Raw genomic sequence first — 230,686 nt, 5'->3', positions numbered from 1 at the left:
CACGACCGGTTCCCCTGAACGCCCCGCCACCGACCTCGGGTTCCTGCTGCACAAGCACCCCGCGAAGGCGCAGGCGTTCTCCACCTCGTACGGCCGGGCGCACGTCTTCTACCCAGAGGCGTCCGCCGAGCGCTGCACGGCCGCGCTGCTCCTGGAGGTGGACCCGCTGGCGCTGGTGCGCCGGGGAAGGGCCGCGGCGGCGCGCCGGACGCGGCGCTCGCGCAGTACGTGAACGACCGGCCGTACGCGGCGTCCTCGCTGCTCGCCGTCGCGCTGAGCACGGTGTTCTCCAGCGCGCTGCGCGGCGTCTGCAAGGCGCTGCCCGAGCGCGCCGCGCAGCCCCTGCCGCTGCGCGTCGAGGTGCCCGCGCTGCCCGCGCGCGGCGGCGCCGACCTGGTCCGGGCGCTGTTCGAGCCGCTCGGCTGGACGGTCACGGCCGACCCGGTGCCGCTGGACGAGCGCTTCCCCGAGTGGGGCGACTCGCGGTACGTCCGGCTCGTCCTGGAGGCCGGGGACGGCGCGCTCACGCTGAGCCGGGCGCTGCGCCACCTGTACGTACTGCTGCCGGTGCTCGACGACGCCAAGCACTACTGGGTCTCGGCCGACGAGGTCGACAAGCTGCTGCGCGCCGGTGACGGCTGGCTCGCGGACCACCCCGAGCAGAAGCTGATCACCAGCCGCTATCTGGCCCGGCGCTGGTCCCTGACGCGCCAGGCCATGGAGCGCCTGGAGCTGGCCCGGCTCGCCGACGCCGACGACACGGACGTCACGGACCTGGACAACGCCGTCGACGAGGAGGACGAGGAGACCGACACCGAGGACCGCCCGGTGCCGCTGGCCGCGCGGCGCCGCGAGGCGATCGTCGCCGCCCTGCGGGCGGCGGGCGCGGGCCGGGTGCTCGACCTGGGCTGCGGGCAGGGCCAGTTGGTGCAGGCGCTGCTGAAGGACACCCGGTTCACGAAGGTCGTGGGCGTGGACGTGTCGCTGCGCGCCCTCACCGTCGCGGCCCGGCGGCTGCGCCTTGAGCGCATGGGGGAGCGGCAGGCGGAGCGCGTGGAGCTGTTCCAGGGCTCCCTCGCGTACACGGACAAGCGGCTCAAGGGGTACGACGCGGCGGTGCTCAGCGAGGTGATCGAGCACGTCGACCCGGACCGGCTGCCCGCCGTCGCGTACGCGGTGTTCGGCTCCGCCCGGCCGCGCACGGTTCTCGTGACGACCCCGAACGTCGAGTACAACGTGCGCTGGGAGTCCCTCCCGGCGGGCCACGTCCGCCACGGCGACCACCGCTTCGAATGGACCCGCGCCGAGTTCCGCGCCTGGGCCGACGCGGTCGCCGCCCGGCACGGCTACGAGGTCGCGTACCTGCCCGTCGGGGACGACGACCCCGAGGTGGGCCCGCCCACGCAGATGGCCGTGTTCACCCGCGCCGAGCAGCCCACCGGCACCCACTCCGCCAAGAGCGGCACCCACTCCGCCGAGAACGGCGCCCGTACCGACACCGCGAAGGAGGCGAAGGCCGCATGACCAGCACCGAACGAACCGGGGCCGCCGAGCGCGCCGAGCCCGGGGCCCGCACCCTGCCCGTCACCGACCTCTCCCTCGTCGTCCTGATCGGAGCGTCCGGCTCCGGCAAGTCGACCTTCGCGCGCAAGCACTTCGCGCCCACCGAGGTGCTGTCGTCGGACTTCTGCCGGGGCCTGGTCGCCGACGACGAGAACGACCAGAGCGCCAGCCGCGACGCCTTCGACGTGCTGCACTACATCGCGGGCAAGCGGCTCGCCGCGGGCCGCCGCACGGTCGTGGACGCGACCAGCGTGCAGCAGGACAGCCGCCGCCAGCTGATCGAGCTGGCCCGGAAGCACGACGTGCTGCCCATCGCCATCGTCCTGGACGTACCCGAGGAGGTGTGCGCCGAGCGCAACGCGGCCCGCACCGACCGCGCCGACATGCCGCGCCGCGTGATCCAGCGGCACACCCGCGAACTCCGCCGCTCCCTGCGGCACTTGGAGCGCGAGGGCTTCCGCAAGGTGCACGTCCTCAAGGGCGTCGAGGAGATCGACGCGGCCACCGTCGTCACCGAGAGGCGGTTCAACGACCTCAGCCACCTCACCGGCCCCTTCGACATCGTCGGCGACGTCCACGGCTGCGCGAGCGAGCTGGAGGCGCTGCTCGGCAAGCTCGGCTACGTCGACGGGGTCCACCCCGAGGGCCGCACGGCCGTGTTCGTCGGCGACCTCGTCGACCGCGGCCCCGACACCCCGGGCGTGCTGCGCCGCGTGATGTCCATGGTCGCCGCGGGCACCGCCCTGTGCGTGCCCGGCAACCACGAGAACAAGCTCGGCCGCCACCTCAGGGGCCGCACGGTCCAGCTCACCCACGGCCTCGCCGAGACCGTCGAGCAACTCGACGCGGAGAGCGCGGAGTTCAGACGGGGGGTGCGGGAGTTCATCGACGGGCTCGTCAGCCACTACGTCCTCGACGGCGGCAGGCTCGTCGTCTGCCACGCAGGGCTGCCCGAGAAGTACCACGGCCGCACCTCGGGCCGGGTCCGCTCGCACGCCCTGTACGGCGACACCACCGGCGAGACCGACGAGTTCGGCCTGCCGGTGCGCTACCCGTGGGCGGAGGAGTACCGGGGCAAGGCCGCCGTGGTCTACGGCCACACGCCGGTGCCGACGGCGACCTGGCTGAACAACACCATCTGCCTGGACACCGGCGCGGTCTTCGGCGGCAAGCTCACCGCCCTGCGCTGGCCGGAGCGCGTACTCGTCGACGTACCCGCCGAGAAGGTCTGGTACGAACCGGCGAAGCCGCTGCGCACGGAGGCGCCCGGCGGCCGCGAAGGGCGGCCCCTCGACCTCGGCGACGTCCAGGGCCGCCGCGTCGTGGAGACCCGGCACGCCGGGCGGGTGACCGTGCGCGAGGAGAACGCGGCGGCGGCCCTTGAGGTGATGAGCCGCTTCGCGGTGGACCCGCGCCTGCTGCCGTATCTGCCGCCGACGATGGCGCCGACGGCGACCTCGAAGCGCGACGGCTACTTGGAGCACCCGGAGGACGCGTTCGCGCAGTACGCGGCGGACGGCGTGGCGCGCGTCGTGTGCGAGGAGAAGCACATGGGCTCGCGCGCGGTGGTCCTGGTGTGCAGGGACGCCGAAGCGGCCCGCGAGCGCTTCGGCGTGGACGGCCCCACGGGCGCGCTGTGCACCCGCACCGGCCGCCCCTTCCTCAGCGACCCCGAGCTGACCGAGCAGGTCCTGGACCGGCTGCGGGAGGCGGCAGGCGCGGCCGGGCTCTGGGACGAGCTGGCCACGGACTGGCTGCTGCTCGACGCCGAGCTGATGCCCTGGTCCCTGAAGGCCTCCGGCCTGTTGCGCACGCAGTACGCGGCCGTGGGCGCCGCGTCCGGCGCGGTCTTCCCGGCCGCCCTGGACGCCCTCCAGGCGGCCGCCGCACGGGGCGTCGAGGTGGCCGGGCTGCTCGGCAAGCAGCGGGAGCGCGCCGCGGACGCCGCCGCGTTCACCGAGGCCTACCGCCGCTACTGCTGGCCGACCGACGGCCTGGAAGGGGTGCGGCTCGCGCCGTTCCAGATCCTCGCCGTCCAGGGCAGGAGCCTCGCCGCGCTGCCGCACGACGAGCAACTGGCCCTGATCGACCGCATGGTGGAGCACGACGGCTCGGGCCTGCTGCGCACCACGCGGCGGCTGTACGTCGACACGGGCGACGCCGAGTCGGTGCGCGCGGGCGTCGACTGGTGGCTGGAGATGACCGGGCGCGGCGGCGAGGGCATGGTGGTCAAGCCGGTCGGTGCGCTGGTGCGCGACGCCAAGGGGCGGCTCGTCCAGCCGGGCATCAAGTGCCGCGGCCGCGAGTACCTGCGGATCATCTACGGCCCGGAGTACACCCGCCCGGAGAACCTGGCCAAGCTGCGCGGCCGGTTCCTCGGCCACAAGCGGTCCCTGGCGATACGCGAGTACGCGCTCGGCCTGGAGGCCCTGGACCGGCTCGCCGACGGCGAGCCGCTGTGGCGGGTGCACGAGGCGGTGTTCGCGGTGCTCGCACTGGAATCGGAACCGGTGGATCCGCGGCTCTGATGGCTGTTTGGCGCGTTGTGGGCGCCCCTGTCCTGCCGGGCGGGACGCCCGCGACGCGCCGCGGGGCGCGTGCCGCGGCCCCGGTGGGGTGAGGATGGGGGCATGGGATTCCACGTCGACTCCGAGGCCGGGAAGCTGCGCCGCGTCATCCTGCACCGCCCGGACCTGGAACTGAAGCGCCTCACGCCGACCAACAAGGACGCCTTGCTGTTCGACGACGTCCTGTGGGTGCGGCGGGCCAGACAGGAGCACGACGGCTTCGCCGACGTGCTGCGCGACCGGGGGGTGGAGGTCCACCTCTTCGGTGACCTCCTCACCGAGGCCCTGGACGTCCCGGCGGCCCGCCTGCTCGTCCTGGACCGGGTCTTCGACGAGAAGGAGTACGGGCCGCTCGCCACCGACCACCTGCGGGCCCAGTTCGAGCCGCTGCCGTCCGCGGAGCTGGCCGAGCTGCTGATCGGCGGCATGACGAAGCGGGAGTACCTGGAGCGGCACCCGGAGCCGACGTCCGTGCGCTTCCACTGCATGGACCTGGACGACTTCCTGCTCGGCCCGCTGCCCAACCACCTGTTCACACGGGACACCTCCGCCTGGATCTACGACGGCGTGTCCATCAACGCGATGCGCTGGCCCGCCCGGCAGCGCGAGACCGTCCACTTCGAGGCGATCTACCAGCACCACCCGCTCTTCCACGGCCAGGGCTTCCACCTGTGGTCGCAGGGCCAGAGCGACTACCCCTCCACCATCGAGGGCGGCGACGTCCTGGTCATCGGCAACGGCGCCGTGCTCATCGGCATGAGCGAGCGCACCAAGCCGCAGGCCGTGGAGATGCTCGCGCACAAGCTGTTCGCCGCCGGGTCCGCCACCTCGATCGTGGCGCTCGACATGCCCAAGCGCCGGGCGTTCATGCACCTGGACACGGTGATGACGATGATCGACGGCGATACGTTCACCCAGTACGCGGGCCTCGGCACGCTGCCCTCGTACACGATCGAGCCGGGCGTGGACGAGCGCGAGCTGAAGGTCACCGACCATCCGCCGGAGCACATGCACCGGGCCATCGCCGCCGCGCTCGGCCTGGACCGGATCCGCGTCCTGACCGCCACGCAGGACGTGCACGCCGCCGAGCGCGAGCAGTGGGACGACGGCTGCAACGTGCTCGCCGTCGAGCCGGGCGTCGTGGTCGCCTACGAGCGGAACGCCACCACCAACACGCATCTGCGCAAGCAGGGCATCGAGGTGATCGAGATCCCCGGCAGCGAGCTGGGCCGGGGCCGGGGCGGGCCGCGCTGCATGAGCTGTCCGGTGGAGCGGGGCGCGGTGGGGGAGTGACCGGGGCGTTCCGGGGCGGCTCCAAGGGGTGTCCCGGGACGGCTCCAAGGGGTGTCCCGGGGCGGCTCCCGAGGGGCGGCTCCAGAGGGGGCCCCGGACGAGTCGAAGGGGTGTGCATATAAATGTGTAAGGTCGTATAGACTTTCAAAGTCACGTATTCGCACCCCAGGAGCGCCCCCATGGCGAACGGCTCGACCGGCCCCGACCTCACCGGCCGCCCTTTCCTCAAGGAGCTGGACTTCAGCGCCGAGGAATTCCGCGGCCTGCTCGCCCTGGCCGCGGACCTGAAGGCCGCCCGCCGCGCGGGCCGCGAGGAGCGCCTGCTGACCGGCAAGAACATCGCCCTGGTCTTCGAGAAGGCCTCCACCCGCACCCGCTGCGCCTTCGAGGTGGCCGCCGCCGACCAGGGCGCCGCCACCACCTACCTGGACCCCTCCGCCTCCCACATCGGCCAGAAGGAGTCCGCGAAGGACACCGCCCGGGTGCTGGGCCGGATGTTCCACGCCATCCAGTACCGGGGCGACGCCCACGCGACGGCCGAGGCGCTCGCCGCCCACGCGGGCGTGCCCGTCTACAACGGCCTCACCGACGACTGGCACCCCACGCAGATGCTCGCCGACGTCCTGACGATGACCGAGCACTGCGCGGAGCCCCTGGAGCGCATCGCGTTCGCCTATCTCGGTGACGCCCGGTTCAACATGGGCAACTCCTATCTGGTGACGGGCGCGATGCTCGGCATGGACGTGCGGATCGTGGCGCCCCGCGCCTACTGGCCCGCCGAGGACGTCGTCGCCCGCGCCCGGGCCCTCGCCGAGGGCAGCGGCGCCCGGATCACGCTCACCGAGGACATCGCCGAGGGCGTCGTGGACGCCGACTTCGTCGCCACCGACGTGTGGCTGTCCATGGGCGAGCCGCCCGAGGTCTGGGACCAGCGCATCACCGACCTCGCGCCGTACGCGGTCACGATGGACGTGCTGCGCGCCACGGGCAACGCGGACGTGAAGTTCCTGCACTGCCTGCCCGCCTTCCACGACCTCGGGACGACGCTGGGGCGCGCCCTGTGCGAGAAGCACGGCCTCAGCTCCCTCGAAGTCACCGACGAGGTCTTCGAGTCGGAGCACTCCGTGGTCTTCGACGAGGCCGAGAACCGGCTGCACACGATCAAGGCGGTCCTGGTGGCGACCCTCGCCGGAGCGCCCCTGCCCGCGCCACGCTGACCCGCCCCGACCGGACGCCCCCCGCACCACCGGCGCCCCCGCGCCGTACGCACCACCAGAAACGAGCACCACCCCGCCATGCGCACCACCAGCCCGGCCGCCCCCACCGGTCGGCGCCTCAAGTCCCCCGACCTCCTGATCGCCGAGTCCGGCGCGGACCGCGAAGGCCATGGCCTCAGGCGCACGATGGGCCTGTTCCAGCTCGTCTGCTTCGGGGTGGGCGCGATCGTCGGCACCGGCATTTTCGTCGGCCTGTCCGACTCCGTCGCCGAGGCCGGGCCCGCCGTCGCCGTCTCGTACGTCCTCGCCGCCGTGACCTGCGTCTTCACCGCCTTCTCGTTCGCCGAGCTGGGCGGTGCGATCCCCGTGTCCGGCAGCTCCTACTCGTTCGCGTACGCGGCGCTCGGCGAGCGCACGGCGTTCCTCGTCGGCTGGTGTCTGCTCCTTGAGTACGGCGTGTCCGTGTCGGCGGTCGCCGTCGGCTGGAGCCAGTACCTGAACGAACTCCTCGACAGCCTCACCGGCTGGCAGCTCCCTACGGCCCTGTCGGCGGGCCCCGGCGAGGGCGGCGCGGTGAACCTCCCGGCCGTCGTGGTCATCCTGCTCGCCGCCGTGCTGCTCGTGCGCGGCATCCGGGAGAGCGCGCGGGCCACCGCCGCCATGGCCGTGCTGAAGATCGGCATCCTGCTGCTGTTCCTCGCGATCGCGTTCACCGCGTTCCAGGACGGCAACCTCACCCCGTTCGCGGGCGCCGGTGCCTCCGGGATCACCGCGGGCGCGTCCCTCGCGTTCTTCTCGTTCATCGGCTTCGACGCGGTGACCACGGCCGGGGAGGAGGTGCGCGATCCGCGCCGGAACATCCCCCTCGCCATCCTGATCTGCATCGGCGTCGTCACGCTCCTGTACGTGGCCGTGGCGCTCGCCGCGATCGGCGCGCTCGGCCCCGACGCCGTCGCCGACAAGCCCGCCGCGCTCTCCCTGATCGTCGACCGCGTCACCGGCTCCGGGTTCGGCGGCGTCATCGCCTTCGGCGCGGTCGTCGCCATCGCCTCCGTCGTGCTCGCCGTGATGTACGGGCAGACCCGCATCCTGATGTCGATGGCCCGCGACGGCCTGATGCCCCGCGTCTTCGAGCGGATCTCCCCGCGCACCGCGACCCCGGCCGCGGGCACCTGGATCGTGGCGGCCCTGATCGCGCTGCCCGCCGCGTTCTCCTCGCTCGACGTGGTCGTCAACCTCACCACCATCGGCACCCTCGCCGTCATGGCGGCGGTCAACGCCTCGGTACTCGCCCTGCGCCGGACGCGACCGGACCTGAAGCGCACCTTCCGGGTGCCGCTCCACCCGCTGTTCCCCCTGCTCGGAATCGGCTTCAGCGCGTATCTGATCTGGGGCACGGGCTGGACGACCTGGGTCCAGTTCGCGGGGTTCCTGGCGGTGGGGGCGGGGGTGTACGCGGCGTACGGGCGGCGCAACTCGCGGCTCGGGGCAGCGGCGGTCAGTGCTCCGCGGGAGCCTGGAGCGTGAACCAGACCGCCTTGCCGGACTCGGTGGGGCGGTGCCCGCACGACGTGCTGAGCGTGCGGATCAGCAGCAGCCCCCGCCCGTGCTCCTGCCAGGGGTCCGGCTCGCAGGTCGCCCCCGGACCGGTCAGGTCCCCCGGTGGGAGGGGGTTGGAGTCGTGCACCTCGACCTGGCAGCGGGTCGGGAGCAACTCGATGACCAGCTCTATCGGGTGATGCCCCGGCGCGTGCTCGATCGCGTTGGCGACGAGTTCGGCGGTCAGCAGCTCGGCGGTGTCGGTGCAGGCCGTGGAGCCGATGTCGGTCAGGGCCGTGCGGACCAGGGCGCGGGCGATGGGCACGGCGGCCACGGTGTGGGGCAGTCCGATGCGCCAGGAGGCGGGGGAGTGGGATGCGGGCAAGGGCTGGTCCGTTCGGCGAGCGGGCGGTCCCGAGCAGGGGGATCCTGTGCGGGTCCTGCCTTCAACCGTACGAATCCTAAGCGGGCGGCGACAGGGCCATTGGTCCGGGCCATTACGGGCCGCCCCGGACCCGGGTGGCCGCGCACCCGCGACCCGCGTGATCGCGTACCCATGACCGGCTGACCGGCTGACCGGCTGACCGGCTGACCGGCTGACCGGCTGACCGGCTGACCGGGCGACCGGGCGGCAGGGCGGCAGGGCGGCAGGGTGACCGGCCGACCGGCTGGCCCGTCGTATCGCGTGCTCGTGACGACAGTCATGGATGGGTGATAACTTCGAAGGCGGGAACACGGCAGCGCCCCGCACCGGCCCGCCCCAGGGCCCCACTCCGCTCTCCGTCGAGGAGGCCGCACGTCATGAGTCCCTTCACCGGCTCCGCAGCCCGCACCCCCGAGTGGGAGCACCTGCGGCTCAGCGTCGACGACGGCGTCGCCACCGTCACGCTCGCCCGCCCGGAGAAGCTCAACGCCCTCACCTTCGGCGCCTACGCCGACCTGCGCGACCTGCTCGCCGAGCTGTCCCGCACCCGGTCGGTCCGCGCCCTCGTGCTCGGCGGCGAGGGCCGCGGCTTCTGCTCCGGCGGCGACGTGGACGAGATCATCGGCGCCACCCTCGCCATGGACACCGCGCAGCTCCTCGACTTCAACCGCATGACGGGCCAGGTGGTGCGCGCCCTGCGCGAGTGCCCCTTCCCCGTGATCGCCGCCGTGCACGGCGTGGCCGCGGGCGCGGGCGCCGTCCTCGCGCTCGCCGCGGACTTCCGGGTCGCGGACCCCTCGGCGAGGTTCGCGTTCCTGTTCACCAAGGTCGGCCTGTCCGGCGGCGACATGGGCGCCGCCTACCTGCTGCCGCGCGTCGTCGGGCTCGGCCACGCCACGCGCCTGCTGATGCTGGGCGAGCCGGTGCGCGCGCCCGAGGCCGAGCGGATCGGCCTGATCAGCGAGCTGACCGACGAGGGCAGGGCCGCCGAGGCCGCCGCCGCGCTCGCCCGCCGCCTCGCCGCGGGCCCCGCTCTGGCGTACGCGCAGACGAAGGCGCTGCTCACCGCCGAGCTGGACATGCCGCTCGCGGCCTCCGTGGAGCTGGACGCCGCGACGCAGGCGCTGCTGATGAACGGCGAGGACTACGCCGAGTTCCACGCCGCGTTCACCGCGAAGCGGGACCCGAAGTGGCGGGGGCGGTGACCGTGCAGGCCACTTCCGGGACCCCGGGGCCCTCGCCCGGCGCGTCGCCGTCATCGGCGGCGGCCCCGGCGGGCTGTACGCCGCGGCGCTGCTGAAGCGCCTCGACCCGGCCCGCGAGGTCACCGTCTGGGAGAAGAACGCCCCCGACGACACCTTCGGCTTCGGCGTGGTCCTCTCCGACGAGACCCTCGGCGGCATCGAGCACGCCGACCCCGTCGTGTACGCGGCGCTGCGCGAGGAGTTCGTCCGCTGGGACGACATCGACATCGTGCACCGCGGCGCCCGGCACACCTCCGGCGGCCACGGCTTCTCCGCGCTCGGCCGCCGCCGCCTGCTCGCCGTGCTGCACGAGCGCTGCCGCGACCTCGGCGTCGACCTGCGCTTCCGCACCCCCGCGCCGCCCGCCGCCGAACTCGCCGCGACCCATGACCTGGTGGTCGCCGCCGACGGCGTACACAGCCGGACCCGCGCGGCGCACGCGGACGTCTTCAAGCCCACGGTCACCGGCCACCGCTGCCGCTACATCTGGCTCGCCGCCGACTTCGCCTTCGACGCCTTCCGCTTCGAGATCGCCGAGACCGAGCACGGCGTGATGCAGCTGCACGGCTACCCGTTCTCGCCCACGGACTCCACGGTCATCGTCGAGATGCGCGAGGAGGTCTGGCGGGCGGCGGGCTTCGCGGACATGGAGGTGGGGGAGTCCATCGAGGCCTGCGCCAAGACCTTCTCCGACGCGCTCGGCGGCCGCGCCCTGCGCTCCAACAACTCCTCCTGGCTCACCTTCCGCACGGTCGTCAACGACCGCTGGGCGCACGGCAACACGGTCCTGCTCGGCGACGCCGCCCACACCGCGCACTTCTCCATCGGCTCCGGCACCAAGCTCGCCGTCGAGGACGCCCTCGCGCTCGCCGCCTGCCTGCGCGAGCAGCCCGACGTCCCGGCCGCCCTCGCCGCGTACGAGGCCGAGCGGCGGCCCGTCGTGGAGTCCACGCAGCGCGCGGCCCGCGCCAGCCTCCAGTGGTTCGAGGAACTGCCGCTCTATCTGGGGCAGCCGCCCCGCCAGTTCGCCTTCAACCTGCTCACCCGCAGCCGCCGCGTCACCCATGACAACCTGCGGCTGCGCGACGAGCGCTTCACCGCCGCCGTGGAGCGGGACTTCGGCTGCCCGCCGGGCACGCCGCCGATGTTCACCCCGTTCCGGCTGCGCGAACTCACCCTCCGCAACCGCGTCGTCGTCTCCCCCATGGACATGTACTCCGCCGTGGACGGCGTCCCCGGCGACTTCCACCTGGTCCACCTGGGCGCGCGGGCCCTCGGCGGGGCGGCCCTGGTCATGACGGAGATGGTGTGCGTCAGCGAGCGCGGCCGCATCACGCCCGGCTGCGCCGGTCTGTACACCGACGAACAGGCCGACGCCTGGGCGCGCGTCGCGGACTTCGTCCACACCCAGGCCCCTGGCACCGCCCTCGGCGTGCAGCTGGGCCACTCCGGTCGCAAGGGCTCCACCAAGCTCATGTGGGAGGGCATCGACGACCCCCTGGACACGGGCAACTGGCCGCTGGTGGCCCCCTCTCCGCTCCCGTACAAGCCGGGCAGCCAGACCCCGCGCGCCCTGCGCGCCGACGAACTCCCCGCGATCCGCGACCAGTTCGTCGCCGCCGCGCGGCGCGCCGCCCGCGCGGGCTTCGACCTCCTCGAACTCCACTGCGCCCACGGCTACTTGCTGTCCAGTTTCCTCTCCCCGCTCACCAACCAGCGCACCGACGCGTACGGCGGCTCGCTCACCGGTCGGCTCCGCTTCCCCCTCGAAGTCTTCGACGCCGTACGGGAGGTGTGGCCGCCGGAACGGCCCATGACGGTCCGCGTCTCCGCCACGGACTGGGCCGACGGCGGCACCACCGCGGACGACGCGGTCGCCGTCGCCCGCGCCTTCGCCGCCCACGGCGCCGACGCGATCGACGTCTCGACAGGCCAGGTCGTCTCCGACGAACGCCCCGCGTACGGCCGCTCCTACCAAACCCCCTACGCCGATCGCATCCGCAACGAGACGGGCATCCCCGTCATCGCGGTCGGCGCCATCTCCTCCTGGGACGACGTCAACTCCCTCATCCTGGCGGGCCGCACCGACCTCTGCGCCCTGGCCCGCCCCCACCTCTACGACCCCCACTGGACCCTCCACGCCGCCGCCGAGCAGTCCTACACGGGCCCCGGCGTGACCTGGCCCCTCCAGTACCGCGCGGGCAGCCGCCGCCCCCAGACGGGCCGCACGGACGCCCCAAAGCCCCGGCTCACGCTGGGACCACCCTGACCCGTACGTCTGCGCCCCACCGAAGCCACCGCCCAGCTCGCTCGCGGACCCAGCGCCACCGGTGCCCCGGCTGGGCAGGATTGAGGAATCCCCTGCCGCGCGGCGCCACACCGACGCCGCCGGACCCCGCCAGGAGAGGCACGGCATCGTCCCCACCCCGCGCTCCGCCCCCCGAGGCCCCGCAGCCGCGACCTGCCAAGCCCCGCCGCACGCGCGGGGACCACAGGTGACGGCTCCGAACCTTCAAGGCCTCGACGGGACCACCCTCGCGCGCGGGGGCCACACGCTGCCCGCCACCCGGGCCTGCGCTAACCCGGGACCACCCCCGCACGCGCGGGGACCACAATGCCGGGTTTGTGTCGAGCCTCGACCAGTAGGGGCCACCCCCGCACGCGCGGGGACCACCACCGCGGATACGGGACGCGGCATGAGACGAGGGGACCACCCTCGCACGCGCGGGGACCGCACCCGGTCCACCTCGAAGTCCCCGCTGGTGGTGGGACCACCCCCGCACGCGCGGGGACCACTCAGCCTACGGTTCTGACAGGGGCAAGGGAACGGGACCACCCCCGCACGCGCGGGGACCACCTCCCCGGCCCCGAGTGTTCTGCACACACCCGGGGGCCACCCCCGCACGCGCGGGGACCACCTGCTCCTCGCGTGTGCTGTGTGCAACGGCTGGGGACCACCCCCGCACGCGCGGGGACCACGTCGACTCAAGCCGCCGCTGTCGGAGCGCGCCGGGACCACCCCCGCACGCGCGGGGACCACGTCGACTCAAGCCGCCGCTGTCGGAGCGCGCCGGGACCACCCCCGCACGCGCGGGGACCACAGGTCTTCGGTGATGTCGTGATAGCGGGTCAGGGGACCACCCCCGCACGCGCGGGGACCACAGGAGCAGCAGGACCGTCTGTTCCAACTGCGCGGGACCACCCCCGCACGCGCGGGGACCACGCTGTAACAACCGCAGTTGCGACGCATCCGGAGGGACCACCCCCGCACGCGCGGGGACCACGAGGGCGGCCAGGACCTTCTCCTCCGAGGTGAGGGACCACCCCCGCACGCGCGGGGACCACAGGCCGCGACCTGCGACGTTACCCGGAGGGTGCCCGGTTTTTACTCACTTCCTGAGATACCGGCATTCCAGACAAGTGATTCGCAATCCCCACCGCCTCGCGTTCACGCAGTACAACTGGCTTCCGCACACGGGTACTTCCTCAGTAGCCCGTGTGCCCCACCCAATCGCCGCCGTAGGCGCAGCGTACCCAGTGCCTGCTGGCGGCAGGGGCGCCGTACTCACCGCCACGTACCCGACGCGCGGCAGAGAGGGTTGGCACACGGCAACGCTTCGCCCCCTCTCGCCTCCGGGCGCCGTACCCGCTCAGTGAAGCGCTTCGATCGCGCGGAGGATGAGGCTGCGGGCCTCTGCACCGTAGACGGCCATGCTCCGCAGCCGCTCGAACGTCTTCACGTACTGGTTGACCTCGGAGGGCTGGGTGACACGTACCCGGGCCGACACGAGTTCCACGGCCACCAGCTTGTCGTCGTAGATGTGGAACGTCTCTTCCGGCCACTGCGCCCGCTCGTGCTCCGCCATCGGGATGATGCCGAGCGACACCGCTGGTAGTGCGCCCACAGTGAGGAGATAGCCGAGTTGGGCCGCCATCGTGTCCGTGTCCCCGATCTGGAACCGCAAGACGCTCTCCTCAAGCAGGAAGGCGAAGCGGTGCCCTGGTTCGTGGATGACGCGTGAGCGATCCACGCGAGCACGCGCGGCTTCGGCGATGTCATCGGCAGGGCGGTCGTGGAAGCGGGCGGCGATGGTGAGGACTCCGGCCGCGTAGCCCTCGGTCTGGAGGAGTCCGGGCACCACGGTGGACGAGTACACGCGGAACTGCGCGGTCTCCCGGTAGAACTGCACCAGGCCGTCCTGCAAGTGCTTGAGGCCGCTGCGGACTTGATGGCGCCATTCCTTGTACATCGATTCGGCGTTGAGGGGCTGGGCGATGAGGTCCTGCGCCTGGTCCTGGGAGTCGGTAGCCGCACACCACTTCCTGATGTCCGTCGCGGTGGGCCCGGTGAGGGCGTTCTCGATGCGGGAGGTCTTCGAGTAGTGCCAGTTACACCGGCTGGCCAACTCGACGATGGTCAGCCCTGCCTCTTTGCGGAGGTCACGCAGCCGTCCAGCGATGGTTTCACGAGCGGCCTGGGCAGACGTGGAAGGGGAGACGGGCATGAGCTGGTCTGACGGCGCTTCCTGTTAGTGGATCTCGTACTGGTCGTGCGGAACGGCGCGCGCCCACACCGCTTCGAAGGCGTCGGCGCACAGCTTGGCAGCCGACGGGTCGTCGGAGATGTCTTGTCCGGCCCATGCGCCGTCGCCGGTGAAGTGGTTCCAGCGGATCAATCGGCCGTCGAACAGCCAGAAGTCATTGCCGGGCAGGGCGATGTCCGAAGCGCGACGGCGGGGCAGCCAGCGCACCTGTTCACCCGCGTGTACGTTTACGACGGTTCCGGCATGCTCCCAGCGGATGTAGTCGGTGACGGGCTCGGACACGATGCGCGCGCGCCGTACGGCGACGCCACGGGCGACCGCACCGGAGATGAGGTCTACCCAGGGCGCCCAATTCTCCGACGCGGGGTCGAGGTCGCGCCGCCCGGTGCGCTGCCAGGAGTTGAAGGCGTCCTCTTCGTCGCTGATGCCGTACTGGTCACGCATCTCAAGGTGGACGGCAGAGCGTGTGCAGCCTGCCAAGAGTTCAGCGAACGTTGGCTCGCTCGATGGCATCGCACGCCTCCCTGATCATATGCACCATGCTGGCCGGGATTCGGACCACTGCTTCGCCGTCGGGGATTCCCTTCGCGTGACCCGGCAGTTCGAACGCGGCGCATTCCGCCATGAGTTCGGGGCTCGGAATCCAGCCCTGGAAGACGAGTTCCCGCTTCTCCTGATCGACCCACACAGTGGGGCTCTTGTCCTGCTCAGTGGCTGGGTCGATTCCGATGAACAGCAGCGGCGCTTAAGTCTCCATTCATAGACCTTGCAGTTCTTTGCGCCACCGTTTCGCGTGGCTCCTGATCAGTCAAGGCCGCGGCGTAGACAATTCCCCTGCTACATCATCGGGTTGCAAAAATTTGCACATTCATGGCGATGGCTCAGGCTCACCTCCTAGCGTCGGCAGTTGCGACAAAAGCCCCGGCGACCGCTGTCACGGCCCCGGGGTGTGGCCGACTGAATGGGAGTCGACATGGCTGAGATTACGGCGACTGCCTGCGCTGTCACCTGGCTCACCGAAGCGCGGGCCGACGTCCGCGGAGCGCTCGCCGCGTGGGACCGCGCCGAGTTTGCGACCGTCCCCGTCGGGCGGGCCTGGGACGTCGTCCGCATCCCCCAGCGCCTCGGCTGGAGCACCATCCACCAGATGCGCGCCGACGGCACCCCGCTGGGGCCGGTGCTGCACACCGCCACCCACGTCGAGATCCTCGTACCCCCGGGCACCGCCTCGTCCTGGTACGCCCGCAGACCACGACCCTCGGTCCCGGCGACTTCGTCGCGGCCCCGGACCCGGCTGTCGTCGCCCCGCTGACCACCCGCGCCCGCTCCTGGATCGTCGCCCCCGCCGCGCCGTTGGTCCTAACCGACCCCGACGACCTGCGCGCCGCCTACCTCACCGCGCACGAGGCGATGAACGCGGCAGCCGACGAACACGTCGCCTACCGGCGGCACCTCGCCACCTGCCCGCACCGGCACTTCGGGATCCTCGCCACCTGCGGCGAGGCAGCCCGGCTCCGTCGAGTGTGGACCGGCGACGACGGGGACTTCGAACCCGCGCCCCCCGGGGCGGAGGTCAGCGCCGATGCGTGACGTGAGCGAGGCCCTGCGCGTGTTCGTCGTGCCCCCGGGCAGCGCCCTGACCGCCGAGCAGCGGGCCGGTGCCGTGTGCATCTGGTGCCCCCGCGCCCTCGGCGACGAGGAAGGCGTGGACCTCGGCGGCACCGGCGACTGGCGCCCGCGCGCCTGCCCGCCGTGCTACGAGGTCCAGCGTCGGACCTTGGCGTCGTATGTCGACTGGCACGAGCACGGCCTCACCTGCCCGCACTGCCCCCTGCGCCCCTGCGACCGCGGCCGTGCCCTGGGCGCCGAGCGCCTGGCCGCTCGGGAAAGGGCCGGGAAGCCAGCGCTGTCGTGCGCGCACTGCCGCACCACCCCCGCGCCCGGCGAGCAGGTACGCCCGCACCTCTGGAACGGCGTGAGCGGGCCTGTCTTCAGCTACGTACACGCCCGCGTGTGCCCGGTACGTGCCTCTCACCCCCTGTGAAGTACGCGCGGCGCGCGTCCACGTAGGCCACGGAGGCGGCGTCATGTGCGTCTGCCATCTCCGCTGCGCTTGGCCACCCCCGCACGCGCGGGGACCGCCTCGCCCGCTCGCGGTACCAGCGCTTCACGCCGGGACCACCCCCGCACGCGCGGGGACCGCCGGTGGCGTACAAGAGTGCGGAGCGTGACATCGGGACCACCCCCGCACGCGCGGGGACCGCTCCCGCATCACCACCGTGTCTGTGCTGCTCAGGGGACCACCCCCGCACGCGCGGGGACCGCAACGTGCCTAGGGCATAGACTCCCGGACACGCGGGACCACCCCCGCACGCGCGGGGACCGCTCCATGGATGAGGTGACGGCGGCGCGGCGCGCGGGACCACCCCCGCACGCGCGGGGACCGCAGGCCGTGACCTGCGGCGTTACCCGGACAGTGCCTGGGTTTTACTCACTTCTTGAGATACCGGCATTCCGGACAAGTGACTCCAACGACGCCGCCTCGCGCCAAGTCGAACTGGGCGCCGCCTGTATGGACTTCCTCAGGGGGCCGTGGCGCCTCACTCAACCGCCGCTATAGGCGAACAGCGTACCCAGTGCGTCATGAGTGCGAGTGGCGTATGGATGCGTTGGAGTGTGGGCGGTAGCCGTTTCCGGTGAGTGCCGCCGGGGTGAGGGTCGGGGGCGTCGCTCCGCTGGCCCGTTGGGGTTCACCGCCCACCCGGCACCAGGTGTGCGGGGCGGAGGCGGGCCCGTCCACAGCCGCCTGCACACCCGCACCTGCCCTACCCCGTGAAGCACGCGCAGCACACGCAGCACACGCAGCACACGCAACCCCCTCAGCCGCCCCCCACCCCCACAAACGCCGCCCCCGCCCCCCGCAAACGCTCGTGCAGCCCCCGGAAGACCTCCGCCGAGCGGCCCCCGGGCCAGTCGGCGGGGAGGAGGGAGGTGGGGAGGCCCGGGTCGGTGTAGGGGAGGTGGCGCCAGGAGTCGAGGGCGAGGAGGTAGTCGCGGTAGGCGGCTTCCGGTGGGGTGTCGGGGCGGGACCGCCAGGCGCGGAGCACCGGCTCGTGGCGGTCGAGGAAGGCCTCGTGCCGCTTGGCGATGGCGGCGAGGTCCCACCACCGCCCCACGGCCTCGGCGGTCGCGGCGAAGCCGAGGTGCTCGCCGCGGAACAGGTCGACGTAGGAGGCCAGTTCGAGCCGCTCCAGGGTGTGGCGGGTCTCCTCGTAGAGGTGGGCGGGCGCGATCCAGACGCCCGGCGCGGCCGTGCCGAAGCCGAGCCCGGCGAGCCGCGAGCGCAGCACGTGCCGCTTGTGGCGCTCGGCCTCCGGCACGGAGAACACGGCGAGCACCCACCCCGGCTCCCGCTCCCCGCCGTCGGGGTACACGCGCCGGTCGCCGTCGTCGAGGAGCTGCCGGGCGCCGGGGGAGAGGGCGTACCCGGCGGCGCCGGTGGCGGTGCGCGCGGGCACCAGGAGGCCGCGCCGCTTCAGCCGGGACACGGAGGACCGTACGGAGGGCGCGTCGACGCCCACCGGCGCGAGGAGCCGCACGAGTTCGGCGACGGCGACGGGTCCGGCCGCCGCCCGCCCGTACGCGCCGTAGAACGTGACGATCAGGGATCTGGGGGTGTGCTGCTCTGACACGTGATCACTCTAGGCCCCGCCCGCGGAACCCGGCCCGGCGCCCGGCGCGGCACCCGGCTCCCGCAGCCGGAACCGCTGGAGCTTGCCCGTCGCCGTACGCGGCAGCGCGTCCAGGAAGACCACCTCGCGCGGGCACTTGTACGGCACCAGCTCGTCCTTGACGAACTCCCGCAGCCGCTCCGCGTCCGCCTCCGCGCCCTCGCGCAGCACGACGTACGCGACGGCGATCTGCCCGCGCCGCTCGTCGGGCTGCCCGACCACGGCGGTCTCCACGACGTCCGGGTGGCGCAGCAGGGCCTCCTCGACCTCGGGGCCCGCGATGTTGTACCCGGCGGAAATGATCATGTCGTCGGCGCGGGCGACGTAGCGGAAGTAGCCGTCGCCGTCGCGGACATAGGTGTCGCCGGTGATGTTCCAGCCGTGGCGTACGTAGTCCCGCTGCCGGGGGTCGGCGAGGTAGCGGCAGCCGATGGGGCCGCGCACGGCGAGCAGGCCGGGTTCGCCGTCCGGCACGGGCGCGCCGGTGGCGGCGTCGACGACCCGCGCCTGCCAGCCCGGCACGGGCAGGCCCGTGGTGCCGGGGCGGATGGCGTCGTCGGCGGCGGAGATGAAGATGTGCAGGAGTTCGGTGGCGCCGATGCCGTTGATGATGCGCAGGCCCGTGCGCTCGTACCAGGCCTGCCAGGTCGCGGCGGGCAGGTTCTCGCCCGCGGACACGCAGCGCCGCAGGGAGGAGAGGTCGGCGGAGTCGGCCGTGTCGAGCAGCGCGCGGTACGCGGTCGGCGCCGTGAACAGCACGCTCACGCCGTGCGCGGCGATCGCGGGCAGCAGCTGCTTGGGGCCCGCCTGTTCAAGGAGCAGCGCCGAGGCGCCCACGCGCAGCGGGAAGACCACGAGCCCGCCGAGCCCGAAGGTGAAGCCCAGCGGCGGGCTGCCCGCGAACACGTCGTCCGCGCGGGCCTTGAGGACGTGCCGCGCGAACGTGTCGGCGATCGCGAGCACGTCCCGGTGGAAGTGCATGCAGCCCTTGGGGCGCCCGGTGGTGCCCGACGTGAAGGCGATCAGCGCGACGTCGTCGGCCGCCGTGTCCACGGCCTCGTACGGCTGCGGCGGGCGGGCCGCCGCGCGGGCCAGCAGGTCGTCGGGGCCCTGGCCGCCGTACGTCGTCACGCGCAGGCCCGGCACGCCCGCCTTGATCAGGTCGTCCACGGCCGCCGCGGCGCACAGCGCGTGGCTGACCTGCGCGATCTCGCACATCGTGGCCAGCTCCTGCGCGCGCTGCTGGGCGAGCACGGTCACCGCGACGCCGCCCGCCTTCATCACCGCCAGCCAGCACGCCGCGAGCCACGGCGAGGTGGCGCCGCGCAGCAGCACGCGGTTGCCGGGCACGACGCCCAGCTCGTCGGTCAGGACGTGCGCGATCCGGTCCACGTGCGTCTGGAGTTCTCCGTACGTCCATACGGTGCCGTCGGCGGAGCGGAAGGCGGGGCGGTCGCGGGCGCCGCGCCGGGCCGTGGCGTCGAGCAGCTCGGCGCCGCAGTTCAGGCGGTCCGGGTAGCGCAGCTCCGGCAGGTCGCGCGGGAGGGCGGGCCACTGCTCGCGGGGCGGGAGGTGGTCGCGCGCGAATGTGTCGACGTGGCCGGTGGGCGTGAGGGGTGGCGTGGGGGCCGCGGGGGCCGCCTCGGGGGCCATGGCCGCACCGGTGCCGTCGGTGCCGTCGGTGCCGCCGGTGTCGTTGGAGCCGTTGTTTTCCAAAGCGCCTCGCCACCTTTGCCGGTCGGGCGTAGTGATGGGCTCGCCCAACGAGCGTATCGTGTTGGTGACGGCAGTCAATACAGCGCGATAGAGACTCCGGGGTGCGGGTGCGCGCCCCGCCCCAGGGGAGAGGTCCTAGATGCCCGAGGTGCCGACAGATCCGGCAGACCCGCCAGACCCGACCAAGGCGACAGACCTTGTGAATCCGGCGAAACCGGCGAGCCCGCCGCCTTCGCCATTCTCACTCGCTCCGGATCAGCGCGCCCGTTGCGAACGGCTCCGCGCACTCGCCGAGACCCGGCTGAGGCCCCTCGCGGAGCGCGGCGAGCCGGGCCGGGTGAACCGACCGCTGGTGGCGGCGCTCGGCGAACTCGGGCTGCTGGAGGGCCTGTTCACCTCCGGGGCGCTCGACCTGTGCCTGACCCGCGAGTCGCTGGCCCGTGTCTGTACGGAGGCGGAGACCGCGTTCGCCCTCCAGGGCCTCGGCGCCCATCCGGTGCACGCCTACGGCTCACCGGCGCAGCGCGACCGCTGGCTGCCGCGGACGCGGGCGGGCCGGGCGGTGGCCGCGTTCGCGCTGTCGGAGCCCGGCGCGGGTTCCGACGCCGCGGCGCTCGCGCTGGCCGCGGAGCCCGACGGCTCCGGGGCGTGGCGCCTGACCGGCGAGAAGACCTGGATCTCCAACGCCCCCGAGGCCGACTTCTACACCGTCTTCGCCCGGACGACGCCGGGCGCGGGCGCGCGCGGCGTGTCCGCCTTCCTGGTGCCCGCGGAGCGCGCGGGCCTGACCGGCGCCCCGCTCGCCATGCTGTCCCCGCACCCCATCGGCTCCCTCGCCTTCGACGGCGTCCGGGTGGACTCCGGTGACCTGCTCGGCGAGGTCGACCGGGGCTTCCGCGTCGCCATGACGACCCTGAACCGGTTCCGCCCGAGCGTCGGCGCCTTCGCGGTCGGCATGGCCCAGGCCGCCCTCGACGCGGCGCTCGCCCACACCGCCGGGCGCGACGCCTTCGGCGGCAAGCTCAAGGACCTCCAGTCGGTCGCCCACCAGGTCGCGGAGATGGCCACGCGCACGGAGGCGGCGCGGCTGCTGGTGTACGCCGCGGCGGCCGCGTACGACCGCGGGGAGTCCGGGATCGCGGGGCGTGCCGCGATGGCGAAGCTCTTCGCCACGGAGACGGCGCAGTACGTCGTCGACGCCGCCGTGCAGCTGCACGGCGCGCGGGCACTCCAGTGCGGGCACCCGCTGGAGCACCTGTACCGCGAGGTGCGGGCGCCGCGCATCTACGAGGGCGCGACCGAGGTCCAGCGCGCCGTCATCGCCAAGGAGTTGTACGCCAACGCCGCCGCCGCTGAGGAGATGCCGTGAGCCTTGACCGTCTCAACCCCGCCGAGCTGTCGCCCGCCACCGGGTTCAGCCACGCCGTCGTGGCCACCGGGCGGCGCGTCGTCTTCCTCGCCGGGCAGACCGCGTTGGACGGGGAGGGGCGGGTCGTCGGGGCCACGCTCCCCGAGCAGTTCGAGCGGGCTCTGGGGAATCTGCTCACCGCCCTGCGGGCGTCGGGCGGGACTCCCGCCGATCTCGCCCGCGTCACCGTGTACGCCACGGATGTCGCCGACTACCGGGCGCACGCCGCCGAACTCGGGCGCATCTGGAAGGAGTTGGCCGGGCGGGACTATCCGGCCATGGCGGTCATCGGGGCGGTCCGGCTGTGGGACGAGGAGTGCCTGGTGGAACTGGACGGCTTCGCGGTCCTTGACTGACCCCTGCCGGGTGGCCCCCCATCCCACCCCTTTCCCGAAACCATGGGCGGGTGGGCGGGGAACATCCGCCGCGAAGCGGCGGATCACGGAAAGCCGAAGACGGCGCGCACGCGAACGCTCCAGCCCGTCCGGCGCTTGAGGACGAGCCGCGGAGCGGTGAAAGGGGGCGGGGGTCCAGGGGGCGCCTGCCCCATGGTTGGGTGAAGGGGTGGGTCTGGGGCGCCCCGCGAGGGTGGGGCCGGGACGTAACGGGGAGTGAGGCGCCATGCCGCACGTCGACACCACCGCGGGACCGATCGCGTACGAGGACTCGGGTGGCCCCGCCACCCCGGTCGTGCTCGTACACGGCCCCGCCCAGGACGCCACCGTCTGGCGCCACGTCGTGGACGAACTCGGCACCGCCGCACGGTGCCTGACCCCCACCCTCCCCTACGGCAGCCACCGCCTCCCCCTGCGCCCGGGGACCACGCTCACGCCCCGCACGATGGCGCTGCTGATCGGCGAGTTCGCGGACGCCCTGGGCCTCGGCGAGGACACGGTGTTCGTGGAGAACGACGGCGGCCGCCTCCAGCAGCTGGTGGCCGAACGGCCGGGCCGCGTGGGCCGGTTGGTGATCGCGGGCTGCGAGGCCTTCGACAACTACCCGCCGGGCCCCGGCGGCAAGCTCCTCGACCGCGCCGCCAGGATCCCCGGCGGCATCGCCCTGCTGGCACACGCGCTGGCGGTGCGCCCGCTGCGCCGGATCCCCGGCACGGGCTACGCCGTGATGGCGCGGCGCCCGGTGCCGCACGACCTGATCGACCGCTGGGTCGCGCCGCTGCGCAGGGACCCGGCGGCCCGGCGGGTCCTGGTCGACTACCTGCGCGCGGTGCGCCGTACGGACATGATGGACACCGTCGACGCCCTGCGCCACTACGACCGTCCCGCCCTGGTCGTCTGGGGCAGGCAGGACCGCATGATGCCGCCCGAGCACGGCCGTCGGCTCGCCGACCTGCTGCCGCAGAGCCGCCTGGTGGAGCTGGACGACTGCGGCACCCTCATCCCCCTGGACCGCCCGGCCGAACTCGCCGCGGCGATCCGCGAGTTCATCGACGGCAGCGGCCCGGCCGGGCCCTAGCACGGCCAGGCCCCGGCCCGGCCCCGTGGAGCCCCGCCCGCTCCGCGGGGCACACCCCGGACGCCACGGCCCGGCCCCTGGGGGCGTACGCCGGACGGACGCGACCGGCGGCTCTCGTCGGACGCAGGCGTCCCGCCCCCGCCGCCGCGCTCAGTCGACCGGCACGAACCCCCACGACGCGAACGCCGCGAGGTCCTTGGCGGACATCCCGTCGGTGACCCACCACCACAGGGGCTGCTGGCCGTAGCGGCGGTCGACGGGCGTGGAGGACCAGGCCAGGACGACCTCGTCCGCCCCGTCACCGTCGAAGTCGGCGACGGCGCGGACCCCGGCCGCGCGGCGGCTTGCGGGGACGGCCTTGCCGTTCACGCGGGCGGGCGAGGTCCGGGAGACGCGGCCCGCGGGCCGGTCGCCGTCGAGGAGGACGGCGCCCCCGGCGGTGGGGGCGACGAGCAGCTGGTCGGTGCCGTCGCCGTCGGGGTCGGCGGCGAAGAACCGCCGCAGGGACGTGGTGCTGGTCCTCCGGTCCGGCAGGCGGTGGGTGCGCGGGGCGCCGCCGTCGCCGGGGACGACGGCGTACGTGCCGCCGACGTCGGCGGGCTCGGTCTCGGAGCCGGGCTCGTCGTTGCGGCTGCCGTCGTCGCCGACGGCCACGTCACGGGTGCTGTCGCCGTCGAAGTCCCCGAAGGCCACGGCGTTGCCCTCCCGCACCGGGCGGCCCGTCGCGGCGAGGCCCCCGCCGGGCCTCGCGGCGAAGAACAGGTTGCCGGACTGCTCGCCGTCGTCGCCGTGGCGCACCAGCAGGGGAGTGGTGCGCGGGCGGCCGGTCGTCGCGATGTCGTCGGCGAGCAGGTGCCCGAACCCGGCCTGTTGGGGGTCGGGCAGCTGACGGCCCTCGGCGCGGGCGGCGGCGCCCGACCGGGTGAAGGGCCCGAACAGCAGCCGTACCGAGGAGCCGTCCGCCGCGAGGCCCGCCAGGTCGTGGTGCCCGTCGCCGTCGAAGTCGCCCCGGACGAGCGATGCGAGGCCCGCGGTCGCCGGGAGCCGAACGGCCCGCGCGCCGTGCCGGGGGCCGCCGGGCGTCCCCCAGGAGACGAACGCGACCGGGCGCCGGTCGCCCATCTGCCCGGGCCGCGGGGCCCCGGTGACCTTCTCCGCGGAGTGCGACACGACGTCGGCGAAGCCGTCGCCGTCCAGGTCGGCGGTGGTCGTGGCGTCGGGGGACCGGCCGTCGTCGGCGGTCGGACCCGGCGGAGCGGCGGGCAGGCCCAGGTCGCGGCGGTCGTACACGGACCGCGTCGCCGGGTCGGGGCCGTGCGCGGAGCCGTACACCACGACCGCGCGGGTCAGCGCGCCCTGTGTGCCGGGGACGCCCTTGGGCGCGGTGACGACGAGGTCGCGGTGCCCGTCGCCGTTGAGGTCGTCGGGGTCCTTGGAGCCGTCGCCGCGCGCGGGCGGACGGCTCGCGATCGGCGGCCCGTCCGACGCGGGCGCCCCCGGGGGCGCCCCCGGCTTCCCGTCCCCGCGGTCCTCGTCGCCGCCGCCCCCGCACCCGGCGAGCAGGGCGAGGGCGACGAGGACGGAAGCGGCGCGGGCCGTGGCGCGAGGAGTCATGGGGGACACCCTCACACCACGGCCCGCGCCGACTGCACGCAGGTGGGTGACCGACCCGGCGGAACGCCCCTAGATGTCCCGGAACGTCTCGATCTGGGCGCCCACCGAGTTGAGGCGCTCCGCCAGGTCCTCGTACCCGCGGTTGATCACGTACACATTGCGCAGCACCGACGTGCCCTCGGCCGCCATCATCGCCAGCAGCACCACCACGGCGGGGCGCAGCGCGGGCGGGCACATCATCTCGGCGGCGCGCCAGCGGGTCGGGCCCTCCACCAGGACCCGGTGCGGGTCGAGGAGCTGGAGGCGGCCGCCGAGGCGGTTGAGGTCCGTGAGGTAGATGGCGCGGTTGTCGTAGACCCAGTCGTGGATGAGGGTCTTGCCCTGGGCCGCGGCGGCGATGACCGCGAAGAACGGGACGTTGTCGATGTTCAGGCCGGGGAACGGCATCGGGTGGATCTTGTCGATGGGCGCCTCCAGCTTGGAGGGGCGCACGGTGACGTCCACGAGCCGGGTGCGGCCGTTGTCCGCCGGGTACTCCGCCGAGCGGTCGTGGTCCAGGCCCATCTCCTCCAGGACGGCCAGCTCGATCTCCATGAACTCGATCGGCACGCGGCGGATGGTCAGCTCGGACTCGGTGACGACGGCGGCGGCGAGCAGGCTCATCGCCTCGACCGGGTCCTCGGACGGCGAGTAGTCCACGTCGACGTCGATGGTCGGCACGCCGTGCACGGTCAGGGTCGTGGTGCCGATGCCCTCGACCTTGACGCCGAGCGCCTCCAGGAAGAAGCACAGGTCCTGGACCATGTAGTTGGAGGACGCGTTGCGGATGACCGTGGTGCCGTCGCTGCGGGCGGCGGCGAGCAGCGCGTTCTCGGTCACCGTGTCGCCGCGCTCGGTCAGGACGATCGGGCGGTCGGGCGTGACGTCCCGGGCGACCTCGGCGTGGTAGAGGCCCTCGGTGGCGGCGATGTCCAGGCCGAAGCGGCGCAGCGCGATCATGTGCGGCTCGATCGTGCGGGTGCCGAGGTCGCAGCCGCCCGCGTACGGGATCTTGAACCGGTCCATGCGGTGGAGCAGCGGGCCGAGGAACATGATGATCGAGCGGGTGCGGCGGGCGGCCTCCGCGTCGATGGCCTCCATGTCGAGCTGCGCGGGCGGCACGATCTCCAGGTCGACGCCGTCGTTGATCCAACGGGTGCGGACGCCGATGGAGTTCAGGACCTCCAGGAGGCGGTAGACCTCCTCGATGCGGGCGACCCGGCGCAGCACGGTGCGGCCCTTGTTGAGCAGCGAGGCGCACAGCAGCGCCACGCACGCGTTCTTGCTCGTCTTGACGTCGATGGAGCCGGACAGACGGCGCCCGCCGACCACGCGCAGATGCATGGGCCCCGCGTACCCCAGCGAGACGATTTCACTGTCGAGCGCCTCGCCGATGCGGGCGATCATCTCAAGGCTGATGTTCTGATTGCCGCGCTCGATGCGGTTCACGGCGCTCTGGCTGGTGTTGAGCGCCTCGGCGAGCTGCGACTGTGTCCAGCCACGGTGCTGCCGGGCGTCACGGATGAGCTTGCCGATGCGTACGAGGTAGTCGTCTGCCATGAGCCAGAGGGTATCTCAGATATGAGATGAGGTACCCGCTGGGGTAGGCCATTGGTGGAGCGGCTGGTTCCGACCCGTCAGACCCGGTCCGCCGCACGGCCGTTACGCCGCAGGTGGACGCCGTGCACCACTGTGCCCGCGGGGTGGACGTGTCGCACCTCGGCGGCGGGGAACTCGGCCACTTGGCGCAGCGCGGACCTGCGGCGGGCCCGGGGGCGCACACGCCAGGGCGCGCGGAGTCGGGCGGGTGGAGAATGGGGCGGGTGGGTCCCAGAAGAGCCCGTCCGGCGTTTGAGGACGAGCGCGTAGCGCGAAAGAGGGGCGCCCAGGGCTTCCGCCCGGGGGCTGGCCGCCCCGGGCCCCAGGGGCAGCTCAAGGCCCAGGGGCCAGTGAAAGGTCCAGGGGCCGGTGTAAGGTTATCTCGACATCGAGATATCTGCCGGAGGCGCACCGCGGCCGCCCGTTGGTAAGGGTTACCTAACTTAGCCTTACCTTAGCGGATCGGCGATCAGGCGTGGCGGCAGGATGCGGTGGAACGCGCACATATATGAAGGAGACCGTCGTGTCGGCGAACAGCTTCGACGCCCGCAGCACGCTGAAGGTGGGCGACGAGTCGTACGAAATCTTCCGTCTGGACAAGGTGGAGGGCTCAGCTCGGCTCCCGTACAGCCTCAAGGTTCTGCTGGAGAACCTGCTCCGCACCGAGGACGGCGCCAACATCACCGCCGACCACATCCGGGCCCTGGGCAGCTGGGACTCCCAGGCCCAGCCGAGCCAGGAGATCCAGTTCACTCCGGCCCGTGTGATCATGCAGGACTTCACCGGTGTCCCCTGTGTCGTGGACCTCGCCACCATGCGTGAGGCCGTGAAGGAGCTGGGCGGCGACCCGGCGAAGATCAACCCGCTGGCCCCGGCCGAGCTGGTCATCGATCACTCCGTCATCGCCGACAAGTTCGGCACCAACGACGCCTTCCAGCAGAACGTGGAGCTGGAGTACGGCCGCAACCGCGAGCGCTACCAGTTCCTGCGCTGGGGCCAGACCGCGTTCGACGAGTTCAAGGTCGTCCCGCCGGGCACCGGCATCGTGCACCAGGTCAACATCGAGAAGCTGGCCCGCACGGTCATGGTCCGTAACGGGCAGGCCTACCCCGACACCCTCGTCGGCACCGACTCGCACACCACGATGGTCAACGGCCTGGGCGTCCTCGGCTGGGGCGTCGGCGGCATCGAGGCCGAGGCCGCGATGCTCGGCCAGCCGGTCTCCATGCTGATCCCGCGGGTCGTCGGCTTCAAGCTGACCGGCCAGCTCAAGCCGGGCACCACCGCCACCGACCTGGTGCTCACGATCACCGAGATGCTGCGCAAGCACGGCGTCGTCGGCAAGTTCGTGGAGTTCTACGGCGAGGGCGTCGCCGCCACGAGCCTCGCCAACCGCGCCACCATCGGCAACATGTCGCCGGAGTTCGGCTCCACCGCCGCGATCTTCCCGATCGACGACGAGACCCTGAACTACCTGCGCCTGACAGGCCGCTCCGACCAGCAGGTCGCGCTCGTCGAGGCGTACGCCAAGGAGCAGGGCCTGTGGCTGGACCCGGCCGCCGAGCCGGACTTCTCCGAGAAGCTGGAGCTGGACCTCTCCACGGTCGTCCCGTCGATCGCCGGTCCGAAGCGCCCGCAGGACCGCATCGTCCTGGCGAACGCCGCCGAGCAGTTCAAGAAGGACGTCCTCAACTACGTCGACACCGTGGACGAGGCGGGCCAGGAGTCCTTCCCGGCCTCCGACGCCCCGGCCGTCGCCCCCAACGGCGTCCCGTCGAACCCGGTCACCGTGACCGCCCCCGACGGCTCGACGTACGAGATCGACCACGGCGCCGTCACCGTCGCCGCGATCACCTCCTGCACCAACACCTCGAACCCGTACGTGATGGTCGCCGCCGCGCTCGTGGCGAAGAAGGCCGTCGAGAAGGGCCTGACCCGCAAGCCGTGGGTCAAGACCACCCTGGCCCCGGGCTCCAAGGTCGTCACCGACTACTTCGACAAGGCGGGCCTGACCCCGTACCTGGACAAGGTCGGCTTCAACCTGGTCGGCTACGGCTGCACGACCTGCATCGGCAACTCCGGCCCGCTGCCGGAGGAGGTCTCCAAGGCCGTCAACGACCACGACCTCGCGGTCACCTCGGTCCTCTCCGGCAACCGGAACTTCGAGGGCCGCATCAACCCCGACGTCAAGATGAACTACCTGGCGTCCCCGCCGCTGGTCGTCGCGTACGCCATCGCGGGCTCCATGAAGGTGGACATCACCACGGAGGCCCTGGGCACCGACCAGGACGGCAACCCGGTCTACCTGAAGGACATCTGGCCGACGGAGGCCGAGGTCAACGACGTCGTCGCCAACTCCATCGGCGAGGACATGTTCTCCAAGTCGTACGAGGACGTCTTCGCGGGCGACGCCCAGTGGCAGGCCCTGCCGATCCCCACCGGCAACACCTTCGAGTGGGACGCCGAGTCGACGTACGTCCGCAAGCCCCCGTACTTCGAGGGCATGCAGATGGAGCCGTCCCCGGTCTCCGACATCGCGGGCGCCCGCGTCCTGGCCAAGCTGGGCGACTCGGTCACCACCGACCACATCTCCCCGGCCGGTGCCATCAAGGCCGACACCCCGGCCGGTCAGTACCTCACGGAGCACGGCGTGGCCCGCCGCGACTTCAACTCCTACGGCTCGCGCCGAGGCAACCACGAGGTCATGATCCGCGGCACGTTCGCCAACATCCGCCTGCGCAACCAGATCGCGCCGGGCACGGAGGGCGGCTACACCCGCGACTTCACCAAGGACGGCGGCCCGGTCTCCTTCATCTACGACGCCTCGCAGAACTACCAGGCCGAGGGCACGCCCCTGGTCATCCTGGGCGGCAAGGAGTACGGCTCCGGCTCGTCCCGCGACTGGGCGGCCAAGGGCACCGCGCTCCTCGGCGTCAAGGCCGTCATCACCGAGTCGTACGAGCGCATCCACCGCTCGAACCTCATCGGCATGGGCGTCCTGCCGCTGCAGTTCCCGGCGGGCCAGTCCGCCGACTCGCTCGGCCTGACCGGTGAGGAGACCTTCTCCATCACGGGCATCACCGAGCTGAACAACGGCACCACGCCGAGCACGGTCAAGGTCACCACCGACACCGGCGTGGAGTTCGACGCGGTCGTCCGCATCGACACCCCCGGCGAGGCCGACTACTACCGCAACGGCGGCATCATGCAGTACGTGCTGCGCAGCCTGATCCGCAAGTAGCCGCAAGTAAGCGGACACGGCACGCGGTTGAGGGCCGCACCCCCGGCAACCCGGGGGCGCGGCCCTCGTCGCGTTCTCACGCGGGGACGAGGGGCGCCGACGGGTCGGTGCGCAGGACGTGGTCGGCGTGGATCAGGCGGGCGATGAACCGGCCGTTCTCCACGTTCGCCCCGATGCCCACGGGGAGCAGCGAGTTCCCGTCCGGGAGCCCGGCGTAGTACAGGCCGGGGAGCGCCCCGAGGAGGCCCCTGTTCTGGATCGGCGCCCCGTGCTCGTCGAGGACGTGGTCCGGCAGGATGCGGTAGTCGGGGCCGAAGCCGGTGCACCAGACGATCGTGGCGATGCCGTGACCGGCCAGGTCGAGGCGGTCGCCGAAGTCGGCCACGTGCTCCAGACAGACCGCGGGCGCGGGCCGCTCCTGGGGCGCGGGGAAGCCCCGCTCGCGGATGTGGGCGTCGATCATGTCGATGACCCGGCGGAACGAGCGGGCGGACTCCTCCGCGACGGCGACGACGTTGTCCTTCAGGTGCAGTCGGCGGCCGTCCGCCGCGCGTACGGAGCCGACCAGGGTGACGCCCTTCGCGGCCAGGGTGCCGAGGTTGAGGTCGGCGCGCTTGTCCCGGATGGCCGTCACCGGCAGACCCGGCAGGACGGGCCCGCCGTCGCCGCCCACGGCCCCGAACTCCTCGTACAGGCTGGGCAGGGCGCGCATCCACTCCGGGATGCCCCGGCCGCGGTAGCGGCGCGGCCAGGCGCGGTGCCGCCCGACCGACAGGAAGGTGCGGCGCCCGGCGTCCACCAGTTCGTCGGCGATCTGCTGGCCGCTGATGCCCGCGCCGACCACCAGGACGGCCCCGTCCGGCAGGCCCTCGGGGTTGCGGTAGGCGTGGGAGTGGATCTGGTGGACGGACGCGTCGACGTCGGCGGCCAGGGCGGGGGTGCGGGGGGCCGCGTAGCCGCCGACCGCCGCGACCAGGTTGCGGGAGCCGATGACGCCGCCGCCCTCCAGGTGGGTCCGGAACCGCACGTCGTCGCGGTCGGAGGCGTCCGGCGGGCACTCCACCCTCCGCACGGCCGTGTGCTGCCGCACGTCGAGCTTCCGCTCCGCCGCGTACCGGCGCAGGACGCGGGCCAGTTCGGGGCCCGACGGGCAGCCGTAGGGGTCGCCGCCGTCGTACTCCCAGCCGGGGAGCCGCACCGACTGGTTCCCGCTCCCGATCAGCAGGCTGTCCCAGCGCTCATGGGCCCAGGCCTGGCCGATCTCGCCCCGCTCCAGGACCAGCGCCTCCCGCCCCACCTCCTGAAGGGCCCCGGCCACTCCGCACCCCTGCTGCCCGGCACCGATGACCACGGTCTCCACGTACTCCCCATGCTCCCCATGCTCCCCATGCTCCACATGTTCGCCTGCTGACACGGTCGAACCCCTTCACTAAGGCTTGCCTAACTTCTGCGTGGTGTCGACCTTGTCCTGTGAAGTCGCCTTGATGTCAACTGGGTTCATGACGCGGCGGCATGCGGTCTCCATCGGTGAAGCGGCGGCCCTGTACGGCCTCGCGCCGTCCACGGTGCGGTGGTGGGAGAGCCAGGGTGTGCTCAACCCGCCCGCCCGCGAGGGCGGCAAGCGGGTCTACGACGGCACGGACCTGCGCCGCATCGGGCTCGCCTATCTGTGCTGCGTGGTCGGGCGGATGCCGCTGGAGCAGGCCGCCGTGGTCACGTCGGGGAAGGCCACGCGCGCCGCCTGGCAGGACGCCATCGACGCGCAGCTCGCCCAAGTGGAGCACCAGATCCAGCAGTTGGAGGCCGCCCGTGCCTACCTCCGGCACTGCCTGCGCTGCACGGACGACGACATCGCGGGCAACTGCCCCTTGCTGGACGACGAGTTGGCGGCGCACACCCCGCGCGGGCGCCTCCCCGGCACGGACCTCGTCGCCGCCGCCCGCGCGGCCCGCGCCGTCGGGCTCCCGCGTGACGAAAAGGCGGCCGCCCGCCGAGCGCGTGACGAAAAGCCCTGCCCCGGCTGCCACGCCCCGGTGCCGCGGCCCGCGCGCGGCCGCCCCCGGGTCTACTGCTCGCCCGCCTGCCGCCAGCGCGCCTACCGCGCCCGCCGCGGCGCCCGCTGACCCGGCGGCGGGCCGAGGGGCGGTGCGCCGTCGTCCGTAGCGCCCGGTGGGCGCTCGGCGTGCGGCCGGTACGGCGGCCTGCGGACGCCCGTGCCCGCCGGGCGGCCCGGGTGTTCCCGAAGCGGCGCAGGCACGGCGGGGCGGGGAGGTCCGGGCGTGGCCGGGTGTCGCGATCCTGGCGGTGCCGCGGGCGGGAGGGCTGTGGGATGCTCCGGGCGCTCGCACACCGACGACGGCAGGAGGCTCCGGTCGCGGGGCGCGCCGCGGGCCCGGTCGGGTCGCCGCTCTCCGGACGGCCGGACCGGCGCGCCGGGCCCGCCCGGACACCGTGTCCGGCCGTGGGCCTCCACCCCTTCAGCCGGGCCGTTCCGGAGCACCGGGACCGCCCCTTCTCCGCGGGAGTCTCCGATGAGCTGGGCCTACGAACGACCGAGTGGACCGCGTTCGGGACGCGGTCGCGCACCGCGCCATCTCATGCCGCTGCTGGGCGGGCTGCTGCTCGCCGCCTCCGGTCTCCTCGGCATCGCGTCGGCGGCGTCGGCGGGGACCACCCACGCCGCGCGGCCCGCCGCCGACCTGGCGGTCACGGTGGTCGACTCCGCCGACCCCGCCGCGCTGGGCGACACCCTCACCGACACCGTGACGCTCACCAACCACGGCTCCGACGACACCACCGGCACCACCGTCGAGATCACCCTGACCGGCGTGTCCACCGGCCTGCTGTCCGCCAGCTCCTCCCAGGGCTCGTGCACCGTCTCCGGGTCCACGGCGAGCTGCGCGGTGGGCGGCCTGGCCGCCTCCGGTTCGGCGACGGTCGACCTGACCCTGTCGCCCGCGTACACCGGAACGGTCACGGCCACCGCCACGGTGGCCGCCGACCAGCCCGACCCGAACCCGGGTGACAACTCCGTCGCCCAGGACACCACCGTGAACAACGCCCACGGCTGCACCCTCGTCGGCAGCAACGGCACCGAGGTCCTGTCCGGCGTCAACCGCGACGACGTCATCTGCGCCCTGGCCGGTGACGACATCGTGTACGGCGCGGGCGGCGACGACACCGTCCGCTCCGGCGCGGGCGACGACACCGTGGCGGGCGGCGCGGGCGGCGACACCCTCATCGACCACCACGGCACCGACACCCTCAAGGGCAACAGCGGCGACGACACCATCGACGTCGAGGACGGCGCGGCCGGTGACACCGCCGACGGCGGCGACGGCACCGACCGCTGTGCCGTCGACCCCGGCGACACGGCCACCGCTTGCTGAACCCGCACGGGGGTCGCACGGCCCGCGAGCCGTGCGACCCCCGCGGTCGCCGTACGGCACGGCGGTCAGCTCCGTGCTCAGCCCGGTGCTCAGCTCAGGGCGAAGCTCTTGACGGCCGTCAGGATCGGGACGAGGACGTAGTCGCCGTTGCCGGGGCCGCAGTCCGGGCGGGTGTCGGCCGTGCGGGAGACCTTCGTGCCCGTCCTGTACCGCGTGTCGGGGGCCGTCACCACGCTCGTCAGGTGGCTGCGCAGCCGCTCCGAGTAGTACACGCACTGGTGCAGGTTGAGGTAGCTGCCCGCCGTCAGGTCCAGGGCCAGGGCGCCCGTCAGGCCCGGGTTGGGGACGTGGCTGCCGTTGCCGGGACCGCAGGTCGGGCTGGTCTCGGGGGTGTTGGAGACCTTCGTGCCGGTGGAGTAGCGGCCGTCGCCGCTGGGCGTGACCAGGGTGGTGAAGCGGTCGGTGCTCGCGGCGCGGTAGTAGTCGCACTGCTGGAGGTTCAGATAGCGCCCCGTGGCCAGGTCCAGCGCCTTGACGCCGTGCAGGACCGGGACGGGGTCGTGGTTGCCGTTGCCGGGGCCGCACTGGACGGTGGTGTCGGCGGTGGCCGCGATCCTTGTGCCGGTCGCGTACCGGTTGTCGGCGCTCGGGGTGATGAACGTGCTGAAGTGGTCGTCGAGCGAGGCCGCGTAGTACGCGCACTGGTGCAGGTTCAGATAGCCGGAGGCGGCGGCACGGCCGCCCTCACCTGGTGTGGCCGCCGTGGCTGTCGCCGTGGTGAGGGCGGCGCACAGGCCGAGGGCCGTGGCGAGCGCGAGCTTCCGGGCGCGGCGGAGGGTCCGTCGTGTCATCACGGGTCTCATCCCATTCGTCTGAGGACTTCGTTCCCATGGCGCCCCACGCGTCAGCTATGACCATCCCAGAGCCACCCTCCGCGCCACCATCCCCCGATCCAGCGATTGCGCCCACGCCCCCGCACGGCTAGGAGGGGCCCGGTGTCGGCTCAGGACTCCAGCAGCGCCGCGAGGTCGATCTCGACGGGGAAGGGGAGTTCCGTGCTCAGCTTGTCGTGGTGCACGGGGTGCATGGGGGCGGGGATGTACGCCCGGGTCTCGGCGTGCTGCCAGTAGTCGTGCACGGCCAGGCGCCTGTCCCGGTCGAGTTCCACGCGCCAGTAGCACGGGACTTCGGCCTCGGCGAAGAGGGCGGGCTTGAGGATGCGGTCATCGTGACGGGAGCCGGGGAGACCACCTCGACGGCCAGGGCGACCTTGTTGACCGGCACGCACTCCATCTCGAACAATTCGAGCCCTCGGGGGTCGAAGACGATCACGTCGGGCTTCACGACGTTCTGGCCGTCGAGCATGACGCACTGCTCCAAGACGACCTTGTAAGGATCGGGGCGAGCTGCCTTGAGTGCGTCCGCGATGCTGTCCCGAGTCCAGTTGTGCCAGAACTTGGTCCGCCCACGAACCACGATCACTCCGTCCACGAGCTCCCAGTCGAAGGGCAGCTCCAAGTGCTTGACCTGGTCGAAGGTCCAGCCGTCGGCAGGCGGGTACATCCAGTTCTCTTCGGTGGCCCGCTGCTGCCGCTGCGTGGTCGTCACTGCTCCCATGGGGGCGAGTGTGGACGCGGGTACGCGCCGTGGTTTTACGTACGACAGTACCGTCACCCGAAGTGATGACGGGCGAGGCCGGGGACGCGTCGTGCCCCGGCCTCACCTGCGGTGACTACGCGGGGAAGCCGCCGTACGGCACGGTGATCAGCTCCATGGCGTGGCCCGACGGGTCCAGGAAGTAGACGCCCTTGCCGCCGTCGTTGCGGTTGATCTCGCCGGGGTGCTTCTGGTGCGGGTCGGCCCAGTGGGGGCGGTGCTTGATCTTCTCGTACGCCGCGTCGAACTCGGTCTCCGAGACCAGGAACGCGTAGTGCTGCGGCGTGATGTCGGGGGCGGGGATCGTGGCGTAGTCGAGTGTGACGCCGTTGGCGAGGGCGACGGGGATGAACGGGCCCCATTCCGGGCCGACTTCGAGTCCCAGCAGGTCCGCTAGGAACTCGGCGGACTCCCGGTTGTCCCGGGCGTGGACGATCGTGTGGTTGAGCTGAACGGACAAGGAATGCCTCCGAAGGCATCTCCCGCACCTCCATGCCTCACCCAGTCGGTGACCGGCACGCGATGCTGGCGGGGATCTTAGGCGGGGGTGCGCGGAGCTGTCGAGCCAGGGCCTGTCCCTGAGGGTGCGGGGCGGGCGACCGCGTCGAGGAGCCGCAGTTCCTTCTCGGCGAGCCGCAGTGTGCCCGCCGCCACGTTGGCGTCGAGGTGTGCCGGGTTGCCCGTGCCGGGGATGGCCAGGACGTGTGCGCCCTGGTGCAGGATCCACGCCAGGCGCACCTGTGCCGGTGAGACGCCGTGCGCGTCGGCGATGGCGCGGACCTCCGCGCGCTCGGCCTGGACGGCTCCCGCCTCGCGGCCCTTCCCGGCGATGGCGAAGAAGGGCACGAACGCGATGCCGTGCTGTGCGCAGGCGCGGAGCATCCGTTCGCCGTCGGGCACGTCGATGCCGTACCGGTTCTGGACGCAGACCACGGGTGCGATGGCCTGGGCCTGGGCCAAGTGCTCCGGGCGGGCGCCGGAGACGCCGAGGTGGCGGATGAGCCCGGCGTGCCGCAGCTCGGCGAGGGCCCCGAAGTGCTCGCTGATGTCGTCCTGGCCCATGACGCGCAGGTTGACCACGTCGAGGTGGTCGCGGCCGAGCTGGCGCAGGTTCTCCTCGACCTGGCCGCGCAGCTGCTCGGGCCGGGCGGGATCGGCCCACGCGCCGGAGGCGTCCCTGGCGGGGCCGACCTTGGTGGCGATGACCAGGTCGTCCGCGTACGGGGCGAGCGCCGAGTTGATCAGTTCGTTGGCGGAGCGCAGCCGGGAGAAGTAGAACGCCGCGGTGTCGATGTGGTTGACGCCGAGTTCGACCGCGCGGCGCAGCACGGCGAGGGACCGGGCCCGGTCGCTGGGGGTGCCCTGGTGGAAGGCGGCGCTGCCGGTCAGGCGCATGGCGCCGAAGCCGAGCCGGTGGACCGTGAGGTCACCGAGCAGCCACGTTCCCGAGGCCGCCGCGGAGACCGTGTGCGACGTCGTCTCGTCCTTCAACTCTTCCCTCAACTCCATCCGGTCGGCCCGCGCCGCCCGCTCGTTCGCGGCGGCGCGGCCCTGGAGTATGCGCAGGTGACAGGCGTGACGGGAAGGCGGGGAGCGGCGGGGGAATGTCACGTCCCGGACGGGAACCCCGAGGGTGCGCGCCACGTTGTCACTGGTGAGGCGTCCGCCCCTCCGGTTCCTGTGCGCGCCGGGCCTCGGCGAGGGTGTGGAGCGCGTCGATCTCCTCGTTCTGGTTGAGGTACGGGCTCGCGCGGCAGTACGCGAGGACGTGCGCGTGCGCCTCGGGGGTGCCGATCGCCACCAGGCCGCGCATCGCGGCCGCGTAGACGGGGCCCCACACGCCGGTGTGGGTGAGGAGCGAGGCCAGGGGCGCGACGCACTCGGGCGTGCCCCGCGCGCTCAGCGCTTCGGTGGCGGCCACTTGTGCCGGGTACGGCGCCTCCGCCGACGTGGCGACGCGCCCCAGGGCGAGGGTCGCCTCGGCTTCGGGGCGGTCCCGGAGCGCCGCGACCAGGTAGTCGGCGATGTCCTCGCGCACACCGTCCGCGAGGGCGGTGAGCACGGGCAGCGCGGGGGCGCCCACGCGGTGCAGGGCGCGCACGGCGGCCACCGCGGTCTCGCGTGCGGTGCCGGGCCCCGCCAGCGCGCCGAGCGTGTCGGCGGCCTCCGGCACCGGGAACCCGGCCAGGGCGTCCACCGCCCGCGCCCGCACCGCCTCGTGCGGCGCGCGTAGGCAGGCGAGTACCACCGGCAGCGTCTCCGGCGCCCCGATCAGGCCGAGGGCCCGCACCGCGCGGGCGCGGACGGTGCCGGGCTGCGCCTCGTCCTCCGCCAGGGCCGCGAGGGCCGCGGCGGCCTGAGCGTGCCGCAGGGTGCCGAGCGCGTCCACGGCGGTGGCGCGCAAGGCCGTCGCCGCTTCGCCGTCCGCGACCACGGCCAGCAGCGGCGGCGCGGCCTCCGCGCATCCGGCGAGCCCCAACGCCCGTGCGGCGCCCCGGCGTTGGGCCGCACCCCGGTCCGCATCGGTGAGCAGTGCCAGCAGCTCCCGCACGGGCGGCTCCCGGAAGCGGGCGACGACCTCCGCCACGGCGTCGCTCACCTGCGCGTCCCCCAGCGCCTCCAGCAGCACCTCGGTCGCCGCCGCGCCCGCGTACGCGCCCAGGGCGCGGGCCGCCGCCCGGCGCACGGCCGGTACGGCCGACTCGCGCAGGTGGTGGACGAGCAGGGCGTCGTACTCGTCCGGGTTCGGCATGTCGAAGAGGTCGGGGCGTTCCGCGACGCGGGCGCAGACCGCGATGACGGCGCGGGCCGGGCGGTCGGGGTGGCGGGGGAGCGCGCGGCCCCGCGCAGGAGGCCCCACAGCTCGTACCGGCCTTGCCCGGTCCGGGAGAGCAGTTCGGTCGCGAGGCGTGCCGTGTCGGGGTCCGGATCGCGCTGCGCGCGTTTGAGGAAGCGCTCGGCGTACGAGTCCTGGAGCGGCGGCGGCCACGCGGTGCCGGGCAGCGCGTGCAGCGCCTCGACGGCCGCGCGGCGCAGGCCGGTGCCCGACTCGGGGGAGTCCGCGAGGAACAGCAGCGCGGCTCCCGCCCGGGGGTCGCGGATCGCGCCGAGCGCCCGCACCACGGGTTCCGCCCGCCCCGGCAGGAACTGCCAGAGCGCCGCGAGCAGCGGCGGCACGGCCTCGGGGGGCCGCAGCCGGGCCAGCGCGTCCAGGACCGGCTCCGACCTGAACCAGTCGGTCAGCCGTCGCTCCAGCAGGTACAGCATGCCGTCGACGGCCTCCGACCCGCCGATCTCGGCCAGGGCCCGGCATGGCGCCTCATCGTGGTGTCCGTCGCCGTCCTCCGCCAGCAGCGACAGAAGGGCGGGCACCGCGCGGCGGTCCCGCAGCCGCCCCAGCGACCGCACGGCCTCCCACCACGCCCCCCGGCGCGGCTCCTCCCGGTCCCAGACGCAGCCGATGAGCGTGTCCACCGCCTCGTCCGTCGCGAAACCGCCCAGCAGCCGGGCCGCCGCCCCGGCGACGATGTGGTCCTCGGCCCGCGCCGCCCGGCACAGCCCCGCGCCGTCGCCCTCCAACCGCATCCGCACCAGATCAGCGATCGACGGCGCCCCCTCCACTCAGGCCCCCCGGCCCTCGGGCTCGCCGTCGGACATCGCCACGTACAGCGGCGTCCCGATGACGACCGTCAGCTCCCGCCCGCCCTCCAACTCCACGCTCCCGCGCATCAATTGCCGCGCCAGGAACTCGCAGTACACCGGCGGCACGGTCAACGCCTCCGCGAAGTGCAGGACTTCGTGCACCGCGTGCCGCTCGCCCGGTCGTTCCTCCTCCCGCCAGCCCGGCCCGAGCTGGTACTCCCACTCCGGCGGTACGTCCCGCAGCAGTTGGAACAGCGACGGCAGCGCGGAGTGTCCGACGCGGTGCATGTCCGGCGCCGGTTCGTAGCCCACCAGGTGGTGGGCCGAGCCGATCAGCGCCACCAGGGTGTCGCCGTCCTGGCCGGTCATGAAGGTGGGGCTGTTCGCGTCCCCGTACCCCGCGATGCGCAGCGCCAGGTCGCCCCTGAACCAGGCCGTCGGCTCCGACATCCAACTGACGTCGAACTCCCGCTCCAGGTATGCCTCTACGAGGTTCAGCTTGTCGTACGCGGTCGCGTCACCGCGCGGCGACTGCACGGCGAGGCTGAGCACCTTCAGGTCGACCTTCGCCTCGACAGCGAGCCGCCGCGCCAGCGTGGGCGGGATCTGCGCGTACAGCATGTCCACCTTGGCGGTGGAGATGTAGATGTAGTAGCGCATGCGGTGCGGTCAGATATCGCGGTGGGTTCGGGGGATGGGGAGGAAGGCGGCCCAGGTGGCGGGGGTGACGATGAGCTGACCTCTGCCGGGGTCTTTGGAGTCGCGTATGTGGACGGCGGCGGGTTCGGTGGCGACTTCGAGGCAGGACTGGCCCTCACTGTCGCTGTAGCTGGACTTGAACCATGCAAGTCCAGTGCTGCTGTTCATCGCTCTCCTAGCAACCGGTCCAACAGGTGTTGGGAGTCCTCTGGGTTGAGGGCCTCAGCCCGCAGCATCCCATATTTGCTGGCCAGGATCGCCACCTCGCCTGGGTCGGCGATCAGGTGGCTGCCGCGATGGGTTTCGCTGTAGACGAGTCGCTGGTAATCGGGTGTTTCCAGCACGGTGAATGGGCTGCTGATCGAGGGGGCGATGGGGTGGCTCATCGGCAGGATCTGCAAGCAGACGTTCGGAAGGTCGGCGTACTCTCGCAGGTGGCGCAGTTGCTCGGTGTGCGCACGGTCCCCACCCACGCGGCTGCGCAGCGCCCCCTCCCAGATCACAAAACTGACGTTCGGTGGATTCTTGCGGTGCAAGATCTCCCGCCGCGCCATACGCTCGGCGACAAGTTCCTCGATCTTTTCCTCGGTGAATGCCGGAATGCGGAGACGGAAGAGCGCTCGCGCGTAGTCCTCGGTCTGAAGCAGTCCGGGCACCAGCAGGGTCTCGTACCATTCGAGCACGATGGCCTCTCGTTCCTGATCCCGGTACTCCTCGGCGTACCGAGGAATCAGGTCGATCTCCGGCATGTGCTCGACGGCCGTTTCGAACGTCCGATGGGTGCCCAATAGCTCGTCGAACTTGACCGCCAGGTCCACCTTCAGCGGCCGCCGCCCCTGCTCGATGGAGGCGATCTGGGCCTCGCTGAGCTTGAACTGCGCTGCCAGGGATCTCTGGGTGTACCCAGCGCGCTCTCGATGGAGGGCGAGAAGCGCCCCCACCATCTTCATCGCTGTCGCGTTCTTGCGTGCTCGCCGCTTTGGCCTGCTCATGTGCCCTAGCTCCCCATCAACACCGGCTGGTTCACGCTCGTAGCTCGTACAACTGAGATGTACGAGTCCAAGTACTGCCGGTCGGACCTGGAGCGTTGTGACTCTCGTCACGTGAGCAGTGAAACTCCCCCCATGCCCCTCCAAGAACGCTTTTACCGACGGGAGCAGCAGGCGATCCCGGCGGCTCGGGCCTTCACGCGGGCCAGCTTGGCGGCGTGGGAGATCAGTGACCGCGTGGACGACATCACGCTCTGCGTCAGCGAGTTGGCGACGAACGCCCTGGTGCACGGCGTCCCGCCAGGGAGGGGCTTCCGGCTCCGCCTGTTCCGGGACGGCGGCGGCGTACGCGTGGAGGTCCACGACAGTGGCGACGGCTGGCCCCGGCTCACCGAAGGGGGAGCCGATGAATCCGGCCGTGGCCTCCTGCTGGTGGCGGCCTTGGCCGACAAGTGGGGCGTGGCCGAGCGCAGCCCCGGCAAGGTCGTGTGGGCCGAGTTCGGCTGACGAGGGCGGCGTCCCTTCTGGGGGGCGGACCGGCGTTCACTCCGCCCGAGAGGGGTGCATGGCTTCCTACGACCGAAACAACGGCTCGCGTCCGCCCGGGTATCTCGACCCGGAAGGACACTGAGACGCGCCGAAGGGTTTCGCTGCTGCCGGGGACCCCGGGGGTGGCGAGATGGTCGAAGGCGGTGCCCGAGGGGAACGTTCCCGTCATTCTGAGGCGGGCCGAGTGCGGGGATGTGATGTGCCACGAGATCGCGTCCACCCATGACACGGAGTGTTTCGTGAGGTGTGCGGGGACCGTCTCGGCGTCCTCGCCGTAGTTCTCCACCTCCAGGCTGAGCAAGGACACTTCGTCACAACTCACCCTGGTGTACTCGTAGACCAGCCCTGTCATGGCTTCCCGACCCGGGAGTGGGACGACACCGGTTCGCCCGTGACTCCAACCTAGCCACCGCCCAGCACAGTGGCGGCGGCCCGCACCCCCCGCCCCGTGGCGGGGGCAAGGAGACACGGGCCGCCAAGCGTCGCGTCAGCGCACACGCGGCGCGTCAGCGCAGCAGCTCCACCTCCGACAGGGTCGCCCGGCCCCCGGTGAAGACCAGCCGGTACTTCACGTACATGCCCGGCTTGGCCACCGTGAACGGGCGGGTCTGGCGGTCCCAGGCGAAGGACTGGCCGGACCGCTTGTCCACCGTCGTCCACGTCTCGCCGTCGCGGGAGCCCTGGAGCACCCAGCCGCGCGGCGCCTTCGCGCGGTCGGCGGACGTGAGGGTGTACTGGACGGCCTTGGTGCGGCCGGGCACCGGCACCACCACGGAGGACGCGTCGGCGTACGTCGCCGAGGAGTTGTCGAACAGCTCACCCTCCACCCGCGTCGCGTCCTCGCGAGGAGACGGCACCTTGTCGTCGTCCGTGACGGACACGGGGTGGCCCGCCTTGCCCCAGGAGGACGGCTTCGGGCCCATGTCGAACTCCAGGACGCCGCCACGGGCGATGGCGCTGTGCGGCAGGGCAGTTGACGTCCACTTCTTGCCGTTGACGCGCAGCCCCTGCACGTACACGTTCTTCGCGCTGTTCTTGGGAGCCTTGACGACCAGCGTGCCGCCGTTGTCCAGGTGGACCGTCACCTTCTTGAACTGCGGCGAGCCGATCGCGTACTCCCCGCTGCCCATGACCAGCGGGTAGAAGCCGAGCGAGGAGAAGAGATACCAGGCGGACTGCTCGCCGTTGTCCTCGTCGCCGTGGTAGCCCTGCCCGATCTCGCTGCCGGTGTACAGGCGGGACAGCACCTCGCGGACCTTGGCCTGCGTCTTCCAGGGCTGGCCCGCCGCGTCGTACATGTACGCGGCGTGGTGCGCGACCTGGTTGGAGTGCCCGTACATGCCCATCCGCACATCACGGGCCTCGGTCATCTCGTGGATGACGCCGGGGTAGGAGCCGACGAACTCCGGCGACGCGGTCTCCGGCGTCGCGAAGTACGTGTCGAGCTTCTTCGCCAGGCCCTTGCGGCCGCCGTAGAGGTTGGCGAGGCCGCGCGAGTCCTGCGGGGCGGTGAAGGCGTAGCCCCAGGCGTTGGTCTCGGTGTAGTCGTGGCCCCAGACGCGCGGGTCGAACTTGTCCGACGGGACGCGCCAGGCGCCCTTCTTGTCCTTGCCCTGGAAGAACCCGGCCTTGGCGTCGAAGAGCTTCACGTAGTCGCGCGCCCGGTTGAGGAAGTACGCCGACTCCTCCCGGTAGCGCTTGTCACCGGTCTTCTTGTAGAGCGCCTGGCCCATCTTCGCGATGCCGTAGTCGTTGAGGTAGCCCTCAAGCGCCCACGACAGGCCCTCGTGCGTCTCGGACGGGGTGTAGCCGAGGAAGGGGGAGGTGGTCATGCCCTTGCGGCCGTAGCCCGGCTTGTCGGGGGCGACCGTCGCGTTCTTCACGGCCGCGTCGTACGCCGCCTTCGCGTCGAAGCCGCGCACGCCCTTCACATACGCGTCGGCGAACGCCACGTCCGAGGACGTGCCGGTCATCAGGTCCGCGTAGCCGGGGGAGGACCAGCGGGAGGTCCAGCCGCCGTCCTTGTAGTGCTGCACGAAGCCGTCGACCAGCTCCCCGGCCTTCTTGGGGGTGAGCAGGGAGTACGCGGGCCACGTGGTGCGATAGGTGTCCCAGAAGCCGTTGTTGACGTACGGCTTGCCCTCGACGATCTTCGCGCCGGTGTGGGTGGGGGTGTCGGGGTGGGGCTGCTTGGTGAACGGCGAGGCGTACTTGTACGTCCCGCCGACCTTCTCGAAGCCCGAGTTGGGGTAGAGGTACAGCCGGTACAGGCTGGAGTAGAGCGAGGTGCGCTGGCCCTCGCTGGCGCCCTCGACCTCGACGCGGCCGAGGATGTCGTCCCACTGCTTCTGCGCCTGCTTCCTGACCTGCGCGAAGGTGGTGCCGCCGGGTATCTCCGCGTCCAGGTTGGCCTTCGCCTGGTCGACGCTGATCAGGGACGTGGCCAGGCGCAGCGTGACCGCGCGGTCCTTGCCGGGGGAGAAGCGGAGGTAGCCGGTGGCGTCCGTGGTGCCGCCGCCCGTCAGCTTGCCGCCGCCGGTGACCGGGCGGTCGAAGGTCCCGTACACGAACATGCGGGTCGCGCCCGTCGACAGGCCCGACTTCACGTCGGAGTAGCCGCTGACGATCCCCTTCTCCTTGTCGAGGGTCAGGCCGACCTTGTGGGTGGTGTCGCCCGTCTTCTCGATGTTGTCGAAGACCACGCTCGCGTCGTCACCGGGATAGGTGAACTTGAACATCGCGGCGTGGTCGGTCGGCGTCATCTCGGCCTTCAGGCCGTTCTCGAAGGTCACGCCGTAGTAGTGGGGGCGGGCCGTCTCGTTCTCGTGCCGGAAGGGCAGCGCGCGCCCCGACCGCGAGGCATCAGGAGTGCCCTTCGCGGCCGACGGCATGAGCTGGAACGTCTGCCGGTCGCCCATCCAGGGGCTCGGCTCGTGGCTGGCGCTGAAGGCCTGCAGCGTCGGCAGGTTGTCGTCGTTGTTGCGCCGGGCGTAGTCGTACAGCCAGTCCAGGCTGCCCGCGTTGGTCACCGGCGTCCAGAAGTTGAAACCGTGCGGGACGGCCGTCGCGGGGAAGGTGTTGCCGCGCGAGAAGCCGCCGCTGGAGTTGGTGCCGCGCGTGGTGGACGCGTAGTCGGAGGGGTGCGCCTTGGGCTTCGGTGGCGCCTTCTCCTTCAGGGATATGTCATCCACCCAGCCCCGGAACTTCACCGGCCCCTTGGGGGAGTCGTACGCGACCAGGATCCGGTCCACGGTCTTCCCGGCCGCGACCTCGCCGATCCGGGAGGCCACGTCGTTCCACTGGTTGACGTACAGCACCTTCGCGTCGCCCTGCCCGCGCGGGGTGAGCGGAAAGCCGTGCTGGTCGGTGGCGCCCAGCCCGCTCAGGTACGTGCCGTCGGTGAAGGCCAGGTCGACGGCGACGTTCGTGGCGTCGTACGGCGCCTTCGCGTACTCCTCGTCGTCCATCGACGGGAACACGCGGTAGCCCAGCTCGGTGTCCCGGCCCACCTTCACATCGACGTCGAAGACCTTGTTGTACGAGTAGCCGCGCCCCTTCGCGGTGTGCGTGCCCGCGTAGCGCAGGGCCTGCTTGCCGGTGAAGCCCGCACGGGCCTTGGCCGTCGGCGACCCGGCCGGGCCCCGGTCGACGGCGCTCTGCATGTCGTCGGGCGGGGCGGGGGTGTCGGAGCCGCCGACGGAGAGCTGGAGGTCGGCCAGCTGGATCTCGTCGCCGCCGTTGTTGGCGGTGATGTCCAGGCGGAAGTGCTTGTAGGCGGTGTCGCTCGTGAAGTCGTACGCCTTGGTCTGGAACCGCTCGCCGAAGGTCTCGCCCTCGCGCTTGTCGAGGTCCTTCCACTCCCGGCCGTCCACCGAACCCTGGAGCGTCCAGCTCTTCGGGTCGCGCTGGGCGTGGTCGTTGGCGGAGGTCAGCGCGTACCGGACGACCTTCGTCGGGGCGTCCAGGGTGAACTCCACCCAGCCCGACTTGGCGAACGTCAGCCACTTCGTGGTCTTCTCGCCGTCGACCAGGTTCTCCTTCACCTCGCCGGAACCCGCGTGCTCGCCGCTCGCCCTGACGCCCACGACGCGGTCGTTGACGCCGCCGGGTATCCCGGCGGTGTAGCCGCCGTTCACACCCCCGGCCCGCTTGGTGCCGTCCGGCCCGGTCTCGACGGTGTTCAGCCAGTCCGGCGCGGGCTCGCCCGCCTCGAACGAGGAGCTGAACTCCCGCTCGGCGCGCGGCTGTTCCCCGGGCCGCGCGACGGCGGCACCCTGCGAGGCGGCGACGACGGCCAGCGCCGTCACCCCCAGCAGCAACCCCCCGCCCGGCCCGCGCCCCCGACGTCTGTACCGACGTCCGTACCCCATCCCTGACTCCCTCCCTGCCCCTTCGGGCGCATCTGGACAACGTTGTCACGCGGCTGCGCAGGGTCCAGTAGGGCGGCAAGTGACGAGTGGTGTCAAGGGTGTTGCCGGTGCGGAGAGGCACCCCCTGGCGGCGGGGTGCCTCTCGCGACCGGCGGAGAGTGCTTCGCGGGCCCGGCCGTCAGCGGCAGAGGGCCCTGTCCACGACGCGGTCCATGCCGTCCTTGACCGCCTGGCCCGGCTGCGTGGTCACGGCGACGTTGACGGAGCGGAACGGCTCGCCGTGCTTCAGGACGACGCCGCCACGGGTCTCGTAGCCCGTCATGCTGCCGCCGTGGCCCCAGGAGACGCCGCCGCACGACAGAGGCGTCTTCACGAGCCCGAGGCCGTACCGGGCCCCCTTGGGGAAGGGGTACTTGGCGCGCACGGTCCGCTGCATCTGCTTCAGCTGGGGGCCCTTCAGCAGGCGCCCGCCCAGGAGCGCGGAGTAGAACCGGTTGAGGTCGGAGTTCGTGGAGACCAGTTGCCCCGCCGCCCACGCCCAGGACGGGTCCCACTCCGTGGCGTTGACGAGCGGCGCGTCCGGCGCGGACTGGTAGTAGCCCTCGGGGTGGCGTTCCCTGAGGGTCGCGTCGCCGGGGGCGGGGAAGTAGGTGTGGCGCAGTCCGGCGCGCTTGATGACGCGCCGGTCGATCTCCTGGGCGATCGTGTGCCGGGTGACCTTCTCCACGATGAGGCCGAGGACCAGGTAGTTCGTGTTGGTGTACTCCCACTTCCCCTTCTCGCCGGGCTTGAAGTGGGCCGTGTGCTTCAGGGCGCGGTCCAGCAGCTCGCGGGGCTCGTAGGGGCGGATGTCGTCGTCGAGGTACTTGGTGTAGTCGGGCAGGCCGCTGCGGTGCTGGAGGAGGTGCCGGAGGGTGATCTTCCGTCCGTCGATGCCGCCGTCGCCGCGCAGGACCCCGGGCAGATAGTCGTGGACCGTGGCGTCCAGGCGGAGCTTGTGCTCGCCGACGAGCTGGAGCACGACCGTCGCGGTGAACGCCTTGGTGTTGCTGCCGATCCGCACCTGCCCGTCCCGGGGCACCTTCGCTCCGGTGGCGAGGTTCCCGACGCCCGCCGTGTAGGCGCGGGTGCGGCCGTCGCGGTCCGTGACGCTGGCCAGGGCGCCGGGCACGCTGTCGGGGCTCACCAGGGCGTTCAGGCCCTGCTGTACGGGGTCGGGCTGTACGGGGTCGGGGGAGGCCGTCGCCGAGGGTGCGAGGGCACCCAGGGTCATCAGTGCGGCTGCCGCCGTGGCCACGGCCGGGACGGCGGGGCGTCGGCCGCTCGGCCACCGCCGGGACGGGCGGGGGTTCCGCGGTGCCTGCTCACGCATGGGTCAACTCCTGAGGAAGGAAGGGAAGGGGGGCGGAGGGTGAGGGGGGCCACCGTCCTGCGGGTCAGGCCCCGTCGAACTGGTCGTGGACGCACTGCGCGTACTGCCGCAGGCTGTCCGGCCGGTAGCACTCCTGCGTCTGGTTCGCGTACCAGACCAGGAGGACGGCGGCCACGACGGACACCACGAGCGCGAGGGCCGACGTCACCACACCGGCCACGGCCCTGCCCCGGCCGACACCGGTCCGCCGGGCCGTCCGCAGGGCGACGGCGCCCACCACCAGGCCGACCGCGCCGAGCAGGCCGCCACCGACGACGACCGAGGTGCTCAGGCCGATGACGCCGAGGGCCAGCGCGGCCCCGGCCGCGCGGTTCCCGCCGCCCGGAGCGCGCGTGCCGCGGCCCCGAGGGACCGGCGCACCGAGGTGCGCTCCTGTGGGCCATGCCGCGTGGTGCTGTGGCATTTCCACCTCATGCGTGTTCATCGGTCGTCCTCCGGTTCGTGGGTCTGGGGAAGATCCTGGATTTCGGGGGCCCGGAAACGCATCGCGGAAAAGCGGGAAATGGCCCTCCCTCGATCGGGGGAGGCCGCCGGTGGAAGTCCCGGCGATACTGGTCCGATCATGTGGAAGGGAATTCGGCCGCTGCTGCGCGGCTCCACCTACGCGGGCGCGCTGTTCGCCCTTCTCGGCGCCTTCGCGAGCCTCGCGCTGCTGCCTTTGGCCCTGCTTCCGGCGCTGGTGTGGGCATCCGCTCCCGATGGCGTGCGGGTCGCCCTGACCCTGCTCGTCTGGGCGGCGCTGACCGGCGCGGTCGGGCTCGCGCGCACCACACGGCGGGGCCTGATCGCGGCCGCCCGCCCCCTGCTGAAGGTGGCGCTGCCCGCTCCCACCCCCGCCGCCGACCGCCGACGGACCCCGCTGTGGCTCCTGCTGCACGTGGCGCTCGGGTGGGCGGTGGCGCTGGTGGGCGGCCTGCTGGTCGTGATGGGCGTGACCCTGCCGGGGGCTGGCTCGGCGCCGAGCTGGAGCTGAGCCTGTTCGGCCGGACGCTGCGGCCCGAGGACGGCTGGGCGAGCTGGGCGGTGGCGCTCGGCTGCCTGCTGCTCGCGGCGGGCGGGTGCGCGGCGGCGACGAGCGCGCTGCGGTGGCTCGCGCCCAGGCTGCTGGGACCGTCGGCGGCCGAGCGGCTCGCGCTCGCCGCCGAGCGGGAGCGGACCCTCGCCGAACGCAACCGCCTCGCCCACGAACTGCACGACTCGATCGGGCACACCCTGACGGCCACCACCATCCAGGCGGCGGTGGCGGGCGAGGTGCTCGCCACCGACCCGGTGGCGGCGCGGGCCGCCCTGCGCGGCATCGAGGAGTCGGCCCGGTCCGCCCTTGAGGACCTGGACTACGTGCTGGGCGCGCTGCGCGACCAGCAGGCGCGGACCGCGCCCACCCGCACCCTGGCCGACCTGCCCGAACTCCTCGAACGGCTCCGGCACGCGGGCGCGGTGGTGGAGCCGGACCTCCCCGACGACCTGGCGCGGGTGCCGGGGGCGCCCTCCCGGGCCGCGTACCGGATCCTCCAGGAGGGCCTGACGAACGCGCTGCGGCACGGGGCGGGCGGCCCCATCCAGGTCCGCGTGGCGGCCACACCGGACGGCCTCGACCTCGACGTCGTCAACCGGACCGGGGCGAAGGCGGGGCCGGGCGCGAGGGCGGGGGCCTTCCCCACGTCCGGGCACGGCCTGTCCGGCCTCGCCGAGCGCGTGCGGCTGCTGCACGGCACGTTCGCGTCCGGCCCGCACGGCCCCGGCCACTGGCGCCTCGCGGCAAGCCTGCCCGTACGGTTCCCGGCATGACCGACACCCCCACCGGCCCCGGCGGCGCCCCCGTCACCCTCCTGATCGCGGACGACGACGAGGTGACGCGCAGTGGCCTGGGCGTGCTGCTCGCCGCCCAGCCGGACATCGAGGTCGTCGGCGCGGCCGCGGACGGCGTCGAGGCGGTCGAGCGGGCGCGGGCGCTGCGGCCCGACGTGGTCCTGATGGACGTACGGATGCCGCGCCGCAACGGGATCGAGGCCACCCGGCAGCTGCTCGCCGACGCGGCCGCGCCGCCGAAGGTCGTGGTGATCACCACCTTCGAGAACGACGACTACGTCACCGCCGCGCTCAGCGCGGGCGCCAGCGGATTCGTGCTCAAGCGGCTCCCCGTCCCGCAGATCGCGGAGGCCGTGCGCGTGGTCGCGGCGGGCGAGGCCATCCTCTTCCCCGCGGCGCTGCGCCGGATGGTCACCGCCCGCCCCCTGGACTCCGCCGCCGCGCTGCCGGACGCGGCCCTCACGGCACGGGAGGAGGAGGTGCTGCGCCTGATGGCCACCGGCCTGTCCAACCCGGAGATCGCCGCGGCGCTCACCGTCAGCCTGGAGACGGTGAAGACCCACGTCGGGAACGTCCTCACCAAGCTCGGCGCGCAGAACAGGACCCACGCCGTGGTGATCGCGTACGAATCCGGCCTGGTCGTACCGGGTTTCACCGGCTGACCGCGCGGGGCGGCCCAACCACTTCGCCGGGGTGTGGTCAAGGCCCCTGCGGTGCCCGGAAATTGGACTTTCGGAAGGGGGCCGTACTTTGTGGCGCGTCGCCGCGATAAACAGGTCTCAACTCGGAAAAGGTCGCAGGCCCAACCTGTATTCGATCTTGCTTGCCCGCTGGCGAGTGGACTATACCTGTGCGCGTCCGGGCGGCCCGGCCCGACCGGCCGTGGGCGAACGGCCCGACCGCCGCCGGACGAATCCCGCTGCACCTCCGTACCATCGCACCACCCCAGCTTCACTACTCCGCGGTGCCGGGGAGGATCCGGTTCACCGCCTGAGTCCTGGAAGAAGGCGAGGACTTGAGCATGGGATCCACCTCAGAGAACCCGGGCGCGACCAACGGTGTGGGCAGGCGCGAGCTGATCAAGCGCGGTGCCGCGCTCGGCATCGTGTCGGTGCCCGCGATGGGCTTCCTCTCGGCGTGCGCCTCCGGCGGTGGCGACGACGACAACGAGAAGGCCAAGACGGTCAAGAAGACCCAGCAGAACCCGTTCGGCGTGGCCAAGGGCAACGACCTCGACGTCTTCATCTTCAAGGGCGGGTACGGGGATTCGTACGCCAAGGCGTGGGAGCAGTCGTTCCAGAAGAAGTACGGCGGGACCGTGTCCCACAGCGGCGAGCAGGACGTCACCGGACGGCTTCAGCCCCGCTTCAACAAGGGCAACCCGCCGGACGTCGTCGACAACTCCGGGTCGAAGAAGATGAAGCTCGACACCCTCTTCAAGGAGGGGCACCTCACCGACCTCACGCAGCTGCTCGACGCGCCGTCCGTCGACGACCCCAGCAAGAAGGTCCGCGACATCATGCTGCCGGGGACCATCGAACAGGGCACGTTCGGGGGCAAGTTCCACGCCCTGTTCTACGTGTACGCGGCCTGGGGGCTCTGGTACTCCAACAAGCTGTTCAAGAAGCACGGTTGGGAGGCCCCGAAGACCTGGGACCAGATGCTCGACATCATGAAGGACGCCAAGTCCAAGGGCATCGGCGGCCTCGCCCACCAGGGCAAGTACCCGTACTACATGAACATGGTCATCATGGACCTGATCGCCAAGACCGGCGGGATGGACGCGGTCAAGGCGATCGACGAGCTGGACCCGAAGGCGTTCGTCGGCAACGACGCGGCCGAGCGCGCCGTCGAGGCGGTCTACGAGATCGTCGAGAAGGGCCTGCTCATGCCCGGCACCAACTCCCTTGAGCACACCGAGGCCCAGACCAAGTGGAACGAGTACAAGGCGGTCTTCATCCCGTCCGGCTCGTGGATCGAGAACGAGCAGGCGCAGGCGACGCCCGACGACTTCGAGATGACGTTCCTGCCGGTGCCGCTGCTGCCGGACTCCAAGATGAAGCTGCACGCCGTGCGCACCGGCGCCGACGAGCCGTTCATCGTGCCGTCCAAGGCGAAGAACGTCCCCGGCGGCCTGGAGTTCCTGCGCCGGATGCTGTCGAAGGAGGGCGCCACCGCCCTGGCCAAGGAGGCCAGTTCGCTGTCGGTGCTCGGACCGACGTACGTCGACAAGAGCGTCCAGCTGCGGCCCGGCATCAAGACCGCCCTCGCCGCCGTCGACGCCTGCCCCGTGGACGAGCGCTTCAACTTCCGCTACTCGGAGTGGTACGGCGAGCTGGACGTGGAGATCCAGAACGCCACCGGTGAGCTGATGGCCAAGCGCCTCACGCCCAAGAAGTGGCTGGAGCGCTGCCAGAAGGCCGTCGACAAGGAAGCCCAGAAGAAGACCGACAAGAAGAAGTAGCGCGGCGGAAAGAGGGGGGAGTAACCGGGCACTATCGGGAGCAGGGTGTTATGCATCGGAAAAAGTACCCGTTCATCGCGGGATTCCTCATCCTTCCGGTCGGTCTCTACGTACTGCTGGTGATCTGGCCCTACATCCAGACCATCAGCTACTCGTTCACCAACTGGAGCGGCGCCTCACAGAAGTTCGACTTCATCGGGTTCGACAACTACAAGGACCTGGCGAAGGACGACGTCTTCGTCAAGGCGCTCCAGCACAACGCCCTGCTCCTGGTGCTCGTGCCCACCCTCACGATCCTGCTCTCGCTGTTCTTCGCCTTCATGGTGAACGTCGGCGGGCGTGGCGGCGCGGGCGGCGTCGGCGGCGTGCGCGGCTCCCGGTTCTACCGGGTGGTCTTCTTCTTCCCGCAGGTGCTGTCCATCGCGATCCTCGCCATCCTCTTCAAGGCCGTGTACCGGGGGACGACTCGGGTCTCATCAACGGCACGCTGCAAGCCGTCGGGCTCGGCGACAAGAACAACCCCACGGAGTGGCTGAACGACCCCGACCTCGTCCTGTGGTGCATCGTCTTCGTGATGGTGTGGGCCGGGGCCGGGTTCTACATGGTGCTGTTCTCCGCCGCCATGCAGTCCATCCCCAAGGACATCTACGAGGCCGCGCTGCTCGACGGCGCCGGGCGCGTCCAGACCTTCTTCCGGGTGACGCTGCCGCTGCTGTGGGAGACCATCCAGACCGCCTGGGTGTTCCTCGCGATCCTCGCCATGGACGCGTTCCTGCTGATCTCCACGCTCACCTCCCAGGACTTCGGCGGCGGCCCCGACCACAGCAGCGAGGTCATCTCGACGTATCTGATGCGGAACTTCCAGACGTACAGCAAGAGCGGCTACGCCTGCGCCATGGGCGTGGTGATGCTGCTGCTCACCCTGATCGTGTCCATCGTCACGCTGCGGCTCAGCCGTCGCGACCGCATCGAGTACTAGGGAGGCGCGAGCGACATGACGGCTCCCGCGACGCAACCCCCCGTCACCAAGGTCGACGTGCCCGGCCAGCGCGGCACCGGGCGCGGCGGCCCCGGCCGCCGCGACGGCCTGGAGGGCAGGACCCTCAACGCCTTCTCGCACGGCTTCCTGGTCCTGTGGGCGATCATGATCGTGCTGCCGCTGTTCTGGATCCTGCTCGGCAACTTCAAGACCGACTCGCAGATCAAGTCCAGCGCCTGGTCCTGGCCCACCGAGTGGACCCTCGACGCCTTCCAGCGCGGCTGGGAGAAGGGCGTCGGCGACTACCTGCTGAACACGCTCATCGTGATGGTCTTCTCGGTGCCGCTGACCATGCTGCTCGGCGCGATGGCGGCGTACGTGCTAGCCCGCTACGAGTTCTTCGGCAACCGGTTCCTGTACTACTTCTTCGTCGCCGGGTCCATGTTCCCGGTGTTCCTCGCGCTGGTGCCGCTGTACTTCATGGTCGACCGGCTCGGCATGCTCAACACGTACCAAGGGCTGATCCTGGTGTACGTGGCGTACTCGCTGCCGTTCACCGTCTTCTACCTGCACTCGTTCTTCCGTACGCTGCCGACGGCCGTGCACGAGGCGGCGGTCATCGACGGCGCCTCGCACACCCGGGTGTTCTTCCAGATCATGGTGCCGATGGCGAAGCCGGGCCTGATCAGCGTCGGCATCTTCAACGTGCTCGGGCAGTGGAACCAGTACATCCTGCCGCTGACCCTGATGCAGAAGCAGAGCGGCGGCGACAAGGACCGCTCCATGCTCGCCCAGGGCCTGGTCAACCTGATGAACCAGGGCAACTACGAGACCGACCTGCCCGCCCTGTACGCGGGCATGACGATCTCCATGATCCCGGTCCTCGTCGTCTATCTGTCCTTCCAGCGGCAGGTGCAGTCCGGGCTCACGGCCGCCACCATCAAATAGGCGGCCACGCGTCCGCCTCCCGGGGCGTCCCGCGGGCCCCGCGCCCGCGGGACGCCCCGTACGCGTGCCGCCGCGGGCCGTCACGGCCCGGATTTCCCTCAAGGACTTGACTGCGGCAACCCCTTCAGCGGAGCTTGGAGTTCACAACTTGTACGGGCGGCGATGGCGCCGCCCGCCCTAGGCGGGAGTGGATGAGTCGATGGAGACTCCTGGGTCGCAGTCGTCACTGCACCGGGCAAATCTGGAGCGGGTCGTGCGCGCGGTGCGGCTCGCCGGGTCGCTCACGCAGGCGGAGATCGCCAGGACGACGGGCCTGTCCGCCGCGACGGTGTCGAACATCGTGCGGGAGCTGAAGGAGCGCGGCACGGTCGAGGTCACGCCGACGTCGGCGGGCGGGCGGCGGGCCCGCAGCGTCTCGCTCAGCGGCGACGCGGGCATCGTGATCGGCGTGGACTTCGGCCACGCCCACCTGCGGGTCGCCCTCGGCAACCTGGCGCACAAGGTGCTCGCCGAGGAGTCCGAGCCGCTGGACGTGGACGCCTCCGCCGCGCAGGGCCTGGACCGGGCGGAGCGGCTCGTGGGCCGCCTGGTGGAGAAGGCCGGGGTGGACCGCGCCAAGATCGCGGGCGTCGGCCTCGGCGTGCCGGGCCCCATCGACGTGGAGTCCGGCACGCTCGGTTCCACGGCGATCCTGCCGGGCTGGGCGGGCGCCAAGCCCGCCGAGGAGCTGGGCGCCCGGCTCGGCGTGCCGGTGCACGTGGACAACGACGCCAACCTGGGCGCCCTCGGAGAGTTGGTCTGGGGCGGCGGGCGCGGCGTGAAGGACCTCGCGTACATCAAGGTCGCGAGCGGCGTCGGCGCGGGCCTGGTGATCAGCGGGCGGATCTACCGGGGGCCCGGGGGCACGGCCGGGGAGATCGGCCACATCACGCTCGACGAGTCCGGGCCGGTGTGCCGCTGCGGCAACCGCGGCTGCCTGGAGACCTTCGCCGCCACGCGGTACGTGCTGCCGCTGCTGCACTCCAGCCACGGCACCGACCTGACCATGGAGCGCGTGGTCGCCCTCGCCCGGGACGGCGACCCGGGCTGCCGCCGGGTGATCGCCGACGTGGGCCGCCACATCGGCAGCGGTGTCGCGAACCTCTGCAACCTGCTCAATCCCAGCCGGGTCGTCCTCGGCGGCTCCCTGGCGGAGGCGGGCGAGCTGGTGCTCGGCCCGATCAGGGAGTCCGTCGGGCGGTACGCGATCCCGAGCGCGGCCCGTCAACTGTCCGTGCTCCCCGGGGCACTTGGGGCCCGCGCCGAGGTGCTCGGGGCGCTCGCCCTGGCCCTCAGCGAGATGGGGGATTCGACCCTTTTGGACGGGAGCCTGACGACGGCCGCGCCTGCCTTCACTTAGATAACGCATGGCACCGTTGTCATCTCGTTAAGGATTTACTCCTTGACGCGTGTGGGACGGCCGAGTTGACTTCGAGCCACCTCGGCCGCAACGACGCGGCCATGTCAGGGAGGCACCCCCAATGAACGCAGTGACGCGCCGCGTCGTCATAGCCACCGCCAGCGTTTCCATGGCCCTCGGCCTGGCCGCGTGCGGTGAGGCCGGTGGCGGCGACGACGACAAGGGCAGCGGCGGCGACGGCAAGACCATCGGTCTGCTCCTGCCCGAGAACAAGACCACGCGCTACGAGACCTTCGACCGCCCGATCATGGAGGCGAAGATCGAGTCGCTGTGCGGCGACTGCGAGGTCAAGTACAACAACGCCGCGCAGGACATCGAGACCCAGAAGAAGCAGTTCGACGCCCTGATCACGCAGGGCGTCAAGGTGATCATCCTGGACGCGGTGGACTACAAGTCCACCAAGGGCTGGGTGGAGCGCGCCGAGAAGCAGGGCGTCCAGGTCGTCGCGTACGACCGGCTCGCCGAGGGCCCGCTGGCCGCGTACGTGTCGTACGACAACGAGAAGATCGGCCGCCTCCAGGGCGGCGCGCTCGTGAAGGCCCTGGGCTCCAAGGCCAAGGACGCCAACGTTGTCATGATCAACGGCTCGCCGACCGACCCGAACGCCCCGTTCTTCAAGAAGGGCGCCCACTCGGTGCTCGACAAGAACGTCAAGAGGGTCGTCTACGAGCAGGACATCCCCGACTGGTCCCCGGACGAGGCCAACAAGAAGATGGCCACCGCCATCGACAAGCTCGGCAAGGACGGCTTCGACGGCGTCTACTCCGCCAACGACGGCATGGCGGGCGGCATCATCACCGCCCTGAAGCAGCGCGGCATCGACGTCCCCGTCGGCGGCCAGGACGCCGAGCTGGCGGGCGTCCAGCGGCTGCTCAGCGGCGACCAGGCGTTCACGATCTACAAGCAGATCAAGCCGGAGGCCGAGACCACCGCCGAGATCGCGGTCCGCCTGCTCAAGGACAAGAAGATCGACGACCTCACCGACCGCAAGGTCAACTCGCTCAGCGGCGACTACAAGGGCATCCCCGCCAAGCTGTACGACGCCCAGGCGATCACCAAGGACGACGTGGCCGACACGATCGTCAAGGACAAGGTCTACAAGGCGAGCGAGATCTGCACCAAGCAGTTCAAGTCCGCCTGCGAAGACGCCGGGATCAAGTAACCCCCGGACCGTCCTCGGGAGTTGACGCGGCCCCGCGGCCGCGAGACACCTTTCCCAGCGTCCGGTGCCCGCACGCACACCCTTTCGGCACCTCCCGCCCCGCAGCCGGAGGGCGGGCACCGGCACCCCCTGTCCCAGCTCCCCTTCTCTTCTTGTTCTCGCTCGCCATCCCCGCCGGTCAGGCGGCGAAGGAGATGATTCACGTGTCCGCTACGCCCGTGCTGGCGTTGCGCGGGGTCTCCAAGCGGTTCGGTGCCGTCCAGGCGCTCACGGACGTAGACCTCGACATCCACACCGGCGAGGTGGTCGCCCTCGTCGGTGACAACGGCGCCGGAAAGTCCACGCTCGTCAAGACCATCTCGGGCGTCCACCCCATCGACGAGGGCGCCATCGAGTGGGAGGGCCGCGAGGTCCGCGTCGGCCGCCCCCAGGACGCCCAGAACCTCGGCGTCGCCACCGTCTACCAGGACCTCGCGCTCTGCGACAACCTCGACGTGGTCGCCAACCTGTTCCTCGGCAGCGAGCTGAGGACCGCCTCCGTCCTGGACGAGATCGCCATGGAGAAGCGCGCCCGCGAGCTCCTGGACACCCTGTCCATCCGCATCCCGAGCGTCCGCATCCCCGTCGCCGCCCTCTCCGGCGGCCAGCGCCAGGTCGTCGCGATCGCCCGCGCCCTCGTCGGCGACCCCAAGGTGGTCATCCTCGACGAGCCCACCGCCGCCCTCGGCGTCGAGCAGACCGCGCAGGTCCTCGACCTGGTCGAACGCCTGCGCGAGCGCGGCCACGGCGTCATCCTCATCAGCCACAACATGGCCGACGTCCGGGCCGTCGCCGACCGCGTCGCGGTGCTCCGGCTCGGCCGCAACAACGGCGTCTTCCCCGTCGCCGACACCTCCCCCGAAGAGATCATCGCCGCCATCACCGGCGCCACGGACAACGCCGTGACCCGCCGCCGGGCGCGTACCGCCACGAAGGAGGACGCGAAGTGAGCGACCTCGCCAAGACCCCCACCGAGAAGCCCGCCGTCGAAGCGGAGCCGAGCGCCACCCCCACCACCGCCGTCGACCCCCGCCTGCTCGTGCGCGAGCAGGGCTTCGCCGGGTACTGGACGGAGTTCCTGCGCAAGGTGCGCGGCGGTGAGCTGGGCTCGCTGCCCGTCGTCGTGGGCCTGATCGTCATCGCCCTGGTCTTCCAGCTCCAGAACGACAAGTTCCTGTCGGCGAGCAGCCTCGCCAACATCGCCGTGTTCACCTCCGGCGTCGGCATCATGTCCGTCGGCATCGTCTTCGTGCTGCTGCTCGGCGAGATCGACCTGTCCGTCGGCTCGGTCGCGGGCGTCGGGGCCGCCGTGTGGGCGGTGCTGAGCGTGAACCACGGCTGGGGCGACTGGCTGTCGGTGATCACCGCCGTCGTCTGCGGCCTGGTCATCGGCGCCGTCCACGGGATCTTCTTCGCCAAGGTCGGCGTGCCCGCCTTCGTCGTCACCCTCGCGGGCTTCCTCGGCTGGAGCGGCCTGCAGATCTGGCTGATGGGCAAGGAAGGCAGCATCAACACCCCCACCGGCTCCGTCGTCGAGGACCTCACCACCCACTTCTTCGCCGACAAGGCCGCCGCGTACGGGCTCGCGCTCGTCGCCGTCCTGCTGTACGCGGGCTCGCAGCTGCTCGACGCCAAGCGCCGCAAGGCCGCGGGGCTGCCCTCGCGGCCGCTCAGCGAGATCCTGCTGCGCACCGGCGTCCTCGCCGTCCTGTGCTTCGTCGTCGCGTACTTCCTGAACGAGCCCGACGGCGCCCGCGGTCTGCCGCTGGCCCTGGTGCTCTTCCTCGCCGTCCTGGTGATCGCGGACTTCGTGGTCCGCCGCACCACCTTCGGCCGCCAGGTCTTCGCGGTCGGCGGCAACGCCGAGGCCGCGCGCCGGGCGGGCATCAACGTCGACCGCGTCCGCATCACGGTCTTCGCGATCTCCGGCATGCTCGCCGCCTTCGGCGGCCTGTTCATCGCCAGCCTGTCCGGCGGCGCCACCAAGAGCCTCGGCAGCGGCAACACCCTGATGATCGTCATCGCCGCGGCCGTCATCGGCGGCACCAGCCTCTTCGGCGGCCGGGGCAAGATCTGGTCCGCGCTGCTCGGCATGCTCGTGATCCAGTCGATCCAGCAGGGCCTGAACCTGGAGGGCATGGCCAGCGAGATCCAGTACATGATCACCGGCGCGGTGCTGCTCGCCGCCGTCGTGATCGACTCGGTCTCCCGGCGCACCCAGAAGTCCGCGGGCCGCGCCTGATCAGGACCCGCCCGCCCGGTACCGGCCCGTCCGGTACCGGGCGGGCGGCCGTCTGTGAGCCATTCACCAACTGGAACGTTCGTTCCAGTCGTGACCAGGTGTTCCCGGCGATTTACGGCCGATCGCGTGACGTACGACTCCCGGCCCGGACTCCGCCGTCAACGGCGGAACATTAGACTCGACAGGCCCGGCAATGCTCGAACGGCGTGAACGCTCTACTGCAAGGAGGCACGGGTGCCGCTGCTGACCCGCATCACGGGACCGCGCGATCTGGACCTGCTCGGCCCGGAACAGCTCAACCAGCTAGCGGACGACATCCGCGGCTTCCTCGTCGAGGCGGTCTCCAAGACCGGCGGCCACCTCGGTCCCAACCTCGGCGTCGTCGAGCTGACCATCGCCCTGCACCGCGCCTTCGAATCCCCCCGCGACAAGATCCTCTGGGACACCGGCCACCAGGCGTACGTCCACAAGCTGCTCACCGGCCGCCAGGACTTCACCAAGCTCCGCGGCAAGGGCGGCCTGTCCGGGTACCCCTCGCGCGCCGAGTCCGAGCACGACGTCATCGAGAACAGCCACGCCTCCACCGTCCTCGGCTGGGCCGACGGCCTCGCCAAGGCCAACCAGGTGCGCGGCAAGGACGACCACGTCGTCGCCGTCATCGGCGACGGCGCCCTCACCGGCGGCATGGCCTGGGAAGCACTGAACAACATCGCCGCGGCCAAGGACCGCCCCCTGGTCATCGTCGTCAACGACAACGAGCGGTCGTACGCCCCCACGATCGGCGGCCTCGCCAACCACCTCGCCACGCTGCGCACCACCGACGGCTACGAGCGCTTCCTCGCCCGCGGCAAGGACATCCTGGAGCGCACCCCGGTCGTCGGGAAGCCGCTGTACGAGACGCTGCACGGCGCGAAGAAGGGCCTGAAGGACTTCATCGCCCCGCAGGGCATGTTCGAGGACCTCGGCCTGAAGTACGTCGGCCCGATCGACGGCCACGACATCGAGGCCGTCGAGTCCGCGCTCCAGCGCGCCAAGCGCTTCAACGGCCCGGTCATCGTCCACTGCATCACCGAGAAGGGCCGCGGCTACGAGCCCGCCGAGCAGGACGAGGCCGACCACTTCCACGGCATCGGCCCCATCCACCCCGACACCGGCCTGCCCATCTCCGAGTCCGGCATGGACTGGACCTCCGTCTTCGGCGAGGAGATGGTCAAGCTCGGCCGCGAGCGCGACGACATCGTGGCGATCACCGCCGCCATGCTCCAGCCGGTGGGCCTGAAGAAGTTCGCCGAGGAATTCCCCGACCGGGTGTACGACGTCGGCATCGCCGAGCAGCACGCGGCCGTCTCCGCCGCGGGCCTCGCCACCGGGGGGCTCCACCCCGTCTTCGCGGTGTACGCCACCTTCCTCAACCGCGCCTTCGACCAGCTGCTCATGGACGTGGCCCTGCACAAGTGCGGCGTCACGTTCGTGCTCGACCGGGCCGGGGTCACCGGCACCGACGGCGCCTCCCACAACGGCATGTGGGACATGTCCATCCTCCAGTGCGTGCCCACCCTGCGGATCGCCGCGCCGCGCGACGCCGACCAGGTCCGGCTCCAGCTGCGCGAGGCCGTCGAGGTCGACGACGCGCCGACCGTCGTGCGCTACTCCAAGGGCGCGGTCGGGCCCGCCGTGCAGGCCGTCGCCCGCGTCGGCGGCATGGACGTGCTGCGCCGCCCCGACGCCGAGCGGCCCGATGTGCTTCTCGTCTCCGTCGGCGCGCTCGCCCCGATGTGCCTGGAGATCGCCGACCTCCTCGACAAGCAGGGCATCTCCACGACCGTCGTCGACCCGCGCTGGGTCAAGCCGGTCGACGAGGCGATGGCGCCGCTGGCCGAGCGGCACCGGGTCGTGGTGACCGTGGAGGACAACTCCCGTGCCGGGGGCGTCGGTTCGGCCATCGCCCAGGCCCTGCGGGACGCCGGGGTCGACGTGCCGCTGCGGGACTTCGGCATTCCGCCGCGCTTCCTGGACCACGCGTCCCGGAAGGAGGTCCTGGCGGAGATCGGGCTCACCGCGCCGGACATCGCCCGGCAGGTCACCGGGCTCGTCGCGAAGCTGGACGGGCGCCTTGAGCGTGGCCGGGGGCCTGTGGTCGACTCCGTGGAACCGGCCCGCGACTAGCCTCCGGCAGCCGCGGGTTCCCCCCTACCCGGGGGCGCCGTCCCTGCCTCGCTGTCGGCGTCCGCGGCTTCCTTCCCCTTTCCCACCCGCCCGCTGGTGCCCCTGCCTCGCCGTCGGCGTCTGCGGGTGCGTGGGTGGTTTCCTTTTCCCACCCGCCCGCCCGTTGCTGCCACGCGTGGGGTGACCGCCTCTGGTGCCCCCATCCCGCCGTCGGCGGCTGCGGGGCTCTTGTGGGGCAGCCGCCGACGGCGAGAAACCCCCACGAGGAGCGTCCACCTTCCGCTGGGGGCGCACGGGTGGGCGGGTGGGAGAGGTAGACCACGCACGGAGCCGCTGTCGCCGATGGTGGGGAGGTCCCACAAGGGGCGTTTGCCTGGTTGCTGGGGGGTCACGGGTGGGCGGGTGGGAGAGGAAGGCCACGCACGGAGCCGCAGTCGCCGATGGTGGGGAGGTCCCGCTGGGGGAGGCGCCCCCGCACAGGGCCCCCGGCCAGTCGGGCGTAGTTGGCCTACCCCTTAGCGTGAATCGCATGCCGCGCGGGCACCCGGCGTACATCCCCTCTCGATCATGTCGAAGACGACACGCGTGGGAGGTACGCCAGTGAGCAGCACCCTCTTCCGGACGAAGAAGGTCGAGCAGTCCATCCTCGACACCGAGGAACCGGAGCACGCGCTCAAGAAATCCCTGTCCGCCCTCGACCTGACGGTCTTCGGCGTCGGCGTCATCATCGGCACCGGCATCTTCGTCCTCACCGGCACCGTCGCCAAGAACAACGCGGGCCCCGCCGTGGCCCTGGCCTTCGTCGTGGCGGGAGTGGTGTGCGCCCTGGCCGCGCTCTGCTACGCGGAGTTCGCCTCGACGCTCCCCGTGGCGGGATCGGCGTACACGTTCTCGTACGCCTCGCTCGGCGAGCTGCCCGCCTGGATCATCGGCTGGGACCTGGTCCTGGAGTTCGCGCTGGGCACGGCGGTGGTGGCGGTCGGCTGGTCCGGGTACATCGCCTCGCTGCTCGACAACGCGGGCTGGCAGCTGCCTCAGGCGCTGAGCGGGCGCGACGGCGCCGACGGCTTCGGGTTCGACATCCTCGCCGCCGCCCTGGTCCTCGTCCTCACCGGCATCCTCGTACTCGGCATGAAGCTGTCCGCGCGGATCACGTCGCTCGTCGTCGCCGTCAAGGTCGCCGTGGTCCTCGTGGTGATCGTGGCGGGCGCGTTCTTCGTCAAGGGCGCCAACTACGACCCGTTCATCCCGAAGTCGCAGCCGGTGGAGGCGGGCGGGGACATCCAGTCGCCGCTGATCCAGCTGATGTTCGGCTGGGCGCCCAGCAACTTCGGCGTGATGGGCGTCTTCACCGCCGCCTCGGTCGTGTTCTTCGCCTTCATCGGCTTCGACGTCGTCGCCACGGCCGCCGAGGAGACCAGGAACCCGCAGCGGGACATGCCGCGCGGCATCCTCGGCTCGCTGCTGATCTGCACCACCCTGTACGTCGCGGTGTCCCTCGTCGTGACCGGCATGCAGCACTACAGCGAGCTGTCCGTGAAGGCCCCGCTCGCCGACGCGTTCAAGGCCACCGGGCACCCCTGGTACGCGGGCTTCATCAGCTTCGGCGCCGCCGTCGGCCTCACCACGGTCTGCATGATCCTGCTGCTCGGCCAGACGCGGGTGTTCTTCGCGATGAGCCGCGACGGGCTCCTGCCGCGGTTCTTCTCGCGGGTCCACCCGAGGTTCAAGACGCCGCACCGGCCGACCATCCTGCTCGGCGTGATCATCGCGATCGTCGCCGGGTTCACCAGCCTCAGCGAACTCGCGGAGCTGGTGAACATCGGCACCCTCTTCGCCTTCGTGGTCGTCGCGGTCGGCGTGATCATCCTGCGCCGCACCCGCCCCGACCTGCACCGCGCCTTCCGCACCCCCTGGGTGCCCGTGCTGCCCGGCCTGTCCGTCGCCGCGTCGCTGTGGCTGATGCTCAACCTGCCCGCCGAGACCTGGCTCCGCTTCGGCATCTGGATGGCGCTCGGCTTCCTCGTGTACTTCGTCTACGGGCGCTCCCACAGCCGCCTCGGGCGGCAGGAGGAGACCACGGTCGGCCAGGTGCTCCGCCCGCCGGGACGTGACGGAAAGTAGTCGACTCGCTTTTCGGTTCGGCCCTGCATGTCCGTGTTCGACGGGGGCGTACGGGGCCGAATAGCGTGCGGGCATGCTCGTCGAGCCCCATGATCCGTCACACTCCGTGCCCACCGCCGACCCCCGCACACCCGCACCTCCTGGATACTGGCCCGCGCTGCTGCCCGCCCTCGCCCTCCTGGCCTGCGCCACCCGCCTGCCGTCCTTCACGCGGCCGCTGTGGAACCCGGACGAGGGCTACCTCGCCGTCCAGGCGCGGATGCTGGCCGACGGCGGCGCGCTCTACGAGACCGTCGTGGACCGCAAGCCCCCGCTGGTCCCCTGGCTGTACCAGGGGGCCTTCGCCGTCTTCGGCGACACCTCGCTGCTGCCCGTGAAGCTGCTCGCCGTCGGCGCCCAGGTCACGACGGCCGCGTTCCTCGCGTCGTTCGCGCGCCGCCGCTGGGGCGACGGCGCGGGCCGCACGGCGGGCGTGCTGTACCTGCTGATCTCCGTCGGGCTCAACCCGGAGGACGCGCAGGCCGCGACGTTCGAGGTCTTCATGCTGCCGGGCACGGCCGCCGCCGTGTGGTGCGCCGACCGGCGCCGACCGGGCCTCGCCGGAGCGGCGGTGGCGGGCGCGTTCCTCGCCAAGCAGACCGGCGGCGCGGCCCTGCTGCCCGTGCTGTGGCTGCTGCGGCGGCGCGCCCTGCCGGGGCGCCGCCGCGCGGACGCCCTGCGCCTGGCCGCGGGCCTCGCCGCGCCGGTGCTCGCGGCGGCCCTGGTGACCACGCCCGGGGGCTTCCTGTTCTGGACGGTCACGGGCTCGGGCACGTACGCCTCCGTCAGCGGCTCCGGACTCCACGTGCTTGGCCGCGGGCTCGTGAACACGGCGATCCTCGGCGCCGCCTGCGCGGGCCTGCTCCCACCCGTCGTACGGGTCCTGCGGATCGCCAGGACCGGCGCGGCCGAGCTGTGGCTGTGGCTGCTGGCGTCGGCCGCCGCGGTGCTGCTCGGCTGCCACTTCTTCGGCCACTACTTCCTCCAGCTCACCCCGCCGCTGGCGCTGCTCGGCACCGCCGCCCTCCAGACCCTGCCCGGGGAGCGCACCGCGCGGGCCGTCCTCGCCTCGGCGTGCGGCTGCGCCCTCTTCGTGACCTGGGGCCTGCTCGCGCCGCGCCCCGAACTCGCCCACGCCGAGCGGCTCGCCGACACCGTACGGGCCCGCACGGCCCCCCACGAGCGGGTCCTGCTGTGGGGCATGCACCCCGAGACGTACTGGCTCGCCGACCGCGCCCCCGCGAGCCGCTACCTCACCGCGGGCCTCCTGACGAACTACAGCGGCGGCCGCGACGGCCCCCAGGTCGGCGAGCGGTACGCGATGGCGGGCGCCTGGGACACCTTCCGCGCCGAACTCGGGCGCCGCCCGCCCGCGCTGATCGTCGACGACTCCCGCGGCAAGCCGTACGCGCCCCGGCGGGTGCCGGACCTCGGCCGGGTGCTGCGCGAGCGGTACGAGCCGGTGGGGGAGGTGGGCGGGGCGGTGCTGTACGCCCGGGCCGGGCGGTAGGGCCCGGCCCGGTCAGTGGCGGCGCCAGTCCCGCGTGACCTCCGCGAGGGCCGCGACCGCCGCCCGGCGGTGCCGGGACTCGGTCCGCATCTTCGGGGCGAACTCCACGTGCAGGAACTCGCTCTCCTGCGCCTTGGCGTCCCGGCCCTGCACATTGGCCCTCCCCTCCAGCGGGCAGGAGCGCGCCCAGGAGCGGCACACCTCGTAGCCGCGGCGGGCGAGGGCCCGCGCGAGGTCGCGGCCCTCCCGCACGGCCTCCCGGCCCCGGCCGGTGGAGGCCACCACGTCGTGGTCCGGCGCCGAGTCGTCCGCCATGCCGTGCACCTGGATGCCGGGAAGCCCGCGCTCGGCCAGCTCCTCGACGATGGCGTGGAACACACTCCTCCGCTCGTGCGCCACGTCCGCCTCGTCGCCGCGCCCCGCTTTGCGATGTGCACCTGCGACGACCAGCACGCCCCCGCGGGCGCGGCGCAGCAACTCCGCGCCGAGCCGCTCGGTGTCCCGGTCGGCCACCGGGTGCGGCACCTGCACGGACCAGCGCACGGGGGAGTCGAGGTCCACGTACACCCGCCCCCAGCCGCGCGGCGACGCGGCGTCCGCGGAGCGATCCCTGACCTCGGCGACCTCCGCGTACCGCCGCCCGGTGGCCGAGTCGGTGACGGTGCGCACGCTCAGGTGCGCGCTCGCCAGGCGGCGTTCGGCCCGCTCGCGGCGGCGGTCGACGAGCGCCGCGACACCGGAGGCGGCGGCCCGCCGCACGTCGGCGGACGGGCGGCGATAGCCGCTGTCCTCGTGGAAACCCGAGGTGAAGGAGGTGATCCGGCGTACGAGGTCGGCCCTGACGCCCGGGAGGCCCCGGTCCCAGTCGTCGTCGGAGCCGCTGCCAGAACCACCCGAATTCCGCGCATCCTCGGAATCATCGGAATCATCGGAATCGCCGGAATTGCCGTGTTCATCGAATTCGTCGGATGTGCCGGAGTCGCCGTCGGAGGTCTCGTCACCCGGCGCTCGTGACGACGGGCGACCGCCGTCACCGTCACCGCCACCGCCGTCACCGCCGCCGTGGCGCCCCGCCGACGTCCGGTCGCCGGACGCCCCGGAGCGGCTGTCGTCGTCGGACGGCGAGCCGCACTGGGTGAGGGTCAGCACCCCGGCCGTCACCAGGGCGACAACTCCCAGCAACTTTGCGTTTATTATGGGCCGAATTGGAGGGCGAGTCATGGTTGTATAAAGATATCCCCGTGATGACACGTCCCTCTCGCAGGCTCATACAGGTCTGTGCGACCTCACTCGTCCTCCTCGCGGGCACCGCGTGCGGTCCCTTCGGCGGTTCCGACGACAAGGCCTCCGGCGATCCCACGTTCACCGTCGCCGCGGCGGGCGACATCCTCATCCACCCCAAACTCACCGAGCAGGCCCGCAAGGACGCCAAGGCCACCGGCAAGGGCGACCACGGGCTCGACTTCGGGCCGATGATGGCCGGGATCAAGCCCGTCATCAGCAAGGCCGACCTCGGCATCTGCCACTTCGAGCCGGTCGTGGGCAAGCCCGAGGGCCCCTTCCAGGGCTTCCCGGACTTCGCCGTGCCCCCGCAGATCACCACCGCGGTCAAGGGCGTCGGCTACGACCAGTGCTCCACCGCGTCGAACCACTCCATCGACCACGGCGCCGAGGGCGTCACCCGCACCCTGGACGCGCTCGACAAGGCGGGCCTGAAGCACACCGGTTCGGCGCGCACCGAGGCCGAGTCGAAGAAGCCGCTGATCACCACGGTCAAGGGCGTGAAGGTCGCGCAGCTGTCGTACGCGCTGAACTTCAACGGCCACGAGGTGCCCAAGGGCAAGCCGTGGATCGCCAACCTGACCGACTTCGACGCCATCGCCGCCGCCGAGAAGCAGGCCCGCGCCGCGGGCGCCGAGGTGGTGATCCTCAGCGTCCACTGGGGCAAGGAGTACCAGCCCAACGCCGCCGCCGAGCAGACCGAGCTGGCCCGCCGGATCGCCAAGGAGACCGACATCAACCTGGTGATCGGCCACCACGCGCACGTCGTGCAGCCGATGGAGAAGATCGACGGCACCTGGGTCGCGTACGGACTCGGCAACCAGATCGCGCGCCACGAGCGGCCCAGCGGCCTCACCGAGGAAGGCGTCATCGGCTGGTTCGAGCTCACCAGGCGCGACGGCTCCTGGGACGTGGCCGCCAAGTACGTGCCGACGTTCCTGGAGATCCCGCCGGACCCCGACGAGGCCGGGAAGGTGCCCAAGGACGCCGTGCGGGACTACCGCCTGCTGGTCGTCGCGGACGCGATGCGGGACGGCGGGAAGGTCAGCGGCGAGCGGCGCTCCCGCTACCGGGTCGCCTTCGAGCGCACCGAGGGCACGCTGCTCAACCGCGGCGCCGGTGCCGACGGCCTCAAGCCGCTGGAGAAGCTTCCGGACTGAGCCGCCGCCCCGATCGGGGAACCGCCGGAAGAAGAAGTTCCGGCGAACGGAGGGTGAACGGCCCGTCGCGGCCCAAGCCCGTTGTGGGAGCCGATCTTTGACGTAGCTCACACATGGTTATTCTCGTACATCCATCCGGCCCCGTCATGGGTCATGACATTCCGATCGCCCTGTGCGCGCTGTTACGCCATGGGGTGAGATCCGTACGCCGTGTCACCCCACCGTGTCACTCCAGGAGAGGAGCACCCCCTTGGCCGCTTCGCCCACGAAGCGGCGGCACAAGGTCCGCCGAAGGACCGACATGTCTTTGATCGGCGGAATCCGTCCGCCGATCGCCGTGCTGTCGGTCCTGCTCCTCGCCCTGGCGGGCGTCACCGCCCTCACCCTCGGCCGCGTCGGCCAGGAGGCCGTCCCCAAAGCGGTCCAGCAGTCCCAGCAGCACTTCGCCGAGGACGGCGCCATCGCGCTGCGCGCCTCCATCGACGAGTCCGTCACCGACCTGACGCGCACCGCGGGGCTCTTCAACGCTGGTGACCCCGTGCCCGCCGACGCCGTCCTCGACAAGATCAGCAGCGTCTACCAGAAGTGGATGGGCACCGCGGTCGTCGAGATCCGCTCCGGCAAGCTGCTCGCCGCGCGCGGCGAGAACGTGCCGCTGACGGCCATCGACCGCACCAAGCTCAAGGACGAGGACGGCCTCCAGCCGCGCATGGTCCGCCTGGAGAACGGCGAGACCCGCCTGCTCGCCTTCGCCGTCCTCTCCTGGAAGGGCCAGCCGCAGCAGCTCCTGGTCGCCTCCAGCAGCCTGCGCTTCCCCGGCATCAGCCTCGGCCAGTTCCGCTCCATCGCCGTCGTCGGGCACGACGGCCGGATCCTGAGCACCGCGGGCATCCCCACGCCCGAGCAGGTCAGCGGGCCCTCCGAGCGCCAGGAGGTCCAGCAGGCCAAGCAGCAGCTGAAGGCGTTCGCGCAGACCGCCGCCAAGAAGTCGCGCCAGCACCCGATCCGGTCCAAGGAGCCCGGCTCCGGCGGCTACAAGGGCGTCAGCGGCCACCTCATCGGCGACCGCTTCCACGGCGAGCGCGCCGTCGGCGGCTACGCCTCGCTCGCCCCGCCCGAGGCGGGCGAGTCCACGGTGGCGACCCGGCTCGGCCTCAGCGTCGTCGCGCTCGTCCCCGTCACCGAGGACCAGAAGCGGGCCGACAGCTCCGCCTTCGGCCTGATGGCCGCGGGCGCCCTGCTGCTCATCGGCGGCCTCACCGTCTTCCTGCTGCTGCGCACCGTGCAGCGCCCGCTGATCCGGCTGTTCCTGGAGAGCCGCCGCCTGACCCGCGGCGACCTCAGCCGCCCGGTGACCGCGCCCAAGTACGGCGAGGCCGCCCGCATCGGCGCCGCCCTCGAACGGCTGCGCCGCCAGCTCCTGGGCGAGCCCGCCGAAGCCGCCAAGACCCCCAAGGGCGGCCGCCGCACGTTCGGCACCCGCACGCTCCTGGCGGTCTGCGGCGTGCTGCTGCTGGTCTGGGCGGCGCCGCTGCTGCTGCTGCTCAACCGCGCGGGCGGCGACGTCCAGGTGCCGCAGCAGCTCGTCAACGACCAGCGCGAGCGCACCGACACCATCTCCGACCGGGTGCGCCGCGCCCTCAACGAGGGCCACGCCGACCTCCAGTCGGTGGCCTCCCTCATCGGCGCCCGCACCGAGCCCGACGAGATGGACAAGGTCCTCGACAACACCCTCAACCAGCACAGCCGCTACCGGGCCCTGTACGTGCTCGACGCCAAGGGCAAGGTCCTCTCCGAGGCCGGAAGCGACCCGCGCGCCGCCGGTGACAAGCCGTCCGCGCAGCCCATCCGGGTCCTGGACGACGACGGCAAGGAGCCCGTGATCATCGGCACCGCCGAGGTGCCGGGCCGCGCCGGGACCGCGGTCGTCGGCGAGTTCCGCATCGACTTCCTGAACTCGCTGCTCAAGCGCCCCGGCCTCGGCACGGTCCGCGTCGTCGACAAGGACCGCAAGATCATCGGCGGCAACACCGGCTACCGCGAGTTCCAGGGGCTGCCCGGCGGCCGCATCGACGGCCTCGTGGAGAGCGCGAGCCAGAAGGTCGGCGTCAGCCCGCGCCCCAGCGGCGTGCTCTACCGCGACGGCGACGACGTCCAGATCGCCGCCGCGTCCCCGTTCGCCGGGGGCGGCGCCGCCGAGTCCATCGGCTGGACCGTGGTGAGCTGGCAGCCCGCCTCCGGGCTCGCCATCCCCGAGTACACGCTGCAGAACCGCACGGTCCTCGCCGGACTGCTCGGCGGCACCGCCGCCGCGGCCTGCCTGGGCTGGCTGCACATCATCGTCGTACGTCCGCTGCGCCTCCTCGCCGACCAGGCCGAGAAGCTCGCCGACGGCGACCGTCGCACCGTGCTGTTCCCCGTCCACCACGACGAGGTCGGTGCCGTCACCCGCAGCCTGGAGCTCATCCGGCAGCAACTGGGCTCGCAGCGCAAGCGGGACGGCGCCCCGGCGCCGCTCGCCGGAAGGAACTGAACACCGTGTACTTCCTCTACACCGTCCTCGTGGTGTGCTGCGCCATCCTGCTGGTCGCCGGGGTGATCGAGCAGCGGCGGCACTTCACCAACCTGGAGCACATACCCACGCGGGTGCTGGTCAACGGCATCCGCGGCAAGAGCTCCATCACCCGCCTGTGCGCGGGCGCCCTGCGCGGCGGCGACCTGACCACCGTCGCCAAGACCACCGGCACCGCCGCCCGGTTCATCCACCCGGATGCCACCGAGGAGCCGGTCTACCGCAAGTTCGGCATCGCCAACGTCGTCGAGCAGATCGGCATCGTCCGCCGCGCCGCGGCGTACAACCCGGACGCCCTGGTCATCGAGTGCATGGCCGTGATGCCCGCGCTCCAGGAGATCAACCAGTCCAAGCTGATCCGCTCCACCATCGGCGTGCTGTGCAACGTCCGCGAGGACCACCTCGCGGAGATGGGCCCCACCCTCGACGACGTCGCCCGCTCCCTCTCCCGCTCCATGCCGGAGGACGGCATCTGCGTCACCGCCGAGAAGGACCGCTTCGACATCCTCAAGGAGGAGGCCGACGCCCGGAACTGCCAGCTCATCTACGCCGACCCGGAGACGGTCACCGACGAGGAGCTGCGCGGGTTCAGCTGGTTCACGTTCAAGGAGAACGTGGCCATCGCCCTGAAGGTCGCCGAACTCCTCGGCGTGGAGCGCAAGACGGCCCTCCAGGGCATGTACGACGCCCCGCCGGACCCCGGTGTCCTCTCCGTGGAGCGGTACGTCACCAAGGACGACAAGAAGCTGCGCTTCGCCAACGTCTTCGCGGCCAACGACCCCGAGTCGACGCTGATGAACATCAACCAGCTCCTCGACCTCGGCGCCATCCACCGGCCGCTGAACGTCGTCATCAACTGCCGCCCCGACCGCGTCGAGCGCAACGGCCAGATGGGCGAGATCATCCCCGACCTCCAGCCGGAGAAGGTCTTCGTCATCGGCCACCCCGCCAAGTCCGCGATCGACGCCATCCCCGGCGAGTGGCGCTCGCGCGCCGTCGACCTCGGCGGCGACCGGCGCGACCCCGAGGAGTTCATGGGGCAGCTGCTCGGCCAGCTCGGCCCGAACTCCTCGCTCGTCGCCATCGGCAACATCCACGGCCAGGGCGAGCTGCTCCTGGAGCACCTCGCCGAGCTGCCCGCCGACGAGAGCGAGGACCCCGCGCCGCCGCCCGCCCCCGGCGCGAGCCCCGAGGACACCCAGTCGACCCCGCTGTACGAGCCGCACCTCGACCCGTACCAGCACTACCCGGAGGCGTACGAGAACCGCTACGCCCCGCAGCTCGCCCCGGCCACCCCCGTGCACGTCCCGGCGCAGCGCGCCGGGGAGCAGCAGCCGTACGGGGCGTACGGCGAGCAGCAGTACCAGCAGGCCGGACACCACCAGCAGGCCGGACACCACCAGCAGCACCACCAGCACCCGCAGCAACACCAGCAGCAGTACGAGTACCAGTCCCAGCAGCAGTACGGACAGCAGGCGTACGGCGAGCAGCAGGGCGACCAGGGCTACGGGCAGTACGCGCCGCACGACCCGTACGCCGCGCAGGGCCAGCCCGGCCAGGGCCACCCCGCGCAGGACCCGTACGCCCAGGGCCAGGCACAGGCCCCGTCCCAGGCGTCCTACGCCGCGTACGACCCCCAGGGGGCGCCCGCCTACGACGCGCACCCTCCGTCACAGCCGGAACCCGACCGGCCCCGCGGCCTGTTCGAGCCGCGCGTCCCGCCCGTTTCCCCCGCCGCCGACGACACGCAGCAGTGGCACAGCCCAGGAGAGCCCCGTTGATCCCCTCCGTCCTCACCCCCGAGATCGCCGCGGTCGGTATCGCGCTCGGGCTGCTCTTCTCCCTGGTCTGCTATCTGACCACCAACCTGTCGCCCGGCGGCATGATCACCCCGGGCTGGCTCGCGCTGACCCTCGTCGAGGACCTCCAGCGCGCCGCCATGGTGGTCGGCGTCACCGTCCTGTGCTACCTCTGCACCCTGCTCGTCCAGCGGTTCGTGATCCTCTACGGCAAGCGCCTGTTCGCCGCGGTCGTCCTGACCGGCGTGGTGCTCCAGGCCACCGTGATGATCGTGCTGTCGCTGGAGTTCCCGCTCATGTACAGCAACCAGACCCTCGGCTTCATCGTCCCGGGCCTGATCGCCTACCAGCTCGTGCGCCAGCCCAAGGGCCCCACCCTGCTCGCCACGGGCTCGGTGACGCTCATGGCCTACGTCGTCCTCACCGCCGGGATCCTCCTCGGCTTCATGCCGTCCGCCTGACCCAGGCCTGACTACCGGAGCCACACATGCCGCCCAAGAAGAAGCGCCCCGCCGTCCACGCCGCGACCGTCCTCGCCCTGCTCGCGGGCAGCGTCTACCTCACCGTCGAGCTGCGCAAGGACGAGGACAACAAGACGCCCGAGGTGCAGGCCGTCACCGACTCGCCGGGCCGCCTGGACAACGGCGCCTCGGCGCAGGGCGGCAAGCAGACCTGGGAGCGCCTGCGCAACCCCGACCGCACCGTGCTGCGCACCGAGGGCGGCAAGGTCCTCGCCTCCTTCACCGACGGCGCGCGCACCGCCACGCTCACCGGCCCGAGCCGCACCTTCACCGAGCCCGCCAACACCAAGTCCCGGGTCGTCACCGACGACTGGGTCCGGCTGATGCCGGAGGTGTGGCGCAAGGGCGCGGAGAAGGAGAAGTGGTTCAAGGACTGGTACAAGCAGTACGCCGGGAGCGAGGAGGACGACATCTTCGCCATGGCGTTCCAGTACGTCCAGGGCGCGCCGGTCAAGAAGGACGACGAGGGCATCGCCTACGCCGGTGACGCCAACTTCGGGCCCCTCAACCCCAACGGCAGCGAGGGCAACGACCTGCGCGAGGAGCAGTCCGACTTCTACGACTACCTCGGCATCCCGTACACCTTCCGCGACGGCACCACCATCCAGCCGGAGGCCAAGCGGGCCCGGGCCATCGACTGCTCCGGCTTCATCCGGACCGTCTTCGGCTACCGTGCGCGCTACCCGCTGATGGCCACGGACACCGCCGGTGACGGTCTGCCGCGCACCGCCAACGGCATGGCCCGTGGCAAGGTCGGCGCGCCCGTCATCCCCCTCAAGGGGGTGTCGCCCGCCGACCGCCCCAAGACCATCGACGTCGTCCAGCCCGGCGACCTGGTCTTCTTCAAGCTCGACGCCCGTACGAAGGAACGGCTCGACCACGTCGGCATCTACCTCGGCCACGACGCGGACGGCCACAAGATCTTCATCTCCAGCCGCGAGGAGGTCAACGGGCCGACGATCGGCGACAAGGGCGGTACGTCTCGGCTGGACGGCAACGGGTACTACGCCGCCGCCCTCCGCAGCGCCAAGCGGCTCTGACCGCCGGGGGGTGCCGCCGCCGCTTCCCGCCCCCCGGGGGGTGGGCGGCGGCGCCCGCGCGTGGCGGGTCCCGGTCTCGTCCAGCGCGCGCGGCCCGGTGGGGGGTGCTTTCCCACCCGCCCACCCGTGACCGCCCTGTCATGGTGTGGGCGGTGGCGCCTGCGTGTGGCGGGTCCCGGTCTCGTCCAGCGCGCGCGGCCCGGTGGGGGGTGCTTTCCCACCCGCCCACCCGTGACCGCCCTGTCATGGTGTGGGCGGTGGCGCCTGCGCGTGGTGGGTCCTGCTCTCGTTCGGCGCGTGCGGGCCGGTGGGTGGGAAGACCACTCGCACCCGCCGACGGCGATCACCCCCCACAGGGGGCCCACACCCATGTCGAACCGGCGCCGGGTGGGCGGGTGGGGAAGAGCCCCAGCACGGAGCCGCAGCCGCCGACGGTGAAGGAGCCCCTCAGGGGGCGTTCGCCTGTGTGGGACCGGTGACGGGTGGGCGGGTGGGAAGGGGGGCCCGGTCAGGGGCGGACGGTTCGGGGGCCGAGGGTGCGGGCGCCGAGGGCGGTGACGCGGGCGCGGAGTTCGCGGTCCGCGGTGACCACGACCACCGGTCCCGCAAGGGAGGCGACGACCTCCACGATGCGGTCGTCGCCACTGCCCGGCGCCGAGTCCACGCGGACACCCGGCAGGGACTCCACCCCCCGAGCCCGTCCCTCCACGACGAGGACCACGTCCAGGGGCCCCGGCACCCCGGGCACCCCGTCCGCGGCGACCGGCACCAGCCGGTCCCGCAGCCGCTCCGCGGCCCCCCGCCGGTCCCGCCACCACCCGTCCGGCACGGAACCGACCACGTTCGCGGCGTCCACGACCAGGGTCACTGTGTCCATGCGGCAAGGGTCGCACGCCCGGGTGGGGCGCCCCCACCCGCGCCCATTAGAGTGGGGGCACCGCGACCCCCACAGCTCCGGAATGCCGCATGCCCCCAGCCCTCACCACCTCGGCCGTGAACGGCGACTGGCTCATACGCGGACGCGACGGCAGGCTGTGCGTCTACGGATTCGGCCCGCACGCCGACACGGTCGTCTGCCGCGTGCAGCGCACCCGCGGCGGCCCCTGGACCGCCCCCCGCGTGGTCGGCGGCGACCAGCGCGTGCACCCCGTGCTCGCCGTGGCGCAGGGCGCCGACGGCTACGCCCACCTGGCGTCCTGGCGCCCCACCGTGCCCGGCGAGTCGGGCCTGGTGCACTCCACGCACTTCCAGCCGCACCTGGCCGCCCTCGACTGGAACCCGCTCGGCCACCCGAACAAGAAGGGCGACCGCACCGGCGTACCCGCCGTGACCGTCGACGCCGAGGGCCGCGCCCACGTCTTCGTACCGAACCGCGGCGGCGGACTGAGCATGCGCGGCCAGAAGGAGAAGGGCGGCTGGGGCCCCTGGCGCGACCTCAAGGGCAAGGGGGTGCGCGACGAGGTCGTCGCCGTGACGGGCGAGTCGGGCCGCGTCGTGGCGTACGCGGCGACGGGTGAAGCGATCCTGCGCTGGCGGCAGCACGGCCCGGGCAAGGTCCCGGAGCTGGACGAGCCGCTGCCGGTGCGGGCCCGCCCGGGCACGCTGTGCGCGCTCGCCACGTCCGTCGAGCACACCACCCTGTTCTTCACCGACGAGGACGGCGAGCTGTGCGCCTGGCGCGGCGACGAGGAGCCCGTACGCGTCCTCACGGCCGCGGGGCAGGGCCGTACGCACGCGGTGCGCTGCGACCTGGACGGCCACGACTGCACGCTGCTCGCCCAGCGCGCGGACAGCGGCCGGGTCGCGTTCGCCGCGTACCCGACGGAGCTGGAGTCGGCGGGCGCCTGGTGGACGGAGTCGGGCCCCGCGCTGCCCGTGGACGCGCGGATCGCGCTCGGCGAGGACGCGGACGGCCGGGTGGTCGCGGCGACGTTCGTGCCCGGCACCGGCGAGCTGCGCCTGACCCACCGCAAGGACGAGCCGGGCCTCGCCCTGAAGGCCTGGGAACCGGCCGCCTCCGCCTGAGCGGCCCCGCACACGCCGGTGCCCGGCACGCCCATCGGCGTGCCGGGCACCTTCGCAGGACCGGTGTTACGCGGGGACGCTCGCGATCCCCGGCTCCAGGAACCGCTTGCCGTTGACGCGCTCGCTGACGCCCTCACGGTCCAGGTACGGCGTGACGCCGCCCAGGTGGAAGGGCCAGCCCGCGCCGGTGATCAGGCACAGGTCGATGTCCTGCGCCTCGGCGACGACGCCCTCGTCCAGCATGAGGCCGATCTCCTGCGCGACGGCGTCCAGGACGCGGGCGCGGACCTGCTCCTCGGTGAGGACCGTGTCGCCCTGCTTGAGCAGTGCGACGACCTCCGGGTCCAGCTCCGGCTTGCCGCTGTCGTGGACGTAGAAGCCGCGCTTGCCCGCCTCGACGACCGCCTTCAGGTTCGGGGAGACCGTGAAGCGGTCCGGGAAGGCGCGGTTCAGCGTCTCCGAGACGTGCAGGCCGATGGCCGGGCCGACCAGCTCCAGGAGCACGAGCGGCGACATCGGCAGACCGAGCGGCTCGACGGCCTTCTCGGCCGTGGCGATCGGCGTGCCCTCGTCGATGACGTTCTGGATCTCGCCCATGAAGCGGGTCAGGATGCGGTTCACGACGAACGCCGGGGCGTCCTTCACCAGGACCGCGGTCTTCTTCAGCTTCTTGGCGACGGCGAACGCCGTGGCCAGGGAGGCGTCGTCGGTCCGCTCGCCGCGCACGATCTCCAGCAGCGGCAGGATCGCGACCGGGTTGAAGAAGTGGAAGCCGACGACCCGCTCCGGGTGCTTCAGCTTCGACGCCATCTCCGTCACGGACAGGGAGGAGGTGTTGGTGGCGAGGATCGCGTGGGCCGGGGCGACGGCCTCGACCTCCGCGAACACCTGCTGCTTGACGCCGATCTCCTCGAACACGGCCTCGATGACGAAGTCCGCGTCCGTGAAGCCCTCGGCCTTGTCGAGGACGCCGGTGACCAGGGCCTTGAGGCGGTTGGCCTTGTCCTGGTTGATACGGCCCTTGCCGAGCAGCTTGTCGATCTCGGCGTGGACGTAAGCAACGCCCTTGTCGACGCGCTCCTGGTCGATGTCGGTCAGCACGACCGGCACCTCCAGGCGGCGCAGGAACAGCAGGGCGAGCTGCGAGGCCATCAGACCGGCGCCGACGACGCCGACCTTGGTGACCGGCCGCGCCAGGTCCTTGCTCGGGGCGCCCGCGGGGCGCTTGGCGCGCTTCTGCACCAGGTTGAACGCGTAGATTCCGCTGCGCAGTTCGCCGCCCATGATCAGGTCGGCGAGCGCCGCGTCCTCGGCGTCGAAGCCCTTCTGGAGGTCGCCGTCCTTGGCGGCGGCGATGATCTCCAGGGCTCGGTACGCGGCCGGGGCGGCGCCGTGCACCTTCGCGTCCGCGATGGCCCGGCCGCGCGCGACGGCCGCGTCCCAGCCCTCGCCGCGGTCGACCTCGGCGCGCTCGACGCGGATGTCGCCCTTGAGGACGGACGCCGTCCACACCAGGGACCGCTCCAGGAAGTCCGCGCCCTCGAAGATCGCGTCGGCGATGCCGAGGTCGAAGACCTGCTGGCCCTTGAGCTGCTTGTTCTGGTTCAGCGAGTTCTCGATGATCACCGAGACCGCGCGGTCGGCGCCGATCAGGTTCGGCAGGATCGTGCACCCGCCCCAGCCCGGCACCAGGCCGAGGAAGACCTCGGGCAGCGAGAACGCGGGCAGCGCCTTGGACACGGTCCGGTAGGTGCAGTGCAGCCCGACCTCGACGCCACCGCCCATGGCGGCCCCGTTGTAGTACGCGAACGTCGGCACGGCTAGGGACGACAGCCGCTTGAAGACGTCGTGCCCGCCCCTGCCGATGGCGAGGGCGTCCTCGTGGCGCTTGAGGATCTCCACGCCCTTGAGGTCGGCGCCGACGGCGAAGATGAACGGCTTGCCGGTGATGCCGACGCCGACGATCTCGCCCGCGGCCGCCTCCTTCTCGACCTGGTCGAGGGCGGCGTTCAGGTTCGCGAGGGAGCCCGGGCCGAAGGTGGTCGGCTTGGTGTGGTCAAAGCCGTTGTCGAGGGTGATGAGGGCGAACCGCCCGGCCCCGTACGGCAGATCGAGGTGGCGTACGTGCGCCGACGTGACGACCTCGTCCGGGAACAGCTCGGCGGCACCCTTCAGAAGCTCAGCGGTGGTGGTGCTCACTTGCCCTCCCAGTGGGGGTTCTCCCAGATGACCGTCGCGCCCATGCCGAAGCCGACGCACATGGTGGTGAGGCCGTAGCGGACCTCGGGCTGCTCCTCGAACTGCCGGGCGAGCTGTGTCATCAGGCGGACACCGGAGGAGGCCAGCGGGTGGCCGAACGCGATGGCGCCGCCGTACTGGTTGACGCGCGCGTCGTCGTCGGCGATGCCGTAGTGCTCCAGGAAGGCGAGCACCTGCACGGCGAACGCCTCGTTGATCTCGAACAGGCCGATGTCACCGATGCCGAGACCGGCCTTGGCGAGCGCCTTCTCGGTCGCCGGGATCGGGCCGTAGCCCATGACCTCCGGCTCGACGCCCGCGAAGGCGTACGACACCAGGCGCATCCTCACCGGGAGGCCGTGCTCCCGGGCGAAGTCCTCGGAGGCGATGATCGAGGCGGTGGCGCCGTCGTTCAGGCCCGCCGCGTTGCCCGCCGTGACGCGGCCGTGCGTACGGAACGGGGTCTTCAGCCCGGCGAGGTTCTCCAGGGTGGTGCCCGGCCGCATCGGCTCGTCCTGGGTGGCGAGGCCCCAGCCGGTCTCGCCGCCCTCGGGGCTGGTCCGCCGGACGGAGATCGGCACCAGGTCCTGCTGGATCTTGCCGTTGGCGTACGCCTTGGCGGCCTTCTCCTGCGAGCGCACCGCGTACTCGTCCGCGCGGAGCTTGGTGATGCCCGGGTAGCGGTCGTGCAGGTTCTCGGCGGTCATGCCCATGAACAGGGCGGACTCGTCGACCAGCTTCTCGCTCACGAACCGCGGGTTCGGGTCGACGCCCTCGCCCATCGGGTGGCGGCCCATGTGCTCCACGCCACCGGCGATCACGGCGTCGTACGCGCCGAAGGCGATCGACCCGGCGGTCGTCGTCACGGCGGTCAGCGCGCCCGCGCACATCCGGTCGATCGAGTAGCCCGGCACGGACTGCGGCAGGCCCGCGAGGATCCCGGCCGTGCGGCCGAGGGTCAGCCCCTGGTCACCGATCTGGGTGGTCGCGGCGATGGCGACCTCGTCGATCTTGGCGGGGTCGAGGGCCGGGTTGCGGCGAAGGAGCTCCCGGATCGACTTCACGATCAGGTCGTCGGCGCGGGTCTCGTGGTAGATGCCCTTCGGGCCCGCCTTGCCGAACGGGGTGCGGACGCCGTCGACGAAGACGACGTCCCTGACGGTACGAGGCACGATGGCTCTCCTCCAGGGTGCGGTGCGCCTGCGGCGCGCTTCCTCGGGTCATGCTACTTACCGGTAACTACGAGGCCAAGGGAGTCCCCCTAGAGGTTCACGTCACACCGCGGTTGGCCCGTGTCCGGGGGCCTCTCCCACCCGCCCGCCCGTGACCGCCAGGCCGCGGGGGCACCGCCCCTGGTGGGGGTCACCCGCCGTCGGCGTCTGCGGGTCCGTGCGCTGTGCGGGGCCTGGTTTCCCGCCCGCCCGGGGCTGCCTGGCCGCGGGGGCATCGCCCCTGGTGGGGGTCGCCCGCCGTTGGCGTCTGCGGGTCCGTGCGCTGTGCGGGGCGCTCGCCTGGGGCTGGGGCGCCACCCCTTGGTGGCGGGTTGCCCGCCGTCGGCGTCTGTCCCGTGTGGGGTTTGGTTTCCCGCCCGCCCGCCCGTTACCGGTCCGACACGGGTGGGTGCCCCTGGTGGGGGTTGCCCGCCGTTGGCGTCTGCCGGTCGGTGCCCCGTGTGGGGTTTGGTTTCCCACCCGCCCGCCCGTTACCGGTCCGACACGGGTGGGTGCCCCTGGTGGGGGTTGCCCGCCGTCGGCGCCTGCCGGTCCGTGCCCCGTGCGGGGCCTGGGTCCCCGCCCGCCTGGGGCTGGGGCGTCGCCCCTGGTGGGGGAGGAGGATCCCCGCACTCGCCGATGGCGGTGTACCCCCGCGAGGGGCGTTCGCCCGTGTGGGACCGGTGACGGGCGGGCGGGTGGGAGAGGCCCGCGCGGAGCGCGGGGTGGGGGCGGCAGGCGCCGATGGTGGCGTACCCCCACGAGGGGCGTGCACCTGTGTGGGACCGGTGACGGGCGGGCGGGTGGGAGAGGTCCGCGCGGAGCGCGGGGGTGGGAGGGGAGCCCGCACGGTGAGTCAGCGGGCGGCGGCGGCCAGCGCCGTGGTCAGCGCGGGCGCGACCTGCGCGATCTGCCAGCGCCGCGCCCCATGCGCGGCCAACGCCTCCGACACCGTGTCCACGGACACCACGGCAGGCGGCTCCCAGCACACCCGCCGGACCGTGTCCGGAGTGATCAGGTTCTCCTGGGGCATGCCGAGCCGCTCGGCGAGGGAGGACACGGCGGCCCGAGCGGCGGAGAGCCGCGCCGCGGCGGCGGGGTCCCGGTCAGCCCAGGAGCGGGGCGGCGGCGGCCCGGTCAGCGCCTGACCGGGCTGCGGCAGCTCCGCCTCCGGCAGCGCCTTGGCCCGCTCCACCGCGGCCTGCCACTGCTCGAGCTGGCGCCGCCCCATGCGGTGCCCGAACCCGGGCAGCGCCGTCAGCGCGTGCACGCTCGACGGCAGGGCGAGCGCGGCCTCCACGATGGCGCCGTCGCTGAGCACCTTGCCGGGCGACACGTCCCGCCGCTGCGCGATCCGGTCCCGGGCGGTCCACAGCTCCCGTACGACCGCCATCTGGCGACGGCGGCGCACCTTGTGCATGCCCGACGTGCGGCGCCAGGGGTCCTTGCGGGGCGGCGCGGGCGGCGCGGCGGCGATCGCGGCGAACTCCTCGCGGGCCCACTCCAGCTTCCCCTGCCGGTCCAGCTCCTTCTCCAGGGCGTCGCGCAGGTCGACGAGCAGCTCCACGTCGAGCGCGGCGTAGCGCAGCCAGGGCTCGGGCAGCGGCCGGGTCGACCAGTCGACTGCGGAGTGGCCCTTCTCCAGGACGTACCCGAGGACGCTCTCGACCATCGCGCCGAGGCCGACCCGCGGGAAACCGGCGAGCCGCCCGGCCAGCTCGGTGTCGAAGACGATCGACGGAATCATGCCTATTTCCCGCAGGCACGGCAGGTCCTGCGTGGCCGCGTGCAGCACCCACTCGGTGCCGTCGAGCGCCTCGCCGAGGCCCGACAGGTCGGGGCAGGCGACGGGGTCGATCAGCGCGGTGCCCGCGCCCTCGCGGCGGAGCTGGACGAGGTACGCGCGCTGCCCGTAGCGGTAGCCGGAGGCCCGCTCGGCGTCCACGGCCACGGGGCCCGTACCGGCGGCAAATGCCGCGATGACCTGCGCGAGCGCCTGAGGGTCCGCCACCACGGGCGGGATGCCGTCGCGCGGTTCGAGGAGCGGCGTGGGTGTCCCGTCGACAAAGACGCCTGAGACGCCTTCGTCCGGAGGAGCGCCTCCGGTGGTTCGCAGTGAACTGTCTGCTGCGGTCTCTTGGGCGTCGGTCACCTGTCAAGGGTATCTGTGAACGGACGGCGCCCGTCGACGGAACGTTACGTCGACGGGCGCGCAGGGGGTGTAAATCGGTCAGTGGATGATTCCGGTGCGCAGGGCCACCGCTACCATCCCCGCCCGGTCTCCCGTACCGAGCTTGCGGGCGATGCGGGCGAGGTGGCTCTTGACGGTCAGGGCGGACAGGCCCATGGAGACGCCGATGGCCTTGTTCGACTGGCCCTCGGCGACGAGCCTGAGGACCTCGACCTCACGGCCCGACAGCTCGCGGTAGCCGCCCGGGTGGCTCGGGGCACCCGGGGGGCGGCGGTGCAGGCGGGCGGCGGCCGAGCCGATGGGAGCGGCGCCGGGGCGGGTGGGGAGCCCGACGTTCGTGCGGGTGCCGGTGACGACGTACCCCTTGACGCCGCCCGCGAGCGCGGTGCGGACGGCGCCGATGTCGTCGGCGGCGGAGAGCGCGAGGCCGTTGGGCCAGCCCGCGGCGCGGGTCTCGGACAGCAGGGTGAGGCCGGAGCCGTCGGGCAGGTGGACGTCCGCGACGCAGATGTCGCGGGGGTTGCCGATGCGGGGACGAGCCTCCGCGATGGACGAGGCCTCGATGACGTCCCGCACTCCGAGCGCCCACAGGTGGCGGGTCACGGTGGAGCGGACACGTGGGTCGGCGACGACGACCATGGCGGTCGGCTTGTTCGGGCGGTAGGCGACCAGGCTTGCGGGCTGCTCAAGGAGAACGGACACCAGGCCTCCTGGGGTGGCGGGGACGGGAACGGCTCGGGGATGAAGCCGGGGCGAACCGTGCGTTTCAAGGTCACAGACCTCTTCGGCACCTCGTCCTGCCGCCTTTAGGGAATGATCACGATTTGGTGAGTTTCGCTGGCTCCTGAGCCCCGGGCGGTGTCCTGGGGCCGGGGGAGTCGTTGCCCCGCGCCCCGCGCCCCGCGCCCCGCGCCCCGCGCCCCGCGCCCCGCGCCCCGCGCCCCGTGCCCCGCGCGCCCCGCCCGAGGACGAGCGCGCGGCGCGACGGACGGCTCACGCGCCCCGCGGGCCCCGCCGCTGGGGCAGCGTGACCACCGTGCCGTCCTCGGACCCCGCGGGCGGCAGGCCCGCGATCTGGCTCAGGAGGTCGCACCACGCCGCCAGGTGCGCCCCGGCGTCCGGCACGCCGCCCGCGCCCTCCCGCGGCGTCCAGGAGGCCCGGATCTCGATCTGGGACGCCGGGGGGCGCTCCGCGAGGCCGCCGAAGTAGTGCGAGCCCGCCCGCGTGACCGTGCCGCTGGGCTCGCCGCAGGCCAGGCCCCGCGCCTGGAGCGCGCCCACCAGCCACGACCAGCACACCTCGGGCAGCAGCGGGTCCGCCGCCATCTCCGGCTCCAACTCGGCCCGCACCAGCGTCACCAGACGGAACGTGCCCTTCCAGGCCTCGTGCCCGGCCGGGTCGTGCAGCAGCACCAGGCGCCCGTCCGCGAGGTCGTCCTCGCCGTCGACCACGGCCGCCTCCAGGGCGTACGCGTAGGGGGCCAGCCGCTGGGGCGGCCGTGCCGGGTCGATCTCGATCTGGGGGCGCAGCCGCGCCGCGCGCAGTGCGTCGACCGCGGCGCGGAACGGCGGCGGAGTCGTGTCCGCCGTCCTCCCCGGTGCCCCGTCCATCTCGCCGGTGCCGTCCGACCGTTGTCCCTGAGCCGCAGCCATGCGGGGAAGATTAAGGGGAACGGCGGCCTCGTGCAGGCTGACACCCTTGGGCACCCCTCTCGGGGTGCGCTGTCGCTGTCCCCGGGGGCGGGGTTCCGCCCGCGCGGCGGGCGCCTGTCGCGCTGCGCGCTCGTCCTCAATCGCCGGACGGGCTCTGTGCCGGGTGCGGCTTTTCTCCGTTGGGGGGCTCCGTGCGAGACTCTGGGCGTGACTGTCAACGACGGGGCCAGCGGCCAGCAGAACACAGCTACGTACGACTCGGCCTTCCTGAAGGCGTGCCGCCGTGAGGCCGTGCCGCATACGCCGGTGTGGTTCATGCGGCAGGCGGGGCGGTCGCTGCCGGAGTACCGGAAGGTGCGCGAGGGCACGGCCATGCTGGAGTCGTGCATGCGCCCGGACCTGGTCACGGAGATCACGCTGCAGCCGGTGCGCCGCCACGGCGTGGACGCCGCGATCTACTTCAGCGACATCGTCGTACCGCTGAAGGCCATCGGCGTCGACCTCGACATCAAGCCGGGCGTCGGGCCCGTCGTGGAGCGGCCGATCCGGTCGCGCGCCGACCTGGCGCAGCTCAGGGACCTGACGCCGGACGACGTCGCGTACGTCACCGAGGCCATCGGGATGCTGACCGGCGAGCTGGGCGCGACGCCGCTCATCGGATTCGCGGGGGCGCCTTTCACCCTCGCGAGCTACCTCGTGGAGGGCGGTCCGAGCCGCAACCACGAGCACACCAAGGCCATGATGTACGGCGATCCGCAGCTGTGGGCGGATCTGCTCGACCGGCTCGCGGAGATCACCGCCGCCTTCCTGAAGGTGCAGATCGAGGCGGGCGCGAGCGCCGTGCAGCTCTTCGACTCGTGGGTCGGCGCGCTCGCCCCGGCCGACTACCGGCGCTCGGTGATGCCCGCGTCGGCGAAGGTGTTCCAGGCCGTCGAGTCGTACGGGGTGCCGCGGATCCACTTCGGCGTGGGCACCGGCGAGCTGCTCGGCCTGCTCGGCGAGGCCGGTGCGGACGTGGTGGGCGTCGACTGGCGGGTGCCGCTGGACGAGGCGGCCCGCCGGGTCGGCCCCGGCAAGGCCCTCCAGGGCAACCTGGACCCGGCGGTGCTGTTCTCCAGCACGGAGGCGGTGCGGGAGAAGACCGACGAGGTGCTCGCCGCCGCCGCGGGGCTCGAGGGGCACGTGTTCAACCTGGGCCACGGCGTGCTGCCCTCGACGGACCCCGACGCGCTGACCCGCCTCGTGGAGTACGTCCACACCCGCACCGCCCGCTAGACGGCACAGCCCACCGGCGGCCGCGTCCACGGGTTGGGGCCCGCGCCCGGCACCGCGCAGTGCACCCCCGCGCCCCGGCGCGCCGCCGTGCGGGCGGCGAGCGCGGTCAGGGCGGGCGGCACCCCGTACACCAGGTGGCAGAACTGGTCGGGGGAGTGCCGGGCCGTCCACGCGGGGGCGCTGAACGAGCGCAGGTACGTCGCCCAGTGCCCCTCGAACGTGACCAGCAGGTCGGCGGCGCGGGCGTAGCCGGGCGCCGGGTGCGTGCCCGGGTTGAGGACGACCGGCGCGGCGCCCCGGCCGCGCGCGCAGCGCACCAGGCGGCGGCAGTGCCGCAGCTCGCGGCGGCCGGACGCGACCCGGTCCAGGAAGCAGCCGTCGACCCGGTACCAGTCGCGGTGCCGGTCCAGGTCGGCCGCGACCTCGTGGGCCGCGCGCCGCCCGTACGCCGTGTCGACGTACCCGAGCAGCGGCACCCCGGCCGCGCGCAGGGCGCCCGCGACCGCGGTGAACGCCGGGTCGGGGGCCGTGCCCGGTCCGTCGGCGGCGTTGAGGACCACGCCGTACAGGTCGGGCGCGGCGGCCACCAGCGCCCGCCAGGCCGCGGGGTCCACGGCCGGGTGGACGTACAGCGGCACGAGCAGCGACCTCATGCCCGGTCCGCGGTGACGGGGCGGCCCGCGCCGTCCGCCGCCCACAGCGCGCCGACCGCGTCGGCCAGGCCGTGCTCGGGCGCCCAGCCGAGCGCCCGGGCGGCGGCGGTGACGTCGGCGCACTGCCAGGACACCGCCGTGGACCGGCCGACCCCGGTCAGGGACTCCTCGATCCGCCCCTGGAAGCGGGCCGCGCGCACCAGGCCCGCCACCAGGTCGCGCACCGGCACGGCCCGCCCGCTGCCCACGTTCAGCAGCGGCGGCAGCGGACCCGCGGCGGTCACCGCGAGCGCCACCGCGCGGGCGACGTCGCGTACGTCGACGAAGTCCCGGTGCGCGGACAGGTCGCCCACCTGGATGGTGCCGTGCGGCGACCGGGCCGTGGCGCGGCGCAGTTCGGCGGTGAGGCGGCCCGGCAGCCCCGCGCGGGGGGCGCCGGGGCCGACGGGGTTGGTCACGCGCAGGACGACGGCGTCCAGACCGGAGGCCGTGACGGCGAGGGTGCCCGCCAGCTTGGTGGCGCCGTACGGGGCGACCGGAGCGGCGGGGGCGGCCTCGCCGGTGCGCTTGCCGTGCGCGGTGGGCCCGTACTCGGCGGCCGAGCCCAGGTGCACCAGGCGGGCCGCGGGCGCCGCCTCGCCCAGTGCCGCGCACAGGGCGGCGGGGCCGCGGGCGTTGACCTCGGCCAGGGCCAGCGGGTCGCCGCCGACCGCGCCCGCGCAGTTGACGACGGCGTCGGGCGCGGCCCGCGCGAGCAGCTCGGCGAGCGCGCGGACGGGGGTGGTCGCCAGGTCGCACCGCAGGTCGGCGTGGGGGTCCCGACCTGCGGTGAGCAGCCGTGCGCCGGGCAGGGCGCGCAGCCCGCCCGTGATGTGCCCGCCCAGGTATCCACTGGCTCCGAGGACCAGGACGCGCACGTCAGGCCCCCTTGAGCAGCAGGGCGCGATGGCTGGTGAACTCGGCGTTGGCGCGGTCGTAGTCGTCCGGGCGGCCGATGTCCAGCCAGTAGCCGTCGAACTCGTAGGCGTGCGGCGGGTTGTGGGACTTCAGCAGGTCGATGACGAGTTCGTCGAAGCCGAGCGGCAGGCCCGCCGTGTAGGGGGCGAGGGTGGCGCGGGAGACGCCGTAGACGCCCATGGAGACGCGGTAGTCCACGCTCGGCTTCTCGGTGAAGGCGACCACGCGCCGGTCCTCGGTGGTGAGCACGCCGAAGTCGATGTGCACCTCGCGCGGGTAGGTGGCGATGGTCAGCGGCGCGTTCGACTCCTGGTGGCGGCGGAGCACGTCCGCGTAGTCCAGGTCGGTGAGGACGTCGCCGTTCATCACGAGGAACCGCTCGGGCAGGTGGTCCCGCATCGTCAGGAGCGGGCCCATGGTGCCCAGCGGGCTGTCCTCCTGGGCGTAGGCGACGCTCAGGCCCCAGCGGGAGCCGTCGCCGACGTAGGCGCGGATGATGTGGCCGAGGTGGCCGATGGCGATGGTGCAGCTGGTGAACCCGGCCGCCGCGAGCTGGCGCAGGACGATCTCCAGGATCGCGTACTGGTCGCCGATGGGCACCAGCGGCTTGGGCAGCGCGGTGGTGTACGGGCGGAGCCTGACGCCCTTGCCTCCGGCGAGTATCACTGCGTGCATGGCGGAACTCCCTTGGATGTGGGGGATGTGGTGGGCCGTCAGATGTGTCAGATGTTGTAGACGCCGGTCTTGTAGCGGGCCAGGTGGGCGGGGTCGCGGAAGAAGTCGGCGGTGCGGGCGAGGCCGTGCTCCAGGTCGTGCTCCGGGGCCCAGCCGGTGGCCTCGCGCAGCCGGGTGGCGTCGGCGACCAGGCGCATCACCTCGGAGTTCGGCGGCCGCAGCCGCCGGGGGTCGGCGCGCACGTCGAGGTCGGCGGCCATGACCTTGCCGATGAGCCGCACCAGGTCGCCGATGGAGATCTCGGTTCCGGTCCCGGCGTTGAAGGTGCGGCCGACCACCGCGCGCGCGGGCGCGGTGCCGACGGCGAGGAAGGCGCGCGCGGTGTCCTCGACGTAGGTGAAGTCCCGGGTGGGGCGCAGGTCGCCGAGCGTGATCTGCCGTGACCCGGCGGCGACCTGGCCGATGACGGTGGGGATGACGGCGCGCATCGACTGGCGCGGGCCGAAGGTGTTGAACGGCCGCAGCGTCACCACCGGGGTGCCGAAGCTCGCGTGGTAGCTGTCGGCGAGCCGGTCCGCGCCCGCCTTCGAAGCGGCGTACGGGGACTGGGTGTTGATGGGGTGGTCCTCGGTGATCGGCACGGTCCGGGCGGTGCCGTAGGTCTCGCTGGTGGAGGTGTGCACCAGGCGCGGGGTCTCCGCGTGGCGCACGGCCTCCAGGACGTTGAGGGTGCCGGTGACGTTCGTGTCGACGTAGGAGTGCGGCGCCTGGTACGAGTACGGGATCGCGATGAGCGCGGCCAGGTGGTAGACGGCGTCGGCGTCGGCGACCAGGGTGCGCACCGAGCCCTGGTCGCGGACGTCGCCGAGCTGGACCTCGACCTCGGCGAGCACGTCGGCGGGCAGCGCCTCCAGCCAGCCGTACGACGAGAAGGAGTTGTACTGGACCATCGCGCGCACATGATGGCCCGAGGCCACCAGCGCCTCGGTGAGGTGGGAGCCGATGAACCCTTCGGCGCCGGTGACGGCGGCGAGCGGAGCGGACGTCATGGGGTCTCCTCCAGGGGTGACGGGTCGGGGGTGGGAGGTTCCGGGCGGGGGCCGGGCCCGGGTGGCGCGGGTCAGGCGTGGGCGGTGGGCTTGCCCAAGTGGTGCACGGCGGTGCCGGTCAGGGCGAGCGCGGCGGCGGTACAGGCCACCAGGCGCGCCGTCGCCGGGGACAGCGGGGAGAGCCGCGGCAGGGCGGTGACCGCGGCCGCCGCGGCCAGGCACACGGAGGCCGAGGGCCAGGCCACGCCGAAGGCCTGGAGCAGCAGCGCGGTCCAGAACACGGCGCCGAGGGCGAGGAGTTCGGCGGGCCCGGTGTCGAGCAGCGGCAGGCCCGCGGCGACCGACGCCAGGTACGCCGCCCCGCACACCCCGAGCGCGCGGGCCGCCCGCAGCCGGAATCCGAGCGGTGTCGCGGAGGCGCGCAGCGCGGCCACGGCCAGGCCCCGGTAGCGGTACAGCAGCCACTCGGCGGGGCCCATGCTCAGCGTCAGGACGATCACGGCGTACGGGTCGCGCTGCCCCGCGGCCGTCGCGAGGACCCCGGCGGCGAGCCCGAACAGGCCGTACGGCAGCGACCGCGCCAGGCGCGGGGCCGCCCCCGGCACCGGCTCGGCGCGCAGGGCGGCGCGCAGCGCGAGCCCGGCCGCGCCCGCCGTCAGCAGCACGGTCAGCAGCGGCAGGCCGAGGCGCAGCACCGTCGGCGGCCCCCACCACGGCAGCGGGGCCGCGCCCGCCGCCACCGGCAGCAGCGCGCCGCCGAGCCACCACTCACGGCCCAGCACCAGCAGCACCGCGGCCGCCGCCAGGTAGCAGGACTGGCCGACGGCGAACACGGCGGCCGGGGACGGCCCGGCCACGGCGAACCCCGCCGCGCTGGCGAGGCCCACGCCGAGCGGCGCGCCGCGCAGCAGCGCCAGGCCCGCCTCGCGGCGGCCCGCGGCGAGCCGGACGTACGCGCGGTGGCTGAGCCCCTGCGACCAGGCCCATGACACCAGCGCGGCGGCGACCAGGCCGTGCAGGGCCGCCGCGCCCCGCCAGACGTCGCCCCCGGCGAGCAGGTACGCCGCCCCCGGCAGGGCGAACAGCAGCCCGCGCAGCCCGCAGCGCAGATGGTCGGGCCGCCACGGGTCGCGCTCGGGCGCCGCCGGTTCGGGGTGGCCGCGCGGCACGCGCTCGTAGAGGGCGTCGGCCAGCGAGAACAGGTCGGGGTGCCCGTACTCGTCCTGGACGCGGTCCCCGGTCATCCCCTGCGACTCCAACAGCGCCGCCACCTCGTACGGGTGCACGGCGGCCCCGATGTCGTCGGCCAGTTCGGCGGCGAGGCGGTCCACGGGGTCGTCGGGGCGGGCGGGGCGCAGACAGGCGCGGCGGGGCGCGGACGCGGCGGGGGCGTGCGCGGGCGCCGGGGTGGCGGGGTCCTTCGGCGGGGCGGTGGGGGGCGGGCCGGGGCAGGCCCGGAGGGCCGGGCGGCGCGCCGGGACGTCGCCGCCCCGGGCGCTCGCGGGTCGGCGGGGGAGTCCGTCGCCGTCGTCCTCGGGCGGCGTCAGGGCGATGGGCCCGCTCATCGGCGGGCCTCGCCTTCGCGGGCGGGGCGGGGCGCTGGGGGGAGGGAGGTCATCCGGCGGCCTCGCTTTCGGGGGTGAGGTGGGGGGTGGGGTCCGGGGCGGGGCGGTCCTGGCGGGGCTTCGCGGGGGCGGGGCGGCCCGGGGCCGGGGGCGCGTGGGGGCCCGCGGCGGACGGGGTGCGGTGGGCCGGGGGTGAGGGCGTGCGGCGGACCGGGGGTGTGGGCGTGCGGTGGGCCGGGGTTGAGGGCGGGCGGTGGATCGCGCCTGTGGGTGTGGCGCGGGCCGCGGCCAGCTCGCCGTAGATGCCGCGGAACGCCTCCACCGTCTGCCGCAGCGTGAACTGCTCGATGACGCGCAGCCGGGCCGCCTCGCCCATCGCCGCGCGCCGCTCGGGCGCCGAGAGCAGGTCGACGGCCGCGTCGGCCATGGCCGCCGGGTCGCGCGGCGGCACCACCAGGCCGGTCGGGCCCACCGCCTCGCGCACGCCTCCGACGTCCGTGGACACGGTGGCCCGACCGCACGACATCGCCTCGATCAGCGTGAACGGGAAGCCCTCGCTGATGCTGGACAGCATCACGACGCTGCCCGCCGCGTAGGCGTCCTTGATGTGCTCGACGCGGCCCTCGAAGACCACCGCGTCCCCGTGGCCGAGCGACGCGGCCAGCGCCTCGCAGCGCTCCCGGTAGGCCTCGCCGCCGCGCGGGGTGCCGCCGAACAGCCGCAGCCTGGCCTCCGGAACCTTCTCCCTGACCAGCGCGAAGGCCCGGATCAGCGTCTCCAGGTCCTTGATCGGGTCGACGCGCCCGGCCCAGCTGAGGGTCGGGGTGTCCGGCTCGGGGCCCGCGGGCGGGAACGCCTCCGGGTCCACGCCGTTGTAGACGGTGCGGATCAGCGCCGGGTCGGCGCCGCCGCGCTCCTCCCAGAGCCGGTTGTAGCGGTTGCCCGGCGTGATCAGGGCCGCCGCGCGGTACGTCTCCTCGGCGAGCAGCCGGTAGAACCCGAGCAGCACCGCCTTGACCGGCCACCGGTACGGGCCCGTGCGGTAGCCGAGGTAGCGCTCCCGCAGGTACACGCCGTGCTCGGTCAACAGCAGCGGTACGCCGTGGAGTTGACGGGCGATCAGTCCGGTCATGGCGGCGATGCCGCCGCTCACGGCGTGCGCCACGCCCCGCTCGGGCGGCGGCACCGCGAGCGGGCGCAGCGCGTGTTCCAGCAGGCTGGTGGCGGTGACCGCGTCGTGCAGGGTGGGCCGGGCCGCGGCCACCGCGAGGCCCGGCGCCCGCCACACCGAGGCGAGCACGGCCACCGCCCGGTCGCCGCACAGGGTCGGCGACAGCGCCCCCGCGCGGGCGTGCCGGGCCAGTTCGTACAGGGCCGGACCGAACCCGGCCTCCGCGGCGGGATCGACCAGCGCGGTCAGGAACTCCTCGTACGCCGCGAGGAGTTCCCGCCGAGTACGGCCCCGGGGCGCGCGGCCGCCCGGGGGTGGGCCCCACATGGGGACGCACACGGGTTCCGCCACGTGCGGGGGCAGCCGCCACGTCAGGGGTTCGCAGCCCGTCCCGGTGACCGCCACGATCCGGAAGTCGACGTCCGGCATGCCGCGGACGAGCTGGTCGCACCAGACGCTGACCCCGCCGTGGCTGTGCGGATAGGTGCCCTCGGTCAGCAGGGTGACCCGGGGCGGGGGCGCCTCGCCCGGCGCGGGGGCGGAGGCGGGTGCGGGTGTGGGCATGGGTGGGCGCCTGTCGTGGGTGTGCTCGCCGTCGGCGGGTGCGGGTCGCCGGGGTGCGGTCCGGCGTCGGGGTGCGGCCCAGGCGGCTGAGCGCGGCCCCGGCGGCCCGTGGGGGGTGAACGTGCCGTTCCCGGCGGGCTGGTGGGCCCGCGGGAGCGGCTGGTGGTTCAGCGGGCGGTCGTGACCGGCAGGCCCCGTGGGGGTGTGCCGTCGGTGCCCGGGGGCAGGTAGCGGGCGGCGCCCGGGGGCACCGGGAGGTGCTTGGCGGGTCCGGCCTCGGGCGCGGTGTCCCTGGACGGGGGGCTCGCCGGGGGCGGTTCGGGCAGCGTGAGCGTGACCTGTTCCTGGAGCGGGCCGGGGAGACCCAGCCGGACGCCCTGCCCGCGTAGGGGGAGCCGAACTCCGCGCTGCCGTCGGCGAGTCGCTGCCGGGTCCCGGTGGGCATGGTGGCGGTCGCGGCGACGTCCCGCGGCGCCTGGAGCGTCACCTCGTTCCCGATCCGGTACGCGGTGACCCGCCCCGCGTCGAGGGCCGCGTCCCACGCCGCCCGGGAGCGCAGCTCGGCGCCGATGTCCGCCATGCGCGGGCTCTCCAGCGGCGCGGACGGCGCGAACAGCGCCTCGTAGTCGTCGAGCACCCGGTCCAGGACCGGGTAGGCGATGCGGTCCTCCGCCAGGTTCGACTGGTGCAGGAAGTGCGGCCGCGGGTCGCCGGACAGGACGTGGCCGAGGGCGATCCCGGTCTCCACGGGCACGATGTGGTCCTCGTACCCGGTCTCGTCGTCCAGCGGCTCGTCCAGGCAGGTGGAGACCGGCGAGTCCTCGCAGAGCCCGCTGCCGCCGTCGGACCTGCGGGTGTAGATCCAGTTGTACTCGTCGACCTGCTCGTGGACCTGGCCCGCGTTGTAGAACACGTTCATCGGGAAGCGCGGCACGGTCAGGGCGGGGCCGACCCGGCGCTGGGCGGGCTCGCGGGAGTTGTCCGAGCCGAGCCAGCGGGCGCCGTAGTCGTCGAGGGCCGGGGCCAGGTGGGGGTTGTCGTCGGGCTGCTGCGGCAGCACCCGCAGGCCCGAGTGCTCGCCGGTGACCACCTCGCCGTCGTCCAGCGGCAGTTGGGCGTTCCGGCCCCAGGAGCGGTTGTCGGCGAGCTGGGCGTGGATCTCGGCGCGGGGCACGTACTTGGTGCTGCCGTCCGGGTTCTTCGCGCAGGTCCAGGGCACCTGCGAGGTGTCCTGCACACAGCCGAGGAAGGTGTGCTCCCAGGTGTGGTTGAGCCAGCGGTACGCGCCGCGGTCGGCGATGAGCCGGTCCGCGAGCGGGTCCTCGCCGTCGTTCTCCTCGCGGTGCAGCTCGCTGCCCGCGCCGTTGTACGCCAGGTCCAGGGGCAGGCCCCGGCGCGTGGACCACTCGGCGGCGTGCGTGGCGTCCTCGGGGGTCATCCGGATGCCGTCCTGCTCGCCCTGGCCGGGCGGGCAGTCCACGTCGCCGGGCGTGCAGTTCAGCTCGGTGTCCCAGCGGTCGTCGGAGCCGAACACGTCGTCCACGTGCACGCTGAAGTGCTGGCGCGCGGAGCCGAGCCGCACGCCCTGCGTCATCCAGTCGACGATGCCGCGGGCGAGCAGCGCGAACTGCCGCTGCTGCCGGTTGTAGACGAACGTGACGACCAGCTCGCGGCGCCCGTCGTGCCGGTACTCGCCGACCAGCGAGCCGCGCTCGGAGCCGCCGGGGATCCGGGCGTCCACGTACGGGGTGAAGTCGGCGCCCGGTGCCGGCGTGGCGAGGTAGCCGTAACTCTCGTTCGCCTTGGGGGTGTTGTCCTCGAACGGCACCTGCCCGTCGAGGTACGCGAACGGGCCCGCCCGGCCCGCGGCCGTGACCCGGGCGGGGGTGCCGTCGAGCGGCCCGCTGAACCGCGGGGTCGTCAGGCCCGCCTGGGGGCGCGCGTAGGTGTAGGCGTCCACCTGCCCGATGCCGTACGTCCGCTCGTAGGCGGCGAGCGCGGCCGGTTCCGGCGAGCCCGCGCCGAACGGGTCGTCGTTCGGCAGCACGACGGCCTGGAACCTCGCCCGCGGCCTGCCGTCGACGGTGTCCGCGAGGAATCCCGCGTCGATCGTCGGACGGTCGCTGTCACGCAGGTCGACGGTGGTGTACGGGGTTCCCTGGGCGTCGAGTTCAGCGGCGATCGCGGCGGTCGCGGGGCCGCCGTCGGTCACCACCAGGACGCGCAGGTCGATGCGGGGCTGCTCCGCCGCCGTGGCTGTCGCTGGCGGGGCGGGCAGGGAGAGCGCGAGAAGCAGAGCACCGGCTCCGAGAGCCGCCGCCCGTGCGGTGCGATTCATGTGGTTGGGTCCCCTCCGCGGTCGGATCGTGGCGGTGGTGCCTCCGCCGGACCCGCCCCCCAGCGGTCCGTCCGCACCGTGTGTGTCCGTACCGCTCTTACGGGTCACATGGTGCGTCCTGCCTGGGATTCCTGCGCCGGTTCCGGAATTTCTGGCGGAAAAGAAGGGGCAGCCAGGGAGCTGGTGCGGGGCGGGGGCCCTGGGGGTGGTGAGGTGCTGTGGAACTGGTGGTTCCGGAAGTCGGGCGGGGGTGCGTGGCCGCTCAACGGGGTCGGGTTGCCTCGTCGGCGTAGTGGGTGCGCTTTACAGGTAGCGGGTGTGCGCCGGGCGCGTGCGCGCGGCAGCGCGGGGTTGGGGGTGCCCCGGCAATTGGCCTTCCCTGACCCCTCGGGTACCGGCCGGGCCTTCTCTCCCCCACCCGCCCGCCCTTCCTTCGCGCTGCCGCGCGTGTCCTCAATCGCCGGACGGGCTTTCCCCACCCGCCCGCCCTTCCTTCGCGCTGCCGCGCTTGCCCTCAGACGCCGGGCGGGCTGGGGGGCCGCCAGAATCAAGCCCGTCCGGCGTTTGAGGACGAGCGCGTAGCGCGATGATTCAGCCCGTCCGGCGTTTGAGGACCAGGCCGGAGGCCGACGGGTGGGGGTCCAGGGGGCGGAGCCCCTTGGTTTCGGGAAGGGGCGGGGTGGGGGACAGCCGCGCTTACGCGCCCGCCTCGCGTACCGCCGCCGTCGCCTTGCGCGCGGCGACCAGCACCGGATCCCACACGGGAGAGAACGGCGGCGCGTAGCCGAGGTCGAGCGCGGTCATCCGCTCCACGGTCATCCCGGCCGTCAAGGCCACCGCCGCGACGTCGACCCGCTTCGCCGCCCCCTCCCGCCCCACGATCTGGACGCCGAGCAGCCGCCCCGTACGCCGCTCCGCCAGCATCTTCACCGTCATCAGGCCCGCCCCCGGGTAGTACCCGGCCCGGCTGGTGGACTCGATCGTCGCCGTCACATACCGCAGGCCCGCCGCCCGCGCGTCCTTCTCGCGCAGCCCCGTACGCGCGATCTCCAGGTCGCACACCTTGCTCACGGCCGTCCCCACGACACCGGGGAACGTGGCGTAACCGCCGCCCACGTTCGACCCGATGACCTGCCCGTGCTTGTTCGCGTGCGTGCCGAGCGCGATGTGCCGCTCGCGGCCCGACACCAGGTCGAGGACCTCCACGCAGTCGCCGCCCGCCCAGATCGCCCCGTCCGCGACGGGCCCCCGTACCCGCATGGACAGGTCCGTGAGCAGCCCGCCGTGCTCGCCGAGCGGCAGGCCCGCCGCCCGCGCCAGCTCCGTCTCGGGGCGCACGCCGAGGCCGAGCACCACCACGTCCGCCGGGTACTCGGCGGCCTCCGTGGCCACGGCCCGCACCCGCCCGTCCTCACCGGTGAGGACCTTGGTGACCTCGGCGTCGTTCACCATCGTGATGCCCATGCCGGTCATGGCGTCCCCGACGAGGCGGCCCATGTCCGGGTCGAGCGTGGACATGGGCTGCTCGCCGCGGTTGACGACCGTCACCTCGTAGCCGCGGTTCAACAGCGCCTCGGCCATCTCCACGCCGATGTAGCCCGCGCCGACCACCACCGCCCGCCGCCCCCGCGTCCGCTCCAGCATGTCGAGGAGGGCCTGGCCGTCGTCGAGGGTCTGCACCCCGTGCACGCCCGGCGCGTCGATGCCCGGCAGCGGCGGCCGCACCGGGCGCGCGCCGGTGGCGATCACGAGCTTGTCGTACTCCGTCCAGGTCTCCGCGGCCTGCGCGCCCGCGGCCAGGTCACGGGAGCGCACCCGCCGCCGCGCCGGGTCGATCTCCACGACCTCCGTTCGCATCCGCACATCGATGGCGCGCTCGCGGTGCTCGTCCGGCGTCCGCGCGATCAGGTCGTCCCGCTCGGACACCTCGCCCCCGACCCAGTACGGGATGCCGCACGCCGAGAACGACGTGAACGTCCCCCGCTCGAAGGCGACGATCTCCAACTCCTGCGGCGCCTTGAGCCTGCGCGCCTGCGACGCCGCGGACATCCCCGCGGCGTCGCCTCCGATGACCACCAGTCGTTCCGTCATGGCCTCACGCTACGACGTCGTGCGCGCCCCGCCTCACGAGGCGTCCGGCGTCCTCGGCCACCGCGGGCGGACCACCCGCAGCCACACCAGGACCAGCACCGCCGCGCCCACCACGAACGGCAGGGCCGCGCCCAGGGCCACCGCGCCCCAGCGCAGCACCGTCACGAACGCGCCCCAGCCGCCCGCGAGCGCGTCCACGAACGTCGGGTCGTCGTCGTCCGCGCCGTCGTCCGCGCCCGCCGAAGGCGACTCGGTGAGCGTCAGGGTGATCGTGGCCAGCGTCGTGCGGTCCTTGAGGGAGGCCCGCCGCGCGAGCAGCGACTCCAGGTCCGCCTGACGGGTGCTCAACTGCTCCTCCAGGGACACGATGTCGCTGATCCTCGTGGCCCGGCCGAGCAGCGCCCGCACCCGCGCCACGCTCGCCCGCTGCGTCCGCACCCGGCTCTCGACGTCCACCACCTGCTCGGTGACGTCCTCCGCGTCGGCCGTGCGCCGCACGAGGCGCCCGGTGCCCTCCAGGTCGGTCAGGACCCGCTGGTAACGGTCCTGCGGCACCCGCAGCACCAGACGCGAGCGCTCCCGGCCGTGCCCGTCGCGGTCCGTGGTCTCGGCGCCGACCAGGCCGCCCGCCTCCTGCGCCGCCGTCCGGGCCCGCTCGACGGCGGGCGGCACGTCCTTGACGCGCACCGTGAGCGAGGCGGTGCGGATGAGGTGCGTGCCGTCGGGCACGGCCTGCGCGTCCGCCTTCCCGCGCGCCTTCGCGTCCGCCGCCCGGCCCGCCTTCCCGCCCGCGCCGTCCGCCCCCCGGTCCCGCTCACCCGCCGCGTCCGCCTGGTCGCCCCGCTGGGCCCGCGGCCCGGCGTGCCCGCCCGCGCCCGCGTCCGCGACCGCCTCCTTCCGCGCCCCGCCGCCCGCCGCCTTGCCACTGTCGCCGCCCCCGTCGTCCCCGCCGCCACCGCACCCCGCGAGGGCCAGCGCCCCCGCGAGCAGCACGGCGGCCAGCGCCCGCGCCGACCCGCGCCGCCGCGCCCCTCCCGTAGCGCCCGTCCCCGCCGTGGCGTCCGTACGTCCCGTAGTCCTGGCCCCGCGCATCGCCGTACCCCCGAGCATCGTGATGACTGTTGCCCTACGACGGCCGGGCCCGGCGAAACGTTCGGCGCGGGGGCCGGGCCGGGGCCTTCGGGACGTTCTGAGACAGTGGGGACATGTGCGCAGCGGACTCAGCAACGTACCCAGGTCATGTCGTGGTCGTGGGCGGCGGTATCGCCGGTCTCGCCGCCGCGCACCGGCTGCTCGCGGCGGGCGCCCGCGTCACCGTCGTCGAGGCGTCCGACCGGGTCGGCGGCAAGCTGCTGCCCGGCGAGATCGAGGGCGCCCGGGTCGACCTGGGCGCCGAGTCGATGCTGGCGCGCCGCCCGGAGGCCGTGGGCCTCGCCCGGGAGGTCGGCCTCGGCGACGCGCTCCAGGCGCCCGCGACGGCGAGCGCCGCGATCTGGACGCGCGGCGCCCTGCGGCCCATGCCGAAGGGCCACGTGATGGGCGTGCCCGCCGACGCGTCCGCGCTCGCCGGGGTCCTCTCCGAGGAGGGCCTGCGCCGCATCGAGCGCGAGCGCGACCTGCCGCCCGCCGAGGTCGGCGACGACATCGCCGTGGGCCGGTACGTCGCCGACCGGCTCGGCCGCGAGGTCGTCGACCGGCTCGTCGAGCCGCTGCTCGGCGGCGTGTACGCGGGCGACGCCTACCGCCTGTCGCTGCGCATGGCCGTCCCCCAGCTGTACGAGGCCGCGCGCACCCACACCTCGCTGCTCGACGGCGTCCGCGACCTCCAGCGCCGGGCCGCCGAGCGGCAGCAGACCGGGCCGGTGTTCATGGGCGTCGCGGGCGGCGTGGGCCGCCTGCCGCTGGCCGTCGCCGAGTCGGTCCGGGCGCGCGGCGGCGCGATCCTGCTCGGCACCCCCGTCACCGGCGTGCGCCGCACGGCCGAGGGCTGGGAGGTCACCGCGGGCGGCCGCGCCCTCGCCGCCGACGCCGTGATCCTCGCCGTGCCCGCCCCCTACGCCGCCCGCCTGCTCGCCGCCGAGGCACCCGGCGCCGCCGCCGAGCTGCGCGCCGTCGAGTACGCCTCCATGGCCCTGATGACCCTCGCCTACCGCCGCGCCGACGTCGACCTGCCGGACGGCAGCGGCTTCCTGGTGCCGCCCGTGGACGGGCACACCATCAAGGCGTCCACCTTCGCCTCCCAGAAATGGGCCTGGATCGCCGACGAGAACCCGGACCTGCTGATCCTGCGCACCTCGGTGGGCCGCCACGGCGAGGAGAAGGACCTGGAGCGCGACGACGCCGAGCTGATCGACGTCTCCCGCGCCGACCTGCGCGCCGCGGTCGGCCTCACCGCGCGGCCCGTCGCCACCCGCGTCACCCGCTGGCACGAGGGCCTGCCCCAGTACCCCGTCGGCCACCACGCGCGCGTCGCCCGGATCCGCGAGCAGGCGGGGCGCCTGCCCGGCCTCGCCGTGTGCGGAGCGGCGTACGACGGCGTCGGCATCCCCGCCTGCGTCGCCAGCGCGTACGCCGCCGCCGACCAGGTCACCGGCGACCTGACCGCTGTGCGGCGGCTCACCCGGAACCCGGTGCCGAGCCTCCACGGCGGCGCGGGAGAATAGCGACATGAGTGACGACGCCCCCGCCAAGATCCCCAACGCAGGCAAGAAGGCCAAGGACCTCAACGAGGTCATCCGCTACACGCTGTGGTCCGTCTTCAAGCTGCGCGACGTCCTGCCCGAGAACCGCGCCGGGTACGCGGACGAGGTCCAGGAGCTGTTCGACAAGCTGGCCGCCCAGGACGTGACCGTCCGCGGCACGTACGACGTCTCCGGCCTGCGCGCCGACGCCGACTTTATGATCTGGTGGCACGCGGAGACCGCCGACCAGCTCCAGGAGGCGTACAACCTCTTCCGCCGCACCAGGCTCGGCCGCGCCCTGGAGCCGGTCTGGTCGAACATGGCGCTGCACCGCCCCGCCGAGTTCAACAAGTCCCACATCCCGGCGTTCCTCGCCGACGAGACGCCCCGGAACTACGTGAGCGTCTACCCGTTCGTGCGCTCCTACGACTGGTACCTGCTGCCCGACGAGGACCGCCGCCGCATGCTCGCCGACCACGGCAAGATGGCCCGCGGCTACCCGGACGTGCGCGCCAACACGGTCGCCTCGTTCTCCCTCGGCGACTACGAGTGGATCCTGGCCTTCGAGGCCGACGAGCTGTACCGCATCGTCGACCTCATGCGCCACCTGCGCGGCTCCGAGGCCCGCCTGCACGTCCGCGAGGAGGTGCCGTTCTACACCGGCCGCCGCAAGTCCGTCAGCGAGCTGGTGGACGGCTTGGCGTAGGGCTTCGCCGCCCGCCCGGCCGCCAGCGGCTCGGGCTCCGGGTGCGGGGCGCACTCAGCGCCCCGCACCGGCAGGCGGCCCTTGAGGAGGTACGCCTCCAGATGGCCGTTGACGCAGCGGTTGGGCCCGCCCGCGACGCCGTGCGTGCCCGCGCCCCTCTCGGTCACCAGGACCGAGCCGCCGAGCCGGTCGCGCAGCTTCAGGGCGCCCTTGTAGGGCGTCGCCGCGTCCCGCTCGGCGGCCAGGATCAGCGTCGGCGGCAGTACGTCCGCGGAGGCGCCCACGTCGACGGGCCGCTGGCGCGGCGCGGGCCAGTAGGCGCACGGCAGGTTCATCCACGCGTTGTCCCACGTCTCGAACGGGGCGTGGCGGGCGAGCCGCGTGTTGTCCTCGTCCCACACCCGGAAGTCCGTCGGCCAGGGCGCGTCGTTGCACAGCACCGCCGTGTACACGGCCGTGCCGTTCTCCTCCTCGGCCGCCGCGGCCGGATCCGGCGCGGCCTGCTCGATCAGCGGCTTCGGGTTGCCCTTCAGGTACTGCGACAGGGCCAGGGCCCGCAGCGGCCAGTAGTCGTCGTAGTACCCGGCCTTCAGGAACGCCGCGTGCAGCTGCGCCGAGCCGACCTTGCCGCCCGCGGGCCTGTGGGTCAACTCCGCGCGCACCCGCTCGTAGGACAGGCGCACCTCCTCGGCCGTGGACCCCAGGCGGTACGTCCTGTCGTGCCGGGCCACCCACGCGCGGAAGTCCGCCCAGCGGTCCTCGAAGGCCGCGGACTGGTCGAGGTTGTTGGCGTACCAGATCCGCTCCGGGTCCGGGTCGACGGCCGAGTCGAACACCATGCGGCGCACGTGCGTGGGGAACAGCGTCGCGTACACCGCGCCGAAGTACGTGCCGTACGAGGCGCCCAGGTACGTCAGCTTCCGCTCGCCGAGGGCGGCCCGCAGCACGTCCAGGTCGCGGGCGTTGTTCAGCGACGTGTAGTGCCGCAGCGCCTCGCCGCCGTTGCGCGCGCACCCCAGCGCGTACGCCTTCGCCCGCGCGATCCGCTCCTTCTTGTACGTCTCGTCGGGGTACGTGGGCGACTGCGAGGGCGCCTTGGCGAACTGCTTCGGGTCTTGGCAGGTCAGCGGCGCCGAGCGGGCCACGCCGCGCGGCGCGTAGCCGACGAGGTCGTACGCCGCCGCCAGGCGCCGCCACTCGGGGAGCACGCGCACCAGCGGGAAGTACATGCCGGACGCGCCGGGGCCGCCCGGGTTGAAGACGAGCGCCCCCTGCCGCGCGACCCGCTTGCCGCGCACCTGCCCGGTGGCCTCGCCGCGGCTGACGGTCAGCTTGATCTGCCTGCCGTCCGGGTGCGCGTAGTCCAGCGGCACCGTGACCGTGCCGCAGCGGACGACCGGCGGCAGGCCCTCCGCCTTCGGGCAGGCCCCGAAGCGGATGCCCGCGGCCTCGGCGCGCTGGACGGCCACGGCCACGCCCCGGGCCTCGGGGTCGACGGGGTGGGCGGCGGCGCTGCCCGAGGGAGCGGCGACGAGGGCGGTCAGGACGAGGGATCCGGCGGTTCCGTACAGGGCGGCTGCTCTCATCGCTCTTCAAGTCCCCTTTCGCGGGCATGACGAAAGGGATAATTCGTTCGACGGTGGGCGAAGTAAAGCACCGGCCCGCCGGTGTCGGCTCAATGACCCCGTTGGCCCGTCCCGCGGCCTGTCCCGGGGCCCGTTCCGTGGCCCGTCTCGCGGTAGCCGTCGAGGTTCGGGTCGCGGTGCGAGAGCGCCGCGCGCAGCGCCGGGTCGTTCAGGGCGCGCACTCCGCGCACGGCCAGCGAGGTCAGGTCGTCGCGGGAGGGCAGGGCGCCCAGGAGCCGCTGCCCGGCGGGCGACGCCCAGCGGGTGGTGGGCACCTCGAAGCGGGCGATGGCCAGACAGCTCAGGGTCAGGAACAGCGGCAGCGCGAACCACACCGCGACCGGCAGCGCCCCCTCCCGCCCCGTCCCCGTCCCCGGCAGCAGCGTCGCGCACAGCCCGAGCCCGGCCACCGCCACCGCCGCCGCCCGCACCTGCCGCGCCGCGCCCTGGATGCCCGACCAGGCGCCGTCCGGCACGGCGAGCCCCGCGGCGACGAGCCGGTCGGCGAGCGCCCGCACGGCGTCGGCCGCGGCGGCGGCCCGGCGCACCGGCGCTATCCGCGACTGCCCGTCGGGCCCGATCGCGCCGAGCACCGACCGCTCCATCTCGTCGGGCTCCTCGGGGGCGGCGACCACGGTGGCCCACCCGGTGTGCGCGAGCAGCAGGCGCCGCCGCCGGGCGAGGGACACCAGGGTCACGTCGGCCACGCGTGCGGGCCCGCCCGACAGGAACGCCGCCTCGTACAGGGTGAGCTGGCGCTCCTGAGGGGCGCCGCGCACCTCGCTCGCCGCGGCGCGCACGGCGGCCAGGCACAGCCGCCCGCAGGACAGCGCGGCGAGGGCACAGGCGAGGACCAGCAGCGGAACCCAGAGCATGCCCGTGTTCTATGTGAAGGCCCTGTGACCGCGCTACGGGGATTTCACGATGCGGACGGCTTCTCGGAGGGTGGGACGCGGTGGGGCCGGGAGCCCTGGCGGGCCGCGCTCAGGGGCCCGGCCTGGGACGGGAGACGGCGGGCGGCAGCGTGAACGTCGGGCCCGGCGTCGCGGGCGCGGCCGTCGGCGGCGGGCCGTCCACGGGGCCCGGCGGCGCGGGGGAGCGGGTCACGGGCCCCGGCGCGGCCCCGGCGGCCTCGCGGGCGAGCCGGTCGAAGTCGACCAGGCCGGTGGCCTCCAGGACCTTGATGTGGTCGAGGACCGTGCTGTTCGCGTCGTCGGCGAGCGCCCGCACCAGCGCGTTGCGGGTGGTGGCGCGGACCTGGGCGACCACGGAGAACACCGCGCCGTGCGCGCGCCGCAGGACGTTCGCGAACCGCTCGTCGTACGCCGTGCCGTGCGCGGCGCTCAACTCGTCGAGCCAGCCGCGCTGCTGGGCGGTGGGCTGGCTGGGCAGTTCGAGCCGCAGCGCGGCGGCGACCTCGCGCACGCGGGCGTCGAGGAACGCGTGGCCCTCCACGAGGTGCCGCCCCGCGGTGTGCACGGCGCCGGTCGTGCCGCGCTCCTGGGCCTGCTGGCCCGCGGGCAGCTCCCACAGGCCCGCGAGCCGCACCTTGGTGAGGAACTCCCGGTCGAGCGCGGACAGCGGCCCGTACGCGGTCGGCACGGTCTGCGCGTTCAGGGTGTCGAGGGCGGTGCCGGACCGGTCCTCGTAGGACCACACCGGGAAGACCAGCGCGGCCAGGGTGGCGACGAGTCCGGTCAGGACCAGACCGCCGCCGGTGACGAATCGGGTTCGCATGACGCCTCCTGTAGCGCCACCGCACGTTAACGGCCGCCCGTGGGGCGGTGCGGCGATACCGCGTGGAGTACGCCAACGTCCGTACGGCGCCCGGTGCTCGGGGCGGTCGTGCGCTCCCGTGGGATGCGGGAGCGCCCGCCGAGCGCCGCCCGGGGCTCAGTCCCCGCCGCCCCCGCCCCCGCCGCAGCCGCCCCCGCAGCTCGATCCGCAGCCGCCGCCCCCACCGCACCCGGAGCCACCGCTTCCGCAGCCGCTCCGGCCGCCCTCGCCGTCCCGGTGCGCCGCCCCGCAGCTCGATCCGCCGCAGCCCTCGCCGCCCGCGCACCACACGGTGGCCTCGCCGGACCAGTCGGCGTCGTACGTGTGGTGCGTCGGCGGCGCCGTGGCGGACACCGTCGGCGGGCCGCCGACGCGGTCGCGGCGCGCCTGCGCGAGCCGCTGGCGCAGCGCGGTGTCCCGGACGCCGCGCAGGCCGCGCACGGCGACCTCGCGCGGGGCGCTCGACTCGTCGCGGGTGCGGCGGCGGTAGAGCCGCAGGGCGAGGCGGCCCGAGCGCGTCGTCCGGTCCGCGGCGACGCGGGAGCACAGGATCCCGGCCCAGACGCCGGGCACCATCACCAGGGCGACCAGGAACGGGTCGACGGGAGCCTCCGCGTCGGACGTCGCCCACAGCACCCCGGCGAGCGGCAGCCCCGCCAGGCACACCAGCATGTACGCGAACACCCGGCGCCGCCAGACGCCCAGCGGGGCGGGCGGCACCAGCAGGCCGCGGGCGGCGAGCCCGTCCCCGAGCGCCTGCACGGCGGGCGCGCGCATCGCGGCCGCCCGCAGCCAGTGCAGGGCACCGCTGGGCGCGCCCGCGTAGGCGGCGAGCACCGCGCCCTCGACCGGGTGCCGGGCCACGGCGCCCGGGCGGACCCCGACGACACCGGGGTCCGCGACCGCCAGGCGCCCGTCCTCGTGCAGCGCGGTGAGCGCGGCGTCGACCGCCCGGCCGGGGCCGCCGCCGAGGAACGCCGCCTCGTACGGGTCGTGCACGGACGTGGCCGCGGGCGCCGAGCGGACGCCGGTGAAGCGCCGGGCCGCGCAGACCGTGACGGCGAGGACGGCCAGCGCGGCGGCGACGGCCACGGCGTAGAGGGTCAGGGCGGCTTCGGCGGCCGCGTCCGACAGGGCGGTCTGGATGACGTGGCCCGGGTGGTCAGAGGCGTGGATGGGTCGCATGCGTACATCTCCCCCGTGTGATGTGCGCGGTCAGCTGTGTCTCAGGGCTGTGACGGGGTAGGACGCCCCGGTCCGGCGCACCGGTTCTGGCCGTTCCGCTGAGCGGACTCCGTGCGGTGCGCCGCGGTCGAGCCGTGCCCGGAGGGGCGCGGGCCCTCAGCCGCGCCGCAGGGCGAGCCGCGCCGCGCGCAGCCAGCGCGCCACCGGCCGCCCCTCCAGCGGGCGGGGCCCGGAGCGCTCCAGCCACCAGTGGGTGAGGCGTCCTCGGGCGTCCGCGTCCTCGGGCAGCCCGGCGAGCAGCAGGTGCTCGGCGAAGTCCAGCGCGTCCCGCCGGTAGCCGCCGGTCAGGGGGCGGCCCGTGGCGTACGCGAAGAACGCGCGCCGGTAGCCGTCGCCGAGGATCTCCGGCAGCTCGGGCGCCACCTTCGCGACGACGTCGGCCCGCTTGCCGGTGAGCGCCCGGCCCTGCACCGCGAGGCGCGCCCGGTCGAAGCCCTCCGGCGCGGGCGTGCCCGCGACCAGCGCCGACAGCAGCGCGGCCTCGGCGAGCGCCACGCGCTGCCGGGCCGCGGGCGACGCGGGCACCACCGCGGCGGGCGCGGGCGGCGCGGCGGCGGGCGCGGCGCCGCCGCCGTCCGCCACGGTGGCGCGGATCGCGGCGAGTTCCCGCTCCAGCTCGGCGGGCTCGGGGAAGTTCTCGTCCCGCTCCAGGAGCACGCCGGGCGGGCTGGTGCGCGCGGCGAGGTCGGCGAGCACGTCGAGCACCGCCCGCGGCACCGGGTGGGCGTGGCTGTCGTGCCAGACGCCGTCCCGCTCGAAGCCGCCCGCCACGTGGACGTACGCGATGGCCTCCACCGGCAGCTCGGCGAGCGCCTTCGCCGGGTCCTCGCCGCGGTTGACGTGGTTGGTGTGCAGGTTGGCGACGTCGATGAGCAGCCGTACGCCGGTGCGCTCCACCAGCTCGTACAGGAACTGGCCCTCCGTCAGCTCGTCGTCGGGCCAGGAGATCAGGGCGGCGATGTTCTCCACGGCGAGCGGCACGGGCAGGGCGTCCTGGGCGGCGCGGACGTTCTCGCACAGCACGTCGAGCGCGTCGCGGGTGCGCGGCACCGGCAGCAGGTGGCCCGCCTCAAGGGGGTCGGACGCGGTCAGCGGGCCCCCGGCGCGCACGAACGCGATGTGCTCGGTGACCAGCGGCGCCCCGAGCGCCTGGGCGCGCTCCGCCAGCGCGGCGAGGCGGGCCCCGTCGGGGCGGTCGGCGCCGCCGAGGCCCAGCGACACGCCGTGCGGCACGACGGTGACGCCGCGCTCCCGCAGGCGCAGCAGCGACGCGGGCAGGTGCCCCGGGCAGACGTTCTCGGCGACGACCTCGACCCAGTCGACGCCGGGCATGCGCTCCACGGCGTCCGCGATCTCCGGCCGCCAGCCGATCCCCGTACCGAGCCGCACCATTGCTTCCCCCGTTTCCCGGTCTCCCGGTGTTCGCTGTGCTGTTCGCTCCTGACGCGCCTTCGCATCCTCCTTCGACGCGGGAGTCATGACCGCGGCAGGCACGCCCGAACCTTCCGATCAGCCCCTTCAGAGCTACATTTGAGGTTCCGGACGGTCGGTGCTGACGCTGCCGGGCGGGCCGGGGGAGGGCCGTGACGTGCCGGAGGTGTCGCCGGTGGGGCCCGCGGGGTCGGGCTCAGGGGGCGTCTCGCCGTCGGGCGGCGGGGGGCCGGTGGGGCTGGCCGTGGCGGTCGACGCGTTGCCGTTGGCGATGGCGTCGAAGTCGACGAGGCCGGTGCCCTCCAGCATGGTGATGTGGTCGAGGACGGTCTGGTTGGCGTCCGTCGCGAGCTGCCGCACCAGGGAGTTGCGGGTGCCGTCCCGCACCTGCGCGATCAGCGCGAACACCTTGCCGTGCGCGACCCGCAGCCGGTTGGCGAAGGTGCGCTGGTAGGTGAGGCCGCGCGCCGCGGTCAGCTCCCGCAGCCAGCCCTGCTGCTGCTCGGTGGGCTGGTTCGGCAGCTCCACGCCGAGCTGGGCGGCGACGCCCCGCACCCGCCGGTCGAGGTCGGTGTGGCCGACGATCAGGTGGTCGCCCGCGTCCTTGACCGCCTTGGTGGGCGCCCGCTCCACGGCCTGCTGCCCCGCTGGTATCTCCCACAGGCCCGCGAGCCGCACCTTCACCAGGAAGTCCCGGTCGGTGGCGGACAGCGGCCCCCACCGCGTGGCGACCGTACCGGCGTCGAGGTTGGCCTGGCCGGTGCCGGAGCGGTCCGCGTAGGACCAGACGGGGAAGGCGAGCGCCCCGACGGTGGCGACGAGCGCCGCGATGATCAGGACCGTGCCGTTGACGCCCCGGACGGGCGTGATGCGCCGCACCGTGCCTCCCGCTCGTCTGTGCCCATAGGTGCCCCGTGGTGACACGGGAAGGTACGGCAGGCGCGCGGCGCGCGTTCAGGGCCCCGGGCGGGTGTGACGGGGGTCACGTGGTGGGGTGGCGCTGCCCGCGGCGTTGTCAGTGGCGTGGGCTAGTGTCCGCAGGGCGGACGGGATCACCTCCCGTGCGCTCAACGGACGTACGAGTACAACGAGTACGGGGAGCTGAGCGACCATGACGAAGACGACGCCCGCGGAGCCGGTCGACCTGATCCGCCTGGAGGGCGAGGGCAACAGCGTGGTCATCCGGGTCACGGGCAGGTCGGCCGCGGGGTCGGCCACGCTGACGGGCGAGGTCGTCGTCGACACCGCCTTCGTGCGCGGCACGCTCCCGACGTGGATCGACCCCGGCGACCTCGACGGCTGGCGGGAGACCCTCGACACGCTGGACGGCGGCCAGGACGCGGGCTGGCGCGAGGACGGCAGCGGCGCCGAGCTGTACATAGAGCTGGACCCGGACGGCGAGCGCGCCCACGTCACGGTCACCGACCACGCCATGTCCCTCACGGAGGTCACGGCGACGGTCACGCTCACCGACGAGTGGTTCGACGAGGCGTACGACCGCCTGGACGAGACCCTGCGGACCTGGCCGCTGGACGGGGCGCTGCGGGGCTGAGCGCGGCGGCCCCCGGGCCCCTCCAGGGGCCGAGGTGGCGGTAGGCACCCGGCGCACCCGGGGGATCACCCCAGTGCGCCGGGCCGCCGCCACGGGCGAGGCTGAACGGGCCCTGTCCGCCCCGACGTTGGAGGAACCCGTGGCCGCACCGCGCCCGGCACCGCCCAGTTCGCCGACAGCCACCCGCCCGGCCCGCCCAGCCCGCCAGTACCGTCCGGCCCCGACACCGCGTGCCGCGCGCCGCGCCGCCGTCTCCCTGCTCTGCTGCGGCCTGCTGCTCGCGGGAGCGGGCGCGGGCGCGGTCGGTTCGGCCCCCGCAGCGGCAGCGGCCGAACCGACCGCGCCCGCCCGGACCGCACCGGCGGCCCACGGCCGCGGCACGCTGGTGTCCGCCGAGAAGCTGTACGCCCTCGCCTCCCCGGAGGCGGTGACGGCCGAGCTGCGGCGCGCCGGATTCGGCGCCGACACCGTCCGGCACGGCGTGACCGCCTACCGGCTGGTCTACCGGACCGTCGACCCGCGGGGGCGGCCCACCACCGCGAGCGGCCTGCTCGCGCTGCCCCTGGACGGCGAGCGGCGGCTGCGCACGGTGTCGTTCGCGCACGGCACCGGCGTGCACAAGGACGACGCCCCGTCCATGGAGCGCGGCGACTTCGTCTCCGCTCCGGTCATCGCGCACGCGTCGGCGGGCGCCGCGGCCGTCGCGCCCGACTACCTGGGCATGGGCGAGGGCCCCGGCCTCCACCCCTGGATGGACATCGGCTCGGAGACCACGGCGTCCCTGGACATGCTGCGCGCCGCCCGCGCCTTCGCGCCGCGCACCGGGCACGCCCTGCGGCGCGCCGTCCAGGTCACCGGGTTCTCCCAGGGTGCCTCCGCCGCCCTGGGCCTCGGCAGGGCCCTCCAGGCGGGCGCGGACCGCTGGTTCCGGCTCGGCGCGCTGGCCCCGATCAGCGGCGCGTACGACTTCGGCGGCACCGAGCTGCGGGCGCTGCTCGCGGGAGAGCTGGACACCAAGTCCGGGGTGCTGTACGCGGCGTACACGCTAGTGGCGTTCAACCGGCTGCACGACGTCTACGAAGACCCGGCCGACGTCTTCCGCGCCCCGTACGACCGCACCGTGGAAGGGCTCTTCGACGGCACGCACACCGGCCGGGAGGTGCTGCGGGGCACCCCCGACACGCTCGACGTGCTGCTGACCGAGCGCGGCCGGGCGCTGCTCGCGCGGCCGACCGGCCCGTTCGCCGCCGCCCTGCGCACCACCGACGCCGTGTGCCGCGACTGGGCCCCCCGCGCCCCGGTCCGGCTCTATATGGCCGCGGGCGACGAGCAGGCGACCACCGCCAACACCACCGTCTGCCACGACGCGCTGCGCCGCGACGGCGTGCACGCGCCCGTCGTCGACCTCGGCCCCGTCGACTACGAGGGCTCACGGCACCTGGGGTCCAACGCGGCGGCGACACCGGAGATCGTGCGCTGGTTCGCGGAGCTGGACCGCCGGGGCGGTGACGGCCGGTCAGCGGGCGCGTAGCGCCGGGTGGTCCGCCACGACCGTGCAGGAGCCGGGGGCGATCTCCGTGTACCCGGCGTCGCGCACGACCGGCAGGCCGCTCGCCACCAGCTCCCGCCACCGGCCCGGCTCCGCCGTGCGCACCGCCAGCGGGAACCCGGCGTCCCGCCACGCCGCGCGCTCCGCGTCCGTCAGGTCCCACCAGGCCAGTTGGGCGCCGTGGCCCGCCTGCGCCATCGCCTTGCCCGCCGACATCTCCACGTCGGGGCTCAGCCACAGCACGGGGGCCGTGCCGTCCGGGTCGAGCGGCGGCTCGGGGTCGTCCAGGTCGGTGCCCGACACCTGGAGGCGGGCCAGGTCCTTCGGCCAGCCGTCCAGCGGCACCGGCGGATAGACCCGCACCTCCGCCGACTTGCCGGTCACCGTGATGCCGGGCAGCGCCTCCGCGCGCCGCCACTCCGCGCCGCGCGCCCGGCGCACCACCTTGCGGATCCGGGCGTCCTGCCAGTCCCGCATCGCCCGCGCCCACTCGCCCTCGCCCTGCGACCGCGCGTCGCTCAGGATGGTCAGGACCGCCCGCGCCGCCGTCTGAAGGGCGTCGGTGCGCGCCGGGGGAGCGGCCCGCTCGATGCGCGCCACCAGGGGCAGGACGAACTGCGGGGCCTCGTCGCGCGCGGTGCGCTCGGCACGGAAGGGGCTGTCGGGCGCGGGCCGGTACGCCGACGGGGCCTGGGGCGCCTGGCTCTGGGGCGCCTCGCTCTGGGGCGCCCGGTCCTGGGAAGCGGGTTCGTCGCTGGTCACCCGACCAGTCTGCCAAAGCGCCCCGCGCCGCTAGCCCCGTGCCCCGGCCCGCCCGTGGGCGGCGCCGATCTGCTCCGAGACCCGGACGAACCGGAAGCCCCGCTCCCGCAGCTTCGGCACGATCGCCCGCACGGCGCGCTCCGTCACCGGCGCCGCGCTGCGCGTGCAGTGCAGCACCACCACCGACCCCGGCCGCACCCCGTCCAGGACCTGCCGGGCCACCGCGTCCGCGTCCGTCGCGAACGCGTCTCCGCTCACCACGTCCCACTGCACCGCCGTCACCCCGCTCGGCGCGATCGCCCGCAGGGCCCGCTTGTCGTAGCAGCCGCCGGGAAAGCGGAAGTACGGCACCACGCGCCTGACGCCCGCCGCGCGGAAGGCGGCGAACGCCCGCTCCACGTCGGCCCGCATCCGGTGCGCCGGGACGGCGGGCAGCCCGTAGCAGTCCCGTGTGAACGCGTAGTGGCTGTACGAGTGGTTGGCCACCTCGAACAGCGGGTCGCGCCCGATGGCCCGCGCCTGCGCCGGATACTCCTCGGCCCACCGCCCCGTCATGAAGAACGTCGCCGGAACCCCCAGCCGCCGCAGCGTCGCGACCAGCGCCGGATGGTCGAATCGCTCACCGGCGGCGGCCCGCGCCCCCTGCCCGGCGGTCATGTCGGCGTCGAACGTCAACGCCACGGTGGGCGCCCCCCGCCGGGGGGCGTGCTCGAAGACGGGGGCCAGCCCCTGCGGCCCAGGGGCGAGGCTGGGCACGACCTTGGGGGACGGGGACGGAGGAGCAGGGCGCGGGGTGCCGCCACCGCAGCCGGTGGCAAGAGCGGCGAGCAGTCCAAGAGACAGCCACGCCCGATGCCGTACGAAGATCACCATAAAGGGACAGTAACCGTACAAACAGGCAGAAACCGGAACTTCGGCCCGTCCGGCGTTTGAGGACGAGGCGCGCAGCGCCAACCCCCCTGCCCAAGGCGCCCCGCCAGAAAAAGGCGCCCCGCCAGCGAAGGATGGGAGAATCAGCGGATGTCCGCCCCCGACCTCCACTGGACCGACCCCGCAGGGACGGCGACGCACGCGCGCTGGCACTCCGAGAGCGGCGCCCCGGCCCCCGGCCGCACGGCTCCGGCCGACGACCGCATGAGGGCCGACACGGCCTACCGCCTGGCCTGCGAGGGCACGGCCCTGGTGTGGCACGGCGACTACCAGGGCGCGCGCCAGCTCCTGAAGGCGCTCGGCCGCCGCCTGGACCGGCTGAAGCCGAAGCCGGGCACCACCCCGGCCGAGACGTTCCACCGCCACCGCCAGGCCCGCGGCCACCGGGCCCGCATCCTCGGCATGCTCCTGGTCGTCCTGGAGGGCGACCACGCGCTGGCCCTGCGCAGGGCGCCCGACGTGCGCGCGGCGTGCACGGCGGCGTACGGCCCGCCCACGGGCGCCCGCACCGCCGTCTCGCTGCGCGAACTCCTCGGCGTGATCGGCGCCCATGAGTGGCGCCGCAAGGGCGTGCCGATCGACGCGCTCGGCGGCGACCGCATCCACCCCCACTACGGGGTGTTCTCACCGGTCAGGGGCGAGTACGTGGACCTGGTGGCCCAGGCTCCGCTGCCCGCCGCCGAGGGCGTCGCCTTCGACCTGGGCACCGGCACCGGCGTCCTGGCCGCGGTCCTCGCCCGCCGGGGCGCCGACCGGGTCGTCGCCACCGACAGCAGCCCGCGCGCGCTCGCCTGCGCCCGGGACAACGTCGCACGGCTCGGCCTCACGGACCGGGTGGAGGTCGTGGACAGCGGCGACCTGTACCCGCGGGGCCGGGCCGCGCTGGTCGTGTGCAACCCGCCCTGGCTGCCGGGCCGCCCGACCTCCGCCGTGGAGCAGGGCGTGTACGACCCGGGCGGCGCCATGCTCCGCGCGTTCCTCACCGGCCTCGCCGGTCACCTGGAGCCCGGCGGCGAGGGCTGGCTGATCCTCTCCGACCTGGCCGAGCACCTGGGGCTGCGCACCCGGCGGGAGCTGCTCGACGCGATCGGCGCGGCCGGGCTGCGGGTCGTGGACCGGCTCGACGCCAAGCCGGTCCACCCGCGCGCCAGCGACCCGTCGGACCCGCTGCACACGGCCCGCGCCGCCGAGGTCACCTCGCTGTGGCGGCTGGCGCCCGGCGGGTAGCCCGGGCGCCGGGTGCCGCCCTAGTGGTGCCAGGGGCCCGTCACCGCGAACGTGGTGCCGGGCCCGTAGCAGTTGACGTACATCGTGCGGTGGTCCGGCGAGAACGTGACGCCCGCGAACTCGCCCCACTCGGGCTCCTCGGGGGTGCCCACGTTCTGGGCGTTGCGGGCCAGGGCGTACACCTGGCCGCGCCGCGTCACGCCGTACACGTGCTGCGCGCCGCCGCCGTCCTCGCACACCATCAGGCCGCCGCTGGGCGCGAGGCAGATGTTGTCCGGGGACTCGCCGGGCAGCCGCACGTCGGTGTCCGGGCCGAAGACGATCACCAGGGTGAGGCGGCGCCGCGCCGGGTCGTAGCGCCAGACCTGCCCGTAGTGGTCCCCGGCCGAGCCCTCCTTGCTGCGCGCGTAGCTGGACACGAAGTAGACGCAGCGCCCGCCCCAGTAGCAGCCTTCGAGCTTCTGCGCGTGGGTGATGCCCCGGGGGCCGAAGTCCTGGAGGCGGATGGGGGTCTGCCGGGCGAGCGGGTCGGGTACGTCGACCCACTCGACGCCGTCGAACGCGGCGCCCGCCTCGTCGATCGACGACAGGTCGGGCACGCCCGGCACGCGCATCGCCTGGAGCCTGCCGCCCGCGCGCAGCGAGCCGTGCCCGCCCTCGGGCCGGTCCGGAAGGAAGCGGTAGAAGAGGCCGAAGGGCTTCTGGAAGGCATCCTCCGTCTCGTACACCACGCCGCGCCAGGGGTCGACGGCGATCGCCTCGTGCGCGAAGCGGCCCATCGCGGTGAGCGGCACCGCGCCGGTGCGGCGGGGGTCGGCCGGGTCCACCTCGAAGATGAAGCCGTGGTCCTTGGCGTAGCCGTTGGTGCCCGCCTTGTCCTCGGTCTCCTCGCAGGTCAGCCAGGTGCCCCACGGGGTCGGCCCGCCCGCGCAGTTGACGGCCGTACCGGCGATCGCGACCCGCTCGCCGGTCACCTCGCCGCGCCGGTCCAGGGCGAGGGCCGTGCAGCCGCCCTTGGCCGCCGGGTCGTAGGTCAGGCCCTCGACGGTCGGGACGCCGATCTTCGCGGTGACGCGGTTCTCGTGGTTGCGTACGAGGTTCACGCCGCCGCGGCGGCCGGGGAAGGCCGCCATGCCGTCGTGGTTCGAGGGGACCCGGCCCTCGCCGGAGCGCAGCGGGTCGCCCTCGCGGGACAGGACCTTGTAGCGGAAGCCCTTGGGCAGGTCGAGCAGGCCCTCGGGGTCGGGCACGAGCGGGCCGTAGCCCCTGGTGCCCTGGGTGGCGGCCGTCGCGGTGCCCGCGAACAGCTCGGCGAGGGCGCCGCTGAAGGCGATGGACGCCCCCAGGGCGCCCGTGCGGGCGAGGACCTGGCGTCTGGACGCGGACGGGGGCGCGGACGGATCCGGGGCTGAGGTCGTCGTGTCGGTCATGGTGGGGGCAACCTCCTGCTGGCGGACAGGAACGTGACCCGCATGTGTGTACCACGCGAACTACGGGTTAACGAGACCTCGGGTGCCGTGCCGTTCAGCCGTCGACGAGCCCCTTGGCGTCCCGGGCCAGCGCCGTCAGCCGCGAAATCGCCCGGAAGTACTTCTTCCGGTAGCCGCCGTTCAGCATCTCCTCGCCGAACAGCCGGTCGAAGGGGACGCCGGAGGCGAGCACCGGCACCTCGCGGTCGTACAGCCGGTCGGCGAGCACCACGAGCCGCAGGGCCGTCGACTGGTCGGGCACCGGCGTGACGCCCGTCAGGCACACCGCCCTGATCCCGTCGGTGAGCGCCCCATACCGGCTCGGGTGCACCCGGGCCAGGTGGTCGAGCAGCTGCGGGAAGTCGTCGAGGCTCGCGCCGTCGGTCGCGTACGCGGCCTTGGTGACCTGCTCGTCCGAGTACGGCGCGGGGGCCTCGGGCAGGCCCCGGTGGCGGTAGTCCTCGCCGTCGATGCGCAGCGTCTTGAAGTGCGCGGAAAGCCCCTGGATCTCGCGGAGGAAGTCCGCGGCGGCGAACCGGCCCTCGCCCAGCTTGCCCGGCAGGGTGTTCGAGGTCGCGGCGAGCGCGACGCCCGCCTCCACCAGCTTGCCGAGCAGCGTCGACACCAGGACCGTGTCGCCCGGGTCGTCCAGCTCGAACTCGTCGATGCACAGCAGCCGGTGCCCGCTGAGCGTCCTGACCGTCTGCTGGAAGCCGAGCGCGCCCACCAGGTTGGTCAGCTCGACGAACGTGCCGAACGCCTTCAGGGCGGGCTCGGCCGGGGTCGCGTGCCACAGGGAGGCGAGCAGGTGGGTCTTGCCGACGCCGTACCCGCCGTCGAGGTAGACGCCGCGGGGGCCGGAGGGCGTGGTCTGCTTCGCCCGGCCGAACCACCTGCGCCTGCCGCCCCCGCTCGCGTGTGCGCCCCCGAGCCCGCCCGCGAAGTCGCTCAGGACCTTGACCGCCTCGGTCTGGGAGGGCTGGCTGGGGTCCGGGATGTACGTGTCGAAGCGGACCGCGTCGAAGCGCGGCGGCGGCACCATCTCGGCGACGAGGCGCTCCGCGGGCACGTGCGGCTCGCGGGCGGCGAGGGAGGCGGGGGCCGCTTCGGCTATGGGGCTCTGCCCGGAGGCAGCGGTGGATGCTGACACGATTCTCCACTGTAGGCCGCGTTCGCTCCGTGCGAGACTGCCGACCATGCGACGCCTGTTCCCTGTGATCGACCACACATCCGATTCCGCCGGTTCCGTCGCCGGTTCCGTTGCCGGTTCCGCGGCCGCTCAGGCCCTCGCCGCGGACCGCGAGTGGTCCCTGGACGAGCTGGCCGAGGCCTACGCCTATCCGGCCGACGCCGGGGTGTGGCTGCGCGGCAACATGGTCTCCACCCTGGACGGCGCGGCCCAGCACGACGGCCGCTCCCAGCCCATCTCCCACCCCACCGACATGCGCGTCTTCGGCACCCTGCGGGGGCTCGCGGACGTGGTCGTCGTCGGCGCCCAGACGGTACGCCAGGAGGGCTATCGGCCCGCAAAGGCGCGGGAGGCCTTCGCCGCGCGGCGGGCCGCTGCGGGGCAGACCCCGGCGCCCGCCGTGGCCGTGGTCAGCGCGAGCCTCGACCTGGACTTCACCCTTCCGCTGTTCACCGCGCCGTTGACGCCGACGCTCCTGGTGACCGGCGCGGCGGCGCCCGCCGACCGGATGGAGGCCGCGCGCAAGGCGGGCGCGGAGGTCGTGATCGCCGGTGACGGCGCCGTGGTGGAGCCCGCGCGGGTCGTACGGGAGCTGGGCGAGCGGGGCCTGACCCGGCTGCTCACCGAGGGCGGGCCCCGGATGCTCGGTCAGTTCATCGCCGCGGACGCGCTCGACGAGCTGTGCCTGACGGTGTCCCCGATGCTCGTGGCGGGGGCGGCGCAGCGGATCGCGGACGGGCCCGGGGTCGCGGTGCCCGAGCGGTTCGCACTGACGTCCGTACTGGAGGAGGCCGGGTTCCTGTTCACCCGATACCGTCGGTCCTGAGAATCAGCGGAATCTGCCGTTCCGTTTCGCTTTCGCGGGGCACACTAAAGGTCGCAGCCCCCGTGTCGGCACGGGGCAGGATGGTTTCCGCAGGGGCCCAGTGACGGCCCACGGAGGAGAAGGGCGCCTGTCGTGTTCACAAGCGTACTGATGATCGAGAAGGCCCTGACGTCCGCCGACGTGGAGTTCGTCACCACCTTGCACGGCGACGAGCCGGTCACCTTCCACGTGCTCCTTCAGCCCCGCGGGGACCAGGCGGACCGCCTGCTGCGGGCCATCGACGACGTCGCGCTCGGCGAGCTCGACGACGCGGTGCGGGAGGGGCGGGTGCCGGAGGGGGACGAGGCCGTGGGGCCGGGTGAGCAGGCGCTTCAGGTGTCCCTCGCCGCGTTGCGCGCCGCGGGGAGTGCGGCCGAGGGGCGGCTGATCGAGGATCATCCGCTCGATGCCCTGCGGGAGCTGGTGGACGCGGCCGGGGCCGATGAGGTCATCGTGCTGACCGACCCCCACTACGTGGAGGAGTTCTTCCACCGGGACTGGGCGTCCCGGGCCCGCCACAAGGTGGGCGTCCCGGTCCTCAAACTCTTCTCCCACAGCGAAGCCTGACCTCTTCCCCCACTGGGGGCTCCGCCCCCAGACCCCCCTCTCCCCGGCCTCCGGCCTTGTCCTCAAACGCCGGACGGGCTTGTTCTCCCCACCCGCCCGCCCTTTTCTCGGGGCTCCGCCCCGGACCCCGTATCGCCGCTTCGCGGCCCGCCCCTGGAGGGGGCGGGTGGGCGGGGAAAAAATCCGCCGCGAAGCGGCGGAGCACCACGACGGACGAGGCAGCGGACCACACACCCGCAGGGGGCAGGACCCAGCCCGCCCGGCGTGTGAGGGCGAGGCGCGGAGCGCCGAAGGGGGGGGCCGTGGCGGGCGCCGGGTGGCATCGCTGCTGGGGGCGACCACGCCAAGGATAGGGTGGGGGAGGTACCGCCCTGCTGATCCCTCGGGAGAGAAATGACCGTCGGCCTTCCCCCGCCATGACCCGACCGCACTTCATCGGCATCGGCGGCGCCGGAATGTCGGGCATCGCGAAGATCCTGGCCCAGCGCGGCGCCAAGGTCGCGGGCAGCGACGCGAAGGACTCGGCGACGGCCGACGCCCTGCGCGCGCAGGGCGCCACGGTCCACATCGGGCACGCGGCGGAGCACCTGGCGGACGACGCGAGCTGCGTCGTGGTGTCCTCGGCGATCCGCGCGGACAACCCGGAGCTGGCCCGCGCCACGGAGCTGGGCATCCCGGTGGTGCACCGCTCGGACGCGCTGGCCGCGCTGATGGACGGCCTGCGCCCCATCGCCGTCGCCGGTACGCACGGCAAGACGACGACCACGTCCATGCTGGCGGTCAGCCTGTCGTCCCTCGGCCTGCACCCGTCGTACGCCATCGGCGGCGATCTGGACGCCCCCGGCTCCAACGCCGACCACGGCACCGGCGAGATCTTCGTCGCCGAGGCGGATGAAAGCGACCGCAGCTTCCACAAGTACGCGCCCGAGGTCGCCATCGTCCTCAACGTGGAGCTGGACCACCACGCCAACTACGCGTCCATGGACGAGATCTACGAGTCCTTCGAGACGTTCGCCGACCGGATCGTGCCCGGCGGCACCCTGGTGATCGCCGCGGACCACGAGGGCGCGCGGGAGCTGACCCGCCGCCTGGCCGCGCGGCCCTCGGGCCCGCGCGTCATCACGTACGGCGAGTCCGCCGACGCCGACGTGCGCATCACGGACGTGACGCCGAACGGCCTGAAGAGCGAGGTCACCGCCGTCCTCGACGGCACCGAGCTGACGTTCGCGGTGTCCGTGCCCGGCCGCCACTACGCCCACAACGCGGTCGCCGCGCTCGCCGCGGGCGCCGCCCTCGGCATCCCCGCCGCCGAGCTGGCCCCGGCCCTGGCGTCGTACACCGGCGTCAAGCGCCGCCTCCAGCTCAAGGGCGAGGCGGGCGGCGTCCAGGTCGTCGACTCCTACGCGCACCACCCCACGGAGATGACCGCCGACCTGGAGGCCATGCGCGGCGCGGCGGCGGACGCCCGCCTCCTCGTGCTCTTCCAGCCGCACCTGTTCTCCCGCACCCAGGAGCTGGGCACGGAGATGGGCCAGGCCCTGGCGCTCGCCGACGCCTCCGTCGTCCTCGACATCTACCCGGCGCGCGAGGACCCCATCCCCGGCGTGACCAGCGCGCTCATCGTCGACGCCGCCCGCGCGGCGGGCGCCGACGTGCGGGCCGTCCACGACAAGGACGCCGCGCCCGCCGAGATCGCGGGAATGGCCCGGCCCGGCGATCTCGTTCTCACCATGGGAGCGGGCGACGTCACCGACCTCGGCCCGCGCGTCCTGGACCACCTGTCGAAGTGAGGGAGCCCCGGCCATGTCGTACGAGGTAGAGAAGTCCGATGAGCAGTGGCGCGCGGAGCTGACCCCGGCCGAGTACGCGGTGCTGCGCCAGGCGGGCACGGAGCCCGCCTTCCGGGGCGAGTACACGGACACCAAGACCAAGGGCGTCTACTCCTGCCGGGCGTGCGGCGCGGAGCTGTTCACGTCCACGGAGAAGTTCGAGTCCCACTGCGGCTGGCCGAGCTTCTACGACCCCAAGGACAGCGACGCCGTGGAGCTGCTCACGGACACCTCGCACGGGATGGTCCGCACGGAGGTCCGCTGCGCCCGCTGCGGCTCCCACCTCGGGCACGTCTTCGAGGGAGAGGGCTACCCCACCCCCACGGACCAGCGCTACTGCATCAACTCCATCGCGCTGCGCCTGACGCCCGCCGAGGACTGACCCCGCCGGGACGTCAGTGGAGCGGCACCGTCAGCCACGGGCTGTCCGGGTCCGTCGTCAGGGCGCGGTGGGCGCGCAGGACCGTGGTGTACCAAGGGCCGAACTCCTCCTCGTCGAAGTGCAGGCAGCGGCCCAGCACATAGCCCGCCGAGAACTCCTCCCAGGAGGCGTACGCCGCCCGCGCCTCGTCGGCGGCGCGCTCCAGGGCGGCGGTCAGCTCGGCGTGCGTGGCGTAGCGGGCGCCGCGGCCCCAGCGGGCCATCTTGGCGGCCCGGCCGACGTCCCAGGCGGCGACCGTGCGGACGTACCCGTCGGCGGGCAGCAGGCCGTCCGCGCGGAACCGCGCCTCGTAGCGCAGCACCTTCCCGACCAGGCCGCGCAGGGCCGCCACGAACTGGTCCAGCTCGGGGTCCTCGCCCGGCAGGTGCGGGGTGCCGGGGCCGCCCGCCGACGCCGCGCGGCGGCGCAGCGTCGCCTCCACGCGCTCCCGCCACCGCTCCGGGTCCACCAGCGCGCCCCGCTCGGCGGTCGGCGCGGCGCGGGCGCCGAGGACGAAGTCCCAGTACCAGGGGCTGACCTGACGGTCCAGCAGCTTCTCCTGGACGTCGCGCCACTCCGTGCGGTCCCTGACGCCCCACCACTCCTCAAGCCGGGCCACCTCGTTGCCGTAGCCCGCGCCGTGCCAGTCCAGGGTGTTCCAGGGGTCGCCGTTGGCGAAGCACAGGTGGGCGCCGCAGGCCAGGCCGCGCAGCAGCCGCGGTGACGTCGGCGCGCCGGTGCGGCGGGTCTCGATCCGGTCGGCGAGCCGGTCCGGGCGGTGGTGCTCCTCGTGCAGGTCGGCCCAGACCCGCCGCTCCTCGTCGGTGGTGAGGAAGTACCGCTCGCACGGGGTCCGGGCGTTGACCACCAGGACGTCGACGTCGTCCGGCCAGGCGGCGGCCAGGGTGCCGAGGGTGACGTACTCGTAGACCACGTCGGGGTGCGGGCGCGGCAGGAAGCCCGCCGTGTAGACCTGCGCGACGCGGCGGCCGTCGGGCACGGCGACGCTGAACAGCGGGGGCGCCTCCGGCCGGGCGGCGAAGTCGGTGAGCGGCACCGGCCGGTAGACGCCCTCGACGGCCAGGGCGCGCAGGTACGCGTAGCCGTCGTCGGCGCGCGTCAGCTCGTACAGCAGCTCCTCGAAGTCGGCCGGGGCCTGCCACACGGCGCCGTCGGGCGGCGCCGGGACCACCGGGAACACCTCGTCGTGGTACTCGTCTTCGGTGGCGTGGTCGTCGTCGGTGGCCGCGTACATGCCCCGGTGCTCGCTTCCGTGTGCGGGAGGACTGTCGGGATGATCTTTCCCGACGGGGGGCGGGCGGCCGACGGCGGGGGCCGCGGCTGCCGGTCAGTCGGTGATCCGCAACGGCAGCGACTTCAGGCCGTTGACGAAGTGCGAGACCAGGCGGCGCGGCGGCCCGGCCGGGCGCAGCACCGGCACCACGGCCACCAACTCCTCCAGGAAAACGGTCAGTTGGAGCCGGGCGAAGTGGGCGCCGAGGCAGACGTGCGGGCCGTCGCCGAACGACACGTGCGGGTTCGGCGCGCGCGTCAGGTCCAGCCGGTCGGGCTCGGCGAAGACCCGCTCGTCCCGGTTGGCCGCGCCGTGGAAGACGACCACCTTGTCACCGCGGCGGACGCGGCGCCCGGCCAGCTCGGTGTCGCGGGCGGCCGTGCGCCGGAAGGACAGGACGGGCGGGTGCCAGCGCAGCAACTCCTCGACGGCGCCCGGCACGGGCGCGGCGCCGGTGCGCAGACGGCGCTGCTCGCCCGGGTGCCCGGCCAGCGCGAGCAGCCCGCCCGGCACCGCGCTGCGCACCGTGTCGTTGCCCGCGACCGTCAGCAGGAAGAAGAACATCTCCAGCTCCCCTGCGGCCAGTTCGGGCGTCGTCGCGAGGGCGGTGAGGACGTCGTCACCGGGGTGGCGGCGCTTGTGCGCGGCCAGGTCGGCGGCGTACGCGAACATGTCGCCCAGCAGCGCGGGCGAGCGCGGGTTGACCGGCCGCCCGTCCGGGCCCGTGACCGGCGCGCCCGCCTCGTCCGGGTCCTGGTAGCCGATCACCCGCTGGGTCCAGCGCAGCAGCAGGCCCCGGTCGCTCTGCGGCACGCCGAGCAGGTCGGCGAGGTTGAGCAGCGCGTAGTCGTCGGTGACCGCCGTGACGAGGTCGCAGACGCCGTCCTCGGCGCGGGCCCGCGCCACGGCGCGGGTGAGCAGGCCGCGGGCGCGCCGCCGCGCCACGTCCGCGAAGCGCGCCACGCGGCGCGGCGTGAACGCCCGGCTGACCAGGCGCCGCAGCCTGCCGTGGCCCCCGCCGCCCGCCTCGCCGCCCAGGTCCTGATTGAGCATCATGCGCCGGATGAACGGCAGGTCTTCGGGGTCGGGGTCACGGATCTGCGTCGCGCCGAGGTACGAGGAATACGTCGCCGAGTCCTTCAGGACGGCCACCACGTCCGCGTGCCGCGTGACCGCCCAGAAGCCCGGACCGGCGGGCCAGCCCAGCACGGCGGCCTCGTCCTGCCAGGCCACGGGGTGGTGGTCGCGCAGGACGCGGTAGCGGTCGTACGGGACACGGAGGGCGTAGCGGCGGGGGTCGAAGACGTCGGGGACGGGAGCCGTCACGCGGCGGAGCCACCCGTTCCCGTGGTGACCGTCTCCGGTGTGTCGTCGTCCGCCCGGAGGAAGTCCTCCACCACCCGGATCAGGGCGAGCGGGGTCTCGTCCATGGCGTAGTGGCCCGCGGCCGGGAGTTCGACGAGTTCCCCCGGGGAACCAGGACAGCCAGGTCCGGTGCATCAGGTCGGCGGGCAGAGCGGGGTCCAGCGCGCCGACCACGGCCAGGGCGGGGACCTCGGCGCCCTGGACCTGGTCGTGGAAGTCCTCGACCGCCCAGGAGTCGAGCCAGGCGCGGAACGCCTTGGGGTCGCTGCGGTCCAGGGACCTGGCCACCATGCGGTCCAGCCAGGCGGCGGGGCGGGCGCCGCCGGACGTGACGTCGATGATGGCGCGGCGGTTGCCCGGCTCGTGCGCGGCCGCCGCGAACAGCTCCCACTGCTCGGGCGGCAGCGGCAGCCCGGACGCGGGCACCGGCGAGATCCCCACGAGCCTGCGCACCCGCCGCGGCGCGGCGGCCACGACGCGCTGCGCCACGGTGCCGCCCATGGAGTGCCCGATCAGCGAGAACCGCTCCCAGCCGAGCCGGTCCGCGAGGTCCAGGACGTCCGCGGCGCCCTCCGCCGTGGTGTACGCGCCGACGGTGTCCCTGGCCTCGCCGTAGCCGCGCAGGTCCACCACCGCGTACTGGAACGCGCCCCGGTCGAGGTCCGCGAGCAGCGGCGCGAACGCCGCCCGGTCGCCGAACCAGCCGTGCACGGCGATCACGGGGTGCGGGCCGTCGCCCACCAGGGTGTGCGGAAGGGTGAAGGAGGTCACGACGGTCACGATGACTTTCGTGGCGGGGGTGCGCAAGGGCGCGTACGGGGTGGCACGGGGCGCACGTGACCAGCGTCGAACTCCCTTTCGGGTGCGGGGAGTTCAGTGGTGCGCGCAAGAGCGGGAATCGGCCGGGGGAACTTGTCCGACCGGCTGCGGGCGGCCGGTGCCGATGGTCACAATGTGGCATGGCCATCCGCCGTCTGACCTACCGACTCGACGAGGAGCCGGTCACCGGAGCCGTCCGGCTGATACCCGTCCCTCCGCCTGAGGGGTCCGCGCCCGCCCCCGACCCGGCGCCCGAGCCCGCCGCCCCGCCCGGCGACCCCCGGCAGGCCCTGGACCGCCAGGAGTGGGTCGCGCTGGCCGTCGGCGCCGAGTACGGGCCCGGCGGCGACGGCGGCGGCATCAGCTTCAGCAGGCTCCCCGACGGCGGCGGCCTGCTGTGCGCCACCGCGCGGGCGGGCCGCGCCGTCGAGGCCCTGCACGTCAGCGGCCCCGACACGGGCCGGTTCGCCGAGGACTGGCCGATCACCCAGTGGGAGCCGGACGGCCCGCCCGCCCGCCGTCGCGCGGACGGAGAACCCGCGGAGCCCGAGGACTGGTACGGACCCGCCGCGCTCGCCGCGTTCGCCCGCGCCCACGAGCCGCGCGTGGCCCCGTTCCTCGCCGACGTGCGCCGCCTGTTCGCCGACCCGGCCGGACGGCAGCTCGTCATCGCCGAGGAGAGCCAGGACACCGTCGCCCAGTGGATCGCCCTCGCCTGCGCCTCGCTGCCCGCCGCGTACGTGCCGTACCTGACGTTCACCCTCCGCGCCGCCGACCCCGGCCGGGCCCCGCAGCACATCGTCGGCATCGGACCCGACGCCGACTTCGACCGCTTCGACCCCACCGTGCTCGACCACCTCTACCGCGTCCACGACGGCCTCGACGGGCACGGCAGCCCGCCGCTCGCCGACACCTGGGCGGCCTGGACGGCACGGCTGTGGGTCGCGGGGAAGCCGCCGCGCCCGGCGCGGGACGCCGCCGAGGAGCCCTTCGCGCTCGGTCCCCTGGTGCCGCGCCTGCTGCGCGCCGGACTGCTCACCGGCGCCGACCTCGCCCACCTGGCCCGCCAGGACGGGCCCGACGGCCCGCAGCTGCGCGCGGCCGTCGACGCCCTCGTCGCCGCGCTCGACGACGGCACCGCCGACCCCGGCACCCTCACCGCCGTCTGCCGCGACCTGCACGTCCACGCCCCCACCGCCGCGCAACCCCTCGCGCTCGCCGTGGCCCGGCACCGGCTCGCCGCCGTGCACCCCGACGACCGCGCGCACCAACTCCGCGCGGCCTTCGCCGAGTTGCCCCTCGGTGACGACGGGCGGCGGGCGCTGCGCGGGGAGTTCGGCGGGGACGCCGTCGACGAGCTGTGCCGCGCCCTGAGCGCGCCCCTGGCCACCTGGGGTGAGCCGCTGCGGCGCGCTCTGGACGCCGGTGCCGACGGCGAGGACTGCGTCAGCGTCGCCGCCGTGCGGCTCGCCGCCTATCTGCGCGACCCGACGGGCACCGGCTGCGGCCAGGCCGTGGCCGTCCTGGAACAGGTCGGGCAGGAGCGGTTCACCCGCCGCGTCCTCAAGCAGCTGTGCGCCAAGCTCAGCGCGAAGCGGCTCGACCAGCTCAAGGAGCTGGCCGCCTCACCGCAGGGCGACTGGCTGCGCCGCAACCTCGACGCCCGCTCGCCCCTGCCGCTGCGCCTCGCCGACGCGGCCGTCCGCTGGGGCGGCCCCGGCGGGGCGACCGGCTACGCGCTGTTCTCCAGGATCACCGAGGAGCTGCCGGGGCGCCGCGTGACCGACCCGGCCACGCTGTCCCAGGTGTGGTGGTTCGTCTGGGGCGGCCGCGGACCCGGCCCCGTCGACCTGCCCCGGGTCGCCCGCGCCTGCACCATGCGGCTGCTCGTCGACGCGGACTTCGGCGCACGGATGACGGGGCTGCTCACGGCGCCCGACCGGGTCGACAAGGAACTCGTCTCCTTCGCCCACGAACTGCTGCGCGTGCGAAAGCTGGGCCCGCGGGAGCGGGCCATCGCCGAACTCCTCGTGCTGGCCGACGACATGGCCGAACGCCGCGTCCCGCTCGCCAGGGGGATCGGCCGCTTCCAGGCGCTGCGCGAGGCCGCCCACCCCGTCCCCGTACAGGTGTGGAGCGGAGTGAACCAGTTCCTGGCCCTCGCCCTGGCCCGCAGCGACGCCCAGACCCTGCGCCACACGGCGTTCCCCGTCATGCGCTCCGCGGGCCGCGAACTCCTCGACCCCTACCGGGCGTGCATGCTCAGCGAGAGCAAGAGGGACGAGCTGGCCCGCGAACTCCCGCTGCGTCCCGAGGAGATCGGCGCCTACTACTACCTGTGGCGGCCCCGGCGGTCCGGCGACGTCAGCCACCACTGGCGGCGCGTCAGCGAGGAACTGCTCCGCGAGATCCTCGCGCCCGTCGTCCTCGGCCTGAGCCCGCAGCAGCTCGACGACGCCACCACCGCCGTGGCGCGGGGCCACAACGTCGGCGACGTACAGAAGTGGAACGACTGGCGCCATGGATTGCGTGAAGGGTAGTGCGCGGCTTCCCGACGACGTACAGGTTTCCGACGGCGCACCGGCCCCCGGCGGCGCACCGCTTCACCGGGGCGATCACCCCCCACGTACCGACTGATCCACCTGGAGAGGACCAGCGTGAGCAACAGCAGTGACACCACAGAGATCATCGACAACTTCCCGGGCGGCTCCATGGCCAGCCGCCCCGTGCACTTCATCTGGATGCTCGACTGCTCGGGCTCCATGAGCGTCAACGGCAAGATCGGCGAGCTGAACTTCGCCATCCGCGAGGCCATCCCCGAGATGCAGCAGGCCGCCAACTCCAACCCGGCGGCGTCCCTGCTGGTGCGGGCCATCTCCTTCGCCAGCGGCGCCAGTTGGCACGTCGGCGAGCCCACGCCCGTGGACACCTTCTCCTGGGAGGACGTGCACACCTACGGCGGCACGGACATGGGCGCCGCCTTCAAGCTGGCCGCCGCCGCGCTCCAGACGCCGCCGATGCCGCAGCGCGCGCTGCCGCCGGTGCTCGCGCTCGCCTCGGACGGGCAGCCCACCGACGACTGGCGGGCGGGCCTGCGCGCCATCGACAGCACCCCCTGGGGCAAGCGGGCCGTGCGCGTCGCCGTCGCCATCGGCGACGACGCGGACAAGAGCATGCTCAAGGAGTTCCTGGCCAACCCCGAGCTGGAGCCGCTCCAGGCCCGCAACCCGCGCCAGCTGGCCGCCGCCATCCGCTGGATGTCCACGGCGGTCGTGAAGGACGCGTCGACTCCCAAGGTCGAGGACGGGGGGCCCGCCACGCCCGTCACCCCGCAGCTCACCAAGGGCGACGAAGCCGACATCTGGTGACCGGCGCGCGGGACACGGCGGCCCCCGGGGAGCGCTGGGCGCTGCTCACGGGCGCCGTCCAGGGGGTGGGCAAGAAGTACAGCCAGGACCGGTACGCCGCCAAGGCCACCGCGGACGGCCGTGCCGTCGTCCTCACGGTCGCCGACGGGCACGGCTCCGCCGCGCACTTCCGCAGCGACCTGGGCGCCCGCTGGGCCGTCGAGGAGTTCACGGCGTGCGCGGAGGTCTTCGCGCACGAGGCGGTGCGGGTCGGCGCGGACGCCGCGAGCTGGCCGGGCCTCAGGGCCGAGGCGCGGCTGCTGCCGCAGGCCGTCGGCCACCGCTGGCACCGGCGGGCCCTGCTGCATGACGCCAGCGCGCCCGCGCACGGCGCCTCGCCCGCCCAGCGGGCCCGGGCCAGGGAGCGCGTCACCGGCCGCGGCACCCCGGACCTGGCCGCCTACGGCAGCACGCTGCTCGGCGCCGTCCTCACCGAACACACCCTGCTGTGCTGGCAGTTGGGCGACGGTGACATCGTCCTCGTCGACGCGGGCGGGCAGCCGCACACACCGCTGTCCACCGGGCCCGACATGGGCGACGAGACGGACTCGCTGTGCGAGCCCGAGCCGTGGCGCAAGACCCGTACGTACTGGCAGCCCATCACCGGCGGACCGCCGCCCGCGGTGCTGCTCTCCACCGACGGCCTGTCGAAGAGCTTCGCCGACCACCAGGGCTTCCTGGACTTCGCCACCGGGGTGCGCGAGCGGGCCGCCGAGCAGGGCGTGGCCGCGGTGCAGGGGCAGCTCGGCGACTGGCTGGCGCGGGCGGCGAAGTACTCGGGCGACGACACGACGCTCGTCGGCGCGTTCGCCCGCGCGCCGGGCGGCACCACGCCGCGGGCGGCGAGCCGCACCGACGCCATGGGCGTGGGCGCCAGGGACACGGACGCCACGGACACGGGCGCCAGGGGTGGCAACGGCACGGACGCGGGTCCCGTGAACAGGGGCCCCTCGAACACGGCAGAAGACACACGCGAGCGAGAGACGGGGACGGCAGGATGAGCAACGGCATGCTCGCCCGGGGCAAGAAGCTGGTGACCGAGGACGCCGAACGCGTCACGGTCGAGGAGCTGTTCGGCTCGGGCGGCCAGGGCGAGGTGTACCGCGTCACGACGGCCCGCGGCGACCGCGCCGTCAAGTGGTACTACCCGCAGCTGGCCGACGCCCGGCAGCGGCACATCCTCGAAGGGCTCATCGAGAAGGGCTGGCACGACGACCGGTTCCTGTGGCCGCAGTCCATCGTGATGGACCCCGACGGCCAGGAGCCCGGCTTCGGCTATCTGATGGACGTGCGCCCGGCGCGCTTCCAGGACCTGCCCGCGCTGTTCCGGCGCGACCCGTCCGTCAAGGACGCCACCATGCGCACCCTGGTGACGGTCGCCCTGCACACCGTGGAGGCCTACCGCGCGCTGCACTCCAAGGGCATCGCCTACCGCGACATCAACTGGGGCAACATCTTCTTCGACCCCCGCACCGGCGACGTCCTGGTCTGCGACAACGACAACGCGGTCGTCGAGGGGGAGCTGGCCGGGGTCGCGGGCACCATGGACTTCATGGCGCCGGAGCTGGTCCGCGGCGACAAGGGCGCCCAGCCCGGCACCCAGACCGACCTGCACTCCCTCGCCGTCCTGCTCTTCCTGCTCCTGATGAACGACCACCCCTTCAACGGCGCGCTCGCCATGCGCATCCACTGCATGGGCGAGGCCGCCAAGCGCAAGCTCTACGGCACCGACCCGGTGTTCGTGTACGACCCGAACGACACCCGCAACCGGCCCGTCACCGGCGAGCAGCCCACCGTCATCGCCACCTGGGCGGCCCTGCCGCAGATCCTGCGCGACCTGTTCATCCAGACGTTCACCGAGGGGCTGCGCAGCCCGGCGCGGCGGGTGCGCGAGACGCAGTGGCGGGACGCCCTCAGCCAGGTCCTGGACGCCATCACCCAGTGCCGCGGCTGCGGCAAGCAGAACCTCACCCAGCCGGACGGCGCCCCGCCCAACTGCTGGAAGTGCCGCACCCCGCTCCAACTGCCGCCCCGCCTGGAGCTGGTGACCGCCACGGGTACGACGCTGCGCACCCGCCGCGGCATCCGGCTCGACCCGAGCGCCCGCCTGTACGCCCACCACCTCGACGGCGACCCGGAGCGGCACGACTTCCGCGCCGTCGTCGGAGAGGTCACCGAACACCCCAAGCAGCGCGGGCGGTTCGGCCTGACGAACCGCACCAACCGCGCGTGGACCGCCCGCAAGCTGGACGGCACGGTCCTCGACGTGGAGCCCGGCCGGACCGTCGCCCTCCAGACGGGGCTGCTGCTGGAGTTCGGCGGCGGGGTGGAGGCGGAGGTGAAGGACTGACGGGGCGCGGCACCCCGGGGCGCCCCGAAGGGGCGCGGGGCTGTGTCGATGGGCGGCTGCGCCGCGTGGGCGCGCCCAGCCACGACGGCGGCGGGGGCGCCCCGAAGGGGCGCGGGGAACTGCGCGCCCAGCCACGACGGCCCCGCGCCCGCCAGGCGGCAGTAAGGGGCACGTCCTTAGGCGTGTACTTAGGCGGCTGCGCCACGTGGGCGCGCCCAGCCACGACGGCCCCGCGCCCGCCAAGCGGCAGCAAGAGGCACGCCCCTAGGCGTGAACCCCGCGGCGGCGCAGCCACCGGCGGCGCCACCACCGCGGCGGCCACCAGGCGGTCGACGGCCGCGCGGGCGGCGGCGCCGGGGGCAGCGCCGCGTGGGCCGGGGCGGCGGGGACCGCCACGGCGTCCGGCCGGGGCAGCGGGGCGACCGTCACGGCGCAGGCCGTCGGCGGCACCGCGAACGTGACCGTGCCGCCCGCGGCCCGGTGGCGGCTGCGCGGCACCCGCACCTCGTCGCGCCGTGTGCCGTCGTCCCAGGTGACGAGCGCGAGCACGGCGGGCTCGGGCCAGCGGAAGCGGGCCTCGGCGAGCCCCGCGCCCGTCCGGTAGACCGTCAAGTCATCGACGGAGCAAGGGTGTTCGACGATCACGCTCGGGCCCGCCACCGCGCGGTCGCCCAGGGCGCTCACCGCCGTCATCCGCAGCCGCCGCCCCGGCGGCGCCACCAGATCCCGGTGCAAGGGGCCGCCGTCCGTCCCCGGGGCGGTCGTCGCGAGCGCCCCGAACCGCGCCGACACGTCCGCGCCCCGCGCGACCGGCCCCGCGGGCCACGGCACGACGGTGCTCCCGCCGCGCTCCGGCGCGGTCCACGTCAGGCGCACCCGGTCCCCGGCGCGCCGCGCCGCCAGGTCCGTGACCGGCGTCGGCCACTCCTCGACCCGGGTCGTCAGACGGGCGCCGGGCGACCAGCTGATACCGCCGTCCGGGCCGCCGCCCGGATAGCCGCAGCAGACCTCGTACGTGTACGTCCCCAGCGGCAGCGGCACGTCCAGGAGGCGGTCCCGCTCGCCGGGGACGACCGTGAACGGGGCGCCGTCGTGCGAGCGCCGCACGCGCACGGCGGTCGCCGCCGGGTGCGGCTGCCAGCGCAGCCGGACGCCGTCCGGCACGGGCGCCGCCGACAGGCCGGTCGCGTCCGGGGCGATCAGGACCGGCCCGGTGACGCGCGGCACCCCGGCCACGCGGTCGCCGAGCAGGGGCACGACGGCGTACCGCAGCGGGCGGCCCAGCGGCGCCCGGGCGTCCTCCGCCACCTCCAGCGCGGTGGACGCGACGTCGACGGCCTCCCCGGGCGCGCCGTCCTCGAAGCGCAGCACGCGGTACGAGACGGGCGCGGACCGGGGGCGGGGGCGCGCCCCGGCCGCCAGGCGAGGCGCACGCACCGGTCGTCAACGGCGGCGGCCAGCGGCGGGGTGCCGGAGGCGGCCGGGGCCTGAGCGGTCGCGTCCGCGAGGGCGGTGGCCGCGCGGAAGAGGCCCGTGCGGGTCTCCGACGCGTCCTCAGCGCGGCGCAGCGCGGTGAGCCACACGGTGGCCGCCGTGCGCCAGTCGCCGCGCCGCTCCGCCGCGGCGGCCCGCGCGGCCAGGTCGGCCACCTCGGCGGAACGCGCCCCCAGCGAGCCGAGGAGCCGGGCCAGGACGTGGTCCTGAGGGGCGTCCGGCAGCGGCTCCGCCAGCCGCTCGGCCGCCCGCAGCCGACGGCCCGGCCAGAGGTCGTTGATCCGCTCCGCGGCCCGGCGGCGCTCCCCGTCGGCGGGGAAGCGGGCGTCGACGGCGGCGGCCAGCAGCCGGGCCTCGCTGCGGTGCACGCCGAGCGCGGCCACGTCGTCGACGGTCGTCGGGGCGTCGGCGCCGTCGTCACCCCGGTCCCGGTCCTTGAGCAGGCAGCACACTTCCCACAGCACCACCCGGCGCAGGCCCATCGGGTCGTCGCGGGCAAGGGTCTCCAGGGTGTCCACGACGGCCGCCGCCGTCAGCGCCCGCTGGTCGGCCGAGCCCTGCCAGGCGGCGCGGGCCCCTCGTACGTACGCCACGTCCACGCGCTGCCACACGCCGCCGCGGCCCGGGAACCACAGGCCGTCCAGGACGCGGAAGCCGTCGTCGCGCTCGGCGCGCGGCAGCGTGCCGAACACCCCGGTCGCGGCCCGCTGCCGGGCGGGTTCGCGCAGCAGCTCCGCCGCGTGCCGGAAGCCCAAGTCGCGGATGGCCGCCCGCAGTTCGAGGTAGCCGCGCATGCCGGGGAACTCGGGGAGCGCGGGCAGCGGGGGCAGCGCATCGGTGTCCGTGGCCCGCACGCCGGGCCGCCAGGTCGTCGCCACCGGTCAGCTCCCGGGCCTGGTGAAGAAGTACACGCGCACCACCGCCGTGTCCGGGCGGCTGCTCAGGTCGTGGAAGTCGTCCGTGGCCGTCTTCGACGTGAACATCCCCGGACGGCCCTTGCTCAGCAGGGAGTTGACGCGGTGCGCGTAGACCGTGCCGCTCTGGCCGCCGCCGAAGGTCAGCACCAGCGCGGCCCTGCGGCCCTTCCACTCGCGGGTCGAGCGGCCGATCTGGGAGACGATGCCGCCCCGGTCCGTGCCCCGCACCCGGAACTCCTCCGGTCTGCGCTCCACCGACGGCGGCCCGGTCGGCTTCTTCTTGTCCCGGTCCTTCTCCTTGGCCGACGCCGAGTCCTTGGGCCTGGGGTTGGCGAGCGGGTCGGGGCGGTCCGCCATCGACACCAGGGCGAGGACGAGGAGCAGGTCGGCGAAGAGCCAGCCCGCGAGGACGACCCCGGCGACCCGCCCGCCCCGGGCGCGCCCCCGCCGCCGGGTCACGTGTCACTCCCGGGCCGTGGCGGGGTGGGCCGCCCGGTGGGCGGACGCAGGGCGCGGGTGCGGTCGGAGCGGAGGTCGGAGCCCGGCGGGGTGTCCCCGGGGGCGTCCCCGGGGGCGTCCGGAGGCGTGTCCGTTGGCGGGGCGTCGGCGGGCGGAGCGTCGACGGGGGCCGCGTCCGTGGGGGCGGCCTCGGCCGGACGCCAGGGGCCACCGTTGAGGTGGGGCGTCCCCGGGGCGGTGGCTCCCGGAGGGCCGGAGGCATCGGTTCCGGGCGCGCGGTGGGCCTCTGTCGCCGGGGTGCCGCGCCCGCCGGGGCCAGGGGCGGTGGGCTCGGGGGCGGTGGGCTGGAAGGGGACCGTGGCGGGCGCGGAACCGCCGAGGGGGGCGCCGTACGGGGCGGAGTCCGGGACCGTCGGCTGGAGCGGGTCGGCCTCCGCCGCCGGGGGCACCACGCGGAACGGGTCGGCCCCGTTCCGCACCGGAGCCGCAGGGGGCACGGGAGCCCCAGGAGTCACCGGCGCCGCTGACGGCATCGGGGTCGCGGACGGCATCGGCGACGCCGCGCGCGGGTCGCTGCCCGCCACCGTCCTCTCCACCCGGGCCGCCGCGTCCTGCCAGTGCGCGGCCGCCGCGTCCCACCGCTCGGTCGCCTCGCGCATGCCGTCGACCGCGTCGTTCGTCCGGCCGGTGCTGGACACCAGGGCCTTGGACGCCTGCTCCGTGGCCAGGGCCACCGCCTCCGTCTTGGCGACCAGCTCGCGCTGGGCGGTGAGCAGCGACTTCAGGGACGCCTCGACCGTCGTGCCCGCCGCCTTCACCTGGTCGGCGATCAGGCGCGCCGCGTCGGCGTTGGCGGTGCCCGCGCTGGCCGCCGCCCGCTGGCCGTCGCGCAGCGTCGTGTCGATGCGGTCCGCCGCCGCGCCCAGCTTGGGGATCTCCGCGCTGAGCTTGCCCGCCGCGTCCCGCAGCGACGTGGTGGCGCCGGTGACGGCACCCGTGGCGCTGACGAGCGCCTTGTGGTTCTTCTCCGCCTCGGCGGCAAGGGAGCGCATCTCGCCCGCCGCCTTGGTGAGTTCGGAGGTGAACTGCTTCGGGGAGGCGCTGCGGTGCGGGGCGAGGAGCATCTGAAGCCGCGTCAGCACCGAGGCCAGCGCGGCCAGCAGCCGCTCCCGCTCGGCCTCCTGCTCCGCCTCCTCCTGCTCGGCGCGGGCCCGCACCCGCGCGTGCACCACGGAGAGCAGCACCAGGAGCGCGATCAGGACCACCGCCATCAGCGCCACGTTCTCGAACCGCCCGAGCGGCGAGAGGTGCCCGCCGAAGCCCGACTGCCACAGCTGCAGGAAGGGCCGGGTGGCCTCCTCGCGGTCCACCTTGCTCAGCTCCCCGTACGCGTGCACGGCCTCGCGCAGGCCGAACCACGTCACCAGGAGCGGTACGAAGACGAGGGCGCCGAGCGCCGCCTCCAGGAGGGCGTCCCGGCGGGCGGACGGCCTGCCGCGCTCGACGACGACGCTCTCCGGGCGGGCGTAGGCCGCCACCAGGTCCAGCTCGGCCCACCGGTCGAGGCGCTTGTCGCGCTCCAGGTCGTGGGCGAGCGCGTCGAGTTCCTCGGCGCGCGGACCGAGCTGCGGCTTCCCCGCCAGGTCCTGAAGTTGCTTGATGAGCTCCTGCTTGTTCAGCAGCTGTGCGGGCGTCAAGCGTGTACTCCCTGTCTCGGGCCGTCTCGGGAACGTGGCCTGACCGACGAGGTCCTCGCCCATGAGGCCTCGTCAGTCGAGGACGCCCCCCCTGCCGCGCCGGTTCCTGGCGCCGCGGCCGAGACGCGTCAACAGGGCCTCGGCCTGGGGGTGTTCAGGGTCCCACGTGAGGCACTTGCCGAGGGCCTCAATCGCCTCATCCCTCGCCCCGCGCCGGTGCAGCTCCTCCGCGTGCCGGTAGGTGCGCTGGGCGAGCAGCCCCCGCACCCGTACGTTTGTCGGGTCGTGCCCGTACGCGCAGCGCAGCCACCGCTCCGCGGCCGGGAAGTGGTCCGGTGCCATGTCGGCCATCGCGGCGGCGCAGTGCACGTCGATCATCGCGTCGAGGACCTCGGCGTGCGCCGGGTGCGCGGTGGCCTCCTGCCAGGCCGCGTGGGAGGCCTGTACGGCCAGCTCGTACCGGCCGAGGTCCAACAGGGCCTTGGCGCGGGCAAGTTGACGCCAGGCGCCGCCCGCCCAGGGGCCAGTCTCCCCGCCCCCGCCGGGACCGGTCCCGGCGCCCTCGCCGCCCGCCCCCGTAGGCTTCCCGGCGCTCCCCGCGGGCCGCTCCCCGGCACCGGCGCCCGGGCGCTCCCCGGCGCCCTCGGGCCGCGGCGCCCCGGCACCCTCAGGGCGCGACACCCCGGTGCCCTCCGCCGCCGGACGCTCGCCGAGCCCCTGCCCCAGGCGTTCGCCGAGCCCCCGCGGCTCCGCCCCGGCCCCTTCCGCCGCCCGCCCCCCGGCCCCGCCGCCAGGGGCGCTGCCCGAGCCGCCGCCCGGACCGGCCCCCGAGCCGCCGCCCGGCCCACCGCCCGCGTCGCCCCCCGCGCCCTCGCCCGTCAGGCCCGCCAGCAGTTCCCCGGCCTCCGCCACGATGTCCCGCAGCAGCGCCACCGCCTCCTGGCGGCGCCCCTGCCCGGCCAGTTCCCGCGCCTGCGCGACGTCGCGGCGGGGCGCGCCCTGCGGCTCGTCGGGCCCGAGCAGCGTCGCGGTGAGCGACGGCGCGTCCCCGAGGGTGTCCGTACCGGGGTCCGCCGCCTCCAACGGCCCCTCGTCCAGGGCTCCCTGGCCGGACGGCGAGGCGCCGCCCGCCAGGCGCACCGCGTGCTTCAGGGCGCCCAGCGCCAGTAACTCCGCCGGGCCGTGCACCGTGCGGCAGCCGAGGCCCGCGACGCCCGAGCGCACCACCCGGGTGCGCGTGCCCCCGCCGACGAGCAGCAGCGTGTCCACGTCGGGGCGGCCGAGCGCGGACTCGGTGAGCAGCGCGTGCACCCGGCGCAGCATGCGGCGGACGTGCGGCTCCAGGAACGCGTCCAGGTTCTCCCGGGTGATCCGCATCCGCAGGCCGGGCCCGGGCCCCACGTCCAGGGTGAGCGTCGCCGCCTCGGCCCCCGCCGCGCCCGCGCGCTCGGCGCCGCTCAGGGACTCCCGCGCCTCCTGCGCCCGCTCCCGCAGGGCCAGCCACCGCTCCGGGGCGCCGCCCGTCACCGCCGCGGGCCCCCGGCGCGCCCGCAGCAGCCGCACCCCGGCGGCCAGCGTGGCCTCGTCGAAGGCCCGGCCGCAGGACGTGGCCGCCCCGTCGTACCCGAGGGCGCGGTAGTGCCCCCGAACCCCCCGCACCAGGCCCGCCTCGAAGCCCTCGTACCCCAGGCCGAACACCAGGAACGTGCCGCTGTCCCGGTCCGTGGTGTGGCCGAGGACCGCGGCGAGGGAGTCGCTGATGAGCCGGACCGGCGCCAGCCCCGCCCGGTGCGCGGCGTCGCGCAGGGCCTGGCGCTGCGCCGACTGGTAGGCCGCGGGCACGCTGATCACCGTCTGCGCGACCGGCCCCGGCGCCCGCGCCTCCACCCGCTCCCGCAGCTCCCGCAGCAGGCCCGCCGCCACCGCGTCCGCGGATGCCGTGCGCCCCCGCCACGGCACCGAACCGCCGCCGCCCAGCAGGGACTTCAGGCTGGGGAACAGATACGGCAGGACCCCGGCCGGGGCGGGCGCGGGCACCAGCCACGGCCAGTCGCCCACCGGCAGGTCCAGGCGCCGCACCGGCTGCCCAGGCGCGGAGAACACCGCCCGCACGCCCGTGGCGCCGAAGTCGACGCCGAGGCTGACGCGGTCCTCGGCGGTCCCGTCCGTGGCCCCGGCCACCGCTGCGGTCATCCTCCCGCCGTGTCGTCGGGGACCTGGAGGATGCCTCCGTAGTCCTTCTTGTCGGGCAGCGAGGGCACCGCGCGCTCCGAGTAGGCGACGGCGACCAGGCTGCGCAGGTTCTTCGCCTGCTCGGCCGTCTGGATGCGGTTGCCCTGCCGGTGGGCGGACTTGACCTGCTCCACGGCCTCGCTGATCGCCTTGACCGTCTCCAACGGCGCGCCCTCGGAGGCCAGTTCGGCCTGCCGGAACTGGCTGGCCAGGCCGCACTGGTGGTACATGTCGTCAAGCAGCAGCTCGGTCAGGCGCTTGTACTCGCCGCTGTCGCCCATCTCCACGGCCCGCTGCGCCTGCGCGATGTCGCGGCGCACCTTCAGCTCCTGGGTGTGCTCGACGTACGCGCCGTACCGCTTCAGGAAGTGCTGGGCCTCCCGCTCGGCGAGGCCCAGCTCCTCCCGCAGCACGGCGCTGTCCACCTCCTGCTCGGTCTCGGGCGGCGGGGTGCGCGGCTTGTCGCGGCGCGGCGTCGCCTCCAGGACCATGTCGGTGCCGCGGACGCTGATCCGCACGCTGATGATCCGGTCCGCCGAGTAGTTGAACGACACGTCCACGTGCCGGTTGATGTCGATCTCCTGCGGCAGCTCGAACTCGACCACGCCCTGCTCGTGGTTCTCGCTCGCCACATGGCTGTCGCCCTCGTACACCGGCACCCGGATCAGGCGGCTGTCCGTCGCGTGGAAGGTGCGCTGGCGGGGCTCGGGCAGCGGGAACGGCGTGCCCGCCGGGATGATCGGCACGAACACGTCCCGCTGGGCGCCCTTGACCGCGGCGATGCCCATCGCCATCGGCGTCGACTCGAACAGGCCGGTGGAGCCCACGGGCCGCGCGTTGACCAGGCTCTGCCCGCAGTCCGCGCACCGCTCGGCCGCGTAGTCGTTGGCCTTCTGGCACTCGGCGGCCGGGCACTCCACGCCGTTCAGGGTCTCGGCGAGGACGCCCGCGCCGTAGGCCACGCACTCCATCGGGTTGATGTTCCTGCGGACCTTGTCGGCGCCGAAGAACGCCTCGACCGCCTCGTACACCGGCCGGGTCAGCGTGCCGCCGCCGACGAGGAGGACGTCCGAGATGTCGTCGGGCGTCAGCTCGTACCCCGCGAGGGTCTCCTTGACCAGGTCCATCGTGCGCGTCACCAGCGGCGCGATCAGCCCCTGGAACTCCTCGCGGGTCAGCGACATCTCCACGTCGACGATGCCCTCGGGGCCGCGGTAGGCGGCCGGGACCACGATGTCGGTCTCCGGCAGCTCGTTCAGCTCCCGCTTGGCGGCCTCCGCGGCCTTCTTCGCCTGGAACAGGAACTCCTTGTCGCCGGACGGGTCCACGCCCCGCTCCCGCTTCATCCAGGCGATGATCCGCTCCACGATCGCCAGGTCGAAGTCGTCGCCGCCCAGCCAGATGTCCCCCGCCGAGCGCAGCACCTGGAACTGGCTGTGCCCCTCGCGGTCCTTGACCGTGTTCAGTACGGAGATGTCGAACGTGCCGCCGCCCAGGTCGTACACCAGGACGCGGCTGCGCGCCCCGCCCGGCTTGTGCAGGCCGAACGCGACCGCCGCGGCCGTCGGCTCGTCGACGATCTTCTTCACCACCAGGCCCGCGCTCTCGGCGGCCTCCCGCGTCGCGGCGCGCTGCGCGTCCCGGAAGTACGCGGGCACCGTGATCACCGCGTGCGTCACCTGCTCGCCGAGGGTGCGCGCCGCGTCCCGCACCAGCTTGTCCAGGATCACGCTGGAGATCTCGGAGGGGGCGCGGGTGCGGCCGCCGAGCAGCACGTGCGCGCGCGGGTCGTCGTCCGGGCCCGGCACGATCTCGTAGCTGAGCCGCTCGCGGGCCTGCGCCACCGAGTGGTCCGCGAAGTCCCGGCCCATCAGGCGCTTCACCGACACGATGGTGTCCTTGGGCTGGCGCACCGCCCAGTTGAGGGCGTCCTCGCCGACGAGCGTCTGCTCCTTGGTGTCGCGCCGCACGAGGCCGACCACCGACGGGGTAAGCCGGTCGCCCTTGCTGTTGGTGAGGACCGCGATGTCGCCGCGGTGCGGGTCGTGGGCGGCGACCGCGCTGTTCGTGGTGCCGAGGTCGATGCCGATGGCCTTCATGCGTCAGGGGGTTCCTTCCTGGCTCGCCCGGTCTGCTCCGTCGGTGCCGCCGGTCGCGGCCACCGCCACCCGGGCGGCGCGCAGCACGTGCCCCCGGTATCGATACCCGCGCCGCAGCACCTCAAGGACCTCGTCGGCGGCGGCTCCGGGCGGCGCGGGGCGCACGGCGACGACGTGGTGCGTGGCGGGCTCCGCGCGCTCCCCGACGCGCCCGAGCACGTCGAGTTCCTCGCGGCCCAGGGCCGACTCCAGCTGCCGGGCGACGAGTTCGAGGCTGCGGTGGTACGCCGCCGGGTCCGCGGGCGGCCCGGCGGCGAGCAGCCGGTCGAGGGCGTCGAGGGTGTCGGCGCACACGAGCAGCAGCCGCTCGGTGTGCGCGCGGTGGGCGGCGTCGCGGGCGGCGAGGGCCTTGGTGCCCTCGTACGCGGCCGCCGCGGCCGCCGACGGCCGCTCCGGTGGGTTCACGGGGTCCACGGCGTCACCTCGCCTCACCGCTCGGGGCAGCCGTCGAAGCGGACCAGGGCGCCGATGAGCCGGGCCGCGTCCTCGGCGGACAGCGGCTCCCCGGCGGCCTCGGCGGTCCCAGCGGTCCCGGCGGCCTCAGCCGCCCCGGGCGGGTCATCGCCGAGCGCCGCCAGCAGCGCGTCCGTCTCCGCGACGGCGCCCGGCAGCTCCGCGGCCAGGTCCACGTCGTACCGGAACAGGTCGGCGAGCAGCCGCCCGCGCACCGTGCGCAGCTCGTCCCACGCCGTCTGCGCGGCGGGCGTCATCAGATGCCGCGCCAGCAGCTCGAACGGCACGTCCTGCATCTGGGCGTGCGTGGTCCACGGGGTCACTCCGGCCGGGGCGAGCGCCTGGTACGGGCACGGGGGGCCCGCGGCCGACGGGTCCTTGATCAAGCGGTGCCGCCTCCTTCGGTGGTCAGATCGGCGAGCCAGCGGGACACCGCGTCCAGCAGCGCCCGTCGGACCCGGCCGTCCATGGGGTCCGCGCGGGTCGCGCGGACCAGGTGGTGCAGGGCCTTGCGCACGTCGCCCCCGGCCAGCTCGGACCGGGCGCGGTCGGTGAGCGCCACCGCCCAGGACGCCAGGTCGTCCTCGTCGGGCGGCGGCTCCGCGCCGTCGCTGCGGATCAGCTCGCCCATGCCCGCGACGCCGAGGGCCCTGGCGAGCAGCCGGTCCAGCTCCTCCAGCGACTCGCCCAGCGTCTCGCGGTAGTTGTGCGTCAGGGCCTGGCCGAGGCCGACGTCCAGCAGGCCCAGCGCCTGGTGCAGCAGCGCGAGGCGGGCGGGCAGCGCGTCGGTGCGCTCGTCGAGGGTGAAGACCAGGGCGCGGGCCAGGTTGTCGCGGGCGTGGTTGGAGGCCGGGTTGAGGTCGAGGGCGCGGCGCAGATCGGCCTCCGCGCCGTACACGTCGCAGCGCATGCCGTGCTTGGTGCGGGTGTAGCCGCGCCACACGCCCCGCATCGAGTACAGCGACGACAGGCGCCCGTCGAGCTGGTCGCGGACCTCCCGCTCCAGCGGGCCGAGCACCGGCGGCACCGCCTCGACCAGGGCGATCGCCTCGTCGAGGACACTGCCGCGGCGGGCCAGCGGCTCGTCGACCAGGGCCTCCACGCGGCCGAGCACCGTGCGCACCACCGCCCTCTTCGCCCGTGCCGTCATCCCGGCGCGGCGCGCCACGCCCACCAGGCGCTGCCACTGCTCAAGGGCCGGGCCGAGCCCGCGCTCGCCCTCGGCGAGGGCCGTGCGGGACAGTTCGAGGCGCACCCGCACGGCGAGTTCGACGCCGTCCTGGAGCAGCCGGGCCTGCCGGTGCGGCAGGTGCGCGTACGCGGGGTTGCGGCGCAGCACCTCCTGGCAGCGCGCGCAGCCCGCGACGTGGCGGCGCGCCTCGGCCGCGGCCGCCGGGACCGCGCAGTCCTCGGGCAGCGTGGTGAGCGTCGGGAACGACGGCAGGGCGCGCAGCGCGGGCTCGAACTTGTGCACCGCGTACAGCACCAGGCTCCGCGCCAGCTCGGAGAACGCCCAGCGCAGCTCGCGCGCCGCGTACTCGCCCGGGTCCCGGCCGTCCTTGGCGGCGGCGTCCAGGTCGGCGGCGAGCGCGGCCAGCGGCTGCTGGAGGCCGAACTGCCGCAGATAGTACGGCCCGCAGGCCAGCGCGCCGCGCGCCCCGGGGACGCCGGGCAGGCCGCCGACGTCCTTCAGGACCCGCGCCCCCGTCAGCTCGGCCTCCAGGAACTCGGCCAACTCCGCGTACGTGGCTGCCTGTTGGGGCCGGTTCTGCTCCGTGTGCCGCTGCTCGCACGCGGAGAGCTGCCCGAACAGGTGGCGGCTGACCTCCCAGCGCAGCTGGTTCAGGTCCTCCGCGGTCAGCGCCCGCTCGTAGGCGGCGGCCCGCTCGTCGAGCCAGTCCCGCCAGTACGCGTCGTCGCTGAGCAGCGTCGCCCAGGAGGCGAGCGCCGCCTCCCAGGCGCGCACGGCGTGCTCCCAGGCGCCGGACTGCTCCAGCTCCTGCGCCTGCCACAGGCGGGCCACGGCGAGGCCGTGCACGGCGGCCATGTCGCCGGGCGCCGCCGCCAGGCGCCGCTCCCACTCGGCGGCCGCCGCGTCCCGGCCGCGCGCCAGGAGCAGCAGCAGTGGGGCGTCCTGCGGGAAGCGGGCGCACAGCGCGTCCACCAGGCCGGGCCCGGACTGCTCGTCGTCCGGCGACAGCGCGGCCAGCGCGCCCCGCACCCCCTCGGGCTCGTGCCACCGGTACAGCAGCGCGTCCAGCTGGAGCCGCCGCCCCGACAGGCGCAGCGTCTCCCAGGCGACGCGCTCCGCCCAGGTCATGCCGCCGCGCTCCAGGAGGGTGTACGAGGCGTCGTTCACGGCGTCCATCGACACCCCCGGGTGGACGCCCGCCTCACGCAGCGCCAGGTAGGGGAACGTGGGGTCGCGCAGCGCGCACGGGTCCGCCGCCAGCGGCGCCCGCGTCAGGCCGTCCGCCCACGGCAGCGCGGCGATCAGCCGCAGCAGCCTGCGCCGCCGCACCCCCGCCCGGTCCAGGTCGCCCTCGGCGCGCCCGTACGCGGCGGCGGCGTCGCTCCACCGGCCCTCCGCCTCAAGGGAGCGGCCCTCCGCGTACGCGAGGTGGGCCGCCGCGTCCCGATGGCCGGGGCAGGCGCGGAACGCCTCCGCCGCCCGGTGCCACTCCTGGTGGGCGTCGGCGAGCCGCCCGCGCGCGTACGCGGCGACCGCGGGCACGTCCCGGTGGTCCCCGAGCGGCCCGGCCGCCGCCACGACCGCCGCCCACTCGCCGTCGGCCTCGGCGGCCCGCAGCCGCGCGTACCGGCCGCGCGCCGCGCAGTCCCGGCCGCCGTCCGCCTCGGCGAGCCGCTCGTAGACCTCGGCGCACCGCCGCCACGCGGCCCCGTCGGCGGCCCGCGCCTCCTCGGTACGGGCCCTCGCGTACCGGCGCCGCGTCGGGACGTCCGCCCAGGCGTCGGGCAGCACGCCGTACCCGAGCAGCGCCTCGGCCCAGCGGCCCGCCGCTTCGTGGGCGCGGGCCACCGCGTACAGGTACAGGTGCAGCGGCTCGGTGTCGTCGAGGCCCGGCGCGCCGTCGGCGAACGCCCGCGCGTAGACGTCCCGGGCCGCCGCCCACGCGCCCCGGGCCTCGGCCCCGCGGCCCTCCGCCTTGCGGCGCAGTGCGGCCACCGTGCCCTCGCGGGCGGTGTCCGGCACGTCGGCGAGCAGCCCGCGGGCCGCCGCCCAGTCGCCGCGCTCCTCGACCGCCGCCCGCGCGCGGGCGTACAGGCGGCGCACCCGCACCTCGCCGTCCGCGTACGCGTCCGGCAGCCGCCCGAACCCGTCGATGACGCCGTCCCAGTCCCCGCGCGCGTCCGCGTGCCGACCGCGCGCGTACAGCAGGTGGTCGGCCGTGTCCTCGAAGTCCTCGGGCAGCGCGCCGAGGTGGGTGAGCGCCCCCGCCCAGTCCCCGTCCGCGAGGCAGAGCCGGGCCCGGGCGTAGGTCCGGCGGGCGTCGGCGTCGGCGTGGGGGAGCGGCGCCTGGCCCTGGGGTGCCGTCAGGCTCCGCTGGTGGGGTGCTGTCGGGCCCTGGCCGGGCGTCGTCGGGCCCTGCTGGTGGGGCGTCGTAGGGCCCCGCCGGTGGGGCGCGGTGTCCGTGCCGTCCCGGGCCCCGCACTCGGCGAACGCCGCCACCGCCGCCGCCCAGTCCCCGTCGGCACTCGCCGCCCGCCCCCGCGCGTAGGCACCGCGCACGGCGGCGTCCGCGAACAGGGGCGTACCGGCAGGGTGGCCCGGGGCCCGCCGCTCCCGCTCCGCACAGGCGCGGTACGCCTCCGCCGCCGCGTGCCAGTCGCCCGCCTCCTCCGCCGTGCGCGCCCGGACGTACGCCGTGCGGGCGGCGAGGCCCACGTCGTCGGGGCGCAGGGCGCGGGCCTCGGTCAGGGCGCGGGCCGCGGCGTCCCAGTCGCCGCCCAGCCGGGCCCGGTCGGCGGCGGCGATGGCCTCGGCGACGCGGAGTTCGGCGCGGGCGGCGGCGAGGCGCGCGGCCGCGTCGGCGGAGCCGGACCCGGCGGCCACCACCTTCTCGTACAGCCGGATCGCGCCCTCCCAGTCGGCGACGGCCTCCGCCGCGAGGGCCCGCTCCAGCAGCTCGGCGGCGGTCCGCAGCCGCTCCGCGCGGGCGACCAGGGGGCCCGGCAGCGGGTGCGCGAGCGCGTCGCGGACCACCGCGAGCTGCGCGGCGGCGGCCGCCCCGTCGTGCCCCGAGGCGAGCAGCGCGCACAGCTTCTCCAGCGCGGGCCAGGCCAGTTCGAAGGCGGCCTCGGCGCACAGCCGCCGCTGCTCGTCCTCGTACTGCCGGGTGTACGTGCCCCGCAGGATCGGCTCCACCTGCGCCCACCGGCCGCGGTCGCGCTCGAAGCGGGCCGCGCCGATCACCTTGGTGGCGTTCACGTGCCCGGTGGTGTCCTGGTAGGTGCGCAGCGCGTCCGCGCCCTCGCGCAGCGGGTCGGCGCCCGCGCCGTCGTCGTCGCGCACCTCCCGGGCCTTGAACAGCCAGCCGTGCCGGTAGTCCTCGTGCAGGAACAGCGCGGGCGTCGCCCACTCGACCGCGGTGTGCCGCGGCAGGTGCGACATGCGGCGGCGCGCGGCGGACAGGGCCTCGTCGATGGTCTGGTTGGCCGCCAGGCCCTTCATCAGCGCGGGGCTGAACCGGCCCGCCGAGGCGTCGCTGACCCGCCCCCGCATCGCCACCACCGCGGGCACACCGGCGCCGATCAGCGCCTGCGCGAGCCCCGAGAACGGCTCGGCGTGCGCGCCCCCGGGGACGAACTGTCCGCCCCGGAGCACAGGTTGAGCACGGCGAGCCGCAGCAGGGGCGCCTTGATGAGGATGCCGCTGAGCAGGTCGGCGGGGACGCGGTCGACCCCGCCCGACTCGGTCTCCAGGAGGACGACGCCCTTGCCGATGTCCTCGTCGTACGCCCCGTGGGCGATCAGCAGGACGGCGGTCGGCAGGTCGCTGTGCGCGCCCAGCGCCGCCTCCAGGCGCTCGCGGGTGGCGCCCGCCACGACCGTGGTGCGCACCGCCACCTCGGGCAGCTTCTGGCGCAGCGCGGCGACCTCCGCGTCCGCCCGCAGCGCCGGGCCCGCGCCGGGCGGCGACGCGCACGCCACGAGCAGCCGGATCAGGCTCGGCTCGTCCGCCGGGTCCGGAAGGCGCTGGCCGAGCGGACCGCCGGGCAGCGAACGCACCAGGGAGTAGCCGGGGTTGAGGGCGAGGGACTGCTGCGGCAGCTCCGGCGGCGCGCACAGCGCCTCCAGCGGCAGCTCGCGCAGGCGCGGCGGCAGGTCGAAGCGCAGCCTCAGGCCGCGCGCGGGACGCATGCGCTGGGCGAGGTCGAGGGCCGCGGCTAGGCAGTCCCCGGCGCCGCCGCCGGAGCCCTGCCCGGCGGCGCCGAACAGCAGCCGGTACACGCCGCGGCCCAGCTCCCGCAGCTGCTCGGCCGTGTGCGCCTCGCCCATCGGGGCGAGGCCGAGGTCGGCGTCGACCAGCCGGTCCCAGCGGGCGCGGAACGCCGCGGGTTCGCCGTCCACGGCGATCACGTCGAGGGCGCGGGCCGGTCCGCTCAGGGCGATGAGGTAGCGGGCAGGGCCGCAGGGGCGGACCCGGACGCGCAGTTCCTCGTACTGGAGCACCGCCGTCGCTCACCTCCCGCTCTCGTCGAACTGGTCGCGTACGAAGTCGAGTTCGCTCCGCGCCCGACGGTGCTCCTCCGTGAACTCCGGGTCGTCGGGGAAGTGGACGAGCGCGGCGCCGAGGGCCTCGACGGCCTCCTCCAGGGCGGTGCGGGCGCCGGAGAGGCTGCCGGACGCCCAGCGCCGCAGGGCGAGGTTGCGCAGCACGATACCGAGGCTGATCTGCGCGCGCCGCAGCTGCGGGCTGAGCCGCACCGAGCGGCGCAGGTCGGCCGCCGCGCCGTCCTGGTCGCCGTCCTCCCGGTTGGCCTCGGCGATGCCCCGGTCGGCCAGGGCGCGGGCCAACTGGCCCTCGATGCGGGGGCGTTCGTTGGCGCCGATGACGGACCGGGCGGTCTCCAGGGTGGTCACCGTGCGGGCGAGGTTCCCGGCGCGGTGGGCGTCCCGGGCGGCGGCGAGCGCGAGGGCGGCGATCTCGGCCTGGGCGTGCCGGTAGCGGGCCAGCTCCCTGCTGTGCACCAGGGCGCGGCGCCAGCAGGCGGCGGCGGTCGCGAAGTCGGGGCGGGGCGCGGTGAGCGCGTCGTGGCCGAGCGCGATCCGGGCCCGCAGCGCGAGGTGGCGGGCGTCCCGCGCCAGCCGGTCGTGCCGGTCGGGGAGCCCCGCGTAGCCGGGGTTCAGCACCTCGAACCGCGGGCAGTCCGCCTCGCACACCGCGCCCCGGGCCCGCGCCCGGCAGTCGGGGCACCGCAGCTCGACGAGCGCGGCGAGCGCGTCGCCGGGGTGGCCCTGGTCCAGCTTCAGCCGTGCGAAGCCCAGTTCGGAGAACGCGTGCAGCAGCGCCGTGTCGCTCGCCCGGGCGGCGGCGTACGCCCCGAACTCCCGGGTGCCGCCCAGCGCGCCGATCCGCAGCGGCCCTCCGAGCGGGCCGGTGCCGCCCGCCTCCCTCAGCAGCCGGGCGGCCTCGGCCTCGCGGTGCAGCAGCGCGTCGGGCGGCACCCGGCCGCCGTCGCCCGCGCGCTCCGTCAGCAGCCGCCCGAGGCGGTCGCACAGCGCCCCGCGCACCGCGGGCACGAGCGCCTGCGGCACCTCGGTGCCGTACCGCCGCGCGGCCCCGGCCCGGGCCCGCGCCCAGAACGCGTCGTCGTACAGCAGCGCTCCCCAGGCGCCGACGCACGTCTCGTCGCCGCGACGGGCGGTGTCCTTGGGGGAGTTGAGGGCGGCGAGGGCCAGGGTGTGGGTGACGCGGTGGTCGGCGGGGGCGCGGCGGGTGGCGTCGCCGAGGAGGCCGAGGGCCGCCGCGCGACGGCCGCCCGTGACGAGGGCGGTGGCGTACAGCGGAGCGAACTCGCCCTCGCTGAGGGTGTCCTGCCGCTCCTGGGCGGCGGCGAGCAGCGCGGCGGCCCGCGTCCAGTCCGGCGCGCCGCCGCCGAGCGCGCTGAGCGCGGCCTTCCGCAGCCGCAGGGCGAGCGCCCGCGCGCCCTGCCCGAGCGCGGCGGCGAGCCACCGGCCCTCGTCGTCGAGGCCCCCGGCCCGCTCGGCGGCCCGCAGGTCCGCGAGGGCGAGGTCCGGGCGGCCCGACAGGGCGCGTACGAAGGCGCGTTGCACATGTGCGCGCGGCCCGGCGTCCTCAAGGCAGCGGGTGAAACAGGCCTCGGCCGCCGGGAGTTCCCCGCCGTGGGCCAGCGCGCACCCCATCCAGTACGGCGCCTCGGGCTCCCTGCCCCACGCCTCCAGGAACGAGACCACCGCCCGCCCGACGTCCCCCTGGGCGAGCCGCACCCGCCCCAGCCCGATCCGGGCGCGGGCGGCGAGAGAGGCGGCGCTTGTGCCCTCGCCTTGGCCTCCCGGGGGTACGGGCCCGGGCTGCGCGGGGCCACCGGCCTCCGCCGTGACGCGTGCGACGGCTTCCGCGATGACCGGGTCGTCCACCTCCCCCACCTCCCCGGCGGCCGCCCGGCGGTCGGGTCCCGCGGCGGCGAGCAGCGCGGCGAAACACCGTTCCGCCGCCGCGAGATCACCGCGCTCCAGGGCCGCCTCGCCCTCGGCGCAGGACGCCGCCGCGCGCTCCGCCACGCCTTCCGCCGCGCGTTCCGCCGCGCCTTCGGGGTCGACCCGTACCGCCTCTGCTCCCACGTCCCGCGTGCCCCCGCTCTCCGCCCGGTGGCCGGTCAGTCCGCCGCCTCGTCCAGCTCCGAGCGCCAGCGGCCCTGGTGCCGGTCGTAGTGCAGTGGCCCCGCCCGGAAACCGCTCAGGTCCAGGGCCAGCAACTGCTCATACGCCTCGGGGGGCAGGTCCGGTTCCAGGACGACGCTGAGGCCGCTGCGGTCGTCCCGCAGGACCAGCGGCCGGGGCGCGGCGCCGTCGCGGCGCGTGACCCGGCCCACCGCGCCCTTGAAGGACCGGTACGCGTCCCGCACGGCCTCCGCGCCCAGGCCGCTGAGGAACGCCTGGAGGGGCAGTGAGGCGAGCACCAGCCACGGCACGTCGCCCGCGCCGCGGTGGCCGACGGCGTGGCGCACGCGGGCGGTGCGGACGCCGAGCGCGTCGAGCGCGGCGACCAGGTCCTGGCCGAGGGCGTCGGGGACGTCCGGGTCGAGCAGCAGCTCGGCGCGCAGCGGCGGCGCGTGGGAAGTCATGGGACCTGCTTCTCCGTCTTCTCCGTGCGAGATCCGTGCGGGATCCGTACGAGATCCGTACGGGATCCGTGCGAGATCCGTACGGGATCCGTACGAGAGGGGAATGGGCGTGCGAGCCAAAGGGGGTCGGGGACAAGGGAGTTGAGGGGAGAGGGGCCTGCTCACGGCTCCGCGTCGGACGTCGGCAGCCTAGGGCCGACACCGGTCCGCGCGCCGGGGAATCCGCTCTCCGGCCGGTGCATTTATCCGGAATGAGTGATTCATGGAACTTTCGGAGTGCGCCGGGAGTCTTTCAGAGTGAACGCTGAAGCACGGCTGGCAAGAAGCGCAGCCGACAACACGGGGGTGTATGACCATGACGGACATCGATGCCGCCTTAGACGCCATCGACATCGAACAGCCCGGCGGGGAGCGGGGCGAAGCGGGAGCCGAGGGGCCGCGACCGACCGCGGCCGAGCTCGCGCCGTACGTGGCGCGGTTGCCGATCCCGCCCGTCCTCCGCCCGGCCGGAGGCGACCCGCTGCGGGAGACGGAGATCGCCGTCCGCCCGACCTGGGTGCGGCTGCACCCGCAGCTCCCGCCCACCCTGATGTTCGGGTACGAGGGCTCGGTGCCGGGCCCCACCATCGAGGTGCGCCGGGGCGAGCGCATCCGCATCGCCTGGACGAACCGCGTGCCGAAGGAGACCGAGTTCCCGGTCACGGCGGTCGAGGTGGCGGGCGCCACGCCGCCGGGCAGCGCCCCGCCGCCCACCGCCGAGCCCGGCCGCGCCGGGGTCGAGCCCAACAAGGACGTGGCCGCGCTGCCCGCCTGGACGGTGACGCACGTGCACGGCGCGCAGACGGGCGGCGGCAACGACGGCTGGGCGGACAACGCCGTGGGGTTCGGCGACGCCCAGCTGTCGGAGTACCCCAACGACCACCAGGCGGTCCAGTGGTGGTATCACGACCACGCGATGAACATCACCCGCTGGAACGTGTACGCGGGCCTGTACGGCACGTACCTGGTCCGTGACGACGAGGAGGACGCCCTCCAACTCCCCTCGGGGAAGCGGGAGATCCCCCTCCTCCTCGCCGACCGGAACCTGGACACGGACGAGGACGGCCGCCTCACCGGCCGCCTGCTGCACAAGACGACGATCGTCGACCCGAAGAACCCCGAGACGGGCAAGCCGGTCTCGCTCCCCTTCACCGGCCCGTACACGACGGTCAACGGCCGCATCTGGCCCTACACCGAGGTCTCCCCGGGCTGGTACCGCTTCCGCCTGGTGAACGCGTCCAACGCCCGTGTCTACGACCTCGTCCTGGTCGACGAGGACAACAAGCCCGTGCCGGGCGTGCTCCACCAGATCGGCAGCGACGGCGGGCTGCTGCCCCGCCCGGTGCCCATCGACTTCGACCAGGCGATGCCCACCCTGCCGGTGGCGCCCGCCGAGCGCTTCGACCTCCTGGTGGACTTCCGCACCCTCGCGGGCAAGCGCGTCCGCCTGGTCAACAAGGGGCCGAACAAGCCGCCGGGCGTCCCCGACCAGCTCGGTGACGTGCCGTATCCGCACGTCATGGAGTTCCGCGTCGACAAGGGCGGCGCCCCGGACGGCTTCCGGCTGCCCGAGGTCCTCTCCGGCTCCTTCCGCACCATCGGGCACGGCGTGCCGCACGGCCACCGCCTGGTCGTGCTCACGCCGCCCGCCACCAAGGGCGGCGGGGGACATCCGGAGATGTGGGAGATGGAGGAGGTCAAGGACCCGAGCGGCATCCGGATCCCCAGCGAGGGCGTCATCCAGGTGCGCGGCCCGGACGGCGCGACCAAGACGTACCGCAGGATCGCCCGCACGTTCAACGACGCCCTGGGCTTCACCATCGCCGAGGGCGCCTACGAGCAGTGGAGCTTCCTCAACCTCGCGGTCCGGCCGAACGTGACCCACCCGATGCACATCCACCTGGCGGACTTCCAGCTCCTGGGCCGCGACACGTACGACGTCTCCGGCTTCGACATCGCGATCGGCGGCACCGGCGCCCGCACGCCCATCGTGTACGACCCGGCGAAGCCCGTCCCGGTGGCACCCAACGAACGCGGCTGGAAGGACGTGTTCCGGGTGCCCGGCGGCCAGCAGCTCCGCGTGATCGGCCGCTTCGACGGGGCGTACGGCCGCTTCATGTACCACTGCCACCTGCTGGAGCACGAGGACATGGGCATGATGCGCCCCTTCGTCGTGATGCCGAAGGAGGCCCTGAAGTTCGACCACGGCGGCCATGGAGGAGGCCACGGCGACCACTGACACCCCGCCACCATGAGGACCACCGGCGGCGAACCAAGCCCGTCCGGCGTGTGAGGACGAGCGCGCAGCGCGATCAGGGGGCGCTCAGCAGCCGCTGGGCACCCCCTGACCGCCCGGCGGCATGAGCCGCGGCGGCGTGAGCCACGGCCGCGGCGGCCAGCTCCCGCACGATCGCGTGCGGGCGCGACCCGTCCCCCGCAGCTCCGGCTGGAACAGCGTGGCCAGGAAGAAGGGGTGCCCGGGCAGTTCGGCGACCCGGACCAGGCCGTCCTCGTCGGTGCCGGAGAAGCGAAGCCCGTGGGCGGTGAGGGTCGCCAGGTGCCGCGCGTCGGCCGGGCCGTACGAGCAGTGGTAGCGCTCCAGGGTCCGGTCGGCGCCCAGCACCGACTCGGCGAGCGAGCCCGGGGCCAGCGTCACCGTGCCCTCGTGGCCGACGAGGGAGCAGGCCAGCGGCGCGATCAGCAGGTCGTCGGCGCCCGGGTCGTTCTCGGCGTGCGCGACCCGGGTCAGGCCGCACACATGGCGGGCGTACTCAAGGAGGGTGTGCTGGAAGCCGCCGCAGGTGCCGAGGAACGGGACGCGGTCCTCGCGCGCCGTGCGGATCGCCGCGAGCGCGCCCGCCTCACTGCGGTACGGGCTGCCCGGCAGCACCCACACCGCGTCGAAGCCGGACACCGCGCCGGGCCGCGCCGCGTCCTCGGTGGGGATCCAGTACGCGTCGAGGACCAGCCCGTCGCGGTCGGCGAGGGCTTCGAGGAGCAGCGGGACGCGGGTGTGCGCGGTGACGTTGGGGGAGCGGTCGCCGACGAGGGCGACCCGCGCCGCGGGGCTCGTGTGGTTCACGGTGGTCATGACGGCCATCCTGAGCGGCCCGCCCGTTCACGTCCAACGATGAAAACTGCACCCTCCATCAGGAACGCTGATGACCATCGGTGATCCTTGCGGACATGGACCCGCACCTGCTGCGCACCTTCGTCACCGTGGCCCGCCGCGCCTCCTTCTCGGCCGCCGCCCGCCAGCTCGGCTACACCCAGTCCGCCGTCTCCCAGCACATCGCGGCCCTGGAGCAGGACCTCGGGGCGCCGCTGCTGACCCGCCGCCCGGTGGCGCCGACGCGCGCGGGCGAACGGCTCCTGGAGCACGCGGGCCCGCTGCTGCTGCGCCTTGACGCCGCCCGCGCCGAGGTCGCCGCCCTCGCGGGCGCCCCGGACACCGGCCTCACGCTCGCCGCCGCGCCCACGGCCCTGACACCGGCGGCACTGCGCGCGCTGCCGCCGACCGGCGTGACCCTGCGGGTCCTGCCCCGCGACGAGATCCCGGAGACGGTCGCCACGGGCGCCGCCCACCTGGGGCTCGTCGACGGCCTCACCGCGCCCAGCGACCCGCTGCCCGGCACCGACGTCGCCCCGCTGACCGTCCGGGGCGTCGGCGAGGAGGAGGTGTGCGTGCTGCTGCCCGCCACCCACCCGCTGGCCCGCCGCACCGGCCTGCGCCTCGCCGACCTCACCGACGCCCGCTGGCTGGACGCCCCCGGCGCGGGCCTGCCCCTGGCGCAGCTGCGCGCGGCCGTCGGCGGCACCGGCTTCCGGCCCGCCCTGGCCTACGAGGGCACCGATGTGCGCACCCTCGCCGCCCTCGCCGCGAGCGGCCACGGGCTCACCCTGCTGCCCCGCCCGGCCGCCGCCGCGCCCGGCGCCGTGGCCGTCCCGCTGACCGAGCCGCGCGTCGTCCACCGCACCGAACTGCTGCACACCGGCGCCCTGCGCGGCCCGGCCGCCGACTTCGCCGGACGCCTGGACGTCACCCGTTCGTGAATCGTCACGCCGTGTCACACCGGGTAGGGCTGTGGCCGGAGGCGAGCCATGGAACAGACCGCGTTGCGTCCCAAGCCGATGCCGGGGCATGAGCACGACCCCGGCACCACCACCGCCAAGACCCGCAAGGGGCCCCGCCCGCACGCCGCGCACCGCCGCGGCAGGCGGCTCCTCACGCTGCTGTCCGGCCTGCTCTGCGCGCTGGTGCTGCTTCTGACGGGCGTCGGCCTCGGCACGGTCGGCGCCACCGTCGTCGGCATGAGCCGCCTGGCCGAGATGCAGCGGGGCGCGGCGCCGGGCGCGGGCGCCCCGGGGCAGCCGCAGCCCGGCGCGCCGAAGGGGGCGCCCACCGGCGGGACCCCGGCCGCCGCATCGCCCCGCCCCGAGCCCCGGACCCACCGCCCGGCCGGGCCGCGCCCCGCCCTGGGCGTGGAGGTGGCGGACGCCGGGAGCCGGGGCGGCGCCCTGGTCGTCGGCGTCCACCAGCCGGGCCCGGGGCACGCGGCGGGGCTGGTGCGCGGGGACGTGGTCGTCGCCCTCGCCGGGAGCCGGGTGCGCTCGGCGGGCGACCTGGCGCGGGAGGTGGCGGCGGCGCGCCCCGGCCGGGCCCTGGTGGTGACGGTCCGTCATGCCAGCGGCGTGCGGCAGCGGTTGTCGGTCACGCCAGGGGTCCTGACCTGAGCTGCCCTGAGCTGAACTGAACTGAACGGAGCCGAGCTGACCTGACCTGATCCGCGCTGAGCGGCGGGCCGGGGCGCACCACCCCGAAGCGCCCGGGTCAGACCACCCTGAAGTGGGTGGTCAGCCGCCGCGCGTCGTCCAGGACGTGGAAGGCGAGGCCCACCGGCGCGTCCAGGTCCACCAGGCCCTCGCCCTCCCAGGGCAGCCGCAGCGTCGAGGCCACCCCGGGGCCCACGACGAGCGGCCGTCCGGCGAAGGTGGTCGCGGCGGGCGTGTGCGCGTGCCCCACGATCAGCGCGACGATCTCCGGGTGCCGCGAGACCAGGTCGGCCAGCGGCTCGGGGTGGCGCAGCCGCCAGGTGTCCAGGCGCGGGTGGTGCATCGCCACCGGGTGGTGGTGGAAGGAGAGGATCACCGGCGTACGGCCGTTGAGCGCGCCCAGCCGGTCCTTCAGCCAGGTGTACGTCTCCTCGTCGAGCCGCCCCTCGTCGCTGCCCGGCAGCAGGGAGTCGAGCATCAGGACCTCGGTGCCGCCGACGCGGTGGGCGCGGTTCACCGGCGCGTCGGACGCGGGCTCGTCGAGCAGCCCGGTGCGGTAGGGCCCGCGGGCGTCGTGGTTGCCGGGACAGGTCAGCACGGGCCAGGGCGCGTCGGTGAACAGCAGGCGCGCGGCCTCCTTGTACTCCGACTCGGCGCCGTGGTCCGCGATGTCGCCGGTCACCAGGAGCGCGTCGAGCCTCCCCGGCAGCCCCCGCAGATGGTCCAGGACGCGCTCGGCCCGCTCCGTCGCACGCGGTGTCCCGTCCAGGTGCAGGTCACTGATCTGGGCCAGTACCAGCATGGTCGTACGCCCCTCCCGCTCGCTTCTCGCTAATGGTTGATCAGCATCTAACCATTAGTGCGGGGTGTGGGGAACGGCCACCCGGCGACGAGTGGCCTGTGCCGCGGGGGAGCGGACGTGGAACGATGCCGAGGAACACCCGTACGAACCCGCACCGACCGGCACCGTTCAGCACCCACCCGCACCCACCCGCACCGACCCGCACCGATCCAGGAGGTCCGATGACCGAGGCCGCGCCCGCGCCGTTCACCGTCGACGACTACCGCTCCCGCATGGACCGCGCCGCGCGCGCCGCCGCCGACGCGGGGCTCGCGGGCGTCCTCGTCGCGCCGGGCCCCGACCTGGTGTGGCTCACCGGCTACCGCGTGCCCGCCGAGACCGAGCGGCTCACCCTGCTCGTGCTCGTGCCGGGCCAGGACCCGGAGCTGGTCGTGCCCGCCCTGGAGGCCCCGGACGCCGCCCGCGCCACCGGCGCCCCCGCGCTGCGGCTGCGCGACTGGACCGACGGCGTCGACCCGTACGGCCTGACCGCGCCGCTGCTCGACGCCCGCGGCCGGTTCGCGGTGAGCGACAACGCCTGGGCGATGCATCTGCTCGGCATCCAGAGCCGGTTGCCCGACTCGTCGTACGTGTCGCTCTCCGAGTCCCTGCCGATGCTGCGGGCCGTCAAGGACGCGGCCGAGCTGGACCGCCTCGCCGCGGCCGGTGCCGCCGCCGACGCCGCGTACGACGAGATCCGCCGCCTGCCCTTCGCGGGCCGCAGGGAGACCGAGGTCGCCGCCGACCTCGACGCCCTGCTGCGGAAGTTCGGGCACGAGCAGGTGGACTTCACCATCGTCGGCTCGGGGCCCAACGGCGCGAGCCCGCACCACGAGGCGGGCGAGCGCGTCATCGAGCGCGGCGACATGGTGGTCCTCGACTTCGGCGGCCTGCGCCACGGCTACGGCTCCGACACCACCCGCACCGTGCACGTCGGCGAGCCCACCGCCGAGGAGCGGCGGATCCACGACGTGGTGCGCGAGGCCCAGGACGCCGCCTGCCGCGCGGTGCGGCCCGGCATCGCCTGCCAGGAGGTCGACCGCGTCGCCCGCGCCGTCATCACCGAGGCCGGGTACGGCGAGTACTTCATCCACCGCACCGGCCACGGCATCGGCGTCACCACGCACGAGCCCCCGTACATGATCGAGGGCGAGGAGCAGCCCCTGGTCCCCGGCATGTGCTTCTCCGTGGAGCCCGGCATCTACCTGCCGGGCCGCTTCGGCGTCCGCATCGAGGACATCGTCACGGTCACGGAGGACGGTGGCCGCCGCCTCAACACCACCTCGCACGAACTGGCCCTGGTGAACTGAGGCTCGGGCGCGGCCCGTCACACGAAGTGCGCCAGCACGTCATAGGGCGGCGGCAGCGGCCGGGCACTCGCCTCGTCGAGCCGCCGCACCTGCTCCTCGTCCAGCGACCAGCCCACCGCCCCCAGGTTGTCGGTGAGCTGCTCCACCGACCGCGCCCCGACGATCGGCGCGGTCACCCCGGGCCGCTGGAGCAGCCACCGCAGGGACACCTGGGCGGGCGTGCGCCCGGTCTCCTCGGCCACGGCCAGCACCGCGTCGACGACCCGCCACGTCTCCTCCGTGGCCCGCTCGTCCCACAACCCGCTGCCGCGCGCGTCCTTCGGGGGCGCGTCGCCGCGCCGGTACTTGCCGGACAGCCACCCGGCGTGCAGCGGGCTGTACGGGATGACGCCGACGCCCTCGGCCGCGCACAGCGAGACCAGCTCCCACTCCGCCTGGCGGGCGAGGAGGTTGTAGATCGGCTGGAGGCACACGTACGGCTCCCAGCCGCGCGCGTCCGCCACGTCGAGGGCCTTCTGGAGCTGCCCCGGGCTGTGGTTGCTCGCGCCGAGGTAGCGGACCTTGCCCGCCGTCACCAGCGTGTCGAGCGTGGACAGGGTCTCCTCGATCGGCGTGTGCGCGTCCCACACATGCGTCTGGTAGAGGTCCACGTAGTCGGTGCCGAGGCGGGTGAGGCTCGCGTCCACGGCCGCCAGGACGTGCTTGCGGCTCAGGCCGCGCGCGTTGGGGCCCTCGCGCAGCGGCAGGAACACCTTGGTGGCGATCACCAGGTCGTCCCGTGCGCGGCCCTTCAGCCAGCGCCCCAGCACCTCCTCCGACGCGCCCCGCCCGTAGACGTCGGCGGTGTCGATGAACGTGCCGCCCGCCTCGGTGAAGGCGTCCAGCATCGCGTGCGCGGTCCGCTCGTCGGCCCCGCCGCCGAACGTCATGGCGCCGAAGCACAGCTCGCTGACCCGAAGTCCCGTGCTGCCCAAGTGCCGTTGTTCCATGGGGTGATTTCCTCCTCGGCCGTCGGTCTACTCCGCGGCGAGGACCGCGCACGACCGCGCGGGCAGCCGCAGCGCCCCGTCCGCGCCCGGCGCCGCCACCGGCTCCCAGGCGGCGAGGACGCGGGCGTGCGGCGCGCCCAGCGGCACGTCCACGGGCCGTTCGCCGAGGTTCAGGGCGAGCCGCAGGTCGCCGCGGCGCACCGCGAACCAGCGGGCCCGCTCGTCGTACGCGACGCGCACCGCCGCCAGGTCCGGGTCGAGCAGGTCGGGGCGGGCGCGGCGCAGCGCGATCAGCTCGCGGTGCCAGGCGAGGACGCGCGCGTGCGGCGGCCGCTCGGGCTCGGACCAGTCCAGACAGGAGCGGTCCCGGGTGGCCGGGTCCTGCGGGTCGGGGATGGCCTCCTCGGCCCAGCCGTGCGCGGCGAACTCCCGGCGCCTGCCCCGCCGTACGGCCTCGGCCAGCTCCGGGTCGGTGTGGTCGGTGAAGAACTGCCAGGGCGTACCGGCCGCCCACTCCTCGCCCATGAACAGCATCGGCGTGAACGGTCCGGTCAGGACGAGCGCCGCCGCGCACGCCAGCAGGCCCGGCGGCAGCGCCGCGGCAAGGCGGTCGCCCTGCGCCCGGTTGCCGATCTGGTCGTGGGTCTGCGCGTAGCCCAGCAGGCGGTGGGCGGGGGTGCGCGCCGGGTCCAGGGGCCGCCCGTGGGTGCGGCCCCGGAAGCTGGAGTAGGTGCCGTCGTGGAAGTAGCCGTGGGTGAGCGTCCGGGCGAGCGCGGCGAGGGGCGCCGCCGCGAAGTCCGCGTAGTAGCCCTGGGACTCGCCCGTGAGGGCCGTGTGCAGCGCGTGGTGGAAGTCGTCGTTCCACTGGGCGTGCAGGCCCAGGCCGCCCCGCGCGCGGGGGGTGATGACGCGCGGGTCGTTCAGGTCCGACTCGGCGATCAGCGCGAGCGGCCTGCCGAGTTCGCCGGACAGGGCGTCCACGGCCGCCGCCAGCTCCTCCAGGAACGGCAGGGCACGGGTGTCGCGCAGCGCGTGCACCGCGTCCAGGCGCAGCCCGTCGAGCCGGTAGTGGCGCAGCCAGGCCAGCGCGCTGCCCAGCAGGTAGGCGCGCACCTCGTCCGAGCCGGGCGCGTCCAGGTTCACGGCGGCGCCCCACGGTGTCTGGTGCGTGTCGGTGAAGTACGGCCCGTACGCGGGCAGGTGGTTGCCGGACGGCCCCAGGTGGTTGTGCACCACGTCCAGGACCACCCCGAGTCCGGCGGTGTGCGCCGCGTCCACGAACCGCTTCAGGGCGTCGGGCCCGCCGTACGGCTCGTGCACCGCCCACAGCGACACCCCTTCGTACCCCCACCCGTGCCGCCCCGGGAACGGGCACAGCGGCATCAGCTCCACGTGCGTGACGCCGAGGTCCGCCAGGTGCCCGAGGCGCCCGGCCGCCGCGTCGAGGGTGCCCTCGCGCGTGAACGTGCCGATGTGCAGCTCGTACAGGACCGCGCCCCGCAGACCGCGCCCCGCCCATGGCGCCCGCCACGCGAACCGCCCGTGCTCGACGACCGCGCTGAGCCCGTCGGGCCCGTCCGGCTGCCGCGCCGAGCGCGGATCGGGCAGCACGGGCCCGCCGTCCAGCGAGAAGCCGTACCGCGTGCCGTGCTCCGCTTCGGCGCCGCCCGCCCACCACCCGTCCCGCCCGGCGTCCCGCGCCAGCGGCACCCGCCGCTCGCCCCCGTCCCGTACGGCAAGATCGACCCGCTCCGCCTGCGGTGCCCACACCTCGAACCTCACGGCAGCCCTCTCGTCGGCCCTGCGTCGACGCCCCCCATGGTGCGTCAGAAGCGATCGCGGCGGGGGCGTTCGGCGTTTTCTGGACACCCGGCCTGACCTGGTCGACAATCGTCGGCGTGACCACCTCATCGACGGCTTCCTCCGAGTACGACACACAGTCGGCGCGGGTGACCGACGCCGAGCGGGAGCGGGCCCTCGACGTCCTCAGAGAGGGAGCGGCGCTCGGCCGCCTCTCGCACGACACGTTCGTACGCCGCATGGAGCTGGCCCTCGCCGCCCGCCAGCGGCACGAACTCGCCCGGCTCACCGCCGATCTGCGCACGGAGAACCGCTGGTCGCGCGTGGTCCTGTCGGCCGTCGGCGCGGTCTCCGGCTTCGGCGTGAAGCTGCGCCGGGCCTGGCAGGCCGAGAAGCTGCCGAAGCTGCTGCTCCCGGCGCCCGGCGCGTACCCGCTGCGCATCGGCCGCGACCCGGCGAACGGCCTGCGCCTGAGCCACGACACGGTCTCGCGGGTGCACGCCGAGCTGATCCACCAGGGCGGCCTGTGGGTCCTGCGCGACCTGGGCTCCACCAACGGCACGACGGTGAACGGCCGCAGGGTGATCGGCGCCGCGGTGGTCCGAGCCGGAGACCAGGTCTCCTTCGGCCACATGGCCTTCTGCCTGGCAACAACCTGAAGCCCCCCGAAGCCCCCCACGGGCAGTGCGGGCAGCGCCCCGAAGGGGCGCGGGGAACTGCGCGCCCAGCCCAAACGAACCCGCAGCCAAAGAACAACCCCCAGGGCCACCCCCCTGCTAAAGGCGCCCCCGCCAAGCGAATCGCGCTGCCGCCACAGTCGTCCCCGCCTGGTGCTCCACCTGATGCTCAAGGGGAACCCAGCGCGCCCTGAACCGCTCGGCGAACGCCCCGCTCCACTGCGTCACCAGCTGGTCGAGCCGCGACGCCCCCGGGTCGTCCGCGGCCCGCAGCGTGCGCAGCAGCATCGCCGCGGCCCGCAGCGGAAGCCGCCGCCCGAAGGCGTCCACGCTGCCGACGTACGCCATCGACGTGCCCGCGGGCGGCAGCCGCCCCCAGTCGTCGGCGAGCCCCGGCACCAGGCCGAGCGCCCAGCGCGCCGCCCGCAGCAGCGGCCCGTCCGCGCCCCGCAGCCGCGGCAGCGCGTCCGCCAGGACCTCCTCCACCAGGCCCGCGTCGTGTCTGAGGCGGCGGGCGAAGCCGCGCAGCGCGGCCCGCGGCGCCGGGTGCGCCGACACGTCGTCGACCAGGTCGCTGGCCCACATCGGCACCTCCACGATGGCCGTGGCGCCGCCGTAGCGGTGCGCGTGGTGCCACGTCGTGTGCCGGGCGTCCTCCGGCAGGCTGGGGTAGGCCGCCGCCGAGCCGGGGCCCGGCAGGACGTGCACCCCGGGGCCGGAGACGGGCCAGCCCGCCGCGTCCGACGCGCCGGTCTCCACGGGGATGCCGAGCCGCGCCGCCGACCGGGCGAACGGCGCGGCGAGCCCCGGGATGTCCCGCGTCAGCTGCACCCAGCTGCCGCCCAGGTCCGTGCAGTGCAGCGACACCTGGAGGTAGGGGCGCAGCTCGTCGATGACGCCGGTCAGGGCGCGCGTCTCGGGCGGCAGCCGGTCCGGGGGCAGCACGGACGGCGACCACTCGGGCTGCTCGGGGCCCGCCGGGCGGAAGAAGTGCCGGTGGTAGTCGAGGAGGGTGCGCGGCGCCGGGGTGCGGTGCAGGCTCGCGCCGTCCGGGTCGGCGCACAGCAGGAAGTGCCAGGAGCGGTCCGCGCGCAACTCCTCCTCCCGCACGGCCCGGTGGGCGAGGGCCCGCAGGGTGGAGCCGCCGGTGGGTTCGTTGGCGTGGGCGCCCGCGACGACCAGGACCGCGTGCGGGCAGTGCCCCACGGACAGCAGGTGCAGGGGGCGGCCGCCGCGCGAGGTGCCGACCTGGCGGAGCGCGCACAGGTCCGGGTGGCGTGCCGCGAGGTCCCGCGCGGACGCGACGAGTTCGGCCACACTGGGATAGCGGTTCACCGCCAGGCGACTCACCCCCGACCGGTCCGCTGACGTGAGTCGCAGTACGCCACGGGGAAGTTACCGTGTCAAGCACTTGGGGCGCGGGCTCCGCAGGGCCCTCACAGGTTCGCCGCCCCGGCCCTGCGGGCGCGGCGTCAGCGCCGCTCCAGCAGCGCCACCGGCAGCCGCCGGAAGAGGTCCGCGACGGGCACGCTCCCGCCGAACTCCCGTCCGGGCACGAGCAGATCCCCCCACCGCCCGTCCGGCAGCGCCAGCTCCGTGCCGCGCCAGCCGCCCGCCTCGGCCAGGCGCAGCGACAGCCGCGTCACGGCCACCACCACGTCACCGGAGCGCCGGAACGCCAGGCAGTGCGCGCCGCCCGGGCCGGTCGCCGCCAGCGGCGCGTACGAGCCCGCGCCGCCGAAGAGCCCGGGCCGCCGCGCCCGCAGCCGCAGCGCCGCCACGGTCACCGCCAGCTTCTCGTCCGCGAGGTCCCAGGCGGCCCGGCGCGCCTCAAGCCCCGCGAGCAGGCGCGGGTCGAAGGCGGCCGGGCGGCGGTTGTCGGGGTCGACCAGGGCGTGGAAGGTCCGCTCCGTGCCCTGGTAGAGGTCCGGCACGCCGGGCATCGTCAGGTGCAGCAGGGCACCGCTCAGCACGTTCACGCGGACGTGCGGGGCGAGCCCGGCGGCGAACGCGGCCACGGCGCGCCGCGGCGGCCCGCCGGGACCCGCCCGAAGGAACGCGGCCACCGCCCCCTCGTACCCCTCGTCCGGCTCGGTCCAGCTGGTGTGCAGCCCGGCCTCGCGGACGTGCTTGAGCAGGGCCCCCTGGAGGCGCTCGGCGGACGAGGGGTGCCCGTCCGGCGGGGCGGGGGAGTCCGCCGGGGCGAAGCCCACCGCCGTCTGCCAGGCAGCCCACGCCAGTTGGGGGTCGGGGGCGCGCACCCCGGCCGCGCCCTCGGCGTCCTCGGCGCCCTCGGCCTCCTCGGCGCCCTCGGTCCGGGCGGTCACCTCGGCCAGCAGGTCGGCCCACCGCCCGGGAGCCTGCGTGAGGACGCTGATGCCCGCCCGCACCTCCGCGCTGCGCTTGGTGTCGTGGGTGGTCAGGGCGGTCCCGGTGGCGGGCCAGTCGCGCTGCAGGCGCGCGCAGTACGCGTGGAACTCCGCGACGTCCACGGCGGGCCGCCCGGGCTCGCCGCCCACCTCGGCGGCCGACAGCAGCGGCGTGTGCCGGTAGAACGCCGTGTCCTCCACGGACTTGGCCCGCAGCGCCCCCGCCGTCTGCGCGAACCGCGCCTGGAACTCCGCCCGCGCCGCGCCCCCGTCGGCCGCGCCGAGCAGCAGCCCCCGCACCGCGTCCACCGCCTCGGCCTCCTCGGGGACCGCGAACGCCCCCTTCGCCTCGGCGGCGGCCCCGGCCGTGAGGACCGTGGCGGGGTCGGCGCCCCCGGACGCGTACGGCCGGTACACCTCCAGGCGCACCAGCAGCTCCCGCAGGGCGGTGCGCAGCGCCCACGGGGCGTGGTCGCGCAGCGCGGGGTCGGCCGCGCAGATCCCGCACGCCACGCGCGTGAGCCGGTCGACCTCGGCGGCCAGCTCCCGCGTGACGACCTGGTACGCGGCCCTGCGCACCGTCGCCGCCCAGTCGCCCCCGCGGTCGGCGGGCGGCGCGGCGAACCGCCGGTAGTGGGCGAGGAGTTCACGCGCCCCTGCGGGGTCGGTGAGCACGCCGTCGACGTGCCGCAGCGCGTCGTACCCGGTGGTGCCCGCGACGGGCCACGCGGCGGGCAGCCGCTCGCCGTCGGCGAGGATCTTCTCCACGACCGTCCAGCGCCCGCCGGTCGCCTCGTGCAGCCGCGCGAGGTACGCGCCCGGGTCCGCGAGTCCGTCCGGGTGGTCGACGCGCAGCCCGTCGACGACGCCCTCGTCGAGCAGCCGCAGCACCGTCGCGTGCGTCGCGTCGAACACCCGGGGGTCCTCGACCCGCACCGCGATCAGGTCGGAAATGGTGAAGAAGCGCCGGTAGTTCAGCTCGGTGCGGGCCAGGCGCCACCAGCAGAGCCGGTAGTGCTGGGCGTCCAGGAGCCGGGGCAGCGGCAGCCGCTCGGTGCCCGCGCGCAGCGGGAACACCCGGTCGTGGTAGCGCAGGACGCCGCCGTCGACCCGCAGGTGCTCCAGCTCCGCGCCGAGCCGCCGCCCGAGCACGGGCAGCAGCACCTTGCCGCCGCCCGCCGCCCAGTCGACGTCGAACCAGTGCGCGTACGCCGAGCCGGGGCCGTCGCGCAGCACCTCCCACAGGGCGCGGTTGTGCGCCGGGTCGGCCGCCATGTGGTTCGGCACCACGTCCACGACCAGGCCGAGCCCGGCGCCCCGCGCCGTCCGCGCGAGCGACCGCAGGCCCGCCTCGCCGCCCAGCTCGCCCCGCACCCGCCCGTGGTCGACGACGTCGTACCCGTGCGCCGACCCGGGCACGGCCTCCAGCACCGGCGACAGGTGCAGGTGCGACACGCCGAGCGACGCCAGATACGGCACCGCGGCCTCGGCGGCCGCGAACGGGAACTCCGGCTGGAGCTGCAGCCGGTAGGTCGCGGTGGGCGGCACGGGGACGGCGGACGCGGGAAGCGGAGACGTCATGCGAACGTACGTACCCGCCCCGCGGGCTTTCGTGCCATCGACGCATGCGCGCACCCCCGGCGCCGCCGCTAGCGTCCGAGGATGGCCACGTACGGAGGCGGCACGCGCGCGGAGGGCGGAGCGGCACCGAAGGCGCCGCCGCGCGGCGGGACCGGCGCCGCCTACCGCGAGGTGATCCGGCGCACCGGGGCCGCCCTGCCCGTGCTGTCGTTCCTGGGGCGGCTGCCCGTCGCCGTCATCCAGTTCGGCAGCGTGCTGCTGGTCAGCGAGACCAGCGGCTCGCTCGGCACGGGCGGCGCCGTCGCGTGCGCGCTCGCCCTGGGGCAGGTCACCGCGGGCCCGTTCGTGGGGCGGCTCGCCGACCGGCACGGGCAGCGGCCCGTGGTCCTGGTGTGCGCGGCGCTGAACGCCGTGGCGATCGCGGTGTGCGCCCTCGGCGCGCTGCTCGGCCCGCCCACCCCCGTGCTGCTCGCGCTCGGCGCCCTCGCGGGCGCGACCGTGCCCGGCATCGGCCCGCTGGCCCGCGCCCGCGTCGTGCCGCTGGTGCGCCGCACCGGCGCCGACGAACGGCTGGTGCACACCGCGCTGTCGCTGGAGTCCACCATGGACGAGCTGTCCTTCGTTGTGGGGCCCGCCCTGGTGGGCCTCGCCGCCGTCGCGGGCCACCCCGCGTACGCGTTCGGCGCCGCCGCCGCGCTGGTCGCCGTCTGCGGCACGGGCTTCGCGCTGCACCCCACCGCGCGCGCCGCCGGGGCCGCGCGCCCGGCGCCCGCGCCCCGCGCTCGCGGCGCCCGCGCCCGCCTGCCCCGCCAGGCGCACGTCGTCCGCGTCGGCCTGGCCTGCCTCGGCGTGATGCTCGGCGCCTGCGGGGCGGGCATCGCCGCGCTCACCGAGGAGACGGGCGCGCCCGGACAGGCGGGCCTGGTGTACGCCGCGATGGGCGTCATGAGCGCCGTCACGGGCCTGGCCATGGCGGCGGTGCCGGAGCGCGTCGGGCTGCCCGCGCGCTGGCGGGCCGCGACGGCCGCCGCGGCGCTCCTGTCGCTGCCGCTGCTGTGGACGGACAGCCTCGCGGGCCTGTACGCGGTCGTCACCGTCTTCGGCGCCGTGTACGCCCCGAACCTGGTCACCGGCTTCGCCCTGACCGAGCGGGCCGTGCCGGGGCACCGGCTCGCCGAGGGCATGACGGTCGCGGCGAGCGCCTTCGTCGGCGGGCAGGCGGTCACGCTCGCCGTCGCGGGGCGGCTCGCCGAGGCCCGCGGCGCGAGCGCGGCGTTCGCGCTGGGCAGCGCCGCCGCGGCCGTGGCGTTCGCCGTGGCCCTGTGCGTACGCCCGGTTACGCCGGACGCTGGAGCACCACCAGGCTCCGGTCCGTGAGCGTGATCCGCTCCCCGGCCCGGACCTTCGCCCCCGTGCCGGGCGGCACCCCGTCCTCGCGCGCGGTGTCCACGACCACCTGCCACTGCCGCCCCTGGTTGACCGGCACCACGAACTCCAGCTCCTCGGCGGAGGCGTTGAACAGCAGCAGGAACGAGTCGTCCGTGATCCGCTCGCCGCGCGGCCCCGGCTCGGAGATCGCGTTGCCGTTGAGGAACACCGTCAGGGCGCCCGCCTGCGCCGACTCCCAGTCTTGCTGCGTCATCTCCTCGCCCTCGGGCGTGAACCAGGAGATGTCCGACAGCTCGTCGTGCGTGCCCTCCACGGGGCGGCCGTGGAAGAAGCGGCGCCTGCGGAACACCGGATGGTCGCGCCTGAGCCACGCCATCGCGCGCGTGAACTCCAGCAGGGCGCTCTCGCCCTCGGGCCAGCGCACCCAGGCGACCTCGTTGTCCTGGCAGTACGCGTTGTTGTTGCCGCCCTGCGTGCGGGCGAACTCGTCGCCGTGGCTGAGCATCGGCACGCCCTGCGACAGCATCAGCGTGGCGAGGAAGTTGCGGAGCTGCCGGGCGCGCAGCGCCAGCACGTCCGGGTCGTCGGTCTCGCCCTCGGCGCCGCAGTTCCAGGAGCGGTTGTGGCTCTCGCCGTCCTGGTTGTCCTCGCCGTTGGCCTCGTTGTGCTTGTCGTTGTACGCCACCAGGTCGTGCAGCGTGAAGCCGTCGTGGCAGGTCACGAAGTTGATGGAGGCCAGCGGGCGGCGCCCGTCGCCCTGGTAGAGGTCGGAGGATCCGGTGAGCCGGGAGGCGAACTCCGCGAGCGTGCGCGGCTCGCCCCGCCACAGATCCCGCACCGTGTCGCGGTACTTGCCGTTCCACTCCGTCCACAGCGGCGGGAAGTTCCCCACCTGGTAGCCGCCCTCGCCCACGTCCCACGGCTCGGCGATCAGCTTCACCTGGCTGACCACCGGGTCCTGCTGCACCAGGTCGAAGAACGAGGACAGCCGGTCCACCTCGTGGAACTGCCGGGCAAGGGTCGCCGCGAGGTCGAAGCGGAAGCCGTCCACGTGCATCTCCGTGACCCAGTACCGCAGCGAGTCCATGATCAGCTGGAGCACGTGCGGATTGCGCATCAGGAGCGAGTTGCCGGTGCCCGTGGTGTCCATGTAGTAGCGCGGGTCGTCCTCCACCAGGCGGTAGTACGAGGCGTTGTCCAGGCCCTTGAACGACAGCGTCGGCCCCAGGTGGTTGCCCTCGGCCGTGTGGTTGTACACCACGTCGAGGATCACCTCGATGCCCGCCTCGTGCAGCGCCCTGACCGCCGACTTGAACTCCAGGACCTGCTGGCCCCGGTCGCCCCAGGAGGCGTACGCGTTGTGCGGGGCGAAGAAGCCGATGGTGTTGTAGCCCCAGTAGTTGTTCAGGCCCAGGTCGACCAGGCGGTGGTCGTTCACGAACTGATGGACCGGCATCAGCTCCAGGGCCGTGACGCCGAGCCGCGTCAGGTGCTCGATCACCGCCGGGTGCGCGAGCGCCGCGTACGTGCCGCGCATCTCGTCCGGCAGGTCCGGGTGCAGCATGGTCAGGCCCTTCACATGGGCCTCGTAGATCACGGTCTCGTTGTACGGGATGCGCGGCGGGCGGTCGTCGCCCCAGTCGAAGTACGGATTGACCACCACGGACGTCATCATGTGCGGCGCCGAGTCGAGGTCATTGCGCTGCTCCGGGGCGTCGAAGTGGTAGCCGTACACCTCCTCGCCCCAGGCGATCCGGCCGCTCACCGCCCGCGCGTACGGGTCGAGCAGCAGCTTCGCCGAGTTGCAGCGGAGCCCGCGCGCGGGGTCGTAGGGGCCGTGCGCGCGAAAGCCGTACCGCTGGCCCGGCATCACGCCGGGCAGGTACGCGTGGCGCACGAACGCGTCGGACTCGCGCAGTTCGACCGCCGTCTCCGAGCCGTCGTCGTGCAGCAGACACAGCTCCACGCGGTCGGCGGCCTCGGAGAAGACCGCGAAGTTCGTTCCGGCGCCGTCGTACGCGGCGCCGAGGGGGTACGCCTGCCCAGGCCAGTCCTGCATACCTCTGACTCTTCCACGATCGCCGCCACCTCATGGGTCACCCGCGCCAGACTCTGCCCGAAAGTGGGGCAACCCCAGGGGAGTTGAGTCCGTCTAACCGGCTGACCACATACTCGACATGCCCTGGAAATGGGGCTGGTACGGGGAGATAGGGGAGGAAGTTGCGCAAGCTAGTCAGACGTCACCTCGGCAAGGTGGTGGCGGGCGGCGCGCTCGCCGTCGCGGCGACCGCCGCGACCGTGGCCGTGACGCTGCCGGACGACGCGGGGGCGAAGGACTCCGGCAGCCGCAGCACGGCCGTGGGCACCTCGCGTCAGGACGCCGTCGCACCGGACGGCAGGGTCGAGGCGGCGCCGAACGAGGGCTCCGAGGGGGTCGGCAGCGACCCGCTGACGGACGCGGAGACCGAGCGGGCCGAGAAGATAGCCCTGAACAGCGGCGAACTGCGGGCCAGCGCCCGGAACGTGGAGGGCGACCGGGGGCCGCAGCGGCTCTCCACCAACCTCACCGAGAGCGAGACCGGGGACGAGACCGCCCGCCGCGCGGACATCGTCTACTACGACTACAAGAAGGACACCGTCATCACCAAGACGGTGAACCTGAAGACCAACAAGGTCGAGTCGACGACCAGCTCCCGGAACGTCCAGCCGCCCGCCAACAAGGACGAGCTGGCCGAGGCGGCCGGTCTGCTGATCGCCGACGAGCACGGCAAGGGCCTCAAGGAGGACTACAAGAAGGCCACGGGCAAGGCCCTCACCGGCCCCGGCGACCTGGACCTGAGCGGCTTCATCTTCCGCAAGGACACGGTGGAGCGCGTGCCCTCCGACTTGAGCCAGTGCGGCACGCACCGCTGCGTCCAGGTCGTCGGCAAGGTCAAGAACGGGCCGTGGATCGACACGCGGGCCTTTGTCGTGGACCTGAGCGCCCGCCACGTGGGCCGTCTCGGCTGACCCGCCCGCACCGGGCACCACCCACCTTCTCTCCTCCTGAAGGAGCCACTTCTCGCATGCACGTCACGCACGGCAACAGATTCCCGCGCGCCCGCAGGTGGGCCGGTACGGCCCTCGCGGTCTCCGCGCTCCTCGGCGCCGCGATAACCACGGCGGGCCCCGCGTCGGCGGCCCCCCGAAGCGCCCCGAAGGCCCCCGCGCCCCCGGCCGACTGCAGCGCCGCGTACAAGATCGAGCAGACCGTCGACGGCGGCACGACCTGGCGCATGTGCTGGCACTACAACACGTACTCGGGGCTCATCCTCGACAAGATCAGCTACCAGCCCAAGGGCGAGGCCAAGCCGATCCCGGTGCTCACCAGCGCCCGCCTCGCCCAGATCCACGTGCCCTACGACGACGGCGAGGCCGAGTTCGACGACATCACCGGCGTCGAGATCGGCCGCTTCCTCCAGCAGCTCAAGACCAGTGAGTGTCCCGGCGGCACCATCAAGACCGTGAAGGTCGCCGACCGCGGCAACGTGCCCGGCCTGTGCGTCACCACCCGCGCCCGCGGCCACGCCTACCGCCTGAACAACGACGCCAGCACCTCCGGCAACGGCAAGGTCTACACCGCGCAGGGCAAGGACCTGCTGGTCTACACCGTCAACAAGGCCGCCTGGTACGAGTACATCACCGAGTGGCGCTTCTCCTCGGACGGCACCATCACCTCCAACGTCGGCGCCACCGGCAGCCTCTCGCCGTACGACTTCGACGGCGGCGACGACCGCGGCTGGCCCATCGGCAAGGGCGACCAGGCCAAGGCCGAGAGCCACTCGCACAACGTCTTCTGGCGGCTGAACTTCGGCCTCGACGGCTCGCCCAAGGCCAAGGTCGAGCAGTACGACTCCAAGGTCACCCCGCCGAGCGGCCAGGGCAGCCCCAAGACGAAGACCACCCGCACGCCCATCACCAAGGAGCTGATGGGCGACCGCAAGGACATGCGCTGGTGGCGGGTGGTGAGCACCGCGGGCAAGAACAAGGACAACCACCCGCGCAGCTACGAGATCGTGCCCGGCGCCAGCCAGAAGCACGCCGGACGCCCGTACACCAAGCACGACGTGTACTTCACCCAGTACAAGAAGTGCGAGCAGTACGCGAGCAACAACATCGGCTGCCCCAACGGCTACCCGAAGAGCGTCGACCAGTGGGTGGGCGGCGAGTCCCTGAAGCACCCGATCACCTGGGTCAACATCGGCTTCCACCACATCGCCCGCGACGAGGACCAGCAGCCCATGCCGGTCCACTGGCAGGGCTTCTCGCTGGCCCCGCGCGACGTGACGGCGATGAGCCCGCTCACGCCGAGTGACCTGTCGGGCGTGAACGGCAGGCCGCGCACCTGAAGTTGACCGATGAGCGTGCTCATCGGGGCCATCGGGCTGCACCGCGCGCCGCTCCCGGAGTACCCTTCCTTGATCGTTGACTGGGGGAGAGTCCGGGGAAGTGGAAGGCGGTGCACGGGTGAGCGCGGAGGGGCGGGAGCTGCCCCTGGTGACGCGGGTCACGAGGGGAGCTCCGACGGCGTCCCGCCCACCGCGGTGTCCCTGGCACGGCCGATGGAGACGGGATCCCAGATCGGACCCGAACTGGACTGGGACGCCGACGCCTGGCGCGAGGTGCGTACGCGCGCCCAGCGGGCCGGGCGGGCCTACATCTGGCTGAACCTCGTGGAACAGCGGCTGCGCGCGGTCGTGGCCGCTGTTCTGCGTCCGGTGTACGAGCCCGTCCACGCCGAGGACTGGGTGGTCGCCGCGGCGGGGCCCGCGGGCCACGAGTGGGTGCAGCGGGCCGTCGCCGTGCGCGAGGTCAGCCGCCGCAAGGGCTATCTGCTCGACCCCGCCGACGACAACGTCCTCAGCTTCCTCACCCTGCCGCAGCTGCGGGAGCTGATGGTCCAGCACTGGCCCTGCTTCGAGCCGTACCTCGACGACCGGCGCGAGGTGGAGCTGGCCCTGGACGAGCTGGAGGTCGCCCGGAACGTGGTCTCCCGCAACCGCGCGCTGTCCCCGACGGTCCTCGCCCAGGCCGAGCGGGCCTCCGCGCGGCTGCTCGACATCCTCGGCGCGGGCTCCGACGTGCCGTCGGCGCGGCGGCTCCCGGTCGACGCCGTCGAGCAGCTGGTCGGCGACCGGTACGCGGACGTGGTGGGTGTGCACGCCGACCGGGTGCGGCTGCTGCGGCAGTTCCCCGCGGAGGACCTGTTCGGCGGGGCGCGGCGCGTCGACGCCATCGGCATCGGCCTGAACCTGCTGGTGCAGAACTTCTCCGGCCGCCGCCTGGTGCGGCTCGCGGAGACCGGCTGCCGGGTGCGGCTGCTCTTCCTCAACCCCGCGAGCAGCGCCGTCAAGCGCCGGGAGCGGGAACTGGGCCTCAAGCGCGGCGAGCTGAGCCGCTCCGTGGAGTCCAACATCCTGCACATGCGGCGGGTGCGGTCCCGGCTGAAGGACCCCGGCGCCTTCGAGATCCAGGTCTTCGACGAGACGCCCCGCTTCACGGCGTACCTGGTCGACGGCGACGGCTCCGACGGCATCGCGGTCGTCCAGTCCTATCTGCGCAGGACCCGCGGCATGGAGGCCCCGGTGCTGGTGCTGCGCGGCGGGGGCCGCGTGGTGAGGGCGGGCGATCCCGGCGACCTCGGCGAGAACAGCCTCTTCGCGACCTACCGGGAGGAGTTCGAAGTCGCCTGGGCGGACGCGCGGCCGGTGTCCTGATCCCTCGGTAAGGGCATCCCCGCTCTCCGGGAGCCGCGGTGCGCCCCGGTAAGCGGAATCCGGTCAACTGATTGTCAGTGGCGCATGGGATCGTGGAGGCCACTGGGGGAGAGCACCACGACGAAGGGGGCGGCCATGAGCTGGCACCGAGAGCTGCTGATCGGTTTCGACCTGGAGACCACGGGCACGGATCCGCACCAGGCGCGCATCGTCACGGGGGCGGTGGTGGAGGTCAGGGCCGGGCAGGAGCTGGGCCGCCGCGAGTGGCTCGCCGACCCGGGCGTGCCGATCCCGCCGGACGCGGTGGCGGTGCACGGCATCACCGGCGAGCGCGCCGCCGCCGACGGCAAGCCCGCCGCGGAGGTCGCCGACGCCATCGCCGGGGTCCTCGTGTCGTCCTGGCAGTCGGGCATCCCGGTCGTGGCGTACAACGCCGCGTTCGACCTGACCCTGCTCTCCGCCGAGCTGCGCCGCCACGGCCTGCCGTCCCTGACGGACCGCCTCGGCGGCGCCGACCCGGCCCCCGTCGTCGACCCGTACACGATCGACCGCGCCGTCGACCGCTACCGCCGCGGCAAGCGCAACCTGGAAGCGGTCTGCACGGAGTACGGCGTGGTCCTGGACGCGGCCCACGACGCCGCCTCCGACGCGCTGGCCGCGGCGCGGCTCGCCTGCGCGATAGCCGAGCGCCACGGCAAGGTCGCCGACCTGGGCCCGGCGGAGCTGCACCGGCGCCAAGTGCGGTGGTACGCCGCCTGGGCGGCGGACTTCCAGAGCTTCCTGCGCCGCAAGGGCGACGCGGGCGCGGTGGTCGACGGGGTATGGCCCCTGCGAGCGAGCGCATAGCCGTTGATCGGCCTTCGGCCTCGTCCTCAAACGCCGGACGGGCTGGATTGTCGCGGGCTGGGCTGGATCCTGCCGGTGCGGCAGAGTTTCAGCCCGTCCGGCGTTTGAGGACGAGGCGCGGAGCGCCGATAAAGGCGGGGTGCCAGGGGCAGCCGCCCCTGGTTCGGGAAGGGGTGGGTCTGGGGCGCCCCCCGCGAGGGCTAGAACGGGTGCCAGCGGACCGTCGCATCGCCCTCGCGCAGCGACGCGACCCGCCGCCCGAACTCGGCCAACGCCCGCGGATTGCCCGGCGCGTGCTGCGCCACCCACGCGCAACTGGCCGTCTCCCGCGCCCCGCGCAGCACGGCACACCCCTCCCACTCCCGCACGTCCCACCCGTAGCCGGACGTGAACTCGGCATAGGCGTCCCCGGACACCCCGTACCGGTCGTGGGACAGCGCCATCACCACCAGATCGTGCTCGCGCAGATCGAAGGAGAAGGTCTCCAGGTCCACGAGCACGGGCCCGTCCGGCCCCACGAGGACATTGCGCGGCAGCGCGTCACCGTGGATCGGCCCGGGCGCCAGCCGCGGCGTCAACGCGGCGGCAGCGGCGGCGAAGCCGTCCCGCCGCTCACGGAGGTAGTCCGCGTCAGCGGCGTCGATGGCGTCCCCGGCGAGGGTCAGCCACCGCTCGACCCCGCCGAGCAGCTCGCGCCGCGGCAGCGGAAAGGGCGGCGCGGGCAGCGCGTGCACAAGGCGCAGCAGGGCGGCCAGGTCGGCGGGCCCGGCGGGGCGCTCGGCCGCGGGCAGCCGGTGCCAGAGCGTCACCGGGTGCCCGTCGACGGACCGGGGCGCGGCTTCGGCGGCCCGCACGGCCGGTACGCCACAGGTACGCAGCCACTCGGCGACGGCCAGCTCGCGCCGCGCCCGGTCGAGCAGCTCCGGCGCGTCCCGCCCCACCTTCACCACGAGGCGGTCCACGTCGGCAAGCGCGAACACCGCGTTCTCGCCGAGGGCCAGCAGCCGCGCGCCGTCCGCCGGGAGCCCCGCCGCGTCCAGCAGTTCCCGCGCCCGTGCCTCGTCCATCCCGTGCCTCCCGCACCGAGTGCCGCATCCGGCGGCGGGGGTCCGCCCGCCGCGTCGCAAGTGTCGCATTCGCACAGGCCAGCCGGACTTCCGGCATGCGCGGACGCTTGACGTACCGCCCTCGCGTCAGCACGATGACGGGGGCCGCCTGGGCGGCCAAACCTCCATCAGCCGCCCAAAGGAGCCGATTCCGTGACATTGGCGACCGCGAAGGGGCGGTCCGGCCGGGCGGGCGGACCCGGCGGCCGGGCGCTGGACCACGGCGCCTGGTTCCTGGTGCTGCCCGCGCTGCTGCCGATCCTGGTCCTGAGCGTCGGCCCGCTGCTCTACGGCATCGCGCTCGCCTTCACCGACGCGCAGTCGGGCCGCACCGAGCCCACCGAGTGGATCGGGCTGCTGAACTTCCAGGACCTGCGGCAGGACACGCTGTTCTGGGAGTCGTTCCGCATCGGCCTGCTGTGGGCCGTCGGGGTGACCGTGCCGCAGTTCCTGCTGGCGCTCGGCCTGGCGCTGCTGCTCAACCAGAACCTGCGCTTCCGCTGGCTGGCCCGCTCCCTGGCGATCGTTCCGTGGGCGATGCCCGAGGTGGTCGTCGGCATCATGTGGCGGCTCGTCTACCACCCGGACGCGGGCGTGCTCAACGAGACGCTGCGCGACCTCGGCCTCGGCGACGGCCGGGACTGGCTGACCGGGCTCGGCACGGCACTGCCCGCCGTCATCGTCGTGGGCGTCTGGGCGGGCATGCCGCAGACCACGGTGGCGCTGCTCGCCGGGCTCCAGAACGTGCCGCGCGAGCTGCACGAGGCGGCCGCGATGGACGGCGCGGGCGCCTGGCGCCGCTTCACCACGGTCACCTGGCCCGCCCTGCGGCCCATCGCGCTGTCCATCACCGCCCTCAACTTCATCTGGAACTTCAACTCCTTCGCCCTGGTGTACGTGCTCACCAACGGCGGGCCCGGCGGCCGCACCCGGCTGCCGATGCTGTTCGCGTACGAGGAGGCGTTCCGCTACGGCCAGTTCGGCTACGCGGCGGCGATGGGCTGCGTCATGGTCGCGGTGATCTCGGTGCTGCTCGCCGTGTACCTGGTCGGGCGGCTGAGGGGAGCGGACGAGCGATGACACCACCGACCACCGGGCCCGCGCGCACCGCCCGAACCCCGGAGCCGCCCGAACCCCCGGAGCCGCACGGACCGGCGGGGCCGCCCGCGCGGGCCAGTACGCGGCGCTCCTCGCGTACCTCGCCTTCCTCGCGTTCCCCTTCCTCTGGCTGGTCTCGACGTCCTTCAAACCGGCGCGCGAGCTGGGCAGCCTGCACCCGACCTGGATCCCGAAGGACCCGACCCTCGCCAACTACCGCCAGGCGTTCGACGAGCAGCCCCTGCTCCAGGCCGCGGGCAACTCCCTGGTCGCGGCGGTGAGCGCGGCCTTGATCGCCGTCGTCATCGCGACCCCCATGGCGTACGTCATGGCCCGGCACCGCACCCCGCTGTCGCGGGCGGCGACCGGCTGGGTCGTGGTCAGCCAGGCCTTCCCGTTCGTCCTGGTGATCATCCCGCTGTTCCTGGTCCTGAAGAACCTGCGCCTGATCAACTCGCTGCCGGGACTGATCATGGTGTACGTGGTGTGGGCGCTGCCGTTCGCGCTGTGGATGCTCGTCGGATACGTACGGGCGGTGCCGCGCGAGCTGGAGGAGGCCGCGGCCGTGGACGGCGCGGGCAGGCTGCGCACCCTGGTGTCGGTGACCGCGCCGCTGCTCGCGCCGGGCATCGCGGCGACGGCCCTGTTCGCCTTCATCACCGCGTGGAACGAGTTCTTCTTCGCCCTGGTGCTGCTCAAGACCCCGGAGAAGCAGACGTTGCCGGTCGTCCTCACGCACTTCATCGGCGCGGAGGGCACGGCAGACCTCGGCCCGCTCGCCGCCGCCGCGTTCCTCGCCACGCTGCCGTCGCTCGTCGTCTTCGCGCTCATCCAGCGGCGGATCACGGGCGGGATGCTGGCCGGGGCGGTGAAGAGCTGATGCGCGCGCCCCGCCGCCCGACGGCCACGCCCCACCGCCGCACGGCTCCGCCCCGCCGCCTCGCCGCCGTGGCGGCCGCCCTCGCCCTCCTCCTCTCCGGCTGCTCCGACGGCGGTGACGGCGGCGACGGCAGGGTCACCCTGCGCTTCCAGTCGCTGGCCTGGCAGCAGGAGTCGGTCGAGGCGAACAAGCGGCTCGTACGGGAGTGGAACGCCACCCACCCGGACATCAGGGTCGAGTACGTCCAGGGCAGTTGGACCGGCGTCCACGACCAGCTGCTCACCTCGTTCGAGGGCGGCGAGGCCCCGGACGTCATCCACGACGCCTCCGACGACCTCGCGGACTTCGCGTACGGCGGCTACCTAGCCGACCTGGGCCCCCTGCTGCCGAGGCGCCTCAAGGACGACATCCCGAAGGCCAGCTGGGACACGGCGACCTTCGGCGGCAAGGTGTACGGCGTGCCGTTCCTCCAGGAGCCGCGCGTGCTCGTCGCCAACGCGAAGTGGCTCAGGGAGTCCGGCGTGCGGATCCCGACGCCCGCCAAGCCGTGGAGCTGGGCCGAGTTCCGCTCGGTCACCCGGGAACTGGCCGACGGCAAGGGCAGGTTCGGGGTCGCCTGGCCGCTGAAGGACCCGGTGTCGGCGACGCTCAACCTGTCGCTGTCGGCGGGCGGGAAGCTGTTCCACCGGCGCGCCGACGGCAAGGCCGAGATCCGCTTCGAGGACGCCGACGCGGTGGTGCCGCGCACCGTCCACGACCAGGTCAACGCGGACCGCAGCGCGTCCGCCGCGACCCTCGGCATGGGCGGCTCGGACACCCTGCCCGGCTTCTTCGGCGGCAAGTACGCCATGGTCCCGCTGGGGTTCTCGTACCGCCAGCAGATCGCCCAGCAGGCACCGGAGGGCTTCGACTGGCAGGTGCTGCCCGCGCCCGCGGGCGCCGACGGGCTCGCCCAGGGGGTGAGCCCGCAGACCCTGTCCATCGCCGAGGACAGCCCGCACAAGAAGGAGGCCGCCGCGTTCCTCGACTTCTTCCTGCGGCCCGCCAACATGGTGCGGCTCGCCCGCGGCGACTGGATGCTGCCCACCGGCGAGCGGGCCCTGAAGGACCCGGCGCTGCACACCGCGAAGGACGACTGGGCGACGGGCACCGCGCTCGCCCGGCACCTGCGCCCCGCCCCGCCCAGTCGGTCCGCGGCTATCCCGAGTGGTCGGACAAGATCGCCACGCCCGCGCTCCAGGAGTACTACAGCGGCGCCATCGACCTGGACGAACTGCGCCACCGCCTGGTCGAGGACGGCAACCTCGTCCTCAGGCGCTACCAGCGCTGACGCCTCGGCCCCCCGCTGCCACCGCCGCCGTCACACGGCGACCGACTCCTCCATCTCCTCCTCGGCGTCCCGGTCCTCCCGGGCCTGCTGGGCGGCCGCCGCCGAGGGGGCCTCGGCGGCGCCGGTCAGCGCGGCCCGGCGCCGCTCCACGAGTCCGGCCACCGCCGTGAGCAGCAGGCCCACCGCGAGCCACGCCACCAGCGTCACCGCGGCCCGCCCGACGCCGTGCCCGGCGAAGTACAGGTGTCCCCGGACGCCCTCCACGAAGCCCGCGCCGTTCCAGAAGGAGTGCAGCGAGCCGTAGAAGCCGTTCTGGAGTTCGGGCCGGAAGACCCCGCCGGAGCTGGTGAAGTTGAGCATCACGAAGAGCACCATCATCGCGAGGGTCGTCCAGCGCTTCAGGAACGTGTGCAGGCCGACGCCGATGAGCAGGATGCCCGCCGAGTACAGCCAGGACAGGGCCCACACCCCCACAGCCCGTGGTGCGCGAGGTGGAAGACCGGCCCGGCGAGCGCGGCGCCGATCAGGCTCACGGCGAAGGACACCCCGACGGCGAGCCCGGCGCGCGCCCGCATCCGCAGCGCGCCGCCCGCCCCGCCGAGCACCGCGACGGAGGCGTAGCTGCCGATGCTCACGGCGACGAGCAGGAAGAACAGGCCCTGGCCCGTGGGGTCGTCGGAGACCGGCGGCGCCACGTCGGTGACCTTCAACGGCGTGCCCTGCGCGGCGGCGACCGGCGTGAAGACCTTCTCGGCGGCGAGCGCGCTCATGTCGGAGCCCGCGGAGGCCACCAGCAGCTCGGGCGCCTTGGCGTCCGGGAGGTAGGCGCCGGATATGTCCAGGGACTTCAGCTCGTCGACGGCCTGCGCGCGGGTGGCCAGGGTCCGTACGTCGAGCCTGTCGCCCGCCTCGGCCGCGACGGCGTGGGCGGACGCGTGGGCCCGGGCGTCGGTGCCGACGACGGCGACCGGCAGGTCGTGCGGCTCGGGCGTGACGAAGGCGCTCATATAGGCCAGGCCCATGCCGAGGCACATCAGCAGCGGGGTCAGCAGGTGGACGAGGACGTGGCGCAGGGGGCCACGGGCGGGCGCCGTCATGGAACCTCTCCAGGGGGTGGGCACGGATGGATGGCGCAGGTAGTTGGCATATACAACTCTTACGTCATGTTGTACTGTACAACCATTGGTGGGCCGTGGGAAACGCGGCCGGAGGCGGCGGGGCGAGGAGGCGGCGGCGTGGCCGACCGGGACGAGGCGATCGAGACCATCCAGCGCGAGATGACGGCGTTCGCGCGGCGCGCCCGCGCCACGGCCGCGCGCATGCACCCCGAGCTGTCACTGGTCTCGTTCACGCTGCTCAGCCACCTGGAGTATCAGCAGGGCTGTCGCGCCACGGACCTGGCCGCGCACTACACGCTGGACAAGTCGACCATCAGCCGCCAGGTCGCCGCCCTGGAGCAGGCGGGCCTGGTGGAGCGCCGCCAGGACCCCGCCGACCACCGCGTGCAGGTGCTGCACCTCACCGAGCGCGGCGCCGGGCTGCTCGCGCGGGTCACGGACAGCCGCCGGGTGGCGTTCCGGAAGCGGCTCGCGGACTGGAGCGGGCCCGATCTGGAGCGGTTCGCGGAGTACCTGCTGCGTTACAACGCGGGGGCGGAGACCGAGCGCGGGGTGTAGGGCGGGGTCCGGCTGCGCCGAAATGGATTGCACGAGACGTCTCGTCTCGCTATGGTCGTCGTCATGACCACACGCCAGCGTGCCCATGTCGCCATGTTCTCCATCGCCGCCCACGGGCACGTGAACCCGAGCCTCGAAGTGATCCGGGAGCTCGTCGCCCGCGGCCACCGCGTCACGTACGCGATCCCGCACGCGTTCGCGGACAAGGTCGCCGAGACCGGCGCCGAGCCCGTGCCCTACACCACCATCCTGCCCGGCCCCGACGACGACCCGTCGGCCTGGGGCGAGACCCTCCTCGACAACGTGGAGCCGTTCCTGGCCGACGCGATCCAGGCCCTGCCGCAGCTGGCCGCCGCGTACGAGGGCGACGAGCCGGACGTCGTCCTGTACGACATCACCTCGTATCCGGCCCGGGTCCTCGCCCGCCGCTGGGGCGTGCCCGAGGTCTCCCTGTCGCCGAACCTGGTGGCCTGGGAGGGGTACGAGGAGGAGGTCGCCGAGCCGATGTGGGCGGAGCCCCGGAAGACCGAGCGGGGGCGGGCGTACTACGCGCGCTTCGCGTCCTGGCTGCGGGAGAACGGCATCGATCAGCACCCCGACCCGTTCGTCGGCCGCCCGCCCCGCTCCCTGGTCCTGATCCCCAAGGCGCTGCAGCCGCACGCCGACCGGGTCGACGAGGCCGTGCACACGTTCGTCGGCGCCTGCCAGGGCGACCGGGCCGCGCAGGGCGGCTGGGAGCGCCCGGCGGACGCCGAGAAGGTGCTGCTGGTGTCGCTCGGCTCGGCCTTCACCAAGCAGCCCGGCTTCTACCGCGCGTGCGTCGAGGCGTTCGGCGGCCTGCCGGGCTGGCACATGGTGCTCCAGATCGGTCGGCACGTCGACGAGGCCGAGCTGGGCGACGTACCGGCGAACGTGGAAGTGCGCCGCTGGGTGCCGCAGTTGGCGATCCTGAGGCAGGCCGACGCGTTCATCACGCACGCGGGCGCGGGCGGCAGTCAGGAGGGGCTCGCCACCGGCACGCCGATGGTGGCCGTGCCGCAGGCCGTCGACCAGTTCGGCAACGCCGACATGCTCCAGGCGCTCGGCGTCGCCCGCCACCTGCCGATGGCGGAGGCCACGCCTCAGGCGCTGCGCGCGGCGGTCCTCGCGCTCGTCGACGACCCGGAGGTGGCGCGCAGGCTCGACGAGGTGCGGGCGGGCATGGCGGGGGAGGGCGGCACGAAGCGCGCGGCCGACCTCATCGAGGAGGAGATCGTGCGGGCCCGGCGTGAGGGCGGCGTGAAGGCGGCCGGTCGGGCGGTGTGACCGATTCGCCGCGCTTCGCGGCGGATTGGCCGTGATGGGGGGTGGGGTCCGGGGGTGGTGCCGCGGTCTGACGTAACACTCCGTGAGGCCATTCGGTAACGGCCGGGTCATTCGGTAACGCTCGGATAACGCACGGGCGTCCTGGGACGTCCATGGACTCGTCCCGCTGGTTGGACCCTTACCCCCGGTCAAAGGTTGCGCCGGGCGCTCCTTGTTCCTCGGGGAACGGCTTCCTAGCGTGAGGTGAACTCCGAACCAACGCCAGGAAGTTGTCTCATGCCCTCACTGTCACCGCCACGGAGCGCGTCCGCCCGCAGGGAGATACCGCCCCTCGCCGAGGTGCGCCGCGTCACTCAGAAGAAGCGCGACGCGTGGTGGACCGTGCTGCTCGTCGACCCCCTCGCCACGCCGCTGGTCCGCCAGACCGCGCTGCGCACCCGCGTCACGCCGAACCAGATCACCTGGGGCGCCTTCCTGCTCGGGCTCGGCTCCGCGGTGTGCTTCGCGTTCGGCGACTGGCGGTGGCTGGTGCTCGGCGCGGTGATCTACCACCTGAGCTTCGTCCTGGACTGCATGGACGGCAAGGTCGCGCGCCTGACCGGGCAGGGCTCGGTGTTCGGCGCGTGGCTCGACTTCGTCTTCGACCGCATCCGCGTGATGGTGTGCGCGGTCGCCCTGATGGGCGGTCAGTACGAGCGCACGGGGGACGTCGTGTACGTCTGGCTCGCCCTCGTGGTGGTCGGGCTCGACACGCTGCGGTACATCAACTCCCTTGAGATCTTCAAGGTCCGGCACACCATGCGCAAGCAGATCAAGGCCCGCATGAGGGCCGCCCGGCGCGCCGAGAACCAGGCCGAGCTGGCCTTCATGGAGGACCTGCTGCGGGAGAACCCGGAGGCGGACGTGGAGCGCGACCTGGCCCGCGCGGTCGCGGAGGCGCCGGGCGATGACGCGGGGCCGGGCGGCGGCACGCAGCCGGGCGGCGACGCGGGCCGGGGCGGTGACACGGCGGAGGCACCGGACGGCGCCGAAGGCCTCGGCGGACGGCCCGGCGGCGCCGGGGACGCCCCGGCGGGCGGCGCGGGAGGGGCACAGGCCGTCACTGCGGCCCGCGCGCCGCAGGTCGTCGACCTGCACCAGGAGTTCCGCAGCCGCTTCCCCGCCTACCTGCGGGCGCGCTCCTTCCTGCTGCGGCACCGCATCCGCACGCACCTGGTGAGCGGCGTCGAGTTCCAGATGGGCGTCTTCATCATCGGCCCCCTCTTCGACGTCGTCGTCCCGGCGACGATCGTCTCCGGGGCGCTGCTGCTCGTCTTCGAGCTGGCCATCGTCTACAAACTGCTGCTGTCCACACGGGACTTCACGCGCACGATCGACTCCTTCGAGGAGCGGAAGGCGACCGCCGCGGCATAGGGGCCGCGCCCGCGCCCGGGGCCCCGGGGTCTCCCGGGCCCGGGGCCCCGGCCCGCCGCCGCGGTCCGCGGTGTCGAGGGCCGCGCCGACGGACGCGGCGACGATGACGGCCGTCGCCGCCCACTGCGCCGGTGTCAGGCGCTCACCGAGCACGACGAGACCGAGCAGCGCCGCCATCGCCGGTTCCAGGCACACCAGGACACCGAAGACGCGCGGCGGCACACGCCGCAGCGCCCGCAGCTCCAGGGAGTTGGCCACCACCGTGCTGAGCACCGCCACCGCGAACCCCGTGGCGAGGACCCGGCCGTCCAGGAACGCCCCCGGCTGCGCGGCGAGCCCGTAGGGCAGCGTGAGCAGGGCCGCCCACCCGCTCGCCAGGGCCAGCGCGCCACCGCCCGTGCCGCGCGCGCCCACCTGGGCACTGAGCAGGATGTACGCCGCCCAGCAGGCCGCCGAGCACAGCGCGAGGGCGACACCGGCCCCCGACAGGGCGCCGCCCGGCCGGTAGTTGATCAGGACGACGCCGCCCCCGGCGAGCAGCGCCCACACGACGTGCCGGGCCCGGCGCGCACCGAGCAGCGAGACGACCAGCGCGCCGAGCGACTGCAAGGTGACCGCGAGGCCCAGCGGCAGCCGGTCGAAGCTCTCGTAGACGGTGACGCTCGCCCCGGCCAGTGACGTGCCGAGGCCGAGGACCAGGTACGCCGACGGCCGGTCGGCGGGCAGGCGGGGCCGCCACACGACCCACAGCACGGCCGCGCCGAAGCCGAACCGCAGCGCCGTGACGACCACCGGCACCGCCACGGCGAAGGCGAGCTTCGCCACCGCCTGACCGCCCTGCATCGCCAGCGCGCTGCACACGACCAGGCAACTCCCCGCGGCGGCGGGCGACCACCGGACCGGCGTCCACCGGACCGGCGTCCATCGGACCGGCGCCCACCGGATCAGCCCGCGCCGGACGTTCCCCCGTACCACCGTTCAGCTCCCCGCCTTCCCCGTCTTCCCCGTTTTCCCCGTCTTCCTCCGTTTTTCCCGTCTTCCCCGGTGTGCCGCGCGTGCTTCCCGCCGCCCCCTCGGGGAGTCACCCCTCGTGCGGGCGGCGGTCGGCGGGCGGGCCCCGCAGTGTGATGACCTCCGCCCCCGCCGTGAGCTGCCGGGCCTGGAGCGAGCCGCAGGCGCAGCGGGTCCACACGGTGACGCCCTCGCCGACGCGGTGCCGGGAGAGCGTCCGCGCCGGTTTCTCGTCCGGCCAACCGCAGTACGGACACGCAGACATGGCATGAGTCTCAGCGCCCCGGACCGTACGAGTCCAGGTTCGATTTCCGCACGACACCGTGCACGCCGCCTTCATGATGGAGCGATGATTGACTTGCGCCGCCTCGCCGTGCTGCGGGCGATCGCCCACTACGGCACCGTCACCGCCGCCGCGCAGGCGCTCCACCTGTCGCCGTCCGCGGCCTCCCAGCAGATGCGGCGGCTCAGCCGGGACCTCGGGGTGCCGCTCCTCGAACCGCACGGGCGCCGTGTGCGGCTCGCCCCCGCGGCCCGGGTGCTGCTGCGCCACGCCGACCGCATGGAGCGCTACTGGCAGCGGGCCGAGGCCGGGATGCACGCCACGGTGAGCGCGGCACCCAAGGGCGTGCTGCGCCTGGCGGGCTTCCCCACCGCCGTGTCCGTCCTCCTCGCCCCGCTCGCCGCCCGCCTGGGCGCCCAGTGGCCCGACCTGACGGTGCAGGTCCGCGAGTCGGAGCCCCGGGACTGCTTCGACCTGCTCTTCTCCGGTGACGCCGACCTCGTGATCGTCGAGGCCACCGCGGACAACCCGCCGTACGGCGACAGCCGCTTCGACCAGCGGCCCCTGCTCGACGACCCCTTCGACCTGCTCACCCCGCGCGGCCACCCGCTGGCACAGCGCTCCGCGGTGACGCTCCAGGACCTGGCGCACGAACCCTGGATCGTCGGCACGCCCGGCAGCTCGGCGCGCCACGTCGTCCTGGCCGCCTGCAACAGCGCGGGCTTCACCCCCGACATCGCGCACCAGGCCCTGGAGTGGACCGTGGTCGCCGCGCTCGTCGCCCACGGTCTGGGCATCGCCCTGGTGCCGCACGCGGCCAGTCTTCCGCCGCGCCTCGACCTGGCGCGCACGCCGCTGACGGGCCCGGCCAAGCCGTCGCGGCGGCTGCTGAGCGTCATCCGCGGCGGCAGCGGACACCACCCCGCGATCGCCGCGGCCCTGGCCCACCTCGACACCCTGGTCGCAGGACCGGAGCGGCCCGCCGGGTGACGGCGAGTTCCCGCCACACGGCGACTGGCCGGAACTCGGCGGTCCGCGCGCCGCTTCCTTGACAGCGATCTACCGCCGGATGTTCCCATGAAACGCGTTGGCGCCGTTGACCGTTCGGTCTTCAACTCACCTGTGCGACAACAGAGTTGGCGTGGGCGCCAGGGCATCCACTGGGGCTGGCATGGGGAACACCGCGACCGTCGGCGAAGCGGACTTACGCACCCGGACCCGTGAACTCCTCGCCCTGCCGTTCGTACGGGACGAACTGACGCGCGTGTGGCGCTCGGACGCCGGTGCCTGCCCGCACCCGGCCGCCGTGTACCGCCTGCTCGGCGAGCACGGCCTGCTCGCCCCGCACTGGCCGCGCCGCTACGGAGGCCTCGGCCTCAGCGCGTACGCGTCGGCGACGGTCGCCGAGGAACTGGCCCTGCACGGCGTCCCCGACAGCGTCCGCGTGAACACCGTGGACAACGCCGGGGCCACGCTGCTCATGGCGGGCACGCCCGAGCAGTGCGACCGCCACCTGCCGGGGATGGCCCGGGGCGCCACGGTCTTCTCCGTGCTCTACACGGAGCCCGACGTCGGCAGCGACCTCGGCGGCCTCACCTCCCGGGCCGTACCGGAGCCCGGCGGGGGGTGGCGCCTGAACGGCACCAAGGTGTGGAACGCGCGGACCTCCGTCGCCGAGTACGGCATCCTGGCCGCGCGCGTCGCGGGCCACGGCGCGGACGGGGACGGGGACGGGGACCGGGCCGGGGATCGGGTCGGGGATCGGGTCGGCTTCGCCGGTATCGCCCTGTTCGTCGTGGGGCTCGACGCCCCGGGCGTGCGGGTCGAGCCGGTCGACACCATCAACCACGAGCGGCTCTTCCGGGTGCGGCTGCACGACGTACGGCTGCCGGGCGACGCCCTGGTGGGGCGGCCGGGGCAGGGCTGGCCGCTGCTCACCCGCGCCCTCGGCCTGGAGCGCACCGGCATCAACTTCGCCGCCCGTGCCCGGCGCTGGTACGACCAGCTGACGGCGGGCCTGCGGGCGCGCGGACGCCTCGACGACGCCTGCCGCGAGCACGGCCTGCGCCGCCTCGACGCCGAGATCCGCGCCGCCCGCCTGCTGTCCTGGCGGGCCGTGCGGGACGTGGAGCGGGGGTGTCCGAACGCCGCCGCCGCGGCCGCGGCCAAGTGGTGGGCCAGCGAACTCGCCCAGCGGACGGCCTGGTTGGCGTGGCGGCTGCTGGGCCCGGCGCCGGATCCGCCGGACAGCGACCCGCACTTCCCCGACCTGTGCCTCGCCGCCCGCGAGGCACCGGGCCTGACCCTCGCGGCGGGGACGTCCGAGGTGCTGCTGACCACCGTGGCCACCGAACTCATGGACGGCGGCGACCCCTGGGAGGAGTACTGACATGCCCGTTCCCACCGCGTGGCGGCGGCAACTCGTGCGGGACTTCGCCGCCTCCTGGGCCTCCGACTGGACCACCGACGCCGACGACGGGCCCGGCGCTGACGGCGGGCCCGGGGCCGAGGGCGGGCCCGGAGCCGACGGCGAGCCGCTCCTCGCGCGGGCGCGGCGGGTCATGGCGCGCGACGGCTGGAACGGCCTGTGCGTACCGGTCGGCCAGGGCGGCATGGGCCTCGGCTGGTACGAGGCCGGGCTCCTCGCCGCGGAGCTGGGCCGGGCGCTCCAGCCCGGCGACGCGCTGGACACCGTGCTCGCCGCGCCCTGGTTCGCCGCCGCGCTACCCGAATCCCTGAAGCCGCTGCTGGAAGGCGAGTTGACGGCCGGGGTCCCCCTGCCGCCCCGGCCCGCCGGGCGCGGCGTCGCCCGCTTCACCGGGGCGCCACCCGACCTCGTACTCCAGCCGGGACCGTCCGGCGGGGTGCGCGCCCTGCCCACCGAGGCGCTGTGGGTGACCGCGCGCACCACCCCCGGCGGCCGGGTCGCCGAGGTGCGGCTGCGCGAGGACCTGACCGGCGGGCCCTGGCTGCCCGCGGGGCCGCTGTGGGCCGCGGCGGCGCTGCTGCACAGCGCCCACCTCCTCGGCCTCGGCGCCAGGGCCGTCCGCTCGGCCGTGGAACGGGCCGGGCAGCGGCGGCAGTTCGGGAAGCTCATCGGCGGCCACCAGGCCGTCGGGTTCCCGCTCGCCGCGCAGCGCGCCCGGCTCGAAGGGCTGCGGCTCGCGCTGCACGCCGAGCTGCTGCGGCTCGACGAGACCGCCGACCGCGGGCGGCCCGGCGGGGAGGCCCAGGACGCGGCCGAGGCCCTGCAGGAGGCCGTCCGGCCGCTGGTGGGGGAGTGCGTCGCCCACGCCCTGCACGTCTGCGGCGCCTCCGGCCTCGCCGGCCGGGCCCCCTCGGCCCGGTGCTACCAGCGGTTCCTGGTGGAGGAGGCGCGCGGCGGCCCCGCGCGCCCCGGGGCGCCCGCGCGGGCGGAGCGGCCTTCCGCCGAGCCGCGTTCCGCCGAGCGGCCTTCCGCCGAGCGGCCTTCCGCCGAGCCGCGGTCCCTGTGGGCGCCCGGACCCGCCCCGGCCGCGGCCGCCGCGCTCCAGCGCCGGAGGGTGCCCGCCGCGGTCAACGACACGGCGGCCACCTACCCGCGGGCCGCGTGCCTGCACCACCTCTTCGAACGGGCCGCCGAGCGCCACCCGTCCCGCACGGCCCTGCGCTCGGGGACCGCCGTCCTGACGTACGAGGAACTGGAGGCCCGGGCCAACCGGCTGGCGCACCTGCTGCGCGAGCGGACGGCGGCCGGGCGCGACGACGGGGGCGCGGGCTTCGGCGCGGGCACCCCGGTCGCGCTCTTCATGGACCGCGGTCCCGACGCGATCGCCGCCACCCTCGCCGTGCTCAAGGCCTCCGGCGCCTGTCTGCTCCTGGACCCGGAGCACCCGCCCGAGCGCACGGCGTTCGCGCTGCGGGACAGCGGAGCGGTCGCCGTGCTGACCCACCGGTCGCTGCGCGGGCGGCTGCCCGAGGTCCGCGTGCCCGTGCTGCCCGTCGACGCGTGCCCCCTGGACGGACGACCGGCCGACCGGGTGCCGCCCCGGGCGGGGCCCCGCGACGTCGCCTACCTCGTCTACACCTCCGGGTCCACCGGCACGCCCAAGGGCGTCGAGGTCGAGCACCGCAACCTCGTCAACCGGATGCACTGGGACGCGAGCGCGTTCCCGCTGGGGCCCCGCGACGTGGTGCTCCAGCAGACCGCGCTCGGCTTCGACGCCTCCGTGTGGGAGGTCTTCGCGCCGCTGATGTCGGGCGCGACGCTCGCGCTCGCCCCGCCACGGGCCGCCGCCGACCCGCACGAACTCCTCAAGACGATGGTGCGCACGGGCGTCACCGCCCTCACCTGCGTGCCCGCCGTACTCGACCTGCTCCTGGACGAGAAGGCGCCGCGCCTGGCCGACGTACGGGGCCTGCGGCACATCTTCTGCGGCGGCGAGACGCTTCCGCCGGGCCTGGTGGCGCGTCTGCACCGCTCGGGCACGCACGCCGTCCTGCACAACCTCTACGGGCCGACCGAGTGCGCCATCGACGTCACCCACTGGCGCTGCGGCCCCCGGGACGCCCGCGCGGCCGTGCCCATCGGCAGGCCCCTCGGCAACGTCCGCGTCCACGTCCTCGACGAGGCGGGCGCCCCCGTGCCCGTCGGCTACCCGGGCGAGCTGTACGTCGCGGGCGCCGGGGTGGCGCGCGGCTACCGGAACCGGCCCGCCCTGACCGCCGAGCGCTTCGTGGCCGACCCGTTCGCGGACGAGCCGGGGGCGCGCATGTACCGGACGGGCGACCTGGTGCGGCTGCGCCCCGACGGCGCCCTCGACTTCCTCGGCCGCCAGGACGGCCAGGTCAAGGTGCGCGGTCACCGCGTCGAGCTGGGCGAGATCCGCGACGCCCTGGAGCGCCAGCCCCAGGTGCGCAGGGCGGTGGTCCGGGCGGCCTCGGGGCGCGTCGACGCGTATGTCGTCCCGGCCGCCGCCGAGGCGCCCGACGCGGATCAGCTGCGCCGGCGGCTGCGGCGGACGCTGCCGCCGTACATGGTGCCCTCGCGCATCGCCTTCCTGCCCGCCATCCCGCTGACCCCCCACGGCAAGGTCGACTACGCCGCGCTGCCCGAACCGCCGGGTAAGCCACGTGGCGGCGCCACCGCCAAGGGAGAACTCTCCGCCCTGGAGGCCGAGTTGGCGCGGCTGGCGGCCCGGGTGCTGGGAGTGGGCAGCGTCGGGCCCGCCGAGGACTTCTTCGCCGCCGGGGGCAGCTCGCTGCACGCGGCGCGCTATGTCACACGGGTGCGGGACGAGCTGGGGGTGCGGGTCGACCTGGAGACGTTCCTCGCGGCGCCCACGGTCACGGGCCTGGCCCGGGCGCTGACCGACGCGCACGGGGGAGGCGACGGCGGCGAGGACCGCCACGGCGGCGGCGTTCACGGCGGTGACGGCCCCGGCGGTCCTCCGGAGCGGGGGCGCCGTGCCTGACGCGCCCGCCCGCCGCGTCCGCCTGGTGTGCCTGCCGCACGCGGGCGGCAGCGCCGGGACCTACCGCGCGTGGACGGCGGCCCTGGCGCCGGACGTCGACGTCGTCCCCGTCGAACTCGCGGGCCGCGACAGCCGGGTGCGGGAGCCGCCGCCGACGGACATGGACGCGGTCGTCGCCGACCTGACGGGCCTCCTCGCGGCGCTCGACGAGGGCCCCGCCCCGGCCCCGTACGCCCTGTTCGGGCACAGCCTCGGCGCGATCGTCGCCTACGAGACCGCGCGGGAGACGCAGCGCCTGGGCCGCGCGCCGGTGCTGGTCATCGCGTCCGGCAGCGAGCCGCCCCACCGCGTGGCCGAGGCCTCCCGGGACCGGCACCTGCTGCCCGACGACGCGTTCCTGAGGGAGGTGCTGCGCCTTGGCGGCACGTCCGCGGACGTGCTGCGCGAACCCGAGCTGCTGCGCGTCGTGCTGCCCCGGCTGCGCGCCGACTACCGCGTCGCCGAGACCTACGCGCACCGGCCGGGCCCGCCCCTCACCTGCCCCCTCGCCGTGTACGCGGGCGAGGCCGACCCCACCGTACGGCACGAACTCCTCGCGGACTGGGGGCAGATGACGGCCGCTGGCGGGCGGCCGGTCGTGTCGCGGCGCTTTCCGGGCGGCCACTTCTACCTGGACGACGCGCGGGCCGAGGTCCTCGTGGCGCTCGCCAAGGACCTGGCCGCCGCGCTCCGCGCCTGAACGACCCCACCGAGGAGGCACCGTTGAGCCCGTCCGCACGCCCCCACCCCCTGGCGCCGCTCACCGCCGACGAGATGCGCCGCGCGGTGGCGATCCTCAAGGAACGCCCGGACGTCACCGCGGACATCCGGTTCGTGATGATCGCGCTGCGCGAACCCGACAAGCGGCTGCTGCGCGCGCACGGCGCCGCCGCCGACGGCGGGGACCGCCTTCCGCCCCGCGAGCACCCTCCGCCCCGCGAGGCCTTCATGGTGCTGCGCGACCGCGAGCGGCGCCGCACCTACGAGGCCGTCGTCTCCCTCACCGCGGGAGAGGTGACGCGCTGGGAGCACGTCGAGGGCGCGCAGACCGCCATCACCGACGAGGAGTTCACCCGCTGCGGCGACGCCGTGCGCGCGGACCCGCGCTGGCGGCGGGCGATGGCCGAGCGCGGGGTGCGCGACCACTCGCTGGCGATGGTCGACGCCTGGCCGTACGACCCGGCGGCGGCCCCGGACACCGCCCCCGACCCGCTCCCGGCCGAAGCCCGCCGCCTCGCCTGCGCCCTGACCTTCGTCCGCGCCCACCCTCACGACAACGGCTACGCCCGCCCCGTGGAGAACCTGGTGGCCCTCGTCGACCTCGACTCCCTCCAGGTGCTCGACGTCACCGACCGCGGGGCGGTGCCGCTGCCGCCGCTGTCCGGGAACCACGACCCGGACGCGGCGGCCGGAGCGCCCGGCAACTGGCCCGCCGAGGTGCGCCCGCGCACGGATCTGCGGCCCATCGAGATCACCCAGCCGGACGGGCCGGGCTTCGAGGTCGACGGGTACGCCGTGCGCTGGCAGAAGTGGCACTTCCGGATCGGCTTCAGCGTCCGCGAGGGCCTGGTGCTGCACCAGGTCGGCTACGAGGACCAGGGGCGGATCCGCCCGGTGCTGCACCGGGCCGCGCTGGCCGAGATCTACACCCCGTACGGCGACGCCGGGTTCACCCACCGCTGCAAGAAGGCCTTCGACGAGGGCGAGTACGGGGCCGGGTTCATCGTGAACTCCCTGGAGCCGGGCTGCGACTGCCTGGGCGAGATCCGCTACTTCGACATGACGGCGCACGACCAGGACGGCGAGCCGTCCGCCCTGCGCAACGCCGTCTGCCTGCACGAGGAGGACGTCGGCGTCGCCTGGAAGCACACCGACTTCCGCACCGGACGCGTGGTGACGCGGCGTCAGCGCCGCCTGGTCGTCTCGTCGTTCGCCGTCCTCGGCAACTACCAGTACGGCTACTTCTGGTACCTCTACCTCGACGGCACCCTCCGCTTCGAGGTGAAGCTCACCGGCATGATCTCCACCGGCGCCTTCACCGGCGAGCGGCCGCCGGTGTCCGGAGCCGTCGTCGCCCCCGGGCTCTACGGCCCCCACCACCAGCACTTCTTCAGCATGCGGCTCGACATGGCCGTCGACGGTGACCGCAACTCGGTGTACGAGGTGGACTCGGTGCCGCTGCCGACCGGCCGGGACAATCCGCTCGGCACCGCCTGGCGGACCGAGGCGACGCTGTTGGCCTCGGAGAAGGAGGCCCAGCAGCGCAGGGCGCACGCCGCCACGGGCCGGTTCTGGACCGTGGTGAACCCGCGGGTGCGCAACGGGCTGGGGGAGCCGGTCGGCTACCGGCTCGTGCCGGAGTCCGGCCTGCTGCCCCTGCAGTCGGCGGACACCGGGCAGTGGCACCGGGCCCGGTTCGTCTACGGACATCTGTGGGTCACGGCGTACGACCGGCGCCAGTGGTACGCGGCGGGCGACTACCCGTACCAGAGCCCCGGCGGAGCGGGCCTGCCCGCGTACGTGAGCGGGGACCGGCCGCTGGACGAGGCCGACGTGGTGCTGTGGCACACCTTCGGCGAGCACCATGTCGTGCGCCCCGAGGACTGGCCCGCGATGCCCGTGGTGACCTGCGGCTTCTCGCTGCGGCCGCACGGGTTCTTCGACGGTAACCCCGCACTCGACCTGCCCGCCCCGGCCGCCCACTGCCGCGCGGGCACCGGGGAGGCGACGCCATGAGCACGGACGTGACCGACCGCTACCCCACCCGGCTGCCCCGCCGGGAGGCGAGCCGCCCGCGCACCGACCCCGTGGTGTGGGGCTCGGCCGACGGCGGGCCGCTCACCGCCCGCGACCTCGCGGCGTACGACCGGAACGGCTTCCACGTGTGGCCGGACCTGCTGACGCCCGCGGAGGTCGCCGACCTCACCGGGGAGATCGCCGCCCTGGCCGCCGTGCCGCGCCCGCCGGACGACCACCGGATCGTCTTCGAGGAGGCCTCCGGACAGGTGCGTTCGGTCTTCGAGGTGCACCGGCTCAGCGAGGCCTTCGACCGCCTGGTGCGCGACCCCCGGCTGCTCGGCCTGGCCCGCCAGATCCTCGCCTCGGACGTCTACGTCCACCAGAGCCGCGTCAACTACAAGCCGGGGTTCGGGGGCGGCCCCTTCCCCTGGCACTCCGACTTCGAGACCTGGCACGCCGAGGACGGCATGCCCGCGCCCCGCGCCCTGAGCGTGTCCGTCGCGCTGGCCGAGAACCTGCCCTACAACGGCAGCCTCATGATCATCCCGGGCTCGCACCACACCTTCGTGCCCTGCGTCGGCGAGACCCCGCCCGACCACTACCTCAACTCCCTGCGCACGCACGGCTTCACCGTGGGCATGCCGGACGACGAGGCGGTGGCCGAGCTGGCGCGGAACGCGGGCATCGAGCAGTTCACCGGCCCCGCGGGCGGCGCCGTCGTCTTCGACTCCAACTGCGTGCACGGCTCGAACGGCAACATCACCCCGTACCCCCGCTCCAATGTCTTCGTCGTCTACAACAGCGTCCACAACGCCCTGACCGCCCCGTTCGCGGCCCCCGCCCCCCGCCCGGCGTTCCTCGCGTCCAGAGACTTCACGCCCCTGTGAGGTCCGGCCGAGGCGGGAGGCAGCGGGCGGCGGCCCCCTAGGTGCGGGAAGGGGCGGGCACGGGGGCCGTAGGCAGGTCCGTGCCGTCCGTGCCCTCCTGCCGCTCCAGCTCCGGCAGCCACCGGAGCCACCGCGGCACGTACCAGTTCCGCTCCCCGAGCAGCGCCATCACGGCGGGCAGCAGCACGCCCCGGATGACGGTCGCGTCGATGAGCACGGCCGCCGCGAGCCCCACGCCCATCTGCTTCATGGACTGCATGGACAGCGTCCCGAAGATGGCGAACACGGCGACCATGATGACGGCGGCGCTGGTGACCACCCCGGCGGTGGTGACGACGCCGTGCGTGATGGCCTCCCGCGTGGGCCGCCCCTGAAGCCGCGCCTCCCGGATCCGGGACACCACGAACACGTGGTAGTCCATGGACAGGCCGAAGAGGATCACGAAGAGGAACAGCGGCAGCCACGCCACGATCGCGCCCACGCCCTCCGCGCCGACCAGCGAGGCGCCCCAGCCGTGCTGGAAGACCATGACGAGGACCCCGTAGGCGGCGCCCACCGACAGCAGGTTCAGCAGGATCGACGTGGCGGCGATGGCCAGGGAGCGGAAGGACAGCAGCATCAGCAGGAACGCGAAGGCGATGACGAAGCCGAAGACGGGCGGCGCGGACGAGCGCAGCTGGTCGTTGAAGTCCTTGGACGCGGCGACCTGACCGGTCACGGGCGCCTCGACGCCGTCGACCCGGCCGAGCGTCGCGGGCCGCACGGTGTCCCGGATCAGGTCCAGGCTCTTCTCGGCCCTGCCCTGGTCGGAGCCGCCGACGAGCGGTACGGCGAGCACGGCCACGTTCCGCTGGCGGTGCACGGTCAGCTCCACCGGGCCCTTGGTGGCGCCCGAACCGACCGCCCGCTCGCGGAAGCCGGCGATGGCGCGGGTGACGGCGGGCGCGTCGATGTCGTCGGCCCTGACGACGACCTCGGCGGGTTCGGCCCCGCCGGGGAACGCCTCGTTGACGCGCTCGTACGTCGCGACGATCGGCAGGGAGTCGCCGAACTCCTGGTCCAGGGTGAGGTTCTGGGTCTTCATGCCGAGCGCGGGCACCGCGATCGCGGCGAGCGCGCCCGCCGCGACGACCGTGGCGAGCAGCGGGCGGCGCAGCACACCGCCGACGACCGCGCCCCACAGCCTGCTCTCGCCCGCGCCGCGCCGCCCGCGCCGCCGCGCCCCGCGGCGCGGGAACGGCAGCCGCCCCTTCTCGACGCGCTCGCCGAGCAGCGAGAGCAGCGCGGGCAGCACCGTCACCGAGCCGACCATGGCCACCGCGACGACCATCAGGGACGCCAGGCCCATCGCCTCGAAGTCGGTGATGCCGGTGAAGAGCATGCCCGCCATGGCGACGCACACGGTGATGCCGGAGACCACCACGGCCCGGCCGCTGGTGGCCGCGGCGACGCGCAGCGCCGTGTGCGGATCGCGGCCCTTGGCCCGCTCCTCGCGTTCGCGCCGCAGGTAGAACAGGCAGTAGTCGACGCCGACGGCGAGGCCCACCAGGAGCATCACGGAGTTCGCCACGTCACTCATCGGCTGGACGTGGCTGACGAGCGCCATCAGGCCCATCGTCGCGACGATCGCGGACAGCGCGAGCAGCACGGGCAGCAGCGCCGCCACGAGCGCGCCGAACGCGATCAGCAGGATGCCGAACGCCACCGGCACGGCCGAGTACTCGGCCTGCTGGAAGTCGCTGCCGAAGGCGTCGTCGAAGGTCTTCTCCATGCTGGCGCCGCCGATCTCCTCGACCCGCAGGCCCGCGCCCTCGTGCCGGTCGGCGACCTTCTCGACGGCCTTCTGGACCGGCTCGATCCGGTCGCTCGCGGTCTCCGGGTCGCCGCGCAGGTCGAACTGGACGAGCGCGCTGCGGCCGTCCTTGGAGACGGTCCCCGAGGTGTAGGGGGAGGTGACGGCGGTGACCTCGCCGGTGCCCTCGACCGCCTTCGTCACGTCGGCGACGGCGGCCCGGAAGCGCGCGTCGGTGGCGCGCGGCCCGCCGTCGCCCGCGGCCTGCACCAGCACCGTCTCGCCCGCCGGTTCCTCGACGCCCGCGTCGTCGAGGATGCGCTGCGCCTGGCTGATCTCGCCCTTCAGGTCCTCGTCGGAGGCGTCGACGCGGCCCACCGCCGAGCCGACGCCCATGGCGAGGACGACGAACAGGACCCAGACGCCGACGGCGGCCCACCGGTGCCGTGCGCTCCAGATCCCGGCGCGGGCGGCGAAGCCCCGTACCCGTGTGCCCGATGTATCCGCGTTCCCCATGACGGGACAGCCCCCTGTGTGTGGTGCGGTGGCCCCGTGCCGCCGCCCTCCGTTCGAAGCTAGGGCGGCGGGCTCCGCCTCTCGTCGTGCTGGCCGGTGAGCCCTCGGGGCCCGGCCTCCTCCCTCTGGCTGAATCAAGCCCCTTACACCTATGGGGTCTTGGGCCGGACCGTCTCAGGGCCGGGTGCCGCGCCGTGGCGATGGCTGACGGGGGCGGGCACGGCCGTGCCCGATGTGTCGAGCGAGGTCCCATTTGTTATTACAGAACCTTGTTGAACAAGTCACAGCCGCACAAAGGTATTGATCTGACGCGTCCATTCAGACAAGGTTTCGTCCCAACGCCCGGGGATCTTCAGTTCTTGCGGAACGACGGTTCCCGCGAAGCGACGACTCTCACGGGGCGACGGCCCCGACGGAGCGGCCCGGGCGCAAGCAGCGCGGCTTGAGAACCCCCACACATCCCCCCACAACACCCCACGAGGAGACCCCTCTTCATGGCAGCTCACAAGCGTGCTCGCACGATGAAGCTCACCGCGGCCATAGCCACCGCCGCCACCGCGGTCGGCGTGACCGTCTTCGCCGGGACGTTCGCCGGGGCCTCGACCCCCGCCGAGGGCAAGGTCTACGGCGCCGACGCCAAGGGCGCCGTCGCCGGAAGCTACATCGTGCTGCTCGACGACAAGGCCAGCAAGGACGCCAAGGCCGACCTGGCCGAGGAGTACGGCGGCGACCTCAGCCGCGACTACTCCTCCGCCGTCAACGGCTTCTCCGCCAAGGGCCTGACCGAGACCGAGGCCAAGCGCCTGGCCGCCGACCCGGCCGTCGGCAAGGTCGTCCAGAACAAGAAGTTCTCCATCAAGGCCACCCAGGACAACCCGCCGTCCTGGGGCCTGGACCGCGTCGACCAGGCCGACACCGCGGGCGACCAGAAGTACACGTACCCCGACAAGGCCGGTGAGGGCGCCACCGCCTACGTCATTGACACCGGCGTGCGCGTCAGCCACAAGGACTTCGGCGGCCGCGCGGTCTCCGGCTTCGACGCCGTGGACAACGACGACAACGCCGACGACGGCAACGGCCACGGCACGCACGTCGCGGGCACCATCGCCGGTGCGGCGCACGGCGTCGCCAAGAAGGCCAAGATCGTCGCGGTGCGCGTCCTGGACGACCAGGGTTCCGGCACCACCGAGCAGGTCGTCGCGGGCATCGACTGGGTCACCAAGAACCACCAGGGCCCCTCCGTCGCCAACATGAGCCTCGGCGGCGGCGCCGACGAGGCCCTCGACGAGGCCGTCCGCAAGTCCATCGCCTCCGGCGTCACCTACGCCGTGGCCGCGGGCAACGAGTCCACCGACGCGAGCCAGAGCTCCCCGGCCCGCGTCAAGGAGGCCATCACCGTCGCCTCCTCCACCAAGGACGACCAGCAGTCGGACTTCTCCAACTACGGCTCCGCCGTGGACATCTACGCCCCGGGCTCGGACATCACCTCCGCCTGGAACACCGGTGACGACGCCACCAAGACGATCTCCGGTACGTCCATGGCGACCCCGCACGTCGTCGGCGCCGCGGCCCTGTACGTCGCCGCGCACCCGGACGCCACGCCCGCGGACGTCGCCAAGGCCCTCACCGACGGCGCGACCCCCGACAAGATCTCCAACCCGAGCGAGGGCACGCCCAACAAGCTCCTGAAGGTCGTCGAGTAGCCGAGACGACCCTCAGGCGACGCGGGCGGCCGTCGTGCCCACCCCCACGGGGCACGGCGGCCGCCTTATCGTGGGCGCATGGCGACGAAGATCTACGCGGCGCTGCTGCGCGGCGTCAACGTGGGCGGCAGCCGGAAGGTGCCCATGGCACGGCTGCGCACCCTCCTCGAAGAGCTGGGCCTGGGCGGCGTACGGACGTATCTCCAGAGCGGGAACGCCGTGTTCAGCGCCGACCGCGGCGACGAGGAGAGCCTCGCGGCCGAGGTGGGCGCGGCCCTGGAGAAGGAGTTCGGCTTCCCCGTGGACCTGCTGGTGCGCGACGGCGCCTACCTGCGGGCGGTGGCCGAGGCGTGCCCGTTCCCCGCGGCCGACCTCGAAGGCAGGCAGCTGCACGTCACGTACTTCTCCGCGCCCGTCGACCCGGACCGGTTCGCCGGTCTCGACCGGGCCGCGTTCCTGCCGGAGGAGTTCCGGCTCGGCGACCGCGCCCTGTACCTGTACGCCCCCGACGGACTCGGCCGCTCCCGGCTCGGCGAGGCCCTGAGCCGCCCCGCGCTCACCAAGGGCCTCATCGCCACCAGCCGCAACTGGAACACCGTCGCCAAGCTCGTGGACTGGACCGATGTCTGAGCGCACGCCCGCCGTCGAGGCGGCCATCGAGAACGAGCTGCGCCTCCTCGACCCGGAGGTCCGGGCGTCGCCCGAGCTGTTCGGCAGGCTGCTGCACCCCGAGTTCACCGAGTTCGGCGCGTCCGGCGCCCGCTGGGACCGCGCCTCCGTCGTCCGCGTGCTCACCGCGCGCCCCGAGCCCGGCGCCCGCCCCGTCACGACCTCCCGCATGCGGGGCGTGCAGCTCGCCGACGACGTCGTCCACCTGACCTTCGACACCGAGAGCAACGGCCGCCTGGTGCACCGCAGTTCGCTGTGGCGGCGCACCGACGACGGCTGGCTGCTCTGGTTCCACCAGGGCACGCCGTTCACGCCGCCCGAGGAAGGGTGACGACGCGGTCGCCGCGGAAGGTCGTGTGCGAGACGATCTCGGCGGGGACCGCGAGCCGCGGGTCGGCGAGCAGCGCCCGCACCGCGTCGGGCCGCCCCGCGCCCGGGGCGAGCCCGGCGGCGGAGGTGGCGGCGGCCACGGCGTCGAGCAGCGCCAGGTCGCCGTCCGTGACGTCGGCGTCGTCCTTCTCCATCACGCCCCAGCCGTCCCACGGCAGGGCCTCGACACCGCCGAGCGCCGCCAGGTCCGCCACCACGTCCGCCCGCACCAGCCGCATCCCCCTGATCTCGGGCAGCCCGCTCACCGCGAACGTGTCGGGGTCGGCGCGCCCGGCCCGGCACGCCCGCCAGGCGTCACCGGCCACCACGAACGCGTCGCGCGGCACGTCCAGCGGGTCGAAGGGGATGTGCCCGTAGAACTCGCCGGTGACCTGCGGGTCCACCAGGACCCAGCCGCGCTCGCCCGCCCAGTACTCGGTCACCCAGTGGTTGTCGTTCAGGCCCGGCACGAAGTACGTCCCGTAGCCGCACCGCAGCCGGGCCGGGGTGCCGGTCTCGCGCAGCAGCGCGCACAGCAGCAGCGCGAAGTCCCGGCAGGTCGCCACGAACCGCGCCCCGGGCTCCCGCGGCTCGGTGAGCGGCGTCGCGCCCCGCTCGGCCAGGATCCTGAGGATCTCCGTCACGTACCGGGACTCGGCGTCCTCGTGCATCCGCTCGTCCGGCACCGCGTAGCCGAACGAGCCGCCCTCGCCGCGGTGCAGCAGCGCCCCGCGCACCAGCGGGACGAGCGCGGCCGGTTCGCGGGGGAGCGGCGCGGGGCCGCGGAGCACGTCGAGCAGGGGCCCCGGGGCGCTGTACGGGCTGTGGGTCACGTAGTCGCTGTCCATGCGCGGCACCTTCGGCCCTGCCCCAGGGGCAAGGTCCAGACGCCGGAGGGATCTTGACGCCCCGCCGCGCCCGTGTGCGAGGCTCACCGGCATGCGCTACCTCATCATCGGAGCGGGCGCCGTCGGCGGCAGCGTCGGCGGGCGCCTCGCGGAGGCCGGTCACGACGTGGTGCTCGTCGCGCGCGGAGCGCACCACGCCGCGCTGCGGGAGCACGGCCTGCGGCTCACCACCCCCGACGGCACCCGCGTCCACCGCGTGCCCGCGGTCCGGGGCCCGGCCGAACTCGGCCCGCTGCGGCCGGACGACGTGCTGTTCCTCGCCGTGAAGATCCAGGACGCCGAGGCGGCCCTGGCCGTCTGGGGCCCGCACCCCGTCGCGGGCGGCACCACGGCCGCGGAGGCGCTGCCGCTGGTGTGCGCGCAGAACGGCGTCGAGGGCGAGCGCCTGGCGCTGCGCCGCTTCGCCCGCGTCTACGGCTGCTGTGTGTGGCTGCCCTCCACGTACGTCGAGCCGGGCGCCGTCTCCGCCGCGGGTGCCCCCTACACGGGCATGCTGCACCTGGGCCGCTACCCGGCGGGCACCGACGACACGGTGCGCGGGATCGCCGCCGACCTGGCGGGCGCCAAGCTGCTCGCGCCGGTCACCGCGAACGTGCTGCGCTGGAAGTACGGCAAGCTCCTCGGCAACCTCGGCAACGCCGTCGAGGCCCTGACCGGGCCGCTGCGCGACGACGCGGCGCTCGACCTGTGCGCGCGGGCGCGGGCCGAGGGCCGGGCTGTGTTCGCCGCCGCGGGCATCGAGGCCGTCGGCGAGCGCGAGCAGCGCGAGACCCGCGGCGACCTGGTCACCCTGGAGCCCCTCGACGGCGTCGAGCGCGGCGGCGGCTCCTCCTGGCAGAGCCTCATCCGCGGCACCGGCACCATCGAGGCCGACCACCTCAACGGCGAGATCGTCCTCCTCGGACGGCTGCACGGCGTCCCCACCCCGGTGAACGCCCTGCTGCAACGGCTCGCGAACACCTTCGCCCAGGAGCGCAGGGCGGCGGGCTCGATGCCGGTGGCCGAGCTGGCCAGGCTGGTCAAGGAGGCGTAGGCGGCGGCCACGGCCCCGGGCCTTGGCGGCTGAACCCCCGGCTGCCCCCCGAGGACCGGCGGAACCCGGCCCGGCGATTGGCCCACAGAAGCGGAGCGGAATTGCACCAAGGCCCTGTGCCACCGCTGGCTAACGTTTCCGCCATGACCACCCCGACCGACACCCCCTCCCCGGCGACCGGCCCCACCCGCGTCGACTTCTACTTCGACCCCGCCTGCCCCTTCGCGTGGATCACCTCGCGCTGGCTCCTGGAGGTCGAACGCCACCGCGACCTCGACCTGCGCTTCCACGTGATGAGCCTCTACCTGCACAACATCGGCAACGAACTGCCCGACTGGTACCGGGAACTCGTCGACAAGTCGCTCGGCGTGGTCCGCGTCGTGGCCGCCGCGGCACAGCACCACGGCGAGCAGGTCCAGCGCGACCTGTACACGGCCCTCGGCACCCGCGTCCACGAGGAGAAGAACACCGACTTCCGCGCCGTCGTCCTCGAAGCCCTGGCCGAGACGGGACTCCCGGCCGACCTGGAGCAGGCCGCGTACTACACGGCGTACGACGAGGCGCTGCGCCGCAGCCACGACGCGGGCCGGGAGCCGGAGTCCGGCCAGTACGTGGGCACGCCCACGCTCCACCTCGACGGCACCGCCTGGTTCGGGCCGGTGCTGCGGGCCATTCCGCGCGGCGCGGAGGCGGCGCGGCTGTTCGACAGCTTCCGGGTGCTGGCGGGCCACCCCGACCTGTTCGAGCTGAAGCGGACCCGCACGGGCGGGCTCGACTTCAGCTGAGCGGCCGGGCCGCCGCCCGCCAGGTGAACTGGAGGGTCCGGCCGCCGCCGTCCTCGCGGACCTCGCGGGCCTGCGTGTAGCCGAGGCGCTTGAGGACGTTCACCGACGGCGCGTTCTGGGCGTCGACGGTGGCGTGCACCTCGGTCAGGCCGAGCGTCCGGTGCCCGTACTCGGTCAGCAGCCGGGCCAGCTCCGTGCCGAGGCCGAGGCCCCAGCTGTCCCGCGACAGGCCGTAGACGATCTCGTGGCCGTCCAGCCAGGGCTCCGGCGACGGCTTGATCTCGGCGTGCCCCGCGTACCGCCCCTCGTGGCGCACCGCCCACACCGGGAAGCGCCGCTCCGCGTACACGATGCTGAACAGCCGCCCGAACAGCGCCCGGTCCTCCTCGGCGCTGCGCATCCCGTCACCGAACCAGCGGCCCACGGCCTCGTCCTGGAACAGCGAGACGAAGTCCGCCTCGTCCGCGGCGACGTACGGCGTCAGCAGCAGCCGGTCCGACCGCAGCTCGGGGGCGGGCGGCGGGCCCTCGGGACCGGGGCGGCTCGGCTCGGACGTCACTCGCGTGACGCTAGACGCGCCCCACGAACCCCCGCAAGCGGATTCAGGCCGAAGATCCCCCGCCAGGTCCTCGACACCCCGTCCACCAGCAGCGGGCACCTCTCCCGCGCTACCGCGCCGCCCGCGTACGGAATGGGGCCGGTGGCGGGCGGGCGCCATCCGCCGTGACCGGCGGGCCGCGTCGCCCCGTTCAGACGACAGGCCCTTCCGTCCGGGGCGGGCCTCCGCTCGCGGGCGGCGGGGGGCTCGGCAGAGTGGGGCTGACCGCCCGGGTGCGGCGCCGGGAGCCAGCGGCGGGAGGCTCCGTCCCGCGAGTACGGCGGCACGGTGCCCGTAACGGGCGGGTGGGCGAGGTCCGCCGCGAAGCGGCGGTAGGGGTCGAACCGCGAAGCGGCAGGTTGCCCGCGGTCGGGGCCGGGCCTCCGTCAGCCCGCGGCGGGAAGTTCCGTCGTGCCTGGCCGCCGTCCGGGTACGGAATGCTGCCCGTGACGGGCGGTCGGGTGGGCGAGGTCCGCCGAGAACCGGCGGCAGGCGTCGAACCGCTCAAGCACCACCCGAGCGACGAGATCGGAGTCCCCCAGCACACCCCCCACCACATCGGCCCCCGCCGCACCCCGGGCCACCCGGTCGGGAAGGAGCCCCGGAGCGAGGAAGTAGGGGGCGACGGCCACCCGCCGCACCCCGGGCACACCCCGCAGCGAGCGGACGGCCCCCTCCGTGGGGGGCAGGCCCGCGGAGGCGAACGCAGGCCGCACGGCGCACCAACCGGTACGCCGCCACTCCCGCGCGATGTCAGCGATCACTGCGATCGCCTCCGGGTCGGTGGAGCCCGCCGACGCGAGGACCACGCCGGTCGAGCCCTTGTCGGCGGGGTCGAGCCCCGCCTCGTACAGCCGCTGCTCCAGCGCGGTGAGCAGCAGCGGCGCGGGGCCCAGCACGCCCGCCTGCCGCACCCTCAGGCCCGGCGGCGCCGCACGCAGCGCCGCCGGGATGTCCGCCTTCGCGTGGAAGGCGCGGGTCAGCAGCAGCGGCAGGGCCACCACGTCCCGGGCGCCGTCGGCCGCCAGTGACTCCAACGCCTCCGGTACGGAGGGCGCGTCGAAGTCGAGGAAGCCGGTCTCGACCCGGGTGCCCGGGCGCAGGGCGCGCACACGGCGCACCAGGGCCCGCACGGTCGCCGCGTGCCGGGGGTCGCGGCTGCCGTGGGCGATGACCAGCAGGGCCGGGGGCGCGGGACGGGTGGGATGACGCATGGTGCTCACTTCACCAGCAGACCGCGGCTGCGCAGCACCCACCGCTCCAGCGGACTGAAGATCAGCAGGTCGATGGCGATGCCGACGATCAGGATCAGCAGGATGGCGAGGAAGACCTGCGGCATGCTGCTGTTGGTGCGGCCCGCCTCCAGGAGCTGCCCGAGGCCCATGCCGAGGTCGGGGACTGGGCGATGATCTCGGCGGCCATCAGGGACCGCCAGGAGAACGCCCAGCCCTGCTTCAGCCCCGCCAGATAGCCGGGCAGGGCCGCGGGCATGACGATGTGCCAGGTCCCGCGCAGCCCCGTCGCGCCCAGCGTGCGGCCCGCGCGCAGGAACAGCGGCGGCACCTGGTCCACGCCCGCGACCAGGCCGTTGGCGATGGACGGCACGGCGCCGAGCAGGATCACCGCGTACATCATCTTGTCGTTGAGCCCCAGCCAGATCACCGCGGGCGGCACCCACGCCACCGACGGCAGCGACTGGAGGCCGGACAGGATCGGGCCGATCGCCGCGCGCACGAACTTCACGCGCGCCACGACCAGGCCGAGCGGCGTGCCGATGGCGAGCGCCATCAGGAAGCCGAACATGCCGCGGGACACGGACGTCCAGATGTAGTCGAGCAGGGTGCCCTGGCGCCAGGAGGCCTCGACCTCCTGCCACACGGCGTCCGGCGCGGGCAACTTGTAGCTGTCCGTCACCTCGGCCCACACCAGGACCTGCCAGACGACCAGGACCAGGACGACCGCGGTCACCGGCGGCAGGACCTTCTGCACCAGCGTCTCGCGCAGCGAGGCGCGCCGCGCGGGCGCGGTCTCCAGCGCGTCGAGCCCCGCCTCCAGGCCCGCCAGGTCGTTGCCGTCCCGGCCGGAGTCCTTCCCCAGGGCGGTGGTGGACGTGTCAGTGCTGCCCATGTCGGCGGATCTCCCCCCGCAGTTCCTCGGTGATCTCGACGGACAGCTCCGCCACCGCGGTGTCCTCGATGCGGCGCGGCTGCTCGATGTCGACGGTCCACTCGCGGGCCACCCGGCCCGGCCGGGACGACAGCAGCACCACGCGCTGGGCGAGCCGGACCGCCTCGCGCACGTTGTGCGTGACGAACAGGACCGAGACGGACGTCTCGCGCCAGATGCGGGTCAGCTCGTCGTGCAGGACGTCCCGCGTGATGGCGTCGAGTGCCGCGAACGGCTCGTCCATCAGGAGCAGCTTGCTGTCCTGGGCGAGCGCGCGGGCGAGCGCGACGCGCTGGCGCATGCCGCCGGACAGCTCGTGCACCCGCTTGCCGTGGGCGCCGGTGAGCCGGACCAGCGTCAGCAACTCCTCGGCGCGCTCCCGGCGTTCGGCCTTCGGCACGCCGCGCAGCTTCAGCGCAAGCTCGATGTTCCTGCCCGCGGTCAGCCACGGGAACAGGGCGTGCTCCTGGAACATCAGCGCCGGACGCCCGTCGGTCCTGATCGTGCCCGCGGTGGGCTCGTCGAGGCCCGCCACGAGGTTCAGCAGCGTCGACTTGCCGCAGCCCGAAGCGCCCAGGAGGGTGACGAACTCCCCCTGAGCGACGTCGAGTGTGATGTCATCGAGGACGAGCTGTCCTCCGGCCGGTGTGGCGAAGGACTTCGATACGTGTTCGATGCGCGCGGCGCGGTCGAGCGTGCCCACCCCGCCCTTGTCGGCCTCGGCGAACGTCGTGGCCATGGTCGTCACCTCCTGGGATCCCCGAACTGGCTTTCCGTGTCGCCTACTTGACGCCAAGTCCGGCGTCGTCGGCCGCGGGTTCGCCCGCCGCCTTGAGGACCTTGTTGAGCGGCCTGAGGTCGTAGATGCCCTTCAGGTCCGGCTCCTCCAGGAGGCCCGCCTTCACCGCGTGCTTGGCCTCGGTGTCGAGGGTGGCCGCCAGCGGGTCGTTGGTGAACGCGATCGACTTCCACGCCGGGTCGATGATCTTGGCGGGCAGCGCCTTGCCGGAGTGCTGCTTCAGCTTGGCGTTGGCCGCCGCCTTGGCCTTCTCGGGGTTGTCCTTGATGAACTGGTTGGTCTTCACCGCGCCCCGCAGCACGGCCTCGACGACCTTCGGGTGCTCCTTGAGGAAGTCCTGGCGCACGATGATGTTGGTGATCACGAACTTCTTGCCGGGCCACAGGTCGGCCTCGTCCAGCAGCACCTTGGCACCCTCGGAGACCAGCTTGGACGCGGTGGGCTCGGGCACCCAGGCGCCGTCGATCGAGCCCGACTTGTACGCGTCCGGAGTGATCTTGTTGTCGGTGCGGACGACGGAGACGTCGCCCTTGCCGCTCTGCGCGTCGACCTTCCAGCCCTTCTCGGCGATCCAGTTGAGGAAGGCCACGTCCTGGGTGTTGCCGAGCTGCGGCGTCGCGATCTTCTTGCCCTTGACGTCGTCCAGGGACTTGATCTTCTTGGGGTTCACCACGAGCTTCACGCCGCCGGACGCGGAGCCGCCGATGATCCGCAGGTTCTTGCCCTGGGACTTGGTGTAGCCGTTGATGGCCGGGGACGGGCCGATCCAACTGATGTCGATGGACTTCGAGTTGAGCGCCTCGATCGCCGAGGGCCCCGCGTTGAACTCGGCGTACGTGGCCTTCGTCGCCCCCAGCTCCTTCTGGAACAGGCCCTCCTGGTCGCCGACGAGCGCCGTGCCGTGGGTCAGGTTCGGGAAGTAGCCGATCTTGACCGTGTCCAGGCCCTCGATCTTCTCGGCGTCCGCGGCGATCTTCGCCTTGCCGCCGTCGTCGTCGTCGGAGTCCGAGCCGTACCCGCAGGCGGAGAGGGTGAGCGCGAACAGCGGGAGCACCGCGAGCGCGGTCAGGCGGGTGCGTGGGGAGCGGCGGGGAGCGGTCGTTCGGGGAGCGCGGTGTGCAGGCACGGGAGGTGTTCCTCTCGTTGGCCCGGCGGTCGCACGGTCAGGGTGCGGCCGGGTGGATGTCGGCGGATCTTCGTCTGCGTGCGAAGGGACGGCGGGGGGTGAGGGCGCGCAAGCGGTGCGCGTACGTCTTCACACACATCGCGTCACGCCGCCGGAACCCGCGCCGAGGGCGCCGCTGCCGACGCGGCCGCCCTCCTTCGCGAAGGTCGAGAAGACGTTCGCGAAGGTCGACGGGGCGTCCGCGAAGGCCGCGGGGACATCGGGGGAGCGCATCGCTAGAAGTCCCACCCCTCGTCGTCGGCCGCCGCGGGCGGCTCGGCCCTGGCGAAGGCCTCGCCCGCCATGCCCGCGGTGAGCGTGGTGCCGTCGGCGGGGTCGACGAGCAGGAACGACCCGGTGCGCCGCGAGTCGGCGTACGCGTCGAGGGCGAGCGGCTCGGCGGTGCGCAGCAGCACCCGGCCGATGTCGTTCGCGGCCAGCCGCCCCGGGTTCGGGTGCTGCGACAGGTCGTCCAGGGTGAGCCGCGACGGGATCTGCTTCACGATCGCCTTCACCGTGCGGGTGGTGTGCTTCAGCAGCACCCGCTGGCCGACGGTGAGCGGCTCGTCGGTGAGGTGGCAGACGGTGGCGGCGATGTCCTGGGTGGTCGACGGCGTATCAGTGCTCGGGACGATCATGTCACCCCGTGAGACGTCCAGGTCGTCCTCCAGGAGCACGGTCACCGACTGCGGCGTCCACGCCACGTCGACCGGCTCGCCCAGCAGGTCGATGCCCGCGATCCGCGAGGTGCGGCCCGACGGAAGGACCGTCACCTCCTCGCCGACGCGGAAGGCACCCGCCGCGATCTGCCCCGCGTAGCCCCGGTAGTCCGGGTGCTCGGCGGTCCGCGGCCGGATCACCACCTGCACCGGAAGCCGGGCGTGGCAGCTCGCCAGGTCGTGGCTGACCGGCACGGTCTCCAGGTGCTCCAGGACCGTCGGACCGCCGTACCAGTCCATGTGCCCCGAAGGCTCCACCACGTTGTCACCGGCGAGCGCCGAGATCGGGATCGCGGTGACCTCCGGCACGCCCAGCTCGGTGGCGTACGCCGTGAACTCCTCGGCGATCGCGGCGAACACCGGCTCCGCGTACGCCACCAGGTCCATCTTGTTGACGGCGAGCACCACGTGCGGCACCCGCAGCAGCGCGGCGATCGCGGCGTGCCGCCGGGTCTGCTCGACGACGCCGTTGCGCGCGTCCACCAGGATCACCGTCAGCTCGGCGGTGGAGGCACCCGTCACCATGTTGCGGGTGTACTGCACGTGCCCCGGCGTGTCGGCCAGGATGAACCGGCGGCGCGCGGTGGCGAAGTAGCGGTACGCCACGTCGATGGTGATGCCCTGCTCCCGCTCGGCCCGCAGCCCGTCGGTGAGCAGCGCCAGGTCCGGCGCGTCCTGGCCGCGGCTGCGGGAGGCGTGCGCCACCGCCTCCAACTGGTCGGCGAGCACCGACTTGGAGTCGTGCAGAAGCCGCCCCACCAGCGTGGACTTGCCGTCGTCGACCGATCCGGCGGTGGCGAACCGCAGCAGCGTGGTGGCCGAGAGCTCCTCGGTCGTGATCGTGCTCATGGCTAGAAGTACCCCTCGCGCTTGCGGTCTTCCATCGCGGCCTCGGACAGCTTGTCGTCGGCCCGGGTGGCGCCCCGCTCGGTCAGCCGGGACGCGGCGATCTCGGCGATCACGGCCTCCAGGGTGAGGGCGTCGGAGTCGACGGCGCCCGTGCAGGACATGTCGCCGACCGTGCGGTAGCGGATCAGCCGCGTCTCGACGGCCTCGCCCTCCTTCGGGCCGCCCCAGTCCCCGGCGGTCAGCCACATGCCGTCGCGCCGGAACACCTCCCGCTCGTGCGCGAAGTAGATGCCGGGCAGCTCGATCTTCTCCCGGGCGATGTACTGCCACACGTCCAGCTCGGTCCAGTTCGACAGCGGGAACACCCGCACGTGCTCGCCCGGCGCGTGCCGCCCGTTGTACAGGTTCCACAGCTCCGGCCGCTGCCTGCGCGGATCCCACTGCGAGAACTCGTCCCGCAGCGAGAACACCCGCTCCTTGGCCCGCGCCTTCTCCTCGTCCCTGCGCCCGCCGCCGAACACCGCGTCGAACCGCTCGCTCTGGATCTTCTCCGTCAGCGGCAGGGTCTGCAGCGGGTTGCGGGTGCCGTCCGGCCGCTCCTTGAGGACGCCCCGGTCGATGTAGTCCTGTACGGACGCCACGTGCAGCCGCAGGTTGTGCTGCGCGACCGTGCGGTCCCGGTAGGCGATGACCTCGGGGAAGTTGTGCCCGGTGTCCACGTGCAGCAGCGCGAACGGCACCGGCGCCGGGGTGAACGCCTTCAGCGCCAGGTGCAGCATGACGATCGAGTCCTTGCCGCCGGAGAACAGCAGCACCGGCCGCTCGAACTCCCCCGCCACCTCGCGGAAGATGTGCACCGCCTCGGACTCCAGGGCGTCCAGATGGCTCAGCGCGTACGGGCTGTCCGTGCCCTCGTCCGCGACCTCGGTCGACCCGCTCACGCTGTGTCCCTTTCGTTCGCTTCTCCGCCTGCGCGGCGCAGAGGCGCGGCCATCGTCGTCGTCTGCGGCTGAGCGGCCGCGCACGCGTCGCTCACAGGAGACCCCTCTCACCCAGCAGCGCGTACACCGCGGCCGCCGACTCCGCCACCGTCTGGTCCTGCGACTCGATCCGCAGGTCCGGCGAGTCCGGCTCCTCGTAGGGGTCGTCGACGCCGGTGAGCCCGGAGATCTCGCCCGCGGCCTGCTTGGCGTACAGGCCCTTCACATCGCGTACGGAGCACACCTCGACCGGCGTCGCCACGTGCACCTCCAAGTAGGGCGTGCCGCCCGCCTGGTGGCGCTTGCGGACCGCCTCGCGGCTGTCGGCGAACGGCGCGATCACGGGGACGAGCACCAGCACCCCGTTGCGGGCGAGCAGTTCGGCGACGAAGCCGACGCGCTGCACGTTGGTGTCGCGGTCCGCGCGGCTGAAGCCGAGGCCCGCCGAGAGGAACTCGCGGATCTCGTCGCCGTCGAGCACCTCGACCGCACGGCCCTCGGCGCGCAGGGCGCCCGCCAGCTCGTTCGCGATGGTGGTCTTGCCCGCGCTGGGCAGGCCCGTGAGCCAGACGGTGGCTCCGGTCGTCACGTGGGTCTCCTGGGGGTCGGGGGTCGGTGGGGTCCCTGGGGTCGCCGTGGCCATCAGCCGTGGATCCCGCACTCGGTCTTGGCGCGCCCGGCCCAGCGGCCCGCGCGGGCGTCCTCGCCCTCAAGGAGGCGGCGGGTGCAGGGCGCGCAGCCCACCGAGCCGTAGCCGTCCATGAGCAGCGGGTTGGTGAGCACGCCGTGCTCGGCGACGTACGCGTCCACGTCGTCCTGCGTCCAGCGGGCGATGGGGGAGACCTTCACCTTGCGGCGCTTGGCGTCGAAGCCGACGACCGGGGTGCCCGCCCGGGTCGGCGACTCGTCGCGGCGCAGCCCCGTCGCCCACGCCACATACGGCTCAAGGCCGCGCTGGAGGGGTTCGACCTTGCGCAGGGCGCAGCACAGGTCGGGGTCGCGGTCGTGCAGCCTCGGGCCGTACTGGGCGTCCTGCTCGGCCACCGTCTGGCGGGGCGTGAGCGTGTGCACGGTGACGTCCATGACGGCGGCGACGGCGTCGCGGGTGCCGATGGTCTCCGGGAAGTGGTAGCCGGTGTCGAGGAACACCACGTCCACGCCCGGGCGCGCCCGGGACGCGAGGTGGGCGACCACCGCGTCCTCCATCGAGGAGGTCACGCAGAAGCGGTCGCCGAAGGTGTCGGCGGCCCAGGTGAGGATCTCCAGGGCGGACGCGTCCTCAAGATCGCGCCCGGCGCGCTCGGCGAGCGCCGCCAACTCCTCGTCCGTGTACGGCTGCTGAGCGGTCGTCATATTCGGTCCCCTTCGGCGTCGGTGCGCTGAAGCCCCCGGGCGAGCAGCCCGAGGAACTTCAACTGGAAGGCGCGGTTGCAGGCCGCGCATTCCCAGGCGCCGTGGCCCTGCTCGCCGGGGCGCAGGTCCTCGTCGCCGCAGTAGGGGCAGTGGAAGGGGGCGGCGCGCTCGCTCACGACAGGGCCTCCTCGCTGGCGCGGGCCGCCCAGGCGGCGAACCGCTCGCCGTCCTCGCGCTCCGCCTGGAAGCGCCTGAGCACCCGCTCCACGTAGTCGGGCAGCTCGTCCGCCGTGACCTTCAGGCCGCGCACCTTGCGGCCGAAACCGGCCTCCAGGCCGAGGGCGCCGCCGAGGTGCACCTGGAAGCCCTCGACCTGGTCGCCGTTCTCGTCGAGGACGAGCTGGCCCTTGAGGCCGATGTCGGCGACCTGGATGCGGGCGCAGGCGTTCGGGCAGCCGTTGAGGTTGATGGTGACCGGTTCGTCGAAGTCCGGGATGCGGCGCTCCAGTTCGTCGATGAGCGAGGCGCCGCGCGCCTTGGTCTCGACGATGGCGAGCTTGCAGAACTCGATGCCGGTGCACGCCATGGTGCCGCGCCGGAAGGGGGAGGGCCGGGTGGTCAGGTCCAGCGCGTCCAGGCCCGCCACCAGCGAGTCGACCTGGTCCTCGGCCACGTCGAGCACGATCATCTTCTGCTCGACGGTGGTGCGCAGCCGGTCCGAGCCGTGGGCCGCGGCCAGGTCGGCGATCTTCGTCAGCACGGTGCCGTCGACGCGGCCGACGCGCGGCGCGAAGCCGACGTAGTAGCGGCCGTCGCGCTGCCGGTGCACGCCCACGTGGTCGCGCCAGCGCTCAAGCGGCTGCTCGGGCGCGGGCCCGTCGGCGAGCTTGCGCAGCAGGTACTCGTCCTCCAGGACCTGGCGGAACCTGGCCACGCCCCAGTCGGCGACGAGGAACTTCAGACGGGCGCGGTTGCGCAGGCGGCGGTAGCCGTAGTCGCGGAAGATCGAGATGACGCCCTCGAAGACGTCGGGTACGTCGTCGAGCGGCACCCAGGCGCCGAGCCGCTGGCCGATCTTGGGGTTGGTGGACAGGCCGCCGCCGACCCACACGTCGAAGCCGGGGCCGTACTCGGGGTGGCGCACGCCGACGAACGCCACGTCGTTGATCTCGTGCGCCACGTCGAGCAGCGGCGAGCCGGAGATCGCGGACTTGAACTTGCGCGGCAGGTTGGAGAAGGCCGGGTTGCCGATGACACGGCGGTGGATCTCCTCGACGGCGGGCGTGCCGTCGATGATCTCGTCCTCGGCGATCCCGGCGACCGGCGAGCCGAGGATCACGCGCGGGGTGTCGCCGCAGGCCTCGGTCGTGGACAGGCCCACGGCCTCCAGGCGGCGCCAGATCTCCGGCATGTCCTCGATGCGGATCCAGTGGAACTGGATGTTCTGCCGGTCGGTGATGTCGGCGGTGCCGCGCGCGAACTCCTGCGAGACCTCGCCGATGACGCGCAGCTGCGCGGTGGTCAGGCGCCCGCCGTCGATCCGCACGCGCAGCATGAAGTACTCGTCGTCCAGCTCCTCCGGCTCCAGGACCGCCGTCTTGCCGCCGTCGATGCCGGGCTTGCGCTGGGTGTAGAGCCCCCACCAGCGCATTCGGCCGCGCAGGTCGTTGGGGTCGATGGAGTCGAAGCCGCGCTTCGCGTAGATCGTCTCAATGCGTGTCCGCACATTGAGACCGTCGTCGTCCTTCTTGAACTGCTCGTTGCCGTTCAGCGGCGTGAGGTGGCCCGCCGCCCACTGGCCCTCGCCGCGGTGACGGCTCGCCTTGCGCCGGGGCGCGCCGGGAGCGGCGGTCGCGGGACTTTCCGGGGTGGCAGCCATGGGGTACGTCCTTCACAGCGGGCTGAGAGCGGCTCTGACCTGCGCACTCGCGAAGAAGGCGCGGTGGTGCGCGGGGCGGGGTCAGACAGGGGAAGCGGGGAGAACCGGGAGAAGAGCGGCGGTGCTGGGTCTCTCAGCTCGCCGGACAGATGGCGCTGGACACGCGGACGAGGTCGACGTGACGTCGACTCACCAAGGCGATTCCGGCGCGAGACATGGCGAAAGCGTGGCATGGGCCTTTCGGCCTAGTCCACCGTCGTCCACACTTTGGACGAGTCTGTCTCGCATGCCGGTCAGGGTCCTCGCGGGGGGCGCCCCAGACCCGCCCCTTTCCCGAAACCATGGGGCCAGCCCCCTGGCACCCCCGAATCGGCGCTCCGCGCCTCGCCCTCAAACGCCGGACGGGCTAGAGAGACCATCCGCCCCGAAAGGGGCGGGTGGGCGGGGAACATCCGCCGCGGTAGCGGCGGATCACGGTCAGCCGACGACGGCGAGAGGACAAGACCCAGCCCGTCCGGCGCTTGAGGACGAGCCGCGCAGCGGCGATGGGGCTGCCGCCGGACTCAGGGGTGGGCCCCCGGCCAAGGACCCGGCGTCAGCCGCTCCGGCTCCTGCGAGACCTCCGTGTGGAAGAGCTTGAACCCCCGCCGCAGGTAGTTGTCCATCGCGTGCTCGCCGTCGAGGCTGCACGTGTGCAGCCACACCCGCTTCGTCGGCGGCAGCGAGGGCCACCGCTCACCGAGGTCCCACGCCCGCGCGGTCCCGTACGACAGCAGGTGCCCCCCGATCCGGCGGCCCCGGAACGCGGGGATCAGCCCGAAGTACACGATCTCGACGACACCGCCGTCCTGCGCCTGCAGCTCCACGTACCCCGCGGGCGTCCCCTTCTCGTAGGCGACCCAGGTCTCCACGCCCGGCTGGGACAGGTGCTCCTGCCACTGCGCGTACGTCAGACAGAGCCGGTCGACCCAGTGGATGTCGCCGCCGACGGCGGAGTACAGGAAGCGGCTGAACTCGGGCGAGGGCACCTCGGCCCGGACGATCCGCACGTCGCCGTCGGGCGCGGCCGCGGGGAGCAGGTCGGTGGGAGCCGTCTGCTCCAGGGACCAGGTGGTGAGAGTGATGCTCATGGCGGCCATCGCATCACGGCGGCCCGGTCGGCGGCCACACCCGCCGCCCGCCCCCGGCCCCCTCATGACTCGTGTCACCCCGCACGGGTACGGCCCGTGAGCGCGCCGTGACGTCAAGGCACCGCGCCCGCCCGGGCCCGCGCCACCGCCGGGGCCAGCGAGTGCGGAAGCAGCCGCGCCGGATCGTCCGGCAGGACCAGCTCGACCTCGGCGTCCTCGTGGAAGCGGTAGGGCCGATGGGCGAGCAGCCCGCCCAGATAGCGGCGCACGCGGGACAGTTCGGCGCGCACGGTGACCGTGCGCGCCGGGTCGCCGAACAGGTCCTCGGCGAGGCCCGCCGCGCTGCGGCCCGCGCGGTGCGTCCCGAGCAGGTACAGCAACTCGGCGTGGCGCGGCGACAGCTCGTGCGTCCAGCAGCCCATGGTGCCGGTGACGGCGAGCGACCAGCGGTGCGGGGCGCTGACGTCCACCACGATCCGGGTGGCGGCGTCCCGGTCGGGCCCGCCGTCGTCCTCGACGCGCAGCAGCCAGCCGCCGGGCAGCGGCGCCACCGCGCACTTGCCGAGCGCGGGCAGCCAGGTCCGGCCGTCCGTCAGGGACTTCGGCAGCGGAATCCGGTTCACCGGCGGCATGCCGGTGACGGCGGCCGTCCAGCCGTGCGCGTCCACCGCGACGGCCCGCCCGCCGAGCCGGGCGAGCAGCGGCGCGGCCACCGAACGCAGCTTGTCCAGGGCGGTCAGGTGCTCCTCGCGCAGCCGCGCCTCGGCGAGCTTGGCGACGGACCCGACGAGCGCGAGCGTCGCCGGGTGCACGGTGTCGAGCGGGCCGCTGATGTCCACCACGCCCAGCAGCTGCCCGTCGCGCGGATCGGTGATGGGCGCCCCGGTGCAGGTCCAGTGGTGGTGGGAGCGCACGAAGTGCTCGGCGGAGAACACCTGCATGGGCCGCCGGGTCACCAGCGGCGTGCCGATGCCGTTGGTGCCGACGACGCTCTCGCGCCAGTCCGCGCCGACCTCGAAGCCGTGCCCGTCGGCCATCTTCAGGACGGACCGGTTGCCCTCGCGCCACAGCAGCCGCCCCTCGGCGTCCGCCACCACCATGATGTGCTGCGCGACGTCCGCGACGGACAGCAGCCCCTCGCGCAGCACCGGCAGGATCTGCTTGAGCGGGGACGCCTGCCGCCGCCGCTCCACCTCGTCGGTGTGCAGCACGCCCGCCCGTACGTCGTGCTCGGGGTCGACGCCGGTCTCCAGCATCCGGTCCCAGGACGCCGCTATCAGCGGGCGCGGCCCGACGCGGGGGCGCTGCCCGGCGAGCCGCGCGTCCCGGGCCTCCCGCAGCAGCCGCAGGGCCTGCGCGGCGTTGACGGCGGTCAGCCGGTCCAGGTCGAGCGTCGCGTGCGTGTTCATCACCGGTTCCTCCCGCTCCCCGCGCAGGCCGACTCGGGGGACGTACTCATCGTGCCCCTCCCGGCGCGCCGAAGGACACGCTTCTGCCAGGTCGTTGAAGGCCGAAGTTGCAACCCCCTGCAACTCTGGCGAACAGTCGTGCGGTGTCTGAAACTTGGCGTGCGCCGCCCGCGTGCGGCGCCCGTCCCGACGGGACCTGAAGACCGGGGGTGGTGCCGTGTCGGCGCAGCACCACCCCCGTGACAGCAACCCGTCGGGGTCCGTCCTCCCCCGGGCCTTTGCGAGCCCTTCTCGCACACGGAAGGGCTCGGCAGAGGTGGCGGAGCACGGCCGCCCGCCGGGCGCGCGGGCCTGAGCCGTCAGAGGTGGACGGCGGCCCGGTCGACGACGGCCCCCAGGTCCAGGCTGTGCGGCAGCGTACCGAACGCCGAGCCCCAGTCCCCGCCGAGCCGCGAACCGCAGAACGCGTCCGCCACCGCGGGCGGCGCGTACCGCACCAGCAGCGAGCCCTGGAGCACCAGGGCCATCCGCTCCACCAGGCGCCGCGCCCGCGCCTCGACGCCCTCCAGGTCGGCCAGCTCGGTCAGCAGGTCCTTGATCGCGCCGTCCAGGCGGTGATCGGCGCCCCGGGCCGCGCCCACCTCCTCCAGGAACGCGTTCAGCGCCAGCGGCTCACGCCGGAGCGCCCGCAGCACGTCCAGGGCCTGCACGTTGCCGGAGCCCTCCCAGATGGAGTTCAGCGGCGCCTCGCGCAGCAGCCGCGGCATCCCCGACTCCTCCACGTACCCGTTGCCGCCCAGGCACTCCAGGGCCTCGCCCACCAGCGGCGTGCACCGCTTCGTCACCCAGTACTTCGCGGCGGGCACCGCGATCCGCAGGAACGCCCGCTCGCGCTCGCCCCCGTCGTCGTACGCGGCGGCGAGCCGCAGCGCGAGCGCCGTCGCCGCCTCGGACTCCAGGGCCAGATCGGCGAGGACGTTGCGCATCAGCGGCTTGTCGACCAGCTTGCCGCCGAAGGCCTCGCGGTACGTGGCGTGGTGCGTGGCCTGCGCGACGGCCTGGCGCATCAGCGCCGCGGAGCCGATGACGCAGTCCAGCCGGGTCGCCGCCACCATCTCGATGATGGTGCGCACCCCGCGCCCCTCCTCGCCGACCCGCCGCGCCCAGGTCCCGTCGAACTCCACCTCGCTCGACGCGTTGGACCTGTTCCCCAGTTTGTCCTTGAGCCGCTGGATGGCGAATTCGTTCCGCGACCCGTCCTCCAGGACGCGCGGTACGAGAAAACAGGTGAGCCCGGCGTCCGCCTGCGCCAGGACGAGAAATCCGTCGGACATCGGAGCGGAACAGAACCACTTGTGCCCGACGAGTTCATAGGCGCCGTCCTCGGCGAGCGCCCGCGCCCGCGTCGTATTCGCGCGCACATCGCTGCCGCCCTGCTTCTCCGTCATTCCCATGCCGAAGAGCGCGCCCGCCTTCTCGGCGGCGGGCCGCAGCCCGTCGTCGTACACCGTGGAGGTCAGCCGCGGCTCCCACTCGGCGGCCAGCTCCGGATCGGCGCGCAGCGCGGGCACCGCCGCGTGCGTCATCGACACCGGGCAGCCGTGCCCGGCCTCCGCCTGCGTCCACACCAGGAACCCCGCCGCGCGCCGCACGTGCCCGCCGGGCCGCGTCCAGGCGCCGGTCAGCCCCGCCGAGACGGCCTTCCCCAGCAGCCGGTGCCACGCCGGGTGGAAGGACACCTCGTCGATCCGGTTGCCGTACCGGTCGTGGGTGTGGAGCACCGGCGGGTTCTCGTTGGCGAGCGCGCCCCACTCCTGCGCCTGGGCGGAACCCGCGGTGCGCCCGAGCAGGGAGAGCTCCGCGCGGGCCCCCTCCAGGAGCGCCGGATCGAGATGACGTTCGACGGCTTCGACGAGCGCGCGGTCGCACGTGAAGACGTCGTATCCCACCAGGGGCGGAGCCTGGTTGGTCACTGTGTGGGTGGTGGCTGCCATGCCGATACGGTAAGGAGGTGCACCAGGCAAAAGAAACACCCGGGCGCCCACCGGGCCGCTGGAACCGGGCCCGCGCTCTCTACCGCAACGTCTCCAAGCGCAGGACCGCCTGGCTGCTGCTGAAGGACACCGTCAACTCCTGCATCGAGTACCGCGTCCTCGGCCTCGCCGCGGAGGCGGCGTTCTTCACGCTGCTGTCCGTGCCGCCCCTGCTGCTCAGCCTCATCGGGCTGCTCGCGTACGTGGACCGGTGGACGGGCGCGCACACCATCCAGAGCGTGGAGAACAACATCCTGGAGGCGTCCCGCACCATCCTGTCCGAGAAAGGCGTCCGGGAGATCGCCCAGCCGATACTCGAGGACGTCATGAAGGTCGGCCGCCCCGACGTGGTCTCGATAGGGTTCCTCTTCGCCCTGTGGTCCGGCTCGCGGGCCGTGAACGTCTTCATCGACACCATCACCGTGATGTACGGGCTCGACGGCACCCGCGGCATCGTCAAGACCCGGCTGCTGGCCTTCGGCCTCTTCCTGGTGGCCCTCGTCATCGGCTCCGTCGCGCTGCCGCTGATGGTGGCCGGGCCCGACGCCGTGGTGAAGCTCGTGCCGGGCTCCGCGACCGTGGTGCAGATCCTGTACTGGCCCGTGGTGATCCTGCTCTCCGTCGTCTTCCTGACCACGCTGTATCACGTGTCAGTGCCGGTGCGGTCCCCGTGGGTGGAGGACATGCCCGGCGCGCTCATCGCCCTCGGCATGTGGGTCCTCGGCAGCTTCCTGCTGCGCATCTACCTCACCAGCACGGTGGAGGGGCCCACCATCTACGGCTCCCTCGCCGCGCCCGTCGCCGTGCTCCTGTGGATCGGCGTGTCCGCCTTCGCCGTGCTCGTCGGCGCGGCCGTCAACGCGGCGATCGACCGGGTGTGGCCGTCCGTCGCCACGGCGGCGGCGCGGGCCGCGCAGGACCGGGTACGGGAGGCGCGGGCCGCGGAGCTCGTCGCGCGGGCGGCGGCGCGGGCCGCCGAGGATCCCGACGACCCCGACATGCCCGCGGAGTTCCCCGAGCGCTGGTCCCGCTTCCTCCCCCCGGAAGACGTCACGGGCCGCCTCCGCACCCCCCACACCCGCCGCCAGGACCCTTAGCGGGGGCTCGCCCGCGAATCGGCCTGGCGGCCTCGTCCTCAAGCGCCGGACGGGCTGGATCGTGCGTCCTCGCCGTCGTCAAGCCGCCGCGCTCCGCCGCCCGCTCGTCCCTTTGTCCCACCCGCCCGCCCCCTCCGGGGCGAGCGGGTGGGATCAAGCCCGCCCGGCGTTTGAGGACGAGCGCGCAGCGCGATGATTCAGCCCGTCCGGCGTTTGAGGACGAGCCGCGAAGCGGCAATCGACGGGGGTGCCAGGGGGCGGAGCCCCTTGGTTTCGGGAAGGGGCGGGGTGGGGGAGAATTCACCCCTTCCAGACCCCCGTTTCCGCGGCCTCCCGGACGAAGTCCGAGAATTCCCTCGGCTCCCGCCCGAGTACCTCCCGCACCCCGTCGGAGACATAGGCGTTGCGCCCGTCCAGATTCTCCTCGAAGAACTCCACGAGGAATTCCACCTCCGCCTCCGACACCGCGAACTCCCGCAGCGCACCCCCGTACTCCCGGGCCGACACCGGCACGTACTCCAGCTCCCGCCCGCTCACCGCGGCGATCTCCGCCACCGCGTCCCGGAACGACAGCAGCCGCCCGCCGCTGACCTCCAGGACCTGCCCGGCGTACCGCTCACCGGCGGTGAGCACGGCGACGACGACGTCGGCGATGTCCCGCACGTCGATGAACGGCTCCAGGACCTCACCGGCGGGGAAGACGAACCGCCCCTCGCGCAGGCCGTCGACCAGCGGACCCTCGCTGAAGTTCTGGGCGAACCAACTGGCCCGCACCACGGTCCACCGGGCGACCCCGGACTCGGCCAGTGCCCGCTCCGTGGCGACGGCCTGGGGCTCGCCCCGGGCGGACAGCAGCGTCAGGTGGCGCACGCCCAGCTCGGCGGCCCGCCGCCCGAGCGCGCCCACGGCCTCGGCGGCCCCCGGCGCCCCGACGTCCGGCTGGCAGACCAGGAACGCGGCGTCGGCGCCGCGCAGCGCGTCCGCCCACGTCGAGGGGTCGGACCAGTCGAAGCGGACCTCCGCGGAGCGGGAGGCCGCCCGCACGGTCAGGCCCGCCGCGCGCGCGGCCGCCGCCACCCGGCTCCCGACCCGCCCGGTCGCACCGGTCACCAGCAGGGTCAGGGCGCTGCTCCGGGCCCCCGCGTCCGCCGTCTCGTTCGCCGTCCCGGCCGTCGTCCCGGCCGTCGTCTCGTTCGTCGTCTCATTCGCCGTCTCGTTCGTCATGGAGAGCAGTCAACTTCCGGGCCGCCGCGAGGGCCATCCGCCAGCGGCTCAGCCCCATACGCCTGCGTCTACGCTGCCCGCATGGACGTACTCGCAGGCTTGCTGGAGGGCCCGCGCGCCCGGGGGCCTTCATGATCCGGGCGCTGTTCGAGCCGCCGTGGGCGGTGCGCATCGCGGACGAGGCGCCGCTGTCGGTCATGATCATGGTGCGCGGGGAGGCGTGGCTGGTGCCGGAGGGCACCGACGGCGGCGCGGCCCAGCGCATCCGGCCCGGCGACCTCGCCATCGCCCGCGGACCCGACCCCTACCTCGTCGCGGACCAGCCCGGCACCCGGCCCCGCGCCGAGATCCTGCCGGGCCAGCGCTGCGTGCCGCTGAACGGCACGCCCGACGGCCACTACGGGGACCTCGGGATGCGCGCCTGGGGGCAGCCCGGCGGGTCCACGCAGATGCTGATCGGCACCTACCGGATGCACGGCGAGATGACCGGGCGGCTGCTCGGCGCGCTGCCGCCGCTGCTCGTGCTGCCCACCGAGGTGTGGGACTGCCCGCTCACGCCGTACCTCGCCGAGGAGATCGGCCGGGACGAACCGGGCCAGGACGTCGTCCTCGACCGGCTCCTCGACCTGCTGCTCATCGCGGCCCTGCGCGCCTGGTTCGCCCGCCCGGAGGCCGCGGCCCCCGCCTGGTACCGGGCGCTCGGCGACCCCGTCGTGGGCCCCGTCCTGAAGCTGCTCCAGAACGACCCGGCACACCCCTGGACCGTCGCGTCGCTCGCCGCCGAGGCGGGCGTCTCCCGGGCCGCGCTCGCCCGCCGCTTCAGCGACCTCGTGGGCGAGCCGCCCATGACGTACCTGACCAACTGGCGGCTCGCGCTCGCCGCCGACCTGCTGCGCGACGGCGAGCAGACCATCGCCGCCATCGCCCGCAAGGTCGGCTACGGCAGCGCGTTCGCCCTGTCCAGCGCCTTCAAACGGGTGTACGGCGTCAGCCCCCAGGAGCACCGCACGGGCGCCGCGTAGCCTGGACCCATGACGCCCTTGTCGAGGCGGCAGCAGCACGCCCCGCGCCCGGCCGCGGCGTACGCCGAACGGCCCTCACCGGCTCTGCCCGGCGCCGTCGTCTGGACCAAGGCCGCCGCCACCGGCGGCACGGCCGCCGCCGTCCTGCCCGACGGGTGCATGGACCTGCTGTGGACCGAGGGCAGGCTGTTCGTCGCGGGCCCCGACACCCGCGCCTACCTGCCGGGCCCCGCCCACCCGGGCCGGTACGTCGGCGTCCGCTTCGCCCCCGGCACCGCGCCCGCGCTGCTCGGCGCGCCCGCCCACGCGCTGCGCGACCAGCGCGTCGACCTCGCCGACCTGTGGGGCGCCGCCGACGCCCGGCGGCTCACCGCGCGCGTGGACGCCGCCGCCGACCCCCTGTCCGCCCTGGAGCGGATCGCGGCCGAGCGGCTCGCCGCCGCGCCGCCGCCCGACCGGCTGCTCGCCCGGGTGGTGGAACTGCTGCGCGCGGGCCGCGGCGTCGCCGAGACCGCCGACGCCGTCGGGCTCAGCGCCCGGCAGCTGCACCGCAGGGCGCTGCCCGCCTTCGGCTACGGGCCCAAGACCCTCGCCCGGGTGCTGCGCCTCCAACGGGCCCTGACGCTGGCCCGCGACGGCCTGCCGCACGCCGACACGGCCGCCGCGGCGGGCTTCGCCGACCAGGCCCATCTGGCCCGCGACGTCAAGGACTTGACGGGCCTCACCCTCGGCGAACTGCTGGACCGGGGCTAGGCCGCCCGGGGCGCGAAGAGGTCCACGCCCGTGCCGTCCGGGTCCAGGACCACCGCGTACCGCTGCCCCCACTCCGCGTCGAACGGCTTCAGCTCCGCCCGGTACCCGGCGGCCACCAGGTCCTCGTACACCGCGTCCACCCCCGTCGGCGTACCGCAGTGGAAGGCGAGCCCCACCCGGCCCGCACCGGTGGGGGAGCGCCATCCGGGGTGGAAGGAGCGGACGGTGTCCTCGGTGTCGAGGGCGAGCCGCAGGCCGCCGGGCAGCACCGCCTCGACGTGCGGCAACTCCTCGGCGCCGGGGGCGAATTCGAGGCCCAGGCGGCGGTAGAAGGCGAGCGCGGCCGCCATGTCCGAGACGACGATGCCGACCAGGTCGAACCGGGGCGTGACGCGGGGTGTGGTGGTGTCGCTGTTCATGCCGGGAGCGTAGGCGCGCGCCCGGCGCGCGGTCTTGAAGGAAACGGACACGCGCCACGGCCGTCTCGCCCGGCCGACTGTCGAAGGCCCCGATTCCTCGCTACGGTGGGCACATGGGTATCCCTGGCGAGAACCATCTGGCGGCAGCCGTCGTGGCCCACCGGGGCCGAGTCCTGCTGGTCCGGCGCAGTGAGACCGAGCGGTTCCTGCCGCGGGTGTGGGGGGTGCCCTGCGGAAAGCTCGAACCGGGCGAGAGCCCCCGCGACGGCGTCCTGCGCGAGCTGAAGGAGGAGACCGGCCTGCTCGGGCGCGTCGTGCGCAAGGTCGGCGAGTCCTCCTTCGTCAGCACCTACCGCGGGCGCGAGGTGAAGAACTGGCAGGACAATTTCCTCGTCCGCCCCCTCAGTTTCGACATCACGCTGCCCCTCCCCGACCAGGCGTACCGCTGGCTCACCCCGGACCAGCTGCACACGGTCGAGATCGACGACTACAACCTGGACATCGTGCGCCAGGCCCTCACCCGACTGGGCGAGCGCTCAGCCGCCGCCTGACCCGCCCGGCCCACTCCACGCGTCGGGCCCGCCTGACCGACCCGGCTTGACCCGACTGGCTCCCGGGCCCCTCAGGCCCCTTCGGCCGCGCCCGGCCCCTCCGCCCCGCCGACCAGCTCCGCGAGGCGCTTCAGCTCCTCCAGGTACTCCGCCACGCCCAGCGGCTCCTTCACATATGCCGTCGCCCGCCCGCCCGCGGAGTCGTCCGCGCGCTCCGGCAGCCCCGTGAACACGTCCGTGTGACGGCGCCTGCCCTTGCCCGTCTCCAGGAACAGCGTCACCGCCGTGCCCGGCGACGCGCACCACGCGCGGTGCAGCGCGTGCGGCGGCAGCGCGTACCCGCTGCCCGCCGCGTACTCCGCCGTCTGGACCAGCCGCAGCCGGGCCCGGCCCGCGGGTTCGAGCAGCCAGTCGCTCACCTCCGACAGGGACTCGCGGTAGCGCGCCGCCGTGACCGGGCCGTCCGCCGCCGTCTCGTACAGCTCCATGCCGAGCCTGCCCCGCACCACGTACGACGCCAGCGGGGAGCGGTGGTTGTGGATGTCCTCGCGGCCCGCGCGCCGCGAGCCCGGATGCCAGACGTGGGCGCGCAGCAGGTGCCGGGAGCCGACGTCGACCAGGAGCAGCTTGTCGAAGCCGAGGACGTGGCGGTACGAGAGCCGGGCGCAGCCCGAGGGGTCGCCCAGGCCCGAGGCCAGCTCCGACACCAGTGCGAGGAGCCGCCCGGGGCTGCCGAGTTCGGCGACGACCGCCCGGGCCGCCCGGGCCAGTTCCTCGTCGTCGAGGCCGTCGTGTCGGTCGAGGGCCCCCTCAAGGAGCCGCCTGGCCCGCAGGACGTGCCGACCACCCATGCGGTCACTCCGCCTCTCTCTCGCTGCCGTACCGACCGCCGGGGCGCCGCCCGGGACCACGCCGGACGTCAGCCTTCCGGCTGATACATCCATACGGCATGGGCGCGCAGCGCGGAAAGCCCCTGATAGGTCATCCACAAGGGACGGCCGAGATCATGCCCCTCCCAGTTCCAGATCCCGTCGTGCTGCTGGCGCAGGACACCCTCGACGGCCCGGCCGAGCAGCGCGTGCCAGGCCTCCTCGCGGCCCTCGGTGGCGGCGATCTCCCAGGCGCCGGGCGTCAGCAGGGCCCGTACCACCCAGGCGGCCGTGAAGTGCCGCACAAGCAGCACCTCCTGGCGCCAGGAGTCCTCCGGGTGCGGGCGGCGCACCTGCTCCTGCGCGTTGAGCAGGTCCGCGCACGTGTCGTGGCCGGGCGACGGGCAGGACAGCAGCCAGCGGATGCCGTCCTCGCGGGCCGCGCGGGCGTTGGAGTCCTCGCCGAGGACGCGCGCCGCCCGGTCCAGGGCGACCACCGCGAGCGCCGTGTGCACCGGCGAGGGGCGGGACGCCGACGGGTGCGGGGCGCGCAGGCTCGGGCCCCAGCAGCGGCGGTGCTCCCGCAGCGGATCGGTGATGGTGTGGTCGACGAGGCCGTCGCGCAGCCGGGCGATGGCGGGGGAGTCCGGCGCCGCGCGCAGCAGGCCGCGCAGCACCGTCGTCACCACGTGCGTGCGAGCCAGGCCCGACGGCTCCAGGTCCTCGGTGAAGCGGGCCGCGCAGCGCGCCGCCTCGTCGGCGAGCCGCGCCGGGTCCGCGCCCGCCCGCGCCAGCGCGCCCAGCACCAGCGCCGTCACCTCGGGCCGGGGCACCGAGCCCTGCGAGCGGGCCGCCCAGCCGCCGTCCGGGAGCCGCAGCCGCCACAGCGTGTCCACCAGGTCGGAGGTGCTCAACCTGCCATCGCGCACGCCCAGTTCGAGGACGATGTGCAGGCCGTACGCCGTGCCCGTCGGGGTGGGGCGCACCGGCTGGGTCTGCTCGTCGAGGGCGTGCGGCCAGCCCGTGAGCAGGCCGCGGTGCGGGTCGTCGACGACGGCCAGCTCCTCGCGCAGCGCCGTGTGCGCGGCCGTGCCGAGCGCGGGCAGCGGGCCGGGCGCGGCGGCGCCGCCGGGAGGCGCGCCGGGCGCGGGGGCGGGCGGCGGGGCCTGCGCCTCGGACCGGGCGCGCAGCAGCGCCGCCGACAGCCAGGCGGCCAGGCCCGTGCCGACGCCGCTGACGGCCGCGATGGCGTACCGCGCGGCGTCCGCCGAAATCGCGTCCGGCAACACCCCCACGAGGGACTGGAACACCGCGTAGCCCGCGGCGGCGCAGCCGAAGCCGCCGAGCCAGCCCACGAACCGGCCCTGGTGGGAGTCGTCCGGCGGGGGCGGGGGATCCGGCCGCACCGGGCTGCGGCCGAGCTGCTGCTGTGACACAGGATGTCCCCTCCCCCCAGCGCGGCGCGTGAGTCGTCGTCCCTTCCAGTCTAGGCGTCCGCGCGCCTGTTTCTCCGGGTCACGGGGGGTTTCAAGCCCGGCGGCCCCAGGGCGCGGCGATTCCGCTCGGCCGCGTCCCGGGGCGTCGGCGCCGGATCACCGCACGGGTTCGGCCACCGAGAACGTGAACGCGAACTCGGCGGGCGCCACCCGCAGTTCGTGCTGCGGCAGCACACCGGGCCCGCACGACTGGGTGCCGATGCCGCGCTGCCCGTGGTCGAGGTGCACCCACACCGTGTCACCCGGCGTGAGGTCCGTGCGGTGGGCGGCGGCGTCCAGTTCCTCGGTGCTCCAGCGGCGCGCGGTGAACCAGAACGCGGGGTCGCCCACGACCCGCACGCCGGGCCCCGCGTGGCCCGTGCGCAGCTCGGCCCAGCGGACGTCGGCGCGCGCCCCGTTCTCCTGCGGCCGCACGTACGGGGTGTGCAGGCCGTCCACGGTGGAGCTCCAACGGCCCATGCGGGGCGCCGGGTTGGTGTCCGGGTACGCCTCCTCCGCGGTGCCGAACCAGTGCGCGTACCCGTACGCGGCGGGCAGCCCGAGCCGGACGCCGAGCCGGGGCAGCGGCACCTGCCAGTCACCCTCCGGGGTGACGGACACGGTGAGGGTGAGGGCGGTGCCGTCGGACGTCCAGCGGTAGGCGGTGCGCAGCGCGAGGTCCCGGGCGGCGGGCGCGACCCGGGTGCGCACAGTCAGCGCCTCGTCCGTCGACTCCACGCCGTCCAGGCGGTGCCGCATGCGGTGCAGGCCGAGGCTGCGCCACAGCGGGCCGTAGCGCGTGTCCGGCTGCCAGGGCGCGCCGTCGTCGTTGTCGGTGGGTGCCCGCCACACGTCCAGGCGGGGCGGCGCGGTCAGCACGACGTCGCCGAGGGCGCGCAGCGCGCCGGTGCGGGCGTCGAAGCGGCCGGGGCCGAGGCCGGTGTCGTAGCCGCGGCGCCGGGGCGCGGCGCCGGTGGCGACCGGCACGGGCGGGCGCGCGGTGACGGGGAAGTCGGCGCGCGCCACGCAGTGGTCCAGGGCGGTCCAGTCGGTCTCCTCGCAGACCAGCGCGGACAGGTGCAGCCAGACCTCCGCGTCGGCGGCCTCGGGCGGCCGCGGCAGCTTCACCTCGACGCTCTGGCCGGGGCCCAGGTCCGGCGGCACGTCGAGCGGCCCGGACACCGACGGCACGTCCCCGTCCGCCTGGTACGTCCACTCGAAGGACAGCTCCGACAGGTCCGCGACGTCGTACAGGTTGGTCACCGTGACGGTGCCGCGCGCCGCGTCGTACGCGAACCGCACGGGCTGGATCACGTACTTGTACGCGGTGAGCCCCGGGGACGGCGTCCGGTCGGGGAAGCACAGGCCGTCGCAGACGAAGTTCCCGTCGTGCAGCTCCTCGCCGAAGTCGCCGCCGTACGCGTAGCCGAGGGCGGGGTGCTTCAGGCCGTGGTCGATCCACTCCCACACGAAGCCGCCCTGAAGGCGCTCGTACGTTTCGAAGAGCCGCTGGTACTCGCTCAGGCCGCCCGGCCCGTTCCCCATGGCGTGCCCGTACTCGCAGAGAATGAACGGCAGTTGGGCGCGCTCCTCAGGCCCGCCGTCCTCCCCGCGCCCGATGCGCTCCACCTCCGCGTGGTCGGCGTACATCCGCGAGTACACGTCGGTGTACGCGCGCGACGCGTCGCCCTCGTAGTGCAGCGGCCGGTCCGGGTCGCGCTCGCGGATCCAGGCGGCCATGGCGGCCAGGCCCCTGCCCGTGCCGCACTCGTTGCCGAGCGACCAGACGACCACCGAGGGGTGGTTCTTGTCGCGCTCGACCATGCGGGCCGCGCGGTCCAGGAGCGCCGGGGTGAAGCGGTCGTCGTCGACGGGGTTGCCGCGCCAGCCGCGCATGGTGAAGCCGTGCGTCTCCAGGTCGCACTCGTCGATCACCCACAGGCCCAGCTCGTCGCACAGGTCGAGGAAGGCGGGGTGCGGCGGGTAGTGGGCGGTGCGCACGGCGTTGATGTTGTGCTGCTTCATCAGCAGGACGTCGGCGCGCATCGTGGCGAGGTCCAGGGTGCGGCCGGTCTCCGCGTGGAACTCGTGCCGGTTCACGCCCCGGAACAGCACGGGCCGCCCGTTCACCGTGAGCAGCCCGTCCTCGACGGCGACCGTGCGGAACCCGATCCGCAGCGCGATCCGCTCGCCGGGCGTGGCGAGCACCGCGTCGTACAGCCGCGGCCGCTCCGCCGACCACGGCTCGACCGGCACGGTCACGCTGTCGCCGGTGGCGATGTCCACGCCCAACTCGGGCACGGTGACGCGGCCCGGCACGTCCGCGTCGACGCGCAGCGTGCCGGTGCCCGACTCGTGGTCGTACGACGCGTGCGCGAAGAAGTCCCCGGCGGCGCCCTCCGGGCGGTGCAGCAGCGTCACGTCCCGGAAGATCCCCGGCAGCCACCACTGGTCCTGGTCCTCCAGGTACGACCCCGACGACCACTGGTGCACCCGCACCGCGAGCACGTTGTCCTCGGGGCGCAGCAGGTGCCCCACCGCGAACTCGTGCGGCAGGCGCGAGCCCTTGAAGTCGCCGAGCGGCGTCCCGTTCAGCCACACCTTCGCGCACGAGTCGACGCCGTCGAACCGCAGCGTCACGCCGCCGCCGTCGGGCCAGCCGTCCGGCAGGTCGAAGCGGCACAGGTGGTCACCGGTCGGGTTCTCGGTCGGCACCCGCGGCGGGTCCACGGGAAACGGATACATCTGGTTGGTGTAGGCGGGTGAGCCGTGGCCCTGGAGCACCCAGTGCCCGGGCACCACGACCTCCTCCCACCCCGACGCGTCGTACCCCTCGGCGGCGAACGACTCGTCCTCGGCGTCGGCGCACGGCGAGAGCCTGAAGCGCCAGCTTCCCTTGAGCGACAGCACGGCCGCGTCCGACCCCGCACACCACGCACGCGGCGGCAGACCGCCGGTACCGGGGGACACGTCCTCGTGGTAGGGCAGCAGCTCCATGACTCCATCAGAGCGTGCCGGGGTGGGGGTGCTCAATCATTTCGGGACAGGCGTTGTTGGATTCTTGCCGACGGGTTTGGACGTTTGACGCCTCGGTGGCCAGCAGGTGGCCGGTAGGTGGCGGTGTGGTGGGCGGCGCGTTGCCCGCTGATCGGATGCGTACTCCAGGGCCAGTGTGATCGCTGTCGCGCGATCGTGGCGCGGTCGATCTTGTCCGGGGCGCAGGGCCTCACCGCACGGACGGAAGGGGGCTGGGGTTTCCCGTTTCCCTCCACGGTTGGAAACGGGAAACTCCTTACATCTCGGTCGGGTTTGCGGGATGCTACTCCGGCGAGTGGGAGGACCTGAGTTCCGTTCCGGCAGGTCCTTCCGCGCGCCGAATCGGATTTTCTGTGCAACGTCCTGGACGCCGTGTCGCGACGATCTTTGGCTTGCCTCGCGCTCACTGAGCATCCTTGGCGCCGTCGTTGACTGCGGGCCTCGCTGTGGAGGTACTTGAGGTTGTGGAAGAGGTTTCCCGTGATTTCGGCAGTGAGCTTCGTCGGAGGCGGAGCGAGCGAGGGTTCGGGCTAACCGGGTTCTCTCGTCTGGTCTCCTGCAGCAAGGGTTATCTCAGCAAGGTGGAAAGAGGACTGAAAGCGGCGACTCAGGAATTCGCCGATCAGTGCGATAGCGCCTTGGGGATGAATGGCGAACTGGCGGCGCTCAACAGCAGGGGAAAGCCGAGGGGTATGAAGAGCGGCGTCATTGTCCCCGTCATGGGGCTTCCCGCCTGCCCCTCTCATTTCATGGGCCGCTCCGCTGAACTGGCTCGTATCGCCGCATACCTCAAGGGCGAAAGCAGCCCAGGGCTGTGCGTGCTCAGCGGCATGCCGGGCGCGGGCAAGACCGCCCTGGCGCTCCGAGGAGCCTGGAGCGCGGTGGCGGCCTTCCCCGACGGATGCTTCTTTCTCGACCTCGGGGAGGACGCGCCCGGGGACGCGCGGGACGTCCTCGAATCGTTGCTCAGGCTGCTCGGCGCGCCCACGGAGCGGGTACCGTCCCGGCCTGACGCGCTGGCCAATGTCTGGCGAAGCCACCTCAGAGGGAAGCGCGTGCTGCTCGTCCTCGACAACGTCCGGAGCGCGGCGCAGGTCGCTTCGCTGCTCTCGACCGAACCGGGGTGCAAGATCCTCATCACCAGCCGGAAGCGCCTGACCGCGCTCGATGACGCGACCCACGTGCCTGTCGGAGTCCTGGGCAACGGGGACGCCGACGCGCTGTTCCGCGCGGTGGGCGGGGAGCGTGCCGCGCGTGCGGCGGGGGACACCGTCCGGGCGGTCGTCGAGCAGTGCGGCGGACTGCCGCTGGCGGTACGCATCGCCGCGGCTCGACTTCGCAGCGGTTCGATGCGGACCGTCGCGGAGCTCCACGAACTGCTCTCGCACGAGGGGCGCCGGATCGAGCTGCTTGACGATGGGGACCGCAGTGTCATCGCCCCCCTGGCGGTGTCCTGCAACGAACTGTCTCCCGAGCAGCGGCGGCTGCTCGCCCTGCTGGCGCTGCATCCGGGGCCGGGTGCGGACGCCCGCAGTGTCGCGGCCCTTGCCGGTCTCGAACCGGCAGACACCGTGATGCTGCTGGACGGCCTCGCGGATGTCCACCTAGTGGTCCACGAGTCGGGCCGTGTGTCGATGCACGGTCTCGTGCGGCAGTTCGCCCGGCGCTTCCTCCTTCCGGAGGTGAGTGCCGAAGACCAGCACCATGCCGTTCAACGCCTGATCGCGCACGCTCTTCGCTTCGCCGTCGCGGCGGACAAGGTGCTCACCCCGCAGCGCTATCGGCCGCCTGTCATTCTGGATGACTTTCCCATGCGGGTGGCACCCTTCGATGACCGGGCGGCGGCTGTCGCCTGGTTCGCCGGGGAGTGGCGGTGCCTCGTCGCGCTGTGCCGTATGGCTGGGACGCGTGGGTTGCATTCCCTGTGCTGGCAATTGGCATTCGTCTTGCGGGAATTCTTCTTCCTGGCGAAGCTGTGGGGCCCCTGGATCGAGACCCACTGGGCGGCGGTCGAATCCGCGAGGGCGGCGGGGACGCGTGCCTGGCTCGCCATCAGTCTCGGCAACCTCGGCGTCGCGCACGCGGATCGGGGCGATCTGACCGTCGCCGTCGACTGCTTCCAGCAAGCATTGGCCCTGTACCGGCAACTGGACGATGAGCACGGCGTCGTCAATACCGTCTCCAACTTGGCGTGGGCCGAGATGTACTTGGGCGAGTACGGAAAGTCCCTCGACGGTCTGCGCACGGCGCTGGAGCACTATCGGCGCCTGGGAAACCGGCGCAACGCGACCATCGCGCTACGTGGCATCGCCCTGCTGGAGGCGGAGTTGGAGCTCTGTTCCGCCGCCGTCGAGCACGCACAGAGCGCTCGCGAGGAATTCTCTGCCCTGGGGCTTGAGCTGGACGTCACGATGTCGGTGAACTGTGAGGCCTGGGCTCACTTCCGAGCGGGTGACCACCGTGCCGCCGACCGCTCCTACAAGGAGGCCTTGGCGCTGGCCGAGAGCTGTGGAAGCCGTTACGAGAGGGCGCGTGCCCTGACCGGTCTCGGCAACATCCACCAGGCGTCGGGAGACAGGAAGGGCGCGGTCCGGCTATGGGCTCAGGCTGACGCCCTGTACGGCGGACTCGAACCAGTGATGCTCGGGGAAGCGCGTGTTCGACTGGCCTCCTGATGCCGTAGGCACGTCACCCGCCCCGTACACGACGCACACGACGGCCGAGGTGCTGTCGGGACTCAAGGACCTTCGCAAGGGGTTCGGCATCGATGACCCCGGTGCGCTGGCGCGGGCTGGTCACGCCCTGTGCCGCATGGCCGGAGTCGCCGATGGCGATGGCCCGGCAGTGCGCCGCGCCAAGCTCCGGGCGTACCTGCTGTCGCTGGTCGGCAGGCTTCCGGGGGAGATGGCCAGGCTCGGCTGCTGGGCCCTGGGCCTGGATGGATCGGGGACCGAGCGGTTCGGGCAGCGGCTCACCCGCATCGCGGCACAGCTCGACCGTGAACCACGCACCGCCCGCCGACACGTGGACATGGTGCTTGAGCGTATGGCGGAGGAAGCGGTGGTCATGGCCTCAGGGCACTCGTTCCCATCCGACGAACGGGCACGGGGGGCCGACCGCAGCCCGCGGGCGTGCCCACGGGCCCAGACGCGTGGGGCAGGGGTCCGGGCCGGGTTCCTCCACGGAACTCGGCCCGGACCCCGTGGTGCGTCAACCGACCGACGGCGGGCACAGGTCCCGAAGACCGTCCGCGTGGACCTCTTCCAGCGCGGCTGCCGCGGCGTCGAGCAGCACACACCGCCGATGGTGGTCGCCGCCGACGCAGTCGAGGACCCGCTCGGGGTCGGCTGCGACGATGTCCGCGGGCGAGGTCAGCCCGTCCCGGGCCAGGGCCAGGTAGACGGCCCGGCGAAGCGGGACTTCCACATGCCAGGCGACGGGCACCAGACCCTCGACGATGCCGAGTTCGAGCTGAGCGGGCAAGGTGTCGGGCAGGCTGCCCAGGTCCGCGGTCGGGTGGACGTGGAAGGCGATCTCGATGACCGTCGCCATCACGTCGGCGGCCCGCTGCACCGCGTGCTGGACCGGGCCGGGAGAATCCGTCCTGGTCCTCTTGCTGGGGTCGCTGATCGCGCGCTCGATCTCGGCGAGCCTGATCCCCTCGGCCCACATCAGGCAGGCGATGCTCCGTCGCGCGTGGCTGATGCCGATGCCGCTCCTGGCCGGTTCGCTCAGCAGTCTGGAGAGCACGGGTTCGGCGGCGCCACGCGCCGTGAGCCTTTCGGCGAGCTGGGCCTGCGCCCCGTACGGCGCCTTGGGGGTCCAGTTGAACCGGGTGTCGTGCAGTTCGGAGGCGAGCTGTGCGGCGCAGACCAGCGTGGCGCGGTTGATCTGATCCACCGGCACGGCCTCCAGTGCTTCTGCCACCGCCGCGACGGAATCCACGCACAGGCCGCTGCGGACCGTGAGCTTGCCCAGATGCGTCAGGGCGAGGGTGCGGGGCAGCCCCTCCTGCCTGTGGGGCGCTTCTTTGAGGAAACCGGCGGCGACGAGTTCACGCTCCATGAGCCGGATCTCTGCCTCTGGGAAGGGGTCAGCCCAACCGCTGGCCCTGGCCTGATGCGCGGCGAACGTGGCGGACAGGAATCGGTCGATGTCGGGCCCCGAGCGGCGGCGGGCGAGGGCAACGGGTTCGGTGAGCGCCGAAAGGATCACGGGGCGTACGTCGGTGGAGGGGGCGAGCAGCGCCGACCGTACGCCCTCGGGTTCCCCCTGGATGTACTGCTGCCACTTCTGGTCGGCGTCGGCGGCGCCCCGGGCCACGAGGATGGCGTGCCCGAGCTGCTCTCGCTTCAACAGGCCGAAGCGCCCGGCCCGGCCAGCCATGTTCTTGTACTCGGCCACGGAGTACGGTCGCCCGTCGGGCGAGGGATGCTCCAGCTCGCACACGACAACGGCATCCGCGGGCAGGTTCACGCCCTGAGTCAGGGTGCTCGTGGCCACGAGCACCCGCACCTCGCTCTCCGCGCTAGCGAAGGACAGTTCGAGCAGCCGACGTTCCTCGGCTGTCAGATCCGCGATGTGGAAGGCCACCCCGCCCGCCAGACAGGTACGCAGCAGTTCCGTCGTCCGCCCGCCGTCACCGCCGGACAGGGCTTCGAGGGCGGCGCCCGCCGCGGGCAGGCCGAGCGTGCGGGCCAGACTGAGGGCGAGCTCGCGGGCCCCTGCCCGGGTGGCCCGGAATACGATGACCTGCTGCCCCGCGGCGACCAGTGCGCCGACCAGGCGCGTCACCAGCTGGATGTGCCCGTCGGGCCCCGTGTACTCCTCGGGCTCCAGCATCTGTTCGACCGCCTCGTTCCCCTGCTGGTCCCGGTGCCGATAGCGGCCGTCCGGGCCCAGTACGCCTTCGATCAGGGGGGAGTTCCGGCGTGTGGCCGTGACGAGGTTGGCACGAAGCCAGCGGGCGAACTCGTCGGGCCTTCCGAGCACGGCGGAAAGCCCCACGAGCTGAGGTGTGTCGGCGGCCCCGTCGCGCATGCGCAGCCAGGTGAGCAGGGTCTCAAGGAGTGGACCGCGCTTGGGCAGCGTGAAGGACTGGATCTCGTCCAGCACCAGCACACCCACGCCCAGCAGGTTCGGACGTTTGGGCAGCAGCCCGATGAACTTCTCGTACGTGAGAACAGCGAGTTCGAACTCGCCGCTGATCAAGTCGGGCATCTGATCCCGCAGCTCGCCCGTGGCCCGGATGGTCCTGAATCCCAGAGGTCCGTAGAGGTCCCGGAACCTCTCATACTGTTCGTTCACCAGTGCGCGGGTGGGAAGCAGGAACACCGCCTTCTTTCCCTGGGCCACGGCGCGCATCGCGCTCAGTTCGCCCACCATGGTCTTTCCGGTCGATGTGGGGGCGCTGACGAGCACGTTCATTCCCTCCAGCAGCGCCCCCTGATTGATGGCGTCGATCTGGACCTGATGGAGTTTGTCGATGCGCTTGCCCCATGCTTCCACGACCGGACTTGGGATCTTGTACTCCGCGAGTGATGACAGTTCCGCGGTGACGGGCCGCGGCCGTGTCCCGTCCGCCGTCGCGAGGTATCGCTCGCCCTTGGTAAAGACCTTGAGCGGAATGTTCGAGGTGGTGCAGCCAAGGACGGGCTCCTGGACTGCTTGGGAAGGGTCGCGCCGGTGGGCGCTGACGCTCTTGGAAACGTAATGAGCCAACTTGAGGATGTAGATCTCGCCTTCGTCGACGGCATCGGGAGCGCCGAGCAGGCCCTGGATCAGATAGTGGGTGAGCAGGCCGTGCCGGAATGCTGGTTCCTCGAAGGCCTCTTGGTCCCTTCCGGAGGCCGTGATGACGACAAGCCCGGCTTTGCGCAGTTCATCTATCCGCCGAGTCGCCGAGACGGAGCCATCCCGGCTCGTGCTCCCCTGCGGCACGTGCAGCACCTTGTCCGCCGCGTGTCCGGAGAAGCAGCAGTCAAGGACCAAGAGCAGGGCACGCGCCTGGATTCCGCGCGCCAGTTCGGAAAAGTCGTCCAGCGACAAGGAAGTTTCGGCCAATCGATCCGGCAGGGTGTCATACGTGGCCAGGGCCCCACCGAGAGTTCCATGACCGGAGAAGGCGATCACAACGAAGTCCGCATCCGTGCTGACCTCCGCCAAGTGGCGCATTTCTGCTGTGATCCTCTCCCTGGTGGCCGCATCGTCGAGGAGGAGGGTCGCTTGGCCTTCGAGATTGTCGCTGAACAAGGCGTGAAGCACGGTGGCGTCTCGCTGCGCGTACCGCAGGAGATTGAAATGAGACTCGTAATGGTCGATACCAACGAAGAGCCCGTGAAACGTCATCTGAATTCCCAAGATCACTCGATGTCGAGGCATTCTTGCGAGGCCCGAAAGGAGGCTATGGGAACGGCATGATACGGCAGAAAGGTGGGGGTAGGTAGCTTGTTTTCCAAAAGTGCTCCACGCTCTGGAGCAAGCCAAGGGGGAATATCTTTGGGTAGTTCACCAACAGATGACGGCGTTCCCGGTGAGGGACGCCACGTGCGCCTCCGTCCCGCTGACGTCCGGTACGGGGAAGGGCGGTGCCCGGAATACTTGGCGGCGAAGGTGCGCCTCGACGTACCTCGACCACCGCGAAGCACCACGGCTGTCCGCACATTGACCGCATGGTCACTGGGCCCGCTGCACGACGTCCTGGACAGCGTCGAGTTCGGGAGCCTGTCCGTGGCGGACGCGCTGGCGAAACGGGGAGCCGACGCCAGGCGCCCCCTCCACCCCGCGCTCGCCCAGTGGACCGAGCACGCCGTGCGGAGCTACTTCACCGCGGTCGCCAGGATTCCGGCACCCCCTGGGGTACCGGACGGCGCGCTGCTCGACCCTGTGTCGCGCCTGTGGGCCCGGCAGCGGGGGCCCCTGAAGCCCGGCGACCCCGACGTGTACGAAGAAGTCGTGGGTGACCGGCGCTACGCCGGTCACGGCATCCGCGAGCTGCGCATGGTGCGTACGGCATCCGTCGCGGACCGCCCCCGGGACGACCGGGAGATCGCGCTGGCCGTGGGCGTCCTGGCGGGCGGGAGCCCGGTGCTGAGCGCCCGGTGGGAGCGGAAGCGACTGCGGCTGGGGCGCTTCGACCCGGTCCGGATGGTCCGTCTCGTGGAGATCGGCTGCGCCGACGCCTCGTACCGAGTCCTCTTCGAAGGCACTCCTGAGGAGGCCTATGCCCGCTACGACGCCGATGTGACCGCACACATCGATCGCTTGATCGCGGGCGGCGGCTTCCGCCCCGGGGAGGACTGCGGCAGGTGCGCCGCCGTAGCCCGGTGTCCCGAGGTTCCCTCCCGGCCGGGCTTCCTCGGCGTCACCCACTCCGGCCTACCGCGTCGATCCTGGTCGATGACGACGGGGCGGTCATACCGCGCCTGCCCGGCCCGGGCCCACCTGGCGGACCTGTTCCTGCCGCGGGACGGCTCCATGGAGAACACCGAGGCGATCGTGCGCGGCCAAGCCGTCCACGCGTGGATCGAGAACCTGCACCGCCGGACTCCTCAGCGGCCCTGCAGCCCGGACGACGCACCGGCACAGCACGACGCGTGGGAGTGCGCGGGATGGGCGGTGACCGGGCATCAAGCCCGGCTCGGCGTCCAGATGATCGGCGATCACGCGCTCGTCTGCCCGCTGCGGGACCGTCCGGACGACACCGAGGCCCACCCGGAGCGGCCGGTCGTCGTGTACGACCCCGAGGCCGACGTGGTCGTGATCGCCAAGACGGACCTGCTCTACCGGGTGGGCCACCACTGGACACTGCGAGAGACGAAGACCGCCAAGGCGCCCGGCGAGGGAGATCCGCTGGAGCAGTATCCGCAGCTGGCCCTGGCTGTGCTGCTCGCCCGCGCCGGGGTGCTCCCGGGGGCGGAGGGCTGCCGGGTGGAGCTGGAGCGGCTGACCGGCAGCGGCCCTGTCGTGACCGCGCTCGACGTGGCAGCTCCGGACGTGGTCGCCCAGGCGCGACGCGTCCTGGAGGCGCACGTCTCGCCGTGGCACGCCGACGCGGAGTATCCGACGAAGCCCGGCGAGGCGTGTGGGGACTGCCCGTTCACCCGATGGTGTCCGGACGCGAAGGACGCGAAGGATGCCAAGGACGCCAAGGACGCCAAGGACACGGGGGAGGCCGACGCATGACCGAATGGCTGGTCGGGGCACGGGACGCATCGGCGGAGCGTGCTCATCGTGTGGTGGCGGCAGCCCTGCGCGCCGCCTACGCGTGGACGGTCCGGCGGCAGCGGCGCGACGCCATGCGCGAGGTGGCTCGGATGACCGGTGTCGTGATGGAGGCCCACGGGCCGGGTTCGGGGCCGACCACCCCGCACGACCTCGTCGCCTGTCTGCGACAGCCGCTCGGTCTGCTGCCGGTCCTCGCAGGGGGCTCGGACGACGACATCGCGCGGCTCGTGCTCCTCGACGGCGATGATCGGCTCACCCCTGACGCGTACGACCTGGCGTGCGAATACGCCCTGCCCGTGGGAGGGGCGCCCGACTCCACGCAGTGGATGCCGACCTGGACCAGGATGCGTGCCGAACAGATCCGCAGCGACACCTTCGTCGCGCTCGTCGAGGTCAACGGCCAGCGGGGCTACGTCTCGTCTCGGCAGTTCCTCATCGAGCACCCCGCGGGATCCCACGCCGAACTCAGTGAACGGATCAGCGAGACCGGGGTGCGTCCTCCACGGCGGGGATACACGGAAATCCCCGCCGACCACCTCTACCACGCGTCCGATGGGCAGAGGTGGTGGTGGCCTTGCGCCGTCTGCAGATGGCCGATGGCGGTGACGCGCACGACCGTGCGCTGCCGCTACCGGCCCCACGCGGCGGTCTACCAGGTGCCCCGCGGTAGGAGCGCGGGCTCCCGGCCCACCGTGAAGAGGATTGACGAGGGGCGGCCACGCCTGGCCACCCCGGTGGCCAGGCCCGCGGACGGCTGTCTCTGTGTGGAATTCGGCATCTGGCGATTCCTCGTGGTGCCCGGGGCGAGCGAGCTCAGGGTCAAGCGAAGCCTTGAGGCACTCGGCGCGGCCGTTGAGCTCTGGCCTGAACGTGACTCTTACGACCTGCGCGTCCTGGCTGGCGGCACCGAGTTCCGGGTGGACCTGAAGGAGTACCGCTCCGTACACCGGCTGATCGCGGACCTCCGGGCCAAGCCACCCAGTGTCCGCATCCTCCTGCCGAAGACGCACGAACACCAGAGGGGAACCCTGGAAGCGGCTCTGCCAGCGCTCCGGGTCACCACCGAGACGAAGTTCTGCACCGAGGTACGACGAGCACTGAAGGCGGCATGAGCACTCCTGCATCCATCACCGAGCGGGTCTTTCCCCGCATCATGGGGGCCGCGGCCGGACTCGCGGCCTCCTTCTTCCCCGTCGAGGACAGCGGCGGCTTCCGACGGACGACAACCCGCGACGACGTGCTCTACGTGCTGGACGGACACATCGCGGACTGGTCGGGCTGGGCCGACCTCTCCCACAGGGACGCGCGGCGGTTCACCAGGCTGCTGCGCCGACGCCCGAACCAGCTGGCCAACGCCCGGGCAGCGGGCGGCGTTCTCGACGGCCTGCTCCGCAGCGGTGACGTACCCGGTTGCAGCGCCGTCGACACCGAGAGCGAGCTCGGCCTCGTCGCGGTTGACCCCGGCATGCCCCTGCCCGACTTCGTCGACGGCCTTCTGGACGGACTCGATGAGCTGTACGCGGCGAGGAACAAGGTTCTGCCCACGGCACAGGCCGGTCCGCACACGACCACGACGAGGGTCCTGCGGCCGGACGGCGGACAGCAGACCTTCGTCGAATTCCACTACGAGATCAACCCCCATCACGTCGATCCGGGGCATGCGATCCCCACGGTCAAGGACGCCCCGGAGCTCTCCAACTGCTTTGTCCCCTTCGGGGAGTTGAGGGACATCGCTGCGCGTCTCGACCATGCGGAGCAGCAGCGGGGCAGAAGCGCGTACCGTGTGAAAGCGGTGGAGCGGTTCCAGGAGCAGATCCGTTCCCGGGGGGACGCGCGTGTCGATGGCCTCGATCTGACGGCGGGCAGCCTCAACGAACTCCTCGCCTACACGGGCTTTGGGAAGTCCGTCGTCCTCATCGAGACCTTCGCCTGCTGGGCCGTTCGCCACCGCGTCCCCGTGGCCTTCGTCCTGCCGACCAACGCCAACGTCGTCCAGGCCGTTCACGGCATCGAACGGGCGCTGGAACTCGATGAGACGGAGACCGAGGGCGGCGTCGTACCCCTGGTGTCTCCCCGATCCTTGATCGAGGTGGCGGAGACGGCGGCGGCCCGGGTGACTGAGGAAGGCCCGGACGCCGACTGGATCTGGCAACGGTTCGGGTACGGCTGTGCGCTCGCGGCGGTGGCCGGTGCCGACGACGGAGTCGACCGGTGGCAGCCCGGCAGCGAGCCCTGCGCGAAGCTGCGCAAGCCGTCTCGGGGACGCAAGGACACCACGGTCGCGTGCCCGTGGCGGACGTCCTGCGGCCGCTACCGTGCGGTGCGCCAGGCATGCACGGCGGACGTCATCGTGACCTCCCACGCGAACCTGCTCCTCGGTGTCCTCCAGGCGCCGGTGGAGGACGGCTACGGCGGGGACGACCGGCTGACCGTTGAGGAACTGCTGCTGCGACGCTGTCAGATCGTCGTCATCGACGAGGTGGACGTCTTCCAGAGCATCGCGATCGACAACGCGGGCCGCAACCTCGTCCTCGACCACGCGGGCCGGACCAACACCCCCCTGCGCAAGTTCGACCAGGACTTCGCGGCGGCGTTCGGCCGCCTCCAGGACGAGGTGGACGCCGGAGTGAGGGACGCGTACTTCACCCTCCGCTATCTGTCAGAGACCTATGTGAGCCATCTGACCTACGAGCGGCTCGGTGCGACAACCCCCGCCAAGGGGCGGCGCCCGCGCGGCCCGGGCCGCTACTGGATGGTGCCGCAGCGCTGGGACAACTGGCTGACCGCCCGGCTCTTCGGCCTTGAGGACGAGAAGGTCGACACCCAGCAGCTGGCCCAGTTCCACTCGCTCTTCCTCGGCGAGGGAACACCGGCCCCGGACGAGCCCGCGGTCTTCAGGCACGCGCGGCGACACCTCGCGTCGGTGGTCACTGGAGGGACGGGCGGTGTGTCTCTGCCGTTGGCGCGCGATGCCCTTGAGCGTCTCGTTCACGTCCGAGACGTGCCCGAGGAGCACCGCACCACCACCGTGAACCGGATCCTGCGCCGGGCCATCCTCGAACGGATCCGCCTCTTCCTGCACCGCCTGATGGCCAACAACGCCCAGCTCGTGGACATCGGCGTCGAATCCGCCCAGGACATCGCCGACGCGCTGGGCACATACGGCCGCTGGCGGGTCACCCCGACCGGCCCGCTGGGTCGACTCGTCTTCGCGTTCACCGAGTACTACGACGACACCGGTGGTGATCCGGCGCGCCTGTCGACGGCGGCGTTCGGCGGTGACCCGCACACCTACACCGTGGGGCTCGGCGACACCACCGCCCTGGCGCACGCCGGAGTCCGCCGCATCGTCCTCGGGATGTCGGCCACGTCGTACTTCCCGGGCGCCCCGCACCACCACATCCACACCACTCCCAAGTGGTCGGTTGCGGACGAGAACCCCAACACCGTGCGGATCCTGCCCGCTCCGGTCTACGACGAGGACGGGAGGCACCGCCGGATCTCCGGCCTTGAGGGAGCCGAACGCGCCATGGCGACACAGCTCATCGCGGCGTCCCTGTGGGACCGGTACCTCCGCGATGAGCTGACGGAGTTGGAAGGGAAGGGCCAGGACAGGGCGCGTGTTCTGCTCGCCACGACCTCGTACGCCGCCGCACACCACGTGGCGGAAGGCCTGTCCACGGCCGGGGTCGACTCGACCCGTATCTGCCTGGCGGTCAAGCCCGGCGCGCACACCGAGGGGCAGGAGACAGCGATCGACGCCGGTCGCTGGCGGGAACTGCCCGCCGACCGCCTGGAAGCCTTCCCCTCCGTCGACGGCGCGGACATCCTGATCGCCCCGTTGGCCCGGGTGCAGCGAGGGGTGAACATCATCGGCGAGGACGACAAGTCCGCCCTGGGATCCGTCTGGCTGATCGTCCGTCCCATTCCGCTGATCGACGAGCCCGAGGAACTCGTCGCCCACATCCAGTCGAAGGCACTGGCCGAGCACCCAGGCCCGTCCGACGATCCGCAGGCCCTGCTGGCGAGGCGCCGAAAGGTAGCCGGACAGTACCTCGACGAGATCGTCCGTCGGCCGCCCTACTTCCAGGCCCAGCCCGACGACGTGAAGCTGGGCGTGGTCGCGGAGATCCTGAACGGGGCCGTCCAGCTGATCGGCCGGGCCCGGCGTGGGGGCACCGACGCGACCCTTCACCTGGTGGATGGTGCCCTGCTCGACTCCGCGGGCGGCTCCGATCTGGCCACCCTCATCCTCAAGCTGCGGGACAAGTGGCGGCGCGACAGCGTCCTATCCGCCATGCACGCCTACTACGGCACGACGCTCAAGGCGTTTCTGGACTACGCGGAAGAGAACACCCAGGGAGACGCCTCGTGCTGATCACGCTCGCCTACCGTGTCCGCCGCGCGGACCGGGACGCCCTGCTGGGCACCGTCACGGCCTACCCCCTCACGGAGGAGTTCGCGACGGCCTGGGAGAGCCTGCCGAAACGCGAGGGCCAACGGCGTTTGCGGTACTCCGCGTTGGCCACCGGCCTTGTGGCCGCGACCGGCCGCCCCGCCAAACTGTTCGGTGAGTACCACCTCGCCGAGGAGGAACAGGACACGGGGAGCCGCATGCTGCTCCTCACCAGCGACGCGGCCTATGACCACCGGCTGAGGACCGCCGTACGCGCCTGGGAAGGGCACATTCGTGACGGGAAGGGAACCGCCGTACTCGCGGGGTTGCTGCCCGACCCCGAGCCGGAACGCTCCTTCTCCGACTTCGTGAGGTTCCGCCCGGGCCAGGTACCGGTCATGCCCGGCTGGGTGTTCCGCACCGCGGAGTGGCAGGTGATGAGACGGCTGGCCGCGGCCCCGCTCCGTGTCGACGACCGGGCGCCCGTGGCTCTGTCGCTGGACACGGACGGCTCCCTGCTCGCCTGGGAGGCGGGCGACCTCGTCGTCAACCGCACCGGAACGGCCTTCAGCATGCACAAGGTCACCGCGCGGCTGACCTCCCGCGTCGGCGTCCCAGACCCGGTGCTGTGCTTCGACGCTCACTTGTCCCGGATCTCGCCGCAGGGGAACTGGGCGAAGAACGTCTGGATCCTCCGCGAGGCGAACGCCCCGATCCTGAGGCTGCCCCTTCGGCACCGCTACGACAGGGAGGCCGACACATGGCGTCATCACCTCGACCCGGCCATCGCGCGGATCCTCGAGGCGTGCCAATTGTCGGCGTTGGACATCCCCGACGAACTTCCGCCCGTGCCCGGAGACGTACGACCTCAGCTTTCGAGCACTCGATTTCACGCCCTGGGCAGCGGGCCCGGACCCAGGTTCATGCTGCGGCTGCACGAACACATCGTGGCCACCCTGCCCGAACTCGTACCCCTGCCCTACGAAGTCGACAAGGGCATCAAGCTGGCGCGCCGCGTCACGAGCTATGCCGTAGACGGCCTTCCGGCCGCCGCGGTGGGCCCGAGCGGCAGTGAGCGGGTGACGCTCGCCTGTGTCTACGGCACGGCCGAGGGCCGTGACCGCATGCTCGCCGAACTCGCGGAGCTGACGGGGCGCTCGGTGAACCCCATGGCCGGGGAGCCACCGACGCCCGTGAACGCGCGCTTGGACGTCATCGCCCGCTACTGCCCCGACCTGCTCTCGCACGACACCGTGAACCGCGCCGCGTGTCTCAAGTCGCTGGACCTGCCGTCCGGGCAGGACGGGCTGGTCGCCGCATGGCTGGAGACCGAGCATCACCCCGATCTCCCACGCCGCGAACTCGACGCCAAGCCTCATCTGCGGCGGCTGATGGGGCATTTGGGGGTGCCCACCCAGTTCCTCGCCACCGAACCCGCTGTCCTCCCGCCGAAGGCGTCCCCACG

Annotated in this window: 172 protein-coding genes, 13 pseudogenes and 2 CRISPR repeat arrays (2 of these 187 cut by a window edge); of the genes and pseudogenes, 87 read left to right on the top strand and 98 right to left on the bottom strand. The window is 73.8% G+C overall.

Going from position 1 to position 230,686, the window contains the following annotated elements:
• The 5 genes and pseudogenes from ACOBQU_RS09420 to ACOBQU_RS09400 all read left to right on the top strand — a co-directional run.
• Positions 1-1,524: pseudogene (locus tag ACOBQU_RS09420) on the top strand (3' terminal RNA ribose 2'-O-methyltransferase Hen1); it begins 17 nt to the left of the window's first position.
• Positions 1,521-4,091, top strand: a complete 2,571-nt coding sequence (locus ACOBQU_RS09415; RefSeq protein WP_423625739.1) for a polynucleotide kinase-phosphatase — start codon at positions 1,521-1,523, stop codon at positions 4,089-4,091. The pseudogene ACOBQU_RS09420 and the gene ACOBQU_RS09415 overlap by 4 nt, the downstream one beginning before the upstream one ends.
• A gap of 102 nt (positions 4,092-4,193) precedes the next feature.
• Positions 4,194-5,423, top strand: coding sequence for an arginine deiminase (locus ACOBQU_RS09410; RefSeq protein WP_423625738.1), 1,230 nt, complete (start codon positions 4,194-4,196; stop codon positions 5,421-5,423).
• 179 nt (positions 5,424-5,602) lie between these two features.
• Entirely contained in the window at positions 5,603-6,640 is a 1,038-nt protein-coding gene (gene argF, locus ACOBQU_RS09405; protein WP_423625736.1) for an ornithine carbamoyltransferase, read from the top strand.
• 78 nt (positions 6,641-6,718) lie between these two features.
• Positions 6,719-8,167, top strand: a complete 1,449-nt coding sequence (locus ACOBQU_RS09400; RefSeq protein ID WP_423625735.1) for an amino acid permease — start codon at positions 6,719-6,721, stop codon at positions 8,165-8,167.
• Here the strand turns inward: ACOBQU_RS09400 and ACOBQU_RS09395 are convergent.
• Positions 8,139-8,564 (bottom strand): ATP-binding protein, encoded by a 426-nt coding sequence (locus ACOBQU_RS09395; protein WP_423625734.1) that lies wholly within the window; start codon positions 8,562-8,564, stop codon positions 8,139-8,141. The genes ACOBQU_RS09400 and ACOBQU_RS09395 overlap by 29 nt on opposite strands.
• A gap of 416 nt (positions 8,565-8,980) precedes the next feature.
• Between ACOBQU_RS09395 and ACOBQU_RS09390 the strand changes: the two genes are divergently transcribed.
• On the top strand, positions 8,981-9,808 hold the full coding sequence (locus ACOBQU_RS09390; protein WP_423625733.1) for an enoyl-CoA hydratase family protein: 828 nt from the start codon (positions 8,981-8,983) through the stop codon (positions 9,806-9,808).
• 52 nt (positions 9,809-9,860) lie between these two features.
• Entirely contained in the window at positions 9,861-12,116 is a 2,256-nt protein-coding gene (locus ACOBQU_RS09385) for a bifunctional salicylyl-CoA 5-hydroxylase/oxidoreductase (protein ID WP_423634370.1), read from the top strand.
• Between the two features lie 315 nt (positions 12,117-12,431).
• Positions 12,432-13,192: a CRISPR direct-repeat array (repeat unit 29 nt; unit sequence GGGACCACCCCCGCACGCGCGGGGACCAC).
• 305 nt (positions 13,193-13,497) lie between these two features.
• Here the strand turns inward: ACOBQU_RS09385 and ACOBQU_RS09380 are convergent.
• Genes ACOBQU_RS09380 through ACOBQU_RS09370 form a run of 3 tightly spaced genes read right to left on the bottom strand, consistent with a single transcriptional unit; the run spans position 13,498 to position 15,130 of the window.
• Positions 13,498-14,352 (bottom strand): helix-turn-helix domain-containing protein, encoded by an 855-nt coding sequence (locus ACOBQU_RS09380; RefSeq protein WP_423625732.1) that lies wholly within the window; start codon positions 14,350-14,352, stop codon positions 13,498-13,500.
• Positions 14,353-14,376: 24 nt separating this feature from the next.
• The gene (locus tag ACOBQU_RS09375; protein ID WP_423625731.1) at positions 14,377-14,904 is read right to left on the bottom strand and encodes a DUF6879 family protein; all 528 of its coding nucleotides are present in this window, start codon (positions 14,902-14,904) and stop codon (positions 14,377-14,379) included.
• Positions 14,876-15,130 carry a hypothetical protein gene (locus ACOBQU_RS09370; RefSeq protein ID WP_423634368.1) on the bottom strand — a complete coding sequence of 85 codons (255 nt, stop codon included), beginning with the start codon at positions 15,128-15,130 and terminating at the stop codon, positions 14,876-14,878. Before ACOBQU_RS09370 ends, ACOBQU_RS09375 begins: the two co-directional genes overlap by 29 nt.
• A 234-nt stretch (positions 15,131-15,364) precedes the next feature.
• Here ACOBQU_RS09370 and ACOBQU_RS09365 point away from each other — a divergent pair, with 234 nt between their 5' ends.
• The 3 genes from ACOBQU_RS09365 to ACOBQU_RS09355 are packed head-to-tail and all read left to right on the top strand — an operon-like array spanning position 15,365 to position 16,435.
• Positions 15,365-15,703 carry a hypothetical protein gene (locus tag ACOBQU_RS09365; protein ID WP_423625729.1) on the top strand — a complete coding sequence of 113 codons (339 nt, stop codon included), beginning with the start codon at positions 15,365-15,367 and terminating at the stop codon, positions 15,701-15,703.
• 41 nt (positions 15,704-15,744) lie between these two features.
• Complete coding sequence (locus ACOBQU_RS09360) at positions 15,745-15,981, top strand: hypothetical protein (RefSeq protein WP_423625727.1); 237 nt, start codon at positions 15,745-15,747, stop codon at positions 15,979-15,981.
• Positions 15,974-16,435: a hypothetical protein gene (locus ACOBQU_RS09355; RefSeq protein ID WP_423625725.1), complete on the top strand. Its 462-nt coding sequence runs from the start codon at positions 15,974-15,976 to the stop codon at positions 16,433-16,435. The genes ACOBQU_RS09360 and ACOBQU_RS09355 overlap by 8 nt, the downstream gene beginning before the upstream one ends.
• Before the next feature lie 69 nt (positions 16,436-16,504).
• Positions 16,505-16,838: direct repeats of the CRISPR family, unit length 29 nt; unit sequence GGGACCACCCCCGCACGCGCGGGGACCGC.
• A gap of 432 nt (positions 16,839-17,270) precedes the next feature.
• On the opposite strand, the gene ACOBQU_RS09350 is transcribed toward ACOBQU_RS09355, so the two are convergent.
• Entirely contained in the window at positions 17,271-18,083 is an 813-nt protein-coding gene (locus ACOBQU_RS09350; RefSeq protein WP_423625724.1) for a PaaX family transcriptional regulator C-terminal domain-containing protein, read from the bottom strand.
• 9 nt (positions 18,084-18,092) lie between these two features.
• Positions 18,093-19,775 carry an AMP-binding protein gene (locus ACOBQU_RS09345; RefSeq protein ID WP_423634366.1) on the bottom strand — a complete coding sequence of 561 codons (1,683 nt, stop codon included), beginning with the start codon at positions 19,773-19,775 and terminating at the stop codon, positions 18,093-18,095.
• 262 nt (positions 19,776-20,037) lie between these two features.
• Here ACOBQU_RS09345 and ACOBQU_RS09340 point away from each other — a divergent pair, with 262 nt between their 5' ends.
• The 3 genes from ACOBQU_RS09340 (at position 20,038) to ACOBQU_RS09330 (ending at position 22,719) form a co-directional block, all read left to right on the top strand.
• Complete coding sequence (locus tag ACOBQU_RS09340) at positions 20,038-21,207, top strand: acyl-CoA dehydrogenase family protein (protein ID WP_423625722.1); 1,170 nt, start codon at positions 20,038-20,040, stop codon at positions 21,205-21,207.
• Positions 21,204-21,602: a RidA family protein gene (locus ACOBQU_RS09335; RefSeq protein ID WP_423625720.1), complete on the top strand. Its 399-nt coding sequence runs from the start codon at positions 21,204-21,206 to the stop codon at positions 21,600-21,602. The genes ACOBQU_RS09340 and ACOBQU_RS09335 overlap by 4 nt, the downstream gene beginning before the upstream one ends.
• A 265-nt stretch (positions 21,603-21,867) precedes the next feature.
• Complete coding sequence (locus tag ACOBQU_RS09330; protein ID WP_423625718.1) at positions 21,868-22,719, top strand: alpha/beta fold hydrolase; 852 nt, start codon at positions 21,868-21,870, stop codon at positions 22,717-22,719.
• A 150-nt stretch (positions 22,720-22,869) separates the two neighbouring features.
• On the opposite strand, the gene ACOBQU_RS09325 is transcribed toward ACOBQU_RS09330, so the two are convergent.
• Positions 22,870-24,333 (bottom strand): FG-GAP repeat domain-containing protein, encoded by a 1,464-nt coding sequence (locus ACOBQU_RS09325; RefSeq protein WP_423625716.1) that lies wholly within the window; start codon positions 24,331-24,333, stop codon positions 22,870-22,872.
• A 69-nt stretch (positions 24,334-24,402) separates the two neighbouring features.
• On the bottom strand, positions 24,403-25,932 hold the full coding sequence (locus ACOBQU_RS09320; protein ID WP_423625714.1) for a helix-turn-helix domain-containing protein: 1,530 nt from the start codon (positions 25,930-25,932) through the stop codon (positions 24,403-24,405).
• A gap of 562 nt (positions 25,933-26,494) precedes the next feature.
• Between ACOBQU_RS09320 and acnA the strand changes: the two genes are divergently transcribed.
• The gene (gene acnA / locus ACOBQU_RS09315) at positions 26,495-29,212 is read left to right on the top strand and encodes an aconitate hydratase AcnA (RefSeq protein ID WP_423634364.1); all 2,718 of its coding nucleotides are present in this window, start codon (positions 26,495-26,497) and stop codon (positions 29,210-29,212) included.
• A 76-nt stretch (positions 29,213-29,288) separates the two neighbouring features.
• Here the strand turns inward: acnA and ACOBQU_RS09310 are convergent, their stop codons facing one another.
• On the bottom strand, positions 29,289-30,572 hold the full coding sequence (locus tag ACOBQU_RS09310) for a flavin-containing monooxygenase (protein WP_423625712.1): 1,284 nt from the start codon (positions 30,570-30,572) through the stop codon (positions 29,289-29,291).
• A 139-nt stretch (positions 30,573-30,711) separates the two neighbouring features.
• On the opposite strand from ACOBQU_RS09310, the gene ACOBQU_RS09305 reads away from it, so the two are divergent.
• Positions 30,712-31,335 carry a MerR family transcriptional regulator gene (locus ACOBQU_RS09305; protein ID WP_423625710.1) on the top strand — a complete coding sequence of 208 codons (624 nt, stop codon included), beginning with the start codon at positions 30,712-30,714 and terminating at the stop codon, positions 31,333-31,335.
• A 474-nt stretch (positions 31,336-31,809) separates the two neighbouring features.
• A complete protein-coding gene (locus ACOBQU_RS09300; protein ID WP_423625708.1) occupies positions 31,810-32,601 on the top strand; it encodes a calcium-binding protein in 792 nt (263 codons plus the stop codon).
• An 89-nt stretch (positions 32,602-32,690) separates the two neighbouring features.
• Here the strand turns inward: ACOBQU_RS09300 and ACOBQU_RS09295 are convergent, their stop codons facing one another.
• From ACOBQU_RS09295 to ACOBQU_RS09250, 10 genes and pseudogenes are all read right to left on the bottom strand, one after another.
• Positions 32,691-33,452: a hypothetical protein gene (locus ACOBQU_RS09295; RefSeq protein ID WP_423625706.1), complete on the bottom strand. Its 762-nt coding sequence runs from the start codon at positions 33,450-33,452 to the stop codon at positions 32,691-32,693.
• A gap of 152 nt (positions 33,453-33,604) precedes the next feature.
• On the bottom strand, positions 33,605-33,769 hold the full coding sequence (locus ACOBQU_RS09290) for a hypothetical protein (RefSeq protein ID WP_423635015.1): 165 nt from the start codon (positions 33,767-33,769) through the stop codon (positions 33,605-33,607).
• 131 nt (positions 33,770-33,900) lie between these two features.
• Positions 33,901-34,164 (bottom strand): annotated as a pseudogene (locus tag ACOBQU_RS09285) (Uma2 family endonuclease); the annotation flags it as partial.
• 169 nt (positions 34,165-34,333) lie between these two features.
• Positions 34,334-34,717 carry a VOC family protein gene (locus ACOBQU_RS09280; RefSeq protein WP_423625704.1) on the bottom strand — a complete coding sequence of 128 codons (384 nt, stop codon included), beginning with the start codon at positions 34,715-34,717 and terminating at the stop codon, positions 34,334-34,336.
• 77 nt (positions 34,718-34,794) lie between these two features.
• Positions 34,795-35,766 carry an oxidoreductase gene (locus ACOBQU_RS09275; RefSeq protein WP_423634362.1) on the bottom strand — a complete coding sequence of 324 codons (972 nt, stop codon included), beginning with the start codon at positions 35,764-35,766 and terminating at the stop codon, positions 34,795-34,797.
• A gap of 139 nt (positions 35,767-35,905) precedes the next feature.
• A complete protein-coding gene (locus ACOBQU_RS09270) occupies positions 35,906-36,943 on the bottom strand; it encodes a HEAT repeat domain-containing protein (protein ID WP_423634360.1) in 1,038 nt (345 codons plus the stop codon).
• On the bottom strand, positions 36,853-37,878 hold the full coding sequence (locus ACOBQU_RS09265) for a HEAT repeat domain-containing protein (RefSeq protein WP_423625702.1): 1,026 nt from the start codon (positions 37,876-37,878) through the stop codon (positions 36,853-36,855). The genes ACOBQU_RS09270 and ACOBQU_RS09265 overlap by 91 nt, the downstream gene beginning before the upstream one ends.
• Positions 37,879-38,559: a DUF7019 family protein gene (locus ACOBQU_RS09260; protein ID WP_423625700.1), complete on the bottom strand. Its 681-nt coding sequence runs from the start codon at positions 38,557-38,559 to the stop codon at positions 37,879-37,881.
• 9 nt (positions 38,560-38,568) lie between these two features.
• Positions 38,569-38,766 carry a DUF397 domain-containing protein gene (locus ACOBQU_RS09255; protein WP_423625698.1) on the bottom strand — a complete coding sequence of 66 codons (198 nt, stop codon included), beginning with the start codon at positions 38,764-38,766 and terminating at the stop codon, positions 38,569-38,571.
• A complete protein-coding gene (locus ACOBQU_RS09250) occupies positions 38,763-39,590 on the bottom strand; it encodes a helix-turn-helix domain-containing protein (protein ID WP_423625697.1) in 828 nt (275 codons plus the stop codon). Before ACOBQU_RS09250 ends, ACOBQU_RS09255 begins: the two co-directional genes overlap by 4 nt.
• Positions 39,591-39,722: 132 nt before the next feature.
• Here ACOBQU_RS09250 and ACOBQU_RS09245 point away from each other — a divergent pair, with 132 nt between their 5' ends.
• Positions 39,723-40,094 (top strand): ATP-binding protein, encoded by a 372-nt coding sequence (locus ACOBQU_RS09245; protein ID WP_423625695.1) that lies wholly within the window; start codon positions 39,723-39,725, stop codon positions 40,092-40,094.
• A gap of 548 nt (positions 40,095-40,642) precedes the next feature.
• On the opposite strand, the gene ACOBQU_RS09240 is transcribed toward ACOBQU_RS09245, so the two are convergent.
• The 3 genes from ACOBQU_RS09240 to ACOBQU_RS09230 all read right to left on the bottom strand — a co-directional run bounded on the left by ACOBQU_RS09240 (position 40,643) and on the right by ACOBQU_RS09230 (position 46,341).
• A complete protein-coding gene (locus tag ACOBQU_RS09240; RefSeq protein ID WP_423625694.1) occupies positions 40,643-44,506 on the bottom strand; it encodes a GH92 family glycosyl hydrolase in 3,864 nt (1,287 codons plus the stop codon).
• A 178-nt stretch (positions 44,507-44,684) separates the two neighbouring features.
• On the bottom strand, positions 44,685-45,878 hold the full coding sequence (locus ACOBQU_RS09235; RefSeq protein WP_423625692.1) for a serine hydrolase domain-containing protein: 1,194 nt from the start codon (positions 45,876-45,878) through the stop codon (positions 44,685-44,687).
• Between the two features lie 64 nt (positions 45,879-45,942).
• Positions 45,943-46,341, bottom strand: coding sequence for a DUF4190 domain-containing protein (locus tag ACOBQU_RS09230; RefSeq protein ID WP_423625690.1), 399 nt, complete (start codon positions 46,339-46,341; stop codon positions 45,943-45,945).
• Between the two features lie 159 nt (positions 46,342-46,500).
• Here ACOBQU_RS09230 and ACOBQU_RS09225 point away from each other — a divergent pair, with 159 nt between their 5' ends.
• The 13 genes and pseudogenes from ACOBQU_RS09225 (at position 46,501) to ACOBQU_RS09165 (ending at position 62,879) form a co-directional block, all read left to right on the top strand.
• Positions 46,501-46,911: a hypothetical protein gene (locus tag ACOBQU_RS09225; protein ID WP_423625688.1), complete on the top strand. Its 411-nt coding sequence runs from the start codon at positions 46,501-46,503 to the stop codon at positions 46,909-46,911.
• Positions 46,827-47,726: a sensor histidine kinase gene (locus ACOBQU_RS09220; RefSeq protein WP_423625686.1), complete on the top strand. Its 900-nt coding sequence runs from the start codon at positions 46,827-46,829 to the stop codon at positions 47,724-47,726. Before ACOBQU_RS09225 ends, ACOBQU_RS09220 begins: the two co-directional genes overlap by 85 nt.
• Complete coding sequence (locus ACOBQU_RS09215) at positions 47,723-48,409, top strand: response regulator (RefSeq protein WP_423625684.1); 687 nt, start codon at positions 47,723-47,725, stop codon at positions 48,407-48,409. The genes ACOBQU_RS09220 and ACOBQU_RS09215 overlap by 4 nt, the downstream gene beginning before the upstream one ends.
• Before the next feature lie 359 nt (positions 48,410-48,768).
• A complete protein-coding gene (gene ngcE / locus ACOBQU_RS09210; RefSeq protein WP_423625682.1) occupies positions 48,769-50,211 on the top strand; it encodes an N-acetylglucosamine/diacetylchitobiose ABC transporter substrate-binding protein in 1,443 nt (480 codons plus the stop codon).
• Positions 50,212-50,261: 50 nt separating this feature from the next.
• Positions 50,262-51,190: pseudogene (locus ACOBQU_RS09205) on the top strand (carbohydrate ABC transporter permease).
• 15 nt (positions 51,191-51,205) lie between these two features.
• The gene (locus tag ACOBQU_RS09200; protein ID WP_423625680.1) at positions 51,206-52,138 is read left to right on the top strand and encodes a carbohydrate ABC transporter permease; all 933 of its coding nucleotides are present in this window, start codon (positions 51,206-51,208) and stop codon (positions 52,136-52,138) included.
• Positions 52,139-52,337: 199 nt separating this feature from the next.
• Positions 52,338-53,537 carry an ROK family transcriptional regulator gene (locus ACOBQU_RS09195; protein ID WP_423625678.1) on the top strand — a complete coding sequence of 400 codons (1,200 nt, stop codon included), beginning with the start codon at positions 52,338-52,340 and terminating at the stop codon, positions 53,535-53,537.
• Positions 53,538-53,658: 121 nt separating this feature from the next.
• A complete protein-coding gene (locus ACOBQU_RS09190; RefSeq protein WP_423625677.1) occupies positions 53,659-54,759 on the top strand; it encodes a sugar ABC transporter substrate-binding protein in 1,101 nt (366 codons plus the stop codon).
• 194 nt (positions 54,760-54,953) lie between these two features.
• Complete coding sequence (locus ACOBQU_RS09185) at positions 54,954-55,748, top strand: ATP-binding cassette domain-containing protein (protein WP_423634358.1); 795 nt, start codon at positions 54,954-54,956, stop codon at positions 55,746-55,748.
• On the top strand, positions 55,745-57,040 hold the full coding sequence (locus tag ACOBQU_RS09180; RefSeq protein ID WP_423625675.1) for a sugar ABC transporter permease: 1,296 nt from the start codon (positions 55,745-55,747) through the stop codon (positions 57,038-57,040). The genes ACOBQU_RS09185 and ACOBQU_RS09180 overlap by 4 nt, the downstream gene beginning before the upstream one ends.
• Before the next feature lie 234 nt (positions 57,041-57,274).
• Entirely contained in the window at positions 57,275-59,206 is a 1,932-nt protein-coding gene (dxs, locus tag ACOBQU_RS09175) for a 1-deoxy-D-xylulose-5-phosphate synthase (protein ID WP_423625673.1), read from the top strand.
• 600 nt (positions 59,207-59,806) lie between these two features.
• Positions 59,807-61,330, top strand: a complete 1,524-nt coding sequence (locus ACOBQU_RS09170; RefSeq protein WP_423625671.1) for an amino acid permease — start codon at positions 59,807-59,809, stop codon at positions 61,328-61,330.
• A gap of 73 nt (positions 61,331-61,403) precedes the next feature.
• A complete protein-coding gene (locus tag ACOBQU_RS09165; RefSeq protein ID WP_423625669.1) occupies positions 61,404-62,879 on the top strand; it encodes an ArnT family glycosyltransferase in 1,476 nt (491 codons plus the stop codon).
• 12 nt (positions 62,880-62,891) lie between these two features.
• On the opposite strand, the gene ACOBQU_RS09160 is transcribed toward ACOBQU_RS09165, so the two are convergent.
• A complete protein-coding gene (locus ACOBQU_RS09160; RefSeq protein ID WP_423625667.1) occupies positions 62,892-64,061 on the bottom strand; it encodes a hypothetical protein in 1,170 nt (389 codons plus the stop codon).
• 62 nt (positions 64,062-64,123) lie between these two features.
• Here ACOBQU_RS09160 and ACOBQU_RS09155 point away from each other — a divergent pair, with 62 nt between their 5' ends.
• From ACOBQU_RS09155 to ACOBQU_RS09135, 5 genes are all read left to right on the top strand, one after another.
• Positions 64,124-65,320: a CapA family protein gene (locus ACOBQU_RS09155; RefSeq protein ID WP_423625665.1), complete on the top strand. Its 1,197-nt coding sequence runs from the start codon at positions 64,124-64,126 to the stop codon at positions 65,318-65,320.
• Positions 65,321-65,621: 301 nt separating this feature from the next.
• Entirely contained in the window at positions 65,622-67,853 is a 2,232-nt protein-coding gene (locus ACOBQU_RS09150) for a HAMP domain-containing protein (RefSeq protein WP_423625663.1), read from the top strand.
• 5 nt (positions 67,854-67,858) lie between these two features.
• Complete coding sequence (gene pgsB, locus ACOBQU_RS09145; protein WP_423625661.1) at positions 67,859-69,673, top strand: poly-gamma-glutamate synthase PgsB; 1,815 nt, start codon at positions 67,859-67,861, stop codon at positions 69,671-69,673.
• Complete coding sequence (locus ACOBQU_RS09140; RefSeq protein WP_423625659.1) at positions 69,670-70,152, top strand: poly-gamma-glutamate biosynthesis protein PgsC/CapC; 483 nt, start codon at positions 69,670-69,672, stop codon at positions 70,150-70,152. The genes pgsB and ACOBQU_RS09140 overlap by 4 nt, the downstream gene beginning before the upstream one ends.
• 26 nt (positions 70,153-70,178) lie before the next feature.
• Positions 70,179-71,252: a C40 family peptidase gene (locus ACOBQU_RS09135; protein WP_423625657.1), complete on the top strand. Its 1,074-nt coding sequence runs from the start codon at positions 70,179-70,181 to the stop codon at positions 71,250-71,252.
• 508 nt (positions 71,253-71,760) lie between these two features.
• Here ACOBQU_RS09135 and ACOBQU_RS09130 read toward each other — a convergent pair.
• Entirely contained in the window at positions 71,761-72,129 is a 369-nt protein-coding gene (locus tag ACOBQU_RS09130) for an NTP pyrophosphohydrolase (protein WP_423625655.1), read from the bottom strand.
• Between the two features lie 116 nt (positions 72,130-72,245).
• On the opposite strand from ACOBQU_RS09130, the gene ACOBQU_RS09125 reads away from it, so the two are divergent.
• Positions 72,246-73,277, top strand: coding sequence for a hypothetical protein (locus tag ACOBQU_RS09125; RefSeq protein WP_423634356.1), 1,032 nt, complete (start codon positions 72,246-72,248; stop codon positions 73,275-73,277).
• Positions 73,278-73,343: 66 nt separating this feature from the next.
• Here the strand turns inward: ACOBQU_RS09125 and ACOBQU_RS09120 are convergent, their stop codons facing one another.
• The 5 genes from ACOBQU_RS09120 to ACOBQU_RS09100 form a co-directional block, all read right to left on the bottom strand.
• Positions 73,344-75,476 carry a 3-hydroxyacyl-CoA dehydrogenase NAD-binding domain-containing protein gene (locus ACOBQU_RS09120; RefSeq protein WP_423625653.1) on the bottom strand — a complete coding sequence of 711 codons (2,133 nt, stop codon included), beginning with the start codon at positions 75,474-75,476 and terminating at the stop codon, positions 73,344-73,346.
• The gene (locus ACOBQU_RS09115; RefSeq protein ID WP_423625651.1) at positions 75,473-76,687 is read right to left on the bottom strand and encodes a thiolase family protein; all 1,215 of its coding nucleotides are present in this window, start codon (positions 76,685-76,687) and stop codon (positions 75,473-75,475) included. The genes ACOBQU_RS09120 and ACOBQU_RS09115 overlap by 4 nt, the downstream gene beginning before the upstream one ends.
• A gap of 895 nt (positions 76,688-77,582) precedes the next feature.
• Positions 77,583-78,878 (bottom strand): HRDC domain-containing protein, encoded by a 1,296-nt coding sequence (locus ACOBQU_RS09110; protein WP_423625649.1) that lies wholly within the window; start codon positions 78,876-78,878, stop codon positions 77,583-77,585.
• Positions 78,879-78,956: 78 nt separating this feature from the next.
• Positions 78,957-79,619: a LuxR C-terminal-related transcriptional regulator gene (locus ACOBQU_RS09105; protein WP_423625647.1), complete on the bottom strand. Its 663-nt coding sequence runs from the start codon at positions 79,617-79,619 to the stop codon at positions 78,957-78,959.
• Between the two features lie 291 nt (positions 79,620-79,910).
• Complete coding sequence (locus ACOBQU_RS09100) at positions 79,911-80,570, bottom strand: DUF3000 domain-containing protein (protein WP_423625645.1); 660 nt, start codon at positions 80,568-80,570, stop codon at positions 79,911-79,913.
• Between the two features lie 207 nt (positions 80,571-80,777).
• Between ACOBQU_RS09100 and hemE the strand changes: the two genes are divergently transcribed.
• Positions 80,778-81,845 (top strand): uroporphyrinogen decarboxylase, encoded by a 1,068-nt coding sequence (gene hemE / locus ACOBQU_RS09095; RefSeq protein ID WP_423625643.1) that lies wholly within the window; start codon positions 80,778-80,780, stop codon positions 81,843-81,845.
• Here hemE and ACOBQU_RS09090 read toward each other — a convergent pair.
• From ACOBQU_RS09090 to ACOBQU_RS09050, 9 genes and pseudogenes are all read right to left on the bottom strand, one after another.
• Positions 81,842-82,498, bottom strand: a complete 657-nt coding sequence (locus ACOBQU_RS09090) for a spherulation-specific family 4 protein (RefSeq protein WP_423625641.1) — start codon at positions 82,496-82,498, stop codon at positions 81,842-81,844. The genes hemE and ACOBQU_RS09090 overlap by 4 nt on opposite strands.
• Complete coding sequence (locus tag ACOBQU_RS09085; protein WP_423625639.1) at positions 82,495-83,415, bottom strand: NAD-dependent epimerase/dehydratase family protein; 921 nt, start codon at positions 83,413-83,415, stop codon at positions 82,495-82,497. Before ACOBQU_RS09085 ends, ACOBQU_RS09090 begins: the two co-directional genes overlap by 4 nt.
• A 1-nt stretch (position 83,416) precedes the next feature.
• A complete protein-coding gene (locus ACOBQU_RS09080) occupies positions 83,417-84,130 on the bottom strand; it encodes a nucleotidyltransferase family protein (RefSeq protein WP_423625637.1) in 714 nt (237 codons plus the stop codon).
• Positions 84,131-84,177: 47 nt separating this feature from the next.
• On the bottom strand, positions 84,178-85,179 hold the full coding sequence (locus ACOBQU_RS09075; protein WP_423625635.1) for an SDR family NAD(P)-dependent oxidoreductase: 1,002 nt from the start codon (positions 85,177-85,179) through the stop codon (positions 84,178-84,180).
• Positions 85,180-85,250: 71 nt separating this feature from the next.
• On the bottom strand, positions 85,251-86,744 hold the full coding sequence (locus ACOBQU_RS09070) for a hypothetical protein (RefSeq protein WP_423625634.1): 1,494 nt from the start codon (positions 86,742-86,744) through the stop codon (positions 85,251-85,253).
• Between the two features lie 49 nt (positions 86,745-86,793).
• Positions 86,794-88,479 (bottom strand): GT4 family glycosyltransferase PelF, encoded by a 1,686-nt coding sequence (gene pelF / locus ACOBQU_RS09065; RefSeq protein ID WP_423625632.1) that lies wholly within the window; start codon positions 88,477-88,479, stop codon positions 86,794-86,796.
• 167 nt (positions 88,480-88,646) lie between these two features.
• A pseudogene (locus ACOBQU_RS09060) lies at positions 88,647-90,817 on the bottom strand (hypothetical protein).
• A 696-nt stretch (positions 90,818-91,513) separates the two neighbouring features.
• Positions 91,514-92,908 carry an FAD-dependent oxidoreductase gene (locus ACOBQU_RS09055; RefSeq protein ID WP_423625630.1) on the bottom strand — a complete coding sequence of 465 codons (1,395 nt, stop codon included), beginning with the start codon at positions 92,906-92,908 and terminating at the stop codon, positions 91,514-91,516.
• A gap of 33 nt (positions 92,909-92,941) precedes the next feature.
• A complete protein-coding gene (locus ACOBQU_RS09050; RefSeq protein WP_423625628.1) occupies positions 92,942-94,018 on the bottom strand; it encodes a DUF4349 domain-containing protein in 1,077 nt (358 codons plus the stop codon).
• Positions 94,019-94,113: 95 nt separating this feature from the next.
• On the opposite strand from ACOBQU_RS09050, the gene hemG reads away from it, so the two are divergent.
• Complete coding sequence (hemG, locus tag ACOBQU_RS09045; protein WP_423625627.1) at positions 94,114-95,571, top strand: protoporphyrinogen oxidase; 1,458 nt, start codon at positions 94,114-94,116, stop codon at positions 95,569-95,571.
• 4 nt (positions 95,572-95,575) lie between these two features.
• Positions 95,576-96,295 (top strand): hydrogen peroxide-dependent heme synthase, encoded by a 720-nt coding sequence (gene hemQ / locus ACOBQU_RS09040; RefSeq protein ID WP_423625625.1) that lies wholly within the window; start codon positions 95,576-95,578, stop codon positions 96,293-96,295.
• On the opposite strand, the gene ACOBQU_RS09035 is transcribed toward hemQ, so the two are convergent.
• The 6 genes from ACOBQU_RS09035 to ACOBQU_RS09010 all read right to left on the bottom strand — a co-directional run bounded on the left by ACOBQU_RS09035 (position 96,244) and on the right by ACOBQU_RS09010 (position 103,251).
• Positions 96,244-97,881: an alpha/beta hydrolase gene (locus ACOBQU_RS09035; protein WP_423625623.1), complete on the bottom strand. Its 1,638-nt coding sequence runs from the start codon at positions 97,879-97,881 to the stop codon at positions 96,244-96,246. The genes hemQ and ACOBQU_RS09035 overlap by 52 nt on opposite strands.
• A gap of 89 nt (positions 97,882-97,970) precedes the next feature.
• Positions 97,971-98,795, bottom strand: coding sequence for a TIGR04222 domain-containing membrane protein (locus ACOBQU_RS09030; protein ID WP_423625621.1), 825 nt, complete (start codon positions 98,793-98,795; stop codon positions 97,971-97,973).
• 109 nt (positions 98,796-98,904) lie between these two features.
• Positions 98,905-99,657, bottom strand: a complete 753-nt coding sequence (locus ACOBQU_RS09025; protein ID WP_423625619.1) for a DUF4142 domain-containing protein — start codon at positions 99,655-99,657, stop codon at positions 98,905-98,907.
• Between the two features lie 156 nt (positions 99,658-99,813).
• The gene (locus ACOBQU_RS09020; RefSeq protein WP_423625617.1) at positions 99,814-100,881 is read right to left on the bottom strand and encodes a TIGR04222 domain-containing membrane protein; all 1,068 of its coding nucleotides are present in this window, start codon (positions 100,879-100,881) and stop codon (positions 99,814-99,816) included.
• A gap of 156 nt (positions 100,882-101,037) precedes the next feature.
• Positions 101,038-102,333: a DUF692 domain-containing protein gene (locus tag ACOBQU_RS09015; protein ID WP_423625615.1), complete on the bottom strand. Its 1,296-nt coding sequence runs from the start codon at positions 102,331-102,333 to the stop codon at positions 101,038-101,040.
• 132 nt (positions 102,334-102,465) lie between these two features.
• Entirely contained in the window at positions 102,466-103,251 is a 786-nt protein-coding gene (locus tag ACOBQU_RS09010) for a DUF4142 domain-containing protein (protein ID WP_423625613.1), read from the bottom strand.
• 232 nt (positions 103,252-103,483) lie between these two features.
• On the opposite strand from ACOBQU_RS09010, the gene ACOBQU_RS09005 reads away from it, so the two are divergent.
• Positions 103,484-103,924: a DUF5959 family protein gene (locus ACOBQU_RS09005; RefSeq protein WP_423625611.1), complete on the top strand. Its 441-nt coding sequence runs from the start codon at positions 103,484-103,486 to the stop codon at positions 103,922-103,924.
• Positions 103,925-104,063: 139 nt separating this feature from the next.
• Positions 104,064-105,455, top strand: a complete 1,392-nt coding sequence (locus ACOBQU_RS09000; RefSeq protein ID WP_423625609.1) for a lipase — start codon at positions 104,064-104,066, stop codon at positions 105,453-105,455.
• Here ACOBQU_RS09000 and ACOBQU_RS08995 read toward each other — a convergent pair.
• Both ACOBQU_RS08995 and ACOBQU_RS08990 read right to left on the bottom strand, forming a co-directional pair.
• The gene (locus ACOBQU_RS08995) at positions 105,441-106,235 is read right to left on the bottom strand and encodes an aminoacyl-tRNA hydrolase (RefSeq protein ID WP_423625607.1); all 795 of its coding nucleotides are present in this window, start codon (positions 106,233-106,235) and stop codon (positions 105,441-105,443) included. The two genes, ACOBQU_RS09000 and ACOBQU_RS08995, sit on opposite strands and share 15 nt — an antisense overlap.
• Before the next feature lie 30 nt (positions 106,236-106,265).
• Entirely contained in the window at positions 106,266-107,108 is an 843-nt protein-coding gene (locus ACOBQU_RS08990; protein ID WP_423625605.1) for a polysaccharide deacetylase family protein, read from the bottom strand.
• Between the two features lie 147 nt (positions 107,109-107,255).
• Between ACOBQU_RS08990 and ACOBQU_RS08985 the strand changes: the two genes are divergently transcribed.
• Positions 107,256-108,392 (top strand): methyltransferase, encoded by a 1,137-nt coding sequence (locus tag ACOBQU_RS08985; RefSeq protein ID WP_423625604.1) that lies wholly within the window; start codon positions 107,256-107,258, stop codon positions 108,390-108,392.
• Between the two features lie 20 nt (positions 108,393-108,412).
• Here the strand turns inward: ACOBQU_RS08985 and ACOBQU_RS08980 are convergent, their stop codons facing one another.
• Positions 108,413-109,822, bottom strand: a complete 1,410-nt coding sequence (locus ACOBQU_RS08980) for an alkaline phosphatase PhoX (protein WP_423625602.1) — start codon at positions 109,820-109,822, stop codon at positions 108,413-108,415.
• A gap of 94 nt (positions 109,823-109,916) precedes the next feature.
• Positions 109,917-111,011: a cell division protein ZapE gene (zapE, locus tag ACOBQU_RS08975; protein WP_423625600.1), complete on the bottom strand. Its 1,095-nt coding sequence runs from the start codon at positions 111,009-111,011 to the stop codon at positions 109,917-109,919.
• Positions 111,012-111,057: 46 nt separating this feature from the next.
• Between zapE and ACOBQU_RS08970 the strand changes: the two genes are divergently transcribed.
• The 4 genes from ACOBQU_RS08970 to msrB all read left to right on the top strand — a co-directional run bounded on the left by ACOBQU_RS08970 (position 111,058) and on the right by msrB (position 114,693).
• Positions 111,058-111,876, top strand: coding sequence for a pyrimidine reductase family protein (locus tag ACOBQU_RS08970; RefSeq protein ID WP_423625598.1), 819 nt, complete (start codon positions 111,058-111,060; stop codon positions 111,874-111,876).
• 150 nt (positions 111,877-112,026) lie between these two features.
• On the top strand, positions 112,027-112,482 hold the full coding sequence (locus ACOBQU_RS08965) for an indole-3-glycerol phosphate synthase (RefSeq protein ID WP_423634354.1): 456 nt from the start codon (positions 112,027-112,029) through the stop codon (positions 112,480-112,482).
• 416 nt (positions 112,483-112,898) lie between these two features.
• On the top strand, positions 112,899-114,272 hold the full coding sequence (murC, locus tag ACOBQU_RS08960; RefSeq protein ID WP_423625596.1) for a UDP-N-acetylmuramate--L-alanine ligase: 1,374 nt from the start codon (positions 112,899-112,901) through the stop codon (positions 114,270-114,272).
• Positions 114,273-114,285: 13 nt separating this feature from the next.
• Entirely contained in the window at positions 114,286-114,693 is a 408-nt protein-coding gene (msrB, locus tag ACOBQU_RS08955; RefSeq protein ID WP_423625595.1) for a peptide-methionine (R)-S-oxide reductase MsrB, read from the top strand.
• A 13-nt stretch (positions 114,694-114,706) separates the two neighbouring features.
• On the opposite strand, the gene ACOBQU_RS08950 is transcribed toward msrB, so the two are convergent.
• The 3 genes and pseudogenes from ACOBQU_RS08950 to ACOBQU_RS08940 all read right to left on the bottom strand — a co-directional run bounded on the left by ACOBQU_RS08950 (position 114,707) and on the right by ACOBQU_RS08940 (position 118,162).
• Positions 114,707-115,987 carry a DUF1266 domain-containing protein gene (locus ACOBQU_RS08950; RefSeq protein WP_423625593.1) on the bottom strand — a complete coding sequence of 427 codons (1,281 nt, stop codon included), beginning with the start codon at positions 115,985-115,987 and terminating at the stop codon, positions 114,707-114,709.
• Positions 115,988-116,080: 93 nt separating this feature from the next.
• Positions 116,081-117,352: a cytochrome P450 gene (locus ACOBQU_RS08945; RefSeq protein WP_423625591.1), complete on the bottom strand. Its 1,272-nt coding sequence runs from the start codon at positions 117,350-117,352 to the stop codon at positions 116,081-116,083.
• Positions 117,349-118,162 (bottom strand): annotated as a pseudogene (locus ACOBQU_RS08940) (alpha/beta fold hydrolase). Before ACOBQU_RS08940 ends, ACOBQU_RS08945 begins: the two are co-directional and overlap by 4 nt.
• A 188-nt stretch (positions 118,163-118,350) precedes the next feature.
• Between ACOBQU_RS08940 and ACOBQU_RS08935 the strand changes: the two are divergent.
• The 4 genes from ACOBQU_RS08935 to ACOBQU_RS08920 all read left to right on the top strand — a co-directional run bounded on the left by ACOBQU_RS08935 (position 118,351) and on the right by ACOBQU_RS08920 (position 123,967).
• Positions 118,351-120,750: a GTPase-associated protein 1-related protein gene (locus tag ACOBQU_RS08935; protein ID WP_423625589.1), complete on the top strand. Its 2,400-nt coding sequence runs from the start codon at positions 118,351-118,353 to the stop codon at positions 120,748-120,750.
• A 171-nt stretch (positions 120,751-120,921) separates the two neighbouring features.
• Positions 120,922-121,578 (top strand): vWA domain-containing protein, encoded by a 657-nt coding sequence (locus ACOBQU_RS08930; RefSeq protein ID WP_423634352.1) that lies wholly within the window; start codon positions 120,922-120,924, stop codon positions 121,576-121,578.
• Positions 121,575-122,618, top strand: a complete 1,044-nt coding sequence (locus ACOBQU_RS08925) for a protein phosphatase 2C domain-containing protein (RefSeq protein WP_423625587.1) — start codon at positions 121,575-121,577, stop codon at positions 122,616-122,618. Before ACOBQU_RS08930 ends, ACOBQU_RS08925 begins: the two co-directional genes overlap by 4 nt.
• A complete protein-coding gene (locus ACOBQU_RS08920) occupies positions 122,615-123,967 on the top strand; it encodes a protein kinase domain-containing protein (RefSeq protein ID WP_423625585.1) in 1,353 nt (450 codons plus the stop codon). The genes ACOBQU_RS08925 and ACOBQU_RS08920 overlap by 4 nt, the downstream gene beginning before the upstream one ends.
• Before the next feature lie 264 nt (positions 123,968-124,231).
• Here ACOBQU_RS08920 and ACOBQU_RS08915 read toward each other — a convergent pair whose 3' ends face one another.
• The 12 genes from ACOBQU_RS08915 to ACOBQU_RS08860 form a co-directional block, all read right to left on the bottom strand.
• Complete coding sequence (locus ACOBQU_RS08915) at positions 124,232-125,275, bottom strand: hypothetical protein (RefSeq protein ID WP_423625583.1); 1,044 nt, start codon at positions 125,273-125,275, stop codon at positions 124,232-124,234.
• On the bottom strand, positions 125,167-126,339 hold the full coding sequence (locus tag ACOBQU_RS08910; RefSeq protein ID WP_423625581.1) for a hypothetical protein: 1,173 nt from the start codon (positions 126,337-126,339) through the stop codon (positions 125,167-125,169). The genes ACOBQU_RS08915 and ACOBQU_RS08910 overlap by 109 nt, the downstream gene beginning before the upstream one ends.
• A gap of 3 nt (positions 126,340-126,342) precedes the next feature.
• Positions 126,343-126,837, bottom strand: a complete 495-nt coding sequence (locus ACOBQU_RS08905; RefSeq protein WP_423625579.1) for a hypothetical protein — start codon at positions 126,835-126,837, stop codon at positions 126,343-126,345.
• On the bottom strand, positions 126,834-128,534 hold the full coding sequence (locus ACOBQU_RS08900) for a hypothetical protein (RefSeq protein ID WP_423625578.1): 1,701 nt from the start codon (positions 128,532-128,534) through the stop codon (positions 126,834-126,836). Before ACOBQU_RS08900 ends, ACOBQU_RS08905 begins: the two co-directional genes overlap by 4 nt.
• A gap of 72 nt (positions 128,535-128,606) precedes the next feature.
• Positions 128,607-130,727, bottom strand: coding sequence for an Hsp70 family protein (locus ACOBQU_RS08895; protein ID WP_423625576.1), 2,121 nt, complete (start codon positions 130,725-130,727; stop codon positions 128,607-128,609).
• Positions 130,724-132,865 carry an Hsp70 family protein gene (locus tag ACOBQU_RS08890; protein WP_423625574.1) on the bottom strand — a complete coding sequence of 714 codons (2,142 nt, stop codon included), beginning with the start codon at positions 132,863-132,865 and terminating at the stop codon, positions 130,724-130,726. Before ACOBQU_RS08890 ends, ACOBQU_RS08895 begins: the two co-directional genes overlap by 4 nt.
• Positions 132,866-132,868: 3 nt before the next feature.
• Positions 132,869-133,339 carry a nucleotide exchange factor GrpE gene (locus tag ACOBQU_RS08885; RefSeq protein ID WP_423625572.1) on the bottom strand — a complete coding sequence of 157 codons (471 nt, stop codon included), beginning with the start codon at positions 133,337-133,339 and terminating at the stop codon, positions 132,869-132,871.
• 14 nt (positions 133,340-133,353) lie between these two features.
• Positions 133,354-133,764 (bottom strand): hypothetical protein, encoded by a 411-nt coding sequence (locus ACOBQU_RS08880; RefSeq protein WP_423625570.1) that lies wholly within the window; start codon positions 133,762-133,764, stop codon positions 133,354-133,356.
• Positions 133,761-138,224, bottom strand: a complete 4,464-nt coding sequence (locus ACOBQU_RS08875; RefSeq protein ID WP_423625568.1) for a CHAT domain-containing protein — start codon at positions 138,222-138,224, stop codon at positions 133,761-133,763. Before ACOBQU_RS08875 ends, ACOBQU_RS08880 begins: the two co-directional genes overlap by 4 nt.
• Positions 138,152-139,072: a CHAT domain-containing protein gene (locus ACOBQU_RS08870; protein ID WP_423625566.1), complete on the bottom strand. Its 921-nt coding sequence runs from the start codon at positions 139,070-139,072 to the stop codon at positions 138,152-138,154. The genes ACOBQU_RS08875 and ACOBQU_RS08870 overlap by 73 nt, the downstream gene beginning before the upstream one ends.
• A 9-nt stretch (positions 139,073-139,081) precedes the next feature.
• Positions 139,082-141,205, bottom strand: coding sequence for a hypothetical protein (locus tag ACOBQU_RS08865; protein ID WP_423625564.1), 2,124 nt, complete (start codon positions 141,203-141,205; stop codon positions 139,082-139,084).
• Between the two features lie 35 nt (positions 141,206-141,240).
• Positions 141,241-141,708 (bottom strand): hypothetical protein, encoded by a 468-nt coding sequence (locus tag ACOBQU_RS08860; protein ID WP_423625562.1) that lies wholly within the window; start codon positions 141,706-141,708, stop codon positions 141,241-141,243.
• Between the two features lie 355 nt (positions 141,709-142,063).
• Between ACOBQU_RS08860 and phsA the strand changes: the two genes are divergently transcribed.
• Entirely contained in the window at positions 142,064-143,986 is a 1,923-nt protein-coding gene (gene phsA / locus ACOBQU_RS08855) for an O-aminophenol oxidase PhsA (RefSeq protein ID WP_423625561.1), read from the top strand.
• Between the two features lie 73 nt (positions 143,987-144,059).
• Here the strand turns inward: phsA and ACOBQU_RS08850 are convergent.
• Positions 144,060-144,838, bottom strand: a pseudogene (locus tag ACOBQU_RS08850) (CTP synthase C-terminal region-related (seleno)protein).
• A 95-nt stretch (positions 144,839-144,933) separates the two neighbouring features.
• Between ACOBQU_RS08850 and ACOBQU_RS08845 the strand changes: the two are divergent.
• Entirely contained in the window at positions 144,934-145,800 is an 867-nt protein-coding gene (locus ACOBQU_RS08845; RefSeq protein WP_423625559.1) for a LysR family transcriptional regulator, read from the top strand.
• Positions 145,801-145,848: 48 nt separating this feature from the next.
• Positions 145,849-146,481, top strand: a complete 633-nt coding sequence (locus tag ACOBQU_RS08840) for a PDZ domain-containing protein (RefSeq protein ID WP_423625557.1) — start codon at positions 145,849-145,851, stop codon at positions 146,479-146,481.
• 97 nt (positions 146,482-146,578) lie between these two features.
• Here the strand turns inward: ACOBQU_RS08840 and ACOBQU_RS08835 are convergent, their stop codons facing one another.
• Positions 146,579-147,322 (bottom strand): metallophosphoesterase, encoded by a 744-nt coding sequence (locus ACOBQU_RS08835; RefSeq protein ID WP_423625555.1) that lies wholly within the window; start codon positions 147,320-147,322, stop codon positions 146,579-146,581.
• A 221-nt stretch (positions 147,323-147,543) separates the two neighbouring features.
• Between ACOBQU_RS08835 and ACOBQU_RS08830 the strand changes: the two genes are divergently transcribed.
• The gene (locus ACOBQU_RS08830) at positions 147,544-148,671 is read left to right on the top strand and encodes an aminopeptidase P family protein (protein WP_423625553.1); all 1,128 of its coding nucleotides are present in this window, start codon (positions 147,544-147,546) and stop codon (positions 148,669-148,671) included.
• Between the two features lie 17 nt (positions 148,672-148,688).
• Here the strand turns inward: ACOBQU_RS08830 and ACOBQU_RS08825 are convergent, their stop codons facing one another.
• Positions 148,689-149,660 carry an aldo/keto reductase gene (locus ACOBQU_RS08825; RefSeq protein WP_423625551.1) on the bottom strand — a complete coding sequence of 324 codons (972 nt, stop codon included), beginning with the start codon at positions 149,658-149,660 and terminating at the stop codon, positions 148,689-148,691.
• A gap of 27 nt (positions 149,661-149,687) precedes the next feature.
• Positions 149,688-151,490 carry a malto-oligosyltrehalose trehalohydrolase gene (gene treZ / locus ACOBQU_RS08820; protein WP_423634350.1) on the bottom strand — a complete coding sequence of 601 codons (1,803 nt, stop codon included), beginning with the start codon at positions 151,488-151,490 and terminating at the stop codon, positions 149,688-149,690.
• Positions 151,491-151,558: 68 nt separating this feature from the next.
• Here treZ and ACOBQU_RS08815 point away from each other — a divergent pair, with 68 nt between their 5' ends.
• A complete protein-coding gene (locus ACOBQU_RS08815) occupies positions 151,559-152,119 on the top strand; it encodes an FHA domain-containing protein (protein WP_423625549.1) in 561 nt (186 codons plus the stop codon).
• Positions 152,120-152,236: 117 nt separating this feature from the next.
• On the opposite strand, the gene ACOBQU_RS08810 is transcribed toward ACOBQU_RS08815, so the two are convergent.
• Together ACOBQU_RS08810 and treY are read right to left on the bottom strand one after the other, a co-directional pair.
• Positions 152,237-153,478, bottom strand: coding sequence for a M14 family zinc carboxypeptidase (locus ACOBQU_RS08810; RefSeq protein ID WP_423634349.1), 1,242 nt, complete (start codon positions 153,476-153,478; stop codon positions 152,237-152,239).
• A 131-nt stretch (positions 153,479-153,609) separates the two neighbouring features.
• Positions 153,610-156,087 (bottom strand): malto-oligosyltrehalose synthase, encoded by a 2,478-nt coding sequence (treY, locus tag ACOBQU_RS08805; protein ID WP_423625547.1) that lies wholly within the window; start codon positions 156,085-156,087, stop codon positions 153,610-153,612.
• Between the two features lie 81 nt (positions 156,088-156,168).
• Between treY and ACOBQU_RS08800 the strand changes: the two genes are divergently transcribed.
• On the top strand, positions 156,169-157,464 hold the full coding sequence (locus ACOBQU_RS08800) for an MFS transporter (RefSeq protein ID WP_423625545.1): 1,296 nt from the start codon (positions 156,169-156,171) through the stop codon (positions 157,462-157,464).
• Here the strand turns inward: ACOBQU_RS08800 and glgX are convergent.
• The gene (gene glgX / locus ACOBQU_RS08795) at positions 157,424-159,535 is read right to left on the bottom strand and encodes a glycogen debranching protein GlgX (protein ID WP_423625544.1); all 2,112 of its coding nucleotides are present in this window, start codon (positions 159,533-159,535) and stop codon (positions 157,424-157,426) included. The genes ACOBQU_RS08800 and glgX overlap by 41 nt on opposite strands.
• 161 nt (positions 159,536-159,696) lie before the next feature.
• On the opposite strand from glgX, the gene ACOBQU_RS08790 reads away from it, so the two are divergent.
• The 4 genes from ACOBQU_RS08790 (at position 159,697) to ACOBQU_RS08775 (ending at position 164,078) form a co-directional block, all read left to right on the top strand.
• Positions 159,697-160,485, top strand: a complete 789-nt coding sequence (locus ACOBQU_RS08790) for a Tat pathway signal sequence domain protein (protein ID WP_423625542.1) — start codon at positions 159,697-159,699, stop codon at positions 160,483-160,485.
• Positions 160,486-160,541: 56 nt separating this feature from the next.
• Positions 160,542-161,864, top strand: a complete 1,323-nt coding sequence (locus ACOBQU_RS08785; protein ID WP_423625540.1) for a copper amine oxidase — start codon at positions 160,542-160,544, stop codon at positions 161,862-161,864.
• Positions 161,865-162,077: 213 nt separating this feature from the next.
• A complete protein-coding gene (locus tag ACOBQU_RS08780; protein ID WP_423625538.1) occupies positions 162,078-163,232 on the top strand; it encodes an SAV2148 family HEPN domain-containing protein in 1,155 nt (384 codons plus the stop codon).
• 135 nt (positions 163,233-163,367) lie between these two features.
• Entirely contained in the window at positions 163,368-164,078 is a 711-nt protein-coding gene (locus tag ACOBQU_RS08775; protein WP_423625536.1) for a 3'-5' exonuclease, read from the top strand.
• 200 nt (positions 164,079-164,278) lie between these two features.
• Here ACOBQU_RS08775 and ACOBQU_RS08770 read toward each other — a convergent pair whose 3' ends face one another.
• Positions 164,279-165,145 carry a phosphotransferase gene (locus tag ACOBQU_RS08770; protein ID WP_423625534.1) on the bottom strand — a complete coding sequence of 289 codons (867 nt, stop codon included), beginning with the start codon at positions 165,143-165,145 and terminating at the stop codon, positions 164,279-164,281.
• A 192-nt stretch (positions 165,146-165,337) separates the two neighbouring features.
• On the opposite strand from ACOBQU_RS08770, the gene ACOBQU_RS08765 reads away from it, so the two are divergent.
• The 3 genes and pseudogenes from ACOBQU_RS08765 (at position 165,338) to ACOBQU_RS08755 (ending at position 168,492) form a co-directional block, all read left to right on the top strand.
• On the top strand, positions 165,338-166,264 hold the full coding sequence (locus ACOBQU_RS08765; RefSeq protein ID WP_423625532.1) for a carbohydrate ABC transporter permease: 927 nt from the start codon (positions 165,338-165,340) through the stop codon (positions 166,262-166,264).
• A gap of 67 nt (positions 166,265-166,331) precedes the next feature.
• A pseudogene (locus tag ACOBQU_RS08760) lies at positions 166,332-167,162 on the top strand (carbohydrate ABC transporter permease); the annotation flags it as partial.
• A pseudogene (locus tag ACOBQU_RS08755) lies at positions 167,162-168,492 on the top strand (ABC transporter substrate-binding protein). The pseudogenes ACOBQU_RS08760 and ACOBQU_RS08755, both read left to right, overlap by 1 nt.
• 30 nt (positions 168,493-168,522) lie before the next feature.
• Here ACOBQU_RS08755 and ACOBQU_RS08750 read toward each other — a convergent pair.
• Positions 168,523-169,589, bottom strand: a pseudogene (locus ACOBQU_RS08750) (hypothetical protein).
• Positions 169,590-169,769: 180 nt separating this feature from the next.
• On the opposite strand from ACOBQU_RS08750, the gene ACOBQU_RS08745 reads away from it, so the two are divergent.
• From ACOBQU_RS08745 to ACOBQU_RS08735, 3 genes are all read left to right on the top strand, one after another.
• Positions 169,770-170,168 (top strand): MarR family winged helix-turn-helix transcriptional regulator, encoded by a 399-nt coding sequence (locus ACOBQU_RS08745; RefSeq protein ID WP_423634347.1) that lies wholly within the window; start codon positions 169,770-169,772, stop codon positions 170,166-170,168.
• 12 nt (positions 170,169-170,180) lie between these two features.
• On the top strand, positions 170,181-171,473 hold the full coding sequence (gene mgt / locus ACOBQU_RS08740) for a macrolide-inactivating glycosyltransferase (RefSeq protein ID WP_423634345.1): 1,293 nt from the start codon (positions 170,181-170,183) through the stop codon (positions 171,471-171,473).
• 276 nt (positions 171,474-171,749) lie between these two features.
• Positions 171,750-172,886, top strand: coding sequence for a CDP-alcohol phosphatidyltransferase family protein (locus ACOBQU_RS08735; protein ID WP_423625530.1), 1,137 nt, complete (start codon positions 171,750-171,752; stop codon positions 172,884-172,886).
• Between the two features lie 99 nt (positions 172,887-172,985).
• Here ACOBQU_RS08735 and ACOBQU_RS08730 read toward each other — a convergent pair.
• A pseudogene (locus ACOBQU_RS08730) lies at positions 172,986-173,435 on the bottom strand (EamA family transporter); the annotation flags it as partial.
• A 106-nt stretch (positions 173,436-173,541) separates the two neighbouring features.
• Here ACOBQU_RS08730 and ACOBQU_RS08725 point away from each other — a divergent pair.
• Positions 173,542-173,718, top strand: coding sequence for a hypothetical protein (locus ACOBQU_RS08725; RefSeq protein WP_423625528.1), 177 nt, complete (start codon positions 173,542-173,544; stop codon positions 173,716-173,718).
• A 249-nt stretch (positions 173,719-173,967) separates the two neighbouring features.
• Here ACOBQU_RS08725 and ACOBQU_RS08720 read toward each other — a convergent pair whose 3' ends face one another.
• A complete protein-coding gene (locus ACOBQU_RS08720; protein WP_423625526.1) occupies positions 173,968-174,162 on the bottom strand; it encodes a hypothetical protein in 195 nt (64 codons plus the stop codon).
• Between the two features lie 84 nt (positions 174,163-174,246).
• Here ACOBQU_RS08720 and ACOBQU_RS08715 point away from each other — a divergent pair, with 84 nt between their 5' ends.
• The 6 genes from ACOBQU_RS08715 (at position 174,247) to thpD (ending at position 183,298) form a co-directional block, all read left to right on the top strand.
• Positions 174,247-175,170, top strand: a complete 924-nt coding sequence (locus tag ACOBQU_RS08715; RefSeq protein ID WP_423625524.1) for a LysR family transcriptional regulator — start codon at positions 174,247-174,249, stop codon at positions 175,168-175,170.
• A gap of 181 nt (positions 175,171-175,351) precedes the next feature.
• Positions 175,352-176,569 carry an acyl-CoA dehydrogenase family protein gene (locus tag ACOBQU_RS08710; RefSeq protein WP_423625522.1) on the top strand — a complete coding sequence of 406 codons (1,218 nt, stop codon included), beginning with the start codon at positions 175,352-175,354 and terminating at the stop codon, positions 176,567-176,569.
• A 1-nt stretch (position 176,570) separates the two neighbouring features.
• Positions 176,571-179,633, top strand: coding sequence for an amino acid adenylation domain-containing protein (locus ACOBQU_RS08705; protein ID WP_423625520.1), 3,063 nt, complete (start codon positions 176,571-176,573; stop codon positions 179,631-179,633).
• Complete coding sequence (locus ACOBQU_RS08700; protein ID WP_423625518.1) at positions 179,626-180,372, top strand: thioesterase II family protein; 747 nt, start codon at positions 179,626-179,628, stop codon at positions 180,370-180,372. The genes ACOBQU_RS08705 and ACOBQU_RS08700 overlap by 8 nt, the downstream gene beginning before the upstream one ends.
• 23 nt (positions 180,373-180,395) lie before the next feature.
• Positions 180,396-182,408: a primary-amine oxidase gene (locus ACOBQU_RS08695; RefSeq protein WP_423625516.1), complete on the top strand. Its 2,013-nt coding sequence runs from the start codon at positions 180,396-180,398 to the stop codon at positions 182,406-182,408.
• A complete protein-coding gene (gene thpD, locus ACOBQU_RS08690) occupies positions 182,405-183,298 on the top strand; it encodes an ectoine hydroxylase (protein WP_423625514.1) in 894 nt (297 codons plus the stop codon). The genes ACOBQU_RS08695 and thpD overlap by 4 nt, the downstream gene beginning before the upstream one ends.
• Positions 183,299-183,335: 37 nt before the next feature.
• On the opposite strand, the gene ACOBQU_RS08685 is transcribed toward thpD, so the two are convergent.
• Positions 183,336-185,606 carry an MMPL family transporter gene (locus ACOBQU_RS08685; protein ID WP_423625512.1) on the bottom strand — a complete coding sequence of 757 codons (2,271 nt, stop codon included), beginning with the start codon at positions 185,604-185,606 and terminating at the stop codon, positions 183,336-183,338.
• Between the two features lie 494 nt (positions 185,607-186,100).
• Here ACOBQU_RS08685 and ACOBQU_RS08680 point away from each other — a divergent pair, with 494 nt between their 5' ends.
• The 3 genes from ACOBQU_RS08680 (at position 186,101) to ACOBQU_RS08670 (ending at position 188,309) form a co-directional block, all read left to right on the top strand.
• The gene (locus tag ACOBQU_RS08680) at positions 186,101-187,309 is read left to right on the top strand and encodes a S8 family serine peptidase (protein ID WP_423625511.1); all 1,209 of its coding nucleotides are present in this window, start codon (positions 186,101-186,103) and stop codon (positions 187,307-187,309) included.
• A 78-nt stretch (positions 187,310-187,387) separates the two neighbouring features.
• On the top strand, positions 187,388-187,939 hold the full coding sequence (locus ACOBQU_RS08675) for a DUF1697 domain-containing protein (protein ID WP_423625509.1): 552 nt from the start codon (positions 187,388-187,390) through the stop codon (positions 187,937-187,939).
• Entirely contained in the window at positions 187,932-188,309 is a 378-nt protein-coding gene (locus ACOBQU_RS08670) for a DUF4440 domain-containing protein (RefSeq protein ID WP_423625507.1), read from the top strand. The genes ACOBQU_RS08675 and ACOBQU_RS08670 overlap by 8 nt, the downstream gene beginning before the upstream one ends.
• Here ACOBQU_RS08670 and ACOBQU_RS08665 read toward each other — a convergent pair.
• On the bottom strand, positions 188,287-189,195 hold the full coding sequence (locus ACOBQU_RS08665; RefSeq protein ID WP_423625505.1) for a transglutaminase-like domain-containing protein: 909 nt from the start codon (positions 189,193-189,195) through the stop codon (positions 188,287-188,289). The two genes, ACOBQU_RS08670 and ACOBQU_RS08665, sit on opposite strands and share 23 nt — an antisense overlap.
• Before the next feature lie 91 nt (positions 189,196-189,286).
• Here ACOBQU_RS08665 and ACOBQU_RS08660 point away from each other — a divergent pair, with 91 nt between their 5' ends.
• Both ACOBQU_RS08660 and ACOBQU_RS08655 read left to right on the top strand, forming a co-directional pair.
• Positions 189,287-190,288, top strand: coding sequence for a ketopantoate reductase family protein (locus ACOBQU_RS08660; RefSeq protein ID WP_423625503.1), 1,002 nt, complete (start codon positions 189,287-189,289; stop codon positions 190,286-190,288).
• Between the two features lie 143 nt (positions 190,289-190,431).
• Complete coding sequence (locus ACOBQU_RS08655) at positions 190,432-191,073, top strand: DsbA family protein (protein ID WP_423625501.1); 642 nt, start codon at positions 190,432-190,434, stop codon at positions 191,071-191,073.
• Here ACOBQU_RS08655 and ACOBQU_RS08650 read toward each other — a convergent pair.
• The 16 genes and pseudogenes from ACOBQU_RS08650 to ACOBQU_RS08575 form a co-directional block, all read right to left on the bottom strand.
• A complete protein-coding gene (locus ACOBQU_RS08650) occupies positions 191,066-191,632 on the bottom strand; it encodes a GNAT family N-acetyltransferase (RefSeq protein WP_423625500.1) in 567 nt (188 codons plus the stop codon). The two genes, ACOBQU_RS08655 and ACOBQU_RS08650, sit on opposite strands and share 8 nt — an antisense overlap.
• 425 nt (positions 191,633-192,057) lie before the next feature.
• The gene (locus tag ACOBQU_RS08645) at positions 192,058-192,885 is read right to left on the bottom strand and encodes a sirohydrochlorin chelatase (protein WP_423625499.1); all 828 of its coding nucleotides are present in this window, start codon (positions 192,883-192,885) and stop codon (positions 192,058-192,060) included.
• A gap of 5 nt (positions 192,886-192,890) precedes the next feature.
• Positions 192,891-193,798 (bottom strand): annotated as a pseudogene (locus ACOBQU_RS08640) (ABC transporter permease).
• Positions 193,785-194,576 carry an ABC transporter ATP-binding protein gene (locus tag ACOBQU_RS08635; protein ID WP_423625497.1) on the bottom strand — a complete coding sequence of 264 codons (792 nt, stop codon included), beginning with the start codon at positions 194,574-194,576 and terminating at the stop codon, positions 193,785-193,787. The pseudogene ACOBQU_RS08640 and the gene ACOBQU_RS08635 overlap by 14 nt, the downstream one beginning before the upstream one ends.
• A 43-nt stretch (positions 194,577-194,619) precedes the next feature.
• Positions 194,620-195,762: an aliphatic sulfonate ABC transporter substrate-binding protein gene (locus ACOBQU_RS08630; protein ID WP_423625495.1), complete on the bottom strand. Its 1,143-nt coding sequence runs from the start codon at positions 195,760-195,762 to the stop codon at positions 194,620-194,622.
• 129 nt (positions 195,763-195,891) lie between these two features.
• Positions 195,892-196,035 carry a hypothetical protein gene (locus tag ACOBQU_RS08625; protein WP_423625493.1) on the bottom strand — a complete coding sequence of 48 codons (144 nt, stop codon included), beginning with the start codon at positions 196,033-196,035 and terminating at the stop codon, positions 195,892-195,894.
• 2 nt (positions 196,036-196,037) lie between these two features.
• Entirely contained in the window at positions 196,038-197,369 is a 1,332-nt protein-coding gene (locus ACOBQU_RS08620; protein ID WP_423625491.1) for a sulfate adenylyltransferase subunit 1, read from the bottom strand.
• 2 nt (positions 197,370-197,371) lie between these two features.
• Positions 197,372-198,310: a sulfate adenylyltransferase subunit CysD gene (cysD, locus tag ACOBQU_RS08615; protein WP_423625490.1), complete on the bottom strand. Its 939-nt coding sequence runs from the start codon at positions 198,308-198,310 to the stop codon at positions 197,372-197,374.
• 91 nt (positions 198,311-198,401) lie between these two features.
• Positions 198,402-198,992, bottom strand: a complete 591-nt coding sequence (gene cysC, locus ACOBQU_RS08610; protein ID WP_423625488.1) for an adenylyl-sulfate kinase — start codon at positions 198,990-198,992, stop codon at positions 198,402-198,404.
• On the bottom strand, positions 198,992-199,702 hold the full coding sequence (locus ACOBQU_RS08605) for a phosphoadenylyl-sulfate reductase (protein WP_423625486.1): 711 nt from the start codon (positions 199,700-199,702) through the stop codon (positions 198,992-198,994). Before ACOBQU_RS08605 ends, cysC begins: the two co-directional genes overlap by 1 nt.
• Positions 199,699-199,878 carry a hypothetical protein gene (locus ACOBQU_RS08600; RefSeq protein ID WP_423625484.1) on the bottom strand — a complete coding sequence of 60 codons (180 nt, stop codon included), beginning with the start codon at positions 199,876-199,878 and terminating at the stop codon, positions 199,699-199,701. Before ACOBQU_RS08600 ends, ACOBQU_RS08605 begins: the two co-directional genes overlap by 4 nt.
• On the bottom strand, positions 199,875-201,581 hold the full coding sequence (locus tag ACOBQU_RS08595) for a nitrite/sulfite reductase (RefSeq protein WP_423625482.1): 1,707 nt from the start codon (positions 201,579-201,581) through the stop codon (positions 199,875-199,877). Before ACOBQU_RS08595 ends, ACOBQU_RS08600 begins: the two co-directional genes overlap by 4 nt.
• A gap of 133 nt (positions 201,582-201,714) precedes the next feature.
• Positions 201,715-201,798 (bottom strand): putative leader peptide, encoded by an 84-nt coding sequence (locus ACOBQU_RS08590; RefSeq protein ID WP_344569275.1) that lies wholly within the window; start codon positions 201,796-201,798, stop codon positions 201,715-201,717.
• Between the two features lie 346 nt (positions 201,799-202,144).
• Positions 202,145-202,711 carry a GNAT family N-acetyltransferase gene (locus ACOBQU_RS08585; RefSeq protein WP_423625481.1) on the bottom strand — a complete coding sequence of 189 codons (567 nt, stop codon included), beginning with the start codon at positions 202,709-202,711 and terminating at the stop codon, positions 202,145-202,147.
• Between the two features lie 113 nt (positions 202,712-202,824).
• Complete coding sequence (locus ACOBQU_RS08580) at positions 202,825-204,120, bottom strand: GAF domain-containing protein (protein WP_423625479.1); 1,296 nt, start codon at positions 204,118-204,120, stop codon at positions 202,825-202,827.
• Between the two features lie 359 nt (positions 204,121-204,479).
• A complete protein-coding gene (locus tag ACOBQU_RS08575) occupies positions 204,480-206,114 on the bottom strand; it encodes an acyl-CoA dehydrogenase family protein (RefSeq protein ID WP_423625478.1) in 1,635 nt (544 codons plus the stop codon).
• A gap of 17 nt (positions 206,115-206,131) precedes the next feature.
• On the opposite strand from ACOBQU_RS08575, the gene ACOBQU_RS08570 reads away from it, so the two are divergent.
• The gene (locus tag ACOBQU_RS08570; protein WP_423625475.1) at positions 206,132-207,250 is read left to right on the top strand and encodes a YihY/virulence factor BrkB family protein; all 1,119 of its coding nucleotides are present in this window, start codon (positions 206,132-206,134) and stop codon (positions 207,248-207,250) included.
• Positions 207,251-207,550: 300 nt separating this feature from the next.
• Here ACOBQU_RS08570 and ACOBQU_RS08565 read toward each other — a convergent pair whose 3' ends face one another.
• Positions 207,551-208,474, bottom strand: coding sequence for an NmrA family transcriptional regulator (locus tag ACOBQU_RS08565; RefSeq protein WP_423625473.1), 924 nt, complete (start codon positions 208,472-208,474; stop codon positions 207,551-207,553).
• 81 nt (positions 208,475-208,555) lie between these two features.
• On the opposite strand from ACOBQU_RS08565, the pseudogene ACOBQU_RS08560 reads away from it, so the two are divergent.
• Positions 208,556-209,496: pseudogene (locus ACOBQU_RS08560) on the top strand (AraC family transcriptional regulator).
• A gap of 9 nt (positions 209,497-209,505) precedes the next feature.
• A complete protein-coding gene (locus ACOBQU_RS08555) occupies positions 209,506-210,249 on the top strand; it encodes a helix-turn-helix domain-containing protein (RefSeq protein ID WP_423625471.1) in 744 nt (247 codons plus the stop codon).
• Here the strand turns inward: ACOBQU_RS08555 and ACOBQU_RS08550 are convergent.
• Complete coding sequence (locus ACOBQU_RS08550) at positions 210,246-210,668, bottom strand: VOC family protein (protein WP_423625469.1); 423 nt, start codon at positions 210,666-210,668, stop codon at positions 210,246-210,248. The two genes, ACOBQU_RS08555 and ACOBQU_RS08550, sit on opposite strands and share 4 nt — an antisense overlap.
• A gap of 113 nt (positions 210,669-210,781) precedes the next feature.
• Between ACOBQU_RS08550 and ACOBQU_RS08545 the strand changes: the two genes are divergently transcribed.
• A complete protein-coding gene (locus ACOBQU_RS08545) occupies positions 210,782-211,219 on the top strand; it encodes an NUDIX hydrolase (protein WP_423625467.1) in 438 nt (145 codons plus the stop codon).
• 71 nt (positions 211,220-211,290) lie between these two features.
• Here the strand turns inward: ACOBQU_RS08545 and ACOBQU_RS08540 are convergent, their stop codons facing one another.
• The 3 genes from ACOBQU_RS08540 to ACOBQU_RS08530 all read right to left on the bottom strand — a co-directional run bounded on the left by ACOBQU_RS08540 (position 211,291) and on the right by ACOBQU_RS08530 (position 216,560).
• Positions 211,291-212,070, bottom strand: coding sequence for a hypothetical protein (locus ACOBQU_RS08540; protein WP_423625465.1), 780 nt, complete (start codon positions 212,068-212,070; stop codon positions 211,291-211,293).
• 68 nt (positions 212,071-212,138) lie between these two features.
• Complete coding sequence (locus ACOBQU_RS08535; protein ID WP_423625463.1) at positions 212,139-213,524, bottom strand: hypothetical protein; 1,386 nt, start codon at positions 213,522-213,524, stop codon at positions 212,139-212,141.
• A 156-nt stretch (positions 213,525-213,680) separates the two neighbouring features.
• Positions 213,681-216,560: a glycoside hydrolase family 2 TIM barrel-domain containing protein gene (locus tag ACOBQU_RS08530; protein ID WP_423625461.1), complete on the bottom strand. Its 2,880-nt coding sequence runs from the start codon at positions 216,558-216,560 to the stop codon at positions 213,681-213,683.
• 485 nt (positions 216,561-217,045) lie between these two features.
• Between ACOBQU_RS08530 and ACOBQU_RS08525 the strand changes: the two genes are divergently transcribed.
• The gene (locus tag ACOBQU_RS08525) at positions 217,046-219,274 is read left to right on the top strand and encodes an NB-ARC domain-containing protein (RefSeq protein ID WP_423625459.1); all 2,229 of its coding nucleotides are present in this window, start codon (positions 217,046-217,048) and stop codon (positions 219,272-219,274) included.
• Between the two features lie 535 nt (positions 219,275-219,809).
• On the opposite strand, the gene ACOBQU_RS08520 is transcribed toward ACOBQU_RS08525, so the two are convergent.
• Positions 219,810-222,947, bottom strand: coding sequence for a DEAD/DEAH box helicase (locus ACOBQU_RS08520; protein ID WP_423625457.1), 3,138 nt, complete (start codon positions 222,945-222,947; stop codon positions 219,810-219,812).
• 315 nt (positions 222,948-223,262) lie between these two features.
• Between ACOBQU_RS08520 and ACOBQU_RS08515 the strand changes: the two genes are divergently transcribed.
• The 4 genes and pseudogenes from ACOBQU_RS08515 to ACOBQU_RS08500 form a co-directional block, all read left to right on the top strand.
• On the top strand, positions 223,263-224,783 hold the full coding sequence (locus ACOBQU_RS08515) for a PD-(D/E)XK nuclease family protein (protein WP_423625455.1): 1,521 nt from the start codon (positions 223,263-223,265) through the stop codon (positions 224,781-224,783).
• Positions 224,780-225,937, top strand: coding sequence for a hypothetical protein (locus tag ACOBQU_RS08510; RefSeq protein ID WP_423625453.1), 1,158 nt, complete (start codon positions 224,780-224,782; stop codon positions 225,935-225,937). Before ACOBQU_RS08515 ends, ACOBQU_RS08510 begins: the two co-directional genes overlap by 4 nt.
• On the top strand, positions 225,934-229,203 hold the full coding sequence (locus ACOBQU_RS08505; RefSeq protein WP_423625451.1) for a hypothetical protein: 3,270 nt from the start codon (positions 225,934-225,936) through the stop codon (positions 229,201-229,203). Before ACOBQU_RS08510 ends, ACOBQU_RS08505 begins: the two co-directional genes overlap by 4 nt.
• Positions 229,095-230,686, top strand: a pseudogene (locus ACOBQU_RS08500) (pPIWI_RE module domain-containing protein); its annotated part runs 13 nt beyond the window's last position; the annotation flags it as partial. The gene ACOBQU_RS08505 and the pseudogene ACOBQU_RS08500, both read left to right, overlap by 109 nt.

The organism is Streptomyces sp. G45 (assembly GCF_049542095.1).
Lineage (GTDB): Bacteria > Actinomycetota > Actinomycetes > Streptomycetales > Streptomycetaceae > Streptomyces.
Note: the sequence above shows the minus strand (reverse complement) of the source record. Positions and strands in the feature narration are given on the sequence as shown.

What these genes read in the sequence shown, in the direction of transcription:
- thpD (WP_423625514.1), top strand. Translation starts at nt 182,405, where the DNA reads ATGAGCACGGACGTGACCGACCGCTACCCCACCCGGCTGCCCCGCCGG.
- ACOBQU_RS08735 (WP_423625530.1), top strand. Translation starts at nt 171,750, where the DNA reads ATGCCCTCACTGTCACCGCCACGGAGCGCGTCCGCCCGCAGGGAGATA.
- ACOBQU_RS08605 (WP_423625486.1), bottom strand. Translation starts at nt 199,702, where the DNA reads ATGACGACCGCTCAGCAGCCGTACACGGACGAGGAGTTGGCGGCGCTC.
- argF (WP_423625736.1), top strand. Translation starts at nt 5,603, where the DNA reads ATGGCGAACGGCTCGACCGGCCCCGACCTCACCGGCCGCCCTTTCCTC.
- glgX (WP_423625544.1), bottom strand. Translation starts at nt 159,535, where the DNA reads ATGCAGGACTGGCCTGGGCAGGCGTACCCCCTCGGCGCCGCGTACGAC.
- ACOBQU_RS08745 (WP_423634347.1), top strand. Translation starts at nt 169,770, where the DNA reads ATGACGGCGTTCGCGCGGCGCGCCCGCGCCACGGCCGCGCGCATGCAC.
- ACOBQU_RS09215 (WP_423625684.1), top strand. Translation starts at nt 47,723, where the DNA reads ATGACCGACACCCCCACCGGCCCCGGCGGCGCCCCCGTCACCCTCCTG.
- ACOBQU_RS08770 (WP_423625534.1), bottom strand. Translation starts at nt 165,145, where the DNA reads ATGGACGAGGCACGGGCGCGGGAACTGCTGGACGCGGCGGGGCTCCCG.
- ACOBQU_RS08830 (WP_423625553.1), top strand. Translation starts at nt 147,544, where the DNA reads ATGACCGAGGCCGCGCCCGCGCCGTTCACCGTCGACGACTACCGCTCC.
- ACOBQU_RS08625 (WP_423625493.1), bottom strand. Translation starts at nt 196,035, where the DNA reads ATGCGCTCCCCCGATGTCCCCGCGGCCTTCGCGGACGCCCCGTCGACC.
- ACOBQU_RS09090 (WP_423625641.1), bottom strand. Translation starts at nt 82,498, where the DNA reads ATGAGGTCGCTGCTCGTGCCGCTGTACGTCCACCCGGCCGTGGACCCC.
- ACOBQU_RS09185 (WP_423634358.1), top strand. Translation starts at nt 54,954, where the DNA reads ATGATTCACGTGTCCGCTACGCCCGTGCTGGCGTTGCGCGGGGTCTCC.
- ACOBQU_RS08965 (WP_423634354.1), top strand. Translation starts at nt 112,027, where the DNA reads ATGATCGAGAAGGCCCTGACGTCCGCCGACGTGGAGTTCGTCACCACC.
- ACOBQU_RS09155 (WP_423625665.1), top strand. Translation starts at nt 64,124, where the DNA reads ATGACACGTCCCTCTCGCAGGCTCATACAGGTCTGTGCGACCTCACTC.
- ACOBQU_RS08590 (WP_344569275.1), bottom strand. Translation starts at nt 201,798, where the DNA reads ATGTCTCGCGCCGGAATCGCCTTGGTGAGTCGACGTCACGTCGACCTC.
- hemG (WP_423625627.1), top strand. Translation starts at nt 94,114, where the DNA reads ATGTGCGCAGCGGACTCAGCAACGTACCCAGGTCATGTCGTGGTCGTG.
- ACOBQU_RS09325 (WP_423625716.1), bottom strand. Translation starts at nt 24,333, where the DNA reads ATGACTCCTCGCGCCACGGCCCGCGCCGCTTCCGTCCTCGTCGCCCTC.
- ACOBQU_RS09375 (WP_423625731.1), bottom strand. Translation starts at nt 14,904, where the DNA reads ATGCCATCGAGCGAGCCAACGTTCGCTGAACTCTTGGCAGGCTGCACA.
- ACOBQU_RS09080 (WP_423625637.1), bottom strand. Translation starts at nt 84,130, where the DNA reads ATGCACGCAGTGATACTCGCCGGAGGCAAGGGCGTCAGGCTCCGCCCG.
- ACOBQU_RS08660 (WP_423625503.1), top strand. Translation starts at nt 189,287, where the DNA reads ATGCGCTACCTCATCATCGGAGCGGGCGCCGTCGGCGGCAGCGTCGGC.
- ACOBQU_RS09240 (WP_423625694.1), bottom strand. Translation starts at nt 44,506, where the DNA reads ATGGGGTACGGACGTCGGTACAGACGTCGGGGGCGCGGGCCGGGCGGG.
- ACOBQU_RS09255 (WP_423625698.1), bottom strand. Translation starts at nt 38,766, where the DNA reads ATGAACAGCAGCACTGGACTTGCATGGTTCAAGTCCAGCTACAGCGAC.
- ACOBQU_RS08580 (WP_423625479.1), bottom strand. Translation starts at nt 204,120, where the DNA reads ATGAACACGCACGCGACGCTCGACCTGGACCGGCTGACCGCCGTCAAC.
- ACOBQU_RS08860 (WP_423625562.1), bottom strand. Translation starts at nt 141,708, where the DNA reads ATGACTTCCCACGCGCCGCCGCTGCGCGCCGAGCTGCTGCTCGACCCG.
- ACOBQU_RS09400 (WP_423625735.1), top strand. Translation starts at nt 6,719, where the DNA reads ATGCGCACCACCAGCCCGGCCGCCCCCACCGGTCGGCGCCTCAAGTCC.
- ACOBQU_RS09300 (WP_423625708.1), top strand. Translation starts at nt 31,810, where the DNA reads ATGCCGCTGCTGGGCGGGCTGCTGCTCGCCGCCTCCGGTCTCCTCGGC.
- murC (WP_423625596.1), top strand. Translation starts at nt 112,899, where the DNA reads ATGACCCGACCGCACTTCATCGGCATCGGCGGCGCCGGAATGTCGGGC.
- ACOBQU_RS08585 (WP_423625481.1), bottom strand. Translation starts at nt 202,711, where the DNA reads ATGAGCATCACTCTCACCACCTGGTCCCTGGAGCAGACGGCTCCCACC.
- ACOBQU_RS09165 (WP_423625669.1), top strand. Translation starts at nt 61,404, where the DNA reads ATGCTCGTCGAGCCCCATGATCCGTCACACTCCGTGCCCACCGCCGAC.
- ACOBQU_RS08720 (WP_423625526.1), bottom strand. Translation starts at nt 174,162, where the DNA reads ATGTCTGCGTGTCCGTACTGCGGTTGGCCGGACGAGAAACCGGCGCGG.
- ACOBQU_RS08775 (WP_423625536.1), top strand. Translation starts at nt 163,368, where the DNA reads ATGAGCTGGCACCGAGAGCTGCTGATCGGTTTCGACCTGGAGACCACG.
- cysC (WP_423625488.1), bottom strand. Translation starts at nt 198,992, where the DNA reads ATGGCCACGGCGACCCCAGGGACCCCACCGACCCCCGACCCCCAGGAG.
- ACOBQU_RS08890 (WP_423625574.1), bottom strand. Translation starts at nt 132,865, where the DNA reads ATGAAGGCCATCGGCATCGACCTCGGCACCACGAACAGCGCGGTCGCC.
- ACOBQU_RS08540 (WP_423625465.1), bottom strand. Translation starts at nt 212,070, where the DNA reads ATGGGTGGTCGGCACGTCCTGCGGGCCAGGCGGCTCCTTGAGGGGGCC.
- ACOBQU_RS09245 (WP_423625695.1), top strand. Translation starts at nt 39,723, where the DNA reads ATGCCCCTCCAAGAACGCTTTTACCGACGGGAGCAGCAGGCGATCCCG.
- ACOBQU_RS08950 (WP_423625593.1), bottom strand. Translation starts at nt 115,987, where the DNA reads ATGTACGCGGCCACCGACGACGACCACGCCACCGAAGACGAGTACCAC.
- ACOBQU_RS09250 (WP_423625697.1), bottom strand. Translation starts at nt 39,590, where the DNA reads ATGAGCAGGCCAAAGCGGCGAGCACGCAAGAACGCGACAGCGATGAAG.
- ACOBQU_RS09035 (WP_423625623.1), bottom strand. Translation starts at nt 97,881, where the DNA reads ATGAGAGCAGCCGCCCTGTACGGAACCGCCGGATCCCTCGTCCTGACC.
- ACOBQU_RS09380 (WP_423625732.1), bottom strand. Translation starts at nt 14,352, where the DNA reads ATGCCCGTCTCCCCTTCCACGTCTGCCCAGGCCGCTCGTGAAACCATC.
- ACOBQU_RS08970 (WP_423625598.1), top strand. Translation starts at nt 111,058, where the DNA reads ATGCGACGCCTGTTCCCTGTGATCGACCACACATCCGATTCCGCCGGT.
- ACOBQU_RS08655 (WP_423625501.1), top strand. Translation starts at nt 190,432, where the DNA reads ATGACCACCCCGACCGACACCCCCTCCCCGGCGACCGGCCCCACCCGC.
- ACOBQU_RS09135 (WP_423625657.1), top strand. Translation starts at nt 70,179, where the DNA reads ATGCCGCCCAAGAAGAAGCGCCCCGCCGTCCACGCCGCGACCGTCCTC.
- ACOBQU_RS08990 (WP_423625605.1), bottom strand. Translation starts at nt 107,108, where the DNA reads ATGGTGATCTTCGTACGGCATCGGGCGTGGCTGTCTCTTGGACTGCTC.
- ACOBQU_RS08980 (WP_423625602.1), bottom strand. Translation starts at nt 109,822, where the DNA reads ATGACCGACACGACGACCTCAGCCCCGGATCCGTCCGCGCCCCCGTCC.
- ACOBQU_RS09305 (WP_423625710.1), top strand. Translation starts at nt 30,712, where the DNA reads ATGACGCGGCGGCATGCGGTCTCCATCGGTGAAGCGGCGGCCCTGTAC.
- ACOBQU_RS09150 (WP_423625663.1), top strand. Translation starts at nt 65,622, where the DNA reads ATGTCTTTGATCGGCGGAATCCGTCCGCCGATCGCCGTGCTGTCGGTC.
- ACOBQU_RS08715 (WP_423625524.1), top strand. Translation starts at nt 174,247, where the DNA reads ATGATTGACTTGCGCCGCCTCGCCGTGCTGCGGGCGATCGCCCACTAC.
- ACOBQU_RS08675 (WP_423625509.1), top strand. Translation starts at nt 187,388, where the DNA reads ATGGCGACGAAGATCTACGCGGCGCTGCTGCGCGGCGTCAACGTGGGC.
- ngcE (WP_423625682.1), top strand. Translation starts at nt 48,769, where the DNA reads ATGGGATCCACCTCAGAGAACCCGGGCGCGACCAACGGTGTGGGCAGG.
- ACOBQU_RS08800 (WP_423625545.1), top strand. Translation starts at nt 156,169, where the DNA reads ATGGCCACGTACGGAGGCGGCACGCGCGCGGAGGGCGGAGCGGCACCG.
- ACOBQU_RS08565 (WP_423625473.1), bottom strand. Translation starts at nt 208,474, where the DNA reads ATGACGAACGAGACGGCGAATGAGACGACGAACGAGACGACGGCCGGG.
- ACOBQU_RS08825 (WP_423625551.1), bottom strand. Translation starts at nt 149,660, where the DNA reads ATGGAACAACGGCACTTGGGCAGCACGGGACTTCGGGTCAGCGAGCTG.
- ACOBQU_RS09190 (WP_423625677.1), top strand. Translation starts at nt 53,659, where the DNA reads ATGAACGCAGTGACGCGCCGCGTCGTCATAGCCACCGCCAGCGTTTCC.
- pelF (WP_423625632.1), bottom strand. Translation starts at nt 88,479, where the DNA reads ATGCCCACACCCGCACCCGCCTCCGCCCCCGCGCCGGGCGAGGCGCCC.
- ACOBQU_RS08510 (WP_423625453.1), top strand. Translation starts at nt 224,780, where the DNA reads ATGACCGAATGGCTGGTCGGGGCACGGGACGCATCGGCGGAGCGTGCT.
- ACOBQU_RS09075 (WP_423625635.1), bottom strand. Translation starts at nt 85,179, where the DNA reads ATGACGTCCGCTCCGCTCGCCGCCGTCACCGGCGCCGAAGGGTTCATC.
- ACOBQU_RS09355 (WP_423625725.1), top strand. Translation starts at nt 15,974, where the DNA reads ATGCGTGACGTGAGCGAGGCCCTGCGCGTGTTCGTCGTGCCCCCGGGC.
- ACOBQU_RS09015 (WP_423625615.1), bottom strand. Translation starts at nt 102,333, where the DNA reads ATGGTGCGGCTCGGTACGGGGATCGGCTGGCGGCCGGAGATCGCGGAC.
- ACOBQU_RS08985 (WP_423625604.1), top strand. Translation starts at nt 107,256, where the DNA reads ATGTCCGCCCCCGACCTCCACTGGACCGACCCCGCAGGGACGGCGACG.
- ACOBQU_RS09130 (WP_423625655.1), bottom strand. Translation starts at nt 72,129, where the DNA reads ATGGACACAGTGACCCTGGTCGTGGACGCCGCGAACGTGGTCGGTTCC.
- ACOBQU_RS08920 (WP_423625585.1), top strand. Translation starts at nt 122,615, where the DNA reads ATGAGCAACGGCATGCTCGCCCGGGGCAAGAAGCTGGTGACCGAGGAC.
- ACOBQU_RS09390 (WP_423625733.1), top strand. Translation starts at nt 8,981, where the DNA reads ATGAGTCCCTTCACCGGCTCCGCAGCCCGCACCCCCGAGTGGGAGCAC.
- ACOBQU_RS09415 (WP_423625739.1), top strand. Translation starts at nt 1,521, where the DNA reads ATGACCAGCACCGAACGAACCGGGGCCGCCGAGCGCGCCGAGCCCGGG.
- ACOBQU_RS09295 (WP_423625706.1), bottom strand. Translation starts at nt 33,452, where the DNA reads ATGACACGACGGACCCTCCGCCGCGCCCGGAAGCTCGCGCTCGCCACG.
- ACOBQU_RS08575 (WP_423625478.1), bottom strand. Translation starts at nt 206,114, where the DNA reads ATGGCAGCCACCACCCACACAGTGACCAACCAGGCTCCGCCCCTGGTG.
- ACOBQU_RS09345 (WP_423634366.1), bottom strand. Translation starts at nt 19,775, where the DNA reads ATGGCCCCCGAGGCGGCCCCCGCGGCCCCCACGCCACCCCTCACGCCC.
- ACOBQU_RS08670 (WP_423625507.1), top strand. Translation starts at nt 187,932, where the DNA reads ATGTCTGAGCGCACGCCCGCCGTCGAGGCGGCCATCGAGAACGAGCTG.
- ACOBQU_RS09020 (WP_423625617.1), bottom strand. Translation starts at nt 100,881, where the DNA reads ATGCGACCCATCCACGCCTCTGACCACCCGGGCCACGTCATCCAGACC.
- ACOBQU_RS09200 (WP_423625680.1), top strand. Translation starts at nt 51,206, where the DNA reads ATGACGGCTCCCGCGACGCAACCCCCCGTCACCAAGGTCGACGTGCCC.
- ACOBQU_RS09320 (WP_423625714.1), bottom strand. Translation starts at nt 25,932, where the DNA reads ATGGCAGACGACTACCTCGTACGCATCGGCAAGCTCATCCGTGACGCC.
- ACOBQU_RS09275 (WP_423634362.1), bottom strand. Translation starts at nt 35,766, where the DNA reads ATGGAGTTGAGGGAAGAGTTGAAGGACGAGACGACGTCGCACACGGTC.
- ACOBQU_RS08555 (WP_423625471.1), top strand. Translation starts at nt 209,506, where the DNA reads ATGACGCCCTTGTCGAGGCGGCAGCAGCACGCCCCGCGCCCGGCCGCG.
- ACOBQU_RS08550 (WP_423625469.1), bottom strand. Translation starts at nt 210,668, where the DNA reads ATGAACAGCGACACCACCACACCCCGCGTCACGCCCCGGTTCGACCTG.
- ACOBQU_RS08840 (WP_423625557.1), top strand. Translation starts at nt 145,849, where the DNA reads ATGGAACAGACCGCGTTGCGTCCCAAGCCGATGCCGGGGCATGAGCAC.
- treY (WP_423625547.1), bottom strand. Translation starts at nt 156,087, where the DNA reads ATGACGTCTCCGCTTCCCGCGTCCGCCGTCCCCGTGCCGCCCACCGCG.
- ACOBQU_RS09225 (WP_423625688.1), top strand. Translation starts at nt 46,501, where the DNA reads ATGTGGAAGGGAATTCGGCCGCTGCTGCGCGGCTCCACCTACGCGGGC.
- ACOBQU_RS08520 (WP_423625457.1), bottom strand. Translation starts at nt 222,947, where the DNA reads ATGACGTTTCACGGGCTCTTCGTTGGTATCGACCATTACGAGTCTCAT.
- ACOBQU_RS09330 (WP_423625718.1), top strand. Translation starts at nt 21,868, where the DNA reads ATGCCGCACGTCGACACCACCGCGGGACCGATCGCGTACGAGGACTCG.
- ACOBQU_RS08785 (WP_423625540.1), top strand. Translation starts at nt 160,542, where the DNA reads ATGCACGTCACGCACGGCAACAGATTCCCGCGCGCCCGCAGGTGGGCC.
- ACOBQU_RS09100 (WP_423625645.1), bottom strand. Translation starts at nt 80,570, where the DNA reads ATGGCTGCGGCTCAGGGACAACGGTCGGACGGCACCGGCGAGATGGAC.
- ACOBQU_RS09030 (WP_423625621.1), bottom strand. Translation starts at nt 98,795, where the DNA reads ATGCTCTGGGTTCCGCTGCTGGTCCTCGCCTGTGCCCTCGCCGCGCTG.
- ACOBQU_RS08685 (WP_423625512.1), bottom strand. Translation starts at nt 185,606, where the DNA reads ATGGGGAACGCGGATACATCGGGCACACGGGTACGGGGCTTCGCCGCC.
- ACOBQU_RS09025 (WP_423625619.1), bottom strand. Translation starts at nt 99,657, where the DNA reads ATGCGAACCCGATTCGTCACCGGCGGCGGTCTGGTCCTGACCGGACTC.
- ACOBQU_RS08835 (WP_423625555.1), bottom strand. Translation starts at nt 147,322, where the DNA reads ATGCTGGTACTGGCCCAGATCAGTGACCTGCACCTGGACGGGACACCG.
- ACOBQU_RS09235 (WP_423625692.1), bottom strand. Translation starts at nt 45,878, where the DNA reads ATGCGTGAGCAGGCACCGCGGAACCCCCGCCCGTCCCGGCGGTGGCCG.
- ACOBQU_RS08665 (WP_423625505.1), bottom strand. Translation starts at nt 189,195, where the DNA reads ATGGACAGCGACTACGTGACCCACAGCCCGTACAGCGCCCCGGGGCCC.
- ACOBQU_RS08530 (WP_423625461.1), bottom strand. Translation starts at nt 216,560, where the DNA reads ATGGAGCTGCTGCCCTACCACGAGGACGTGTCCCCCGGTACCGGCGGT.
- ACOBQU_RS09195 (WP_423625678.1), top strand. Translation starts at nt 52,338, where the DNA reads ATGGAGACTCCTGGGTCGCAGTCGTCACTGCACCGGGCAAATCTGGAG.
- ACOBQU_RS08620 (WP_423625491.1), bottom strand. Translation starts at nt 197,369, where the DNA reads ATGAGCACGATCACGACCGAGGAGCTCTCGGCCACCACGCTGCTGCGG.
- ACOBQU_RS08680 (WP_423625511.1), top strand. Translation starts at nt 186,101, where the DNA reads ATGGCAGCTCACAAGCGTGCTCGCACGATGAAGCTCACCGCGGCCATA.
- ACOBQU_RS08635 (WP_423625497.1), bottom strand. Translation starts at nt 194,576, where the DNA reads ATGGCCACGACGTTCGCCGAGGCCGACAAGGGCGGGGTGGGCACGCTC.
- ACOBQU_RS09070 (WP_423625634.1), bottom strand. Translation starts at nt 86,744, where the DNA reads ATGAGCGGGCCCATCGCCCTGACGCCGCCCGAGGACGACGGCGACGGA.
- ACOBQU_RS09050 (WP_423625628.1), bottom strand. Translation starts at nt 94,018, where the DNA reads ATGCTCGGGGGTACGGCGATGCGCGGGGCCAGGACTACGGGACGTACG.
- ACOBQU_RS08845 (WP_423625559.1), top strand. Translation starts at nt 144,934, where the DNA reads ATGGACCCGCACCTGCTGCGCACCTTCGTCACCGTGGCCCGCCGCGCC.
- ACOBQU_RS09410 (WP_423625738.1), top strand. Translation starts at nt 4,194, where the DNA reads ATGGGATTCCACGTCGACTCCGAGGCCGGGAAGCTGCGCCGCGTCATC.
- ACOBQU_RS08710 (WP_423625522.1), top strand. Translation starts at nt 175,352, where the DNA reads ATGGGGAACACCGCGACCGTCGGCGAAGCGGACTTACGCACCCGGACC.
- ACOBQU_RS08505 (WP_423625451.1), top strand. Translation starts at nt 225,934, where the DNA reads ATGAGCACTCCTGCATCCATCACCGAGCGGGTCTTTCCCCGCATCATG.
- ACOBQU_RS08705 (WP_423625520.1), top strand. Translation starts at nt 176,571, where the DNA reads ATGCCCGTTCCCACCGCGTGGCGGCGGCAACTCGTGCGGGACTTCGCC.
- ACOBQU_RS09230 (WP_423625690.1), bottom strand. Translation starts at nt 46,341, where the DNA reads ATGCCACAGCACCACGCGGCATGGCCCACAGGAGCGCACCTCGGTGCG.
- hemQ (WP_423625625.1), top strand. Translation starts at nt 95,576, where the DNA reads ATGAGTGACGACGCCCCCGCCAAGATCCCCAACGCAGGCAAGAAGGCC.
- ACOBQU_RS09005 (WP_423625611.1), top strand. Translation starts at nt 103,484, where the DNA reads ATGACGAAGACGACGCCCGCGGAGCCGGTCGACCTGATCCGCCTGGAG.
- ACOBQU_RS08780 (WP_423625538.1), top strand. Translation starts at nt 162,078, where the DNA reads ATGGAGACGGGATCCCAGATCGGACCCGAACTGGACTGGGACGCCGAC.
- phsA (WP_423625561.1), top strand. Translation starts at nt 142,064, where the DNA reads ATGACGGACATCGATGCCGCCTTAGACGCCATCGACATCGAACAGCCC.
- msrB (WP_423625595.1), top strand. Translation starts at nt 114,286, where the DNA reads ATGTCGTACGAGGTAGAGAAGTCCGATGAGCAGTGGCGCGCGGAGCTG.
- ACOBQU_RS08545 (WP_423625467.1), top strand. Translation starts at nt 210,782, where the DNA reads ATGGGTATCCCTGGCGAGAACCATCTGGCGGCAGCCGTCGTGGCCCAC.
- ACOBQU_RS08895 (WP_423625576.1), bottom strand. Translation starts at nt 130,727, where the DNA reads ATGACCGCAGCGGTGGCCGGGGCCACGGACGGGACCGCCGAGGACCGC.
- ACOBQU_RS08930 (WP_423634352.1), top strand. Translation starts at nt 120,922, where the DNA reads ATGGCCAGCCGCCCCGTGCACTTCATCTGGATGCTCGACTGCTCGGGC.
- ACOBQU_RS08595 (WP_423625482.1), bottom strand. Translation starts at nt 201,581, where the DNA reads ATGGCTGCCACCCCGGAAAGTCCCGCGACCGCCGCTCCCGGCGCGCCC.
- ACOBQU_RS08645 (WP_423625499.1), bottom strand. Translation starts at nt 192,885, where the DNA reads ATGCGTCATCCCACCCGTCCCGCGCCCCCGGCCCTGCTGGTCATCGCC.
- ACOBQU_RS09365 (WP_423625729.1), top strand. Translation starts at nt 15,365, where the DNA reads ATGGCTGAGATTACGGCGACTGCCTGCGCTGTCACCTGGCTCACCGAA.
- ACOBQU_RS08935 (WP_423625589.1), top strand. Translation starts at nt 118,351, where the DNA reads ATGGCCATCCGCCGTCTGACCTACCGACTCGACGAGGAGCCGGTCACC.
- ACOBQU_RS09055 (WP_423625630.1), bottom strand. Translation starts at nt 92,908, where the DNA reads ATGACGGAACGACTGGTGGTCATCGGAGGCGACGCCGCGGGGATGTCC.
- ACOBQU_RS09260 (WP_423625700.1), bottom strand. Translation starts at nt 38,559, where the DNA reads ATGCGCTACTACATCTACATCTCCACCGCCAAGGTGGACATGCTGTAC.